The sequence below is a fragment of the Microbacterium sp. NPDC008134 genome (assembly GCF_042957055.1).
GTDB lineage: Bacteria > Actinomycetota > Actinomycetes > Actinomycetales > Microbacteriaceae > Microbacterium.
The window spans coordinates 221,897-420,376 of sequence record NZ_JBIBHO010000002.1 but is presented as its reverse complement, the minus strand read 5'-3'; the positions used below and the strand labels follow the sequence as shown (position 1 = coordinate 420,376).

The window sequence follows — 198,480 nt, the reverse complement described above, 5'->3', positions numbered from 1 at the left end:
GTCATCGGCGGGTCCTTGGATCCAGCACAGCGATTCGTTCGGCGGGGGCTATGTCTGTCGAGAGAATGGTCATCGGCGGGTCCTTGGATCCAGCACAGCGATTCGTTCGGCGGGGGCTATGTCTGTCGAGAGAATGGTCATCGGCGGGTCCTTGGATCCAGCACGCCGTACAGGATGTCGACGAGGAAGTTGGCGATGAGCACGCTCACGGTGATCATCAGGAAGAGCGCCTGCATGAGCGGGTAGTCCTGCCCGATCACGGCGTTGAAGAGCAGATATCCGATGCCGGGGTAGCCGAAGACCTGCTCGACGAGGATCGATCCGCCCACCACGCCGCCGAGCGTGAGCCCGAAGCCGGTGAGGTTGGGGAGGATCGCGTTGCGCGCCGCGTAGCGCACGGCGATCGTGCGCCCACGGAGGCCGTTCGCCTCGGCGAAGGTGATGTAGTCCTCGCCGAGCGTGTTGATCATGGCGTTGCGCATGCCGATGATCCAGCCGCCCAGCGACGTGAGCAGGATCGTCAGCGCGGGCAGCACCGCGTGCCGGGCGAGGTCACCGATGAACTCCCAGGTGAACCCCGGAGTCGTCGTCGCCGAGTAGGCGCCGGTCGTCGGGAACCAGTGCAGCACGTAGCCGAGGAAGAACAGCAGCAGCAGTGCCGTCCAGAAGTAGGGGAACGTGCTGAGGAACGAGCCCGTCAGCGTCGGCAGCGAATCCAGCCAGGTGCCGCGGCGCCACGCGGCCGCGACGCCGATGAGCGTGCCGATCACGAACGCGAGGATCGTGACGATCCCGACGAGCCCGATCGTGTACGGCAGCGCCGTGGAGACCATGCTCGCCACCGACTGCGGATAGAAGGTGTACGAGACGCCGAAGTCGAGCGTCGCGACCCGGCCCAGGTAGGCCACGTACTGGTCCCACAGCGATCCGCCCGGCACGCCGAGCTGCGCCTCGATGGCGGCCCGGGTCGCGTCGGACACCGGCCCGTTCTGCGAGAGCTTCGCGATCGCCGCATCGGCGGGAGATCCGGGCATGAGCCGCGGCAGGAAGAAGTTCAGGGTGATCGCGGCCCACAGCGTGAGCACGAACAGGCCGAGCTTCTGCAGGAGGTACTTCATCGGTCGTCCTCCTTCACCGGCTTCAGCTTCGTGAAGAGGTCCACCATCGGGTACTTCATCGGTCATCCCCCTTCACCGGCTTCAGCTTCGTGAAGATCATGAGGGGCGCCGAGTCGTAGTTCTGCGGGATCATGTACGGGTCGTCGGCGGTGGGCCACCCGGTGAACTTCGCATCGTTGAAGAGGCCCCAGATGCCGCCGTAGTAGAGGCCGATCACGGGCATCTCGTCGTAGACGATGTTCTGCAGTTCGCTCACGATCTCGGCCTGCCGGTCGGGATCGACCGTCTCGCGGTACTCGAGCAGCAGGGCGTCCGCCTCGTCCGAGCGGTAGCGCTCGAAGTTGTTGGCGGTGGCCTCTCCGGAGGGCACGTAGAACTCGCTCGAGAGCAGGTTGTTGTACGCCTGGTAGACGTCGCCGTTGCCCATGCCGCCGATCGCCATCTCGAAGTCGCCGTTGCTGATGGCGCTCTGGTAACCGGCCGGCTGCGGCAGCTTCAGGGTGACCTTCACGCCCACCGCCGCGAGTTGGCTCTGCACGCTCTGAGCCGCGCGGGTCCAGTCGGTGAAACCGTTCGCTGTCGTGAGAGCGAACTCGAGCTGCGTGCCATCGGGGCCGACGAGACGGTCGCCGTCGAGCGTGTACCCGGCTTCCTCGAACGCCGCGAGTGCGGCATCGGTGTCCTGCGTGATCATGCCGGAGTCGGGGATCGACGGGTCGAGGTACTCCTCCTGGTTGGGCAGGATGAGGCCGGTCTGACCGGCGGGCTCCATGTAGCCCTCGGATGCCGTCTCGGCGATCTCCTCGCGATCGAGGGAGAGGGCGATGCCGCGCCGCACGTTCACGTCATCGAAGGGCGCGACCTCGAGGTTCGGCATCAGGGCGATCACCCCACCCGGCGGGAACCACCAGGAGTTGTGCTCGCTCGCCGCGCCCCACGTGCCCTCGACGTCGGAGATGAACGCGTAGGCCCAGTCGTAGCCGCGGCTGACCGTGTCGAGCTGGTTGTTCGTGGCGGGCAGGACGATGTGCTCGATCTCGATCGAGTCGGCCTGCCAGTAGTCGGGGTTGCGATCCATCGAGTACTGCTGGTCGTTGTAGTTGCCGAGCACGAACGGACCGGTGCCGACCGGTTCCTCGTTGCGATAGGTGCCCGGGTTCTCGACGTCTGACCACAGGTGCTCGGGCACGATCATCGTGAGACCGATGATCGACAGCGACGGGGCATCCTCGCTCAGCAGGTGGAAGACGACGTCGTCGCCCTGCGTCTCGATGCTCTCGATGTGCTGCCAGGCGCCCTTGATGTCGAGCGTGGGCTCGTCCTTCAGCAACTGGAACGTGAACGCGACGTCATCCGGGGTGAGCGGCTCTCCGTCGCTCCACTCGACGCCGTCGCGGATCGTCATGACGATCGTCTTCGCGTCGGGCTGCGACCATTCGGTCGCCAGCCACGGGTTGAGTTCGCCGTCGAGCGGGTTCACCAGGATGAGCGGCTCGTAGATCCAGCGCGACGCCGTGCGCGTGTTCGTCAGGTACGGATTGAAGTTCCGGGTGAAGAACGGGTTCCCGTGGTCGGCGTTGATGAGCATCGTGTCGTCGCCGATCGTGGGATCGGGCTGGGATGTGATCTGGATGCTGCATCCGCTCAGCGCCACGGCCGCCGCCGCGAGAGCGACCACCGCCGTCCGGCGCCAGCGTCGGAGCATGTGCGTCTTCGCCACGCGTCCACCTCATGTCGTCGTCGTCATGGAGGGGCCGGGTGGCCCCTCGACAAGCCACTGTAAGCGCATACATTTCTGGAACGCAAGGGGTTGACACGATCACCGCGCCCGGTTCGGCGGGGTCAGGACGAACGCTGAGAGCTCTCCCGGAGCAGGATCTGCAGGGGCAGGCGCACCACCGCCGGCGGGGCGTCCGGATGCTCCAACCGACGCGCGAGCACCTGCACCGCCGCGCGTCCGAGGTCGATCATCGGCTGCCGGATCGTGGTCAGCGCGGGCCGCGCGAGCGCCGCCGCCTCGATGCCGTCGAACCCGGTCACGAGCACGTTCTCCGGAACCCGGAGCCCGGTGTCGCGGAGCACGTCGATCGCGCCCAGAGCCATCTGGTCGTTGGCCGCGACCAGGGCGTCCGGCGCTCCCCCGGACAGCAGATCCTCGGCCGCCCGACGCCCGGACTCCCGCGTGAAGTCGCCGCGCACCACTGTCACGGCATCCGGCTCGATGCCCGCCTCGCGCGCCGCGCGCGAGAAGCCCTCCCAGCGCTCACCACCGTCGGGCGAGTTCTCGGGGCCGGCGAGGAACGCCACGCGAGCCCCCGCCGGAACCTGCGCGAGCACGTGACGGGTGACCTCGGCCATCGCCTCGCTGTTGCTCACCGTCACGTGATCGTAGTCGTCGCCCCGCGGCGGTCCGGAGAGCACGACCACCGGAATGCGCCGCGAGAGCCGCGCGAGCACGTCATCGGGCACGCTCTGCGCGAGCACGACCAGCCCGTCGACGCGCCCGGCCATGTCGCGCACGGTCGAGCGGTCGGGATCGTCGCGTCCGACGCCGATCATGAGCACGAATCCCCGCTTCCACGCCTCGAGCTCGGCGCCGCGCAGCACCTCGTCGAGGAAGAGCGAGGTGGGCGGCGCGGTGTCGTCGTCGTGCGCCAGGGTGAACGGCGGGACGGATGCCGGATCCTCGGCGAACACGTCGAGATCCGGCGCCTCCTCGGCCGCATCGAAGCCCGGGAAGTAGAGCCCCAGCACCCCGGTGCGCCGCTCGGCGAGCCCACGCGCACTGCCGCTGGGCACGTAGCCGAGTTCGGCGACCGCCTCGCGCACCCGCTCACGCGTGGTCGCGCGGACGGCATCCGGCGAGCGCAGCACCCGCGAGACCGTGGCGATCGAGACGCCCGCGCGTGCGGCGACGTCGTACACGGTCACGGACCTGCTCACGATGGGTGTCGTCCTCTCCGGCTCGGGATGGCGTCGGGCCAGAGTATCCATCGGCGTACGTCGAACCGCGGTCAGCGCACCGTGCGGTCGCGAACTCGCCTCGCCCGGTCGGCGCTCACGGCGCTCGGCGGAGGTCACGGTGAACCCGGCGTCGGCGAGCAGCGTGCCGAGGGCATCGGCCGACCAGAAGTACGCGGTCGCGACCCGGTGCGCGAACGCCTCGCGCGGCGCGCCGTCGAAATAGCCGATCAACAGGCTCCCGCCGGGCCGGAGCGCCCGCGCGAACTCCGCCAGCACGGCGGGAATCTCGACGGGTGGCGTGTGGATCAGCGAGTACCAGGAGAGGATGCCGCCGAGCGAGGCATCCGCTGCGGGGATCTCCCGGAACGATCCGACCTCGAAGGCGACCTCCGGGAAGCGGATGCGCGCCGAGGCGACGAACGCCTCGGTGGCGTCGAGGCCCCACGCGTCGCGCTGACCGCCGCCGCGGCCGTCACCCTGGCCGAGGAACCGCGTCCACAGGCCCGGCCCGCTGCCGGCGTCCAGCAGCGTTCCCGTCGTGGAGTCGCGCCAGGCGGCGATGCTCGCGCGGTCCGCGGCATCCATCTGCTCGATGTCACCCAGCAGGCGCACGTACTCCTCGGCGCGGGCGGAGTAGGCAGCGGCGATCGTGCTGTCCGACCCGACGGCATCCGACATCGGCACGGCTAGCCCTGCTTCGCGGCGAGCGCCGCCTGGTACAGGCCGCGCGACGACAGCCCCGTGAGTGCGGCGACCTCCGAGGCGGCCTCCTTCAAGCGGATGCCGTCGGCGACGAGCCGCTGCACCTGGGCGAGCGCGTCGTCCGGCGAGGCCTCGCGACGCGGCGCCCCCTCGACGACCACGACGATCTCGCCCTTGACACCGCCCTCGGCCCACTCGACGAGCTCGGCGGCCGTGCCCCGACGCACCTCCTCGTAGAACTTGGTGAGCTCGCGGCAGACCGCGATGCGCCGGACGTCGCCGAAGGCTTCGCCCATGTCGGCGAGCGCCGAGGCGAGACGGGCCGGCGACTCGAAGAACACCATCGTGCGCGGCTCGGCCGCGAGCACCCGCAGGGTCGAGCGGCGCTCGCCGGGCTTGCGGGGCAGGAACCCCTCGAACGTGAAGCGGTCGGTGGGAAGGCCCGAGATCGCGAGCGCCATCAACGGCGCGCTCGGCCCCGGGATCGCGGTGACCGTCACGCCCTGTGCGACCGCCTCGGCGACGAGCCCGTAGCCGGGGTCGCTCACCGTCGGCATACCCGCATCGCTCACCACCACGACATCGGCCTCGATCGCGAGGGTCGCGAGCTCGGCGGCCTTCTGCTTCTCGTTGTGGTCGTGCAGCGCGATCAGGCGCGGGCGGTTGTCGATCTCGAGCGCCTTCAACAGCTTCTGCGTGGTGCGGGTGTCCTCCGCAACGACGACCTCGGCGTTCTCGAGCACCTCGATGAGCCGGCGCGAGGCGTCGCCGAGATTTCCGATCGGGGTCGCAGCGAGGATGATCACCCGCCCAGCCTAGGCTGTACCCGTGACCTCGCCCGTGCCCCTGCCGCTGCCACCGGAGCACCGACCCGCGCACGCGGAGCGCACGACCTGGTGGGGTCGCACCCGCGACCGCCTGCTCCTCGACCCGGAGTGGAACGGCATCCTGAACTGGCTCGCTCCGTTCACCGTCACCCTGCTCGCCGCATTCCTGCGGCTGGTGAACGTCGGCCACCCGCACGAGCTCGCCTTCGACGAGACCTACTACGTCAAGGACGCCTGGTCGCTGTGGACCCTCGGCTACGAGGGCACCTGGGGCGACGGCGCGAACGAGTCCTTCGTCGCGAACCAGGACCTGCCGCTGTCTGAGAAGGGCTCCTTCATCGTCCATCCGCCGTTGGGCAAGTGGCTGATCGCCCTGGGCATGGCCGCCGGTGGCCCCGCCGACAGCCTGGGTTGGCGCCTCGCCACCGGCATCCTCGGCACCGCCTCGGTGCTGCTGGTCTACCTGATCGCCCGCGTGCTCACCGGGTCGACCGTCGTCGCGACCGTCGCCGGTCTCCTGCTCGCGATCGACGGCCTGAGCGTCGTGCTCAGCCGCATCGCCCTGCTCGACGGCCCCCTCACCTTCTTCGTGCTCCTCGGAGTTCTCTTCGTGCTGCTCGACCGACGGCGCACGATCCCTGTGCTCGAACGAGGCGATCCCGACAGACCCGAACCGCTGTGGGGTCCGATCCTCTGGCGGCGCCCCTGGTTGATCGCGGCGGGTGTCGCCCTCGGCGCCGCGTCCGCCGTGAAGTGGTCGGGCCTGTACGCGCTCGCGGGCTTCGGCCTGTACGTCGTGGTGACGGATGCCCTCGCCCGCCGCCGTGCGGGCGTCGTGGTGTGGCCGTCCGACGCGGTCTTCCGGCAGGGCCCCGTGTCGTTCGTTCTTCTGGTCTTCCCGGCGCTCGCGACCTATCTCGTCAGCTGGACCGGATGGTTGGTCACCGCGGGGGGCTACGACCGGCAGAGCGACCCGAACCCGCTGATCGCGCTGTGGAACTACCACCAGTCCATGCTCGGGTTCCACGTCGGGCTGACCCGCGGGCACCCCTATGCGAGCCCCGCGTGGGAGTGGCCGTTCCTCCTGCGCCCCACCGCCGTGTGGGTCGACAGCGATCCGGGTCCCTGCGGCACCGACCACTGCATCGCGGTGATCTCCTCGATCCCCAATCCGCTGATCTGGTACGCGGGGGTCGCGGCAGCCGTGTACCTGCTCTACCGGCTCGTGCGGGGCTGGGTGCGGCGGCAGCCGGTCGGCTTCGAGGTCGGCATCCCTCTCGTCGGACTCGCGGTGACGTACGTGCCGTGGCTGATGTTCCCCGAGCGCACGATCTTCCAGTTCTACACGGTCGTGATGATGCCGTTCCTCGTGATCGCGCTCGCCCTGACGCTGCGCACGATCGCCGGTCGACGCGACGATCCGCTGTACCGACGGCAGTCCGGCGAGCGCACCGTGATCCTCTTCCTGGTGTTCGCGGTGCTGGTGTCGATCTTCTTCCTGCCGTCGTGGGTCGGGATGAGCGTGCCGTACCCGTTCTGGCTCGTGCACAACTGGCTGCCAGGCTGGGTCTGATCACACCTCGGTGCGCGGTCGCGTCAGACGGGACACGACGACGAGCACCAGGGTCAGACCCGCCGTCAGCAGCAGTTGCAGGCGCGCCGCCTGGTCGAACGCCGCGAGCACGACGACGCCGGCGATCAGGGCGACGCACAGCCACGACAGCCAGGGGAACCCCCACATGCGGATCGGCAGCTCCGTGCCCGTGCGCTCGGCACGGCGGCGAAGGATGATCTGCGACACCGCGACGGCCGACCATGTCACCAGCAGCGTCGAGCCGACCACGTTCAGCAGCACGGGGAGCACGACGTCGGGGAACGCCCAGTTCAACCCCACGGCCACGAAACCGAAGGCGACCGAGGCGACCACCGCGACCCGGGGAACGCCCGTCGGTGTGGTGCGCGTGAGCGCGCGCGGGGCGAGGCCGCGCTCCCCCAGCGAGAACACCATGCGCGAGGCGCCGTAGATGTTGGCGTTCATGGCCGACAGCAGCGCCACCACGACGATGATCGACATCACCAGGTCGACGCCCGGAAGGCGCAGGGTCGCGAGCACCGCCGAGAACGGCCCGTCGAGCACGGCGGGGGTGTTCCAGGGCAGCACGGCGACGATCACGAAGATCGACCCGAGGTAGAAGACGAGGATGCGCACGAGCACCTGACGCACGATCCGGCGGATGCTGCGACCGGGGTCCGCCGACTCCGCCGCGGCGATCGCGACGAGCTCGGTGCCGCCGAACGCGAACACGACGATGAGCAGGGCTGCGGCGATGCCGGCTGCACCGTTCGGGGCGAAGCCGCCCTCGTCGAAGAGATGCGCGATCCCGGTCGCCGGAACCCCGGGGAACAGCCCGAGGATCGCGCACACCCCGATCACGAGGAACACGATGATCGCGGTGACCTTGATCGCCGCGAACCAGAACTCGAAACGCCCGTAGCCGCTCACCGCGAACAGGTTGATGGTCGTGAACGCGGCGACGAACACCAGAACCCACACCCAAGCGGGAACGGCGGGTACCCAGCCTGCGACGATCCCCGCGGCACCCGTCGCCTCGGCGGCGATGACGACCACGAGTTGGATCCAGTACATCCAGCCGACCGCGCTGCCGGCACTGCGCCCCATCGCATCCTGCGCGTACGAGCTGAAGGCGCCGGAGTTGGGGCGCGCCGCCACCATCTCGGCCAGCATCGCCATCACCAGCACGACGATGGACCCCGCCACGAGGTACGAGATCAGCACCGCAGGACCGGCGAGGCCGATCGCCTGACCGGAGCCGACGAAGAGGCCCGCGCCGATCGCGCTGCCGAGGCCCATCATCGAGATCTGACCGCGCGTCAGGCCCGGCTTCAACGACGTCGAGGCGGTGGAGGCAGTGTCGGGGGCGGAGTCGGTCACCGCGCCACCTTAGACGTCCCCGCGCTCGCGCGACAATTCGTCGGGGTCGCTCACCGGCAGGCGGCACGCGAATCCGCGGCAGTCGTAGGCGAGGCCCGTGGCGCCCGCGCGCCCGTCGAACAACTCGAACCCGGCCGCGGCGAAGGCCTCGGCCTGCGCCGGTGACACGACGGCGATGACGTCGGCATCCGCGCGATGGGCGGCTCGGGCGAGGGCACCGCCCGGCTCGTCGGTGACGACGACGATCTGACGCGGGGGGTCGACAAGGTCGGCCGCGACCCGCAGCAGGCTGCCGTGCGCGAACGGCTGGGACAGAGCGGATGCTGCATACGCGTGCACCACGGATACCGCCGCGTCGCGGTAGCGCGCCCCCGCGCCGAGACGCCACGCGGTGAGCGCTGCCTGGGCGAGGGCGGCAGGGCCGGACGGGAGATCTCCGTCGGTCTGATCGGGCGACGAAGCGATGCCCTGCGCGCTCAGAAGCGGATCGCCGGCGATCCCGTCGAGCGCCTGATCGACGATGCTCAGAGCCGTGCTCGCCCAGGCCGCCTCGCCCGTCGCGACCGAGAGGGCGAAGAGCCCGTCGGCGAGGAGACCGAGGTCGGACGGGGTGGCGACGGCCGCGGAGGCCGCGCCGTCGAGCGAGGCGCGGACGAGCGCATCGCGGGCGTCACGGTTGGCCGTGAGCACGGCATCCGCGGCCCGCCGGGCGGCACCGACCCAGGATGCCTCGCCGAGGCGGGCACCCGCACGAGCGAGAGCTGCGATCGCGAGGCCGTTCCATCCCGTGATCACCTTGCCGTCGACGGCCGGTGGTTCGAGGCCCCGGCGCCCTGCGGGGTCTCGGAGGTAGTAGCCGCCCTCGCTGCGCTCGCCGTCGATCCACGACTCCGAGTCCTGGGCGGCGCCGAATCCGCCGCCCTCCCGTCCGAGGACGTCGGTGAGGAACCCGGCGATCCCGCGCGCAGTGGGCTCGTCGCGCTCATCCAGCGCGACATCGAGCAGTTGCGCGTTGTCGGTCAGCATCCGCTCGTAGTGGGGCACCGTCCAGTCCCGCTGCGTCGCGTATCGGAAGAACCCGCCCTCGACGCCGTCGCGCAGATCGCTCGCGGCCATCGCGGCGAGCGCCCGCCGTCCCGCCGCCGCGGCCGCCGCGTTCTCGCGCCGCACGAGCGGAGCCTGCAGGAATCGCAACACCGTCGCGACGGGGAACTTCGGCGCACCCCCGAAGCCGCCGTGCTCGCGGTCCTCGCGGTCGGCGATCGCGGACGCGGCGCCCGCGAGCGCCGCGGTATCGGGCAGGTCGGAGGGCGTGGTCTCGGCGGCGCGTGCGAGTGCCTCGGTGACGGCATCCGCCGACTCCTCGGCCTGCGCCCGTCGATGCGTCCACGCCTCCTGCACCGCCGCGAGGACCTCGCGGAACGATGGCATCGGCGGGCGGGACTCCGGCGGCCAGTAGGTGCCCGCGAAGAACGTGCGCCCGCGCGGAGTCGCGAAGACGGTGAGCGGCCACCCGAGGTTCTGGGTGAAGGCGGATGCCGCGGCCATGTACACGCCGTCGACCTCGGGATGCTCCTCGCGGTCGACCTTCGCCGCCACGAAGTCGCGGTTCACGATCGCCGCGGTCTCGGGGTCGGCGAACGACTCGCGCGCCATCACGTGGCACCAGTGGCACGTCGAGTACCCGATCGAGATCATCAACGGCACATCACGGCGCTGCGCCTCGGCGAACGCCTCCTCGCCCCACGGATACCAGTCGACGGGGTTCTCCGCGTGCGCGCGGAGGTACGGGCTGAGCGTGTCGGCGAGCCGGTTGGTCATGCCTTCACGCTACGCGCCCGGGCCGATGGCGTGGCCGGATTCCCGTTGGAACGGCGGTCAGATCGCGAGAGCCGCGAGGGGCTGCGACGCCGCGTAGTTGACGAGCGGCAGTGCACGATCGGCGGCGAGGTCGATGCGCGAGCGCAGCACGTCGGAGTTGATCTCGTAGCCGTCGAAGTCGGTGTTGCTCGCGTACACGCCGAGCGGCAGCGTCAGGGCCTGGAAGAACGCGAACAACGGACGCAGCTGGTGCTCGATGATGAGGGCGTGGCGCTCGCCGCCGCCCGTGGCCGCCAGCAGCACCGGCTTGCCGACGAGCTCGTACTGCCCCACGAAGTCGAACAGGTGCTTGAACAGCCCTGTGAACGACGCGCGGTAGACGGGGCTGCCGACGATCAGCAGATCGGCCTGCTCGATCGCGACGAGCTTCTCCTCGACGCGGGCCGGGAGTTGATCGCGGTTCAGGGCGCCCGCGAGATCGGGGCCGATGTCGGTGAGCTCGATGACCTCGATCTCGACCGGGGTGCGCTCGGCCACCGCTGCCGCGATCGCGCGGATGAGGGCGGTCGTCTTGCTGGGCTCGTGGAGCGAGCCGGACACGGCGACGACACGGTAGGGAGCTGTCATGTCCTCGACGGTACTCACGAAGACGCCCCGTGTCGCGGAGTGGCGACACGGGGCGTCATGTGACGAAGAACGTCAGTTCACGTCGTTCGGGTGCGATCCCACGCGGCCCGAGCCGTCGAGCGGGTCGAGGGCGTCGATCGCGGCGATCTCGGCATCCGTCAGCTCGAATCCGAAGACGTCGAGGTTCTCGCGCAGGCGCTCGGCGCGCACCGACTTCGGGAACACGATGATGCCCTTCTGCAGGTGCCAGCGCAGCACCGCCTGTGCGGGGGTGACGCCGTGCGCCGCAGCGGCATCGGCGACCGCCGGGGTGCCGAAAAGGTCGTACTTGCCCTGGCCGAGCGGGCCCCAGGCCTCGATCTTGATGTCGTGCTGGTCGGCCCACGCGACGACGTCGCGCTGCTGGTAGGCCGGGTGCAGCTCGATCTGGTTCACCGCCGGGGTGACGCCGGTCTCGGAGACCACGCGCTCGAGGTGCGGCACGAGGAAGTTCGAGACGCCGATGCTGCGGGTCAGGCCCGCCTCACGCAGCTCGATGAGCTTCGCGAACGCATGCACGTAGTCGTCCTTCGCGGGGGTCGGCCAGTGCACGAGGTACAGGTCGACGTTGTCGAGCCCGAGCTTGTCGAGGCTCTCGCCGATCGCGGCGCGCGGCTCCTCGTCGTGGTGGCGGTCGTTCCAGAGCTTGGTGGTGATGTAGAGCTCGTCGCGGGCGATGCCGGAGGCGGCGATCGCGGCGCCGACGCCCTCTTCGTTGCCGTAGATCGCGGCGGTGTCGATGTGGCGGTAACCGATCTCGAGCGCTTCGCTCACGGCGCGCTCGGTCTCGTCGGCCGGCACCTTGAAGACGCCGTAGCCGAGCTGGGGGATGGACGTGCCGTCGTTGAGTTCGAGGGAGGGAATCGTCATGCGTCCAGCCTAGGACGCGTGATGTCGGGCCGGGCCGGAACCGCCGCCATTCTGCGCGCGGCGAACCCGACGAGTCGCTCGAGCGGACCCCGCCCGAGGAAGATCGACCAGACCGTGGTGACCAGCAGCATCCCGATCGCGAGCACGGTCCAGAAGACGTTGCTCGTGTAGTAGCCGCCGGGACCGGTGATCAGCGCGATCGCCAGCACGTGACCGCTGTATGCCGACAGCGGCATGGAGCCGAGCGCGCCCAGCGGCAACAGCGGCCAGCGCAGCGGACGGCTGAGCAGCAGGCACAGCGCGATCACGGCGAGCGCGAAACCGCCCGAGCCCAGGATCTCGGCGGTGCCGCCACTGTGCGCCTCGACCGCGAAGATCGCGTGCAGGACAGACCCCAGCGGATCGGCCTGGGCGAGAGCATCGGCGTATCCGGGCCATCCGGATGCCGGCGGCTCGTCGAACGACGACCCAGACTCGAAGCCGCGCACGACATCACCCCCGGCGGCGCCGAGACCGTACCCGACGACCGCCAGCAGGATGCCGGTGGCCAGGGCGATCACCGCGGTGCGCACCGTCGCGACGTGCAATCGCCCGAGCGCCATGCCGCCGAGCACGAACGCCATCCACACCGTGATCGGATAGCTGCCGTAGAGCACGAATCCGATGCCCGCCCCGAACGGGTTCAGCGTGACGGCACCGAGGAGCGCCAACAGCGCGGGACCCAGAAGCGCGAGGACGCCGGCGCCGAGGAGCAGCTGCCACGGCTTCCACCGCAGGAACGGGATGACGGCCACATAGAGGAGCCCGTAGAGAGTGAGGATCACCGCGATCGGGGTGTTCAGGAACTCGAGCGCGAGACCGATGAGGAAGATCACGGCACCACGGCCGACGAGGCTCAGCCGGATGCTCGGCAGCCGGGCGGGGTCGGGCAGCGCGCTGCGGCCCGTCATGAGGGCGATCGAGACGCCGGCGAGCACGGCGAAGAGGATCGATGAGCGGCCGTGCACGAGGTCGGTCCAGGTCGAGGGGTCTCCCCAGTCGAACGTCGACGTCTCGCCGATGTGCGCCCCGGCCATGCCGAGGATCGCGAGGCCGCGGGCGATGTCGAGCCCGAGGATGCGCGGCGGGCGCCCGAAATCGTGGAACCAGCGCACGGGAGCGCTGAGGGACGGCGGAGCGGTGGTCACCCGATGCATCGTAGGGGGTCGAGGTCGGCATACGATGAAGGGCTATGTCCTCTCCCGTGATCTCCTTCCCCCCGGAGCTGCCCGTCAGCGCGGCCCGGGCCGAGATCGCCGACGCCATCCGCGACCACCAGGTCGTGATCGTCGCGGGTGCCACCGGTTCGGGCAAGACGACGCAGCTCCCCAAGATCGCCCTCGAGCTCGGGCGCGAACGGATCGCGCACACGCAGCCGCGCCGCCTCGCCGCTCGCACGATCGCCGAGCGCGTCGCCGAGGAGCTTCAGGTCGAGCTGGGCACCCTCGTCGGTTACAAGGTGCGCTTCACCGACAAGGTGTCCGACGACACCCGAATCGCGCTGATGACCGACGGCATCCTGCTCAACGAGATCCATCGCGATCGGTTGCTCACCCGCTACGACACGATCATCATCGACGAGGCGCACGAGCGCTCCCTCAACGTCGACTTCCTCCTCGGCTACCTCGCGCGCATCCTGCCCGAACGCCCCGATCTCAAGGTGATCATCACCTCCGCGACGATCGACCCCGAGAGTTTCGCGAAGCACTTCGCTCCGTCGGTTGCTGAGCGAGCGCAGCGAGACGAAGTACCCGCGCCGATCATCGAGGTCTCCGGTCGCACGTACCCGGTCGAGATCCGCTACCGCCCGTTGGTCGCCGACGGCGACGACGAGACGGATGCCGCGCCCGCGGTTCGTGAACCCGTTGACGGGCCGGAGGACGAGGTCTCCGCGATCGTCGCCGCCCTGCGCGAGCTCGATCGCGAGGCTCCGGGCGACGTGCTGGTGTTCCTCCCCGGCGAGGCCGAGATCCGCGACGCCGCCGATGCCGTGCGGGGCGCCTACTCGAAGGATCGCTCCCCCACCGAGGTTCTCCCCCTTTACGGTCGCCTCTCCGCCGCCGAGCAGCACCGCGTCTTCGAGCGCAGCAAGGTCGCGGGGGTGCGCCGCCGAGTGATCCTCGCGACGAACGTCGCCGAGACGAGCCTCACGGTCCCCGGCATCCGCTATGTGATCGACACCGGCACCGCCCGCATCTCGCGGTACAGCAATCGATCGAAGGTGCAGCGTCTGCCGATCGAGGCGATCTCGCAGGCATCCGCGAACCAGCGCTCCGGTCGCGCCGGCCGCACGAGCGACGGCATCGCGATCCGCCTGTACTCCGAGGAGGACTTCGCCAAGCGGCCGGAGTTCACCGAACCCGAGATCCTGCGCACGTCGCTCGCCTCCGTCATCCTGCAGATGCTGTCGCTCGGATTCGGCGACATCTCGGACTTCCCCTTCCTCACGCCGCCCGACTCGCGCGGGGTGAAGGCGGCGTTCGACCTGCTCACCGAGTTGAGCGCCGTGGAGCCGTCGCGTCGCGACGGGTCACCGCACCTCACGCGCATCGGCCGCGACATCTCGCGCATGCCGATCGACCCGCGCTTCGCGCGCATGCTGATCGAGGCCGGGCGCCACGGCGTCACGCACGATCTGCTGCCGATCGTGTCGGGCATGACGATCCAAGACGTCCGGGAGCGGCCGGAGGAGCGACGCGAGGAAGCCGATCGGCTGCACGCGCGCTTCGTCGACCCGACGAGCGACTTCCTCACCCTGCTGAATCTCTGGAACCACCTGCGCGAGCAGCAGCGGGAGCTCGGATCGAGCGCGTTCCGCCGCCTCTGCCGCGCCGAGCACCTCAACTACGTGCGGGTGCGGGAGTGGTTCGACGTGCACCGTCAGCTCAAGACGCTCGTGAAGAGCGCGGAGCCGAAGGGCGACGGCAGCAGCGATCCCGACTCGATCCACCGGGCGATCCTCTCGGGGCTCCTTTCGCAGATCGGCTTGCTCGACGAGCGCACGGCGCCGGCGGGCAAGGGCCACTCCCCCGCGAAGGACAAAGGCCGTCGCGTCGCCGAGTACCGCGGCGCGCGCGGCATCCGCTTCTCGATCTTCCCCGGGTCCGGCCTGCGCAAGAAGAGTCCGCGTGCGGTGATCGCCGCAGAGATCGTCGAGACCTCGCGCACCTTCGCCCGCACGGTCGCGGCGATCGACCCGGCGTGGGCCGAGCCGCTCGCCGGCGACCTCGCCAAGCGCCAGGTCACCGAGCCGCACTGGTCGAAGGACGCCGGCGCCGCCGTCGCGTACGAGAAGGTGACGCTGTTCGGGCTGGAGATCATCCCGCGGCGCCGCGTGCAATTCGCCCGCATCGACCGCGCCGCCTCGCGCGAACTTTTCGTGCGGCACGCGCTCGTCGAGGGCGAGTGGGACCCGAGCCGCATCGACAAGCGGGTGAGCGCGTTCTGGCGCAGCAACGCCGAACTGCGCAAGCGCCTGGAGAAGCTCGAGGAACGCGAGCGCCGTCGCGACATCCTCGCGGGCGACGAGGCCGTGTTCCGCTTCTACGACGAACGCATCCCCGCCGAGGTCTTCGACGTTCGATCGTTCGAGAAATGGTGGCGCGAGGCGCTGGCATCGACGCCGAAGCTGCTCGTCATGCGCGAGGCAGACCTGATCGACGACGACGGGCGGGCCTCGCAGAGCGAGTTCCCCACCCGCTGGACGCAGGGCGATCAGGTGCTCGGCCTCGCCTACCGCTTCGAACCGGGCGCCGCCGACGACGGAGTGAGCGTGGTCGTGCCGCTCGCGCTGCTCGCCCAGATCGACGACACGGGCTTCGACTGGCAGGTGCCGGGTCTGCGCGCCGAACTCATCACGGGCCTGCTGCGCGCGTTGCCCAAGGCGATCCGGCGCCACGTCGTGCCCGCCGCGGACTGGGCCGAGAAGTTCGGTGCCGAGCTTGCGGGCCAGGGCCCCGAGGATCACGACGGCCGTCCGGCGCGGTCGTTGAAGGAGGCGCTCGCGCGGCTGATCCAGCCGCTCGCGAATCAGCTCGTCTCCGCCGCGGACTTCGAGGACAAGCGCGTACCCGCGCACCTGCGCATGAACTTCCGCGCGGTCGACGAGCGTGGGCGCGTGGCCGGCTCGAGCCGCGATCTCTCGACCCTGCAGGCGGATCTGTCGGATCGCGCGCGCAGCAGCGTCGCGCGTTCGATCGCGAAGCCGTCGCGAGGGCCCCACCCGCGCGGTGGTGGTTCCGAGGCGGTGGCGGCGGCATCCGCTCGGGGTCCGATCGAGCAGTCGGGCCTCGTCGCCTGGACGTTCGGCGACCTGCCCGAGGTGCTCGACACGCGCGTCGCCGGCGGCGTCGTGCGCGGCTACCCGGCGATCGTCGACGAGGGCAAGACCGTCGCGGTGCGCGTGGAGTCATCGGCGGATGCCGCGGCCGACGCCACCCGCGACGGCGTGCTGCGCCTCATGCTGCTGGCTGTGCCGTCACCCTCGTCGTACGTGCAGCAGCACCTGACCAGCCAGGAGAAGCTCGCGCTCGCGGCATCGCCGTACCCGTCGGCGGCTGCGTTGATCGAGGACTGCCGGGCGGCGGTGGCGCGGAAGGTCATTCAGGGGATCGTGCCCGACGGCGTCGTGCGCACAGAAGCCGAATACACGCGGGTGCGGGATGCCGTGTCGACGGCGCTCGTCGACGAACTGTTCGCGTGCGTGTCGCTCGTCGCCCGCATCCTCACCCAGTCGCGCGAGGTGGAGCGCGGCATCAAGTCGCAGAACTCCCTCGCCCTCCTGGGGCCGCTGAACGACATCCGCACGCAGCTGTCGGGGCTGCTGCATCCGGGGTTCGTGTCGGCCGCCGGCGTCGACAGGATCGCGCACTTCCCCCGGTACCTCGGCGGCATGGTCGACCGGTTGAAGACGCTCGCGTCGGAGCCCGGCAAGGATCGCACGCGCATGAGCGAGTACGAGCGGATGGCGAAGGCCTACGAGGATGCCGGGGGCACGATCCCCCTCCCCCGCGGCGCCGCGCCCGCGCTCGTCGAGACCCGCTGGCTGCTCGAGGAATACCGCGTGAGCGTGTTCGCCCAGCGCCTCGGCACCGCGCAGCCGGTGTCGCCGCAGCGCATCATGAAGGCCCTCGCCGGGAAGTAGCGCCGGTAGCCTGAAGGCATGGCTCGCGCGATCGTCTACACCGAAATCGGCTCCCCCGACGTCCTCCACCTCACCGAGGTGCCCGATCCGATCGCCGGTCCCGGCGAGATCGTGGTGCGCATCGAGGCGGCGGGCGTCAACCCGATCGACGCGAAGGTGCGCGGCGGACGCCGCCCCTCGCCGCCCATCACCGAGCCCCGCCCGGTCGGCTTCGACGGCGCGGGTGTGGTCGATCAGGTCGGCGAGGGTGTCGAGGGATTCGCGGTCGGCGACCGGGTCGCGATCCGCGATGCCCACGGCACCTACGCGTCGGCGCTGCTCGTGCGCCCCGAGAACCTCGCCCTCCTGCCGGACTCGGTGACCGCCGCGGAGGGCGCGGGCATCGGCATCCCCGCCGGCACCGCGTACCAGGTGCTGCGCTCGCTCGCCGTGGGCCCCGACGACGTGCTGCTCGTGCACGCAGGGTCGGGTGCCGTCGGTCAGGCGGCCGTGCAGTTCGCCGTCGCGTGGGGCACGACCGTGATCGCGACCGCCAGCCCGTCGCGCCACGCGCAGCTGCGCGAACTCGGCGCGATCCCCGTGGCCTACGGCGACGGCCTGCTCGAGCGCGTCCGCGAGGCCGCGCCGTCGCCCGTCACCGTGGTGTTCGACGGCGCCGGCACCGACGAGGCCATCGAGGTGTCCCTCGCACTCGTCGCCGACCGGGACCGCATCGGCACGATCGTCCGCGGACCGGACGCGGCGTCGTTCGGCATCCGCGCCTTCTCGGGCGGCTCGCCGATCCCGCTCACCGACGAGGAGCAGGCCTGGCGCGCCGAGGCGCTGCCGAAGACCATCGAACTCCTCGCCAGCGGCGACTTCGTGATCGAGCTCGGACCCGAGCTGCCCCTCGCCGAGGCAGCCCGGGCCCATGAGCTCGTCGAGGAGCACGTCGCGGGCAAGATCGTGCTGGTGCCGTAGGACTGGTTCCCTCAGACGAGCGACACTCAGTCCGTCGGCGCCACCGCCCGGCCGATCGACAGCATCAGGCGGTTCGCCCAGTTGAAGAACGCCGCGCCGTGGATGACGTCGGCGATCTCGAGGTCGTCGAGCCCCGCCGCACGCAGGCGATCGACCTCGGCCGCGCCGAACGCGGTGGGGGTCTCGGTCAGCGCCACGGATGCCGCGACGATCGCGTTCCACCGCTCCCCGAGATCGACCCCCACACCCTCGTCGAGCAGCAGGTCGACGTCGTCGGGACGCTTGCCGTGGTGCGCCGCGAAGCGGGAGTGCACCGAGGCGCAGAACACGCACCCGTTGCGACGCGACGCAGCCGTCGCCGCGAGCTCGCGATCCGCGCGCGGCAACCCCTCCGCGACGTTGTAGAAGATGTCGTTGTCGACGAGGGTGCGCGCCTTCAGCACCTCGGGGTCACGCGCGAGCAGCCGGAAGTAGTCGTTCTTCGCGCGCGCCCCATCGACCAGACCCTCGTAGTGGCGATCGGTCAGCTCCTCGACCGCGAGCGGGGCGAGATGCGGCGTCCACCCGACGTTCGCGCGGGTGAACGCGTGCGGGTGCGGCGAATCGGCGTGCCGCAGCGGACCGGCCGTACGGGCGTCGAGGGAGGTGGGAGACGTCATGCGAGAACCTTCAATCCGGTGACGACGCGCTGCTGGAACGCGAGGAACGAGACGAGTTGCGAGAGAGTGATGATGCCGTCGGCCGACCACCCGGACTCGACGAGACGACCCAGGTCGTCCCCCGACGCCTCGCGCGGACGCAGCACGAGCAGGTGCGCGTGCGCGAGGGCCGCCGCGAGGCGCTCCCCGAGGGCGGCGACCGCGGCGTCCGAGGGCGTGTAGCGCGCGCCGTCGGTGTTCTCGGACTGCAGACCCAGCTCGGTGTACGCGCCGAAGGGACCGGAGGCCGCCGACCGCGCAGCCTCGTCCAGCGCGATGCGGCCCTGCTCGGGATCGGCGGCGAGCGCCCGCGCGGCATAGAACCGCGCCGTCGGGTCGTCCGCCCCGGCGAGCGCTGTCGTGAACGCCGCGACGATCTCGCGCTCGGCCTGCGACACCTCGGCATCCGAGACGGGGGCGAACAGTGCATCGAAGCTCGCCTGCAGTTGCTCGCGGGTGACCGGGCGACGGTTCCGCAGCGCATCCAGCTCCGGCGTCACCCCCACGATCCGGTCGACGACGTCCTGGGTCATTTCTTCTCCTCGAGAGTGGGGTGGATGGCGTAGCCGAGAGCCGGGGCGACCCGCTCGGCGAACAGTTCGATCGAGCGCAGCACGTGCTCGTGCGGAGCATCGACCGAGTGCACCTGGAAGGCGACCTCGGTCGCGCGGGCCAGCGTGGTGTCGGCGGCGAGCGATTCGGCGACCTGCTCGGGCGTGCCGAGGTGGGTGTCGAGCGCGACGATCAGCTCATCGAGGCTGTCGCCCGTGATCGTCTGCCCCTGCGCCCGGAACCCCTCGGCGGCGCGGCGCAGGCCGACCTCGGCGAAGCGCAGCGCTTCGGCCCGATCGTCGGCGACGAACACCGTGCGTGACGCCGTGATGCGCGGGGCGACACCGTCGGGCAGCGCCGCCAGATAGGTGTCGATGATCGGATCCTGCAGCGCCGACAGCGGCGCGTGCGGCGCCTCCGTCGGGCGGGGCTGCGTGCGTGACAGCAGCAGACCATGCCCGCGGATGCCGGCGCGATGACCACCGGGAGCTGAGAAGGTCGCCTGCCACACCCGTTCGGCGAGGGTCGAGGTGTCGGGGTAGATCGCGTTGCCCGCACCGACGTCTCGCCCCTCCAGCGCGTCGACCAGCACCTGGAGCTTGCGGTCATAGGTGGCGGCCTTCGCGCGCACGTCCTCCCCGAAGGGCACGAACGACGACGGGGTGCCGCCGCTGCCGAGACCGAGATCGATCCGCCCGCCCGAGAGCAGATCGGCGACCGCGGCATCCTCGGCCACGCGCACCGGATCCTCCAACGGCAGCGTCACCACCCCGGTTCCGAGGCGGATGCGCGAGGTCCGCGCGGCCACGTGCGCGAGGAGCACGAGCGGCGAGGGCAGCCCGCCCTCCGCGGCATGGAAGTGATGCTGGGCCACCCAGGCGCGGCCGATCCCGTGCCGCTCGGCATGCTGGATCTGCGCGGTCGCGAGCGCATACCGTTCGGCCGGCGACGCATCGTCGAGCAGACGCGTGAAGAAGGCGACGGTGGGAGCGGATGCCGTCATACGGGCACCTCCGTTCTGCCCGGGACCGCGGCGAGCAGTTCCCGGGTGTAGTCGTGCTGGGGGTCGTGGAAGAGTTCTTCGGTCGCGCCGTCCTCGACGATGCGACCGTGCCGCATCACCGACACCGTGTGACTGATGCGGCGCACCACCGCGAGGTCGTGCGAGATGAAGAGATAGGTGAGTCCGAGCTCGCTCTGCAACGACGAGAGAAGCTCCAGGATGCGGGCCTGCACCGTCACGTCGAGCGCCGAGACCGCCTCGTCGAGCACGACGATCTCGGGATCGATCGCGAGCGCCCGGGCTATCGCGACGCGCTGTCGCTGGCCGCCCGACAGCTCGCTCGGTCGGCGCTGCGCGAGGTCCTGCGGCAACGCGACCCGATCGAGCAGGGCGAGCGATCGCTCCCGCCGCTCGGTACGCGTACCGACGCGGAAGCTCTGCAGGGGCTCGGCGACGATGTCGACCACGCGCTGCCGCGGATCGAGCGAGGCGAACGGATTCTGGTAGACGAGCTGGATGCGACGCCGCAGCGCGCGCAGGCGCTCCCGCGCGGCATCCGTCACATCCTCGCCGTCGACCTCGATCGTCCCGGCATCCGGTTGCAGGAACCGCGTGACCAGGCGCGCGGTCGTCGTCTTGCCCGAACCGGACTCCCCCACCAGCGCGTGCGTGGTGCCTGTGCGCACCCGGAAAGACACGTCGTCGACGGCACGAAAGCGCTCGCGCCCCGCCACCCGGAACTCCTTCACCAGGTTCGAGGCTTCGATCGCATAGGGCTTCTCGGCCGCGACCGTCGCCGCATCCCGCAGGAAGGGCGGCGCCTCCGGCCGCCGGAAACCCGTCGTGAAGGCGGGCGCGTCGGCGAGGAGCTGGCGGGTGTAGGCATCCGTCGGCGCCTCCAGAACGCTCCCGCTCTCGCCCTGTTCGACGATGCGACCGTCCTTGAGCACCACGATCCGCTGCGCGCGGTCGGCCGCGACGCCGAGATCGTGGGTGACGAGCAGGATGCTGGTGCCCTCCTCCTCGCGCAGCTCGTCGAGCAGGTCGAGCACCCGGCGCTGCACCGTGGCATCCAGCGCACTGGTCGGCTCGTCGGCGATCAGCAGCCGCGGGCGCAGCGCGATCGCCGTCGCGATCAGCACGCGCTGGCGCATCCCGCCGGAGAGCTCGTGCGGATACTGCTGGGCGCGCAACGCCGGATCGTCGATGCCGACCCGATCGAGGAGTTCGATCACTCGCTCGCGACGGGCGCGGCGCTCACGGTGGCCGTGCAGCCGCAGGATCTCCTCGACCTGCGCACCGATCGGCCGCACCGGATCGAGCGAGGTCACCGGGTCCTGCGGTACGAGACCGATCTCCGGACCGCGGATGCCGCGGAGGGCGCGGTCGCTCCACCCGGCGATCTCGAGTTCACCGAGACGCACGCTGCCGCCGCCGACCCGGCCGCCCGCGGGGAGCAGACCCAGGATCGCGTGCGCGGTCGTCGACTTGCCCGACCCCGATTCGCCGACGAGCGCGAGCGTCTCCCCCTCGGCGAGTTCGAACGAGACCCCGTGGACGACCTCGCGGATGCCGTACGAGACCGTCAGATCCTGCACGGAGAGAACGGTGGATGCGCTCATCGGACATTCCTTCCCAGACGGTGACTGATCCTGTTGGCGCTGAGCACGACGGCCACTACCACGAGGCCGGGGAGCGCGGTGAGCCACCAGGCGGTCGCGACGTAGTTGCGGCCCTCGGCGATCAGCAGACCCCACTCGGGGGTGGGCGGCGGCGCGCCGTAGCCGAGGAAGCCGAGCGTGGAGATCGCGAGGATCGCGGTGCCGAACTGCAGCGCGGCGAGCGCGGCGATCGGGGTGAGCGAGTTGGGCAGCACGTGCCGCCGCAGCACGGTGATGAAGGTGCCTCCACTGCCGTAGGCCGCCTCGACGTATTCCGTGCGGCGCACCCGGGCGACCTCGGCGCGCATGAGCCGCGCGAACGCCGCCACGCTGCCGAGACCCACGGCGATCGCCGCGTTCACGGTGCCGAACCCGAGCAGGATGATCACCGACAGCGAGAGCAGCAGGCCGGGGATCGCGAGGAGCACGTCGACGATCCGCATGAGGATGTCGTCGATCACGCCGCCCAGCGCCCCCGCGACCGCACCGATGAGGGTGCCGAGGGCGAGGCCGACGGTCACCGCGATCAGGGCACCCGAGAGCGAGTGGACGGCCCCGTGCACGACGCGGCCGAACAGGTCGCGACCGAGGGTGTCGGTGCCGAACCAGTGCGCCGCGCTCGGCGGCAGCAGCTTGTCGGCCGGCACCGCGTCGATCGGGCTGCCCGGTGCGAAGACCCCGGGCACCAGGGCCCAGAGCACGGCGAGTGCGACGACGAGGACGGAGAGGTACAGGCCCCAGGGGCGAGTGGGGAGTGCCCGGCGCGGGTTTCGGGGCGAGGAGGCGGAGGGCGAGGCATCCGTGTTCTCGGTGACGCCACCGGCGGTGTTCTCGGCGGCGGGTACGGGGGCGATGACGGTCATGCCGGGACCTCCTGAGCGTGCGGCGACGGGGCGGTCGAGACGTCCGATGCGCGTCGCGCCCTCGTGCGGCTCGTCCGCCGCTGTCGCGGATCGATGAGCGGCGTGACGAGGTCGACCGCGAAGCTGATGATGACGAACCCGAGCGCCGACAACAGCACGACGCCCTGCAGCACGGGGATGTCCTGGTTCGCGACCGCCTGCTCGGTGAGGCGACCGATGCCCGCGCGTCCGAACACCGTCTCGGTCACCACCGCCCCGCCGACCAGCTCGCCGAACAGCACGCCCGCGATCGTGAGCACGGGCACCGCGGCGTTCCGGGCGACCGAGCGCGTGAGCACCCACACCGGCGGCGCGCCCTTGGCGCGCACCACCGTGATGAAGGGCTGCGCCTGCACCTGATCGATCGCCCGCACGAGCACCTGCGCCAGCGGAGCGGAGATCGGCACCGCGAGCGTCAGTACCGGCAGGATCAGACCGCTCACCGGATCCGCACCCACGACCGGCACCCAGCCGAGCCCGAACGAGAACACCTGGATGAGCAGGATGCCGAGCCAGAACACCGGCACCGCGACGAAGAGGCCCGGCACCTGCCGCAGACCGTCGCGCAGCCATGCGAACGGCGACAGCGACGACAGGCCGGCGACGAGCACCGCGATCAGCAGCGCGAGCACGAGGCCCAAGCAGGCGAGCAGCAGCGTCTGCGGCAGCGCCTCGGCGAGCATCGTCAGCACCGGGGTGCCGAACTGGGTCGAGTAACCGAAGTCCCCCGCGAGGAACCCGAGTCCCGCGTGCAGGTACTGCTCCCACCAGGGCAGGTCCGCCCCGTAGGTGGCTCGGATGCTGTCGAGCTGCGCGGGAGAGAGCCCGAGGCTCGGGTCCGAGAACTTGATCAGGATCGCATCGCCCGGCAGCAGTTGCAGCAGGAAGAAGGTGGCCGTGAAGGCCGCGATCAGAACGATCGCGGCCTGCCCGGCTCGTCGGAGGACGAAGGTCATCAGTGCTCCTGCAGCCAGACGCCCGAGAACGTCGGACGCGCGACGGATTCGAAGTCCACACCCTGCACGTAGGTCGCGGCGCCGTAGACCTGCGGCTCCTCGAACAGCGGGATCACGTACGCCTGCTCGGCGATGTAGTCCTGCGCGGCCTCGGTGGCGGCGACGCGCTTGTCGGCATCCGGCTCGGAGGCGATCGCGAGCAGCAGCGCGTCGAGCTCGGCGTCCTGCGAGATCAGCACGTCGCGGTTCTTCGTGAAGTACTGGCTCTTGATCACGTCGAGATCCGCGCGGCCGACCATCGAGTGGTAGAAGCCGGTCTTCAGTGGATCGCGGGTGTCCTCGGCATAGGTGCCGGCGTCACCGGGCTTGACCGTGAGTTCGACGCCGATCTTCGCGAGCTGCTGTCCCACCAGTTCGAGCGACTGCTTCGACAGCGGCTGCGGCTTCGCCTCGTAGACCGTGATCGACAGGCGCTCGCCGTCCTTCTCGCGGACGCCGTCGGCTCCGGGCTCCCATCCGGCCTCGTCGAGCAGCTCCTCCGCCTTCTCGGGGTCGTAGGCGTAGTGCTCGGACTCGTCCTTGTACCCCAGCGCCTGCGAGGAGAGCACGGACGTCGCCACCGGATAGTTCTCGGTGAAGAGGGTGTCGACGACCTCCTGCGCGTTGACGCCGGCGATGATCGCCTGCCGCACGCGGATGTCTCCGAGCAGCGGGTTCTCGGGGCGCAGCGCGATCGAGTTGTTCACGCCGCGGGTCTGCGGGGCGTAGAGCGTGAAGCCCGCCGCCTCGACCCGATCCTCGTCGAACGCCTGCACGTAGCGGACGTAGTCGGCCTGGCCCGAGAGCAGCGAGCCGATGCGCACGGAGTCCTCGGGGGTGATGAGCACGTGCACCGCGTCGAGGTAGGGGCGGCCCTGATTCTCGGCGCTCTCCGGCGCCCACGCGTAGTCCTCGCGCGCGGCGAGTGTGTACTCGGTGCCGAGCTTCTCGTCCGAGACGGTGAAGGGGCCCGCCCCGATGATCTCGGCGGCGTTGCCCGCACCGAAGTCCTCGATCGTGCCGTCGAGGGTGTCGGACGACAGCAGTCCCGAGTTGATCGTCGAGGTCGCCTGGAGGAATCCGGGCGACGGCGCCGTGAAGCGGAACGTCACGGTGTCGTCGTCGACGACCTCGCTGCTGGCGTAGTTGTTGATCGCCTCGGAGATCGTGAGTCCGCGGGCGGCGTCGCCGAGACCGTAGGTGTCGAAGTTCTTCGCCACGACGGCTGCGTCGACGGGGGTGCCGTCCGAGAACGTCACGTCGGGCTTGAGGTCGAACGTGTACTCGGTGGCGTCGTCGTTCACGGTCCAGTCGGCGGCGATCCACGGCTCGATCTCGAGCGTCTCGGGGTTCTGCCACGTGAGGCGGGCGGCGATGTTGTTGACGATCCCGCCGTTCGGGTAGAACCCGGCCTGCGGCGGGTAGAGGTTCGTGTACGCCTGGTGCTCGAGATACGTGAGCGTGCCGCCCTCGACGGGGTCGCCCGCCTCGGTGGGCACGTCGGACGGCGCCTGGGATGAGGAGCAGGCGACGAGGCTCGCCGCGAGGGCGAACGGGAGTGCGAGGGCGGCGACGCGGGTGATGCGACGTGTCATGCGAGGGTCCTCCGGAGGGGTGTGCGGTGCGGGATGGGGATCACGTTAGGCAGAGCGATCGGTGCCGTGCGGTGGCGGGGTCACGCGTCGACACCGCTCGACACGAGACGACTCGACCCGACTCGCGCGGTAACACTCAGGCGCTCCCGGAGGTTCGCTCCCTCGCGTCCGAGCAGTCCGCGACGGCGCAGTTCGGGGGCCGCGAGAGCGGTGAACGCCTCGAACTGCGCGGGTTGGAAGGCAGAGAGCACGTTGAAGCCGTCGGCCGCACCGGCATCGCGCCAGGTCTCGAAGTGATCGGCGACGGATGCCGCGCTCCCCACCACGAACGCGCCGGGCACGGCGTGAGCGGCGACCAGGTGCCGCCACGTGAGCGGGGTGCCATGACGAGCCCCGTCGACCGTGAGCCCCGCGATGCGGGCGAGGCGCTCGATCAGCGCCGTTCCCCCCGCACCCAGACGCTCCGCCTCCGCCGCGGTCACCGGGGCATCGAACGCCGCGGTGCGGAGCGGGTCGTCGGTCGCGACGCCGAGCGCATCCGCGAGCGCCGCGACCGTGCGGTTCGCAGGGAAAGCGGTGCGGTCGCGCTGATGCTCCTCGGCGAGGGGGACGAGCGAGAGCAGCCGGACCACGATGGCCTGCGCCTCGGCATCCGTCTCCCCCACCACCGGCAGCACCGGGGCGATGACCCGCACCGCCTCCGGTGAGCGCCCCGCCTCGGCGGCGAGCAGCCGGAGGCCCGTGCGCGTGGCCACGGCGTCGGCCAGGGTCGGCGCCGCGATGAGCGCGAGATCGGCCTCCGTCGCGGCGAGCGCGCGCGACCGCGGCGACGTGCCCGCGTGCACGATCGGCAGGCGGCCCTGCGGGGGCCGCGCGACGTTGAGCGGACCGGTCACGCGCACGTGCGCACCTTCGATCCCGGCGGCACGGAGCCCCTCCGGTTCGATGAGCACGCCGCGGTCGGCATCCGCGATCCAGGCGTCCGCGCTCCACGAATCCCACAAGCGGTCGAGCGCGGTGACGAACTCCTCGGCGCGGTCGTAACGGTTCTCGTTGTCGGCGTGCGCGTCGCGGCCGTGGTTGCCGGCGGCCCGCGGCTCGACCCCGGTCACGAGGTTCACCCCGGCACGACCCCCGGTGAGCACATCGAGCGACGCGAGCGCCCTGGCCGTCGCGTAGGGGTCGGCGTAGGTCGTGTTCACCGTGGCGATCAGCCCGATCCGCGACGTGACCCCGGCGAGGAAGAGCACCGCGCTCAGCGGATCGATGCGGGCGAGCAGGTAGGGGTCGCGGAACTCCAGATCGGGTCCGGTCGCGAGCCAGTCCCCGAAGAAGAGGTAGTCGAGGCCCGCCTCCTCCCCGAGTTCGGCGATGCGCCGGAGCACCGCGGCGTCTCCCGCGGGATCGCGATGGGCGCCGGGGTGGCGCCAACCGGAGGGGTAGGCGCCGAGGGTGCGCACCATGGCGCCGATGATCAGTGGTTCGGTCATGCCCGCCACGGTAGGAGCGCGGATCGCTCGGTGCTCGACCCGTGAAGCCGCAGGTCACGCGGCGCAACAGATCGACATACGCCCCGGCGACCGCGGTGTCGCCGGCACCCTCTACGCTGGGGGCATGACTGGTCTTCGATGGGGAATCCTCGCCACCGGCGGTATCGCCGGCTCGTTCGCTTCCGACCTGCGCGTCGCGGGTCTCGACCTGGTGGCCGTGGGGTCGCGCTCGCAGGAGTCGGCGGATGCCTTCGCCGCCCGCTTCGACATCCCCCACGCGCACGCGTCGTACGAGGCGCTCGTCGCCGATCCCGACGTCGACATCATCTACGTCTCCACGCCCCACCCGCTGCACCACGCGAACGCCCGCCTCGCGCTCGAGGCCGGCAAGCACGTGCTGATCGAGAAGGCCTTCACCCTCAACCGGAGCGAGGCCGAAGACCTGCAGCGACTCGCCACGGAGCGCGGTTTGCTCGCGACCGAGGCGATGTGGACCCGCTACCTGCCGCACATGATCCGGGCCCGCGAGATCCTCGCCGCGGGCACGCTGGGCGAGGTGCGCTCGGTCACCGCCGACCACACCCAGCTCCTCCCCTCCGATCCCACCCACCGCCTCAACGCGCTCGAGCTCGGCGGCGGAGCGCTCCTCGACCTCGCCATCTACCCGATCTCCTTCGTCTGGGACATCCTGGGTGCCCCGACCACCACGCACGCCGTCGCCCGTCTCATCGAGACCGGTGCCGACGCCGAGGTCGCGACCGTCATGACGCACGAGGGCGGTGCCGTGTCGACCACCCTTTCGTCGTCGCGGACGGCCGGACCGAACCGGGCCACGATCCTCGGCACGAAGGCGCGCATCGAGATCGATCGCTTCTTCTGGGCGCCCTCGGTGCTGCGCGTGATCGACCCCGAGGGCACGATGCTCGAGGAGTTCGACGGGCGCCTCGACCCCGAGACCGGCGGTCGCGGCATGCAGTTCGAGGCTCTCGCCGCCGAACGGCTCGTTCGCGAGGGCAACCTCGCCGGCGACATCCTGCCGCTCGCCGAGTCGGTCGCCATCATGGGCACTCTCGACGAGATCCGCCGCCAGATCGGCGTGACCTACCCCGGCGAGACGACCGGAGCGCAGGACTGATCATGGCCGAGACGACGGATGCCCGCGTCGCGGTCTATCTCGACTTCGACAACATCGTCATCTCCTGGTACGACCGCGTGCACGGTCGCAACGCCTACGGCAAGGACCGTCAGCGCATCAGCGAGAACCCGAACGACCCCGAGGTCGCCGAGCGCCTGAGCCTCGCGATGATCGAGGTCGGGGCGATCATCGACTACGCCGCGTCGTTCGGCACGCTCGTGCTCACCCGCGCCTACGCGGACTGGTCGTCACCGGTGAACGCGGTGTACCGCTCGCAGCTCGTCGCGCGCGCGGTCGACCTGGTCCAGCTCTTCCCCGCCGCCGCCTACGCGAAGAACGGCGCCGACATCCGTCTCGCCGTCGATGCCGTCGAAGACATGTTCCGCCTGCCCGACCTCACGCACGTGGTGATCGTCGCCGGTGACAGCGACTACGTGCCGCTCGCCCAGCGCTGCAAGCGCCTCGGCCGCTACGTGATCGGTGTGGGCGTGGCGGGCTCGACCGCCAAATCCCTCGCGGCGGCCTGCGACGAGTTCGAGGCATACGACTCGCTCTCGGGCGTCACGCGACCGGTGAAGACGACCGCTCCCGCCGTGGTGGCGGCACCGGTCGAGGCAGCGGATGCCACGACGGATGCCCCGACCGAGACATCCAAGAAGACCACCCGATCCCGGCGCGCGAAGTCGTCGGGCACCGCGACCGCCGAGGCCGTGGTCGACCCGCAGCAGGAGGCCACCGCTCTGCTCGAGCGCGCTCTGCGCCTCGGACAAGACAAGGCCGACGCCGACGAGTGGCTGCACAGCTCGGCGGTGAAGACGCACATGCGCCGCATGGACCCGTCGTTCAGCGAGAAGGGCCTGGGCTACCGGTCGTTCTCGGACTTCCTCAAGTCGCGCGACGAGATGGCCGAGCTCGAAGAGACCGGTCACGAGCGCCTGGTCAGACTCCGCGACCGCTGATCCGGTCGTCACCCGGGTCACCGCTCGGGTTATGACGGCCGAGGGCGCGCCACGAGAGCAGGGCCACGACCACCGTCACCGCCCCGACCGCCGCGTAGGCGAAGCGGGGATCGGTGACCTGCGCGAGCGCACCCACGAGCACACCGGTCACGACCGTCGATCCGGGGAGCGCCATCGCCCAGATCCCCATCACGCGACCACGGATCGGTGTCGGGGTCGACAGCATGACGAGCGCGTTGGCACGCGCGATGAACCACATCACGATCGCCCCGACCACGGCGAGACCGATGAACAGCAGCGGCAGCACGGGGGCCGCCGCCGACAGGAGAACCGCCAGACCCATCAGCGCCGCCAGCATCCGCACCTCGCCGCCTCGCGGTGTCGTGGGCCCGGTGGCCGAGAAGAACGCACCGGGCAGAGCGCCGAGCCCGAAGGCGACGGCGAGCAACCCGTAGGTGCCGCCGTCGGCGCGGAAGACGTTCGCGACGATCAGCGGGATCACGACCGCGATGTTGTATCCGGCCGCCGCGCACACGGCGAGCAGGAGGGTCTGCCGCACCGGCGGCGTGTGCGCCACGAACCGCCAGGCGCCCGTCGACGGCGGGTCGGGCGCGGCCGACTCCTCGACCGACGGCGCCGGGGTCGGGCGCGAGCGCAACCGAAGCGACAGCAGCACGATGATCGACGGCACGAACACCAGGGCGTTCACGACGAAGCACCACGCGGCATCCGCGAACACGAGCAGCAGTCCCGCCACCGCCGGCCCCAGCACGCGAGCGCCGTTGATGATCACCTCGTTCATGCTCACCGCGCTCGTGACGCGCTCGCGCCCGACGAGGTCGAGCACCAGCAGCTGCCGTGCCGGGTTGTCGGCCGCGAACGCGAGGCCGTGAGCGAGCGAGAGCGCCATCAGCATCCAGATCTCGAGCGCTCCGCCGAACGCCAGGGCCGCGAGCGCGGCGGCCACCGCCATCTGCGCGAACGCCGTGACGAGAAGCACCGATCGCCGCGAGTAGCGGTCGACGAGCACCCCGATGAAGGGTCCGAGGGCGAGCGTCGGCACCATCATGCACGCGGTCACGACTCCGAGGGCGACCCCGTCTCCCCCGAGCTCGACCACGAGCCAGGCGATCGCGATCTGCGACGCCGCACCGCCCGCCGACGACAGCAGCTGCGCGATGCTCCAGCGGCGGTACTCGCGGACGCGCAGTGCGGCGAACGACCGGGTGAGGGATTCGCGCGTGAAGCGATCGCGCCAGGAACTCATGCCCGCGCGTTCATGCCGAGAAGCTGATGTTCGCGTAGCGATCGAACGCCGCCCGACTGCGCGCGACCGATTCCAGCTCGTCGAGTGCGCTGTGATCCTGCTCCAGGAGCAGGAATCGGAACGCGGGCAGGGCGTCCAGCGCGTCGATGATGTCCTGGATCGGAAGGATGCCGGTGCCGATCTCGGTGAACGCGGCCTCGTTCTTCACCTCCTCGAACAGATCCATGTCGATCACGGCATCCTTCGCCACGACGCCCTCGTACAGGTTCAGCGGCTCGTCGAGCCCCGCCGGGAAGTCCTTCTGGTGCGAGAGGATCACCCGGTCTCCGTATCGCCGGATCCACTCGAGCGGATCCTGCCCCGCGCGATACATCCAGAACGTGTCCATCTCGATCTTGACGAGCGCGGGGTCGGTGTTCTCGAGCACGTGCTCGTACACGGTGGCGCCCCCGAACTCCTGGAATTCCTGGAAGTGGTTGTGATACGCGAAGACCATCCCTCGCTCGGCGCACATCTCGCCCACGCGCGTGAACACGTCGGCGCGGCGTCTGACGTAGTCGAGGTCCCCGTACGGGTAGAACTCGATGTCGCATGCGATGGCCGGATTGCCGATGCTCGCGTGGAAGTCGAGCACCGGGCCGAGGATCTCGGGATCGAGGGGGTTGATGTGCGAGCCGACGAGCTGGAGGCCGTTGCGATCGAGCGCGGTGCGCAGGCGTTCGGCCGTGATGCCGAAGCCGATGCCCGGGTCGGTGAGCGCCTGGTGGTTGGCGCCCTCGATGCGCGTGAACCCGAGCTCGGCGAGCCGCGCGAGAGTGCCCTCCGGATCGCGCGCGAGGGAGTCCCGCACCGAGTAGAGCTGGATGCCGATCTGAACCGTCATCGCGTGCGCCCGCTCACTGGTTGCTGAACGCGGCGTCGAAGGAGGCCGTGGGCTTCGGCCACAGCAGCGATCGCACGTACTCGACGGCCTGAGCGGCACCGTGCAGACGGTCCATGCCGGCGTCCTCCCACTCGATCGAGATGGGTCCGGTGTACCCGATCGCGTCGAGAGCGCGGAAGGAGTCCTCCCATGGCACGTCGCCGTGCCCTGTCGAGACGAAGTCCCACCCGCGCCGCGGGTCGCCCCACGGCAGGTGCGAGCCGAGCACCCCGGCGCGACCGTTCTGCGGACGCATCCGCGTGTCCTTGCAGTCGACGTGGTAGATCCGGTCGGCGAAGTCGACGATGAAGCCCACCGGGTCGATGTTCTGCCACATCATGTGCGAGGGGTCCCAGTTGAACCCGAACGCCTCTCGGTGGTCGATCGCCTCGAGCGCCCGCACGGACGACCAGTAGTCGTAGGCGATCTCGCTCGGGTGCACCTCGTGTGCGAACCGCACGCCCTCGGCGTCGAAGACGTCGAGGATCGGGTTCCAGCGCTCGGCGAAGTCCTCGAAACCGCCATCGATGACGGATGCCGGCACCGGAGGGAACATCGCGACGTAGGGCCAGATCGATGAGCCGGTGAACCCGACGACGGTGTCGACGCCGAGCTTGCGGGCCACGCGCGCCGCGCGCTTCATGTCGTCGGCGGCGCGCTGCCGCACACCCTCCGCCTCGCCGTCGCCCCACACGTAGTCCCGGAGGATCGCCTGGTGGCGGAAGTCGATCGGCGCATCGCACACCGCCTGGCCGGCGAGGTGATTCGAGATCGCGAAGACCTGCAGTCCGTGGCGCTCGAGGATCTCGAGACGGGATGCCGCGTAGGCGTCGTCCTCGTCGGCGCGCTTCAGGTCGAGGTGGTCTCCGGATGCCGCGATCTCCAGCCCGTCGTACCCCCACTCCGCGGCGAGCCGGGCCACCTCCTCGAACGGCAGATCGGCCCACTGGCCGGTGAACAGGGTGACGGGATGCGTGCTCATCGATGTGCCTCCGTTGGCGCGGGGTAGTTCTCGGCGATCCACGCCCAGCTGGTCTTCGCGCTCTCGAACGGTTCCATGCTGGGCTTGTCGACCTCGATCAGAACCGTACCGTCGAAATCGTCCGGCAGTTCGGCCAGCGCCTCGCGGATCGGTACATCGCCGAGACCCGGTTCGAGGAAGAAGCGCTGGGCCATGACGTCGAAGTACGGGGTGAGCTTCTCGCGCGCGCTCTTCGCGAGGGCGAGGTCCAGGTCCTTCACGTGCAGATCCGAGATGCGGTCCGCGTGCGCGGCCACCCAGGCCACGACATCCGTTCCCGTCCAGGCCAGGTGCCCGATGTCGGGACCCGCGGCCAGCAGCGACGGCGAGATCGCGTCGAGCACGTGATCGTATTCGGCCTCGGTCTCGATCCAGGTGCCGACGTGGTTGTGCAGCGCGGGCGTCACGCCCTCGGCGACCAGCACCTCGGCCGCCTGACCGATGATGTCGGTCACCCGGTCGAGGCGGGTCGCGTCGAACGCGTGGCCCACCGCGGCGGCCTCGTCGATGCGCGGCCTCCCCGGCGCCATGTCGGCGGCGAGGAACACGCGGTCGAGACCCAGGTACAGCGACTCCTCGGCGCGGCGGCGGATGCCGTCGAACCACCGGAACCGAGCCTCGGCGTCACCCGTGTGGTCGCGCCCGAACTCCTCCGGGAGCCCGATGTGCACGTAGCCCGGGGTGACCTTCAGACCGGAGTCCGCGACGACCCGCGCGTAGGACTGGAGCGTCTGGGTCGGCAGCACCTCCAGCATCACCGACGAGAAGCCGGCGTCGCGTACCTGTCCGAGCACGATCGGCTGGCGGGCGAGGAAGCTCGGGCGGTCGAACTCCCATCCGACGTGTCCCGGATCCCCCGTCGATTCTCCGAGCGACACGGTGATCCACTGCAGGGTGTTGAGCGAGAAGTGATCCCTGGTGAGCGTCATGCTCTCACTCCGTGATTTCCGCGACCCAGCGAGCCGTGTGGTGGGCGCTGGCGACCGGGTCCATGCTGGCGCGATCGACTTCGATGATCACCCAGCCGTCCCAGCCCTCGGGCAGCTGCTCGAGGGTGCCGCGCAGGTCGACCTGTCCGAGCCCCGGCTCGAGGTACAGCCCGAGATCCGTGGCCCGCTCGTAGCTGAGGCCTTCCTCCCGGCTGCGCCGCGCGAGCTCGAGGTCGAGGTCCTTCAGGTGCAGATCCTGCACGCGATCCGCCCAGCGCCCGATGGTCTCCTTCGCGCTGATCCCGGCCCACTCGAGGTGACCGATGTCGAAGGCAGCGCCGAGGCGCTGCGCGTCGATCGCGTTCAGCACGTGCTCGTACTCGTGCTGCGTCTCGATCCAGGTGCCGACGTGGTTGTGCAGCCCGGGCTTCACGCCCTCGGCGTTCAGCACGTCCACGGCTTCGTCGATCAGGTCGGTGAGCTCGTCGAGACGATCCTGCGAGAAGTCGGCGCCGATCGCCGGCTTCTGCCAGCGGATCGCCGTCTGGTCGACCTCGGCGGCGAGGAAGATCGTGCCGATCCCGAAGTAGGTCGATTCCTCGGCCTTGCGGCGCACCGCATCGAACCAGTGGATGCGCTCGAAGGTGCCGCGCTCGAGCCGGCCGCCGTGATCACTCGCGAGCGGCACCTGCACATAGCCCGGTGCCAGGGTCAGACCCGAGTCCTTCACCATCGCGGCGTAGTTCTGCAGGGTCTGCGTGTCGAGAACCTCCATCATGGTGGCCTCGAACCCGGCATCCCGGATCGCGCGGAGCACGTCGGGGTACTCGGCGACGAACGACGGGTCCGCGAAGCGCCACAGGCTCGCGCTCTCGAGGTCTTCGGGGTCCTCCTTCACGTTGATCCACTGGATCGCGTTGAGAGCGAACTTCAGGTCCTTCACAGCCATGGGAGGGGTCCTTTCAGAGAGCGGCAGGGGGCACTTCAGGCGGTCACTTCAAACCCGTGGCGGCGACGCCCTGGATGAAGTACTTCTGCAGGAAGAGGAACAGGATGAGGATCGGCAGCAGCACCACCATGGCACCCGCCAGCAGCAGGCCGAACGAGATGGTGTTCGACGCCTGCGATGCGACCGAGAGACCGACCGGCGCGGTGTAGGTGTCCTGCGACTGGGCCACGACGAGCGGCCAGAGGAAGTTGTTCCACGAGGTGAGGAACGAAAGGATCGCGACGGTCGCGAGACCGGGACCGGTGAGCGGCAGGAAGACCCGGAAGAAGATCCGGCCCTCCCCCGCGCCGTCCAGACGGGCGGCCTCCATGAGCTCGAACGGCACACCGTGCGCGAACTGGCGCATGATGAACACGCACAGCGGCAGCACGAGCACCGGCAGGATGATCGCGATCAGCGAGTTCACGAGGCCCATCTGCACGACGATCACGAACTGGGGCACGAAGAGCGCCACGTACGGCACGATCATCGAGGCGATCACGAGCGGGAACACGAGCCCGCGTCCGCGGAAGCGCAGCTTCGCCAGCGCGTAACCGGCCATCGCGCTGAAGAGCACGTTGCCCACGATCGCGACGCTTGAGACCACGATGCTGTTGAGCATGTAGGTGCCGAAGCCCCGGTCGGCGAACAGCTGGATGTAGTTCTGGATCTGGAAGGACTCCGGGAACCACGCTCCCGGGTTGCCGAGGAACTCGGCCTGCGTCTTGAACGATCCGAAGAACACCCAGACGAAGGGCAGGAGCATGAAGACGGTGATGACGGTGAGCGCCGTGTAGTTCAGCGCCTGACGCGTCGGAGACAGAGTTTTCAATGTTTCGGCCTCAGGATTCTGAACTGGACGATCGCGACGATTCCGACGAGCACGAGCAGCAGCACCGAGCCCGCCATCGAGGCGGAGACATTGCCGAACCCGAACTGCTCGTACACCCAGACCGCGATCGACTTGGTGGACCCGAGCGGACCGCCCTTGGTGAGCAGGTACGGCTCTTCGAAGATGTTGAGGAACGAGACCGTCTGCAGCACCGTGACGAGCAGGGTCGTCGGGCGCAGCAGCGGCAGAGTGATCGACCAGAGCCGACGCCACGCGTCTGCTCCATCGGTGGCCGCGGCCTCGTAGATCTCCTCCGGCACGGCCTGGAGGCCGGCGAGGAAGAGGATCATGCAGGTTCCGGTGGTGCGCCAGACGCCCATCATCACGACCGTGGTTATGGCCCAGCCCGGCTCGCCGAGCCAGTTCGGCGCTCCGAGCCCCAGATCCGTGAGGGTCGTGTTCACCGGCCCCGTGATCGAGAACGCGTACTGCCAAATCACGGCGGCGGCGACGATGTTGGTGATCACCGGCACGTAGGCGGCGGCGCGGAAGAAGTTGCGCAGACGTCGGATGCCGTTGTTGAGCATGAGCGCCAGGGCGAGGCCGAGGGCCATGCTGATCGGCACGCAGATCACCACGAACATCACGGTGTTCAGAAAGGCGCTCTGGAATCCGGGGTTGCCGATGATGTCGATGAAGCCCTGGAATCCGGTGAAGTTCACGTTGAACGGATCGCGGATGTCACGGGCGCTAATGTCGGTCAGGCTCGCCCCGATCGCGAGCACGGCGGGGATGCCGGTGAAGAGCAGGAAGATCGCGAGGAACGGGGTGAGGAACAACCACGCGGTGGTGGCTTCGGCCCGCGATCCCTCGTGCACCTTCCTGATCCGTCGAGGACCGGTCCCCCGGGGGCGCCTGGAGGACGCCCCCGAGGTGACCATGGTGCGGGTCGCAGTGGTGGACATGATCGGAGTCAGTTGCCCATCCCGATGGACTCGGCCTGCGCCTGAGCCTCGTCGAGAGCATCCTGCGCCGACACTCCGCCGCGGACGACCTTCTCCATCTGCTCGCCGATCACGGTGCCGACCTGGCTCCAGGTCGAAACCTTCGGCAGGGTGACACCGGTCTCGAGGCCGGCCTCGACCGTCTGCAGCAGACGGTCGTCGGCGAGGGTCGGGTCCTCCCAGGCCGACTTCACGGCCGGCATGTTCTTGAAGATCTCGAACCACTTGACCTGGCTCTCCGGCTCCGACATGAAGCGGGCGAACTTCCACGCCGCGTCTTTGTTCTCGGAGTCCGAGGGAACGAACCAGCTGCCACCGCCGACCGTGGTCGCGGCGTCACCGTCGGGACCCACCGGCATCGTGGCGAGCGAGAGGTGCTCGTCGGCCCAGCCCTCGCCGTTCGCGTCGTCGAACCAACCGACGAACCACGGGCCGCCGTCGATGATCGCGGCGTTCTTGCCGGTGGTCGACCACGACACGGTGTCGAGGAACGCCGGACCGTCGGGCGAAGCGAGGCCGTCGGCCATCAGGCCCGCCCAGTACTCCAGCGCCTCGACGTTCTCGGGCGAGTTGATGGTCCACGTCGACAGGTCGTCGGAGATGAACCCTCCGCCGTTCTGCTTCGCGAAGGTCAGCAGCTGACGGGCGGTGTACGAGTCGTAGGCCGCGTAGAGCGCGAGCGGCCATTCGACGCCGGAGGCCTTGAGGTCCTCACCGAAGGTACGCAGGCTGTCCCAGTCGGTGGGAGCCTCGGCACCCGCGGCCTCGGCCAGGTCGGTGCGGTAGATCACCATGTCGGCGTACGCGTACCACGGCACACCGTAGGCGACGTCGTCGTAGACCGAGTTGTCCCAGATGACCTCGAAGAAGTCGTCGGGGTCGACGAGGCCGTCGGGCACGGCGTCGAATCCGCCGGTCGAGATCAGCGACGACTGCGTCTCGGTGAACGCGTAGATCAGGTCGGGGACGGTGCCCGCGGTGATCGCCGCAGTCATCTTCGACGCGAACTCCGCCTCCGGGATCTGCGTCATGTTGATCTCGACGTCGGGGTTGTCCTTCTTGAACTCCTCGAACATCTGGGGCAGCTCGGCGCCGTCGGCACCCTGCGTCCAGATCTCGAGCGTTCCGGTCGCGGGCTTGTCGTCGATCTTGGTGGACGCGCCGGCGTCGCCGCCGCCGCTGTCGCCGCCGCGGCCGCAGCCGGTGAGCAGCAGGGCGCCGGACGTGACCAGCGCGATTCCGAGCATCGTCGCCCGGCGTCGCGAAGTGGTGTGGAAGTGCATCGCGATCATCTCCTTGGTGGGTAGGGGTACTGCAGGGTCAGAGGGAAGAGGCGACAGCGCGGGCGATGCGCACCGAGAGCGTGGCTCCGGTGAGCGTCGAGTTGCACGTCAGCGCGGTCGGGATCACGCCGTTGCCGGCGAGATACAGGTTGTCGAAGCCCCAGACACGACCGTTCGTGTCGACGACGCTCGTGCCGTCGTCGTCGGGCCCCATCCGGACGGTGCCGGTGTAGTGCAGGGATGCCCCGGGGGGCTGCACCTCGCGGTCCTCGGTCGGGAAGTTCCCGATCACGGCCGCGGCCGTCCGCTGCACCTCCTGGGTGCGGCGGATCTCCTGGAGGTCGGCGTCGGAGTACGAGAAGTGCACGGTCATGTGCGGCATGCCGAGGGCATCCGTGAGCTCGTCGGAGAACTCGATCCGGTTCTCGGCACGGATCTCGGTGGCGCAGTACCAACCGACGCTGAGCTTGTGGCGCCCCTCGAACTCGCGCTCCATGAGCTGGCCGTGCGCGGGGCGGGCTGCCCCGATCGACGGGCTCCAGAACGAGCCGATGAAGGGCTCGCCCGCGGGCGGCTGGATGATGTCGGCGTCCGTTAGGCCGAAGCGGGAGGCGTCGATGTCGACCTCGCCGTCGATCGTCGCGTGCTCGTTGAGGTAGGCGCCGAGGGCGGTGGGGCGGATGCCGGAGGCCCACAGCAGTTGCGGGGTGCGCAGGGCGTCGCCCGCGATCATCACCTGCGCTCCGTGCGCGGTCGACTCCTCGCCCGTGACGAGGTCGCGGTAGGCGAGTCCCGTGACCCGTGAGCCGTCGTGCTCGATGCGGTGCACCAGCACGCCGCTGCGGAGGGTGACGTTCGGCTCGCTCCCGTCGAACACGAAGGGCGCGATGTCGCGCGGGCCGGTGCGGGCGAACGGCTCGCCTTGGCGGGGAACGCCGCCCATCGGCATGTAGCCGAACTCGCGTGCGGGATCGGGGCTCGGCACGGCCTCGCGGAGCGCGGCGAACAGCGGCTGCTCGAACGGGTTGTGCACGCCGGCGACGAGGGGACCGACGTAGGTGCGCAGCAGACCGCGCGCGGTCTCGAGGTCGGCGTCCCACTCGTCGCGCGGCAGGAACGCGGGGATCTCCTCGGCGTAGGGCCAGGGGGTGGCGGCCGTCCAGTGCACGCCCATCCCGCCGATGTTCCAGGCGACGGATGCCCCGGGGAAGGCCGCGAAGTTGTGGCCGAAGAACGCGGCGGGGAACACGCCCGACGACTCGGGGTCCCAGCCGTCGCCCTCGATCGCACTCATCGAGACCGCGTCCTTGACGTACTCGATCTGGCGCGCGCGGCGCATGAGGTCGTCGTACGAGGCGTTCATCGCGCTCTCATCCGCTTCGACGAGATGCTCGCCCGGCACGGAGGTGATCTCGCGCCCCGCCTCGAGCACGAGGATCGTCGCCTCGGGCGCCTGCTGATGCACCTGGTTGGCGATGATCGCACCGTTCGGGCCGGTGCCGACGATCACGAGGTCGTAGTTGTCCGTCATTGGATTTCGTTCCTTCTGTCTTCGTCGATCAGGAAGTTGTTCGGAGTGCATCCGCGGGTCGGATGCCGTGCGGATCAGACCGGGGTGTCCACCCAGCGTTGGTCGGCCGCCGCCAGGAGCACGGCCTCGGTGAGCTGCGCCGCGCGTACTCCGTCGGCGAAGGTGGGCAGGCCGTCGGGCTGTGCACCGCGCGTCGCGGCGTAGGCGTCGGCGACGAAGCCGTTGAACGCGTCCTGGTAGCCCTGGGCATGCCCCGCGGGCACCGTCGAGAACCGGGCGACACCGGGGTGCGCGGTCAGCGGGTCACGGAACAGGTGTCGGCTGCCCTCGCGCTCGCCCACCCAGAGCTCGTCCGGACGTTCCTGGTCGAAGCGGATGCTGGCCTGCGCACCGTGGAGTTCGAGCGTGAGGGAGTTCTTGCGGCCGGCGGCCATCTGCGAGATCAGCAGGGTGCCGATCGCGCCGGACTCCATCTCGACGAGGATCGACACCGCGTCCTCGTTGGTGACGGCGCGTCCGCCGCGCTCGTCGTAGACGCGACGGGTGCGGGCGGTGAGGCGGACGATCCGCTCCCCCGCGACGAACTCGAGCAGATCGCACAGGTGCGAGCCGATGTCGGCGAAGGCGCGCGACGGGCCGCCGTCGGCCGAAGTCACCCGCCAGTCGTCGTCGCCGGGCAGCAGCATCCAGTCCTGCAGATAGCCGCAGTCGACCGTGAGCAGGTCGCCGATCTCGCCGGCCGCCACGCGTGCGCGGGCCTCGCGCACCATCGGGTGGTACCGGTAGACGAAGGGCACCGCCGCCACCACGCCGCGGTCGGCGGCCGCGGCCGCGAGTGCGCGGGCGTCGTCGACGTGCGTGGCGAGCGGCTTCTCGCAGATCACGTGGCGGCCGGCGCTGATGACGGCAAGGGCGAGCGCGGCATGGGTTGCGTTCGGGGTGCACACGTGGACGATGTCGATGTCTTCGGCGAGGAGGGCGTCGATGTCGGCCGCCGCGCGGTCGATGCCGAGGTCCTCGGCCGCGGCCTGCGCCCGCTCGAGCGAGGAGCTCGCGAGAACCGCGGGAGTGGCGCCGGCTGCGCGAGCCGCTCTGCTGTGAACCTGGGCCATGAAGCCGCCGCCGAGGAATCCGGATCGGATCGTCCCGACGCCGGTTGTGGTGACGTCCGTTGTCATGTCGATGATTCTGACACAGGTCAACGTACTTTTGCTAGATTTTCGTCAAAAGAATTTCTTCGGCCACCAGATGAGTTACGCCACGGAGCGAAAGTCCTGTGATTTACTGACCCCTATGAGCGACGCCGAACGCCCCTTCTCCAGCGCCTCGACCGGCGCCGGCGACATGTTCCAGCTCTTTCTGGACGGCCAGGCGCGCACCAAGGCCGACCTCGTGCACCTCACCGGCCTCGCCCGGTCCACGGTGTCGGCGCGCGTCGACGCCCTGCTCGCGGCGGGGCTGCTGATGGCCGCCGGGGAAGCGGCCTCGACCGGCGGACGGCCGCCCTTGCGCGTGGCCTTCAACCCCCGCGCGGGGCTCGTGATCGCCGTGGACCTCGGCGCCTCGCACGCCACCGTCGCGATCGCGGACCTCGGCGGACGCATCCTCGCCTCGACGACGCATCCGCTCGACATCGCCAGCGGCCCCGAGCCGGTCCTCGACCGCATGCTCGTCGAGGCCCAGGGCCTTCTCGAGGACCTCTCGACCGGGCGCGGCACGATCGTCGGCGTCGGCATCGGCGTCCCCGGCCCGGTCGAGCACTCCACGGGCCGCCCCTACAACCCGCCGATCATGCCGGGGTGGGACCGCTTCGACATCCCGGGGTACGTGCAGCGCACCTTCGACGTCCCCGTACTCGTCGACAACGACGTGAACGTCCTCGCCCTCGGCGAGCAGACCACGAGCTTCCCCGACACCACCGATCTCATCTTCGTCAAGGTGGCCACCGGTATCGGCGCCGGCATCATCGCGGGCGGTCAGCTGCAGCGGGGCGCGCAGGGATCGGCCGGCGACATGGGGCACGTGCGCGTGCCCCACTCCGCCGAATCCACGCACCCGGCCGACGAAGAGCGCGACCTCGAAGACCTCGCGAGCGGCAGCGCGATCGCCGCGTCGCTGCGCGCCCAGGGCATCGACGCCGAGACGAGCCGCGACGTGACCGAGTTGGTGCGGGCGGGCAACACCGCGGCGATCGAGGCACTGCGTCAGGCCGGTCGCGACGTCGGCGAGGTGCTCGCCACCGTGGTGAACCTGCTCAACCCGTCGATCGTCGTGCTCGGCGGCAGCATCGCCCGAGCCGGGGAGCACCTGCTGGCGGGGGTCCGCGAGGTCGTCTACCGCCGATCGATCCCCCTCGCCACGCAGCACCTCGCCATCGTGCAGTCGCCGACCGGGGAGCGCGCCGCCGTGCTCGGGGCCGCGATCATGGTCGCCCGCGAGGTGCTCTCCCCCGTGAACGTCGAACGATACGTGTCGGTGAGGTCCCGATGACCTCGCCCTACGAGCGTGCGCTCGGCGATCGCATCTCCGAGCTCCATCCGAAGACCGAGTGGTACTTCCGCACGATCCCCGAGGGGCACGTCGGCGTCGGCCGCGGCGTGTTCACGACCGCGGGTTCGCGGTACCGGTGGCTGCGGCCCCTGTTCCGGATCGCCGAAGCACTGGGCGTCGCGTTCGCCGGCTGGGAGCGCGACGTGCCCTTCCGCATCGAGAACCGCACGATCGGCGGCGCGGCCGTGGCCGTGCGGCACTTCGAACTCCCCGGACGCACCTGGGTCATGCCCGACATCGTGACCCTCGGGTCGAACCGGATCCTGCGCAACGAGATCGGCCCGCGCCGCACCGTCGTGACGACGTTCGACATCGACGTCGTCGACGGCGCGGTCGAGCTCCGCATCCGGCAGGTCGGGATGCGATTCGGGCGTCTGCGCATCGCCGCGCCGCGCCTGCTGCGCCCGAGCATCGGACTCATCGAGCGCTGGGACGAGGAGCGTCAGCAGCATCACGTGAACATGACGATCGACGCGCCGCTGCTCGGCCGCGTCTACGAGTACACCGGCTACTTCGACTACGCGATCGAGAGCGAGACCCCGTGACGGATGCCACTCCCCTGCCCGCAGGACCGGTCGTGATCGGCGGCTCCTCCGGATTCATGGGCCGGTATCTCGTTCCTCGCCTGCGATCCGCCGGACGCGAGGTCATCACGATCTCCCGCTCGGGCGCCGACATCACCTGGGACGACCAGCACGCCATCGATCGTGCGGTCGACGGCGCCTCGCTCGTGATCGGGCTGGCCGGCAAGAGCGTGAACTGCCGGTACACCCCCGAGAACCGGGCGGAGATCTTCCGTTCGAGACTCGACACGACCGCGGCGCTGAGCGCGGCGATCGCTGCGGCGACGAACCCGCCGCCGCTGTGGGTCAACTCCTCGACCGCGACGATCTACCGTCATGCCGAGGACCGCCCCATGACCGAAACCTCGGGAGACCTCGGCGCCGGATTCTCCGTGGAGGTGGCGAAGGCCTGGGAAGGCGCCCTCTTCGCCGACGCACTGCCCCACACCCGCCGGGTCGCACTGCGCAGCGCGATCGTGCTCGGCCACGGCGGAGTCCTCGGTCCGCTCGAGCGTCTCGCGCGCCTCGGACTGGGCGGCGCGCAGCACGACGGACGCTGGCCGGTCGGCCGCGCGCGACGCGCCGCCGGCACCGGGCACTTCCCCGGGGCGCTCCGCGGTACGCAGCGGTTCAGTTGGGTGCACGTCGACGACATCGCCCGCATCATCGACTTCCTCGAGGTCACGCCGTCGCTCGACGGTCCGGTGAACGCGGCATCCCCGAACCCCTCGGACAACGCCGGGTTCATGGCCACCGTTCGCCGCGTGCTCGGCGTCGGGTTCGGACCGCCGCTCCCCCGCTGGATGCTCGAACTCGGCGCCATCGGCATCCGCACCGAGACCGAACTGGTCCTGAAGAGCCGGTGGGTCATCCCGGAGAGACTCACAGCCGCGGGGTTCGAGTTCGCCTACCCCGAGCTCGAAGGCGCGGTCCGCGAATCCTTCTCGCGCACGTCGCGCAGCGCCGGCTCCAGTTCCGGGAATGCGAAGGAGTAGCCCGCTTCCTCGAGCACCCCCGGAGCCACCCATCGACTGTTGAGCACGAGATCGGGCTCGGCGCGCAGCACCCACATCGCGGGTTCCAGCATGAACCGCCACGCGGGGAGTCCGATCGGCATCCCGACGACGCGGCGCAGCGCCCGCATCAGTCCGCGGTTCTCCACCACACCCGGCGCCGACATGTTGACCGGCCCCGAGATGCGTGCATCATCGCGGATGAACCGCACGGCGCCCACGAGGTCGTCGATGTGGATCCAGCTGAAGCGCTGATGCCCGCGCGATCGCCGTCCGAGCGGATGCCGCGGCTCGGTCGGGTGCGGACCGACGCCGCGATAGCGGCGGTGCGGGAACCACCACCCGTCGAACTGCGGTCCGCCGAGACCGAAGCGGGCGAGGCGGAAGAGCAGGGCGGGCGCGGGCCCGTCGCCGAGCACGAAGGTGATCCGCAGCGCGACGCGCCGCGTCGACGGCAGCTCACCCCGGAACAGCTCTTGCTCCCAGGCGCGCGTCACGTCGGGAAGGAAGCCGGTGTCTCGGTCGGTGTCCGCCTCGGTCTGCGCGCGGTCGAGGGCGTAGCGGTAGACGGCGGCGCTCGACGCGTTCATCCAGACGGCGGGCGGATGCTCGGCTCGCGCGATGGCCTCGTGCAGGGCACGGGTCGTCTCGAGGCGCGACCGGAGGATCTCCTCGCGGTTGCGATCGGTGAACCGCGCGTTGATGCTCTTGCCGGCGAGACCGATGACGAGATCGGCGCCATCGACGGCCCTCCGGACGGACGCGGGATCGTCCCAACGAGCGTCCGGGCCGTGACGACCGATCACGCTCACGGCATAGCCGTCGGCTTCGAGCGCTTGCTTCAGCGCCGTACCGACGAAACCGCTGCCGCCGCCGATCACGGCCCGCCGGGTCGCCCCTGTGCTCGCCATGTCAGGATCCGCTCTCGTCGTGCTCGCCCGGCTGCCGTTTACGTTTCTCGATCTCCTCGCGCAGGCGCCACTCCTCGATCTCGCGATCGAGATCGGCGATCTGCTGCTCGGTCGTGCGAGTGTCGCGCGGCGGCGCCGGGGGTGCGGCGGGGCCCGCCGACGGAGCCGCCCGCGGCGTCCGCCGGAGGCGCGGGATCGCGATCCCGGCATCGCCGTACTCGCGGCCGAGGCCGAACCAGAGCAGCGCTCCGAGCAGGGGCAGCAGGATCACCACGATCAGCCACGCGAGACGGGGCAGGAAGCGCACCTGCGAGTCCTCACGCCGCACGATGTCGATCACCGCGCCGATCGTCAGCGCGAGGGTGATGATCGTGAACAGGAACGGCATGAACTCAGAGTAGATCAGGGAAGCAGGTGCCCGGCAGCCCGGAAGAGCTCGTACCACTCCTCGCGGGCGAGTTTGACGTCGGCGCCGGCCGCGGCATCCGTCACCCGTTCGGGCGTCGTCGTACCGAGCACGACCTGCATCTGCGCCGGATGACGCACGATCCACGCCGTCGCGATCGCGATCGGCGTCACCCCGTGCGCGGCGGCGAGCCGATCGATCACCGCGTTCAACTCGGCGTACTGAGGGTTGCCGAGGAAGACCCCGGTGAAGAATCCGCCCTGGAACGGCGACCACGCCTGGATCGTGATGCCGTTGAGGCGGCAGTACTCGACGATCCCTCCGCCGTCGCGCACGATGCTCTGGTCCTCGGCGGCCATGTTCATCGCGATCGGCTGGGCGATGATCGGCGCGTGCGTGATCGAGAGCTGCAGCTGGCTCGCGACGAGGGGCTGGCGCACCGCGGTGCGCAGCAGGTCGATCTGGCGGGGCGTGTGATTCGACACCCCGAAGGCCCTCACCTTGCCCGCGGCCTCGAGCTCGTCGAACGCGCGGGCGACCTCCTCGGGTTCGACCAGCGCGTCCGGGCGGTGCAGCAGCAGCACGTCGAGACGGTCGGTACGCAGGGCCCGCAGGGAGCCTTCGACCTGAGTGACGATGTGCTCGTACGAGAAGTCGAACATCCCCTTGTCGGGCACGATGCCGCACTTGGTCTGCAGTACGATCTCGTCGCGCTCGGCGGCGGTGAGTCGCAGGGCGGCCGCGAAACGGGACTCGCAGTGGTGCATCCGCCCGCCGTAGATGTCCGCATGGTCGAAGAAATCGATCCCGGCGGCGCGCGCCGTGTCGTACAACCCGCGGATGTGGGCGTCGTCCTTGTCGTCGATGCGCATCATCCCGGCGACGACGGCGGGAGCGGTGGTGGTTCCGAAAGGCACGGTCTTCATGGCGCCACGATATCGCGGCCCCGGGACCGTGTCAGCGCTCGCCCGCGCCCGTCCTCAGGTCGGGGAGCAGGGATGCCGGCGAGCGGTCGAGCGCCTGGGCGATCCGCGCGAGGTCGACGACGCTGATATCCACCTGGGCATCGAGCTTGCGACGTAGGGTGGAGTACGCGATGCCGGACTGCGCGGCGAGCCACTTCTTCGACCGATGGGCCTCACGCAGAGCGGAGAGGATCGCATCGGCCACCATCTGTCGATCATCTGCCGTCACACGTAGACAGTATCTCCCCGCATGTCGACATGCAAGACGGGAAGTATCCGATATGACAGCATATTGAACTCGCCGCGGTGCTATCGTGACTCGGGTGAAGACATCAGCCGACTTGTTCAACGCTGCCGTCGGCCGTCAGTTGCGGGCCGAGATCGCGGCGGCGGGAAGCAGTATCGCCGCGATGGCGCGCGCAGCGGGAGTGGCCCGCAGCGCCCTCGACAACTACGTCACGGGAAAGCGATCCATTCCGGTTCCCCTCGTCTACAGCGTCTGCTCGATCATCAACGTCGCGCCGCACCTCGTGCTGGCCCGTGCGGAGGAGCGTCTGAACGCCGACATCGCGAGTGCCCCGGCGCCGGTCACTCCCCTGCGCGCTCGCCCCGATGTCGCACCCCTCGGCGATGATGTTCCCGAAGTCGCCTTCGGCTCCACCCTTCCGCACGATCGCGACACCGACGACCTCTATCCGTAGGAACGACATGGACCCGCAGCTCCTCCGCCTCGCCGAGGAGCGCGGGCTGCACGTCGTCGAGAGACCCGGCCCCACACGGGGCGGTTTCGATCCGGCGGGGCGCGTCATCCGGGTGTCTCCCGGCATGAGCGCTCGTACGACGCGCAGCGTCCTCGCGCACGAACTCGGGCACGCCGCCCTCCGGCACGCGCCGACGACGCACGCACGACTGCGCGCTCGCCAGGAGCATCAGGCCGATGCCTGGGCGGCGAGCCTGCTTATCTCGCCGCAGGCGTACGCCGCTGCCGAGCGACTCCGCGGGCCGCATCCGGCGAGCCTGGCGTTCGAGCTCGACGTCACGGTCGAGTTGATCGCCGCCTACCAGGCGCTCCTGCGTCGCGCGGGGTGAGCGGCGGCATCCGCTGGTTGAATGGCCACGTGACCTTTCTCGTTCCGCCCACCGCCGTCACCCTCACCGGTCGCCTCGTCGAGCTGCGACCGCTCGATCCCTCGTACCGCGACGCGTTGATCGAGGCCGTCGAGGAAGGCGGCCTCTGGCAGTCGGCCTGGTACACCTCCGTTCCCGCGCCCGACGGGGTCGCCGCGGAGATCGACCGCCGGATCGCGCTGTACGAGAAGGGCGAGATGATCCCCTTCGTCACGGTCGACACGACCGGACGCGTGCTCGGCATGACGTCGTACTACGACATCGTGGCCGAGGTCCCCCGCCTGCACATCGGGTACACCTGGAACCGCCCGTCCGCCCACGGCACCGGCACGAACGCCGAGTCGAAGCTGCTGCTCCTGCGCCACGCGTTCGAGACGCTCGGAGTTTTCCGCGTCGGGCTCACGACCCAGTGGGTCAACTTCCAGTCCCGTGCGGCGATCGAGCGCCTCGGAGCCAAGCAGGACGGCGTGATGCGCGCGATGGCGCGCTACCGCAACGGCGCTCTCCGCGACAGCGTCGAGTACTCGATCATCGAGCCGGAGTGGCCGGCCGTGCGCGCGAACCTCGAGATGCGACTGTCGCGCCGGGCCTGACCCGCGGAGGTCACTCGGTCGAAGGGCCCGACCAGTTCTTCGTGCGACGCGTGGCGGTGCCGCGCTCGCGCATCATGAAGGCGAGCGACAGCATCGTGACCAGGAGACCCGCGACGAAGAGGATCGCCTGGTAGTCCTCGGCGGTCTGCGCGAAGGCCATGAGGTAGATCCCTCCGAGGAAGAGGATCAGGAAGAAGATGAAGCTGAGGATCACGGGATCTCCTGTCGTAGCGGCCGCCCCTCCAGCCTACCGCGCGTAGCGCAGGGCGCAGATTCGCGGAACCCCCTTCGCGTCCACGGCATCCGCTGGTCTACTCGACGATATGGACACCACGCTCACCGCCCTCGCCATCTCCTGCACCCTCAAGCCCTCCCCCGCCGCGTCGAGTTCCGACCTGCTCGCGACCCAGATCCTCGACGCCCTCGCCGACCACGGCGTCACGGGCGATCTCGTGCGTGCGGTCGATCTCGCGGTGAAGCCGGGCGTCGAGACCGACATGGGCGACGGAGACGAGTGGCCGGCCATCCGCGAGAAGGTGCTCGCCGCCGACATCCTGGTGTTCGTGACCCCGACGTGGATGGGACAGCACTCGAGCGTCGCCCAGCGCGTGCTGGAGCGTCTCGACGCCGAACTCGCCGAAACCGACGAGCAGGGTCGGCCGATCCTGTTCGACAAGGTCGCGATCGCCGGCATCGTCGGCAACGAGGACGGCGCGCACCACATCGCCGCGATCCTCTTCCAGTCCCTGAACGATGTCGGCTACACCGTGCCCGCGCAGTCCTCGGTGTACTGGAACGGCGAGGCGATGCAGGGCGTCGACTACAAGGACCTGGACGAGACGCCGGAGAAGGTCGTCGAGACGATCACGACCGCGACGCGGAACGCCGCGCACCTCGCGCGGGCTCTGAAGGCGAGCGCGTACCCGGCCGAGTGAACACGACCACGTCGTCGCGACGCGTCCGCTCGACCGCGAGACCGGCGAGTTCCAGGCGACGGAACACGCGCTTCGGCACCGCGGGCAGCCCGCCCTCCACGCCGCGCGGCGGCTTCACGATGCCGACCAGCAGTGACAGGTCGACCCCGGGCGCGCGCACCTCGACGCGCGCGTAGTCGCTGCGCGCACGCCAGAGCAGACGCTCCAGATCGCGATAGGCGACGACATACCTCTCGGCGCCGACCGCGAGGCGGAACTCGTCGTCGCCGAACGCGAGCGTGCACGACACCGCCCGACGGCGCGCGAGCGCGGTGAACACGAAGTACACCGGCAACCCGATGAGCAAGCCCAGGGCGATGATCACGATCCGCGGGCCCAGTCGCATCGCCAGGTCATCGAACGCGATCATCAGCACGAAGGCGACGAGTCCAGCCGGAACGACCATTCCGACGATCGCGAGGGTGAGCGCGCGCATCCGCATCTGCACCGCCCGGACACGCACTTCCGAGCCGTCCCCGTTCGCCGCGCGCTCCCAGGTGCGGGGCACCGGCGCCGGCCGCTTCGCGGCATCGCGTCGCGCGATCGCCGACGTCACGCGCGAGATCAGGCCGAGCCAGATCCATCCCGCGGCCGGGAGCGCGGCCATCTGCAGCACGAGCAGAACGGCTCGCGCGCCCTGCGGGAGCGTCGCGAGCCATGGCCCGGCGAACTCGACCACGACCACGATCAGGGCCGCCAGCACGACGGCGGCACCGATGTGCAGCGGCATGCCGATGCGTGCCGGCATCCGCAACGTCGATCCGACGAACGAGTACCCGAAGCACCATCCCCCGACCAGCATCAGGAGGAACGGGAAGAAGCTGAGGTCGTCACCCGCCAGCGTCACCACGACGGCGACAGCGAGGAGGGCGGTTCCCCAGAAGATCGGACGGCGCAGCACGGGACAAGCTTAGGATCAAGCCCGCCCCGTGCCGCGCCCGATGTCAGCTGCGGCGTGCGCGGCGCAGAGCGATCGTCGCGGCTCCCGCGAGCAACAGCATCAGACCGAACCCGGCGGCGTACCAGGGCAGGTCGCCACCTGTGATCGCCAGCCCGGCACCGACCGGGCCCGCCGCGTTCCCGCCGATGACGGCCGCGGTCGGCACCGTGACGGTCGCGGCAGCGGATGCCGATCCGGTCAGCACGTTCTCACCGGGGTCCACCGCAGAACCGGTGGCGCCGTTCGTGAGCGTGCCGACATCGGCGGCGCGCACCTCGTACGACACGGTGCAGGTGAGCACCGCGCCGGGGGCGAGCCGCACGGGGGCCGTCTTGTCGCAGGTGAGGTCGCCGAGCGGAGCCGAACCCGAGAAGTCCGCCTCGCTCAGCCGCACGTCCGAAAGGGTCACCGAGCCGGTGTTCGTCGCCGTGAGGGTGTAGAGCACGTCGTCGCCGACCTCGGCGGTCGAGCTCGACGCCGTCTTCGCCACGGCGAGAGCGGACTCGCTGTCGACAGCGAGGAGCGCCGTCGACTCGGCGGATGCCGACGAGACGGTCGTGCCGGCGATCAGCGTCGTCGCGACCGCTTCGTTGCTCACACCGCCCGCGTCGACATCGGCCTGCGTGATCACGTACGGCGCCTGGCAGGTCGTCGACTCACCGACGGCGAGGTCGGTGACGGGGCAGACGATCTCGCCGAGTTCGCCCGTGCCCGAGAACGCGGTCTCGTCGATCACGAGGCCCTCGACCGGGAGGTCGCCGTCGTTCGTGACGGCGAAGTCGTAGACGACGGTGTCGCCCGCCGCGGCGGTGGTCGGCGTGACGGACTTCACGAGTCCGAGCGATGCCGCCTTCGCGGTGTTCGTGACGGTGCAGCTGACGGCGTCGCCGGCGACCAGGTCGAGCTGCTGGCTCGCCTCAGCGCCGGTCGGCAGAACCGTCGTGCTGGCCTCGTTCGCGTTCGTGCACGCCCAGTCGGCGTCGTAGTAGTCCACTGGGCTGGGGGCGTCTTCGGAAGATGCCTCCGAGAGCGTGAGCGGGCCGCTCGGAATGACCGGGATGACGTCGGTGGTCGCGGTGTCGGCGTCGCCGGTGGTCGCCGAGGCGAGGAGCGGCCCCTCGCTCGATGCGACGTTGATGTCGAAGGAGTCCGCGGGGTCGACACGGCTGTCGATCTGCTTGTCGACCGAGACGGCGGCGGTGCGGATGCCGAAGGCGAGGCCTTCGCGCTCACCACGGTTGTTCATGTAAAGCGATCCCGAGATCGTCGTCGCGGACGGGGCGGCGAAGATCGAGCCGTACAGACCGGGGGCCGCTGCCGACCCCGGGTAGCACCAGACATTGGTCGCCGCGCCGACGGGCGGCTGGCATCCGCCGTTCTCCGCCTGCCAGTTGTAGTCGATGAGCGACATCGGCGCGTCCGAATTCCAGAAGATCCACTCGCCTGCGCTGCCCGCAGCAGCGTCCTGCGTCTCGGGAGCGGCAGCGATGAGGTCGTACCCGGTGACCGGGGTGCCGTCCAGCGAGACTTCGAAGTCCGAGATCACGATCTGCACTCCCCCAGCGGGCAGACCAGCCGAAGCATAGAGGAACGGGTCACCCGGAATGCCGTTGTAGTAGCCGGGGATACCCATGATGAACGGTGGGTTCGTGGCCGGCACTGCGACGACCGGACGGAGGTTCCAACCGCTGATGGCCCGCTCCGTCACGGTGTACGACACGTCATACGCGCCGAGCGACATCTCGAACTGCTGGCCTTCGGCAGTCAGTCCGATGCCGGAGTCGTAATCCGCGAAGTCGAGCCAACAGATGGAGTCGGCGAACTTTCCGCCCCCGTCCGGGTTGGCATACCCGCAATTCGTCGCGACCGGTGCGGCGGAAGCCGGAGCCGCCGCAACGCCCGTGAGCAACATGGCCAACAGTGCTGCTGCGCCGGCGAAGGCCGACAACTTCTTGACGCTCACAAGCGCTCTCCCCTGGGTGAAAGTGGACAGCGTCCCATACGCCTTCCGAAGAGGAAGACGTTGCAGCCACCCGATCGTGACACGCATCTGTCGGATACCGCGCGTACCACCGGGACATCGCGTTTCTTACTCGCCCGCGATATACCGGTCAGCTCACCTGAATTTATCTTGAACAATCGTTCAGTCTACGATGTTGGGGCCGACATACGACAAGGACCCCTCCCCGCCGCAGCGGAGAGGGGTCCTTGAGGAGGTGTACTCAGTCGGCTCAGAGGCTCAGAAGTCCCAGTCGTCGTCTTCCGTCGCCTCGGCCTTGCCGATGACGTACGACGAGCCGGAGCCCGAGAAGAAGTCGTGGTTCTCGTCGGCGTTCGGCGACAGGGCCGACAGGATCGCCGGGTTCACGTTCGTGACCGTCGACGGGAACATCGCTTCGTAGCCGAGGTTCATCAGCGCCTTGTTCGCGTTGTAGTGCAGGAACTTCTTGACGTCTTCGGTCAGGCCGACGCCGTCGTAGAGGTCCTGCGTGTACTGCACCTCGTTGTCGTAGAGCTCGTAGAGGAGCGAGAAGGTGTAGTCCTTCAGCTCGTCGCGACGCTCCTGCGTCTCGTTCTCGAGACCCTTCTGAAACTTGTAGCCGATGTAGTAGCCGTGCACGGCCTCGTCACGGATGATGAGGCGGATGAGGTCGGCCGTGTTCGTCAGCTTCGCCTTCGACGACCAGTAGATCGGCAGGTAGAAGCCCGAGTAGAAGAGGAACGACTCGAGCAGGGTCGACGCGACCTTGCGCTTGAGCGGGTCGTCGCCCTGGTAGTAGTCCATGATGATCTGAGCCTTCTTCTGAAGGTTCGGATTCTCGGTCGACCACCGGAACGCCTCATCGATCTCCTTCGTCGACGCGAGCGTCGAGAAGATCGAGGAGTAGCTCTTCGCGTGCACCGACTCCATGAAGGCGATGTTGGTGTACACGGCCTCCTCGTGCGGAGTGATCGAGTCGGGGATGAGAGACACGGCACCCACGGTGCCCTGGATCGTGTCGAGCAGCGTCAGGCCGGTGAAAACGCGCATCGTCAGCAGCTGCTCTTCGGGGGTGAGCGTGTTCCACGACTGGATGTCGTTCGACAGCGGCACCTTCTCGGGCAGCCAGAAGTTGTTCACCAGACGGTTCCAGACCTCGAGGTCCTTGTCGTCTTCGATGCGGTTCCAGTTGATCGCCTGCACGCTGTCGACCAGCTTGAGCGGGGGGTGAGGAGTCATGTTCGTCGTTTCTCGTTTATCAGTGACGGACGGGTCAGAGCATGCAGGAGACGCACTCGGTCATGTCGGTGCCCTCGAGCGCCATCTGACGCAGACGGATGTAGTAGATCGTCTTGATGCCCTTGCGCCATGCGTAGATCTGCGCCTTGTTGATGTCGCGCGTCGTGGCGGTGTCCTTGAAGAACAGCGTCAGCGACAGCCCCTGGTCGACGTGCTGCGTCGCCGCGGCGTACGTGTCGATGACCTTCTCGTAGCCGATCTCGTACGCGTCCTGGTAGTACTCCAGGTTGTCGTTCGTCATGAACGCCGCCGGGTAGTAGACGCGACCGAGCTTGCCTTCCTTGCGGATCTCGATCTTCGACGCGATCGGGTGGATCGACGACGTCGAGTTGTTGATGTACGAGATCGAGCCGGTCGGCGGCACCGCCTGCAGGTTCTGGTTGTAGATGCCGTGCTCCTGGATGGAGGACTTCAGCGCCACCCAGTCGGCCTGCGTCGGGATGTGCTTGCCGGCGAACAGCTCCTTGACCTTCTCGGTCGCGGGCACCCACTCCTGGTCGATGTACTTGTCGAAGAACGTGCCCGACGCGTACGTCGAGTCCTCGAAGCCGTCGAACGCCTGCTTGCGCTCGATCGCGAGGTTGTTCGACGCGCGCAGCGCGTGGAACAGCACCGTGTAGAAGTAGATGTTCGTGAAGTCGATGCCCTCTTCGGAGCCGTAGTAGACGTGCTCGCGAGCGAGGTAGCCGTGCAGGTTCATCTGGCCGAGGCCGATGGCGTGCGAGCGGTCGTTGCCGTCCTCGATCGACCGCACCGAGCGGATGTGGCTCTGGTCGCTCACCGCCGTGAGCGCGCGGATCGCCGTCTCGACGGTCTGACCGAGGTCGTCGGCATCCATCGACAGCGCGATGTTCATCGAGCCGAGGTTGCAGGAGATGTCCTTGCCGATCTGGTCGTACGACAGGTCGTCGTTGTACGTGGTCGGCGTGTTCACCTGCAGGATCTCGCTGCAGAGGTTCGACATGTTGATCCGACCCTTGATCGGGTTGGCCTTGTTCACCGTGTCCTCGAACATGATGTACGGGTAGCCCGACTCGAACTGGATCTCGGCGACGGTCTGGAAGAACTCGCGGGCGTTGATCTTGGTCTTCTTGATGCGCGAGTCGTCGACCATCTCGCGGTACTTCTCGGTGACCGAGATGTCGCCGAAGGGCACGCCGTAGACCTTCTCGACGTCGTACGGCGAGAAGAGGTACATGTCCTCGCCGTTCTTGGCGAGCTCGAACGTGATGTCGGGAACGACGACACCCAGCGAGAGCGTCTTGATGCGGATCTTCTCGTCGGCGTTCTCGCGCTTGGTGTCGAGGAACCGCATGATGTCGGGGTGGTGCGCGTTGAGGTACACCGCACCCGCACCCTGACGGGCACCGAGCTGGTTGGCGTAGCTGAAGCTGTCTTCGAGGAGCTTCATCACGGGGATGATGCCCGAGGACTGGTTCTCGATCTGCTTGATCGGCGCGCCGGCCTCGCGGATGTTCGAGAGCAGCAGCGCCACCCCGCCGCCACGCTTGGAGAGCTGCAGAGCCGAGTTGATGCCGCGGGCGATCGACTCCATGTTGTCTTCGATGCGCAGCAGGAAGCAGCTGACGAGCTCGCCCCGCTGCGCCTTGCCCGCGTTGAGGAAGGTCGGCGTGGCCGGCTGGAAACGACCGGAGATGATCTCCTCGACCAGCGCGACGGCGAGCTTCTCGTCACCGTCGGCGAGACCGAGAGCGGTCATGACGACGCGGTCCTCGAAGCGCTCGAGGTAGCGCTTTCCGTCGAAGGTCTTGAGCGTGTAGCTCGTGTAGTACTTGAACGCGCCGAGGAAGGTCTCGAAGCGGAACTTCTTGCCGTAGGCGAGGTCGTTGAGCTTCTGGATGAACTCGAGCGAGTACTGCTCGATGACGGCCGGCTCGTAGTACTCCTTCTCGACGAGGTAGTCGAGGCGCTCCTTGAGGGAGTGGAAGAAGACCGTGTTCTGGTTGACGTGCTGCAGGAAGTACTCCCGCGCCGCACGCTTATCGGCGTCGAACTGGATCTTCCCGTTCGCGTCGTAGAGGTTCAGCATCGCGTTGAGGGCGTGGTAGTCCAGCCCCTCGTACGCCTGGTTCATCTTGAACGCCGCCTGCTGTGTCACGGTCTGCTCGTCCACTGCGCTGCCCACACTCGTTCCAATCCGTCGCTGACGCGATCCACGTCGTCTTGTGTGCCGAAGATCTCTAGCCGGTACAAGTGAGGCACGTGGCACTTGCGGCTGATGATGTCACCGGCGAGGCAGAAGGCCTCGCCGAAGTTGGTGTTGCCTGCGGAGATCACCCCGCGGATGTGACGACGGTTGCGCTCGTCGTTGAGGAACCGGATCACCTGCTTGGGCACGGCACCCCGCTCGACGCCGCGCCCCTGGCCCCCGCCGTAGGTCGGGGTGACCAGAACGAAGGGTTCGTCGATGACGAGTTCTCCGTCGTTCCGGTGGAGCGGGATGCGTCGGGCGGGAAGGCCCAGTTTCTCGATGAAACGTGCGGTGTTGCCCGACACGCTCGAGAAGTAGACGAGGAGCGGTGCGGCGGTCGCGATGGCATTCATGCGTCGATTCGCTCTCACCCCGCGTCGCGGTCGCGTCTCAGGCCAGACGCGACGCGAGCTCGTCGATCTTGTCGGGACGGAAGCCCGACCAGTGGTCCTCGTCGGTGACGACGACCGGCGCCTGCATGTAGCCCAGCGACTTGACGTGCTCCAGCGCCGTCGGGTCCTCCGACAGGTCCTGGATCTCGTACTCGATGCCCTTGGCATCCAGGGCGCGGTAGGTCGCGTTGCACTGGACGCAGGAAGGCTTGGTGTAGACCGTGATCGACATCTGTTTCCCCTCAGAATCGTTGTGTGGCCGGCAGTCCTCCGCCGGGAGTTCAATACTACATATAGGGACGGACACTCGGAGTGACCACAAGGGGTAGTAGTTACATTCGTGTAGTTTTTCCACCGCTCTCCCCAGATACAACACAGGTTCTCCACCGTTTCTTCCACAGGCGGAGGGGCGGTCGCAGGGCTCCCGAACCGCGGGAAATCGCGGCTGGGAGGCACCTGTGAGAGATCCATCCACAGATCGCACGCTACGCCGGGCATCCGACATTCGGATTCCTGTGGAAAGTACTCCTCGGCGTGTCGTCGGCGTGTCGCCGACGCCTCGGCATCCGACCGTTCCCGCAGCGTCGGTGGCTGCCGGTACCGTTGTCTGGTGGCGGGATACCAGGACCTTCTTCGCACGCCCGGAGTGGCGCGCATGATCGCAGCTCAGCTGACGGCGCGATTCCCCAACGGCATGTCCTCTCTCGCGATCCTGCTGCACGTGGAGCAGCAGACCGGGTCCTACGGCGCCGCGGGCCTCGTCCTCGCCGCGACGAGCGTCGGGCAGGCCGTCGCCGGCCCCGTGACCAGCCGGTGGATGGGCGCCTGGGGCATGCGTCGCGTCCTCACCCTCACCCTCTCGGTCTGCGTCCTCGCCGTGCTCTGCCTGGCACTCCTCCCCCTGAGCCTGCCGGGCTACATGGCGCTCGGCCTGATCGCCGGCCTCTCGACACCGCCCGTGCAGTCGGCGGTGCGCACGATCTACCCCAAGCTCGTCAACTCCAAGCAGCTCACGCCCCTCTTCTCCCTCGACGCCTCGCTGCAGGAGATCATCTGGATCCTCGCGCCGGTGGTCATCACGCTCGTCTCGACGCAGGTCGGCACGACCCAGGGCCTCCTCCTCGTCGCGGTGTTCCTCGTCGGCGGCGGTTCGTGGTTCATCCTCTCCCCCGAGGTCGGGCGCGTGCGCATCCCGCCCAGTCGCAGTGCGCTCGGCAAGGTGGTGCTCAAGCCCCCGGTGCTGATGGCCACCATGATCGGGTTCCTTCTCATCGGGGCGTGCTCCGCGGTCGAGGTCGGCGTGGTCGCGACCTTCGAGCACGGCAGTCTCGAAGCCGGACTCGTGCTCGCGGTCTTCGCGGTGGGAAGCCTCGCCGGCGGCCTGTCGTTCGGGCACATCCCGATCGGGCCGTGGGCGATGGCCCGCCGCCTCACGATCGTGACGGTCGGCCTCGCGCTCACCATGGTCTCCCTCAACGTCTTCTGGCTCGGCGGCACCCTCATCCTGGCGGGTATCGGCATCGCGCCCGCCCTCGCAGTGCTGTTCGCGATCACTACGGCCAGCGTCAAGTTCAGTGAGACCGCCGAGGCCTTCGGCTGGGCGGGCACCGGCCAGCTCATCGGAGCCGCGGCCGGATCCGCGGTGGCCGGATTCCTCGTCGACGCCACCGACGCGCGCGGCGCCTACCTCGCCGCCGTCCTCTTCGCCGCACTCGGTCTGATCGTCTCGATCGTCTTCGTGCGCGCCCTCCCCGACCTGCGTCATCGCGACCCGAGCCCGTACCCCGACACCGAACCCCTGGCGGTCACCCCCTCATGAGCATTCCCCCCTCCTCCCCCTCCGTTCCCGAAGTCGTCTGCGTCGGCGAGTCCATGGGTCTCGTCACAGCACTGCATGCACCGCTGGCCGAGACCGAGACGGCAGCGCTCGGGATCGCCGGCGCCGAGGGCAACGTCGCGGTCGGTCTGGTCGCCGCGGGGCACCGGGCCGCGTGGGCCTCCCGCCTCGGCGACGATCCCATCGGCGAGCGCATCACCTCGGAGCTCGGACGACGCGGTGTCGAGATCTGGGCCGAGACCGACGCGGATGCCCCGACCGGCGTCATGTTCAAGGACCCGGGTGTCGAGTCCTCGTCGGTCTACTACTACCGCAGCGGCTCCGCCGCCTCCCGCATGGATGCCGGATCCCTCGCCGTGGATCGGCTGCGCGGCGTGCGGATCGTGCACACCACGGGCATCACGCCCGCCCTCTCCCCTTCGTGCCGCACCATGGTCGACGGCCTCTACACCGATGCCCGCGACGCAGGAGCCCTCGTCTCGTTCGACGTGAACGACCGTCGCGCCCTCTGGTCGATGGACGATGCGCAGGCCACGCTGACCCGCCTGGCCGATGCCGCCGACATCGCGTTCGTGGGCCGCGACGAGGCCGAGCGCCTGTGGGGCACCGCGACCGCCGCCGATGTGCGCGCCCATCTGCCGAACTGCGCCCTGCTGATCGTCAAGGACGGCGACGTCGGCGCGACCGCCTTCGCCGCGGGCGAGGAGCCGGTGTTCGTCCCCGCCCCGCGCGTCGACGTGGTCGAACCCGTCGGGGCCGGTGACGCCTTCGCCGCGGGCTTCCTCGCCGCGACGCTCGACGGCGCCGACCTCGCGGACCGTCTCTCGGCCGGACACGCCGCCGCCGCGCGCGTGCTGCGCACCCACGGAGACCTGCCGCCTCTCGGATGACGGCGAGAGGCGCGCGACGGAGACACCCTTCCGTCGCGGTTCTAGGCTGAGGGCATGGCCGCACCGCTCACCCTTCCCCGCCTCTCCTGGGGCGATCCGACCGCCGACCGCCAGGCCCTCCTCGTGCACGGACTCGGCTCGTCCGGCGCCCTGATGTGGCGACTCGGCGAGGCCCTCGCCGAGAGCGGGTGGCACGCGGTCGCCGTCGACCTGCGCGGGCACGGCGACGCGCCACGGGCGCTGGACTACACCGTCGCCGCATACGCCGCGGACCTCGGCATCGCGCGACCGCAGAGCGGTGGCGCCTGGGACGCCGTCGTCGGTCACTCGCTCGGCGGCGCATCGAGCACCGTTGCCGCGGCATCCGACCCGGCGTGGACCCGCCGTCTGATCCTGCTCGATCCCGCGATCTTCGTGGCGGGCCGCGACGCGAAGATCGTGCGCAAGAGCCAGGAACGCGCGTTCGCGGATCAACGGATCGAGGTCGTGCAGCAGGAGCATCCGCACTGGCATCCGCAGGATCACGAGCTCAAGGTCGATGCGGTCCGCCGGGCGAGCGCCTGGGCGGTCGAGCAGACCAGCGTGCAGAACACTCCCTGGGACGTCCGGGCGGATGCCGCGCGCCTCGCCGTCCCGACGCACATCATCGCCTCCGACCCTGCGGTCTACAGCATCTTCACCGGCGAGACCGCGACCGACGTGCTGAACGCGAATCCGCTCGTGACGATGTCGATCGTCGAGGGCGCCGGGCACTCGCTGCACCGCGACAAGCCGGAGGAGTCGATCCGACAGCTCGGGGAGGCCCTGGCATGAGCGCGTTCGACCCGGCCGTCTTCCTGCCCGACGATCTGCTCGAACGGATCCGAGAGCGCGCCCCGATCCACGATCGCGAGAACACCTTCCCCCAGCAGGATCTCGACGAGCTGCGCGCGGCCGGATACCTCTCGATCCTCGTCCCGACCGATCGCGGAGGCGCGGGACTCGGTCTCGCAGAGGCGGCCGTCCTGCAGCAGCGTCTCGCCTCAGCCGCCCCCGCCACGGCGCTGGCGATCAACATGCACCTCGTCTGGACGGGCGTCGCGAAGGTGTTCTCCGACCGCGGCGTCGCGGGGCTCGAGTTCGTGCAGGATGGCGCGGCTGCGGGCGAGGTCTTCGCGTTCGGGATCAGCGAGGGCGGCAACGACCTCGTGCTCTTCGGCAGCGATACGGATGCCGTCCCCACCGCCGACGGCGGCTACGCGTTCACCGGCACGAAGATCTTCACCTCACTCGCCCCCGTGTGGACGAAGCTCGGTCTCCACGGACTCGACACCACCAGCGCCGATGCCCCGAAGCTCGTGTTCGCGTTCGTGGAGCGCACGGACGCCGTGGTCACCGGCGACGACTGGGACACGCTCGGCATGCGCGCCACCCAGAGCCGCACCACTCGCCTGTCGAGCGCCCCGGCTGCGGCGGAGCACGTCGTACGCCGTATCGATCCGGGACCGAACCCGGACCCGATCGTGTTCGGCATCTTCAGCGTCTTCGAGATCCTGCTGGCATCGGTTTACACCGGCCTCGCCCGCCGGGCGCTCGATCTCGCGGTCGAGACGGCGCACCGGCGACGTTCGAAGAGCACCGGTGCGGCGTACAGCCAGGATCCCGACATCCGGTGGCGGATCGCCGACATGGGTCTCGCCTACGACGCTCTCCCGCCGCAGATCCAGGCCCTCGCGCGCGACGTCGACGAGCGGGTCGATCACGGTGCCCGTTGGTTCACCCTGCTCTCCGGGCTCAAGCACCGTGCGATCACCACGGCGAAGCGGATCGTCGATGAGGCGATGCTCGTCGCCGGCGGCGGCTCCTACTTCTCGAGCAACGAGCTGTCCCGGCTCTACCGCGACGTGCTCGCCGGCGCATTCCACCCCTCCGACCCCGAATCCGCGCACGCGACCGCGGCGAGCGCCTGGCTCGGCCCGCGCGAAACTTGACACTTCCTGCCGAATTCGCAGATTGAATGGAGCGATCCTGCGAAATCGGTTGAAATGACCGATCTCGGGTGCGAGGATCGCACCATGGTCTCCTCGAAGAAGCAGTCCCCCCTCGATGCCGTCTCCAAGACGATCATCGAGCTGCTCCAGGATGACGGGCGTCGCTCGTACTCCGATATCGGCCGCGTGGTCGGGCTCAGCGAGGCGGCGGTCCGCCAACGCGTGCAGCGTCTGACCGAGTCCGGGGTCATGCAGATCGTGGCCGTCACCGACCCCATGCAGCTCGGGTTCCACCGCCAGGCGATGATCGGCATCCGCGTCTCCGGCGATGCCCGCCGTGTCGCCGAGGCCGTCGCCGAGATCGAGGCGATCGACTACGTCGTCATCACGGTCGGGGCCTTCGACGTGCTCGCCGAGGTCGTCTGCGAGGACGACGAGGACCTGCTCTCGCTGATCAACGACGTGATCCGTCCGATCGACGGTGTGCTGTCGACCGAGACCTTCATCTACGCCAAGCTGCAGAAGCAGCTCTACAACTGGGGGACCAGATGAGCACCGCATTCCCACCCGACGCCGAGGCCGCACTCCAGGCGAAGGCCAAGGATCACCTCTGGATGCACTTCACCCGGCAGTCGACCATGGCCGAGTCGGGCGTGCCGATCATCGTGAAGGGCGACGGCCATCGCATCTGGGACGCGAAGGGCAAGGAGTACTTCGACGGACTCGCGGGCCTCTTCGTCGTGAACGCCGGCCACGGGCGACGGCGTCTGGCCGAGGCCGCCGCGAAGCAGGCATCCGAGCTCGCCTTCTTCCCGCTGTGGTCGTACGCGCACCCCGCCGCGATCGAACTCGCCGACCGTCTCGCCGATGAGGCCCCCGGCGACCTCAACCGCGTCTTCTTCTCGACCGGCGGCGGCGAAGCGGTCGAGACCGCTCTCAAGCTCGCGAAGCACTACTGGAAGCTCCAGGGCAAGCCCACCAAGCACAAGGTCATCTCACGTTCGGTCGCCTACCACGGCACCCCGCACGGCGCCCTGGCGATCACCGGCATCCCGGCGATGAAGGCGATGTTCGAACCGGTCGCCCCGGGCGGTTTCCGCGTGCCGAACACCAACTTCTACCGCGCCGCCGAGATGGGTGCGCCCGCCGACGACCTCGAGGCGTTCGGACGCTGGGCCGCCGACCGCATCGAGGAGATGATCCTCTTCGAGGGCGCCGATACGGTCGCCGCGGTCTTCCTCGAGCCGGTGCAGAACTCCGGCGGATGCTTCCCGCCCCCTCCGGGCTACTTCCAGCGTGTGCGCGAGATCTGCGACCGCCATGACGTGCTGCTCGTCTCCGACGAGGTCATCTGCGCGTTCGGACGCCTCGGTCACACCTTCGCGTGCACTGGCCTCGGCTACGAACCCGACATGATCACGTGCGCGAAGGGCATGACGAGCGGCTATTCGCCGATCGGCGCGACCATCGTGAGCGACCGCATCTACGAGCCGTTCGCGACGGGCGACCTGTCGTTCCCGCACGGGTACACGTTCGGTGGCCATCCTGTCTCTGCTGCGGTCGCGCTCGAGAACCTCGCGATCTTCGACGAGGAAGGGCTCAACGCGCACGTGCGCGAGAACTCGCCGCTCTTCCGCGCCGAGCTCGAGAAGCTCAGCGAGCTGCCGATCGTCGGCGATGTGCGCGGCGACGGCTACTTCTTCGGCATCGAACTGGTGAAGGACAAGGCGACGCGTGAGACGTTCGACGACGCCGAGTCCGAGCGCCTGCTGCGCGGCTTCCTCTCCCCGGCCCTGTTCGAGGCCGGGCTGTACTGCCGTGCCGACGATCGCGGCGACCCCGTCATCCAGCTCGCACCGCCGCTCACGGTCGGCCCCACCGAGTTCCGCGAGATCGAGCAGATCCTGCGCGACGTCCTCACGCGCGCGCAGAGCGTGCTCTGACCGCCATCCCCCTTTCCCTCCCTCACACACCCTCAGGAGCACTGTGGACGTCGTCCGTCATGTCATCAACGGCTCGGAGATCGCCGAGGCGGCCCGCACCGGCCGGATCTTCAACCCCGCGACCGGCCAGGTGACCAAGGAGGTCGCGTTCGCGTCGACCGCCGAGGTCGACAGCGCCATCGCCGCGGCATCCGCCGCTGCTCGCGCCTGGCGCGAGACCAGCCTCATCAGGCGTGCCGACGTGTTCTTCCGTCTGCGTCAGATCCTCAAGGACCGCACGCCCGAGCTCGCCGCGATCGTCACGTCCGAGCACGGCAAGGTCCTGTCGGATGCCGCGGGCGAGGTCTCGCGCGGCATCGAGAACGTCGAGTTCGCCGCCGGTCTCGTGCACCTGCTCAAGGGCGAGCGCAGCGAGCAGGTCGCCCGCGGCGTCGACGTGCACTCGGTCAAGCAGCCGGTGGGCGTGGTCGCGGCGATCACCCCGTTCAACTTCCCCGTGATGGTGCCGCTGTGGATGGTCGCCTCGGCGATCGCCTGCGGCAACACGGTCGTGCTGAAGCCCAGCGAGAAGGATCCCTCGGCCGCTGTGTGGCTGGCGAAGGCGTTCCAGGAAGCGGGGCTCCCCGACGGCGTGCTCAACGTCGTGCACGGCGACAAAGAGGCCGTCGATGCGCTGCTCGACTCCCCGCGGGTCGCCGCGGTGAGTTTCGTGGGTTCCACCCCGATCGCCCGCTCGATCTACCAGCGAGCCTCGGCCGCGGGCAAGCGCGTGCAGGCTCTCGGCGGCGCGAAGAACCACATGGTCGTGATGCCGGATGCCGACATCGATGCGGCCGCGGATGCCGCCGTCTCCGCTGCCTACGGATCGGCCGGCGAGCGCTGCATGGCCGTCTCGGTGCTCGTCGCCGTGGGCGACGTCGCCGACGAGCTGGTCGCGGCGATCGCCTTGCGCATCGACGGACTGACGATCGGCGACGGCACGGATGCCGCGAGCGAGATGGGCCCGCTCATCACCCGCGAGCACCGTGACAAGGTCGCGTCCTACGTCACCGGGGCATCCGCCGAGGGAGCCGAGGTAGTCGTCGACGGCACCGCGAAGACCTTCGACTCCGACGGCTTCTTCCTCGGTGTGAGTCTGCTCGACCACGTGACCCCGGGCATGAACGCCTACGACGACGAGATCTTCGGCCCGGTGCTGTCGGTCGTACGGGTCGACAGCTACGCGGATGCCGTGGCGCTCGTCAACGCGAATGCCTACGGCAACGGCACTGCGATCTTCACCCGCGACGGCGGCACCGCCCGGCAGTACGAGTTCGACATCGAGGTCGGGATGGTCGGCGTGAACGTGCCGATCCCCGTGCCGATCGGCGCATACTCGTTCGGCGGGTGGAAGGACTCGCTGTTCGGCGACTCGCACATCTACGGTCCCGAATCCGTGCACTTCTACACGCGTTCCAAGGTCGTGACGACCAGGTGGCCCGACCACACGCCGTCGCAGATCGACCTCGGCTTCCCGAGCAACCACTGATCCCGGAGCGCCACCGATGACGAACTTCACCGACCGCCACGGCGCGAGCCACGCACTGCCCGCACCCGAGGCCGACGCGCAGGTGCGAGCCGACGACCGCGGCCACGTGTTCCACTCGTGGAGCGCGCAGGCCCTGATCGATCCGTTGCCCGTCGCCGCGGGTGAGGGGTCGACTTTCTGGGACTACGACGGCAACGCCTACCTCGATTTTTCGAGCCAGCTCGTGAACCTCAACCTCGGCCACCAGCATCCGGATCTGGTGTCCGCGATCCAGCAGCAGGCCGGCCGCCTCGCGACCATCCAGCCGTCGATGGCGAACGACGTGCGCGGCGAGCTCGCCCGCCTGATCTCCGAAGTCGCGCCCGCGGGCATGCAGAAGGTCTTCTTCACGAACGGCGGCGCCGAGGCGAACGAGTACGCGGTGCGGATGGCGCGCCAGTTCACCGGTCGCCGCAAGGTGCTCTCGATGTACCGCAGCTATCACGGGTCGACCTCCACCGCGATCTCGCTCACCGGCGACCCGCGCCGCTGGGCGAACGACGGCGTCGACAACGGCACGGTGCGCTTCTTCGGACCCTACCTGTACCGGTCGCCCTTCCATTCGGAAACGCCAGAGCAGGAGACCGAGCGCGCTCTCGCGCACCTCGAGCAGACGATCCAGCTCGAGGGCCCGGCCACGATCGCGGCGATCATCATCGAGACGGTCGTGGGCACCAACGGCGTGCTGGTACCGCCGCCCGGATACCTGCCCGGCGTGCGCGAACTCTGCGATCGCTACGGCATCGTCTACATCGCCGACGAGGTGATGGTCGGGTTCGGCCGCCTGGGCGAGTGGTTCGGCATCGACGCGTTCGACGCGACGCCCGACCTGATCAGCTTCGCGAAGGGCGTGAACTCCGGGTACGTGCCGCTGGGCGGCGTGGTGATCTCGGATCGCATCTCCGCGGCCTTCGACGAGATGCCGTTCGCGGGCGGACTCACCTATTCCGGGCATCCGCTCGCGTGCGCGGCAGGTGTCGCGACCTTCGAGGTCTTCCGCCGTGACGGCATCCTCGAGCGCGTGCGCGATCTGGGCGAACGCGTCGTCGAGCCGACTCTGCGCACCTGGGTGGACACCCATCCGAGCGTCGGAGAGGTGCGCGGGCGCGGACTCTTCTGGGCGATCGAACTGGTGCGCGATCGCGCGACGCGCGAACCGCTGGTGCCGTTCAACGCGATGGGAGCGGATGCCGCCCCGATGGGTGTCTTCGCCGCGGCGGCGAAGAAGGGCGGGGTCTGGCCGTTCGTGCACTTCAACCGCGTGCACGTGGCGCCGCCGCTGATCATCTCGGAGGACGACCTGGTGCGCGGGCTGACCGTGATCGACGAGGCGCTGACGCTCGCCGATGCGGCGGCCGTGCGCTGAGCTCTTCGGTCCGGAGGGCTACTTCGAGTCGAAGTCGAACGCCTTGAGCAGCTCGGCGACCGCCTGGTCGCGCTCCTCTCCTCCGGCCTCGAACATGTGCGTCACGTGCGTGCGCAGATGGTTCTCGAGCAGGAGGCGGTTGAGGGACTCGAGCGACTTCTGGATCGCGCGGGACTGGGTGATGATGTCCATGCAGTAGTCCTCGTTCTCGATCATCCGCGCGACTCCGCGCAGCTGTCCCTCGAGGATCGCGGTGCGGTGCAGTGCGCGCTTCTTGATGTCTTCGATCACGCATCGAGGTTACCCGTCGAAGGGATCGATCACCGAGAGTCCGGGGACGTCGAAGTCCTTCACGTTGCGGGTCACGAGCGTGAGTCCGTGGTGCAGGGCGGTCGCCGCGATCAGCGCGTCGCCGAGAGGACGCCGGTCGGGCACCTGGATGGCCGCTGTCAGACGTGCGATCGCGCCGGTCACGTCGAGTGGTGGAGCGGGAAGCCCCCGGAGAACGGAACGCAGCCATCGGTCGAGTGCCACCGCGGCGATGGTATCCCGGCGCTGCACGAGCAGAACGCCGCGTTCCAGTTCGAGCTCGGTGATGACGCTGATGCGCTGCGACCGCACCGGCACCGACGCGAACCAGCGGGCGACGCCGGGGTCAGGGCGCGGTCGGCGGGTCTCCGAGATGACGTTCGTGTCGAGCAGGAAGCCCGTCATAACTCGGCCTCTCGACCGAAATCGCGCGATCTCTCCGCCGCGATCTCGTCCATGATCCGTCCGAAGGCGTCATCGGGGTCCGCGTCGTCCGGCACAGGCTCGATCACGTCGAGTAGCGACCGGCCGTCGCCGCCCGGCGCCTCCGACCGCAGCCGCTCGTACTCTGCAATGTTCAGCAGCACGTAGGCCGGCTCGCCACGTCGGGTGACGAGCACCGGCTCGTCGTCGGCAAGTCGTTGCGCGCGCGCGACGGACTGGTTGAACTCTCGAGCGGACATGCGGAACACGATGCACCTCGTTTTCTGATGTAGTGAGGGTACTACACAGATGCGACGTGAAAGGATGCCTTCATGCCGCGCACACCGATGGCGATGCTCTCGCCCGCCGATCAGGTCCGCCTCCGCGCGCTGCGCCGCATGAAGGCGGTCGCCCTGGGCGCGCTGATCTTCATGTCCGTCGTCTTCGTGTTCGCCTTCGCATTCCAGGAGCGGATGAGCTGGCTCGGCTACGTGCGCGCCGCGGCCGAGGGCGGGATGGTCGGTGCCCTCGCCGACTGGTTCGCGGTGACCGCGCTCTTCCGCCGCCCGCTGGGCCTGCCGATCCCGCACACCGCGATCATCCCGAATCGCAAGGACGAGATCGGGCGCAGCCTGGGTGAGTTCGTCGAGACGAACTTCCTCGCCGCGAGCGTCGTGCGCACGAAGCTGTCGTCCACCGCGATCGCGCAGCGCGCGGGCGAGTGGCTGCGCGAGTCGGAGCACGCCGAGCGGGTCGGCGCCGAGGGCGCGACGATCGCCACAGCCATCCTCAACGGCCTCAGTGACGACGACGTCCGCGACCTCATCTCCGATCTCGCCCGCGAGCACCTCGTCTCTCCCGAGTGGGGCCCGCCCGCGGGGGCCTGGCTCGAGAAGATCGTGGAGGCCGACGCCCATCGCGGCGCCGTCGACCTCGCCGTCGACAACATCGGTCGGTGGCTCGACGCCAACGGCGAGTATTTCCGGGGCCTCGTCTCCCAACGTCTGCCGTCGTGGGTGCCGCGACTCGCGCACCGCTTCGTCGACGACACCGTTTACAACGAGGCGGTGAAGTTCGTGCACGCGGTGCAGGCCGACCCCCGGCATCCGGCCCGTCTGGCGATCGACGGCTACCTCGGCCGCCTCGCCGACAACCTGCAGAACGATCCCGCCACGCGCGCCAAGCTCGAGAACGCGAAGGCGTCGCTGTTCGACAGTCCTCGCGTCGGTGCCCTCGCCGCGGAGGCTTGGAACACCGCGAAGAACGGCCTGCTCGCGGCCCTCGCCGATCCCGAGAGCGGACTGCGCCGCCGGGCGGTGCAGGCTCTGCAGGAGGTGGGCGAGCGACTGACGACGGATGCCGCGCTGCAGCGCCGCGTCGACACCTGGGTGTCGGATGCCGCGGTCTTCCTCGTCGACCGCTACCGCCATGACATCGCCTCGATCATCACCGACACGGTCGAGCGCTGGGACCCGGCCGAGACGACCGAGAAGATCGAACTCATGGTCGGTCGCGACCTGCAGTACATCCGCCTGAACGGCACGTTCGTCGGCGCCCTCGCGGGCCTCGCCATCTTCTCGATCGCCCACGCCCTGATCCCCGGAGTCTGATATGGCCCTCTCGCACGATCCGCTCTGGCCCCGCGCCGGCGGTTGGCCCTCCCCCGACACCATCGATGATGCGGATGCCGTGCTTCTGGGCGTTCCCGTCTGGCGCACGTCGCTCTCGCCCACGGGCGCGGGCGCGACGCCCGCCGCGACCCGCGACGCGCTCCCGCGCTACGGAACCGCGCTGATGGGCCCGCCGGCCGTAGACCTGAACGACATCCTGCGCATCGCCGACGCCGGCGACGTGCACGAGCCCGACGGCGATGAGGGCGAGGCATCCGTCATCGCCCGCGTGCGCGAGCTGTCGGAGTCGTTCGTCATCGCGCTCGGTGGTGACAACTCCCTCACCTACCCCGTGGCCCTCGGTGCGCGAGCGACCGGGCTCATCACCTTCGATGCGCACTTCGATCTGCGCGACGGAATCTCGAACGGCACCCCGGTGCGTCGACTCGTCGAAGACACCCCGGCGCTCTCGGCGCTCGACACCGCGCGCATCGACCCGACGCGGATCGTGCAGATCGGCATCGCCGACTTCGCGAACTCGCTCGCCTACGCCCAGCGCGCGGCGGACTGGGGCATCCGCGTCATCACGCTCGACGAGGTGCGCCGCCGTGGCATCGACGACGTCGTGGCCGAGGCGCTCGAGATCGCGGGCGCGGGCGCGCACTCCCGCGTCCACCTCGACATCGACGTCGACGTCTGCGATCGTTCGGTCGCCCCCGGGTGCCCCGCGAGTGTGCCCGGCGGACTGCAGGCCTGGGAGTTGCGCGCGCTCACCCGCGCCGTCGCATCCGATGCCCGCGTCGTCAGCGCCGACCTCGCCGAGGTCGATGCGACAGCGGATGCCGACGACGCCCGCACCGTGCGCCTCGCCGCCCTCTGTGTGCTGGAGTTGCTCGCCGGCCTTGCCGCGCGCTGAGCCCCGCGCACGCACGCACGCACGCACGCACGCCGAGGAAAGCACAAACCCCGGGCATCTGCCCGGGGTTTCGTGTGGTGGTGGACCTAAGGGGATTCGAACCCCTGACCTCCTCGATGCGAACGAGGCGCGCTACCAACTGCGCCATAGGCCCTTACGAGGATCAACATTATCACGATGCCGACCCCTGTTCAGACGCCGGGTCAGCCGGCGGCGCGACGGGCGAGCATGTCGCGCACGTGCGCCTCGATCTCGGCGTCGTCGACGAAGCCCATCTTCGCGTAGGGCGAGGCCTCAGCGGCGGGGGCGACGCGCGGCGCGGGCATCGGCACGGGCGCCGGGGCCTGCTCGGCGGCGATCTGCTCGGCGCGGGCACGGAGCTCCGCGAGACGGGCGGCCTTGCGCAGTTGCTCCTGCGCATCGATCTCGGCGCGGGCGGTCTGCGCGCGCGATCCGGTGACCGTGACGAGCGGCTCGGGCAGCGGACGCGGTGTCCAGGTCGCGCGACCCTGGTCGTGGATCTCGGGGGCGACGCGCTCGCGCGGAGCCTCGGCGACCACATGGCTCGCCCGCGCCACGCGACCGGCGACCGCGGCCATCCGCTGCAGCGCGACCGCGCCGAGAAGCGCGAGCGCACCGCCGACCCACAGCAGGGTCGACGCTCCGGTCGCGAGCAGCTGCCACACACCGAGCCCCGCGAGCACGACTCCGACGAGCGCGGCGACGGTCGAGAGCATCCGCACCCGGCGGCGTGCTCGCGCCTGACGGATCACCGGATCGGCCCGTGTCGCCGCGAGCTCGGCACGCAGCTTCTCGAGCTCGGCGGACTCGCGCTCCGACTGCACGCGCTTGGCGAGCTTCTGTTGCGCCAGCGCGGTGCGAGCGGTCAGCTCGACGCGCACCTCTTCCGGGGTCTCACTCGTCTCGGCGAGAATCCGCAGCGCCTGATTGAGTCGCACGGCGTTGCGCTCTGCCGCGTTGTACTGGAAGCGTCCGCGCCACGAGGGCAGCAGATAGAGCATCCACAGGAGCACGGCGACGAGCACGATCACTCCCCCGCTCAGCACCGGCCCGTCCATATCGATAACGGTAAGGGAACAACCGGGTCACGGCCGCGAGCCGGGCGCGTGTCGCGGCCAGACATCTCGCCGAAGACGGCGTGTCGTCAGACCGGGAGCCGATCCGACGGAGGGATCGTCGCGGCATCCGGTGGCACCTGACCGCTCAGCCAGCGCGCCAGCACCCCCTGCGGGACGTCTTCCTTCGACAGCGCGAACGCATAGTGATCGCGCCAGTCGCCATCGATGTGGATGTACCGCCGGCGCAATCCCTCGTAGCGGAAACCGAGCTTCTGCACCACGCGTAGGCTCGCCGCGTTCTCGGGGCGGATGCAGATCTCCATCCGGTGCAGGCCGTACTCGACGAAGCATGCGTCCGTCGCCAGCGCGACGGCGGTGGGTGTGATGCCCTTGCCGGCGAACTTCTCACTCACCCAGTACCCGATCGTCGCCGAGCACAGCGACCCGCGCGAGACACCCCACACGTTGAGCTGCCCGGCGACCTCGCCGTCGTACTCCATGACGAACGGATACCCGCCGCCGTCGCGATACTGCTGCAGCAGACGGCGGATGCTCAGGCGCATGTCGAACGACACCGAGCCGTAGGGCACGGTGGCCTCCCACGGCTGCAACCAGGACCGGTTCGCGAGCAGCTCCTGCTGGAGCACGCGGGCATCCTTCGTGCGCACGAGGCGCAGCTCGATCGGTCCGTGTCGCATGCCCGCCATGAGATCCATCATCTCGCGCCCGACCCGCCGGAGGCCTAGAGGCGCTCGGCGAATTCCTTCAACCACGGGCGCAGCTCGGCGCCGAGGTCGTCGCGGTCGGAAGCCAACTGCACGATCGCCTTGATGTACTCGACCCGATCGCCGGTGTCATAGCGACGACCGCCGAAGATCACGCCCACGACGCCCGGGCCCGAGGGGTCGGCCGCCATCTCCTGCAGCGCGTCCGTCAGCTGGATCTCGCCGCCCTTGCCGGGTTCGGTGTGCTCGAGGATGTCGAAGATCGAGGCGGGGAGCACGTAGCGCCCGATGACCGCGAGGTTCGACGGGGCATCCTCGCGGGCGGGCTTCTCGACCAGTCCGGTGACGCGCACGGCGTCCGACCCCTCGATGTCCTCGACGGCGGCCGTGCCGTAGAGGTGGATGTTCGCGGGGTCGACCTCCATGAGGGCGATCACGGCGGCGCCGGAGCGCTCGTGCTCTGCGAGCATCTCGGTGAGGAGCGGATCGCGCTCATCGATGAGGTCGTCGCCCAGGAGGACGGCGAAGGAGCTGTCGCCGACGTGGGCGCGGGCGCGCAGCACGGCGTGGCCCAGGCCCTTCGGCTCGCCCTGGCGGACGAAGTGGATGTCGGCGAGGTCGCTCGAGCGCACGACGCGCTCGAGCCGGCCGTGGTCGCCCTTCTCCATGAGCTTCACCTCGAGCTCGGGCACGGAGTCGAAGTGGTTGGAGATCGCGTTCTTGTTGCGTCCGATGATGACGAGGATGTCGTCGATCCCGGCGTCCGCAGCCTCTTCGACGACGTACTGGATGGCCGGCTTGTCGACCACTGGCAGCATCTCCTTCGGCATGGCCTTCGTCGCCGGCAGGAAGCGCGTCCCCAGCCCTGCCGCAGGAATGACCGCCTTGAACTTCTGTGTACCCATCCCGACAGCCTACCGGTGGGCGCCGCGTAGACTCTGAGCCATGTCGAACGAGGTCGAGCACGCCAAGCGCGCACTGCGCGCCGAGCTCCGTGAACGCCGGGCGCTCCTCTCCGAAGCGCAGCGGGAGTCCGCGGCCGCCTCGATCGGCGAACGCCTCGACGAGCTCGTCGACCGCCTCGGTGCGCAGTCCATCTCCTGCTACCTCTCGGCGACGGCCGAGCCGGGCACGCGCGAGTTCGTCACCCGTGCGGTGCGCCGCGGCATCCGCGTCCTCCTCCCCGTCACCCGCGCCGACGGACTGCTCGACTGGGCCGTCGCGAACGACGACGACGACGTCGCCGAGGGCCTCTTCGGCATGCCCGAGCCGACCGGCGAGGTGCTCGGCCCGATCGCGGTGAACGACGTCGACCTGATGATCGTGCCCGCCGCCGCCGTCGACCGTTCCGGCATGCGCATGGGCTGGGGCCGCGGCTACTTCGACAAGACCATCGGGTCGATGGAGAAGTGCCCGCCCGTGTACGCGGTCATCTATGATTCCGAGATACTCGACTCCCTGCCGCGCGAGGTGCACGACCAGCCGGTCGACGGCATCGTGACCCCGACGCAGACCCTCTCCCTGTCGCCGACGCGACGCTGACCCCCGAGGACGCCATGCCCACCTACGCCTATGCCTGCACGTCGTGCGGCCACCGCTTCGATGCCGTGCAGAGCTTCGCCGACGCCTCGCTCACCGTCTGCCCCGAGTGCGGCGGCGCACTGCGCAAGCAGTACGGTTCGATCGGCGTGACGTTCAACGGCTCCGGCTTCTATCGCACGGACTCGCGGGCCAAGTCTGGCGGATCATCGGATGCTTCGACATCATCGAAGAAGGAATCGACCACGAAGAGCGCCCCCGCGCCGGCGTCGAGCCCTGCCTCATCCTGATTCCCCACCACTCGGAGGTTCGCATGCTCAAAGGATTCAAGGACTTCATCCTCCGCGGCAACGTCATCGACCTGGCGGTCGCCGTCGTCATCGGCTCGGCATTCACCGCGATCGTCAATGCGGTCGTCTCCAGCGTCATCAACCCGCTCGTCGCCCTCTTCTTCAAGGCCGACGCGATGGGCGGCTTCGGCCCGCAGGTCACCAACATCTACGGCGACACGGTCACGTTCCCGCTCGGCGACCTGATCTCGGCCATCATCAGCTTCCTCGCGGTGGCGCTCGTCGTGTACTTCGTCTTCGTCCTGCCGATGAACACCTTCAAGGCGCACGTCGAGGCCCGCAAGGGAACCGCCGCCGAGCAGCCTGAAGAGGAGCCGGCGGCCGCGACCGAGGCCGAACTGCTCGTCGAGATCCGCGACCTGCTCGCGAAGAACGCCGCGCGCGACTGACGGGTTACGCCCCACTGCTTTCAGTAGTGGGGCGGGACGTCCTGCATCATGCGGTCGTCGTTCGGTCCCGCGGGTCCGTTCGGGCGCCGCTTCCGGTCCCTCCCGACCGACTCCGGACCGCTCTCGGGATCAGGGTCGCTCCCCGCCACCGGCGTCAGACGCGCGCGTCGGGAGCCCGGCACGCGCTCCACACGTTGCCGCGGGACGTTCGGGGCCGTCTCGCCGGGCGAGGTGTTCTCGGGCATCCGCCCGGTCAGCCGTTCGCGCCGTCGTCGAGGTCGAGCGGCTGCGTGTCGTTCTCGGCACGCGCCGCCGACGGCGAGATGCCGAGCACCGACGCGATCCGCGTCGCCGCCGTCGCCGGGTCGCTGTAGAGATCGAACGCGTGTACGCGTACGTAGTGCCAGCCGAGCCGACGCAGCACGTGCGGACGCAGACGCAGGGTCTCACGCAGCGAGTCCCCGCGCGATTCCGGGTCGCACTCGATCACGACGGCCTTGCCGCCGTGCTGCGCGACCAGCGGCAGCAGTCCGCGGTAGTCCACATCGACGGATGCTCCGAGCCGACGCAGCTCGCGGGCGAGCGCGAGGGTCAACGGGTCGGCGAGATCCTCGAGACGCGCGTCTCGGGCACGGGCGGCCAGGCCGCCGAGGATCGACATGAGCGTCGCGGCGCCGTGCTCGAGACGCCCGTCGTCGAACGAGGACGGGCGGATCGACGAGACGATCACCATCGAACGACGAGCGCGGGTCATTCCGACCGTCAGCAACCGCTCCCCATCGGGCGTCGAGAGATCGCCGAAGTCGCTGAGCACGCGACCGTGCTTGGTCAGGCCGAAACCGAGTGAGAAGATCACGCGGTCGCGGCTCTCGGCCACCGACTGCTCGAGGGTGAGGACGGCGAAGGGCTCGGCGGTGTCGCGGCCCACGAAGTCGGCGACGTCGGAGCGTCCGGCGAATGCGGCCGTGACGGCGGCGCGCACGCGCTCGGCGTGGCGTGCGCTGGCGGTCACGACCATGAGCGACTCGGACGGACGGTTCACGGCGTGCTCGACGACGAGCGTCACCACGCGGGCGACCTCGGCGTCAGGGCTCTCGACCGCGCCCGAGATCGGGTCGGGGGTTCCCGTGCCTCCCTCGACGTAGTCGACCGTGAGGCTGCCGCGACCGAGGTACGACCCGGCCCAGGGCAGCGACACGATCTCGCCGCCGTAGAAGGCGTCGTTGATGAGCTCGGCGAGGTCTTCTCCCCCGGCACGGTAGCTACGGGTCAGGGTCATCACCGGCAGCAGCTCCGAGAGCCGCTCGAACACCGACGTCTCGTCGAACTCGACCTCGGGCTCCCAGAGATCGTCGGGGTCGACCGCGATCTGGAACGGCGAGGGGCGCTGAGTGACCGGATCGCCGAACGCCACGACCTGGCGAGCGCGACGGATCGCCGGCGCGGCCTCCGCGAGATTGATCGCGGCGGCATCCACCAGCAGCACGGCATCGAACTCGACCGAATCCGGGATCTCCGGCACGAGGTACGGCGACGAGATCCAGACAGGGGCGAGCGTGGAGACGAGCGTCGGCGCGGCGCTCACGACCTCGGCGGAGGTCGTCGTGCTCTGGGTGAGCGCGCGCCGCAGATTCGCGGACTCCTGCGGCTCGTCGACGATCGCGATCTTCCACTGATTGGCGAGTTGCCAGGCCAGCAGGGGTCCGGCCATCGCGGCGTGCGCCTCGTCGACGAGACGGAAGTCGCGTTCGAGTCGATCGACGACCGCGGTGTTCGCCCCGAGGAGCGCGCGGTTGTCTTGCAGTGCGCGCTCGAGGAGCGACTGCCACCACGCGAACTCGAGTTCGTCGCCGACGCGCGCCTCCGAGACGTGGCGTACCGAGAGGTCGGTGAGCAGCGGCTCGAGGCCGAGGAGGGCGAGCTCGTCGCGCAGCTCCGCGCGCTCGACGAGGTTCTCGAAGACGTCCGACTTCGTCGCAAGACCGGCGAGAGTGCGCACCAGACGCGCGACGGGCAGGGTCGCCAGCGGTTCGCGCCGACCGAGTGCGGCATCGAGTTCGGCGAGCTCGGCCTCGACGCGCTGCCAGGCGGCCGCGACCTCGCCGAGACCCAGCGGGATCTCGGGGGCGACGCCGGCGTCGACACAGCGCTGCCACTGCGTTCGCTGGGTCTGGATGCGCAGGAGCGCCTCGTGCATCTCGGTGACGTGCACGCCCGGTCGCACGTACTCCTTCGCCAGACGTCGCAGTCGACGGCGGTTCGCCGACGACATCCCCGGCGCATCGCGACGCGAGCCGTGCGCCTGGATCAACTCGCCGAGCGGGCGTTCGAAGACGGTCGGGCTGAAGCGGTCGAGGGAGTCGCGGATGCCCTCGAGCAGTCGCAGGTAGTCGCCGAGCTCGTCGATGGTCGAGAACGGGCGCATGTGCGTCTGGGCGATGAGTTCGTAGCCGCGCTCGAGCAGTGCGGGAACACTGTCGGAGTGCAGGCGCCCCGCCAGATCGTGCGCTGCGCGCGCGGCCTCGGTGGTCGAGAAGGTGACTCCGTACCAGGGCGAATCGTCGGGACCGAACCGGAACTCGCCGAGGCGCGCGGCCTGCGCGAGTGCAGCGGCGGCGGGTCCGCGATCACCGGCGAGCCGGCGCAGGGACTCGTTGCTGAGCCTCGCCGTGGTCGACGGCGGGGTCGGCAGCGAAGCGAGGCGGGTGAGGTGACGGGTCGCCTCGAGCACGGAAGCATCCATCCCGGGAACGGGAGAGGTCAGCGCGTGGCGGTAGTCGCGGAGCACCGTGCGCAGCCGCACGAGCGCATCGTCGACCTCGCCGACCTTGGGCGCGGTCGCCTTCTCGTTGCGGCCGATGGCGCGCACGAGGTCGCGACGCACGCTCGCCGGCGAGATCGCGAGGCTGTCGAGGCCGATCCCGGTGAGGCGGTGACGCACGCCGTCGAGCGTGGAACGTCGAGCCGAGACGACGAGCACACGGCGGCCCGCACGCACGAGCTCGCCCAGCGCGTTGATGACGGTCTGGGTGCCACCGGTGCCGGGGAGCGTGGCGACGGTCAGCGAGTGGCCGGCCGCGATCCGCGACAGCACGGCCTCCTGCTCGGCATCCGCATCGAGCAGCAGGGTGTCGGATGCCGGTGCGCGATCGTCCGGCCCCGTGAAGTGCGGCGTGGCCCGCGGCGCCCTGACCTGCTCGCGATCGCCGACGTGGCCGGCGAGCGCATTGAGGATCTGGTGGTCGAGTGTGCGGGTGTCGCGCGACATGGAGCCGGCGACATCGGCGAAGGTCGACACCACCAGGCGCGGCTCGACCGAGAACGTGTCGATCGTGCGGGTGATCGCGCGCAGGCTGTCGATCACCGGTTGCGGCTTGAAGATGCCACCGTCGTAGGCGAGGGACGCCAGGGTCGATGCGTCGATCGAGATGCCGAAGTGCTCGCGCGCGATACGGACGAGCTCCGGATTGACCTCGAACGCCCCCTGCAGCTTCAGCTCGTAGTCGGAGTGGTGACGGCGGATCGCGAGGGGACGCAGCAGCACGGGAGCCGCGAAGACCGCTCCCCCGATGCGCCAACGGGCGACGCCGACGGCGAGGTGCACGGCCTCGATGCCGCGCACGGTGCGCAACTCGGTGTTCTTCGCGGTGATGCGCTCGGCGGCGAGACGCGCCGTGCGCAGGCCCACCTCGTCGCGGAAGAGATTCGACAGCAGCGTCGACTTGCCGGTGATGAACTGGGGAAGGCTGCCCGGATGCGCCTTGGAGATGTCGATGCCGGACTCCGCCGCGTCGCGGAAGCTGGTGAGGGGCGAGGGGCCGCCCAGGTCGGCGGCTTCGCCCCGCAGTCGCGAGCGCTCGCCCTCGGCGGCGTGGGTCACGACGACACCGGTCGACGAGGCCCGGAGGTCACCGAGGGTCACGGCGAGCGCCGCTCCCGCGTCTTCTACCGTCTTGCCTTCCCGTCGCCACACAACTCACACCCTAAGCGCGCCGAACGCGAGGCCCGGTATCCCGGGCGGGTTTCGCGGAATTCCGGTCAAGGATGCCGCGTCGGACTCCTCCTGCACCGCCACGCTCCGAGCGTCGACTCTCCCCCGCCCATGGATCGATCCACCCGGTCGATGATTCCCCGGGGCCAGGATGGGTGCATGACCTTCCGCTACGACTTCGCCCCCACGCCCTTCGGCGATGCGCTCGCGGTGTTCTCCGACGAGGGCATCGTGCGCTTCGACCTCTCCGAATCCGAAGACCCCTCGGTCCCGTGGCTCCTCGAGAACGTCACGCGGGAGCTGCGAGCGATGCCCGAGCACGACCCGGGCGCGGCCGACGAGGTGGCCGACCTGCTCGGCCGCTACTTCGACGGCACTCCGATCCGGTTCGACGAGCACCTCGCGCTCGACTGGCGCCTGGTCGACGGCTTCCATCGTCGGGCCCTCGAGGCGATCTGCACGATCGGGTGGGGCGAGACCCTAAGCTACGGCGAGGTCGCCGTCCTCGCCGGGCACCCCGGTGCGGCCCGCGCCGTGGGCACCGCCTGCCGCGTCACTCCGTTCTCGATCATCGTTCCGGTGCACCGGGTCATCCGCTCCGACGGCTCCGCCGGGCACTACGGAGCGCACCCCGAACGCAAACGGTTCCTCCTCGATCTCGAGTCGGGTGTGCGCAGCACCTGACACCCGCATGGGCGGTGGTAATCTCGCGGCGTGGCGGGAACGGCCCCGTCCTTCGGAAGGCAGGTGGGCGTGAGCACTCCGACCGGAGCCGAGTCCGACGCCGAGCTCATCGCCCGCGCCGTGCGGGAGCTCGCCCGGCGCACCCGGTTTCCCGTCGCCTTCGGCGGACTCCTCGACGACGGGGTCGTGCACGTGACGACGATCGTCGGCAACCGGACTCGCAGCCTCGACGGCCTCCGCGTCCGTCCCGAACGCGGTCTCGGCGGGCGGGCCATGATGGAGCTCCGGCCGCGCATGACCAGCGACTACGGCTCCTCGCAGCAGATCACGCACGACTACGACCTCTTCGTGCTGGGCGAGGGTCTGCGCACACTCCTGGCCGTCCCGATCGTCGTCGCGGGGCGATCCCGCGGGGTTCTCTACGCCGGCGCCTGGGACGACGAACAGATCGGCGGGGTCACGACCGCCCCGGCGATGCAGGTCGCGCAATCGGTCGCCGACGAACTGCGCATCCGCGAGGAGGTCGAGCGCCGACTGCACGCAGGCGCCCCGGCATCCGCCGCGCTCCCGGCCGATCAGCAGGAGCAGGTGCGCGAGACCTTCGCCGATCTCCGGAGCATCTCCTCCTCGATCGACGACGATGAGCTTCGCGCCCGACTCGCCCGCGTCGAGGAACGCCTGCTCGCCCTCTCGGGTGGGCAGGTACCGACGGCGACAGGCGCCGCCCCCGTGATCCGACTCTCTCCGCGCGAGACCGACGTGCTCGCGTGCGCTGCGCTCGGATCGACGAACGCGGAGATCGCGGCGCAGCTCGGTCTCCGCGAAGGAACGGTCAAGGCGTACCTCGGCACCGCCATGTCGAAACTCGACGCATCGACCCGCCACTCCGCGGTGGCCCGAGCTCGGCGCGCCGGCCTGCTCCCCTGATCGGCTCCCGGTTACGAAATCACACCGGAATTCCGATTGCATTCATCACTGTATGCACCGGGAAACACCGCCGAATTGTTTGCTCGAATTCGATACGTCGAGTAATGTCCAGGGCATGGCGAGACGAATTGTGCATCAACTGGTCGACGATATCGACGGCAGCGTCCTCGAGGTCGGTGAAGGAGAGACCGTGCATTTCTCCCTCAACGGCACCGCGTGGGAGATCGATCTGAACTCCGCGCACGCCGCAAAACTCCGCGCGGCCCTCGAGCCCTACATCTCCGCCGGACGTCGCGCCGGTTCCGCAGGATCCCCGCGCAGTTCCTCGGGATCCGCACGAAAGCGCCCCGCGCGCAACCCCGAGGTCGCCGCCATCCGCGCATGGGCGAATGACAACGGTTACTCCCTTTCGGAGCGTGGACGCATTCCCGCCCCCGTTATCGAGGCATATAACAAAGCGCACTGATCGCGCATGACGACGAATGAAGGCTCTCCTCCGGGGGAGCCTTCATTCGTCGTCGTCGGTCACCCAGGCCTCATCGGGCAGGGCGATCTCCTGCGTCATGTCCTCGAGGAATCTGATGACGACTGCGCGCTCGTCGCGCGTGAGCCTGGCCGCGGCGTAGAAGCGCTTCGCCTGCTGGCGCCCCACGGTCTGCATCGCCGCGTGACGCGTGTCCTCGGTGATCGTGATCGCGAGCGCCCGACGATCCGTCGGATGCGGCGAGCGCACGATGTGACCGCCCTTCTCGAGGCGGTCCAGCAGCTTCGTGGTCGACGCGGTCGAGATCGCCAGATGCTGGGCGATGCCTCCCGGCGTCGCGATGGCGTGCCGGTTGGCGCACACGATGAGGTAGTGCAGCGCGCGCATGTCGGTCTCGTTGAGCTGCATGTAGCGACGCGAGGCGCGCGACAGCTTCTGCTCCGCCTCGCGCAGCTCGCCGAGCGCGCCCATCACGAGCGCGATCTGCTGCAGATCCTCCGACGCGACCCCCGTGCGGTCGATGAGCGCACTGCGCGGGTCGCTCGCCTCGACGTCGTAGATCGCGGCGTGGCTCAGCCCATCGGCCGGCGCCCCCGTTCTCGGGGTAGTGCCGGGTGCAGTGTCCATGCGATCATGTTACACAACGATCTATTTCATGCTAAGTTAATTACTCGCCAAGCTAGTGAAATGACCTGCAGAGGACACCATGGACGACGTGACCCTTCTCGATGAAGACGGGACCGCGATCGGTTCCCTGCCGAAGAGCGAGGTCCACACCACCGACACTCCTCTTCACCTGGCGTTCTCCTGCCACCTCCTGAACGAGCACGGGCAACTGCTCCTCACCCGTCGCGCGCTCTCGAAGAAGACCTGGCCCGGCGTGTGGACGAACAGCTTCTGCGGACACCCCCGCCCCGGCGAGGCCATCGTGGATGCCGTGCACCGCCGAGCGCGCGAGGAACTCGGTGCGAGCGTCGTCGGCCTCCGCCCCGCGCTCCCCGACTACCGGTACCGCGCCGTCGACGCGAGCGGCATCGTCGAGAACGAGGTGTGCCCCGTTTATGTGGCCCGACTCGACGGTGACCTCTCACCCGGTGCCGACGAGGTCGCGGAGTGGGCATGGGCGGATGCCGCCGATGCCGCCGCCGCCGTCGCCGGAACCCCCTTCGCCTTCAGCCCCTGGCTCGTCGAGCAGCTCCCCCTGCTCCGAGAGAGCGGCGCGCTCTGATCATGGCGTCCGTCGCGACTCAGGACGAACTCGGCATCCGCGTCGAGGAGGCGCTGCGGCGGCGATTCGCCGAGCGCAGTGCCGCGGCGGAGACCTACGGGGAGCCGTTCGCCGCGCTATGGCGCGCCGCTGCCGCGCACGCGATGGGCGGAAAGATGATCCGCCCGCGCCTGCTCCTCGACGCGCACCGGGCCCTGTCGGCATCCGACTCGGTCATCGACCAGACCGCCGCCATCGAGGTCGCCGCGGAGGTGGAACTCCTCCACTACGCCTTCCTCCTCCATGACGACGTGATCGACGGCGATCTCGTCCGTCGCCGTCGGCCGAACCTCATCGGCACCCTCGCCACCGCGGCAGGACGGGGACGCGAGGATTCCGACCTCCACTGGGCCCGCTCGAGCGCCATCCTGATGGGCGACCTGCTCCTGGCGACCTCGGTCCTCGGGTTCGCGCGCGCCCGCGTCTCGACCGCCGCGCGCCTGCGCCTGCTCGATCTGATCGAGCACACCATCGTCGAGACCGTCGCCGGGGAGCACATCGACGTCGGCCTCGGAGACGGGGTCATCGCGCCGGATCTCCGCACGATCCTCGAGATGAGCACCTACAAGACGGCGACCTACTCGTTCGCTCTGCCCCTGCGCGCCGCGGCGATCCTTGCCGGGGTCTCGCTCGAACTCGAAGACGACCTCGCGACGATCGGCCGGCATCTCGGACTCGCCTTCCAGCTGCAGGACGACCTGCTCTGCGTGTTCGGCGACCACGAAGTGCACGGCAAGGACGCCTTCTCCGACCTGCGGGAGGGCAAGGAGACCGCCATCATCGCCTATGCGCGGATGACGACCGCGTGGCCCCACATCCGGCAGCACTTCGGCTCCGCGATGCTCGACGAGCACGAGGCCGCACGCATCCGCGAACACCTCCGCGACTGCGGCGCGGAACGGTTCGTGCAGGGGCTCGTCGCCGACGAGCTCGCCGCGGCATCCGCCGTCGCCGTCGACATCGAGTCCGCGCACATCGTCTCGGGTGACGTCATCGACAGCATCCGCTCCCTGATCGCACGCATCGAGGGGCGGGCATCGTGACCGCGGCGCCCGCGCCCGGCAACGACGAGTCCCTGCGCCGGTTCAGCCGGACAGCCGAGATCGCCACGACCGGGGTCATCCGCGCGTACTCCACCTCGTTCGGCATGGCCACCACCCTGCTCGGCCCCCGCCACCGTCAGCACATCCGCAACATCTACGCGATGGTGCGGATCGCGGACGAGATCGTCGACGGTGTGGCCGCCGAGGCGGGGCTCGACGCCGGAGCGCAGTCCGACGCCCTGGCGTCGTACATCGCCGAGACCCACCGCTCCCTGCGCACGGGATACAGCAGTGACCTCATCCTGCACGCCTTCTCGCAGACGGCGCGCGCGTGCGGCATCGGCGAGGACCTCACGCAACCGTTCTTCGACTCGATGCGCGCCGACATCCCGACAGCGGGTGCCGCGGCCGCGTACGACGCCGATGCCCACGCGCGGTACGTCTTCGGCTCCGCGGAGGTCGTGGGTCTGATGTGTCTTCGGGTGTTCCTCCAGGGCGCCGAGCGCACGCCCGCGCAGCGCGAGACGCTCGAGCACGGCGCGCGTCAGCTCGGCGCCGCCTTCCAGAACGTGAACTTCCTGCGCGATCTCGCCGATGACACCGACCGGCTGCGCCGGAGCTATCTGGGAACCGCCGAGCGCCTCACCGACGCCGACCGCGACGCCTGGGTCGCGACGGTCGAGACGCAACTCGACGACGCCCGCGCCTCGATCCCCCTGCTCCCGAAGGACGCGCGCGCCGCCGTGCGCAGCGCGCTCGCCCTGTTCGCCGCGCTCACCCGACGCGTCGCCAAGACCCCCGTCGACGACCTCTACCGTCGGCGCGTGCGGGTGCCCGACCCCTTCAAGGCGCTGCTCGCCGCGCGCTCCGTGCTCGTCACCGCGGTGGAGCCGCGATGAGCCGGGTGGTGGTGATCGGTGCCGGTGTCGCAGGCCTCGCGACGGCGGGCCTGCTCGCGCGCGACGGGCACGAGGTGGTCGTCCTCGAGAAGAACCCGCAGGTCGGCGGACGGGCGGGAAGCATCGAGCGCGACGGCTTCCGGTTCGACACCGGGCCCTCGTGGTACCTGATGCCGGGCGTCTTCGACCACTGGTTCGCGATGATGGGCACCTCGGCGGCCGAGCAGCTCGACCTCGTCCCACTCGACCCCGGCTATCGCGTGTTCCGGCAACCCCACGACGACACAGCGGTCTCGGAGGTCACGGTGCCGGCGGGCCGCGACGCCGTCGCCCGGCTGTTCGAATCCCGCGAGCCGGGTGCGGCGAGCGCCCTGGCCGCCTACCTCGACTCCGCGCATCATGCGACGTCGATGGCCGAGAAGTACTTCCTCTACAACCCCTTCACCCGACTGACGACACTCACGACGGGCGAAGTGCTGCGCGCGGCACCGCGGCTGTTCTCGCTCCTGGGCACGCGCCTGCAGGCCTTCGCGGGCCGGCGGTTCCGCGACCCGTTGCTCCGACAGATCCTCGGCTATCCGGCGGTCTTCCTCGGCACCGATCCGCGCAGCGCTCCCGCGATGTACCACCTCATGAGCGCGCTCGACCTCGACGAGGGCGTCAGCTACCCGCAGGGCGGCTTCTGGGGCGTCGTCGAGCGCATCGAAGCGCTGGCCCGCGACGAGGGCGTGCGCATCGTGACGGACGCACAGGTCACCGGCATCCGCACGACCGGCCGCGGCCGTGCCACCCGCGCGACCGGCGTGGAGTGGACGGATGCCGCGGGCGAACGCCATGTCGAGGACGCAGACATCGTGGTGTCCGGCGCCGACCTGCATCACACCGAGACGGCCCTCCTGCCCACCGAGCAGCGCAGCTATCCCGCGTCGTGGTGGAAGCGTCGCACGAGCGGCCCCGGCGCCGTGCTCGTCATGCTCGGCGTACGCGGCGCGCTACCCGAGCTGCCGCACCATTCCCTGTTCTTCACGGACGACTGGGACGAGAACTTCGATGCGATCTTCGGATCCGACCGGCACATCCCCTCCCCCGCCTCGACCTATGTCTGCCGCCCCAGCGCGACCGATGACGCGGTGGCACCGGCCGGGCACGAGAACCTCTTCATCCTCGTGCCGATCCCGGCCGACCCCGACCTCGGTCACGGCGGCTCCGACGGCGCGGGTTCGGAGACGATCGAGCGGGCGGCCGACGCGGCGATCGATCTCGTGTCGACGTGGGCGGGAATCCCCGATCTCCGCGAACGGATCGTGGTGCGCGAGACCAAAGGCCCCGCCGACTTCCGCGATGACTACCACTCCTGGAGCGGTGGGATGCTGGGGCCGGCCCACATCCTGTCGCAGAGCGCGATGTTCCGTGCACAGAACGCCTCGAAGCGCGTGCGCGGCCTCTACTACGCCGGGGCGACCACGGCTCCGGGCGTCGGCGTTCCGATGTGCCTGATCAGCGCCGAGATCGTGCTCAAGCGCATCCGCGGTGATCACAGTGCCGGCCCCCTGCCGACGCCCGCGCGTACTCCCCGCGAATCGGCGGGGCGCTGATGGGATTCGTCTATCTGGCGGCCCTGCTGATCTCGACGGGGTGCATGCTGCTGCTCGACCGGCGCTTCCGCCTGTTCTTCTGGCGCGATGCGGTCGCGGCATCCGTCGTGACGATCGCGGGTGTGGCGTTCTTCCTCGTCTGGGACGTCTTCGGCATCGTCACCGGCATCTTCTATCGGGGCGAGGGGGCGATCGCGACCGGGATCGTTCTCGCCCCCGAGATGCCGCTCGAGGAACCGGTGTTCCTGACGTTCCTGGTGATCTGCACCATGGTCGTCTACACCGGCGCGGCGCGTGTGCTCACCCGTGGTCGACGGCCGGTGCGACGGGAGGAGGCTCGATGACGTACCTGCAGCTCTCGGCCTGGTTCCTCGGTGCCGCCGTCGTGATCGCGATCGGTCTGGGCCTCCTGGCCCGCGGCCGGAGACCGCATCCGGGCGCCGTGGCGTTGACGGTCCTCGTGATGCTCACGCTGACCGCGGTCTTCGACACGATCATGATCGCGAGCGAGCTCTTCCACTACGCCGGTCCTCAGCTGCTCGGCGTGCACATCGGCCTCGCGCCGGTCGAGGACTTCGCGTATCCGCTCGCGGGTGCGCTGCTGCTCCCGGCGCTGTGGGCCGCGCTCCGTGCGCGACGCGGCACACCCCGCACCGCGCCGAGCGATCAGGAGGCAGGCGCATGAGCGCCCCCGCCGCCCGCCCCTCCCTCGCCCGTGATCTCGGGCAGATCCTGCTCTCCTCGCGTCCGATCAGCTGGATCAACACCGCGTTCCCCTTCGCCGCCGGGTACCTGCTCACGACACGCGAGTTCGACCTCACGCTCGTGATCGGATTCCTGTACTTCCTCATCCCATACAACCTCGCGATGTACGGGATCAACGACGTCTTCGACTACGCCTCCGACCTCGCGAACCCCCGCAAGGGCGGCATCGAGGGTGCGCTCCTCGCCCCGCGGATGCACCGCCCGACCCTGTGGGCCGCCGCCGTGTCGAACTTCCCTTTCCTCGTCTATCTCGTCGCGGTGGGCAACGCCGCATCGACCGTCTGGCTCGCGGTGAGCGTGTTCGCGGTCATCGCATACTCGGCACCGCACCTCCGGTTCAAGGAGCGCGCGTTCCTCGACTCGGTGACATCGAGCCTGCACTTCGTGACCCCCGCGATCGTCGGACTAGCCATCGCAGGAGCCGGCGTCACGCGCGACATGGTGCTCGTGCTCGTCGCCTTCTTCCTCTGGGGCATGGCGGCGCATGCGTTCGGCGCGGTGCAGGACGTCGGACCCGATCGCGAAGCCGGTATCGGCTCGGTGGCGACGGTGATCGGGGCGGCGGCGACCGTGCGCCTCTCGCTGGGGCTGTGGACCCTCGCCGGCGTCCTGATGCTGTTGACGGCCTGGCCGGGGCCGCTCGGCGCCCTCCTCGCCGCTCCCTACCTGGTCAACGCCGCGCCCTGGTGGCGCGTGAGCGACGACGACTCCGGCGCGACCAACCGCGCCTGGCGCCGCTTCATCTTCCTGAACTACTTCGCCGGCTTCCTCGCCACCATGATCCTCATCCTCGCCTGGGTCTCCTGACCCGAACTCTCGTAGCCCCCGCAGCACCTGCACCATCCGAAAGGCCCGACCATGCCCCGCTCCGACCGCGCCACGACGCCGCCCCTCCGTGAACGCTCACGCCGTCACTCCTGGGTGCGGGTGTTCCTGCCGGTGGCGCTCATCCTGGTCTGGCTCGCGGGCGCTTCATTCGGCGGGCCACTGTTCGGCAAGGTCGACGAGGTCTCGTCCAACGACCAGACGACCTATCTCCCCGAGTCGGCGGACGCCACCCAGGTGCAGGAGCTACTGGGCGAGTTCCGCGACAGCGACGAGATCCCCGCGATCGCGGTGTTCACGTCCGAGACGGAACTGACGGATGCCGAGATCGCGGCGATCACGGATGCCGTCGCCGACACCCCGTCGCTCGACGGCATCGGCGAGGATGTCTCCCCCGCGCTCGTCTCCGACGACGGGCTCGCGGTGCAGGCGTTCATCCCGATCAGCGGGGACGCCGAGGTGAAAGACGTCACCGTCGAACTGGGTGACGAACTACGAGCCGCCGCGCCCGACGGGGTGAGCGTCTACATCACGGGACCCGCCGGTTTCACGGCCGATCTCGCCGCCGGCTTCGCGGGCATCGACGGACTCCTCCTCGGGGTCGCCCTGCTCGCCGTGCTCGTCATCCTCGTGCTCGTCTACCGCTCGCTCCTGCTGCCGCTCGTGGTGCTCTCGACCAGCCTCTTCGCGCTCTGCGTCGCCCTGCTGGTGGTGTGGTGGCTCGCGAAGTTCGAGATCCTGCTCCTCAGCGGCCAGACCCAGGGAATCCTGTTCATCCTGGTGATCGGCGCCGCGACGGACTACGCCCTGCTGTTCGTCGCGCGCTTCCGCGAGGAGCTGCGCATCGCGGAAGACAAGGGCACGGCCGTCATGGCGGCATGGAAGGGATCCTTCGAACCGATCGTCGCCTCCGGCGGAACGGTGATCGCGGGGCTGCTGTGTCTGCTGCTGAGCGACCTCAAGTCGAACAGCACGCTCGGACCGGTCGCGGCGATCGGCATCGTGTTCGCGATGCTCGCGGCGCTCAGCCTGCTGCCGACGCTCCTGCTGCTCTTCGGTCGCGCGGTGTTCTGGCCGCGGCGCCCGCGGTTCGAACCGGAGGTCGTCGCCGAGGAGCACGGTATGCGCACGACGGGTCTCTGGGCGCGTCTCGCGCGGCTCATCACCCGTCGTCCCCGCGTGATCTGGATCGTCACGACGCTCGTGCTGCTCGCCGGCGCCGCGGGCGTCACGCAGCTGAACGCGGTGGGCGTACCGCAGTCGGATCTCGTCCTCGGCGCGTCCGAGGCGCGTGACGGCCAGGCGGCGCTCGGCGAGCACTACCCCGGCGGCTCGGGGAGTCCGGCGTACGTGATCGTCGCCGAGGACTCGCTGCAGGATGCCGCCGAGGTCCTGCTCGCGAACGATGGCGTCGACAGCGTCGCGGTGACGGCATCCGATTCCCCCAGCGGAAGCGCGAACGTGACGAGCGACGGCATCGTCGCGGTCGGCCCTCCCGGAACGCCCGCCCCCGACCCGACCGTCGTCGACGGAGACGTGCTGCTGCAGGCGACGCTCTCCGATGCCGCCGATTCGGATGCCGCGGCCGAGACGGTGCGCTCCCTGCGCACCGAGCTCACGGACGTCGATGCCCTGGTCGGCGGCGTGACGGCGACCGCGATCGACACGAACGACGCGTCGATTCACGACCGCAACCTGATCATCCCGGTGATCCTCGTCGTCATCATGCTGATACTGATGCTGCTGCTGCGATCGATCCTCGCGCCGGTGCTCCTGATCCTCACGACGGTGCTGTCGTTCGGTACCGCGATGGGCGTCTCGGCGCTGGTGTTCAACGGGATCTTCGATTTCCCCGGCGCGGATCCCGCAGTGCCGCTGTACGGTTTCGTGTTCCTCGTCGCGCTCGGCATCGACTACAACATCTTCCTGATGACCCGTGTGCGCGAGGAATCGATGGAGCACGGCACGCGCGAAGGTGTGCTGCGCGGCCTGTCGATCACGGGCGGCGTCATCACCTCCGCCGGTCTCGTGCTGGCCGCGACGTTCGCCGCGCTCTCGGTGATCCCGATCCTGTTCCTGGTACAGCTGGCGTTCATCGTCGCGTTCGGGGTGCTGCTCGACACCTTCGTGGTGCGCTCGCTGCTCGTTCCCGCCCTCGCCTACGACATCGGCAAGAGGATCTGGTGGCCGTCGAAACTCTGGCGGCGCGGCTCGGACTGACGTCCCGGGGGTCTGCGGCATCCGGTCGCCTAGACTGGACCCCAGGCCCCCGTAGCTCAGCAGGATAGAGCAGCCCTCTCCTAAAGGGCAGGTCGCAGGTTCGAATCCTGTCGAGGGCACACTGATCATCCGACGACGAGTGGGGACACGACGATGACCGATCCGACGCGCGATCCGTACGCGCCACCGCCCGTGCCGGGAGCGGGTGCGCCGCCCGTCCCTCCCGTCCCGCCGGCGGTGCCGCCCGTTCCCCCGGCGCCCACCGCGAACCCGCTCGGCTATCAGCCACCGCCCGCGCCGCAGCAGCAGAAGGTGACGCCCTACGGATACTCCGCACCGGCTCCTGCCCCGGCGCCGGTTCCCTCCCCCGCCGGGCGGAAGCAGACGTCACCGAAGACCAGCAGCATCATCTCGATCATCGCGGGCGCCGTGTCGATCGTCATCCTGCCGTGGGTCGCGGGATTCCTCGGGATAGGAATGGGCGTCTACACGCTCCGCGCGCAGGCCACGGCACGCCGTCACGGCGTCCCATCGAGCGGCGCCCACACGTCGATGGCGATCATCGGGATCGTTCTCGGCTCGATCGGCATCCTCGCGAAGCTCGCGCTCGACTACTTCCTCTGAGAGGCGCGCTCAGGCCGCGAGTGCGAGGTACGGCTCCCATCGGGGATCGCTGCGCTCGGTACCGCGCACGGTCCACGCGGTTCCGTGCGGCGGGCGGGGAACGAATCGCAGCTCCCAGCGCATCTCCTGCGGCGTGCGATTGCTCTTGACATTGTTGCAGCGCAGACAGCAGGCCACGAGGTTCTCCCACGAGTCCGCTCCGCCCCGTGAACGCGGCAGGACATGGTCGATCGTCGACGCCGCCTTGCCGCAGTAGCCGCAACGGTGATTGTCGCGGCGTAGCACGCCGCGACGGGTGACCGGCACCCGTCTGCTGTTCGGCACGCGCACGTAGCGCGAGAGGATGATCACCGCCGGACGGTCGTAGGCGCCGCGGCTCCCCCAGACGGGGTCCCCCTCGATGCGTTCGATCACGGAGGCTTTGTCGTTCATCACGAGCACGAGGGCTCTCTTGAACGACACGATCGCCAGGGGCTCGTAGCCGGCGTTCAGGACAAGTGTGCGCATTCGTCATCCTCTCGATCCGCCGGGACGGCTTCCCGGCACTCTCGACTCACACGACGTCGTGCTGGCGGAGGAATGATCGCAGAGACGAAAAAAGACGCTGTCTAGAGACAGCGCCTTTTGCACGCGGAGGAACCGCGGCGTCCCTGCGGGCAATGCCGGAGGACGTGGCGACCGAGGGCATCCATGGTGCGGATACTCGGCTTCGTGTCCATCGGCTTCTCCCGTCAGTTCGACGACGGGTTCAGGCTAACCCATCGTGAGCCGTAGGGGGCGAAACGGCCGGTGAACGTTCGGGCGTGTTCGTCCGGTACGTGCGGTCGCGGAGCGATGCGCCGGGCGGCGATCAGCCGGCGTTGGCGCCGAGCCAGGCCATGGGCTCGACGAGTCCGCCGTTGACCCAGACCTCGAAGTGGAGGTGGTTCGCGGTCGATCGGCCGGTGCTACCGACATAACCGATGAGCTGGCCGGCCTCGACGGTCTGCCCCTGCTGCACCTGGCGCGAGCCGTAGATCATGTGACCGTAGGTGGTCTGGACCCGCTGACCGCCGATCACGCTGTCGAGCATGACGCAGACGCCGTATCCGCCGATGCTCTCGGCCGAGGCCCGCACGACGCCCGCGGCGGCGGCGTAGATCGGAGTGCCCGCGGGAGCGAGCATGTCGGCTCCGTTGTGGCCGCCGCCGACGGTGCGGCTGACGTTCCAGGAACCGAGGGGAAGCGGGTAACGCACCTCGCCCGACCCGGGCGCGACGAGCGCATAGCCCGCGGTGTTGAAGTTGCTGGTGGCTGCGGCGGCCTTCGCGGCCTCGGCGGCGCGCGCTGCTGCCGCCTCTTCGGCCTTCTTCTTCTCGATCTCCTCCGGCGTGGTGGCCGTGAAGGTTCCGCGATCGAGCGGGGCGGCGGTGGCCTCGGATGCCACGACGAGCGACTGCGCGTCGACGGCGGCGAGCTGCTGGACGGTGGTGGCCGCCTCGGCCGGCTTGGTGGCGGCGTACGCGGGCAGGGCGACGGCGGCGACCAGAGCACCGACTGCCCCGAAGATGGCGACCGAGCGGATCGGCTTCGCGATGGAGCGGGTGCCGGTCTTCCCACCGGTGCGGCGGGCGATCGTGCGGTCTTCAGATTTCTTCACGGGCGAATCGTTGTCTGCGACCAAAACATCCTCCAGCGCCTGCGCGCTCGGGTAGCGCTGGCTCGTCGGCACTCTGCTCTCGTGGCACGTGTGTATCTCGGGTACGTTGTGCGTTTCTCACCGTGTCGACGACGAGCCTGGGAGGCGACCGACGCGGTTCATCGTCTGCGGGCTTCACCGACGACTCGACCGAGGTTACCGGAAGATAACGATCATGTCACCCTGTGAACCTGACAATCCTCGGAGAGCCAGCTCAGGAGGCATTTTTCAGGCGGGCTCCCCCACGAGGAAGATGTGCGAGGCGAGCTCGACGGGGAGCTCGAGTCCGTCGTCCTTGCCCTCCATCTGGATGAGGACGTAGCCCTCGTTGAAGCGGAAGTCGCCGCGAGCACCGGGCATGACGCCCGCGTCGCGCAGCTGTTCGAGCAGCTCGGGGTCGACCTGCGCGGGCTCGGCGAGGCGGCGGACGGTGCCGTCGATCGGCTCGCCCGCGGCATTGAGCTTCTGGACGAGGCCGATGACGCCCTCGTCGAAGGTGCGCGCCGGGAGGTCGCCGAGCTGGTCGAGGCCGGGGATCGGGTTGCCGTACGGCGACTCGGTCGGGTGGCCGAGGAGCTCGACGAGTCGACGCTCGACCTGCTCGCTCATGACGTGCTCCCACCGGCATGCCTCTTCGTGCACGAACGCCCAGTCGAGCCCGATCACATCGGACAGGAGGCGCTCGGCGAGACGGTGCTTGCGCATGACGTCGACGGCCTTGCGGCGGCCGGCGTCGGTGAGTTCGAGCGTGCGATCCTCGGAGACGATCACGAGGCCGTCGCGCTCCATGCGGCCGACGGTCTGCGAGACCGTGGGACCCGAGTGGCCGAGCCGCTCGGAGATGCGCGCACGCAGGGGAACGATGTTCTCCTCCTCGAGTTCGAGGATGGTGCGGAGGTACATCTCCGTGGTGTCGATCAGATCCGTCATGTTCTGGCCCTCCGAGGTTCTTAGGCAAGCCTACATTCCCGCGCGGACATCGGGTCCGCGCGCGGTGAAACACGTCACGCGCGCCCCCGTAGAATCTACCCATGGCGATCGAGATTCCGCGTGACCTCCTGCCCGTCGACGGCCGTTTCGGCTGCGGACCCTCGAAGGTGCGCCCCGCGCAGCTCGAGGCTCTGGTGACCGCGGGAGCGTCGATCCTCGGCACCTCGCACCGCCAGGCCCCGGTGAAGAACCTCGTGGGGAGCGTGCGCGAGCAGCTCGCCTCTCTGTTCCGCGTGCCGGAGGGATACGAGATCCTCGTCGGCAACGGAGGATCCACGGCGTTCTGGGACGCCGCCACCTTCGGTCTCATCGAGCGCCGCAGCCAGAACCTCGTCTTCGGTGAGTTCGGCGGCAAGTTCGCCGCGGCCGCCGGCGCGCCGTGGCTCGAGGCACCCGACGTGCGCAAGGCCGAGCCGGGGGCGGCGACGACCGCCGAGATCGTCGACGGCGTCGATGTCTACGCCTGGCCGCACAACGAGACATCCACAGGTGTGGCCGTGCCCGTCCAGCGCGTGGCCGCCGAGGGCGCACTGACCGTCATCGACGCGACCAGCGCCGCCGGCGGCATCGACTTCGACGCCGCCCAGGCCGACCTCTACTACTTCGCCCCGCAGAAGAACCTCGGCTCCGACGGTGGACTCTGGTTCGCGGTCGCGTCGCCCGCGGCGATCGAGCGGATCGAGCGGATCGCGGCATCCGATCGCTACATCCCCGAGTTCCTGAGCCTGAAGAACGCGCTCGACAACTCTCGCCTCGACCAGACGCTCAACACTCCGGCGCTGACCACCCTGCACCTGCTCGACAGCCAGCTGCGATGGATCCTCGACAACGGCGGCCTGGGCTGGGCCGCCGCGCGCACCGCCGAATCCTCCGGCGTTCTGTACGACTGGGCCGAGGCCTCGCAGGTCGCGACGCCGTTCGTCACCGATACCGCCCACCGCTCACCCGTCGTCGTCACGATCGACTTCGACGACAGCATCGACGCGGCGGCGATCGCGAAGACGCTCCGGGCGAACGGGATCGTCGACACCGAGCCGTACCGCAAGCTCGGACGCAATCAGCTGCGCGTGGCGACCTTCGTCTCCATCGAGCCGGACGACGTGCGCCAGCTCACCCGCGCGATCGACTTCGTTCTCGCGAACACCGCGTCCTGAGGTTCGGGCGCGGGCCCTGCGCCCGCGCCCCTTCCCGGATGCCGGGGAGGATCACTCCTCGTCGTCGGAGTCCTCGTCGGAATCGTCGCCGTCGGAGCCGTCATCCTCGGACTCCTCGTCGTCGTCGGAGTCATCCGACTCGTCGTCGAGCTCGTCGATGTCGACGCCGTCCAGGTCGCCGGCGTGGAGGATGTCCGGCTCGTCGTCCTCGAGATCGTCGTCGTCGAGCTCCTCATCGCTCGCATCGATCTCGTCGTCGGCGTCGTCCGCAGAATCATCGGGATCGTCACCGTCGGAGGCCGCCTGCTCGGCGAGCTCCGCCTGGTGCGCCCGGTAGTCGGCGAGGCGCTCCGCCCACGGCACCCATTCCGGCGCGAGGAGCGCGCCGTCGCCGGGCAGCAGCTCGACCTCGAGCACGGTCGGATCCTCGTCGTCGACGCGCGCGACCGTCACCGTCCAATACCAGCCGGGGTAGCCGGCGAGACGGTTCTCGAAACGCAGCGAGACCGAGCCGTCCTCCTCGGGGAGGAACCCTGCGGCGGGGCCGATGGTGTTCGCCGGGGTGATCTCACGCAGCGCGGCGAGCGCCAGATCGTGGGCTCCGACGAGACGCTCGTCGGCGTCAGGCTTCGAGGTCATCAGCGACCTTGCGCAGGACGGCCGCGATCTTGCGGCCGTGGGAAGAAGACGGGTAGCGGCCGCGACGCAGGTCGCCGCCGATGCCGTCGAGCAGCTTCACGAGATCCTCGACGATGATCGCCATGTCGTCGGCCGGCTTGCGCTTGGCCTTCGCGAGGCTGACGGGGGCTTCGAGCACTCGGACCGACAGCGCCTGCAGACCGCGCTTGCCGTCGGCGACGCCGAACTCGACGCGGGCGCCCGCCTTGACGGCGGTGCCGGCGGGCATCGCCGACGCATGCAGGAAGACGTCCTGGCCGTCATCGGATGCGATGAAGCCGAAGCCCTTGTCTTCGTCGTAGAACCTGACCTTGCCGGTGGGCATGGGAGAACCTCGCTGAATCGGTGCAGAACAAGACAGCCGCGCACGTGCGCGACCCCCTCCAGCCTACCGGTCGCCGACCGCGAGATCTCGAAGGCCCCGGTGCGGGTAGTGTGAGACCGATGAGCACGCAGAACTCCCAGCCGGATGTTCCGATCCGCCGAGTGGATCGGATCCTGGCCTTCACGGCGCTCGGCATCGCCGCGGCATCCGTCATCTGCTTCTTCGCGATCATCATCGGCACCGCACTCGGCATGGACCAGAAAGCCTTCGGCGACGGCGTCTGGCCCGTCATCGCCTTCATCCCCTACTGGGGACTCCCGCTCGCCTTCGCGATGATCATCACACTCCTGATCATGAGCTTCATCCGGAAGGGTCGCGCATCGCGACCCTGAGAGCGGCCTCGTCATGAGCACGCACGCACGACCGCTGGCCGATCGACTGGCCGCGGCGGGCGACGACGACCTCACCCGGCTCTTCGCCGCGCGCGGTGTGCGCGCCGACCCCGGATGGCAGGACTTCTTCGATGCGGCCGAGGCGCTGCTCGACCCGAACTCGCTGGCCAAGGCGCTCCCCCGCCTCACGTCCGAGGAGGCGGCGGCTCTGTTGCGCGCCCACGACGCGGGCGATGCCGGCGATCACCGCGCCGCCCTCGACGCGCTCGCACTGCTCGCCGCCGACGGCTCGACTTGGCCGGAACTCGCCACGGCACTGGAGGGCCACCGGGCCCCCGCGCCCCTCGACGCCGCGGCACCACGCCCGTCCGACGCCGCTGCAGCGGCGCACGCCGCCGAGCGCGCGTTCACCACGGTCGCCATCCTCGCCGACCTGCTGATGATCACTCGCGATGCCCCGTTCTCGCTCCTCGCGAGCGGTATCGTGAGCGCCGCCGAGAAGCGCCAGCTCGCCGATGCGGGCATCGCGGTCGACCTCGTGGACCCCCTCGTCTCCATCGCGGTCGATGCAGGACTCGCCGTCGCGACGGATCGCCGCCTGCGCGTGACGGCGGACGGCGACGCCTGGCTGCGCTCATCGGCATCCGATCGCTGGACCAGGCTCGCGACGTCGTTCCGTGACGCACTCCCTCGCGGGGTGCGCACCCCGGACGGCGGATGGGTCGCCACCGATGCCTGGCCCGACGCCCACCCGTGGGATCCCGCCTGGGCCGACCGCAGCCGCGCACTCCGGGAGACGGCCCGCCTGCTCGGGCTGGTCGCCGAGGACGGCAGCGAACCCGCGTGGACGACCCCGCTGCGCGAGGGATCTCCCGCGGACACCTCGGCCTTGAGTGCTCTGCTCCCGGCCGAGGTCGATCGCATCTTCCTCCAGAACGACCTCACGGCCATCGCCCCCGGGCCCCTCGCTCCCGCGCTCGACGTGCGGCTGCGCACGATCGCCGCCCGCGAATCCGCTGCGCAGGCATCCTCGTACCGCTTCACGGCCGAGTCGATCGCCCATGCCTTCGTCGTCGGCGAGACCGAGCAGAGCATCCTCGATTTCCTCGGCGGCCTCTCCTTGACCGGCCTCCCCCAGCCTCTCGCCTACCTCATCGCCCAGACCGCCGGACGCCACGGCCTCGTGCGCGTCTCGACCGACGAGGAGACCGGTCGCACGCGCATCGAGAGCGACGACCCGCATCTGATCGGCGCGATGGCCGTCGACCAGAGCCTGCGCCCGCTCGGCCTGACCGCGCACGTCGCCTCCCTCACCACCAAGGTCGGCCGCGACACCGTCTACTGGGCGCTCACCGATGCGCGGTACCCGGCCACGCTGATCGGCGCCGACGGCACGCCTCTCGTCGGCGACCGGCATCCGCCCCGGACGGCGGCCGGACCGGCCACGACAGCCGTCGACTACGCGCCGCTGATCGCCCGTCTGCGTTCCCGACAGGGACCAGATGCGGATGCCGCCTGGCTCGACCGGGAGCTCGAGGCCGCCGTTCGCGCGCGCGCCGTGCTCAGCGTGACCGTCGGCATGCCGGACGGCTCGACGAGGGACCTCGTCCTCGAAGCGACCGGCCTCGGCGGCGGACGCCTGCGCGGACGCGACCGCGCGGCCGACGTCGAGCGCACCCTGCCGGTGTCCAGCATCCGCAGCGCGACGATCGTCGCCCCGTAGGCGCCCGCACAGCCGGGCGCGGGTAGGATTGTCTGCTATGTCCGATGGCCCCCTGATCGTCCAGAGCGATCGCACCGTGCTGCTCGAGGTCGCCCACGCGGATGCCGAGAGCGCGCGCCACGAACTCGCGATCTTCGCCGAGCTCGAGCGCGCCCCCGAGCACATCCACACGTACCGCATCACGCGCCTCGGACTGTGGAACGCGCGCGCGGCCGGGCACACCGCCGACGACATGCTCGAGACCCTCGACCGGTGGTCGCGGTTCCCCGTACCGCCGTCGGTAGCGGTCGACCTGAAGGAGACGGTCAACCGCTACGGGCGACTGGTCATCGAGCGCGACGACGAGGGCGTGCTGATCCTGCGATCGTCCGACCCCGCCGTGCTGTCGCAGGTCGCGCACAACAAGCGCATCCAGCCGTTGCTGATCGGCCACCCGACGCCCGAGACCTTCGTGGTCGATGCCTGGGCCCGCGGCCAGATCAAGCAGGAGCTTCTCAAGATCGGCTGGCCGGCCGAGGACCTCGCCGGGTACACGCCCGGCACGCCGCACGAGATCGACCTCGCCGAGAGTTCGTGGAAGATCCGCCCCTATCAGCAGGATGCCGTGAACGCCTTCGCGAAGGACGGCTCGGGGGTCGTGGTGCTCCCCTGCGGCGCGGGGAAGACGATCGTCGGCGCCGGCGCCATGGCCGCCACCAAGACGACCACGCTGATCCTCGTCACCAACACGGTGTCGGCGCGCCAGTGGCGCGACGAGCTCCTCAAGCGCACGAGCCTCACCCCCGAGGAGATCGGCGAGTACTCCGGGCAGTCGAAGGAGGTCAAGCCGGTCACGATCGCGACCTACCAGATCCTCACGGCCAAGCGGAAGGGCGAGTACGCCCACCTCGCTCTCCTCGATGCGCTCGACTGGGGCCTGATCGTCTACGACGAGGTGCACCTGCTGCCCGCGCCGGTGTTCAAGCTCACAGCCGACCTGCAGGCGCGTCGACGGATCGGCCTGACGGCCACGCTCGTTCGCGAGGACGGTCGCGAGGGCGACGTCTTCAGCCTGATCGGCCCCAAGCGCTTCGATGCGCCGTGGAAGCAGATCGAGGCGCAGGGGTTCATCTCCCCCGCCGCGTGCTACGAGGTGCGCGTGGACCTCCCGCCGGACGATCGTCTCGAGTACGCCGCCGCCACCGACGACGAGCGCTACCGCCTCGCCGCCTCGGCCCCGGCGAAGATCGACGCCGTGCGCGAGCTCATCGCGAAGCATCCGGGAGAGCAGATCCTCGTGATCGGGCAGTACCTCGACCAGCTCGAGACGCTGTCCGAGGCGCTGAACGCGCCGCAGATCACGGGCGCGACGCCGGTCGACGAGCGCGAGGAGCTGTACCGCCAGTTCCGCGAGGGCGAGATCCAGTTGCTCGTGGTGTCGAAGGTCGCGAACTTCTCGATCGATCTGCCCGAGGCATCCGTCGCCATCCAGGTCTCGGGATCGTTCGGTTCGCGGCAGGAAGAGGCCCAGCGACTCGGCCGTCTGCTGCGCCCGAAGCAGTCGGGCCACACCGCCAGCTTCTACACGCTGATCGCCCGCGACACGATCGACCAGGACTACGCGCAGAACCGTCAGCGCTTCCTCGCCGAGCAGGGTTACAGCTACACGATCCTCGACGCCCACGACCTCGAGGCTTCGTTCGCTGACCGCTGATCGACGGGGCGCACCGGCAGATAATCAGCCAGAGCATCGGCGGAGTCACCATAATGGGGTCATGACTGCTGCGCGCATCCTTGTCGTCGACGACGAGCCGAACATCCGTGACCTGCTCTCCACGGGCCTCAGCTTCGCGGGGTTCCAGGTGAAGACGGTCGCCAACGGCGCCGCCACCATCTCGGCCGTGCTCGAGGAGGAACCGGACCTCATCATCCTCGATGTGATGCTGCCCGACATGAACGGCTTCAGCGTCACGAAGCGCCTGCGCGGCGCCGGGTTCACCGCACCGATCCTCTTCCTCACGGCGAAGGACGGCACCGACGACAAGATCGAGGGGCTCAACGCCGGGGGCGACGACTACGTCACGAAGCCGTTCAGCCTCGACGAGATCGTCGCGCGCGCCCAGGCGATCCTGCGCCGCACGATGCAGGCCGACGAGGAGTCGATCATCCGCGCCGGTGAGCTCGCGATGGATCAGGACACGCACGACGTGCACGTGGGCAAGGAGCCGATCGAACTCAGCCCGACGGAGTTCAAGCTCCTTCGCTACCTCATGCTCAACCCGAACCGCGTGCTGTCGAAGGCCCAGATCCTCGACCACGTGTGGGAGTACGACTTCAACGGCGACGCGGGAATCGTCGAGAGCTACATCTCGTACCTGCGCCGCAAGATCGACCCGCACACCGAGGAATCCCTCATCCAGACCAAGCGAGGCTTCGGCTACATGCTCAAGGTCGGCAAGTCCGCCTGACCCGCATCCGCTCGACCAGCATCACGCCGCACCGGGAGGACCGCATGGCGCACAAGCCCGACGCGGTCACCTCGTGGTGGCGGCGGATCAGCCTGCGCGCCAAGGTCACGGGCGTCACGGTCGCGATCCTCGCGCTCGGACTGCTCGTGGCGGGCGTCGGAACCGTTCCGGTGCTGCGCAACGCGCTCGTGCTGAACATCGATGCGCAGTTGCCGGCCCTCGTGTCGAGCAACCTCGCCGACCGCTACTTCGTGCTCGCCGACGACGGCGAGACGCTGACGCCGCGCGACACACCGCGCGACTTCGCCGTCGCCATCTACAACGCCGACGGAGATCTGCTCGCGTCGTCCGGGGCGATGCCGCTCGAGTCCGCACCGCTCTTCCCCGCGTCCTACTCGCCGCAGGATGCCGCGGCGAACGAGGACGAGGTGGCCGACCTCCTCGGCAAGGACGGCAGCGTCTACCGCAGTGCCGTCGCGATCATCCCGGCCGATGGAGGCGCCCTGCGCATCCAGCTCGTCGCGATGCCGCTCGACGAGGCCGACCGGATCATCTCGCAGTACTTCGGCATCTACATCACGATCGCCCTGATCACGATCCTGATCGCCGCACTCGCCACCCGTGGACTCGTGACCCTGACCTTCCGCCGCCTGGGTCAGGTCGAAGCGACCGCGATGTCGATCGCCGCGGGCGACTTCAGCCAAAGACTCACCGATCTGGAGCCGACGACCGAGGTCGGCCGGCTCAACACCGCGATCAACACGATGCTCGATCGCATCGATCGTTCGCTCGCCCAACGCGAGCGCACCGTGCGGCACATGCGCCGGTTCATCGGCGACGCGAGCCACGAGCTGCGCACGCCGCTGGTGAGCGTTCGCGGATATGCCGAGCTATACCGAATGGGCGCGATCCAGGGCGACGAGGACACCGCGCGCGCCATGGAGCGCATCGAGAAGGAAGCGATCCGAATGGGCGTGCTCGTCGAGGACCTCCTCGCCCTCGCCCGCCTCGACGAGGAGCGCGAGCCCGAGATCGCCGCGCTCGATCTGCGGCCGGTGGCCCGGGATGCCGCCTTGGATCTGCGCGCCGCCGCTCCCGGCCGCGTCGTGACCGTCATCGACCGCACGGCCGAGACGAGCGACACCGCGAGCGTGCGCATCGCCTCGGTTCCGGCGCCCCCGCCGCCGCCTCGCGGTCTCTCACGCGGCACGCTCGCCCGGCTGCGCCGCCGCCCGCGCAACACGCCCACCCCCACCGAGCAGATCCCCGCGATCGACTTCTCGGAGACCCCCGACACCCCGGTGAGGACTCCCCCGATCGTGCTCGGGGAGGAGAACAAGGTGCGCCAGGTCGTCACGAACCTGCTCGGCAACGCCCGCCGTTTCTCTCCCGAGGACGGCCCCATCGAGATCATCGTCGACGCGAACCGGGTGAAGGGCACGGGCAGCATCGCGATCGTCGACCACGGTGAGGGCATCCCGCCGCAGATCCGCGAGCAGATCTTCGAGCGATTCTGGCGCGCCGACACGTCGCGCGCACGGGAGACCGGTGGCTCGGGCCTGGGTCTGGCGATCGTCGCGTCGATCATGAAAGCACTGCACGGCAGCGTCGCCGTCTCGGAGACCCCGGGCGGCGGTGCGACCTTCACGGTGACGCTGCCGCTGGCCCCGTCGCGCGCGACGCCGGCGCACCTGCTCGAGGACACGCAGCCGCTCGAGCCGCTCGACCTCTGAACGCGCCCACGGGTCCGCACTCGTCCTGCACACGCGCACGTTCGGGCGGGTTGTCCGGCACCCCCGTCGAGGACGCGGGGCACGGAATCGCGCGGATGGATGCCGGGCCTACTCTCGGAACTCCATTCACGAAGGAGAATCCAGATGTCCGTCTTCACCGTCGACACCGAAGCAGTCCAGGCAGCGAACAGCGCCGCCCGCGCCACCATGGAGCGCCTGCAGTCCGAATCGACCACCCTCATGGCTCAGCTCACGCAGCTGCAGTCGTCGTGGGTGGGCAGCGCCTCGACCGCCTTCCAGGGGTGTGCGGAGCAGTGGCGCACGGCGGCCCTGCAGGTCGAGCAGGTGCTCGACTCGATCGGCACCTCTCTCGGCTCGGCCGCGACGCAGTACAGCGACGCCGACCAGTACTCCGCGAGCCTGTTCCGCTGACCCGCTGAGCGTCCTGGGACGGCGGTTCCTCCCCGCCCGCCCCCAGGAACGCAGAACGCCCCCGGCCGAAGCCGGGGGCGTTCTGTCATGCGCGATGGATCAGAAGTCCATGCCACCCGACGGGTCGCCGACCGGAGCGGCGGCCTTCTCGGGCTTGTCGGCCACGACGGCCTCGGTGGTGAGGAACAGCGCGGCGATCGACGCGGCGTTCTGCAGCGCGGAACGCGTCACCTTGGCGGGGTCGATGATGCCGGCGCCGAACATGTCGACGTACTCGGCGGTGGCGGCGTTGAGTCCCTGGCCCGCGGGGAGCTCGGCGACCTTGTTCGCCACGACACCCGGCTCAAGACCGGCGTTCAGCGCGATCTGCTTGAGCGGAGCCTCGATGGCCACGCGGACGATGTTCGCACCGGTCGCCTCGTCACCCGAGAGCGACAGACCGTCGAGCGCCTTGGTGCCCGACTGGATCAGCGCGACGCCACCACCGGGGACGATGCCCTCCTCGACGGCTGCCTTCGCGTTGCGGACGGCGTCCTCAATGCGGTGCTTGCGCTCCTTGAGCTCGACCTCGGTGGCCGCGCCCGCCTTGATGACGGCGACGCCACCGGCGAGCTTCGCCAGGCGCTCCTGCAGCTTCTCGCGGTCGTAGTCGCTGTCGGTGTTCTCGATCTCGCGGCGGATCTGGGTCACGCGACCCTCGATCTGCTCGGCCTCGCCGGCGCCCTCGACGATCGTGGTCTCGTCCTTGGTGACGATGACCTTGCGGGCACGACCCAGCAGGTCGAGCGTGGCGTTCTCGAGCTTCAGGCCGACCTCTTCGGTGATGACCTGGCCACCGGTGAGGATCGCGATGTCCTGCAGCTGCGCCTTGCGGCGGTCGCCGAAGCCGGGGGCCTTGACGGCGACCGACTTGAAGATGCCCTTGAGCTTGTTGAGCACGAGAGTCGCGAGAGCCTCGCCCTCGACGTCCTCGGCGATGATGACGAGCTCCTTGCCGTCCTGGATCACCTTGTCGACGATGGGCAGGAGGTCCTTGATGTTGGAGACCTTCTGGTTCGCGATGAGGATGTACGGGTCCTCGAAGACGGCTTCCTGGCGGTCGGGGTCCGTGACGAAGTACGGGTTCAGGTACCCCTTGTCGAAGCGCATGCCCTCGGTGAGCTCGAGCTCGGTACCGAAGGTCTGCGACTCCTCGACGGTGACCACACCCTCCTTGCCGACCTTGTCGATCGCCTCGGCGATGAGTTCGCCGATCGCGGGGTCAGCGGCGGAGATGGATGCCGTGGCGGCGATCTGCTCCTTCGACTCGATCTCCTTGGCGCTGGAGAGCAGCTCCTCGGTGATCGCGGCGACGGCCTTCTCGATGCCGCGCTTGAGCGAGATCGGGTCGGCGCCGGCCGCGACGTTGCGCAGACCCTCGCGGACCAGAGCCTGAGCCAGGACCGTGGCGGTGGTGGTTCCGTCACCGGCGACGTCGTCGGTCTTCTTGGCGACCTCCTTGACGAGCTCCGCGCCGATCTTCTCGTACGGGTCGTCCAGCTCGATCTCCTTGGCGATGGACACACCGTCGTTCGTGATCGTGGGGGCGCCCCACTTCTTCTCGAGCACGACGTTGCGACCACGCGGGCCGAGGGTCACCTTGACCGCGTCGGCGAGGATGTTGAGGCCGCGCTCGAGGCCGCGGCGGGCCTCCTCATCGAAAGCAATGATCTTTGCCATGAGTTTTTTCGTCCCTCCTGGACGTAGACGTTGGGTTTAGCACTCAGAGTGAGAGAGTGCTAACGCCATTCTGGCACTCGACCCCTACGAGTGCAAGCCGCGGGAGGAGGGCGTCGGACGCGCCTCAGGGCGCGGGCGTCTCGTCCGAAGTCTCGGGAGCGCCGGCAACGCGATCGAGGCCGACGACGATCGTCATCTGCTTCGCCTCGCCGTCGTTGAGGTCGGCGTAGAAGTCGCTCTGCTCGACCTCCGCTCCTCCGATAAGGTCGGCCACGCCGAGTGCGGCCGGGCGATCGGCCTCGTCGACGTAGTACACCGTGGTGGTCTCGAAGTCCTGGCTGCCGCTGTCGCTCGCGTACACCGTTGTGAATCCGGCGTTGAGCAGGGTGTCGCGCATCTGCTCGTCGAGGCCCTCATCGGGCGTCGCGTTGAGGATCGTGACCTCGAACGACGTGTCGAGCACACCGGTCTCGACCGGAGTCGGCTCGGCGGTGGGCACGGCCTCCGGGAAGAGGTCGATCCGGCCCATCACGACCAGCGAACCGAAGATGCCGACGATGATGAGCACGAGCGCCGCGACGAACGACCACAGCAGCACCACCCACCCGTTCATCCCCGGGGCTTCGGCGCGGTGCGCCCCGACGCGGCCGGATGAGCGGGGGACGTCGTCGAAACGATCACGGGTGGGCTTGGACACCCCACGATGCTATCCGAGAGCGCGGTCAGCCCACGAAACCGGGCGTGCGCGCCGAGCGGCGGACGACACGCGCGTCGCGCAGACGGCGCAACCGGCGGATCAGCATCGGATCGAACTCGAGCGCGGCATCCGACTCGATCAGACGACCGAGGAGCTGGTAGTAACGTGCGGCACTCATCCCCAGCTGCGCCCGGATCGCCTCCTCCTTCGCCCCGCTGTGGCGGGGCCAGACCGTCTCCAGCGCGAGGATCGCGCGGTCGCGCTCCGAGAGGTCACCGATCATGTGCCCAGGTTAGGGCGCGTGCGGCCCGTCGGCCGCGCGCCACTCCCACCACGCGCCGAGCGGATCGGCCGCGGCGCGCACCCGACCGTCGAGCGCGACCACGAAGCCGGGCCAGTCCGCGGCGTCGATCGGCGGATCCCAGACGTCGAGCAGCGCGGGCGGATCGATCGTGATCCACCGCGCTGGGAGCGCACGGATTCGCGCCACCAGCGCCGACCGCGCCGCCCGCGGGAGGTGCACGAGCACCCCGGGCGTGGTGATCACGAGCGTCGCGCCGGGGGGCGCCGCGGCGACGAGAGCCTCGAGGCGGTCGAGCGCGTCGCCGGCGACGAGCAGCGGTGGATCGGCGGCCGCGATGTCGAGTGCCGCCGCGATCCGCTGCTCCCGACCGGTCTCCCCCGGCCAGACGAGACCCTGCAGCCACCGGCGATCATCGACATCGCGGGCATCGAGCGGGGCGAGATCGATCCCCGCACGCCACACGATCTCGGGAAGCCGGAGCGCGGGCAGCTCGCCGTCGACCCGACTTTCGAGCACGACCGGCGAGACACCGTCCTGCGGATCGAGCGACAGTCGCACCGCGCCGCCGCCATCGGTGAAACGGTAGGAGTAGCGATCCGGATACAGGCAGAGTCCGGCGGATGCCCCGACCTCCAGCAGCGCGATCGGCCCGCCGATCTCGGACAGCGACGGAAGGAGCGCCGCGAGCCGGAGCGGCTCGTTCGTCTGCAGCGAGCGCGCGGAGCACTCGGCGACGACGGCATCCGCATTCCGCAGCACGAACTCGCGCCACCCCGGGAACCCGTCGAGCGCGGCGCCGAGCAGTCGGGTCACCGCGAAGACGAGCGGCGGCTGCCGCCGGGTCTCCGGGATGCGGGCGAGCACGCGCTGCACGGCGGGGTCGCCGGCGACGCCGGCCGCCCACTCGGCGTACAGCGCGCTGCGGCCCGGGGCCTCCTTCTCGGCGAAGCGCGCGTAGCGCTCGCGGACAGCATCCGTCATCCCTCCATTGTGGACGCACGCACCCCGACGCCCCGCGACGGGGGAGAATGGAGACGACCCCAGGAGGACTCATGTCGTACAGCGTGGAAAAGACCGAAGACGAGTGGCGCAAGGAGCTCGGCGACGACCAGTACGCGGTGCTGCGCCAGGCGGCCACCGAGCGCGCCTGGACGGGCGAGCTGCTCGATGAGGCGCGCGCCGGCCTCTACACCTGCGGCGCGTGCGGTGCCGAGCTCTTCAAGAGCGGAACCAAGTTCGACTCCGGATGCGGATGGCCGAGCTTCTACGAGTCGATCCGCCCCGAGGCCGTCGAGCTGATCGAGGACAGCTCGCTCGGCATGGTGCGCACCGAGGTGCGGTGCGCCAACTGCGGCTCGCACCTGGGCCATGTCTTCCCCGACGGCTTCGGCACCCCGACCGGCGACCGCTATTGCATGAACTCGCTGGCTCTGAACTTCACCCCCGAGGCCCCCGAGGCGTGAGCGCGCTCAACGCCGTCAGGTCCCGGCAGTCCTGGTCGAAGGTCACGGAGGATGCCCCCTCCCGCGAGGAGCTCCTCCCGCTGATCGCGGCGGCCGGGCGCGTGGCGGACCACTCGTCGTTGCGTCCCTGGCGGCTGATCGAGTTGCGCGGCGACGACCGGATCGCCCTGGGAGCCGCGATCGCGAAGGCCGAGGGAGACAAGAAGCCGTCGACCAAGCCGCTGCGCGCCTCGTTGCTGATCGCGGTGGTCGGCAGCTACCGCACGAATCACAAGGTGCCGGTGTGGGAGCAGGAGGCGGTCGCCTCCGGCGTCGCGCACACCCTGAGCCTCCTGCTCGACGAGGCCGGCTGGGGCGTGTTCTGGCGCACCGGCGCCTACACGCGGTCGAAGGCCGTCGCGAAGGCGCACGGGCTCGCGAAGAACGAGGTGCTGCTGGGCTGGCTCTACGTCGGCGGCAAGCCGGCGAAGTCGCCGGGTCGCCGCAAGCCCGTGGAGGCCGAGGCTCTGCTGACACGGATGCCGGCGGGCGGAGCGGAGAAGGCCGAGAAGATCGCGAAGGCCGAGAAGAAGAAAGAGAAGTAGTCAGCGTCGTCGGCGCACGACCGCCACGAGCACGGATGCCGCGGCGATGACGACCATCGTGATGATCTGCCAGATCGCCGGTCCCGCCTCGGTGGGCCAGATCAGGTCGATCGCGACGGCGGCGACGAGCTGCCCGAGGACCGAGCCGAGCCCGAGGAGAAGCACGCCGGTGTGCGCCACGAGGAACGCGCCGAGGAAGATGTAGACGACGCCGAGGAACCCGCCGATGTACAGCCACGGTTCGGCGGGCAGAGCGTGCGGGGCGCCCTGCGACGCGACGCTGATCGCGGCGGCGATGGCGAGCACCAGGGTGCCCGCGATGAAGCTCGTCATGGTCGCGGCCATGGGCGACGCCACGCGCTGCGCCAGTCGCCCGTTGACGGCCTGCTGCCAGGCGATGCCCACACCGGCGGCGAACGGCAGCACGAGCATCCACAACGGGGCGGTGCGCAGCACGTCTCCACCCAGCGAGACGCCGACGGCCAGCAGTGCGAGGGCAGCACCGGCGACCCGACCCATCGTCACAGCCACGACGCCCGCCGGACCGAAGCCGATCCGGTCGAGCACGAGTCCGTGCAGGGTCTGCCCGGCGACCACGCCCACGGTGAACAGCGAGACCCCGAGCACGGCGGCGGTGAGCCCCTGGGTCGAGACGGTCAGTGCACCGCACGCGCCACCGAGGAGCATCCACGGCGGGATCGTCCGGCCGCGGATGCCGCGGGCGAGACGGCCCATCCCGGCGCGCCCGGACGGAAGCGCGGCGACGATGACGGCCAGCACCGCGGTGCCGACGACGAACGACACGAGTCCGGCGACGACTCCGTCGCCCAGACGGATGCCGAGAACCCCGTTGATACGCGCCTGGATCGCGGTCAGGACGCCGATCGCCACGGCACCGCCGATCGCAAGAGGAGCGGGGAGCGATCGGGTCGGAGTCACTCGTTTCACGGTACCGGATACGCCGCCCCGCCCCTGCCGGATGTCGGTGGCCCGGACTAGCCTGTGGGCATGTGCGCGAGCTACGGACTGGATCCCCGCTTCACCGACGCCGAGCTGTTGGCCGAGGCCGACGCCGACGTGCTCGACGGCCTGCGCCAGTGGGCGCGGCAGAACGCGGGTGAGACCCTGCGCCCGACGGGCAAGAATCTCCGTAACCTCAATCCCGTGGTCGTCGACGCCGACGGTGAGACCGCTCTGGAGCCCGCGTGGTGGGGCTTCCTCGTGAACGGCGAGCCTGCGAAGTTCCCCTCGATCAACACCCGGTCCGAGCGCCTGCAGGAGCGCCCCGGGTCGCTGAAGACCCGCGCGCTGGTGCCTGCGACGGGCTGGTTCGAGATGAAGAAGCCCGAACGTGTGTGGCACGAGTTCGGCATCGGCGAAGGCATCCTGTTCGGCATGGCCGCCGTCACGCAGCGCGGCCGCACCGCCGACGGTGAATGGTTCACCTGCTACTCGATCGTGATGCGCCCGGCACCCGCCCACCTCGCAGACGTGCACGACCGCATGCCCGTGCTCATCCCGACGGACTTCGCCCGAGAGTGGCTCACCGCCCAGGGAGACCGCGAGCTGATCGACGAAGCGCTGCGCGCCGCGGCATCCCTCGACGATCGCGTCGCCGTCGCGCCGCGAGCCGACGACAAGGGCACGGACCGGCTGTTCTGACGATGGATGCCGATGCCCTCACCTCTACGGCCGCCGAGCGCGCCGAAGAACTGCCCGGTGCCGAGCTGACGAACCCCTTCGGCCCGGAGTGGGACGTCTACAAGGTGCGCGGGCGGGTCTTCCTCCTGCTCCCCCTCGACGGCACGGGCCGGGTGACGGTCAAGTCGCACCCCGACGACGCGGTCGCGCTGCGGGAGACGTTCGCCGACATCGTGCCGGGGTACCACATGAACAAGAAGCACTGGATCTCGCTGCGGCCGGGCCCGTCGCTCGAGCCGGGGCTCGTGACCGAACTCGTCACCGAGTCGTACCTGCTCGTCGTCGAGAAGCTGCCGCGCGCGCAGCGCCCCGTCGATCCCGACCTCTTCGGGAAGCCAACTCCCTAGATCCACCCTTTGTCGCGGGCGATGCGCGCCGCCTGCGTGCGGTTCTCGGTCGCCGTCTTGCCGATCGCCGACGACAGATGGTTGCGCACCGTCCCGGCCGAGAGGAACACCTCGGCCGCGATCTGCGCGATCGCACGGCCGTCGGCCGACAATCGCAGCACCTGCTGCTCGCGCTCGCTCAGCGGGTTGGCCCCCTCGAACAGCGAGGCCTCGGCGAGCGCGGGATCGACGACCCGCAGCCCCTGGTGCACACGGCGCACGGCGTGCGCGAGCTGCGTCGCCGGGGTGTCCTTGGCGATGAATCCGCTCGCGCCCGCGTCGAGGGCCTGCCGCAGATACCCGGGGCGTGCGAAGGTCGTCACGATCAACACGCGCGTCGCAGGGCTCACCTCGCGCACGGCACGCGTCGCAGCCACCCCGTCGACGCCCGGCATCTGAATGTCCATCAGGCACACATCGGGCCCTACCTCCGCGGCCCGCTCCGTCGCTTCGGTACCGTCGGCGGCTTCGGCGACGACGGCCAGATCGTCCTCGAGCTCGAGCAGGGCCCCCATCGCTCCGCGGACGAGCGCCTGATCGTCGACGAGCAGCAGCCGGATCGGATCGGTCACCAGGTCACGCTCACTCTCGTCCCACCCGTCGGGGCATCCTCCACGGCCAGCACGGCACCCGCTGCCGCCGCTCGCTCGGCCATCCCGCGCAGGCCGTTGCCGACCGGCCCTCTCGCGCCGCGTCCGTCGTCCTCGACGGCGACGATGCCGGGGGCCATCGTGATCCGCACCCGTCGGGCCTCCGCATGGCGCAGGATGTTCGTGGTCGACTCCCGCACGATCCACCCGGCGGGCAGGGCCTGCGCGGGTGACAGCGCGGCCGGATCACCCTCGACGTCGACGTGCAGTCCCGCCGACTCGAGCGCGACGCAGCTCGCCTCGATCTGCTCCGCCAGGGCGACGCTGCGGATGCCGGTGACGGTGCTTCGCACGCCGGCGATCGCCTCGCCGGTGAGGTGCACGATCTGCGCGAGTTCGGCCTTGGCACGCGCAGGGTCCTGATCGACGAGGCGTTCGGCGAGTTCGGCCTTGAGCTTCACCGCCGTGAGGGTGTGTCCGAGCAGGTCGTGCACGTCGCGGGCGATGGAGGTGCGCTCCTCACTGGTCGCGAGCTCCATCCGCACCCGGTCGGAGTCGACCGAACGCCCGATCAGCCAGGTGTTCACGGTGTTCACCACCGCGATGAGGAGCACGATGACGAGGATCTGGAAGTGATCGTCGAATCTCCCCGTCAGGAGCACGGCGCCCGCAGCGATCGCGATGCCCGCAGCGGTCGTCACCCAGTGCCAGACGCCCCGCAGGCCGTAACTGGCATACGACATGAGGTACGGCAGGAAGCTGAGGGCGTTGGTCTCGATCGCCGGGATCGTCGCGAGCGCGCATACGATCTGCGCCCAGAAGAGCGTCCGCACGATCGGGCGGGGTCGCCCCCAGGAGGACCGCATCCCGATGACGAATCCGACCACGTACACGGTGGCGAAGGCGACCAGGCCCGCCCATCCCAGCACGACCCAGCCAACCGCGGCATCCGAGGCCAGCAGGGCCAACACCGGGTAGACGAGGAACACCATCCAGACCACGGCCATCAGCCACCCCCAGCGCTCCCAGGGGCCGGAGGGAGCCCTGTTAGCGGCGGTCTCGGTGGTCATCGGCCCAGCCTAACGACGGCGGCGCGAGCGCAGCACGCCGAGCCGCACGAGTCCGGCGAACAGCACGGCCCAGACCACGACGTTCAGCAGCACGGCCCACAGCGGGTCGGCGCCACCCGCGACGAGGGTGCCGTCGGTGGCCGGCCAGCGCACGAGCGCCACGTAGCCGTACATCGGCGTCCACTTCGCGATGTCGAGCATCACGCCGTCGAGCGGGATGAAGACGTTGCCGAAGAAGCCGAAGAACGTGATCGAGATGGAGGCGAGCGCGGCGGCCGAGTCGGAGTTGAAGGCGAGGCCGACGCCGAGTCCGAACAGTCCGTAGATCAGCCCGAGGCCCAGAGTGATCCCGGCCGCGGCGAACCAGCGCCAGGTGTCGGATGCCTCGGCCCCCGTCGCGAGGCCGGCGCCGTAGACGAAGAGCACCGCGAGGGCTGCGAACGACACCGCGGCGAGCACCTTCGTCACCGCGTACCCCGCGGTCGAGAGCGGGGTGAGCGCAAGCTGACGCCCCCATCCCTGCCCGACCTCGGAGGCGGCGAGCGAGCACAGCGAGCTCATCGCGGTCGCCGTACCGTACGCGCCCATCGACACCATGACGTAGAACGAGACGTTCGCCTGGCCCACGCTCTGCGAGGCGTACGACATGCTCGCCCCGAAGAGCAGGTACATGGCCACCGGCATCGCCAGCGTGAAGGCGAGCGTGTAGGGGTTGCGGATCTGCCGCACGAGTTCGGTGCGGTACAGCGCGGGGGCGACGAGGGTGGTCATGACTTGTCCTCCGTGAGCGAGGTGAAGGCGGATTCGAGCGTGGGTGCGGTGATCTCCAGATCGCTGGCGCCGAGCGACAACAGCCGTCCCGCGAGGAGATCGGATGCCTCGGTGCGCACCGTGAGCCGATCGGCGTCGGTCGACACCTCGGCGACCGCGGCGTCGGTGCGGAGCTCCGCGGCGAGCGCGTCGATGCCGTCGGGAATCGTCGCCGAGACGGTGCGGCCGCCCAGCGATGCGCGCAGCCGGGCGGTCGCACCGTCGGCGACCACTCGGCCGTGGTTCATCACGATCGTGCGGCGAGCGAACTGCTCCGCCTCCTCGAGGTAGTGAGTGGCGAACACGATCGTCCGGCCGGCGTCGGCATCCGCCCGCATCGCCTCCCAGAACCGGCGACGGGCGGTGACGTCCATGCCCGCGGTCGGCTCGTCGAGCACCAGCACGTCCGGGTCGGGCAGCAGCGCGAGCGCGAACTTCACCCGCTGCTTCTCACCTCCCGAGCATTTGCCGACCCGGCGTCGCGCGATCGCGGCGAGGTCGGCGCGCTCGATGACCTCGCCGACGCGCCCGGAGGCTCCGTGGAGCCCGGCGATGACGGAGACCGTCTCACGCACCGTCAGATCGGCGAGCAGTCCGCCCGTCTGCAGCACGGCGGACAGCCGCCCCGCGGCGACGGCGCGATGCGGCCGGGCGCCGAGCACCCGCGCCGTGCCCTCGTCGGGTTCGGAGAGCCCGAGGAGCACGTCGATCGTGGTGGTCTTTCCGGCACCGTTGGGTCCGAGCAGGGCGACGACCTCACCGCGTTCGATGCGCATGTCGACATGGTCGACGGCGACGACGCGGTTCGTGCCGTGTCCGAAGCGACGGACGATGCCCGAGAGATCGATGGCGGGATCGGAGGCAGCGGGTGATCGGTCGGCGGGAACGACGAGTGGTTGGCTCATGGTTCCAGTGAAGCGCCGCGAGCACGACCGCACCGGATGCCGATGTCACGCAGTGCGGATGACATCCGTCATGCCGATGCGCTGTTCGTCTGTCGTTCACCCGGGCGTCGGCATCCGTTCGTCCGCTTCCGTTTGTGTCGGACTCACCCGACCCCCGACCGGAGGTACTCGCCGTGCCCGTTCCCCGCTCCCTCTCCTTCGGCCTCGCCGCGCTCGTCGCGGCCGGCGCCGTGATCGTCGCCCCGCAGGCGGCCGTCGCAGCCGACGCCCCCACCGATCAGCTCGCCGTCTCCGTCGTCGGCGACGGGACGACGACGGGCAACGACGCCGTGCCGGTGTCGATCCAGCTCCTCGACGGTCAGGGCGAGCTCGGCGACACGATCGCGCTGCCGACGTCGGCAGCCGGCGACCAGCACGCGTTCACCCTCGGCGCGAACCGCGACCAGCAGGGTGCGCTGCAGCAGTCCGCCGACCACCGCTACGTGACGCTCGGCGGATACGATGCGGCCCCGGGGTCCGGGTCTCTCAACGACACGGCCGCCCCCGACACCCTGCGCGTGATCGCGCGGGTCGGATCGGAGGGCGATGTCGACACCGTAACGACGCTCGCCGGCGGGTTCTCGCTGCGCCACATCCGCGGCACCGCCACGGTCGACGGCACCCGCTACTGGGCGGGCGGGCACGGCGGCGATTCGACGGATCCCGCCGGCGGTGTGCTGACGGTCGAGGCCGGCGGTTCCACCCCCACCGCCGTCGTCTCCGGCAGCAGCAACCTCAACAACGGACGCGTGGTCGACATCCACGACGGACAGTTGTACCTCACGAGCGACCGGAGCGGCTTCTCGGGCCTGAACACGGTCGGCACCGGCATCCCGACAGCGGCAGGAGCGCCGCTCACGCTCGTGGCCGCGACCCCCGCCGGAGCCTCGGTCGCCCACGACTTCGCGTTCGCCGGAGATCACCTCTACGTCGGCTACACCGAGGGTGCGAACGAGGGCATCGCCAAGTACCGCCAGACCGGCGCGACCTGGACCTGGGTGGAGACCCTGCCGGGTGACTTCTGGGGCCTCGAAGCACGTCAGGCGGGCGACGGCTCGGTGCTCTACGCCGTGCGCGGCCTCAACCAGGGCAACGAGATCGTGCGCATCGTCGACTCGGGCGACGACTCGGCCTTCACCGCGCAGACCGACGTTCTCGCGACGGCCGCACCGCAGACCGCGTTCCGCGGCGTCGCCTTCGCTCCCGGGTTCGAACCGGGAACGGATGCCGTCGGCCCCATCCTCGCGAAGCCCACGCTGTCGTGGGACGTGCGCGTTCCCGGCGGTGCGGGCAGTGCCCTCGCCGCGGTGCTCGGACAGGACACCAACCCGGTCGCGACGGGCATGATCGCCGATCCCGCCGGCGAGGTCGTCTCGGCGAGCGTGACCAGCAGCAATCCCGCCGTCGTGCCCGATGAGGCGCTCCGCCTCGACGTCGCCGCGGACGGCACGTTCCGCCTCGCCGCGTCGCCCGCGGCCACCGGCACCGCGGTGCTCACGGTCAACCTGCGCACCGCCGACGGGCGTACTGCGATCTCGCAGCTCCCCTACCGTGTCGCCCCGGCCTTCGCCGACGAGAACGCGCGCGGGCACTTCGGGATGTCGGATGCCTCGGCCGCGATCGACGCGGGCGAGGGCTACTTCTTCGCCGCCGACGACGACTCGAACGCCATCCGCCTGTTCTCGGAGCAGGGCGGCGAGGCCGTCGCGGCATTCGACTTCAGCGACCGCATCGAGTTCGAGCGCGCGGGCGAGGCGCACGACTTCGAAGCCGTCGCGCAGGTCGGCGACCAGGTCTTCTGGATCGGATCGACCGGCAACACCCGCAGCGGCAACGTGCGACTCGACCGCAACATCGTGCTGCAGACGCAGGTCTCGGGCACCGGCGCCGAGGCGACGCTGAGCTTCGTCGGGTACCGCAACGTGCTGCGCGACGCGCTGGTCGCCTGGGACCACGAGGACCAGCACGGCCTGGGCGCCGACCGCTTCGGGTTCCTCGCGGCCACCCAGCCCGGCGTCTCCGCCGAAGGCCCGAACTCGCTCAACGTCGAGGGCGCCGCGATCGCCCCCGACGGCACCACGCTCTGGATCGGCTTCCGCTCGCCCGAGGTGGGCGACGACGCCGACGCCCTCATCGTGCCCGTCGCCGACATCGCCGATGTCGTGGCCGGAGCGGATGCCGTCGTCGGCGACCCGATCCTGCTCGACCTGGGCGGGCGCGCGATCCGCGACATGGCCCGCGCCGAGTCCGGGGACTACCTGATCGTCGCCGGCAGCGCCGACGACACCGGCCGCTTCGCCCTCTACGGATGGTCCGGCTCGCTCGACGACGCCCCGGTGGCGGCATCCGGCACCCTCGGCATCGAGAACTGGCCGGGCTCCTACGAGGGCATCGCGGGCGTGCGCGACCTCGCCGACGGGACGTCGGTTCGTCTGCTGCTCGACTCGGGCACGGTCGACATCTACGGCGACGGCACCGAGGCACAGGACCTCTCCCCCGTCGAGTTCAAGCTCTTCCCCTCGCAGACCGTCGAGCTGTCGTTCGGAGCTGCGTTCACCGAGAAGCGGATCGCTGTCGCAGACGCGGCGCTGCGCATCGGCACGCCCTCCGAGGTCAGCGTCTCGGGCTTCGCGGAGGGCGAGCGGATCGAGCTCGTGCTGAACTCCGACCCCGTGCGACTCGCGACCCTCACCGCGGGCGCCGACGGCACCGCACGCGCGGTCGTGACCGTGCCGGCATCCGTCGATCCCGGCGCGCACACGCTGACCGCCACGGCCGACTCGGGCTCCGCCGAGCTCGCGGTCACGGTGCTCTCCGCGATCGCGGACGGCGGCTCGGGTGGCGGCGACCAGGGCGGGGCAGGATCGGGATCGGATGCCGATGGCACCCTCGCCACCACGGGATCGGACTTCCCCGCGGGACATGTCGCGCTCGGCGCACTCGCCCTTCTCGCCCTCGGTGCGCTGGCGCTGCGTCGCAGGGGTGTCGCTTCGGAGTGACCCGTTCTCGTCGGCTACTCTGCATCGGGTGACCGTGCAGAGTACCGACGAAGAACAGCACCTCCGGCGAGCGCTGAGCAACCGCCACATCCAGCTCCTGGCGATCGGCGGCGCGATCGGCACCGGGCTCTTCATGGGCAGCGGTAAGACCATCTCGGTGGCCGGTCCCTCGGTGATCTTCGTCTACATGATCATCGGTTTCATGCTCTTCTTCGTGATGCGCGCGATGGGCGAGCTACTGCTCTCGAACCTCAAGTACAAGTCGTTCAGCGACTTCGCCAGCGATCTGCTGGGGCCGTGGGCCGGCTTCTTCACGGGCTGGACCTACTGGTTCTGCTGGGTGGTGACCGGGGTCGCCGATGTCATCGCGATCGCCGGGTACACGAACACGCTCATTCCCGGCATCCCCCTCTGGATCCCCGGTGTCGCGGTCGTCGCCATCCTGCTCGCGCTCAACCTCCCCACCGTCGCGGCTTTCGGCGAGATGGAGTTCTGGTTCGCGCTGATCAAGATCGTGGCGATCGTCGCACTCATCGTCACCGGCCTCGTGATGATCTTCACCGGCTTCACGCACGACGCCGGCACCGCGTCGTTCGCGAACCTCTGGAGCCACGGCGGCATGTTCCCGCACGGGTTCATGGGATTCGTCGCCGGTTTCCAGATCGCGGTCTTCGCATTCGTCGGGATCGAGCTGGTCGGCACCGCGGCCGCCGAGACGAAGGACCCGAAGCGGAATCTGCCCAAGGCGATCAACGCGATCCCCATCCGCATCCTGCTCTTCTACGTCGGCGCACTGGTCGTGCTCATGGCCGTGACCCCGTGGACCGAGTACGTCGCGGGCGAGAGCCCCTTCATCGCGATGTTCGCCCTGGCCGGCCTCGGCATCGCGGCTACCGTCGTGAACCTGGTCGTGCTCACCTCGGCGATGTCGAGCGCCAATTCCGGCATCTACTCCACGTCGCGCATGGTCTTCGGACTCGCGCAGGACGGCGACGCCCCGAAGATCTTCGGTCGGCTGTCGAAGCGCCGCGTGCCGCAGAACGCCCTCTTCCTCTCATGCATCCTGCTGCTCTCGGGCGTCGTCCTGCTCTACGCGGGTAAGGACATCGGCACCGCCTTCGACATGGTGACGACCGTCTCGGCGCTGTGCTTCATGTTCGTGTGGACGATCTTCCTGCTCAGCTACGTCGTCTACCGCCGTCGCCGTCCGCAGAAGGCGCAGACCTCGGCGTTCCGGATGCCCGGCGGGGTGTTCATGGTCTACGTCGTGCTGGCGTTCTTCGTCTTCATCCTGTGGGCGCTGACCACGCAGCCCGATACCCTCACCGCCCTGCTCGTGACGCCGATCTGGTTCGCACTGCTCGTCGTCGCCTGGCTGTTCGTGCGGCGCTCACCGAACCATCTGCAGCGGCATGCGGCGCACATCGCGCACCTGCGCAGCGATGACGAGGACGACGAGTCAGCGTCGTAGCTCCCCGCGGATCGCCCAGCGCCCCGTCGCCTGGTGGAACTGCAGTTGCGCCAGCAGCGGAGTGGCGTCGTACCGGCGGATGTTGAGGCTCAGCCGCACCCCGCGCACCGTGCGGACGGTGAGCATCGGCCCCTGGTCCGAGCGGCGCACCGAGTACTCGGCGATGTCGGAGTACCGGAAGCTGCGCGTGACGCCCGCGAGCGTGCGGAACGTCACGTCCTCCTCCCCGAAGACGACGTACCAGTTGCGGTACATCACGAGGAACAGGATGCCACCGCCGAGGATCGCGAACGAGGCGATCGCCATGCCGACGCGATCGTCGTCGCGCGATGCGTCGGAGAGCAGGATCATCGGGATGCTGAGGACGAGGAGCGTCCATCCGACGATCGGCAGGATCTTCATCAGTCGGAGGCGGCGGGGGTCACGGCGGTCGCGATTCGGGTGCTTCCGGGCGTAGTGCGCGGCCTCGACGGCCAGCCACCCCGCGATCGCCCCGACCGCGACGTGCACGACGACCGTCAGCATCCGGATCCCCTTTCCTCGCACGACCCCGCTTCATTGACGAGCTGCGCCCAGGAATCTGGCGGACGGGCGCGCTATCCTGGCCTGGTGCGCTGCGCACGTTGCGACCGGGACGACCCGACTCGCGTCATCATCCGGGGACGGCCCCGTGAAGGATTCAGATGATGACCTCCCTCACTTCTGTGAAGCAGTACGTCGGACGCACCGACATCGTCCGCATCGCCTTGGGCTGGGGCGCCTACGTCCTGGTGCTCCTCGCGCATCCGTTGCTCGCCGCTCCGGTCGCCGCTCCCCTGTTGATCGTCGCGCTCGGCGTCATCATCGGGGTGATCCTGGTGTGCGCGTTCGGCGTGGTGAAACAGGCCGAAGCCCTCGCCCACCGTCTGGGCGACCCCTACGGCTCCCTCGTCCTCACCCTGTCGATCGTGCTGATCGAGGTGATCCTCATCTCCGCCGTGATGCTCGGGCCCGGAGAGCACGCCACCATCGCCCGCGATTCGGTGATGGCCGTGTCGATGATCATCCTGAACCTCGTCATCGGTCTCGCCCTCCTCCTCGGCGGTCTCCGCCACCGCGGCATGGCGCACAACCGCACGGGCACCTCGGCCTACCTGGCGATGCTCGTGGTGCTCGTCGCGCTCGCGTTCGCCCTCCCTGCTCTCATCGGCCGTGACGGGTCGTACACGCTCGGTCAGGAGATTCCGATCGTGATCCTCACGCTCGGGATCTACGCGTTCTTCCTGTTCCGTCAGATGGGTGCGCAGGCGGGCGACTTCACCGAGGTCGACGAGCGCCTGCGGCGACGGACGGATGCCGCGGACGCGTCACCGCGCACCGGCATCCGCGAGACTCTCGCCGTGCACCGCACCGAGGTGCTCGTGCGCCTCGCGCTGCTCGTGGTCACGGTCGTGCCGATCGTGCTGCTCTCGCACGACATGGCGGCGCTCCTCGACGACGGCCTCGGCCGACTCGGTGCTCCGGCCGCGCTGGCGGGTGTGCTGATCGCGGCGATCGTCTTCCTGCCGGAGTCCCTCACCGCGGTGCGCGCGGCCCTCGGGGGTGAGGCGCAGCGAGTGGTGAACCTCTGTCACGGTGCGCTGGTATCGACGGTCGGCCTCACGATCCCGGCCGTGCTGATCATCGGCATGCTCACCGGTCAGACCGTGGTGCTGGCGGAATCGCCGGCGAACCTCCTGATGCTGGGTGTGACGCTGCTGCTCTCGGTGACGACCTTCGCGGCGAAGCGGGTGACGGCGATGCACGGTGCCGCACACCTCGCGGTCTTCGCGGTGTACGTGATCGTGCTGTTCAGCTGACCGACGCGTTCCCTAGTTCGCTTTCTCCGTAATTTCGAACTTTTGCTACGCTCGGAACCATGGAGAAGCAGACAGATCCGGATCTCGTGGAGCGCATCGACGCTCTCGAACGGGAGGTGACGAGCCTGCGCGAGCGGTTCGACGCACTCGCGCAGCGCGCCGCGGCAGAACCCGCGGTACCCGAAGCCGGCGATACCGCCACCGGCGATACCTCCGCCGATCCGCTCTGGTTCGTCAACGAGCTCGGCCGCCGCGCTCCGGGAGCGGTGATGATGGCGGGCGCGGTCGAGGTGCCCGCGGGCCCCATCCGCTGGCAGTACGGCCTCTATGCGGAGGAGCTCATGGGCAAGGACTGGGGCGAGCTCGCGCGCCCGCTCGAAGCGCTCGGCCACCCGGTGCGCCTCGAGCTCGTCCGCATCATCCTCGCCGGCACGCAGACCACCGCCGAGCTGCTCGAGCTCGAGCAGTTCGCGTCGTCGGGTCAGCTCTACCACCACCTGCGCCAGCTCGTCAGCGCGGGATGGCTGACGTCACCCCGTCGTGGCGTCTACGAAGTGCCCGGCGCACGGATCGTCCCCCTCCTCGTCCTGACCATGATCGCCTCGAGCTGAGGAGCAGCACCACCGTGACCTCCCCCACCCCCACCGTCACCGAGCCCTCTCCCACCCCGATGCCACCCCGCGTGGCGCGACTCTCACCCGCGCCCGTGCTCGGCATCCTGGCGGGTGCCGCCGTCGCCGCCATAGCGCTCGGTGCCACCGCCGGGCCGCAGCTCCAGACCGTGAGCTCGGTCTGGAGCGGCGACGAGACCCTGGCCGAGAGCATCCTCACTCTGCCGGGCGGTCTCGACGGATTCCGCTCGCTGTCGGTCGCGGAGATCGGCCCGGACGGTGCCGTCTTCGCCGGCCTCGGCGATGCCGACCCCGCACACCCGGGAGCACCCGGTCCCGACACCGTCTTCGAACTCGGTTCGATCACGAAGACGTTCACCGGAGCGCTCTTCGCCGACGCCATCGAACGCGGCGAGGTCACGGCCGACGACCGTCTCGCGCAGCATCTGCCGGAACTCGAAGGCACCGCGGCGGGCGACGTCACGCTCGCGTCGCTGTCGCAGCACTCGTCCGGCCTTCCCGGCCTCGGCGCCACCGCCTCGGAGGGCGCGGTGTCGAGCCTGCTCCTGAACGAGAACGCGTACGCCGCATCGACCACGGCGCAGCTCGTCGCCGATGCGGCGATCGCGCCGGTCGACCCCGACCAGGGCGTCGTCTACTCGAACTTCGCCGTCTCGCTCCTCGGCACCGCTCTCGCCGAGGCTGCCGGCGCCGACGACTATGCCGCCCTGCTCAGTGCACGCCTGACCGAACCGCTCGGCATGGAGCACACCGTGATCGCCGCCACCGCCGAGGAGGTGCCATCCGACGCCGTCCCGGGGTTCCTCCTCAACGGCACCCCGGCACCGCGCTGGTGGGGCGAGGGCTATCTTCCGGCCGGATCGTCGACCTTCACCACGGCATCCGATCTGGTGATCTGGGCGCAGGCCAACCTCGACGGCACGGCCCCCGGGGCGGCCGCGCTCGATCCCACCGCCGGCATGGGGCCCGAGGGTGAGATCGGGTGGGGCTGGATCACCTCGCCGTCGTTCGACGGCGCCGGCACGCAGACCTGGCACAACGGAGGCACGGCGGGGTTCCGCACGATCCTCACGATGGATCGTGAGGCCGGCACGGCGTTCATCGCCCTCTCGAACACGGTCGCGACCGTCGACTACGTCGCCGTGTCGTACATCGCGGGAGTGCCGATCCCCGGTCCGGCGGAGCCGTACCTTCTGCTGGGATGGGGAGTGTTCGGAATCGCCGTGCTGCTCGGAGCCGGCGCACTGGTCCGCGCCCTCCGCGCGAAGGCGCTGCTCCCCTCGATCAGCGACCTCGTCTGGGCGCTGGCCGCACTGCTCCTGCTCTGGCACAGCGGGCCGTGGTTCGCGGTCAGTGGGTGGCTGTGGGGCATCGCGCTCGCGCCGTCGCTCGCGGCGGTGGGACTCTTGGCCCTGCGCGGACGCTCGCTCCCGTTCCTCCCCGCCCGACGACGCTGGCTGTGGTGGCCGACCGCGGCCATCGGCCTCGTGGCCGCGGTCGGCGTCGTCTTCCTCTGGTGAGGACGGTTCCTGCTCGCGGCGTCAGGCCTGAGCGGGAGTCCACTCCGAGACGCGGTTCAGCGTCTGCACCTCGTCGGCGCTCAGTTCGAGGCGGGCGCCGGCGAGGAGGTCGGGAACCTGCTCGACCGTGCGCGCGCTGGCGATCGGGGCGACCACGGTCGGCTGCGCGCGCAACCAGGCCAACGAGGTGGCGGCGACCGAGGCGCCGTGCGCCGAGCCGATCTCTTCGAGGGCGTCGATGACCTTCAGCCCGGCGGGGGTCGCGTACTTCGCCGCGCCCTCGGCGCGCGGCGACGACTGCCCCGCGGTCTCCGTCGAGCGGTACTTGCCGGTGAGGAAGCCGCTCGCCAGCGAGTAGTACGGGACGAGCCCGAGGCCGAACTCCTCGGCCACCGGGATGATCTCGCTCTCGACGTCGTTGCGGTGCACGAGGTTGTAGTGCGGCTGGACGGCCACGGGCAGGGCGGCGCCCGTGCGCTGGGCGATCTCGATCCACTCGCGGATGCGGTCGGCGGAATAGTTCGAGACGGCGACGTGGCGCACGAGGCCGTCGGTCACGAGCTGGCCGAACGCCCCGACGGTCTCCTCGAGGGGCACGCTCTCGTCATCGAAGTGGGCGTAGTAGAGGTCGATCGTGTCGACGCCGAGGCGCGCGAGCGATGCCTCGGCGGCCGAGCGGATGTTCGCCGCTGCGAGGCCCCGGAACTCCGGATGCGTGCTCACCTTCGTGGCGACCGTGACGCCCTGAGGCTTGCGCGACGCCAGCCACTCGCCGATGATCGTCTCGCTCTCGCCACCGGAGTTGCCCGGCACCCAGGCGCTGTAGCCGTCCGCGGTGTCGATGAAATCGCCGCCGCCCTCGACGAAGGCGTCGAGCACGGCGAACGACGTGTCGCGGTCGGCCGTCCAGCCGAACACGTTGCCGCCGAGCGAGAGCGGGAAGACATCCAGGTCACTGTTTCCGATACGAGTCATACTCGTCGCAACCGACGAATCCCGTCGCGTATTTCCGATTCGGTGACTCTCGCGCCGATCACCTGATTCGGGTGCACGCTCGCATAGCATTCAGGAATGCGCCGCACTGCCGTCATCCCCCTGATCGCTCTCGTCGCGCTGCTCGCCGGCTGCACGGGAACGCCGATCCCCGCGTCCTCGGCGACGCCCGCACCGACGCGATCGGCGACCACCGCCCCCACGTCCACGGCCACGCCTGCACCGTCGCCCACCCCGTCCACGGCACCCGAGCCGTCGTCACCGCCGGCCGCTGCCGACCCCACTGACGGCGAGCTCGTGACGATGTGCGTCGAGAAGGTCGACGCCTACGCGGGCGGCGCGACCTACGCCAGCGACCGGGGAACCGTCGAGTGGCTGGCCGAGCAGACGACCTGGTTCGTCGTCGTTCCCACGGATCGCGATGGCACCGAGGGGGCGGCCGTCTGCGGCATCGAGAAGACCTCCGCCGGCCCCGATGTCACCACCTACGGCGAGACGATCCCGAGCGGCGTCGACGACCAGCGTGCCGAACTGCTGCGCGGGGAGCATCCGCACGAGTGAGGCGGGGATCCGGCTAATCGAGACGCCGGGTCATGGTGGCCGGCACTCCTCCCGCGACGGTGTGTGGGGCCACATCCGTCGTCACGATGGATCCGGCGGCGACGACCGCACCCTCACCGACCGTCACACCACCGAGCACCGTCGACGACGCGCCGATCCACGCCCCGTCACCGATGCGAATGGGATCGTGGCGGAACCGACCCGCGCGACGGGACGCCGATCCGATGTCGTGGGTATCGGTGATGAGTCGGACGAAAGGGCCGAGATTCACGTTGTCGCCGATGACGGTGCCGGGTCGAATGTACGCGTCGCGATTGATGAACACGCGATCACCGATCGAGACGGGGCCCGCAACCTCGCTTCCGCGATAGATCTTCGCCTCGTCGCCGATCGAGATCGCCGCCTGATCATGGTGCATCAGTCGAACGCCGTCCGAGATCTAGTGGTCCTTGCCGATGTCAAGCATGCACTCACGCTACAGGCGGCGATATACCAACGGCTGTGACTTTCACCGATATCGAAGAGCCGACTACGGGACTCGAACCCGTAACCCCCGTATTACAAGTACGGTGCGCTACCAATTGCGCCAAGTCGGCGGGTGCCACCAGCTTAGCGATGGTGACGGGGATCTCCCGACCTACTCGGCCGGAGCGTCGCTCGTCGTGGGTGTCGGCGTGGGCGTCGCGGTCGCCTGGTAGTACGCGTCGCTGGCGACGGTGAGCACGAACTGAGAGAACTCGGCCGGATCATCTAGCGCGCCCACGTAGGCCTCGCCGTTGGCGACGATCATCGGGGTCGACGCGAGTGCGAGGTCGTCGGAGCCGGGCAGTGGCCCCTCGAGTGCACGGTTGGTCGCTTCCTTGGCCCAGGTGAGGTAGTCGCCGTCCTGGATGCAGCTGCGCACCGTCTTGGTGTTGTCGACGCCGACGGCACCGGCGAGATCCGCGAGCTCGGTGTCGGACAGGCCGTCGGTGTTCACCTCGGGCTGGTCATCGAGCAGGTCGTGGTTGAAGGCGTAGAACTGATCCGGCGAGTGCGTCGCGACACAGGCGGCCGCGGCCGCGGCGCGCAGGGAGTACTTGGTGCCGTTGGAGCTCGCGGTGAGCAGGGCGACCGGGTGGTAGGTGACGGTGACCGCACCCTCGCTGATCCAGTTGGTGAGCTGGCGGGCGTTGGCGCGCTCGAACTCGCCCGCATCGTCCGACAGGTAGTCGACGTAGATGTGGATGTCGACTTTCTGAGCCGCGGTGGGCTCGGCGGTCGGCTCGGTGGGGGCCTCGGCCTCGGAGGGATCGGGAGTGGGTGTGGCCGTGCCGACATCGGATGCCGACGCCGAGAGCTCGGAGACGACGACGCCGTCTCCGTCCATGCCGGTCGGCGAGAGCTGGGGCTTCGAGACCTGCGAGGAGACGGCGAGCGTCACGGCGGTGCCGATCGCGCCGACAGCGACCACCGCGAGCGTCCCGATGATGATCCGTCGCATGATGCGCGCACGGGACTGCTTCGCATGCACTCGCTGGGCCTTCTCCCGCACAGCCTCGCGGGAGTTGCGAGGGGTGGGGACGTTCGGCGTTTCGTCGCTCGACATCGTTCCTCTTGAAAAAATTTCGCTGGGGGCAGGGTGGCCCCGATCATCGGATATCGGATAGGCGACGATCGCCGCGTTGCACGGCCGGATTCGATGTTAATCATCGCACCTGAGAAATACCCAGATGCCGCGGTCCATGTCATACTGAACGCGACCCAATGAGGGGTCACGGCGGGTCGACCGCCGCATCCATCACTACGGATCGTCCGGCACGTACCTGCCGGTGAAGGAGAAACACAATGGCATCTGTGACTTTCGACGAGGCCACCCGCCTCTACCCGGGCGGAACCCGTCCGGCCGTCGACAAGCTCGACCTCCAGGTCGCCGACGGCGAGTTCCTCGTCCTGGTCGGACCCTCGGGTTGCGGTAAGTCCACGTCGCTCCGCATGCTCGCCGGCCTCGAAGAGGTCAACGCCGGCCGCATCCTCATCGGCGACCGCGACGTCACCGACGTCCCGCCGAAGGACCGCGACATCGCGATGGTCTTCCAGAACTACGCGCTGTACCCGCACATGACCGTCGCCGAGAACATGGGCTTCGCGCTCAAGATCGCCGGCGTCGGCAAGGAAGAGCGCGCCACCCGCGTTCTCGAGGCCGCCAAGCTGCTCGACCTCGAGGAGTACCTGACCCGCAAGCCGAAGGCCCTCTCGGGTGGCCAGCGTCAGCGTGTCGCCATGGGCCGCGCGATCGTGCGTCAGCCCCAGGTCTTCCTCATGGACGAGCCGCTGTCGAACCTCGACGCCAAGCTCCGCGTCCAGACGCGTACGCAGATCGCGTCGCTGCAGCGTCGTCTCGGCGTCACCACGGTCTACGTCACGCACGACCAGACCGAGGCCCTCACCATGGGTGACCGCATCGCGGTGCTCAAGGACGGTCTGCTGCAGCAGGTCGGCTCGCCGCGCGACCTGTACGAGAAGCCGAACAACGTGTTCGTCGCCGGCTTCATCGGCTCGCCCGCGATGAACCTCTTCACGGCAGACCTCGCCGACGGCGGCGTCCGCTTCGGCACCGAGGTCGTCCCGCTCGAGCGCGACGCGGTCGCCGGCGCCACCGGCACCCAGGTCACGGTCGGCGTGCGCCCCGAGGACATCACGGTCGGACCGGCCGACGGCAAGGGCCTCTCGGTCGTCGTCGACCTCGTCGAGGAGCTCGGCGCCGACGGTTACCTCTACGGCCACACCGACATCAACGGCAAGCGCACCGACCTGGTCGCTCGCGTCGACGGCCGCAACCACCCGAACGCCGGCGAGACGGTCACCCTGGCCGCCAACCCGGGCCACGTGCACGCGTTCGACCTCGAGTCGGGCGACCGCCTGAACAAGGCTCCGGTCATCTCGGCCTGATCGCACACACCACTCGCGGCGCGGGTCGACTTCGGTCGCCCGCGCCGCGTCTGCGTCCACCCCCACTTCCAGGAGCGCCATGCAGGAATCACTGCGCATCACCGCCAGCACCGTCGACCCCGGCCTTCTCGGCCTCCCCTGGTCGACGTCACTGGCGAAGTGGCCCTCCGAGCACATCGTCTCGCTCCCGAAGGGCCTGTCGCGGCACCTGGTGCGCTTCGCCGACCTCTCCGGCCGCGTCGTCGCGGTAAAGGAGACCACCGAGGAGATGGCGCGCCGCGAGTATGAGATGCTCGGCAACCTCGCACGCCTCGACGTGCCCTGCGTCGATCGTGTCGCCGTCATCGCCGGGCGAACGGATGCCGACGGCGAACCGCTCCCCGCCGCCCTGGTGACCTCGCACCTGCGCTTCTCGATGCCGTACCGCGCGCTCTTCACGCGAGTACTGCGCCCCGACACCGCCACCCGGCTCGTCGACGCCCTCGCCCTGCTGCTCGTGCGTCTGCACAACGTCGGCTTCTACTGGGGCGACGTGTCGCTGTCGAACACGCTCTTCCGCCGTGATGCCGGCGCATTCGCCGCGTACCTCGTCGACGCCGAGACCGGCGAGCTGCACGAGGAGGGGTTGACCGAAGGCCAGCGCGCCTACGACCTCGACCTCGCCCGCACGAACATCGCCGGGGAGATCATGGATCTCGCCGCCGGCGGGCGGCTCGAGAACGGTGTGGATGCGGTCGCCATCGCCGATGGCATCGTGTCGTCGTACCGCTCGTTGTGGGCCGAGCTGACCGCGCAGGACTCGTTCTCGGCATCCGAGACGTGGCGCATCACCGAGCGCGTCGAGCGCCTGAACGCCCTCGGCTTCGACATCGATGAGATGTCGATGACGACCACGGCCGACGGCGCGGTCGTCGAGATCCAGCCGAAGGTCGTCGACGCCGGCCACCACCAGCGGCGACTCATCCGCCTCACCGGTCTCGATGTCGAGGAGAACCAGGCCCGTCGCCTGCTCAACGACCTCGACCAGTTCCGCGCCCGCTCGACGAAGCAGTGGGCCGATGAGGAGATGTACGCCCACGAGTGGCTCACCCGCGTGTTCGAGCCCGTCGTGCGCGCGATCCCCTACGACCTGCGCGCGAAGCTCGAGCCGGCCGAGGTGTTCCACCAGGTGCTCGAGCACCGCTGGTACCTCTCACAGGCGCAGGGACGCCCGGTGCCGCTCGCCGAGGTGCTGACGAGCTACATCAACGAGGTGCTGCGCCACCGTCGCGACGAGGCGACCATCATGGGCCCGCCCACCGAGACGATGAGCCTTCCCGTCGTCACCGGCGCCACGCGCACGACCGACGACGACGAGGACGGCGACATCGACTGGCGCGACCTGGTCTGAGCGAAGGGTCGCGCAAAGGCGAGATCAGTAGCCGACGGTGAACCGCTCGCGGTGGTGGTTGCCCTGTTCGATCTCGTCGACGACCGCGACCGCGAAGTCCGCTCCCGAGATGTACGAGGTGCCGTCGGCATCGCGCACGAGCACGTCGCCGCCGTCGCGGTAGTGCCCGGTGCGCTCGCCCTCGGCCCACGGTCCGAACACCTCGGCCGGGTGCACGAAGAACCAGTCGAGCCCGGCATCCGTGCTCTCGAGGAACGCGAGCGAGTCGATGCCGACCTGCGCCTCGTGCTTGTACTCCTCTGGGAAGCCCTGATCGAACAGGCGCGGGCCGCCCGGGGCGACCAGGCTGCCACCCGCTCCCCCGACCACGCCGAGGCGCGTGCGGGTGCCGCTGAGTTGGCGTGCGACGCCCTCGAGGGCGTCGAGCACGCGATCCTCCATGTCGCCGCGCGGCGAGAGGGCCGAGACGACGGCATCCGCTCCGGCGAACGCGCCGGCGAGCGGGGCGAGGTCCAGGGCCGAGCCCTGGATGTACGCCGCACCCTCCACGGCATCCGCCGGGACCGAACGCGAGACCGCGACGACCTCGTGTCCGCGGCTCACCGCCTCGGCGACGATGTGACGACCGGCGTACCCGGTCCCTCCGAGGACGACGATGCGGCTCATGCGGACTCTTCCCTTCGTATCTGCGGCGACTACTTCGTGGAGCGGATGGTCGCGACCTGGTAGAGCGCGACGGAGGTGGCGATGCCGACGTTCAGCGATTCGGTGGCCGTGGAGATCGGGATCGAGACGATCTGGTCGCAGGTCTCGCGGACCAGACGCGAGAGCCCCTTGCCTTCGGCGCCGGCGACGATGACGACCGGTCGGTCGGCGAGCTGGAGCGCAGGCAGGTCGACGTCGCCGTCGCCGGCGAGGCCGAGGATGAACACGCCCTGCTTCTTGAACTCCTTGAGCTGCGTGGTCAGGTTCGTGGCGAGCGCGACGGGAAGTCGCGCGGCCGCCCCGGCGCTCGTCTTCCAGGCGGCGGAGTTCACGCCCGCCGAGCGACGCTGCGGCAGGATCACGCCGTGGCTGCCGAACGCGGCGGCCGAACGGATGATCGCTCCGAGGTTGCGCGAGTCGGTGATGCCGTCGAGCGCGACGAACAGCGGGGTCTGCCCCTTGTCGATCGCCTTCTCGAGCAGGTCCTGCGGGTGCGCGTACTCGTAGGGCGGCACCTTGATGGCCACGCCCTGGTGCACGCCATCGAAACCGGCCATGCGGTCGAGCTCCTGGCGTGTGACCTCGAGCACCGGGATGCCGCGGTGAGTCGCGATCGACAGCATCTCCTTGACGCGGTCGTCCATCTCGACGCGCTGGGCGATGTAGAACGCCGTCGCCGGGATCTTCGCGCGCAGCGCCTCGAGCACGGAGTTGCGGCCAGTGACGACCTCGGTGTCGGTCGTGTTGTCCTTGGCGCGCGCGGAACGGTTCGGGTTGCCACCAGCGGTCTGACGCTGGCCGGGCTTGCCCTTGCCCCCGGAGGCGGCATAGCGCTCCGCCGCGGCCTTGCGCTTCCCGGCGGGATGCCAGGCGCGGTCCTCGGCCTTCGGCGTGGGTCCGCGTCCCTCGAGCGCCTTGCGCCCGAGACCACCGGTGCCCTTGGTGGGGCCCTTCTTGTTGCCCTTGCTCGCGCCGGGGCGCCCTGGCTTAGCCATCGATACTCCAATGAGTTCCGGCCGGAGTGTCCTCCAGCGTGATTCCTGCGGCTGCGATCGCGTCACGGATGCGATCGGCTGCCGCCCAGTCCTTGTCGGCACGCGCCTGTGCGCGCTGCGTGATCATCGTCTGAACGAGTGCGTCCAGTGCGGCGGCCTCGGCTCCCCCGCCGGTGCCGTTCCACTGCGAAGAGTGCGGATTGATCCCCAGGACGAGCGTCATCTGAATGACGTCCATCACGTCCTGCTTCGCCTCATCGTACTTGCCCGCGTCGAGGAGCGCATTTCCGGAGCGGATGCTGGTGTGGATCGCGGCGAGCGCCCGGGGCACCGAGAGGTCGTCGTCCATGGCCTCGACGAACTCCTGCGGCAGTCCCTCCTTCGCCTGGCCCCACCCCGGCTTCGCGAGCCGCTCTCCCCGTTCGAGGAAGGTGCGGATGCGCCCGAGTGCAGTCTCCGCCTCGGCCCACGACGACTCCGTGAGGTCGAGGCTCGAGCGGTAGTGGGCCGCGGCGAGCGCATACCGCACGACGAGCGGGTCGCGGTCTGCGAGCACGTCGGCCGCGAGGGTGAAGTTGCCGAGGGACTTCGACATCTTCTGCCCGTTCACGGTGACCAGGCCGTTGTGCACCCAGTACCGCGCGAACGCGTCGCCCGCGGCCGTCGATTGCGCCAGCTCGTTCTCGTGGTGGGGGAAGCGCAGGTCGAGGCCTCCGCCGTGGATGTCGAACTCCGCCCCGAGATAGCGCTTCGCCATCGCCGAGCATTCGATGTGCCATCCCGGGCGCCCCTCGCCCCAGGGGGAGGACCATCGGGCGTCCGCGGGCTCGCCGGTCTTCGAGCCCTTCCAGAGCGCGAAGTCCTGAGGGTTGCGCTTGCCGCGGGGATCGGCGTCCTCGGCCGCCTCCATCGCGTCGATCGATTGGTGCGTGAGCGCGCCGTACTCCGCCCACGAACGCACGTCGAAGTAGACGTCGCCCGAACCGTCAGAGGCCGGGTACGCGTGACCGCGCTCGATGAGCAGCCCGATGAGCTCCTGCATCTGCGGAACGGATGCCGTCGCGCGCGGCTCGTACGTCGGGGGCAGGATGCCGATGCCGGCGTATGCCGCGGCGAACTCCTGCTCGATCCGGTACGCGAGTGCCCACCAGGGCTCGTCGTCAGTGGCGTTCGCGAGCACCTTGTCGTCGATGTCGGTCACGTTGCGCACGAAGGTGACGCGCCCGTGCCGCTTCTCGAGCCACCGACGCAGCAGGTCGAAGCTGAGTGCCGCGCGCACGTGCCCGATGTGCGGGCCGGATTGCACGGTCGGACCGCACACGTACATCGTGACGTTTCCGGGGTCGAGCGGCACGAAGTCGCGCAGGTTCTGCGCACGGGTGTCGTAGAGGCGGAGAGTCACCGCTCAAGCCTACTCGGCCCGCCTCGCCGCGCCCCGAGCGTGTCGCGGGTCGTCGCGGTCGGCGCGTCAGTGCGCCGAGCCGGGGAAGACCAGCGCGACGGCGGTGACGGAGATCCCCTCCCCGCGGCCCGGGAACCCGAGCGCATCGGTGGTCGTCGCCGTCACCGACACGGGAGCCCCGCCGAGCGCCTCCGAGAGAACCCGCTCGGCCTCGGCGCGGCGCGCGCTGAAGCGGGGACGGTTGCCCTGGAACTGCGCCGAGACGTTGCCGATCACGAAGCCCGCCTCGCCGAGAAGCTCGCGGGTGCGGGCGAGGAAGACCGCCGCATGCGCACCGGCGTACTCGGGGTGCGCGGTGCCGAAGTGCTCGCCGATGTCGCCGAGACCGGCTGCTCCGAGCAGCGCATCGACGATCGCGTGCGCGACCGCGTCGCCGTCGGAGTGTCCGGACAGGGCCGACTCGCCCGGCCACCGGAGACCGGCCAACCACAGGTCACCCTCTCCGCCGAACGCGTGCACGTCGGTGCCGAGACCGACCCGGGGCAGGTTCGGGGCGGATGCCGGAACGTGCAGGGGCACCGCCGGTCCCTCGGCGAGCAACCGGCGTGCCCTGTCGAGGTCGTCGGGCGTGGTGATCTTGAAGGCGCGGGCGTCGCCGGGAATGTGCCGGACGGCGTGTCCGGCGGCGGCGAAGAGCGCCGCATCGTCGGTGTACTCGACGCCCGAGGCGCGCGCAGCGTCGTACGCCGCCTCGAGCGCCGCGCGCGGAAAACCCTGCGGCGTCTGCGCTGCGGCGAGTTCGGAACGGTCGACCGGAGCGACGATGCTGTCACCGTCGACCTTCTTGAGCGTGTCGACGACCGGGAGCGCGGGGATGACGCCGATGCCGTCGGTGACAGCAGCGGCGACGGCGTCGACCTGGTCCGGCGGGGTCAGCGCGCGCGCAGCGTCGTGCACGAGGACCGTACGCACGTCACCCCAGAGCGCGGCGAGGCCGGCGGCGACGGACTCCTGGCGCGTGCGACCTCCGACGACGACGCGGGCGAGGTCGAGGCGATCCCCCGCCGCCTCGCGCACCTCGGTCTCGGCGTCGCCCTCGAGCCCCGCGGGAGCGACCACGATCACCTGTGCGGGAGCGGCGGCGAACACGCCGTCGAGGGCGTGGCGGAGGATCGAACGACCGTCGATGCCGACGAACGCCTTCGGTGCTCCCGCCTCGAGGCGGGTTCCGGATCCAGCGGCGACGACGATGACCGCGACGTGCGGCACGGGGAGCAGGGTCACGCCTTCACGCTACCGCCTGCCGGGAACGACGGAGGGGGCGGATGCCGAAGCATCCGCCCCCTCCGGGAAACTCGGATCAGGACGCGAGGACCTCGTCGAGCATCGCGCCCGCCTTGTCCTCGTCGGTCTTCTCCGCGAGCGCCAGCTCGGAGATGAGGATCTGGCGAGCCTTCGCCAGCATCCGCTTCTCACCGGCGGACAGTCCGCGGTCCTGGTCACGGCGCCAGAGATCGCGCACGACCTCGCTCACCTTGATCACATCGCCGGAGGCGAGCTTCTCGAGGTTCGCCTTGTAGCGGCGCGACCAGTTGGTGGGCTCCTCGGTGAACGGAGCACGCAACACCTCGAACACGTGGTCGAGGCCCTCCTTGCCGATCACGTCGCGCACACCGACCAGGTCGACGTTCTCGGCGGGAACCTCGATGATCAGGTCGCCCTGCGTCACATTGAGCTTCAGGTACTTCTTCGCCTCACCCTTGATGATGCGCTCCTTGACCTCGATGATGGTCGCAGCGCCATGGTGCGGATAGACGACGGTCTCGCCAACCTCAAAAAGCATAAAAACGTGTCCTTTCGGCAACCTCAAGGATACCACAGGGGTTTTGCGCTAAGGTTTGCGCCCCCTGGTCCCGGAGCGCGGCCCGCGTACCCGTAGAATGGATGCGGATATCCCGTCGTACCCCAGGAGGACCCGTGAAATCGCGCCTTGTTGCGTCTGCTGCCCTCAGCGCCGTCGTTCTTCTCGGCGCGACCGGTTGCACGTTCATCTCGCCGCAGGCGACGAAGATCGAGTATTCCGCCTCGGACGGCGTGAACGTCTCCGACGCCGACGGCCCGATCGACGCGCGCAACGTCTTCATCGTCGCGAACGAGGACGGCAGCGTGGGCAACCTCATCGGCGCCTTCGTGAACCCGACCGATGAGCGGGCGACGATCACGATCGCCTTCGCCGACAGCGATGCGTTCACCATCACCGTCCCGGCGGGCGACACCATCAGCCTCGGCGCCGACGCCGAGCCGCTGCGCATCGTCGGACTCGACTCGATCCCCGGCTCGACGGTCGAGATCCACTTCCAGTCCGGTGACTCCACCGGCGTGAAGACGGCCATCCCGGTGCTCGACGGCGGACTCCCCTACTACGCGGATCTCGTTCCCGAAGAGAACTGATCCACATGAACACAGAGAAGGGGGGGGGGCGGGGGGGGGGGCGGGGGCGGGGGGGGGGGGGGGGGGGGGGGGGGGGGGCGGGGGGCGGGCGGGGGGGGGGGGGGGGGGGCCGCGGGCGGTGGGGGGCGGGGCCCCCCCCCCCCCCCCCCCCGGCCCCCCCCCCCCCCCCCCCCCCCCCCCCCACCCCCGCCCCACCCCCCCCCGCCCCCCCCCCCCCCCCCCCCCCCCCCCCTTCTCTGCGTGTGGCTGCGTGTGCAGTGTGCGCAGCTTCTCAGGCCTCGAAGCGGTAGCCGAGGCCGCGAACGGTGACGAGCATGACCGGCTCGCTGGGATTGACCTCGATGCGCGAACGGATGCGCTTGATGTGCACATCGAGCGTCTTGGTGTCGCCGAAGTAGTCGCTGCCCCAGACCCGGTCGATGAGCTGACCGCGGGTGAGCACACGACCCGCATTGCGCATCAGCACCTCCAGCAGCTCGAACTCCTTCAGCGGCATGTTGATCAGCTGGCCGGCCACCGATACCGTGTGGCGGTCGATGTCGAGCGACACGCGCCCGCCGTCGAGCACGCGCTCGTCGAGCTCGCTGTCGGCCTGCACGACCCGACGCAGCACCGCCCGCATGCGCGCGAGCAGCTCACGCGAAGAGTACGGCTTGGTGATGTAGTCGTCGGCCCCGAGCTCGAGCCCCACGACGATGTCGACCTCGGAGTCCTTCGCCGTGAGCATGATGATCGGCACCGCCGACGACGAACGGATCTGACGGCACACCTCGGTTCCCGGCATCCCGGGGAGCATCAGGTCGAGCAGCACGATGTCGGCGCCGCGTTCACGGAACGCGGCCAGAGCGGTCGGGCCGTCCTCCGCGATCTCGACCTCGTAGCCCTCCCGGCGGAGCAGGTACGCCAGCGGGTCGGCGAGATCGGGTTCGTCTTCGACGAGGAGGATACGGGTCATGCGCGGTCACCTTTCCTGACGCGAGAGGCTGCGGCCTTCGTGGCCTTGCGCTCGCGTTTCTTCTTGCTCTTCTTGCCGGTATCCGCCTTCGGCGGTGCATCGATCAGGGGAAGCCTCATCGTGAACGTCGAGCCGCGCCCCGGACGGGACCACAGACGCACCTCTCCGCCGTGCCGCTGCGTGGCGTGCTTGACGATCGACAGGCCGAGGCCGGTTCCGCCGGTGCGGCGGGAGCGCGCCTCGTCCGCGCGGTAGAACCGCTCGAAGATGCGCTCACGATCGGTCTCGGCGATACCGATGCCCTGGTCGGACACCGCGATCTCCACGACGCCGTCCTCGGCGCGCACGCCGACGCCCACCCGCGATCCGCTCGGCGAGTAGACGATCGCGTTCACGATGAGGTTGCCGACGGCCTCGACGAGGATCTGCGCGTCGCCGCGCACCCAGATTCCGCGGTCGCCGCCGCGCGTGATCTCGACGCCCGCCGCATCGGCCTGCACGACGTGGGCCTCGATCGACTTCGCGATGACCTCGTCGATCGCGACGGGGGTGACGTCACCGAGGCCGTCGTCGGCCTGAAGACGCGAGAGGCTCATGATGCGACCGGTGAGCTGGGCGAGACGTCCGGCCTCCGCCGAGATGCGGGACGCGAAGATGCGCACCTGCGCCGGGTCGTCAGCGGCCGACTCGATCGCCTCCGCGAGCAGCGTCACCGCGCCGACGGGGGTCTTGAGCTCATGGCTGGTGTTCGCGACGAAATCGCGGCGCATCTGGTCGAGGCGCTCCTGCTCCGTGACGTCGCGGATGATCAGCAGGGTCAGGCGCGGTCCGAGGACGCTCGCACGCGCCGCGACCAGACGGGGATCGAGGCTCAGTCCCCCACGGGTGATCCGCATCGACTCCGTCGCGGTGCCGCCGTCGACGCGCACGCGGCGCACGAGCAGTCGCAGCTCGGGGTTGTCGAGGGTCGAGCCCACGTCGATCCCGAACCGCGAGGCGGCGGCCGATGAGGCGAGCACGAGCCCGGAGGTGTCGACCACGCACGCGGCGTCGTCCATGCTCGCCAGCACGTCGACGATCCCCTCCGGAACGGCGTTCGAGGTCTCCTCGGCGACACGGGCACGGGCACGGTAGGCCCAGGCGAGGAGGAGCGAGAGTCCGATGCCGATCGCGAGGCCGACGGCCAGGGCGATCAAGGCGATCTGCGTCTCGGTCATGTCTCCAGAGTAGAGTGCGTTCACCCGCTCTCCGGCGGGTTTCCGGCCCTCAGCGGTAACGAGAGAAGTACTATTCACTCGCTGGGCACCGTTCGTTAACCTTCGGAGAACACAATCTCTTCGGGCCCGCGCGGGTGCGCGGTCCTGCCCCTATGCGGACGACCCGCCGTCTCGCGCTGACACGCAGTCGAGATCCCTATGAAAGGTTGCGCCCCACCATGCGCGAAGTCTTCCACCAGTCCCTCGAGGACCTGCAGTCCCGCCTCGTGGAGATCGCCGACCTCGTCACGGTCTCGATCGACAAGGCGACCCGTGCGTTCGCGACGAGCGACGTCGCCCTGGCAGAAGAGGTCATCGCCGACGACGCGAAGATCGACGAGCTCGCCGTCGCCCTCGACGAGCAGGCCATCGAGATCCTCGCCCGCCAGCAGCCGGTCGCCCGCGACCTGCGCATCGTCGTCACGGCGCTGCGCGTGAGCGCATCGCTCGAGCGCATGGGCGACATGTCCGAGCACATCGCCCAGCTCGCCCGCCTCCGTTTCCCCGAGCGCGCCATCCCGAAGGGCCTCAAGGGCACCTTCGTGAAGATGGGCGAACTCGACGTCGAGGTCGCGCGCACGCTCGCCGAGCTGCTGCGCACGCAGGACCTCCGCTTCGCCGACGCGATCCGCAACGCGGACGACGACGTCGACGAGCTGCACGCCACCGTCTTCGAGAAGGTCCTCAGCGACAACTGGAAGGGCGAGGCGACGGCGACGGTCGACGCCACGCTCGCCAGCCGCTACCACGAGCGCTTCGCCGACCACGCGGTCGCGGTCGCGAAGAAGTACGTCTACCTGTCGACCGGCGACTGGGCCGTCGCCGAAGACGACATCGCCCTCGCCGTCGAGCAGCAGCAGGAGCTCGGCCACGCCTGACCCGCAGCATCCGCAACACGACGAAGCCCCCGGCGCCTGAGCACCGGGGGCTTCGTCGTGTCGTGCGGGGAGCTTACTTCTTACCCTGCGCGGCGACCGCGGCGGCACCGGCGGCGGCGGCCTCGGGGTCGAGGTAGCGGCCGGGACCGGTGGGAGAGTTGTTCTCGTCGAGCTCGTAGACGAGCGGGATGCCGGTCGGGATGTTGAGCTCCGCGATGTCCTCGTCGCTGATGCCCTCGAGGTGCTTCACGAGACCGCGCAGCGAGTTGCCGTGCGCGGTGACGAGGACGGTCTTGCCCGCTTCGAGGTCAGGGACGATCGCGCTCTCCCAGTACGGGAGGAGACGATCGATGACGAGCTTGAGCGACTCGGTGCGGGGCACCTCTCCGTCGATGCCCGCGTAGCGGACGTCGTGCACCTGGCTGAACTCGCTGTCGTCGTCGAGCACGGGCGGCGGCACGTCGAACGAACGACGCCACAGCTGGAACTGCTCGGGACCGAACTCCTCGAGCGTCTGCGCCTTGTCCTTGCCCTGGAGCGCGCCGTAGTGGCGCTCGTTCAGGCGCCACGAGCGCGTCACCGGGATCCACAGGCGATCGGCGGCGTCGAGGGCGATGTTCGCGGTCTGGATCGCGCGGCTCAGCAGCGAGGTGTGCAGCACGTCGGGCAGGATGCCGGACTCGGCGAGCAGCTCGCCGCCGCGGCGTGCCTCCTTCTGCCCCTGCTCGTTCAGGCGGACGTCCACCCAGCCGGTGAAGAGGTTCAGTTCGTTCCACTCGCTCCGGCCGTGACGGAGCAGGATGAGGGTGCGCTTCGCAGTCATGTCGCCAGTTTATCCGCCCGGGCGGTGCGACCGAACTGGATGCTGGGAGGATGGAGACATGGCGTCATCTCCCCTCGGCAGGCCCACGCGCGGCACCACCGGGACCAACCGGTTGCGGCGCAACGACCGTTGGATCGCCGCGAGCGACGCCCTACGGAAGGCATCCGATCCCCTCGTCGTCGACCTCGGTTACGGAGCGAGCGGAGTCACCGCGTTCGAACTCGCGACGCGGCTCGTGCGGGTGCGGTCGGACGTCGAGGTGCGCGGGCTCGAGATCGACCCGGCGCGCGTCGCCACCGCCGACGCCCAGCTCGCGGACGTGCGCGCAGGTCGCACGTTTTTCGCCGCCGATCTGCCGGTGTCGTTCGCGCGCGGCGGGTTCGAGGTGCCGCTGCCCGACGGGCGCCGCGCGGCCGTCATCCGGGCGATGAACGTCCTCCGCCAGTACGACGAACAGGACGTCCCGGATGCCTGGGCGCGCATGACCTCGCGCCTGTCGCCCGGGGGCCTGCTGTTCGAGGGCACGTGCGACGAGATCGGGCGCATCGCGAGCTGGATCGACGTCGCCCCCGACGCCACTCCCCTGCGGTTCACCCTCTCGCTCCGTCTCGCCGACCTCGATCGTCCGAGCATCGTCGCCGAACGCCTCCCGAAGGCATTGATCCACCGCAACGTACCCGGCGAGCGCATCCACGCGCTCCTGGTCGATCTCGACCGGGAGTGGGATCGGGCGGCCGGCCTATCGACCTTCGGGGCGACCCAGCGATTCCTCGCCGTAGCGAGCGCACTGCGCGCGCAGGGGTGGCCCGTGCTCGGCGGGCGGACGCGATGGCGACTCGGCGAGCTCACACTGCCGTGGTCGGCGGTCGAGCCCGCCGTCTGAGGGCTTATACCTGCGTGCGGGGGTCCGGCGCCGACGGGCGACGGGACAGCCGGGTGAGGCGCGGGATGTCGGCGGTCGCGCCGGCATCCGCGGGGACGATGACCTGCTGCGACGCCGCGATCTCGAGACCGTCCGCGCGCACGACCAGGTCGCCGACCGGTGCACGGCGGCTGAGGATCGCGAGCGCGATCGGGCCGTCCTCGAAGTGCCGGGCGACCGAGGTCAGATGCCCGACCTCGTCATCGCCCGCGAAGACGGATGCCCCGGCCTCGGGCAGCACCGCGTCGCTGCCGTCGAGGTGCAACGCCGCCAGACGCCGCGGCGGGTGCCCGAGGTTGTGCACCTTGGCGACCGTCTCCTGACCGCGGTAGCACCCCTTGTTCAGGTGCACGGCGCTGCGGATCCAATCGGACTCGTGGGGCAGGGAGCGTTCGTCGACCTCGGTCGCCCAGCGCGGCCGCCAGGCGGCCACGCGCAGCGCCTCGGCGGCGAGGACACCGGCGAGCGCGTCACGATCGGCCGAGCTCGCGAGAGCATCCGCGCCCTCCGCCGTCAGCAGCGCGACCCGCCACGCGTAGTCGGCGGCGGGATGCTCGGCGACCTCGGCGTACTGGTGACCGCCGGCGGCGACGTGCTGCCACGGGTCCGACCAGATCAGTGGCGCACCGTTCGTCGCGGCAGCTGCGGAGACCGCGGGCGCGATCGCGCCGCCGTCCATGAAACCGACCGGAACGAGATCCGGACGGATGTCGATGGTCGCCTGCGCCCGGAACCTCATGCGGGTGAGCCAGCCGGCGAGCGCCTCGGCGTCACCGGCATCCGCCAGCAACCACGCCGACGCCCCGTCGTCGAGGATTCCGGCCGCGTGCTCGACGCGGCCCTGCGGGTCGAGGATCAGCAACTCGGTGCTCTCGCCCGGGGCGAGGCGTCCGACCGCCTGCGAGGTGATGGAGTCGAGCCAGCTCAGTCGCTCCGGCCCCGCCACCTCGATCACGGTCCGGTCGCCGAGCGGCACGAAGGCGGCTGCCTCGGCGAGGCGGCGCTGCTCGCGGAACGCGTCTCCGAAGTGCGCGATCACCGCTCCGTCGGAAACGGCTCCGTCGATGTCGGCGAATCCACCCACGTCAGACCTTGGCCAGCCGCGCGGAGGCGTGCGAGCGCAGCGGCGTGCCGAGTGCGGCGATGTCCCACGCCCACAACAGGTGACCGTCGACCAGCCCGTACATACGGGAGGAGGCGGTGTGCACCTTGGCGCCGGCGCTGCGTACCACGGCATCCGTGGCGATGTCGATGCGCGGGCCGTTGATCTCGCCCAGGTACAGCTCGAGCGCGCCGTCGGCGTGCGCGAGCGAGACCTCGATCGGGAAGCCGCCGCTCTCCGCGCGCAGTTCCTCGACGTCGTCGACCGTGCGGGCGGCGACGTCGGCGGTCGGGGGCAGCAGTGCCGGGCCGGCATCCCCATCCGTCGCCGGGCGAGCGAGACGCCAGAAGCCGGTCTCGGCCAGCAGAGCGGATGCCGGGGAGCCCTCCTCCGTGAGGAAGGTGGCGGTGGCCGAATAGTTCAGGAACGGGCCGCCGTCGTGACTGAAGCTCACGCGGTGCGTGAACTCGCCCTGCAGCCGCTCGTCACCGACCGGATAGTCGATGACCCCGGTCCCCTCCCAGACGCCGATCAGCCACGAGAGCGGAGCGAGGTCGGCCGGAAGGTCGGTGGGAAGTTCGAGCACGATCGGCTCAGCGCTGGCCGCGGAAGAGGTTGCGCAGCACGACCGCCGAGACGAAGACGATCGCGAGGCTCGCCAGACCCAGCAGGCCGATGAAGAAGAGTTCGAGCGCCATGAGATCCATGGCTCCTACACTACCGCGCGCGACGCGCGAGACCACCGCGCGCGGTAGGAGCCGTCAGGCGGCGACGTCAGACGGCGGCGGATGCGAGGGCGGCGAGCCCGAACCCGACCGAGATCACGCCCATGAGCAGCAGCGCACCGACCACACTGCCGGCCACCCGGAAGATGAATCCCTCGGTGCGGCCGTACCAGAGCTGCACGGCGAACGAGAGGAGCACGGCACCGCCGAAGGCCACCAGCATCCAGGGGATGCGCCACTCCTCGCCGACCAGGATGCCGATCGCCACGGCGCCCAGCAGAGCGACGGCCCAGACGGCGACCACGCCGACGAGCGGGCTGCGCGGAGCGAGTGCGGGTTGCGTCATGCGTCCATTGTCACTCATCGGCCCCGGTATTATTGCCGCACGGCGCATACCCGCGCGCCGGTGAAGGAGTGCGCGTGCCCCAGATCCTGGTCTTGACGAATGCTCCTGCCGAGGAGTCGGTCCTGCCCGCGCTGGAGCTGCTCAGCCACACCGTCCGCCAGATCCCGGCAGAACCCGCGCGGCTCGTGAGCGCCCCCGAGTACGACATCGTGATCGTCGACGCCCGCACAGACCTCGCGGGCGCCAAGTCGCTGTGCCGTCTGCTCCGCGCGACCGGTCAGGAGGCGCCGCTGCTCCTCATCGTCACCGAGGGCGGCATGAGCGCGGTCTCCGGCGACTGGGGCATCGACGACGTGCTGCTCTCGACCGCGGGCCCGGCCGAGACCGACGCCCGACTGCGACTCGCGATCGCGCGCCGCGACGACGCCGCGGCTCCGACGCGCGTGCAGGCCTCCGGCGTCACCATCGACGAGCAGTCCTACTCCGCCAAGCTCCACGGCAAGCCGCTCGACCTCACCTACAAGGAGTTCCAGCTCCTGCACTTCCTCGCCACGCACCCGTCCCGGGTGTTCACGCGCGAGCAGCTGCTCAGCGAGGTGTGGGGTTACGACTACTTCGGGGGAACGCGCACGGTCGACGTGCACGTCCGGCGTCTGCGCGCCAAGCTCGGGGATGCCGATCAGATCATCGGAACGGTCCGCAACGTGGGCTACCGCTTCAACGTCTACGAGGACGACACCCTGGTCGCCTCGCGGTAACCGAAGGCATCCGTTCACGCACGTGTCACCTCTCGGTGCTTAGATGTACCCCATGATGGATCCCGCTCTCGCCGACGCAGGTCTCGGCGACGCCGAAGACGACGACTTCGATGCCGTCGAGGCCCCCGACTCGCTCCTGCCGGACCACCGGTACCTCGATCGCGAGCTGAGCTGGCTCGCGTTCAACCAGCGCGTGCTCGAGCTGGCCGAGGATCCCTCGCTCCCCGAACTCGAGCGCGCGAACTTCCTGGCCATCTTCGCCAGCAACCTCGACGAGTTCTTCATGGTGCGCGTCGCCGGGCTCAAGCGACGCATCGTCACCGGGCTCGCCGTGCCGACGAACATCGGCCGCTCCCCCTCCGACGCGCTCGCCGACATCTCGCGTGAGGCGCACGCGCTGCAACTGCGCCACGCGGATGCCTGGACCTCGCTCGTGCGCCCGGCCCTCGCCGACGCCGGCGTCGAGATCACCGAGTGGGACGACCTGACCGACGACGAGCGCGCCGGGCTCTCGGAGTACTTCCAGGCCCAGGTGTTCCCCGTGCTGATGCCCCTGGCGGTCGACCCTGCGCACCCGTTCCCGTACATCTCGGGCCTGTCGCTCAACCTCGCGATCCGCATCCGCAACGCGCGTACGGGCCGACAGGAGTTCGCCCGCCTGAAGGTGCCGCCCATGCTGCCCCGCTTCGTCGAGGTGCCCGGCGGCAGCGAGATCGCCCGCTATCTCCGCCTCGAGGAGCTCATCGCCAACCACCTCGACGACCTCTTCCCCGGCATGGAGGTGCTCGACCACCACGCCTTCCGCCTCACGCGCAACGAAGACGTCGAGATCGAGGAGGACGAGAGCGAGAACCTCATCCAGGCGCTCGAGGCCGAGCTGCTGCGCCGCCGTTTCGGGCCGCCGATCCGCCTCGAGATCACCGACGACATGGACGATGTGACGCTCGAGCTGCTCGTGAAGGAGCTCGACATCACCGACCAGGAGGTCTACCGCCTCCCCGGTCCGCTCGACCTGCGCGGGCTGTTCGGTCTCTCGCGCATCGAACGACCCGACCTGCGCTATCCGCCGCACGTGCCGACCACCGCGGTCGCCTTCCAGCCCGGCGACAGCAACACGCGCGCCGACATCTTCAAGGCGATCCGCAAGTCCGACGTTCTCGTGCACCACCCGTACGAGTCGTTCACCACGAGCGTGCAGGCGTTCCTCGAGCAGGCCGCCCGCGACCCGCACGTGCTCGCGATCAAGCAGACGCTGTACCGCACCTCGGGCGACAGCCCCGTCGTGCAGGCGCTGATCGATGCGGCCGAGGCCGGCAAGCAGGTGCTCGCCCTGGTCGAGGTCAAGGCCCGCTTCGACGAGGCGAACAACATCGTCTGGGCGCGCAAGCTCGAGAAGGCCGGCGTGCACGTCGTGTACGGACTGGTCGGACTCAAGACGCACTGCAAGCTCGCCCTTGTGATCCGCGAGGAGGACGGCAAGCTCCAGCACTACTCGCACGTCGGCACGGGAAACTACAACCCCAAGACCAGCCGCATCTACGAGGACTTCGGTCTCTTCACCGCCGACGCGCAGGTCGGGAAGGACCTCACCCGCCTCTTCAACGAGCTGAGCGGCTACGCGATCGAGAAGAAGTTCAAGCGGCTGCTCGTCGCTCCCCTGCACCTGCGCAAGGGACTCGTGCGCCAGATCGACAACGAGCGCGCCCACGCGGTGGCCGGCAAGCCCGCGCACATCCGCATCAAGGTCAACTCGATGGTCGACGAAGAGATCATCGACGCGCTGTATCGCGCCAGCGAGGCTGGAGTGAAGGTCGACGTGTGGGTGCGCGGCATCTGCAGCCTCCGCACCGACCTCGAGGGCATCAGCGACAACATCACCGTGCGCAGCATCCTGGGTCGCTATCTGGAGCACTCGCGGATCTTCGCGTTCGAGAACGACGGCGATCCGCAGATCTACATCGGCAGCGCCGACATGATGCACCGCAACCTCGATCGTCGCGTCGAGGCGCTCGTGCGCGTCACGGAGCCCGCGCATCTGAAGGAGCTCCTGGCGTTCTTCGACCTCGCGATGGATCCGGGCACGAGTTCCTGGCACCTCGGCGCGGCCGGAGTGTGGGAGCGCCACGCCGCGGATGCCGACGGCAAGCCGCTGATCGACCTGCAGGATAAGACCATGGGTCAGATTCAGCGACGTCGGCGTGCGCGGGCGGTTCGATGACGGTCGGTCAGACCTTCGCCGAGCGATCGAAGTGGACGGACAAGGCCGTCTACGCGGCCGGTGCCGTCGTCTGGCGCATCGTCGACGGCAAGCTGCGCATCCTCCTGATCCACCGCACCAAGTACCGCGACGTCACTCTCCCCAAGGGCAAGGTCGACCCCGGCGAGATGCTCGCCGAGACCGCCGTGCGCGAGGTGCAGGAGGAGACCGGCATCCGAGTCTCGCTCGGCGTGCCCGTCGGCGTCAGCCGCTACAACCTCGCGTCGATGAAGCAGAAGGTCGTGCACTACTGGGCCGCCGAGGCGACCGAGGAGGCGATCCGCGCGTCGACGTTCGTCCCCAACCGTGAGATCGCGGCGATCGAGTGGGCCAGTGTGAAGAAGGCCCGAGAACGCCTCAGTTACCCGGTCGACCTCGAGATCCTCGATTTCTTCGCGCGCCTGGTGGATGACGGTGCACTGCGTACCTTCCCCCTGATCGTGCTCCGGCACGCGAAGGCGCTGTCCCGTTCCGAATGGGACGGTGCGGATGCCGCACGCCCCCTCGCCGATCGCGGACGCCGCCAGGCAAAGTCGATCGTCGGGCCGCTGCGCGCCTTCGGCGTGCGCAGGATCGTGACCAGCGATGCCGTGCGCTGCGTCGAGACCGTGAAACCGCTCGCCAAATCGCTCGACCGCAAGGCCGTGCGCACCGGGCTCATCAGCCAGGACGCCTGGGAGGACGGCACCAGCGACCTGCGATCGGTCGTCGGCAAGCGCGTGCGCTCCGGCAAGGCGGCCGTGCTCTGCAGCCACGGCCCCGTCATCCCCGGAATCCTCTCCGAGATCGCTCTCGCCACCGGCACGATCCAGGGCTCCTACCTCGGCAGTGCGGCCGACCTCGAGCCGGCGGCGTTCTCGGTGGTGCATCTATCGGCCACGAACCCCGGATCCGGCATCATCTCGATCGAGACGCACGTTCCGAAGGTCTGACCAGGCCCGGAATCCCGGGGCTCACGCCCCAGAGAGTCGTCTGCCGTTCACCTTCCGTTCACCCGGGCGGGAGAGTCTCGTTAACCGCCGCGCTTAGCGTCACTGTGTGCCCTGCACCGGGCCTCAACCCCATCCACGATCGAACGGATCCACAGTGAAGATCTCCCGAATCGCTCGCATCGGCGCCATCGGCGCCGTCGCTGCTCTCGCCCTGGCCGGTTGCGCCGCGAACGAAGGCGGCACCGGCGGCTCGTCCGACGCCCCCTCCGAGTCCACCCTCTCGGGCACCATCGACGCCACCGGCGCCTCGTCGCAGACCGCTGCGCAGGAGGCCTGGGTCGCCGCGTTCCAGACCGCGAACCCCGACGTCACCGTCAACTACGAGCCCACCGGCTCGGGCACCGGCCGCGAGAACTTCCTCGAGGGCGGCAGCAACTTCATCGGCTCCGACCGCGCGTTCAACGACGAGGAGATCGCCGCCGGCGGCTTCGGCGCCTGCGTGACCGACGACATCGTCGAGGTCCCGCTCTACATCTCCCCCGTCGCCGTCGCGTTCAACATCGAGGGCATCGACACCCTCAACCTCGACGCCGCGACGATCGCGGGCATCTTCGCCGGCACGATCACCAACTGGAACGCTCCCGAGATCGCTGCGCTGAACGACGGCGTCGAGCTGCCCGACCTGGCGATCTCGCCGGTCCACCGCTCCGACCCCTCGGGCACGCAGGAGACCTTCACGAAGTACCTCGAGGCGACCGCGCCCGACGTCTGGACCTACGAGGCGGCCGACGTGTGGCCGATCGAGGGTGGCGAAGCCGCTCAGGGCACCTCGGGTGTCGTCCAGGCCATCACCGCGGGCAACGGTGCGATCGGCTTCGCCGACGCGTCGCAGGTCGGCGACCTCGGCCAGGTGCACGTCGGAGTCGGCGGCGAGTTCGTCGCGTACTCCGCCGAGGCCGCCGCTCAGCTCGTCGAGGGCTCGCCCCTCGTCGAGGGCCGCGGCGAGGGCGACCTCGTCTTCGACGTCGACCCGGCATCCGCTGCCGCCGGCTCGTACCCGATCGCCCTGGTCAGCTACCTGATCGCGTGCGAGCAGTATGAGGACACCAACGTCGCCGAGCTCGTCAAGGAGTACCTCACCTACATCGCCAGCGCTGAGGGCCAGGACGCCGCCGCGGACAACGCCGGCAGCGCCCCGATCTCGGACTCGCTGCGCGAGCAGGTCCAGGCCGCGATCGACCTGATCCAGGTCGGCTGATCCAGCCGATCGACTGATGGCGGTGCCCCCGCGTCCCGATCGGACGCGGGGGCTCCGCCCGGTCAGCCCCGTTCCATCCCGCCCCGAAACAGGGAGACCATGAGCACGACCGCGCAGGCGCCCGCAGCGCCGCACGCACCGATCAAGGCCAAGCAGCGTCTCGGCGACCGGGTGTTTTCCGGCACCGCTCTCGGAGCGGGGATCATCATCCTCGTCGTCCTCGCGCTCGTCGCCGCGTTCCTCATCATCCAGAGCATCCCGGCTTTCGAGCTCGACACCAGCGGCAACCACATCCTCAAGGGCGAGTCCTTCTGGGTGTACGTCTGGCCCCTCGTCTTCGGAACCCTCTGGGCCTCGTTCATCGCGCTGCTCATCGCCGCACCGATCTCGATCGGCATCGCGCTCTTCATCTCGCACTACGCGCACCGACGCCTCGCCGCCTTCCTGGGCTACGTGATCGACCTGCTCGCCGCGGTCCCCTCCGTCGTCTTCGGCCTCTGGGGCGGCCTCGTGCTCGCCCCCCTTCTCCAGCCCGTCTACGCCTGGCTGAACGCCAACGCCGCCTGGGTGCCGTTCTTCGGCGGCCAGGTGTCGTCGACGGGGAAGACGATCCTCACGGCATCCCTCGTGCTCGCCGTGATGTGCATCCCGATCATGACCGCCATCTGCCGCGAGGTCTTCCTGCAGACGCCGAAGCTCCACGAGGAGGCGGCGCTCGCCCTCGGCTCCACCCGCTGGGAGATGGTGCGGATGGCCGTTCTCCCCTTCGCCCGCGGCGGTATGGTCTCGGCGGCGATGCTCGCCCTCGGCCGCGCCCTCGGCGAGACCATGGCCGTGACCATGGTGCTCTCGCCCTCGGCCGTCGTCAGCTTCCTCGTGCTCACCGCGACGAACCCGACGCCGATCCCGGCCAACATCGCGCTGGCCTTCCCCGAGGCGCACGGCACCGGGGTCAACACGCTCATCGCGACCGGCCTCATCCTCTTCATCGTGACCTTCGCGGTCAACGCGCTGGCGCGATGGATCGTCGCCCGCCGCGCCGAGTTCTCGGGAGCGAACTGACATGACCGTGCTCACCCCCACCCCGACCGCCATCGCCTCGGCACCGGCTGCGTCGCTCACCGCGGGCAAGCTCCCCCGGTGGGCCCCCTGGGCACTGCTCGGCGGATCGCTCGCCGTCAGCGCCGCCGTCTTCGGCGTCGCCGCCATCGGCACCAGCCTCGCCGACTTCAACATCGCCGGCACCGTGATCGTCGGCCTGCTGCTCTACATGGTGATCATCACGGTCATCTCCTCGATCGTCGAGAGCCGCCGCAAGGCCGTCGACCGCCTCATGACGGCGCTCGTCGCGACCGCGTTCCTCATCGCGCTGCTCCCGCTGATCTCGCTGCTGTGGACGGTCGTCTCCAACGGCATCGAGCGCTTCGACGCCGAGTTCTTCAGCTACTCGATGCGCAACGTGATCGGTGACGGCGGCGGTATCGTCCACGCGATCTGGGGCACGCTGCTCATCACGCTCACGGCGACGATCATCTCGGTGCCCGTGGGACTGATGACCTCGATCTACCTCGTCGAGTACGGGCGCGGCAAGATCGCGAAGGCCATCACGTTCTTCGTCGACGTCATGACCGGCATCCCCTCGATCGTCGCGGGTCTGTTCATCTACGCGGTCTTCGCGCTGATCTTCCGGCCCGGCATCTCGATGGGCATCATGGGCGCCCTCGCCCTCGCCGTGCTGATGACCCCGGTCGTCGTGCGCGGCAGCGAGGAACTGCTCAAAATCGTTCCGAACGAGCTCCGCGAGGCGTCGTACGCGCTCGGAGTGCCGAAATGGCTGACGATCCTCAAGGTCGTGCTCCCCACGTCGATCGCCGGCATCACGACCTCCGTCATGCTCGCGATCTCCCGCGTGATCGGCGAGACCGCCCCGCTGCTGCTCACCGCCGGGTTCACGCAGAGCCTGAACACCAACATCTTCAACGGTCAGATGATGACCCTGCCGGTGTTCGCCTACAACCAGTACATGAACCAGGGCACGAACCCGGACGCCTCGCTCGCCCGGGCGTGGGCCGCTGCTCTCACCCTCATCCTCATCGTCATGGTGCTGAACCTCCTGGCGCGTCTCGTCGCCAAGGTCTTCGCCCCCAAGGTCACCGGCCGCTGAGCGCCCGAACACTCAGAACAGGAATCCACTCGTGTCCAAGAGCATCGAAGTCAACGACCTCAACGTCTACTACGGCAACTTCCTCGCCGTCGAGGGTGTCTCCCTCGACATCCAGCCCCGCAGCGTGACCGCATTCATCGGCCCCTCGGGCTGCGGCAAGTCCACGTTCCTCCGCACCCTCAACCGCATGCACGAGGTCATCCCCGGCGCTCGCGTCGAGGGCGAGGTGCTCCTCGACGGCAAGGACCTCTACGGCCCCGGCGTCGACCCGGTGCTCGTGCGCCGCCAGGTGGGCATGGTCTTCCAGCGACCGAACCCGTTCCCCACGATGTCGATCAAGGAGAACGTGCTGGCGGGCGTCAAGCTCAACAACAGCCGTATGTCGAAGAGCGACCAGGACGACCTCGTCGAGAAGTCGCTCACCGGTGCGAACCTGTGGAACGAGGTCAAGGACCGCCTCGACCGCCCGGGCTCCGGCCTCTCGGGTGGCCAGCAGCAGCGTCTCTGCATCGCTCGCGCGATCGCCGTCTCGCCCGAGGTACTGCTGATGGACGAGCCCTGCTCGGCCCTCGACCCGATCTCGACCTACGCGATCGAGGAGCTGATCGGCGAGCTCAAGAACGAGTTCACGATCGTCATCGTCACGCACAACATGCAGCAGGCATCCCGCGTGTCCGACAAGACCGCGTTCTTCAACATCGCCGGCACCGGCAAGCCCGGCAAGCTGATCGAGTACGACGACACCACGTCGATCTTCACCACCCCGTCGGTGCAGGCCACCGAGGACTACGTCTCCGGCCGCTTCGGATGATCTGAGGCTCGTCCTGCAGAAGGGCCCGGTGACTTCGGTCGCCGGGCCCTTCTCTGTCATTCTACCCTCCCCTGCGAGGACTGCGCCTCAGTCGCGGGGCGACAGCAAGTAGGCGTTCAGCTCGTCGGTGAGCGCCCGGTCGACGGGCAGCTCTACGCCGTCGACGGCGGTGATGGCCGCGGCGAGGCGCACGCTCGAGACGAGCCAGGCGGCATCCGCGCGGGGAAGATCGGATGCCGGGATCCGGTCGTATCCGACGACGAAGCCGCGCGCGGCGAGGTGCTCGTAGACGCTCAGTTGGGTGGTGCCGTGCAGGATGCCGCCGTTCGGAGCCGGAGTGACGAAGCGGTCGCCGAACCGGAGGATCAGCGAGGCGGTCGGCGCTTCGAGCACGAACCCGTCGCTGGAGAGGAAGATCGCGTCGTCTGCGTCCCGCCGGTGCGCCTCGCGCAGCGCCGCCATGTTCACGGCGTACGACAGCGTCTTGGCGCCGAGCAGCAGCCACGGCGCCCGCTCGGCGGCACCGAGGTCGTAGCCGCGGTCGAGCGTCACCACGCGCACCCCCTTCTCGCGCACGACGCGGAAGTCCGCCGCGGGGGCCGCGGTCGCCCACGCCGTCGGCGTCGGCCCGTGCTCCACTCCCCGGCTGAGGATGAGCTTGATGACCGCCTCTCCGTCGCCGCACTCGGCGGCGGCTCGATCGATCGCCTGGCGCCATTGGGCGAGATTCGGCGCGGGAAGGTCGCACAGGCGCGCGGAGTGCGCGAGACGCTCGAGGTGCGGCACGACCTCCTGCGCGTGCCCGTCGACCACACCGATCGACTCGAACACCCCGTCGCCGCGCTGCGTACTCAGCTCGCCCACGCTGAGGGCGGGCGCCGCGGCGTCCACCCGGGTGAGCGTGTCTGCGTAATCGGAGCGCTGCTCGTCGGCGGGGACGGAATCGATCATGAGTGCGAAACGCCGGTTCATGATCCGAGCCTAGATGCCCGGGAATACCTTCGCTCGTCTCGCGTTACACTGGTACAGGCCGGGCCGCATAACCCCGGGCTCCATTTTTCGCCGCTGCGAGCGGCCTTCCGCCGAGAGGCGTTCTTGCGGCCCGGTCTTTTCATGCCCGGGCGCCGCTCGCCGGCGTGAGCGCCTCCACTCAGGCGAGAGCGCCCGACCGCCACAGCACGCTCGCCGCCGAGAGGTCCTGCGCATAGCTGCTCAGACGCAGGGCGCGGGTCGTGAGCTCGCTGGCTCGCCCCGGCTCGGTCGCCTCGTAGTCGTCGGCGGTGTGCGTCGCCCCGGAGGCCTGCACACGACAGAAAGCCGCCGCGCGCTCGAGCGCCACGGCGAAGTCTCCGCGGAACGCCCCCCGGAGGATCGTGTCGACCAGCGCGACGATTTCCTCAGGGCTCGCTGGAACCGGGGCACCCGCGATCGCGGCGTCGATCGACGGCAACTCGACTCGACCGCGTTCGTACAGCAGCGCCGAGGTCTGCGGATCGGTGTGGATAGCAAGCTGCAGAAGGTACAGCCGCCAGAGCGCGCCGGGCAGCGTGCGCGAGGGCGCCTTCGACCACAGCTCGGCGATCTCGTCGATGCCATGTTCGGCCGTGAACGCCACGAGGCGATCGGCGCTCACACCGCTCTCATCGGCGCGCACCCGCGCCAGCAGGGCGGATGCCGTAGCGTGCGCGATGCGCGTCTCCTCGGCGGGATCGTGCGCTCCGACGAGGTTGTCGAAGGAGGCGGAGGGACGTCGCACGGGGCGGTGGTGCTGCTCGGGCATCCCACCAGGGTACGCGCGATCGGTGACGCTCAGGCCGTGGGGATCGCGATGATCGGATCGGTCGTGGGCAGTCCGCTCGGTGAGCCGCCTTCTTGCTCGACCGTGACCGCGATGACATCGCCCGCGTGCATGTCGCCGTCGAGCACCGCCGTCGCCGTGGTGCCGTCGGCGTCGAACACACCGGCCGAGACCGGCGTCTCCCCCCGCACGAACCACATCTCATACGTCTTTCCGTCGGCCGGGGCCGCGAGGCCGTCGGTCACGAGCACGGCAGAGCCGAGCGATGCCGACCAGTGCGCCGTGGCCGTCGTGCCGTCGTCGAGCGTGACGCTCGCCTGCGCGGCATCCGACGATCCCTCGATCTGCTCGAGGGCGACGACGCTGGCCGGGCGATTGAGGTAGTCGTTCAGCGCGACGGCGCCGACGCCCACACCCACCAGGAGCGCGAGGCACGCGGCGAGCGCGAAGATCGCCCTCGACCAGCGGCGGGGCGGGCGGATGCTGTCAACGGTCGAGGACTCGGATCCCTCCGGCCTCGAGGTGAACACGAGGCGCTCGTCGTCGCCCTGCGGCGTCTGAGCGATCTGAGCGAGCAACGCGGCGCGGATGTCGGGGCGGGGCACCTCGTCGGTGAACGGCGCCGACAGCTGAGCGGCGGTCGCCGCATCCGCAGCGACGATGTGCTCCCACTCGGGGTGCTCGGCGAGGGTACGACGGAATCGCGCCTCGTCCTCTGAGGAAAGCGCGTGCAGCGCAGCCCCTGCTGCAAGCTCTGCGAAATCCTTCTCGTTCATGCCGTCACCCCCAATGCGGTGCGCAGACGGGTGAGTCCGTCCCGCATCCGTGTCTTGATCGTTCCCAATGGTGCCCCCAGAAGCACTGAAATCTCGTTCTGACTGTAACCGCCGTAATAGGCGAGCACGATGGCTTCGCGCTGCGCATCCGGCAGTCCCGAGAGAGCAGTGGTGACGCGTTCACCCTCGATGCTCAACTCGACCTGCTCGGCCACGCTGTCGTGGGCCACTCCGATGTCCCGCAGACCCGCCCGAACATCACGATCGGTGCTGGACTGCGAGGATCGAACGCGGTCCACCGCTCGGCGGTGTGCAATCGTCATCACCCATGTTCTCCCTTGGCCCTTGTTCGGAGCGAAGCGAGAAGCGGATTGCCAGATCTCGAGGAAGACTTCCTGAAGGACTTCCTCGCTTTGGGAACGGTTCACCAGCACGCGCAGGATGAGGCCGAAGACACGTTGCGAAAGGGTGTCGTACAGTTTCGCGAAGGCGGCCTGATCTCCGGAGGAGACAGCGAGGAGGAGGTCGGCGACGGCGTCGTGCGCCGAGCCGTCCTCGGGAACATCCATCCCGTCGATGACCATCCTCCCCAGCATGCCGCATGGCGACCTTCTTCGGCGAACGGCGCGGCGGACATTGCTCTTAAGGGCGAAGAGCGATAGGGCGTCTTGCGGCGACGTCGAACACGGTGCGCCACGGCATCCGAATCGCCGTTTCTCCCGCGGAATCACGCGGATCCCGAGATTTTCTCGATTTCTTCCCATCCGATCGCGCAGGGGTTCCGAACCACTGTCAACGCCACGGAGAGGCCGCGGCGAGAATGTCTGAAGGAGCTTGAAATGTTCAGCACCAAGAAGAAGGTCACCGCAGCACTGACGCTCACGGTGGCGAGCGCGTTCCTGCTCTCCGCGTGTTCGATGGGCAGCAGCGACACCACCACCGAGTCCGAGGAGCCGATGGCCCCCGAGAGCTCGCAGTCGTCCGAGCCCATGGAGATGGACCCGGCGGCCAACCTCGTCGGCCCCGGTTGCGCGGCATACGCCGAGCAGGTTCCGGACGGCGCAGGCTCCGTCGCAGGCATGGCTGAGGACCCGGTAGCGGTCGCGGCCTCGAACAACCCGATCCTGACCACCCTCACCGCAGCGGTCAGCGGTCAGCTCAACCCCGACGTCGACCTCGTCGACACGCTCAACGGTGATGAGTTCACGGTCTTCGCTCCGGTCGACGACGCCTTCGCCAAGATCGACCCCGCCACGATCGACGCTCTCAAGACCGACAGCGCCACGCTGAGCTCGATCCTGACGTACCACGTCGTCCCCGGCCAGATCGAGCCGGCCGACATCGTCGGCACGCACACCACCGTCAACGGCGCCGACCTCGAGGTCACCGGCAGCGGCGACGAGCTGATGGTCAACGGAGCCAACGTCATCTGCGGTGGCGTCCAGACCGCCAATGCGACCGTGTACCTCATCGACACGGTTCTGATGCCCCCGGCTCAGTAAGAGCGGGAGAGTGCCGACTGGACCCCGGCACGCCGCCTCCGTCATCCGGGGAGGGATGACCTGAGGCATCAACAGAGGGCCGTTGACGATGGCTGTGTCGTCAACGGCCCTCTTTCTGCGCCCTAGACTGGGAGCACGGGCCTCTAGCTCAGTTGGCAGAGCATCGGACTTTTAATCCGCGGGTCGTGGGTTCGAGCCCCACGGGGCCCACCGCATTCCCCTCACCGTCAGCGGTCGACGCCGTCCGGCGCGTCGATGCCGTCTCGTGATCCCACGATCTCGGCCGCGGGCACGGCATCCGACAGCTCCCGCCGCACCTCATCGGTCAGCACCAGGCCTGCCGCTGCCGCGTTCTCCTCGAGGCGCTCGCGGCGACGTGTGCCGGGAATCGGCACGACGCCCTCGGCGAGCACCCACGCGAGAGCCACCTGCGCGACCGTGGCGTCGAGACGCCGCGCGATCTGCTCGACCCGGGTGACGAGCATCCGATTCGCGGCCAAGGCCTCGGGCGCGAACCGTGGCAGGCGTCGACGCGCGTCGTCGGGGGCGAGATCGTCGAGACTGCGGATGGCGTCGCCCAGCACTCCGCGGCCGAGTGGCGAGAACGCCACGAACCCGATCCCCAGTTCGTCGGCCGTAGCCTTCTCTCCGTTGCGCAGCACGTCGCGGGAGAAAAGTGAGAACTCCGATTGGATCGCGGCGATCGGATGCACCGCGTGCGCGCGGCGCATCGTCGAGGCGGAGACTTCCGAGAGACCGAGGTACCGCACCTTCCCTTCGTTCACGAGCTCGGCCATCGCTCCGACGCTGTCCTCGATGGGGACGTTCGGATCCGCACGGTGCAGGTAGTAGAGATCGATGGCATCGGTGCCGAGGTGCTTCAGCGAGCGCTCGCATGCACGACGGATGTATGCCGGGCTGCCGTTGCGCCCGTGGACAGTGCCGTCGTCGTCGGTCGCGGACGATGCCTTCGTCGCGAGCGTGATCTCGTCGCGGCGCCGGCCCAGCGCCCTCCCGATCAGCTGCTCATTCGTGAACGGTCCGTAGGCCTCGGCGGTGTCGATGAACGTGACCCCGAGATCGACGGCACGCTGCAGTGTGGCGATCGATTCCGCCTCATCGCTCGGCCCGTAGAACGCGTTCATCCCCATGGCTCCGAGGCCGATCGACGAGACGGTGAGCCCGTCGCCGAGGGTGTGCTGCTTCATGATTCGTCCTCCTCCTCGACCACCGCGCGATAGGCGGCGATCTTCTGTTCGATCGCGGCGAGATGCCGCCGCGTGCGCGCGAGCTCGCTCTGGACCTGTCGGCGGTGCGCCTCGAAGAACGCGAGGCGCTCCCCCTCGGTCCCCGGAGTGCGGCTGAGCGCCGCGATCTCACGGATGCCGCCGACCCCCATGCCCGTTTCCCGCAGCATGATCACCCCGGCGATCCATTCCAGATCCGAGCGACCGTACCGGCGTTGACCGCCCGCGTTGCGCGGCGTCTCGTCCCGCAGCAGACCTGCGCGGCCCCAGTAGCGCAGCGTCTCCATCGGGATTCCGAGGGCCGCCGCGGCCTCCCCGATCGTGAAGCCGCCGTCGGGAACGTCGATGGCGATGTCGGGCATCAGCTTCTCGGTCATGTGCCCATCGTGCACCCCGGAGCGCGCTCCGGGTCGAGCGCGGCCTCGACCCGCTATCACCCCCGTCGCGCACTGGCCACCCCCTTCCCGGCATCCGCCGGTCGACGGCAGAGTCGGAGCATCCACTTCCCCTCCTGAAAGGACGACGACCATGGCGACTCTCACCGGAAACCGCGTGGCATTCCTGGCGACCGACGGCTTCGAGGACAGCGAACTGACCAGCCCGTGGGAGGCGGTCACCGCTGCCGGCGCGAGCGCCACGTTGATCGCCCCGGCCGCAGGAAGCATCACCGGGAAGAACGGCCACGAGCAGACCGTCGACCTCATCTCCGGAGACACGAGCGCGGACGAGTTCGAGGCCCTCGTTCTCCCCGGCGGGGTCGTGAACGCGGATCATCTGCGGCTCGACGAGGCATCCGTCGCCCTGGCGAAGGAGTTCTTCGCCCAGCACAAGCCCGTCGGCGTCATCTGCCACGGCGCCTGGATCCTCATCGAAGCCGGGGTCGTCGACGGGCGCACGCTCACCAGCTACCCGAGCCTGAAGACCGACCTGCGCAATGCGGGCGCGACCTGGGTCGACGAAGAAGTCGTCGTCGACGCGGGCCTCGTCTCGAGCCGCACCCCCGATGACCTTCCGGCGTTCAACGCGAAGGTCGTCGAGGAGATCGGCGAAGGACGCCACGAGGGCCAGACCGCCTGACTCCGCTCACCATCGCGCCCGAGGCGGGATCAGGCACCTCCCCGGGCGCGATGCCGCCGCACGGCGGCTCGGTTCGCGCAGCGCACCGAGCAGAAGCGTTGGCGCCCGTTGCGAGTGACGTCGGCGACGACGTTCGTGCAGGGGGATGCCGCGCACCGGCCGAGCCTGCCCATCCCGCGGGTGACCAAGTGGAGCGACGTGCCGAGATTGATGATCGCGCGCAACACGTACGGTAGCGAGGGCACGTCGTCGCGGTAGTGCAGGTGCCACCCTTCTCCGTCGTGGTTCGTGAGCCGCGGGTACGCCGCCGCTTTCGCGAGCTGCGTGTTGAGGAGTTCTGCGCGCGCATCGGGGTCGGCTTCGTCGACGATCCGCAGCCAGTCGTCGATGACGTCGCGCACCCGAGCGTGGTCGTCGTCGGCGGGCGGGAACGTCATCGTCATGCCCATCTCGATCGTGCGCTCCTCGATCCCGGCGCGGTCCACCGGCCAGTCGTTCGCGAGCGACGTCGCCAGGAGGACCGCGTACTCGCCGTAAGGGTTGAGATGCATAAGGCCATTACATCACGCTGTTCTCATGACCTCCACGAACACCCTCCCCATCCCCCGCCCGACCATCGCCGCGGCACCGCACGAGCACTCCTGGCTCACCGAGTCCCGGCACGCGACGAGCGAAGGCGTCGTCGTCTACGTGCGATGCGGACGGTGCACCGCACGTCGTGTCGATCTGCATCCGACGACCGCGGCGCCGTCGACCACTCTGTCGTCGACCACTCTGCCGCCGGTCGCGCTGAGCCGCAGCCTCGGAGAATCGCGGATCGTCACTCCGTGAGCTCGGCGAGCTTCATCACGGTGCGCAGGTTCCGCGCCGTACCGGCGACCCCGAGCGCGCGATCGAGAACGGCTTTCGTGAGCTTCGTGGCGTGCACTCCCGACTCCCCGTAGGAGATCCAGAGATCGTTCTCGACGAGGGCGATCTCCTCCCCCGGCACCAGACGCTCGCGCAGCTTCTCGACGGCGCCCTTCTGCGGAGCCCCCCCCAGGAACATCGCATGCAGGAGCTTCTCGACCGGATCGACGAACGGCTGAGATGCGAGGGCCCGCACCAGGGCGTCGTGCGTGCGCAGGATCACCGGAGTATCGACGCCGAACTCGTCGTGGATGAGCGACCGCACGCGCGCACAGGCCGCGACCGGATCGGACGGATGCCGGCACACGATGTTTCCGCTCGCGATGTACGTCGACACGTCCTCGAGCACCCCGACATCGGTCAACGCGCCGCGTAGCTCGGCCATCGGAACGCGGTTGCGGCCGCTGACGTTCACGGCCCGCAACAGCAGGACGCTGCGGCTCACGCCTCCGCGCTCGCGACGAGCTCGGCGCCCGCGTGGGCGAGCTCGATCAGCGCCGCCTCGCTCGACTCGGCTCCGACACCGGCGACCAGGTCGGTGAGCACCCGCACGCGCACCCCGTGGGCGATGGCGTCGAGAGCGGATGCCCGGACGCAGTGATCCGTGGCGATCCCCACCACATCCGCGCCGATCACCCCGGCCGCGGTCAGCACGGCTCCGACAGTTTCACCCGAGTCCGTGACACCTTCGAACATCGAGTAGGCGGGCAGCCCCTGCCCCTTGCGCACGTGGTGGGTGACGGCAGCCGTCACCAGGAGTGGGTCGTACTCGGCGCCGGGGGTTCCCGCCACGCAGTGCACCGGCCAGGAGCCGACGTAGTCGGGACTCTCGGCGAAGTGCCCGCCGTTGTCCCCCTCGGCGTCGTGCCAGTCGCGCGAGGCCACGATCACGTCGTAGTCGCCGGCGTGAGCCGCGAGGTATGCCGTGACCGCAGTGGCGACGGCATCGCCGCCCGCGACCGCAAGTGCACCGCCCTCGGTGAAATCGTTCTGGACATCGACGATGAGAAGCGCTCTGCTCATGAGTCGAGCGTACGACGCCGGGCACGGGAAAGCCCCCGTGATGTTTTGCATCACGGGGGCTGTCTGAGCCGCTTGTCAGAATCGAACTGACGACCTTTTCATTACGAGTGAAACGGTGCGTCGCGCTCTACACTCCACAAACCCTTGAATTCTCGCCAGTCTACCTCGCGACCTGCGCCGGATGACACACAGAAGTGCACACATGCCGTCGCGTGGCCTGCACGGGGCGTTCACGGACTCGGCGAGCGGTGAGGGGGTCAGCCGCGATGCCTGCGGCCGACGACGCGGCGCGGTTGAGCAGTTGGTAGTACCTCGCGGGATGCAGTCCGAGCTCGTGCTGGATAGCGCTCGTCTTGGTGGGCGTGTGGGCCGGATGAGCGGCCTCGAAGGCGAGAAGGTCAGAGGGCGTCATGGAGTCATGATGCGCTGGGGGTCGGACATTCCAATCAACAAAGTATTCCGCGTGATTCCGGGGGCCATGGTTGCTGTGGGCGTTCGTAGTCAAATACCAGTCAACAAAATGTCTGACCTCGGCTGTACGTTCGCCGCATGGCCGAGTTATCCCCCGCCGTGAAGCTCAGCGTCGAGGTGGACGCAATCTGCTCTCGCAACCGGTACACGAGTGAGCCCGGCCCCGTGATCGACGAACTCCGCGCCGCCACCGCGCACCGCCCCGATGTGCTCGCGGAGGCCGCCGGCACCTGGCTCGGTTACTTCGAGGACGAGTACACCGCTACGCTCTGCGCCGCATTGCGCTCGATCCCTGGCGTTGAGCCGTGGATCGAGGTGGGTCGATTCCGGCGGTCGCTGCCGGCCCCGAGCACTCCGGAGATCCTCGGTCACGGGATGGCGGTCGACATGCCGCTCTACGTCACGACCGACCCCGTCGTTCTCGACGCTCCCGGCCCTCCGCCGAGCCGTAGGCTGGCCTGATGCTCGTCGCCGTCATCCGCCCTCTCGAATCCCACACCGTAGAGCTCACGGGCAAGTCGCTCGAGGACGTGCACGTCCAGCTCACCGAGCACGCGCCCGCCGGCTTCGACCTGGTGTCCGCGCCGGCGCGGATGTTGAAGGGAGCGCAGGGCATCGAGACGACGGCGCGCTTCGACCGCCGCGACGGCACCCGCGAGATCGAGGCGGAGGACATGGACACGCTCCTCGGCATGGTGCCCGACGGGTGGCAGATGCTCTCTGTCCGGCGAGCCTGATACCCGGTACGCTCTCCGGCATGACCTACGACGAGATTCAGCAGCACCTTGACGGCCTGGAAGAGTTCGACCTTTCGCTTGGCAACGTGACCGTCCAGGTGCGGCGCGACAGCCCCGAGTCCTGGCTGGTGGCCCGCGACGGGCGGACGATTGGCTCCTTCGTGCGGCACCAGCAAGGTCGCGCGACGTACTACGAGTCGCAGATTGCGAGTGAACCGGGTGAGACGAACTGGGTCAGCGACGACGTGACGACCCTCGCCAGCAGGATGGTCACTCTCGAGAGCTGATCCTCCAACAACGAAAGACCCCCACCGGGCCGAAGCCAGGTGGGGGTCTTGTGCACAGAGGTCAGGCGCGCTCGCGACGCGATCGTCGCGTCTCATGCACGACGACGACGTTCGGATCGGCGGCGCGCTCGACTGCGGTCGCGGTGTCTCGAGTGACGAGAGCGTACGACGCATTCACGATGACGATCGCGAGGAGCGCGAACACCCACCAGTCCGTGATCTTGTCGCCGGTGATCTGGTAGTAAAACAGGACGACGGCCGCGGCGAGCACGAGCGAGACGATGATCGAGACGATCTTCTTCTGCCACGGCGTCTTCACGAAGGGCAGGATGCCGTTGAGCGCGGCGATCGCATACGGCGCGAAGAAACCGAGCAGGGTGAGCACGCCGAGCGGCGCGACGGGGATAGCGATATCCATGATGAGTGACCTCCTGGTCAGTGAGTGGTCTGGGTGTCTTCGAGGTCGCCGAGGCCGAGTTCATCGGCCAGCTCGGCGTGCGTCGGGCCGAGGATGTCGGAGACCGTGAGCGCGAGGCCCGCACGCAGTTTCGCGGCGGCCCGCTCCGCTCGCCGCTCGAGTACGGTGATCTGGTCGTCTTTCCGCTCGGCGAGAGATTCCAGTGCGGCGATCCGCTCGCGCTTCGTCGTCCCGTCGCGCTCGAGGTCGCGGATCGTCTCGCGAAGCTCCTTACGCTCCTCGCGAGCCTCCTTGAGCAGGCCCGTCAGGAACTCGTTTCCGATCCGGGTCGTCTCGTTGGTCGACTCCGGGGTGGTGTCCTGGCGGGCTTTCCGCCTCTGCTTTTCGGCGAGGATGAGGAACGTGCCAGTCACGGCAAGGCCGAGGAACGTGAGCAGAGGGCCGGCGCTCTGGACGAGGGCGTTGATCTGATCTGGGGTCACAGTTCAACCCCCGACGCTGCCGCCCTCTTGATCGCCTTCTGTCGACGGCGCAGCGCCGAGACGATACGACCGAGCACCATCGACGTCACGAACATGGCGAAGAAGACGAGCGCTACCCGCTGGTCGCCATCAGGGCCGAAAGTGAGCGCGAACTGCGAACCCGCGTAGAGCAGCAGCGCGATCACCATGAGCATCAGCCCGAGCGCCTCGATCAGCAGCCCTCGCACCGCGGCCGGCAGAGTCGCGACGAGCGCACCAGGTGCACGCGCCGCCACGATCAGACCGAACGCCGAGGTCAGTGCTCCGAGGAGCATCAGCGAGCAGAGCACGACGAGCATCGTGGAGCCGACGGCGTCGCCGAACGTGCGAGGCGTGATGACGAACAGCGCGACCGGCCAGGCGGCGCCCCACGCTTTCGCGTGGAGCTGCGCCCAGTCGACGGCGTTCAGTGGCGCGAACACCCGCCGGAGGCTCGTGAGCGCTCGCGCCGCGCTCCTGAGCATCGCCCTCACTTGGGCGGCTCGACCTTCGGCTCCGGCTCCGGCTTCATCCGCGCGATCCAGAGCATCGCGGTCTTGAACTGTGTCTCGGTGAGCAGCTCTTCGCCGTTCACCGAGGCGCTCTTCGGGTTGTACGGGGCATCGAGAACGTGCGCGGTCGCCTGGATGTAGCGCCGCATGAGGTCGACGTCGGGCTGCGTGGGCAGGTGGACGCGCCCGCCGGGGCCGGTGAGGTACATGTGCGGGCCCGGCGAGGTCTTCGGCCCCTTCACGCCGACGATCTTGTATGCGCCGGCGCGCGAGTACTGCTTCACCGCCTTCTCCGTGATCGCCTTGCTCGCCGTGAGAGCCTTGTTCACTTCGTCCGCGACGACTGCGCGGATCTGGGCTTCGGTTGCCATCTCGTCCCACTCCTTGTCCGGCGCGATGCGCCACGTTCCGTTGTCGTTGATGAGCTCGACCACCTCGTGACGGTGGTTATCGAGGTGCGCGAAGTACTCGCCGTGCCACGGTTCGTCCTTCGCGGTCGGTCGGCCGTTGCCGTCGAAGTAGCGGGCCGTCTGCTTCCATCCGTTGTCTCGCCAGATAGCCGCGGCGGCGGCGTTGTACCAGTCGTCGGAGTCGGCTGCGCCGCCCCAACAGTGGACGGATTCGTCGGCGCCGAGCGCGAAGGGTGCTTTGGGAGCCCACGGCCCTCCGTTGAGGTACGCCGAGTAGGCGAGCCACTTTCGCCGGTTCTCATTCGCCTGCTCGGGAGAGCGGCCGGCTTCGTTGATGTCGGCGAGCCTCCCGAGCTGTCGGTCGATCCGCGCGATCGACTTGGCGGGCTCCGGCGCAGCCCAGCCGCGGCCGTGGCCGAGTTCGACCTTGACCAGCGCGCCGCCCACCTCAGGCTCCGCTCGGGGCGGCGGGGAGCACGACCGCGATCGCCGCGGCGAGCTGCGCGTCGGTCACCGCGCCGAGGTTCGCGCCCGGGCGGGGCGGAGTCGCGGCGATGTGCTGCTCGCGGATGTCGTGCGCATAGGCGTGCACGTCGGCGACGGACTGGCCGTCGGCGACGTCGATGGTGACGAGTCGCCCCATGTTGGCCTGCACCCACCGCGAGGCGTCATCGACGTGCGCCTGCTCGGCGGCCGCGATGAACCGGTCGAGTAGGTCAGGGTCGTTGCGGGCGTTGATGTGCTGGGTCGTGGTTGCGGACATGGGCATGGTCCCCTCTCAGAGCGCCTTGATGATGTGGTTGAGCACGAGATACGGCTGCAGGATCGAAACCGTCTCGTTGTAGGTCGACGTCTCACGCACGTTTCCTGTCGCAGACGTCGCCGCCCAGTTCGAGCGACCGGTCTGTCGGATGCGCGTGCGCGGCAGGTCGGCCGTCTGCGCGGCGAACTGCGAGGTGGGGTCGCCACCGTTCGCAGTCCAGTGGTTATGGGTGTTGGTCTTCTCGCCGCCGCTCTCGCCGAGCACGTCGAACTCCGTCTGGCCTGTGTCTCGTCCGACAGGAACTCGCCCTCGGAGGTCGGGCAGGTTAAAGGTCGATGTGCCGTTGCCGATGCCGTAGGCCGTGCCGATCGCGGCAAACAGTGCGGCGTAGATCGTGCGCGAGACCGCGGAGCCGTCGCACAGCAACCATCCGGTCGGCGCGGTCGCGCCAGCGTAGGCGGTGACGATGCCCACGGGTTCGACGAGCGAGTCTCCGCGGTGGCGAACTTCGCCGGCGATATAGGCGTCACCCGCGACGTCGAGCGTGCCGCGCTCGTGCACCTTGCCGACGCCGACCTTCGTACCGTTGAGGTCAAGAGCGACAGCCGCGGTGGAGACCACAGTGTCGGCGAGATACGCGCCGAACTTGTCCTGCACCTGCACGCGGACGTCGTACGACGACGTCGGGAGGAACGCTTCGCCACCGGACAGGAGGAACCACGAGTTGTAGGTGAGTCCCTCGGGCGTGATGACGTTACGTGCTGTCCATGCCGTTGTTCCGCGTGGCTTGGTGAACGCCCTGATGGTGAGAGCGTTGCGCTCGGTCCCGTTGACGAGGCTCGAGACGGCGGCGGTGAGGTCGACGCGAAGGTGAGTGCCGTCGTCGACGACAGAGCCGATCGCGTCGCACCGACGCACCTGGTAGGCGGTCGCGGCGGGCGGGGCGTACGGCAGGACGTTGAGGGTGCCGGGCGCGCTTCCTGTGCGACCGCGCGAGTCGGTTACGCGTCCTGTGACGGGGACGGCACCGGCGACCGTCGTGAGGACGTCGGAACCCGCCGGGATGGCGGTTCCCTGGTATGTGACCTGGCTCGACTTGATCGTGGAGCCGTAGACGCCCGCGCCGGCGACGGTGAACTTGGCGCGCGATAGCCCCTGAACGAATGCCTCGACGATCGACGCGACGTCAGGGTTGTTGTCGACGACGCTGATCCCGGTGACGGTAGGAACTACGGATGCGGGAGCACGGAGGGTGAAAGCGGTGGTCGTCGTGCCGACGACGGTGGAGCCGCTCTTGGTGATGACCCGGATCGCTCCCGTGCCGGATGTGGCGGTCGAGATCTGATTGAGCAACGAGAGAGGCGGCGTCCACGACGTTCCCGCGCCGACCCCGTTCGCGACGGTGCCGGTGAGCGTTCCGAAAGACCAGGTGATGTCGTGAGTGAAGCTGCCGGAAGCGCGGTTGGTGTTGATGCCGACCGCAGAGCCCGCCTCGAACGAAGCCCCACCGTTGAAGGTCGCGGTGGATGCCCGTGCGATCGTCGGGAGGTTCATGTATCCCGAGTACGAGGTGTCCTGGACGTTTCCGTAGCTGATGACCTGCGCGAATCGGATCGGCGGGTGTGACCCGTCAGCGTTGTGGTCGATTCGTACGTCGTACGGGCCGTGTCGCCAACGCAACGCACCGTTGGGGACACCGGACGGAAGGAACGGGTTGCCCTCCCAGTGGGCGAACCGCGTGATCCCGTCGATGTGGCCGTCGTGGTAGCCGAACCCGTTGTACTGAGAGCCGCTGGATGAACCGGGGCCGTTGATCGCCTTGATGTAGCAGCGAACGACGGAGTAGTTCCCGGCTACGTTCTGGGAGATGAGGTCACCCTCGACGAAAAAGCTCGTGTTCGGCGTCGACTTGAAGACGGAGATCTGATCGGTCACCGGTGTACCCCCGAACGCAAAGTGCCCCGCTCGAGGCGGGGCGGAAGACTGCGGGCGGGCCGCGAGAATGCGACCCGCCCGTGGCGGCTCAGAGCGGGCGGACGATCGTCCGGCCCGGTCCGTAGGCCATGAACTGGTGGTTGCCGATCTGCGCCGAGTTCAGGCGCGCCTCGTCGGCGACGAAGACCCCGCCCTCCCAGTACGAGACGACGACGCTGTTCTGCGTCATCTCGATCCGCTCGGGCTTCAACCTCAGTTCGGAGGTGGAGCCGGGGTCTCCGATGGCGAGGCCGTCGACACCGAACCGGTAGTAGGTCTGGTGCTGGTCGAGCCGTTGCCCGACGTCGGAGGCTGTCGCGGCGGCATCCGCTGCGGTCTCGGCGGCGCCGTCCGCAGTGGCCTGCGCGTCGCCGGCGGCGTTCGCTGCGGCCGCCGCGGTGCTCTGCGCGGCGTCGACCCCCTCGCCGAGGTCAGCGATCTGCGCGGCCTGCGCATCCTGCCTGCCCACGACGATCGTGACGCTCTCGTTGGCCGAGAGGTTCAGGTCGTTGCCGAACGATGGCGTGACGTGGTTGACACCGATCGAACCGGCCTCGATGTGATTCGCGGTGATCGCGTTCGCTTCGATGTCCGGCCCGGTGACACCTTCAACGAGGATCGAGGCGGGCGTGGATGTGCCGCCTGAGCGGCCGAGGGTGTCGCTGCTGCGCAGGCGCACCCAGACGGTGTCGCCGACCACGCCCTTGATGTTGGCGCCGCCCGCGCCGCTGAGTGGCGTCCCGATCGGTGCCCACGGCCCGTCTTCGTCGGCGGCGGTTTCCATATAGACGAAACCGAACCCCGCCGGCAGTGGGCCGGTGATGAGAGCGCCGTCCCAGCGCGCCGCCACCTGTCCGAGGCCGGTGAGGAGCACCGGTGGGGTCGGAGCGGCGACGGTAGCGGTCGGCGCAGCACCGGTCACGTCGAGCGGCTCGGAGGGGTCACCCCAGAAGCCCAGACTCGAGCGTGCACGCACTGTCACGGCAGCGGTCTCGGCGGTCGGGAGCGAGAAGGATGCGGACGTGCCGACGGCGCGGAACGCGGTCAGTCCGACGTGGACCTCGTACTCGGCGATTGTGACGAGTTGGTCGTCGACCGAGAACTCCACCGGCTCCCACCCGATGGTGACGTTCGCGAGCGCGGTGCCGTCCGCCTGGAAAACGCCGATGTTCGAAACCACCTCGACGCCCGCGACGGGGCGCGGGACGACCGATCCAGGGACGGCAGGAACTACGGCGATCTCTGGTGAGAGGTCAGACCACCTTCCGGCAACAGAGCGCACGCGAACACTGACGTACCGCGGCTCTCCGGGTGTCCAGGAGTCGATGGTGACGCTGAGGCCTTTCGTGGACGCGTTGTCGAAGACCGCCGCCTCGTTCCCACGCCGCGACCACACCTGGTAGTAGTCGACGTCGAGCGGGTTGCCGTCGATGTCGGTGTTGACCTCATCCCACGCGACCTGCACGGCAGAGATCGCCTTGCCGTCATCGCCCCAAGTGCCTACGTTCGACGCGATGCGAAGCGCGTTGGGGGTCGCGGGCTGCAGCGGAGCAGGGCCGGGAGAGGAAGGGAACGAGGCTCCGGAACCCCCGATGATGGTCCCCTGTGCGATCGCGCCAATGCGCTTCGCCATCTTGGCTTGCAGGCCGACGAGCTTCGACCCGACGATGGCCCGCACTGTGACTGCGCCGCCTCGCTTCGAAGCCTGGATACCGACGACGCGGAGCGGCTGCTTTCCGGACTTCCTTCGCACCATGACGGTGTCGCCGATCGTGAAGTCTCGCCACGGGATCGGGCCGCCTGCGTCTGGTGCCCAGTCGTAGGAGAGCTCGAGCTTCTTGGCGCGGTTCTCGGACATCACGGGCTGAGCCTGTCGCACCGCTGTCGCACGGTTGTCGACGCCCGAGAGGGACATCGACGTCTCGAGCGAGCCGAAGCGCTTGTCCGCGCCGGGGTTGAACGCGTGCGTCGCGTTCGTCTTGTCCGGGATGAGCACGATGGTGGAGAACGTGCCCTTGAAGTCGGTCTTGGCTGGCGCCGACGAGAACGCCGGGCCGCCGAGCACAAGGTAATCGGAGCGGTTCGTGCCGGAGCCGACGCGCGCGATCCGAAGCCGCATTCCCTCCGCCCACCACTCAAAGTGTCCCTGCTCGACCCACATCTGGATGAAGGATGAATAGGGCCGCCAGAGGTCGAGCGTCATCTTGATCCGGTCGGCGGCCTGCCATGCCTGCCCGAGCGAGTCCTGCGTGTTCGTGAAGTCGTGGAGCAGCGTGGGTGCCCAGCCGCGATCGACGCCCGAAGTTGTGCCCTGTGCTTCGGCGAGCAGCGTGCGCACCATCTGGCCCGGCGTCAGGTCGAACGCCCGCGTGCGGTTGTCCTTCGACGCGCTCGTCCACCAGAGGATCGCCTGCGAGAGGAGCCACCCGATGTACGACTGAGCGGTGAACTGCATGACGTCGGTCTGATCCGCGGCGTTCTCCGCGTCCTCGAGCACGATGAACAGGTCGTTGCGGGGACGACCCCACGAAACACCCTGCGTGAACTCGACGCCGACGACGAAGGGAGCCTCAAGGCGGTCGGCGACGAGCGACGAAGTCGTGAACGTCATCGTCGCCGTAGCCGACTCCGCATCGGTCATGTCGATGTCGATCGTCGGCACCACTCGGCTCTTCACGCCCTCCGGGGTGTACTGGCGCACTCGGATGTCGAACATGAAGCCCCCTGGCCTAGATGGTGCGAGCCGATCGGCCGCGCACGGCGATTTGTGTGCCGGCGCGGGTCGCCGAGGTGACAGTGAGCCGCGCTGTCCGTGCCGATGGATCGCCGGCGCTGAGCACAGGCGTGATCTCGAAGTTTCCTCGTGGGCCTCCGAAATCGACGAGCCCGGACACTTCGGTGCCATTCGCCCACACGTCGGAAGCGGTGCGGAAGCACCGCCCCGTTCGCGAGTCGAATCGCATCCACTGCCCGGCGGTGGTGTCGGGCAACGCGAGCCAGGCGCCGGATGGGTCCGTCACCCGGACACCTGTCGCCGGCCCCTGGACGCGCACGAGAGCGTCACCGACGGAGCCGGAGATTCCAGGGAACGCCTCGAGCGTCACCGACGCCGCGGTGAGCTGGGTGACGAAGTTCTCGACGGTCTTGCTGCGCCAGTAGACCTCCGTCAGTTCGACGAGGAAGGTCGCGTCGATCCACTCGTTCCGCGCGAAGATGCGGTCGGGGCTCGCTCCCTTCAACCGCGCGCTCACCTGCACCTCCGGCTCGTCGTCGCGCGTGAGCACGAGCGAACGGGAGGAGAAGAGCGCGAGGAGCGCTTCCCAGCCGGACGGCGGGGTGTTGATGACGAGCGGTATCACCGGCGCGCTCAGGGTGACGGGCGTGGAGACGAAGCCGTCTCGTCCCGCCACCCTGAGTTCGTCGCTGGATGCCTCGAGTGCCGCGTAGGGCACAGACCGGGGCCGGAAGACCCAGCCAAGCTCGGGGTTGTCCAGTGGAATCCCGTTGACGCGGATCATACGTTCACCGCCCCTACGAGCTGCGCCGCCTCCCACGCCTCGGACTTGAGGTCGCGCACGACGGGGTTGTGGATGTGGAGGTTGACACCGTTGCGGGTCGACCCGCTCGCGCCGTCGGCGTTCATCGACGGGCCGGTGCCGGTAACGCCGGAGAAGTCGATGGCGCTTTCCATGGACCTACGGACGCCTGCGGCTCCCGACTCGATACCGACGGCGATGCCCTGAACGAGCGGCAGACCGATCTCGCGGTTGGTGCGGCGCGACGGCGAGTGGATGTCGCCGGCGGCGCGCGCGGCGCTGACGGCCCGGTTGACCGCCGCGGCCGCGGCGCGGGACACGCCGCCGCTGTTGTCAGCGATTCCTCGGGCGATGCCGTGCATGAGCGAGGCGCCGACCCCGTAGAACCAGCCGCCTGCGCCGGCGAGTACACCGCCGATCGCGCCCTGCAGTCCAGTGAAGGCACCGACGACGCCGCCGCGTGCGGAGTCTGCGCCGACGCGCATGCCGTCCATGGTGGCCGCGCCCGTGGGGATGAGCCAGGAACCGGCCGATGCCATCGCGCCGGACAGAACCCCGCCCATGCCTGCCATCTGCGCGGTGATCGTCGGGGTGTACCCGTCGATCCCTGCTTTCAGGCCGCCCATGATCGCGGTCCCGCTCGGAATGAGCCACGTCTCGGAGCCCGCCATGCCTCGCTCAACGGTGCCCTTCATCGAGCGCATCGACATGTCGAGGTCGCCTAGTCCGAGGTCGATGCCCTGAGCGAGCTGACGTGAGAAGCCACCGCCACCGCCGTTGCGCCGGTCGCTGATGTCGAGCGCTTCCCTGGCTTCATCGGCGAGACCGCCGAGCTCGTCCATGATCTTCTGGCGGGTCGGGAGGTCGACCGCGAAGAAGTCGTCCGCCCACGCCTTGTCCTTGCTCCCGTCCTCCAGCGCCTTCCGGATGCGGTCGGCGATGCGCGTCGCTTCGGCGGACACCACCTCGGCGGAGTCCGGGTCGAAGGTCGGGTTGGGAATCTTGATGTCGGCGTCGCGGAGGATGTCCTCCGCCCACTTCCGCATGTTCTCGGTGTTCCCCGACTGGTTGAACGCGTTCGGGGTGGTGACCTGCTCCCACATCGCGGCCGCACCGTCGGCGCCGCCGGTCTTGAACGCGTCCTTGACCTTCGAGACGACCTCGTCGAGGTACTGCTGCTCGACGGTGGTGAGGTCGGGAAGCGCGAACCCCATCCGGAGCTGCTCGTTGATCTTCGAGATCACCTCGGGCGGGAGACCCTCGATGTTCCGGAAGCCCTCGACGAGCTTGTCCGCGGCATCCTGCCCCTCGGTCGCGAGCACGCTCTCGTACTCCTCCATGAAGACGTTCGCGATCTCGCGAGCCTTCTCGGACGAGGTGAGGCGGTTGTCGTTCCAGTACCGCTCGAAGTCGAACTTGACGGGCACCGTGAATGGGTCGCCGTCGTCTTCGGGCATGAACTTGCCGAGCTTGCCGAGATCCTTGAGCGCTTCCGAAGAGTTCTTGTCCCAGCCCATGAACTCGCGCACGCCATCGAAGAACTCACCGTTCTTGTCCGACCACTCGCCGAGGGCCGCGATCCACTCGCCGATCGTGTCGATCAGGGCAGTGAGCACGGGAGCGATGTCGACGAGTGCGTCAGCGAGTCCGATGAACGCGTCGATGAGCACGGGGCCGACGGCATCCGCGAAGTCCGCGAGGGACGGTCCGAGCTGCTCGGCGATGTCCATGACGGCGTCGCCGAGCTTCTCGAGCACGCCGGAGTCGCGGATCGAGGAGATGAGGCTGTCGATCGTCGGCATGAGCTCTGCGAGCACGCCGGCCGCGGTGGGCAGGAGCGTGCCCGCGAGGTCGCCAAGCAGGCCGAGGAAGCCGCCGAAGGTGTTCGCGATCGCGGGGAGGTGAGGGAGCACGCCCTCGAGCGCTCGGACGAGCCCGTCGGACAGGTCGAGCAGCCCCTTGTCGACGGACGGCTGGTTGAGCGCGTTTGCGGCACCCTCGATGAGGCCACCGAAGAACTTGCCCGCCGAGCCGATGAACTTCTCGATCGAGGTGTCGAGTCCGAGGATCATGCGGCCGATGGCACGCACGGCGTCTCCGAACGCGCCCATCGCGACGCTCGAGCCGCGGAAGATCGCCGTGAGGCCACGCTGGAAGTCCGCGCCGTTGACGACGCGATCCCACTCCTGCATCATGTCGGCGAAGCCCGCGAGACCCTTCGAGCCTGCGGAGTCCGCGGCGCGCCACAGTCCCTCGAACACGCCGGCGATGCCGGTAGTCGCGTCCCAGAGGTCGTACATCGACTTGATCGCGTTCTCCATCCAGCCGTCGAGACGTCCATCGGTGGAGACTGCTTCGAGCCAGTTGTCGAACGTGTTCGCCTGACGGACGAACCACTGGGCGAGGCGAGGCGTGTACTTCGCGGCGACCTGCGACAGCGAGGTCATCGCGCCGGCGAACGCGGGCGCGCCGGTGGAGAGGATGCGCCATCCCTCGGCGATGCCGCTGAAAATCGACTCGAGGCCGCCGTTGCCGAGTTCGTCACCGAACGCCTTCGCGAGTTCTCCCGTGAACTGGCCGATGCCGGTCGAGAGCTCGGCGAACGAAGTGCGGAGCTGCGGCATGAGGCCGTTGACGAGGTCGAGGATGGGCTGACGAGCCTGGCCCCAGAACGCGTCGTTGATGATGCCGCCCAGCTCGGACATGTCGTCGGAGAGTTCGCCGAGTTCGGTCTTCGAGTTGCGGAGGGCGACGATGAGCGCGGTGACCGAGCCGACGCCGTTGAGGATGAGGCCCGGGAGTACGAGGAAGGCCGGGAGAATCGAGAAGAGTCCCTGGCCGATGCCGACGAGCCCACTGGTGGCGGAGAAGATCGCGCCGACGAGCGAGGTGATGCCGGTGGTCCAGCCGACGAGCGCTGGCAGGGACTTGTCGAGGTTCTTCATCGACGTCGCGAGGTCGTCGATCCACTTCCACGACAGCCGCGCGCCGGAGAGCGCCGACAGGGTCGTGAGGGCCGCGACGACCGACGTCTTGGAGACGTTCGCGATGATCTCGACCGTGCGCGGGCGGGTGAGCCACGCGAGGCGCGCGGATGCCCACGCCGTGAACGGGTTGGCGTCGATCCGCGTCTCGCGATCGCGCGCGACGTGGTCGATGTGGTCCTTGATGTCGTTCAGCCGGTGGCGGAGCTTCTCGGCGTCCTCCGGCGACAGGATGTCGTGCGCGAGCCGGCCGGACACCTCGTGGAACTCGCGGCTCAGCGCGTCGAGCTGCTGGCGCACGGCACGGTCTTCGACCGTGGGCGTCATCTTGACTTCGATGTCGCGGAGCGTGCGGTCGATGTCCTTCCGGAGCCGGTCGATCGTGATCCGATCCATCGTGAGGCGCACGGGCGCGACGACGTCTTTGAGGCCTTCGACGTCGGCCTTCGCCTTGAACCGGACAGCGCCCTCGAGGTCGCGGATGCTTCCGAGCTGGCGGCGGATGTCCTCCTTGATCCGGTTACTGTCGAGCTTCGCTCGGGTGACGCGGACCGTCATCGACGTCGTCTTCTCGATCATGTCGAGACGGCGCTTGAGGTCGCGCCGGAACTCGTTGGTGTTCGGGATGACGCGAATGGACAGGCGGCCCGCGTTGCGCCCCGGGTTGATTCCAGCCATTCGCGCCACCCCTACTCAGTCATGAAGTTGTCGAGCGCCCCCGCCAGAAGCTCCGCGATGGTCTTCGGCTGCAGGGTCGTCTCGTGTGTCTCGCGCCCCGGCCAGTCGATGAACATGCCGGGGTCTTTCTGCCCGGCGAGCCCTTGGAGGAGCGAAGCGAGGAGATTGTGGGTGCGGACGGCGACGACAGTCGCGGCGTCCCACCCTTGAAGCTCTGGCGAGCCGCCCCTGATCGCGTAGACACGCGAGTGGGGATTGAGCACGAGGTGCTCGGTCAGGATGATGACGTGGTGGGCGGGGACTTTACCCGCCCACACGTCGTCGATGTTCAGCCCGCTATAGAACTGGGCGAGGTCTGCGCGCAGCGCTCCTTGGGTGTCGAGTTCGTCGATCAGCTCGCGGAGCTGCGCGATTTTCCCAGTTCGTCCCGGTAGTAGATGAAGAGCGCCATGAAGTGCTCTTCCGTCTTCCCGACGGCCCACTCGGCGTAGGCGTCTTTGTCGTCGGCGATGGACTCCGCCCATGCGTCGATCGAGACGACGAAGGCCTTGAACTTCTGGAAGCGCTCGATGTCCTCGGGCTTCGACGTGTCGAACTCGAGCATCCCGTCGCCGTCACCGTTGCCATCGAAGGCACCGGACTTCGCCGCGTCGAGCGTGAGGTTCTCGAAGTCGTTGCGGTGCCCGAGGCGGAAGCGGTTCGGGGCGCGGAGCGGGGGCATGTCGCCGAGCAGCTCCTCGCGCAGCGCGGCGGCCTCCTGCTCGGCGTCGACCACATCGGAGGGCTTCGGCGCCTTCGAACGGGCCGGCGCCTTGCGATCCTGCGGCTTGGAGGGAGTGGTAGTCATGGCAGACCTCTTTCATGCGATGCAGACCGGTGAGGGAAAAGTCCCCCTGGGCGGGTCTGCGGCACTGCACCCAGGGGGACGGCTTGAGGACTACGGCGTTGCCGTGAGCCCGGTCTTGAAGATCTGGAAGATGCCGGCGCGGCCGCTGACCGCGGGGATCGCGTCGTTGGATGCCGACAGGATCGACACGGAGAGCGGCAGCTCGAGGAACTGCGCCGTGTCGACCGACGGAGCGTCGCCGAGGGAGATCTCGGTGTTCGGAATCCAGAAACCGACGGAGCCGGTCGTGTCCTGGAAGTACAGGAACAGCGCCGCCGAGAGTGGAGCCGAGGTTGCGACCGTGTACCCGCCGGTGGCGGGGTCGAACTCACCGTTGAAGGCGAGGTCGAGGGTGTTGTGGTCGAACTGCAGCGCGGCGACCGTGAGCCCCCAGGTGACGGAGCTCGTGGTCGTGCGGACGGCATCGGCGAGGAAGGTGTCGATCGACTCCTTCTCACCGCCCTCCTTCGTGAAGGCGATGGTGTTCTGCTTCGACGTGTGGCCGAGGTTCTTCCACGGCGACGGGCCATCGGCCTGCAGGTTGAACGCCGTGAGCGGGTTCTCCGGCGGGGCGGTGTTGACGGGGGCGTGGAAAGCAGTTCCGTGCCCGGGGATAACGAGTTTGGTTGCGTCGACAGACACGGTTCCTCCTGGGGTGTTGGGTTGCAGACCCGCCCCGAGGGGCGCAGAAGGACTAGAACTTTCGGACGGCGAGTTGCCACGACCCGGTGAGCTGGATCGCGGACTTGGCTTCCATCTGCGCTTCTCCGCCGACCCGGGAGAATGCAGAAATCTCGTTGAGGATGGCCTCAACGCCACCGACGTCGGGGACGACGCCGGCCATGGGGAGTTCGTCCCACGCGTGCACGCCGGTGTAGAGCGTGTCCGCGAGGGCGAATGCGGTGTGCGGGTCGTCGAAGATGCTGAGCGTGAGCGTCACCGTCCACAGGCCGCGCCCGTTGCCGTCCTGCGACGCGAGCGAGAAGTGCGTGACGAACGGGAGCTCGGCGAACGTGCCGACGTCGAGGTCGGCGGCGACGCCGACGTGCGGCGGTGCCATCTCGCGCATGAGCGTCTGGAACAGGAGGTCGTTGTCGAGGAGCAGTCCCATCAGCCCACCGCCCGCACTGCTTGGCCCATGATGTGCTGGCCGGGCACGAACTTCACTCGACGCGAGTTCTTGAAGCGCACCAGGTGGCCGTATTCGATCGACACCGCGGCCTTGTCGTCGGCGACGATGAGGCGGTCGTCAATCGGGCCGACCTTCGACGGCTCGAGCGAAGGCACTGTGACGACGTACGTCTTGCTGATGTACTCGCCGGTGAGGCGGTGCGCCGCGGCGATCGATCGCACGGCGCTGAGGCCGCGGTTCGCGACGACGTCCATCTCGCCGCTCTGGCCGGCTATCTGTGCCGCCATCGAGCCTGCGCGGGGGTCGACGTAGGACATGCGGGCCTCCTACAGGTCGCGGAGCCACTTGATCGTGACTCGGTGGTGCCCCGTGCGTCTCGAGACGGAGTGGCTCTGGGGCGCGCCGACCGTCTCGTACTCCGCGCCGTTGAAGAGGACGTAGGAGTTAATGTCGCCCGGCCATTCACGCGATCGGACGATGGCGAGGTCGACGACCTGTAGGCCGAGAGTCTCGACCTCTTCGGATGACGACCAGTCGCGCACCGGTTCGACCATGCAACGCACGGTGACCGGGGTGCCGTCGGGGACGTACTCTCGGTTGCCGCGCGCGTCGCGAACCATCGTGCGCTTCTGGACTTGGACGGTGTGCGGTGCTCGTCGACCGAGGAGGGACATCAGGGCCAGCCCTTCTGCCGGCTGAGCAACGCAGTGCCGGCGCGGCCGCCGCGCTTCGGGGCGACGCGGCCTGTGAGGTCGCGCTCGTCGATGTCGCTGAACCAGATGTAGCCGGATGCCGCGAGGGACTCGCGCTGGAAGCCGTACTGGCCCTCGTGCTCCTCCTTGTACCCCTCTTCGTTGCCGAAGACACGCGCGGCGACGCGCACGACGACGGCGTTGTAGAGGCGAGTGGTGAGGATGCCGGATTCCAGCCGGGAGGCGACGACGCTCCCCCATCGACTCTTGATCGAGTCGACGACCTCGCCGAGCTTGCCCTCAAGGTAGTCGTTGGTGAGGTCGGAGACGTCCACCGTCGAGTGCTTGGGAATCTCGTCGGGCGAGACTTCGGGGAGCGTCGTCATCGGATCACTCCTCCTCGGACTCGATCGCGGCGCTGAGCTCGTCGTCGGTGAGGTCACCGGCGTCTTCGATGCCGAGCGCCGTGGCCTTCGCGACGAGAGCGTCGCGGTCGCCGGTGTCACCGTCGTTGGACTCCTCGGCGTCGCCGGCGGGCTTCGCCTCGGCGCGCTTCGCACGGATGCGGGCGGCGATCTCCGTCTTCTTGCCGCTCTTGGCGACTCCCGCCTCGACGGCGAGCGCGCGGAGGTCTTCGATGCCGAGGTCGGAAAGGTCGTCCTTCTCCTCGTCGGGCTTCGCGGCCTTCGGCGCCGTCTTGGTGGGCGGCGTCTGGGCCGCAGGCGCGGGGGCGCTCGACTCCGCCTCGTCGGCGATGATGTTGGGGTTGGTCACCCAGTCCGGCGCGGCATCGCCAGGGCCGGCGGTGACGAGCACGCCGCCGACGATGCGGGCGACGTGGCCGGTGAGGATTCGCTTCTTGTTGCTCATGGCAGGCTCTTCTCCTGTTCGGGAGTGGGGCGACCCCGAAGGGCCGCCCCACCTTGACCGGTTGCGGCTACGCGACCTTGAGGGACGCGGTGTTGTCGGGTGCCTGCAGGACAGGCAGACCGATCGCGGAGACGAGCACGTTGAACCCCTCGGGGTCGTGCGTGTGGGTCGCTCCGGAGAACAGGCCGGCGGCTTCCTTGCGGTTGATGCCGTTGTCCTGGTTCAGCGACTCCGCGGTGATGCCGGTGAGCGTCGAGCCGAACTGCGAGCCCGACAGCATGGAGATGCGGTCGGTCGGGAAGAGCGGCTGCTCGACGCCGGCGCGGTTCACGATGGTCTGCTCGTTGACGCGGATCTCGCCGTAGCCCCACTCGCGGAGGAGCGAGCGGACGTCCGTCTCGCTGACGCGGGTGGGCAGGTTGTCGCCGCGCTGGACGACGCCCTTGATGATCTCCTCGTTGGTCTGCAGGAGCGAGAGGATCGCTCGCGGCATGACGATCGAGGTGATGCCCTTGCCCATGACGGCACGCATGCCGTCGAGGTCGGAGATCGGGTCGGCTCCCGCTGCGTTCCACAGCGTGGGCGCCTCGCCGGTCTGGGCCGCCTTGCGACCGAAGTCGATGACGACACTCAGACCGCGCTCCTGGATCGTCACCTTGCCGGTGACGAGAGCCTCGACCTGGCCGAGCACGAAGCGCGACCCGACAGCCTGCGCGTTGCGGAGCGCTCGCTTCTCGAATGCCTCACCGATCGCATCGTCCATGTTCATCAGCACGAGCTGCTGGTGCTCATCGACGGGCGTCCGGATGGAGATCGGAGGCAGCTTGCCGTCGGCGGTCTGGCCGCCCTCGAGCGTGCCGACCTCGGACTCGGTGCCCCAGCTGCGGAACGAAGCCGCGGCCGGCAGCACCGACTGGCCGATGTTGACCGAGTAGGTGAGGGTCGGGGACGCCTCGAGAGGCAGCATGGCGGCCGTCTCGAAGGACTCGACGTGGAGGCGGAACGCAGCGCGGGCGAACCCGGTGAGCTGCGCAGGGGTACGGTGCTTCTTGGTGAACGCCATGCGTCAGTCCTCCACGTAGGTGATCGAGACGGTCGTCTTCGCCGTCTGGACGGTCGCCCGCTGGGAGGCGATGGGGAGCAGCGACGGCTTGACGATGCCGTGCACGAGGCGGGCGAACGTCGGCTTGGCCGTTGCGGGGTCGTCACCGAGGGACACGCCCTCGTTGTCGTTGATGTAGCCGGCGAGCGTGCGACGCGGGTCGCTGTCGTCGGCTCCGGCGGTCGCGCTGTACGGGCCGTAGAGGCCGTTGGCGAGCTTCGCGACCGCGACCCCCGAGGGGATCACGTTCTTGTCCTGGCCGGGGATGTTGTAGTGCGTTCCCGAGGTGAACGCGGACACGTCGAGCTGTCCGGGTCGCGCAGCGTCTTCACCGTGCGACGACGTGCGCCAGCGGGTGTCCTGCTTCGCGCCGGTCGCACGAGACTTGATCTGGAAATCAGACATCAGTGCCTCCTTAGGCGGTGGTCTTGGGCTTCATGGCGTCGTAGGCGGCCTGCTCGATCGACGCGACCGAACCGGTCGCACCAGGTGCAGGGGGGACGCGATCCGCGTGGTCGCTGTGGAATCGCTGTCCCCATGCCGCTTCCGACTGGGTGCCGTCGCTGTCCACCGAACCGATGGACTGCGCGAACGTCTGGACCTTTGCGGCGTCCAGTTCTCCGTCGTCACCGAGGAACTTCGTGAGGTCGGCGAAGCCGATCGCTGCGTTCACTCGGGCGGTCGCATCCTCGAAGGACTCGGCCGCGTTCTTGGTGAGGGCGAGCAGCATGCCCGTCACTCCGGACACGAGGTGCTTCGTCGCGCTCTGGGCAACGCCCTCAGCACGGCCAGCGGCCTTCGCTTCCTCGATCGCGCGCTCGTTGTCGCCGAGCGCGTCGAGCCGAGCCCGTTCGGTGGCGTCGCGCGCCGCCTGGAGCTCTTCGGGGGTGCCGAAGACCTCGTAGGCCTTCTTCCCGCGCTCTGCGGTCTCGCGCGCCGTCTGCTGCACCTTGGACTGGTTCTTCCAGTACGCGGCCTGCTGTTCGGGCGTCATCTGTTCGACCGGCGTCTCCTTGGGGAACCCGAGGTCGACGTCGCCGTCCTTCTTCCCGTCGTTGTTCGCGCCTTCGCCGCCGTCGACCGGTGCGAAGTAGCGGAACCACGGGCGGTGCCAGGCCGGAGCGAACTGCGGGCCGAGAACACGGATGGGCTGGTGGGTGAGCATGGTGATGAGTCCTCCGGATCGGAAGGTGGAACCCGCCCCGGATCGGGGTGGGGGGTCTGGTCAGCCGAGGTTGGACTCGGCGCGGGCGATCAGCGAGCGATACCAGGCGATCGCCTTGTCGATGTCCTTCACTGGGATCGGGGTCTCGCCCCTGCCCGTGATGTCGACGAGGTTGGTGCCGTTGTCCCGCGCCTCGAGGAGGATGCGGAGGCCGCTCTCGGATGTCGCGAGCTGCGACTCCCACATGTGCCGCTGGGAGTCGGCGGTCATGCGCTCGTACGGGGTGAACTCCTTCCGCTTCGAGTCGCGGTTGACCTTGGCGAGACTGCGGAACGCGTCGCCCTTGCGGGTGAGGATCGGGCCGAGTTCGCCGTGCTCGCGCACCTGCACGGTGATCCGCTTGAGGTCGTCGGCGTAGTTGGAGCCGGCGGCCTCGTAGATGCGCGCGAGGTCGGCGTCGTTCAGCCGGAGGCCGAGGTCGCGATCCTTCGTGAGCGGCGAAATCGTGCACTTGCAGAGGTCGTGGAGGGGCATGAGCTCGGACTTCGAGTAGAAGCGCGAGGCGGCGACGATGCAGAGGCCGCAGGTGCCCGTCTTTGAGAACTCCGGGTGGATCACGCGGCGGTAGCCGATGACCTTCGGCGACGCGGCCATGACCTTCTGTGCTTCGTCGCGGGCGACCGCGGCGATGTCGTCGTTGACGATCGACGTGAGGCGATCCTCGAACGTCTTCCAGACCTCGTCCGGAACGCGGTCAGGCCAGTCGACCGTGTCCGTGTCCGGGTTGCGGAAGCGTTCGCGGATGCGGTGCTCGAGCTGGCGCGCGGGCCGCTTGTAGACCTCGACGATCGACGTGCCGCCGCGCTCGTACATGTCCTCGATGGGCGGGAGGTCGTCGGGGAGAGCATCGACGAGTTCGAGCTGGCGGAGGATGAAGGCGCGCGCGTTGCGGCGGGCCCGTCGAGTGGCGGAGTCGACGTGGACGGCGGATGCCGCGGCCGCGGCGTTCACCATGTCCGGTCGACCCCACCACAGGAACGGGAGCCATATCTGCAGGAGCGCCCTCAGGAGCGCTTCGACGAGGGTTTCCTGCTGGGCGGCGTACGTGGTGACGAGGTGCTCGTACTTGAGATCCTCATTCGCCATCGTTCGCTCCTGTCGTGTTCACCACCTGCCGGGAAGCCGGCGCGAGCGCGAGGGCCGCGTTGAACGCCTCGTCGGCGCGGTCGGTCTCTGCCTGCCGTCGCTGCTGGGGCGTCATCTCGAACACCTCGGCGTCGATGTACGCCTGGGTGGCACCGCCGCCCTTGAACTTCGGAGCGGCTTCGGCCTTCTCAGCGAGGGTGGCGGGGTTGACCTTCGCCCACTCGACCGCGATCTGCGTGAACTCGGAGCGCGTCTCCTGGCCCTCGATGCGGAGGGACTGCGACATCGCCTGCGCGAGCGAGACGCCCGCGACGCGGTTCATGCGGTTGACGGCGTTGACGAGCGGCTGATGGCTGATCTGCGACCCGAGCGCCGACTGGTTCGCGTTCGACGAGTCGAACAGGCTCATCGGCGTGCGGGTGATGGTGCAGAGGTCTTTCAGCTCGTCCTTGCGTGCCTCGTAGATCGGGCGCACGTCGGTCGCGGCGGATTCCCACATCTTCGCGGACGCCGGGAGCGTCCACAGGGCCGCGGGGCCGGTGCGGAACACGTCGTCGTAGTCGATCTCCTGCCCCGCCTTGGGGTGGTCTTCCGGGTAGACCTCGTCGAGGTCGGCCATCACCGCGCGCTGGCGGAAGGACTGCATGACGATCAGGGTGAGTGCGTTGAGGGTGATCTCGTTGATGCGGTCGAGGGTGTCGAGGTGCTTCTCGTAGATGCCGGCACCGTCGGGGGTGGCGAGCTGCGTGACGATGCTCTCGTCGATCGACCCGGTGCGGATCGGGTCGGACACCCACGTCCAGTCGGAGGTGACCGTCCACGTCGTGCCGTCGGCCGGCAGGGTGGGGACGTTCGTCGACCGGTACGCGACGCGGTAGTAGCCCGGGCGGAAGAGCGTTACCTCTTCTGTGCGGAGGATGGCGTTGTAGCCGACCGTGATGGCCGCTCGGGTGACCCACGGGAATCGCGTGTCCTGCTCGCTGATCGTCGTCCACTCGTTCTCGATCTGCCACAGCGCCTTCCCTCGCGGGTCGGGGGTGGTGATGATGTACGCGCGGCCGAAGTCGCCGAGGTCGTTGAAGAGCGGGACGGACTGCATCGCCATGCGCGAGCGATCCCAGATGGCCTGCGCGATCAGGTCGCCGTTCTCGTCGCCGGCGGCGGACGTGCGGAACGCGATCACCTCCTGACGGTCGGTGCGCGCGTCCCGCAGCGTCTCAGCGACGTGGAGCCGCGATCGCCGCATGAAGCGGAGGTACTGCTCGCTCGTCGCGGCGTCCCAGGTGTCCGCCGGGAGGAGGGCGTCGCCGTCGCGGTATGAGCGCAGCTTCTCCATCCGAGGGAGGCCGTTGCCGAGGCGATTCGCCAGGCGCATGAGCCACCAGTCGTCGGTGTCCGGGATGTTCGCTTCGGTGAGCACTATCCACCTCGTTTCCCCGGGGTTACCGGACTCGGCGAGCCGTGCCCGTCCGCTTCTTGAACTGCTTCTTGTACCGTGCGCGGCCTTCGACCGCGAGACACATGCCGACGGCGGCATCCATCTTCTTCGTCGACCCCTTGCGGTCCTTGCCGATGACGTCGCCGGACGAGCGCTTCCACCGGCTCGCGTTGAGGACGTGCCGGGTGAGCACCTTGTGGTTGCCGTGGCGGAGCTCGCCGGACTTGATCGCGGTCTCCGTGCGCTCGACGACCTTCGCCATGACGGTGTGCTGGTTCGTCTCGAACGTGATCGGCTTCGCCTCGGAGGCGCGCACGAGCAGGTCGGGGCCGTACTTCGTCTCCCACCGGTCGACGTAGTCGCGCCAGTGGGGCGGGTCAGCGAGGAACGCGACAACCTTGAACTTCTTGAAGGTCGCGTCGAGCACGGCTTCGACCTCTTGGTGGTCGACCTGCCAGCGCTTCGCTTCCTTCGAGTCCGGTGCCTCCCAGATGCCGATCGGGAAGACGTAGCCGTCGTCGATTCGACACGCGATGAGCACGGTGGCGTCGGAGTTGAGCGACCCGTCGAAGCCGAGCGCGATCTTGTCGCCGCGCGCTGGCGGACGGAAGCCGAGCTTGTTGCCGTGCTCACGCGCGTCGGCGAGCAGCGCGTGCAGGCCGATCTTCGTCCAGTCGACGAGCTTCAACCACGAGTGCTTGCCGGCGACGACCGCGTTGAAGAAGTACCGGATGGTGTCTTCTTCGGATCGGCGCGGGTCGAACAGGTCGTCGAGCATGCCCTCGGGGTCGTTCCACGCGATCGCGTCGCCGAAGGATTCGTAGAACGCCTCGGTGAGCCGGGCGATGTACTCTTCCTCGGTTTCGAGGCGTCGTCCGCCACGTTTCGTGTCGTCCGGCACCTTGATCTTGTCGAGCGACTCGACATCCGCCCAGCGGTGGTCGAAGAGCAGTCGCGGCCGCCGAGCCTTCTTCTCGTCGATCTGATCGGCGAGGAAGTAGGTGTCCTCGGCGACCGACTCGGCGCCGGGCTCGTACATCGTCGTGGTCTCGATGAACCACGTGCCCTCGGCGCGGCGCTTCGACAGGTTGCGCACGACTGTGTCGTACATCTGGCGGAGCGTCGGCGTCTCGTAGAGGTGCGTCTCGTCGAAGACCGCGAAGGTCTCGAGGCCACCGTCCTTCGAGGCCGCGCCGGCGGTCGACGGTGTGATCGTGCCGCCGTTGTGCGGGATCAGCACGCGGGTCTTCCCCGCGTCGACCCCGTACGCCGCCTTGAGCGCGTAGAGCGGAGCGTTCTCGTCGGTCAGGTTGTAGTAGACGTTGTCGAAGACGTTGCCGGTCTGGCCCTCTTCGGTCGCCATGATCTTGATCGTGGGCGCTTTGACGCCCTTGCCCATCGGCTCGCCCTTGGCGTAGACGTAGGTCTGACCGAGGAACTCGTAGGTCTCGCCGCCCTTCGCCCAACCGGCGAACCGTGCCGGCCCGAATGCTTCGAACAGCACGAGCGCCGCGGCGAGGCCCGACTTGTCGGTGCCCTTCGGGCGCGAGAAGAATGCGGAGTTGTAGAAGCGTTTCCCGGCGGCGTCGTGCGCGTAGCAGTCGACGATGAACCCGGTGTACTCGTCCCCGTACTGGATGCGCATGCCCTGCGCACCGCCGCGTCCGTGGACGACGAACGTCTCGATCCACCACGTGGCGATCCAGCCCAGCGACCGCATCCTGTCGTGCCCCGGGCTGACGATGAGACGCCGGGGCATCGCCTACACCTTGCCGATGCGGTTGCGTCGGTCGTCGATGCTCGTGACGTTCGCGCTGACGTTGCCGGCCGGGTACTCCTCGGGAACCTCGACCTCGAGGCGCAGCCGGAGCCGGTCAGCCGGCGTCGCGCCGAACGCGGCGACGCGGATGCGGATCTCCGCGAACCGATCGCTGTTCCGACCGCCCGACGACCACGCGATGTGATGCATGAGCGCCGTGTCGAGCAGGTAGTCCCAGTCGGGATTTGTCATCATCCGCGTGGCCTGCGGAGACGACCGCCAGTTCTCCCAGAAGCGCACCGTCTGCGGGTGCCACTCCTCACGGATGCCGGTTTCTTCGTCGATCGGGAGGACGTCGTCGGGGAGCGGGAAGCCGCCGAGCTTGCCGTCGGACTTGATGATGTCGCGTGTGGGGGTGTCGCGTGCGCGTGAACGCTTCGCGGACGGAGCGGGGCCGTTGCCTGCCATGGTGGTGCCTCTCCCGAAACGGAAGCCGCGACCGAATCGGTCTGCGGACGGTGATGCTGTGCTCCCGGAGCAGGGATCGAACCTGCGCGCATCCGATCAACAGTCGGCCGCTCTGCCTCTGAGCTACCCGGGAATGGAGGTGGGTCAGGCCGATGGGCCTGTGGCGAAGATCGCGCGGTTCGCGCGCATCTGGACGTCCTCGAGCGCCGTCAGCGCGAGCGACTGATTCCGCGATCGCGGCGTGAGTTCCTCGATCGCGGCGGCGAGCTCGACGACGACGTTGCCGATGACGCGGACGGCCTCACGCTGCTCCTCGGTCGGCGGCTGTCCGCCGCTCGCGGTGATGAAGCGCGCGCGGGCGCGGTCTTCGGCGGTGGTCTCGGGAAGCGTGGACTCTGCCATGCTCGTCTCCTTCTATCGGTGGATCAGGTCGAAGCGATACAGGGCGGCGATGACTTCGGACGTCAGGTCGCCGATCATGTAGGCGAGCGGCTCATGGTTGCCGACGAGGTACGGGCGCGCCCTGCTGTCCCATCCGGGGATGCAGTCCATGAAGAAGAATGCGGCCGCGGCGTGCGTTGACTCGTGCGCGACGGTGCGCGTGGTGAGCTGCCCCGTCCACAGGCGCATCACGACGATCGGTGTCCGGTCGGGCCGGGGCCAGGGGAAGCCGCCCATCGCGACGCCGCCGGCGATGTCGGCCGCCGGGTCGTACTCCTGGCCGCGGTGCGCCTGGTGCGCTTTCGCCATCTCCTCGCGGTCTTCGTAGACGTGCACCCAGACCTGACGGCGGATACCGCTCGCTCGAGTCGCGACACGGAACCGGATGAAGGTCACTCGTCCTCATCCTCGTCGGCGAAGTAGCCGTCACGGATGTCGTCGAGCGCGTCGACCAGCAACCCCTTCACGATGTAGGACGGCATCGCATCGCGTGACGAGATCATCCCCGTCCCACCGTCGGCCGGAGTGCTGCCGACGGTCGCCGCGACGAGCGTCCAGTCCGTGACGAGCGCCCCGGGCTCCCACTCGTCGGCCGCATGCGCTCGGATCGCGGCGTCGATCGCCTCGCGGGTCTGGGCGCTCATCGTCGATTCCCTCGTTTCGGGGCCGGGCTCGAACCCCCCAGACCCGCGCGCACCGCGAGAGGCAGAACGCTTGCGGGCGGGGAGAAGCGGGGGGCGGGGGGTGGTGGCCCCGGGGTGTCGTGTCGCTTGACGGTCGGCGGGTGTCGGGCGCGCGGTGTGCGTGCGCGGGTGTCAAGTGAGGCGACAGTGTGCGTGTGTCCGTGTGTGCGGGCGTGGGCTGTGGGTGTACGGGCGGCGCGTGCCGGCGCGGTGCGTGCGTGAGTGCGCGGTGGGTACGGCTGCCTGTCTCGAGTGCTGCACTCACCCTGTGCGGGCGCGTGCGGGCGGGCATGGCGCATCCGTCTTGCATTACGTGTTGACAACACACACGGCCGTGTGTATTGTCATGAGTGTCGGAAGTGAAACACCGACACCAACCGAAGACACAGCCGCGCGAGCGGCTACCCACACAGGAGACAGGAACCATGTCCCAGCGCATCACCAAAGCAGACATCGACGTACAGGCCGCGATCCTCGCCGCTTACTCGCAGGCCGCAGGCATCATGCAGGCGGGCGATCGGCTCGTGGTCGATCGTGGGCAGAGCTCCCACGCGCTGCACATCATCCCCGCGGGCGGTTCGAACCGTGCGAGCTACCCGGGAACGAAGATGTTCGGGAACGTCGGCGCAACGGCGCGTGAGGCGTTCCACACGCTCAACGTCATGCAAGAGACGATGCGGGCGACGCTCGACGCGCTCGGCGTTGCGTTCACCTATCCGGCGGATGCCGTTGCAGCTATCCGCGGGGAGCGTTGAGCATGAGCACCTACGCCGCTTCCATGGCCGTCCGTGACAAGGTGACCGCCGACGGACTCACCGCCGAGCAGGTCGCGGGTGTCTACGATGCGTTGCCGAAGCGCTCCGAGCGGAGCGAAGACGAAAGCGCGGTTGCATTCGGTCTGTCACTTGCGCACGGTGCGCTGCGCCGCACGGAGTGGGCAGAGACGGCGACGCCCGACCTGCTCGACATCCTCGACACTCTCACCGATGAGAACGGAACCTACGTAGACGGCGGCGAGGGGCTGGCATCGTCGAGTTCCGATGCCATCGACACGATCCTGTCGGCGCGCTACGGCGTAGACGTCTGGGAGGAGTGGGAGATTCACCCGACGTACGTAGAGACGCAGCACCCCGAATGCGGGCAGCGCTTCCGACGCTTTCAGCGTTGGTACTGGGAGGGGCGAGACCGCGGCGACGTGATGCGGCGCGCGAGGGTCGAAGCTCCGGAGCTGTATGCGCGATTCGAGGCCGGAGCGATCAGCTCCCGGAAGCTGCAGCGCCTTTTCCATACCCGTTGAGACTCCCCCGCGTATCGCGTAGGCGACGCCCGTTCACGACGGGAACGCGGGACAACCCCGGGAAGTGAAGCACCCGGGCAACCGAAGGGAACGACCATGACCACGTGGAATGTCATCACGATTGAGAACCCCGGCGCACTGACTGTTGCAGCGCTGCCGGAAGCGCTCACGAGCGAGGGAGAAATCTGGGAGGGGTACAGCGCCGACGACACGCGCGACGCGGTAGAGCCGCGCGAGATTGCGCCGGATCTCGTCGCGCCGGGCCGCGCGGGCGATCCGAACGGCTGCATCATCATCGAAGGTCACAGCAAGTGGGAAGCGGAGGAGGCGATTGCAGCTCTCGTGCAGCTCACCCGTGACGCCCCTGAAATGAAGGTCACGCACTTCCAGGAATGGGATTACGACGGAGTCGGATCGGAGAGCGCCGTCTATCGGGGCGGCGAGATCGTCCGCGCTGAGAGCAAGGTGAGCCAGCTCGTGCCGGTCGACCTCGACAAGCTCGCCGAGACGCTTCGCGAAGCGCTCGGAAAGCGCGGGTACGACCGAAACACCATGCCCGCTGTCCGTGCCGCTGCGCAGGCGCTCGTGGACGCGCTCGCCTGAGACCGACCGAACCACCGGAGGGACAAGCATCATGCGTAGGAACAGCCTCACGCCCGCCGTGGTCGTCTACGACCTGCGGGGCGCTGTTGCAGCGGTGACCGCGGATCAGCGCGAGGGTGATCCGGACGTGACCGCGGCGGATGCCGTGGCGCACGTGCGCGACACGCTCATCTTGCAGGGCGCTCCGGCTGTTGCAGGTGCGATGCACCTCGACGGCGACGACACCGAACCGGCTTACCGGGCGTACGTCGCCGTGCTCTCGGCGTCCGACGATGACATCGCCGCGGCGATTGCGGGCGGTGCACTGTGAGCGTCTACCGGGACGACTTCGCCGCGTGGGCGGAGTACGTGCGCGGGGAGCTCGCGAAGTTCTACGACCACACGGGCGGCGTGACGTACCTGTTCCTCAACACGCCGCGCGCGAACACGTGGATTTCACGAGCGGCGGCGCGGGGACTCTCGACGGAACAGGCGGCGTTCTACGGCGCGGCGCACATGGTGCGCGGCATCGTGACGTCTGAGTTCCGTCAATGGTGGGAGGAGCACTGGGGTACGGAGCGGGTGACGTTCTCTGAGTGGCGGGAGCGCGCGGCCGCGGAGCGCGAGGAGGTTGCGTGGGAGGACTCGGCAGAGCGGGCGCTCGATCAGCTCGACATGTTGCGTCGCCTCACGTTGGAGCGGGACGCGATCATCCTCGACGCGGCGTCGAAGGGTGCAACGAAGGTCGCGATTGCGCGAGCGGTCGGCCTCTCGCGTCAGCAGGTGCACACGATCATTGCGAACGCGACGGCACCCGATGTTGCGCCGTTCGCCGAGTGGGAGCAGGACGCTCCCGCGGTGGTTGAGAGCGACGCGGAAACCGTGTGGGGCGAGGTCTTCTAGTTGCAGGTTCGCGCGTCCGCGTAGGCGGCATCCGGTGTCACGGCCGGGACGCGCACGGGGAGCAGGTTGCTCCCGAAGTCTCCGCAGGGGACGTGACACAGGGAGTTGCACCGATGAGCGAATTGCTGACTGGGGAGTTCAGCGTCGCGGCCGCGCCGACGGGCGTACGGCACACGGTTGCGGCTCTGGTGTTGCGGCGGAGCGCGCGGGAGCGCCGTGGGGGCGCTCCCGCGCTGCACACAGGGATTCGAAGGGAAGTTGCGCGGTGAGAAGAAGGATTGCGGTGCCCGCTGTTGCGGGGGTGACGTCGGCGGTAACGGTCGAGCGGGTGAATCCGTTGCTCGAGCCGCGGGAGCCGGTGCCGGTGTACGACCGGAAGTTGCGTCCGCTCGCCGGCGTGAGGTGGCCGCGTCCGGCGCCGCCGGAGCCGCAGGCGTGGGAAGTTGCGTTGTTCGACGTGACCGACCCGGGCGAATTGCAGTACTGGTAACACGAAGATGCCCCGGCTCGACCTCCGATGGAGGGTGAAACAGAGCCGGGGCTTGGAATCCAACCGAAGGGAAGGAACCATGGCCGATTCTACAGCTCATGGGACAATTGCAGGCATGACCGTTCAGTACCTCGGGCCCGCCGAAGTGGCAGCGCGCTTCGGTCTTGCACCTGGCACGGTGCGCGGCTACGCGGCGCAGGGCCAGATGCCGGAACCGGACGTGCGCATCGGCGCTGTCGGTGGCTGGTCGGAGGAGACGGTCGACGCGTGGTGGGCGAATCGTCCCGGCTCTGGCCGCTGGCGCTCGGCGTAGTTGCAGCTACGGGAGCAGTCCGGGGTGGCGGCGTTTCTTTGCGGCTTTGCGTCTCGCTGACGCAGCCCGCCCACCCTCGGATGAGCTCTTCACGCTGTGGTGATACTCGCAGAGTGATTGCAGGTTCGACGGGGAGTGATCCCACGATCGGGACTGATCCTTGTGATCGACCTGATTTGCGTATTGCAGGCACTTGCGTTCCGTGTCGACGCGGACGTGCTGGCATCGGTGGCCGTCGCGGGTGAGCACGAACTTGCAGAGTTGCGGCCAGTCGGGGGGAAGTTGCGACTTACGGTTGCTCGTCGACCACGCCACAGCGTCAGTGCCTCTCGCGTCGAGCCTGCCGAGCCTCGGCGGCGTCGAGGATCTCGCACTCGTCGGCGGCGGACTTCGACGTCCAGATTGCACCGCAGTCGCGGCACGGGTGGACGGGCGTCGGCTCGGTGTCGGGGTGCAGGGCCGCGGCGACCTTGTCGTTCGCGCCCATCAGTGGGCCGGGCGGGCGAGGATGCGCGCCATGATCTCGGGGCCGGTGATGAGGCCGATGCCCTTGGGGTCGCGGTAGCGGGCGGCGGTCGGCTTCTTGCGCGCCTTCGTGTACCGGATGCCGGCGCGCTTGCGCGCCTTCCGAGCTGCGTTGCTCACGGGGACTCCTGTGCGTCGAAGGGAAGAGCGCCCCGATATCTACCGTCGGGGCAAGCGCGTGTTCTGTTGTCCGCCCTGGTCGGCGCGGTGCGCCGCTCGCTGTGCGGCTTCCCTCGACCAGTCCAGCCGGGACGCGTGGTCGACCGACTTGCCGGGAGGGGGTGGTTCGGGAGGTGCCCTGGAACCACGAAACCCTCCGAGCTGGGGGCTGGGAGGGTGTTGGGGTACGAGAGTTTCGACCCTAGAACAAGGTATCAGACTTATCGGAAGTATCAGCGAGGATGCCAGCGCGTCGGATGGCGTTCCGTCGAAGGGATATCCCCATAGCGGATCGCCATGACCGGGCGACCCTTCCCGGTCTGCACGGGGTGCTCGAACGTGGCGATCGCGTCGGCCGCGATCCAGTCGCGGATGGTGCGGTCGCTCACGTTGAACAGCCTCGGCAGGTCACTGACGCGAACCGCCGCGTCCTGCAGCTCGTCCGATCGGATGAAGTCGCTCTGGCGGTCAGGCGTCATTGTCGAGGAACTTCCCGTCGTCTTCGTAGATCTCCTTGCACGTGGGGCAGATGGGGTACTTCTCCGGGTCGGAGGATGGCACCCACGTCTTCCCGCAGATGGCGCGCGCGGGCACGCCGTTGATCTGCGCCTCGAGGATCTTCTCCTTCCGCACGTAGTGCGAGAACTTGTCGTGCTCGCCGTTGTCGGTGATGGTCGTGGTGTCCTGCTGCTCGAGCGTGTCAGTGCTCATCGGTACCTCGTTTCCTCGTATCGGTTCGGTTGCCCCAGCCGGAGCCTCTGCAGCTCGGCGTATCGGAGCTGGTTGTGGTGGATGGCGCGTTGCTCGTCGATCGACTTCGGAATGACGTTGACGTGCGCGCCGGCGACGACGACCGATGACGGGGCGGGAGTGAACCGTTCGTCGCCGGGGAGATCAGGGTCGGTGGTCACCGGTCGCTCCACAGGTGCATGTGCTCGCGCTGCCCACAGAGGGTCGCGTCGGTGCCGTCCGATCGGTGAGCGCACTCTGGGTCGTCGGGGTGCCCGGCGACGCTAGTGTGCCGATGATCGACGATCATCTTCCGGTATCGCACGAGGAAGGCCAGTGCGGACTTCTGCTCGTCGTTCTGGTCAGCCGGGTCGATACTCGCCATCCATCCGACGTCGGTTGCCCACTCTTCGTAGGTGTCCTCCCCGATGCCCTCGTCGCCGTAGTCGCCGACCCACTTGAAAACGAACGGGGCGGCGGTCTCGCACTCGGCGCAGTTCACCCAGTCGTAGATGCGGCCGTCGAAGACGAGCGTCGTGCGCTCGTACTCCTGGCCGGGTTCGACGGCGACGTTGTGGCACGTCATGCACGAATGCGGCTTGCGCGCGCGGACGGTCTTCCTGCTGAGTACGTCAGGCATGGTTGTTCTCTCCTTCGGTTCGGGTGGTTCGATTCGCGCGGGCGTCTTCGAGGAGCCGGGTGATGTCGCGCGCGAACCGTGCTTCGTTCTCCGCGCGGGCATTCTCGACGAGGGCTTCGCGTTGCTGTTGCTTCTCGGCCCGCCGCTTCTCCTGTTGCGCGCGGACGACCTTCGCGCATTCCGGGCAGAACGTGAGGACGACATCGACATCGTCGCGGTCGTTCTCTTCGGCGCCGTACATGACGAGCCAGCCCGAGCGCTTCTGCCCTACTCGGGCGAGCTTTCGGGTGATGGTGAGTGTCTCCCCGCATCCGAACGAGGTGGGCATTCCGTCGCAGAGGTACTCGTACCCGCCGGGCACCTTGTCGCCGATGCTGTCGAACCCGTGCCATCCGTTCTTCCGGGCGAGCTCACTCACCGCCTTCGACCTCCTGCTCGTGGTTGTGGCCGCTAGTCCCGAGCGTCTCCGGCGCTACTCGGGGTTCGTCGCGGTCGGCGTTCTTCTTGCCGCACGCGATGCACTGTCCGGCGACGGCACCGTACATATCGCGGTCTTCGTCGGAGCCGTCCGAAAGCACGTGCCCACGGATGGTGTCCTCGCACGCGATCCACTCGAATGTCATGGTGCGCGTGCGACGGTGCTGGTCGTACGCTTCGGGCTTCACGCCGAACCCGGCGAGGTCGGCGTCTCGCCAATCCGCCCACCGGTGCCGGGGCCATTCCTCAGTCAGTTCGGGGGTCTCGTATCCCTCGACGATCCCGCAGAGCACGATGCGCCCCTGCTTGATGCTGGTCGGCGTCTCGCCGCAGTTCAGGCACGCGCGCTCAGCCATGGTTTTGTTCCTCTCGGTTCTCGGGTGGGGTGGCGGCATCTGAGATCATGGCTTGCGCCACTTGCCACGCCTCGTCGGCGTCGAGCGCCACGCCCTGCGGCGCGTAGAGCCACACCATCCCGTCGCTCGCTCGACGGTGAATCGTCACGGTCTGTTCAAGCACGTCAGTGACGATGACTCGTTTCTGATCCGCGCTCATCGGTTCTCTCCCTGCTCGGTGACGGCCTGGCCCTCATCCCAGGTGGCTCGCGGCAAGTTCGCGATCGAGGTGGTCTTTCCGCATCCGTTGCACTTCGGAAACCCGTACGTCGGGGCTTCGAGTCGGTGGTCTTCCTGCGCGTCGAAGTCCGCGTGGAATAGGCCTCCGACTACCACCCCATCTAGCCTGTCGATGCGATCGGAACCCGCATCCCGGAGGCGGACATCCACGCACGGCGTGCCGAAGTACTGCGCGGCCACCTCCCGCGCTGTCTTCAAGATCTCGGCTCGGTTCCCACCGTTCGCTCCGCCCTTGAGTATCTCGGCGCTCATCGGCTCTCTCCCTGCTCAGCCGACAGCACGATCTTCGCGTTGTGATCGCTGATCGCGTGCTCGTTGAATGCGGCCTGCGCGTCGGTCTTCTGGTCGCGTGTGAACTGGCGCCCGCAGGCGCTACACGTCCACGTCCACATGCCGTCACTCATCAGCGTCTGTCCTTCCGCACGATCGGCACCACGCGCCGTCTTCCCAGTTCCAATACGTCTCCGTCGATCCACACGATGTGCACGGATCGCCGGGCTGCCATTCACCGCTCATTGGTTCTCTCCCTGCTCGGTGACGGCGGCGAGCGAGGCGTCCAGCGCCGCGCTCGCGAGGGCATTCGCGATCTCGCGCCCGTAGACCATCCGGTGCACGTCGAGGCCGCTGCGAGCCATTTCGGCGCGCACGGCGTTGCCCGCGGCGACGTGCTGCGCTGGCTTCGGATAGATCGCGTCCCGGAGACGGCGGAGAAGGCCCACCGTGTACATGCGGTCACTGGTGTCCGTGAGTGCGTGGGGGCCGTGCGAGGCGACGGAGTTGAGCATCATGTTCACCTCGTGCACGAGACGTTTCGGCGCGTCGGACGGTTCGCCCTGCGGCTCCGAACCGGCGACGATCTGGCTCACCATGCCGTGCAGAACGCAGTAGTCCGAGTAGTTGATCCGACCGCCTTCCGCATTCATCTCATCGAGCAGCTCGTGTATCTGACCCGCCAGGACATTCGGCTCCGGCACCACGGAACGACGGAGCCGGCGAACCTCCGCGACGAGCCGAATGACCCACTGGCCTAGGTCGGCCACCTGGAACCTGCTCGCCTTCCCTGCCACGACCGTGCTGCGGTAGATCGGCGTCGCCTTCGCTTCGAAGCGCTCGAGGTCGACATCCGTCACGAACTGCTCGCCGTCGGCACCGCCCGACGCCGCCTGCGCCTCTTCCGTGCGCCGCAGCGTCCTGATGAGCCGGGCGACGAACGCGTCGAGCTCATCGTTGGTCCGCTGTCGGACGGGCACCCAGTCGGGAGACGGGATGCGCTCGGCGTACAGGTCGCCGATCTGGTTGACGATGTTCCGCGCGACGGCGATCTCATCATCGCTCGGGGCGGCCGCGGCGGTCAGTGCGTGCAGCGCGTCCCTGAGGCGCTGGACGGCACGCACGCTCATCGGGTGCAGGCTGTCTCCCGGGCTCTGCCGCACAGTGAGGTCGGCGTGGAGCGCGCCGCGCGCATCTTCGAGGATTCGATCAGTGGTCATCGGTCTTCCCTTCTTCGGGGTTGGCGATCGCCAACAGGACGTCGGCATGGCAGGGCTGGTCGAGCGGGCACCAGCACGCGAGGTTCTTCCCCGCGAGTTCGCGCTTCACGTCGTCGATGGTGATGCGGATGAGTCGCCCTTCCTCGAGGGCGGCGCGGAAGCCGAGCACCGCCCACTCCCGACCCCACTTCGCCACGGAGTACGGGTTCCCCCAGCGCGAGGGCCGCGCGACGACGACGGTGTTCTCTGGCTTTCGCCATCCGCGCCGGCGCGAGAGTTGGATACGCTCAGGCATCGGTCACTCCCCCTCGGGGTTGCGGAGGCTCCCCGCGGCCGCCCGGAGGTCGCTCTCCGCCTCGTTGAGCGCCTGCCCCCAGCCCTCGGAGTGAGGGTCGCCCGACAGGTCGGTGCGGTGATCTTTCGCGTGCAGGATGTCCGCTGCACGGTCGAACGCCGCCGCGGCCGCCGTGCGTGTCGCCCGGAGCTCGGCGATCAGCGCGAGCACCACGGCGGGGTGCGCCGCGGCGATGTACGTCGCGTCGGGGTGCCGGATACCGGACACGTCTGCGCGGTACACGTCTGGGTCTTCGCGGCTGAGAGCGTTCGGCGCGACCTCGTAGATCGCGAGGTCGCGGGCGTTGACCATCATCAGGTCAGTGCCGAACTCGAGGCGCGCGTCGCGCCGCGGCATCCCGAAGCTGTCGACGGCCCAGTCGTGCACGATGTGTTCGATGTCCGCGACGTCGTAGCCGCAGTCGGCGAGGCTCGCCCTCATGTCATCGGCGGCGCGGCCGGTTTCCGACCGGTCGTCATGTCCGATGGCGAGCACCTGGCATCGGCCCGCGCCGTCGATCCAGGTGGCGAGGTACGGCTCGCCGGTGTCCGTGTTGCCAGCCCAGTGCCAGGGGCCGGTGGTCGCGGCGTTCGCGAGCGCCTCGAGGGCGTCGAGGTCGATCTGGTCAGGCATCGCGCTTCTCCTTCTCTGCCGCTTTCGCGCGGCGCTTCATGTCGTTCTCGATCGCGGCGAACGCGGGCGCGTACTGCTTCACCCACGAGTCCCACGACATCCGGTATCCGCACTCGGGCGTGCCGCACACGACGCGCAGCTCGTCGCCGACACGCTCGGGTGCGGCGCGCCACAGGTGCGGGTGCCCGCAGTTCGGGCACTGCAAGTACGGGATCGCGCGGAACTGGGCTTCGCTGTCCGGCCAGCGCCGCAGCGCGACGTCCATCCGCTTGAGGAGCACGACGGCCTGCGTCGCTCCCTCGATCGTGCTCGCCCAGTCGTCGATGTCGATCGCGACCGCTGCGTGCGCGAGGCGGATGGCCTCGTCGATTGACGCGGTCGACGGAATCTGCCGGGAGCCGAGCGCGACCATGAGTTCGTCCGCGGCGATCCACGGGTCGGGCATGAGGATAGACTTCTCCATCGACGTGTCGACGCGCTCTCCGATCGCCTGCGCGGGCTTCTCGATCGACCGGAGGTGTGCGATCAGCCAGCCGAGCCGGCCGAGCGCGTCGACCACGCGCCGGTAGCAGACGGGGCAGAGGTATCCGTGCGTCGCAGAGCGCGGCACGCACCCCCGGCACGCGTCGTTCTCGCACGACGCGTAGTGCTGGTCGCGCCGCCGGCATGGGAAGGGGCGATCCGCTCGGTGGATCGCCCCCATGGACTCGTGGTTGGTGATGCAGACGTGATCGTCAGCCATCGTGCTCCTTCATGACGTTGAGTCGGCGCGCGAGCGCGTCGCCTTCGAACTTGGTGGCGAGGTCAGCGCAGTGGGCAGCACGCCAAGGCGAGAGCCGCACGCTGGTCACGCGGCCTGAGAACCGGAGGTCTTCGAGGTTCAGCGCCAGCCGTACCGCGTGGCGGCGACGCTTGAAGTCACCGTGAGCGAACCGGCGGATCGTGCGCTCGTACTTCGATGTGACGTCTCCGCCCCCGATGTGCATGTGCTCGAGCATCGGCCGGTACTGATCGGCCGCCGGCCCCCACTCCTTGACCGGCGAGAACAGCGCCTCGACGGACTGATGAGAGCCCGACGTCGCTAGGTCGAGGAAGTGCCAGAGCCCCACGCGCACGCGGTCGTTGCCGTCGTCGTCGATCGTCTGGCGCGTCTTGATCGACCGCGAGAGGTCGACCGTGAAGGTGTCGAAGTCCGACGCCTCGTGCGCGAATCCGTACAGGCGCGAGCCGTGAACGGTGGTGAACACCACGTCGTCAGCCATCGGTGCCTCCCTTCGGCGGCAGGTTCATGCGCTCCGCGATGTACTCGAGCGCGCGGTCGTTGCCGAGCCGCTCAAGTCGGAGCGTGGTCTTCGTGACGGCACGCGCGAACGTCGCCTGCAAGTCGCGGGGCATCGGCTCGACGGCCTCGTTCCGCGGTGCACGGGCGACGATGCGCGCCGAGCCGCCGGACGCCGCGATGAGTCCCCACCCGTCGGGGAGCTCGCCGACGCGCACGATGCTGACGTCGGAGACGACGAGCCACCAGTAGTCGCAGTAGCGGCGGAACGCCTCGGCCTTCTCCGGCTCCCGGAGTTCGGTGAGCCAGTCGGATCGGGAGACCTTCACCTCGTGGCCGTGGAGCATCGGGCCCGTGCGGTTCCGCCCCATACCGCCGGGCCAAAGGTCGAGCGCCATGTAGTCGCAGGTGCGGCGCGCATCGAAGCCGGCGGTGACGCGGACGTGCTCGGCGCGCGCGTATCGGAAGCCGTTGCCGTTGAAGCTTCCGTAGCGGGCGTTCAGCCGGTCGAGCATGTCGCGCTCGGTCATCTTCGCTGGCGCGTCGTCGGAGATGAGCAGGCTCTCGAGGTCACTCATCGACGGAGTCCCTGCGGAACGTCATCAGCACGGTCTTCCGGTAGGCGTGACCGAAGCCGTTGGCGACGGTCTCCTTCTCGGCGTCCATGAACTCGGCGTCTGCCGGCACCTCACCGAGCGCGACGATCAACGAGTCGCGATCGGCGGCCGAGGTGACGGTGAGGATCTCGTGCTTCGTGACGGTCACCAGACGCCCTCGCTCTCGTCATCGTCGTGGATGCCGAACCGGGCGACCTCGGCGTGCTCGCTTTCCGAGAGCGCGGGAGCGAGCGGATGCATCGGGTCGAGCGGCACGCGCCGCACTTCGCGGCCCATCAGTCGAGGCTCTCGGTCGTGATGGTGACGTCGGCAGGCTGCAGCTCCTCGCCAGGCTTGAACTCGATCTCGACGTACGGCATCGCCTCATCGAAGAAGCCGGCAGGGACGGTGATCTTCGCCTTCACGATCACCGTGCCGGGTTCGACTTGGGCGTCCTGGCTCTTCGCTACCTTCGAGACGATGAGGTCGCGGGCGTAGCGGCCAGGGTTCAGGTGCAGGTAGACCACCTGCGAACGGGGGAAACCGTTGACGGTCATGACTTTCCTTTCAGAGTGCGGGTGAGTCCGGCGAGGTGGTTCTTCGGGAGCTCGATGATCGGGGTGCCTGCGAGGACGGATGCTCCGACGGCGATCCACACGGCGTCGGCCTCGTTGTTGTTCTGGACGGCGGCCTCGGGGATGCGTCTCTCCGCGGCGAGCAGCACCTCGTCCTTGCCCGCGCTCCCGGAGCCGGTGGCGACCTTCTTGACGCTCGACGGGGCGAGCACCCACGGCGCTTCGTGGTGGTCGCGGAGCGCCTTCATGGTGAGCCACCAGCCGCCGAACATCCGGTCGACGGCCGCGCCCTTCGCTCCGAGCGACGGGCCTTCGATGGCCCAGACGTCGCCGTCGGCGGGATTCGCCCAGCTCGTGATCTTCCCGACGATGTGGTCGACGCGATCGAGGAAGCCCTCGGGCGTGCCGTCGTCGGGCTTCGTCTTGATCGTCATGCGATCCCACTCGCCCTCGACGTATGCGGCGACGCCGCACGCGGTGAGTGACCAGTCGATGCCGATGATGGTGGTCATGGTGTTGCCTCCCAGATGGTTCGGGTGATGTTGGTCGGGCCCGCTTCGGCGCGCGGTCGCGACGGCATGTTCCACCCACCTCGCGGCGGGCGCTGAGCGAGCACGCGAAAGCCCGCCGCTCGCAAGCTGGCCCCGGTCTCGCCCTCCTGCGTGTAGGTGATGAGACGCTCGTAGCCGAGACCGAACGCCACGCGCTTGCATGCGCCGTAGAGCATGCTGTTCGCGTTCCGGGTGCCGTCCGTCGCCGTCCGCTTCACCTCGAGCGTGTAGCCCCAGTTCGCTTGAATCACACGCGACGTCGGACGGCCGAGGATCGCGACGCCGACAAGAACGTCGCCGCGAGCTACGCCGAGGCTGATCTTGTGCCCCTTTGGCGCAGAGTGATGACGGTGGTGTGCGGTCACGAACTCCTGAGCGTGTTTCAGGTCGACCGGCACGATGCGCAGATCCCCGGTCACCCGTCGACCTCCCCGTGCCAGAGGAAGTCGCCGAGAGGACGGTTCGACCACACGACCTCGACGACGTCTCGATCAACGGCATTGTCCGACCGTGCAGCGATCTGGACCTGGTGCCAGTCCGCGAACAGTTCGTCGTACAGCTCAGAGGCGTATCCGGAGAGCATCACGGTCGCTCGGCACGCCTGCAGCGCAGCGGCCATGTCCCGATGGTCGGCTTCGGTCATTTCGTGCGTGTATCGGGCGCCGCGGCGCGTGGAGTGTACGTACGGCGGGTCGACATACAGGAGGTTGTCGGGGTGTGCGCCGTACTTCTCGATCAACTCGAGCGCCGGTCGGCTCTCGAGAGACACGTTCTGCAGGCGCTCGGCCGCGGGAGCCAGTCGATTCCGGTATGCCTTCATGTACGTCGAGAACGACGCCGACGTACCGCGCGGGTCGGCGTAGAAACGCCACCCAGTTCGCTTCATCGTGCGTGAACGCCCCTGAGTGAGAAGCACCCACACCTGACGGGCGAGTTCGAGATCGGTGTCGCCGTCGAGGGCTGCAGCTCGTTCGAGCTCTTCCCGTGAGTGCGGGGTGAACTCCGCGACGCGGAGCAGCTCTTCCGGCCGATCTCTCAGCACCCGCCAGAACGTCACGAGTCGGTGGTCGAGATCGTTGACGACCTCGATCTTCGACGCAGGCTTGGCGAGCAACACCGACAGCGACCCGGCGTACGGTTCGACGTATCCCATGTGCGACGGCATCAACGCGACGAGCTGCTCCGCGATCTGCTGCTTCGCCCCGAAGTATTGGATCGGGGACTTGAGCACGCTCATGCTGCAGCGCCCATCAGGAACTCCGCGATGGCGAATCCGAGGTCGCGTGCGACTGGCGGCGTCACCGCGTTTCCCGCCTGCTTCACCTTCGCGCGCTTCGATCCGAGCAAGTGGTAGTCGCGAGCGAATCCCATCCCCGCCTGGATCTCGTGCGGCTCGAGCATTCGGAATCCGGCGTCGTCCACGTCGAGACTGATCGGCTCCGAGGGTTCGATGACCGACTGGTGCCCGCCCGTCGTGAGCGTGCGCATCGGTTCGTGCACGGGCGTCGACATCTCCGCACCTCCGAGGTTGTTCCGCATGAGCAGCGCGTGGTGATTCCCCTCGGCGCTGACGGTGTCGATCGGGGCCGATACCGGCTTCGCGACGCCGTGGTTCCGAAGCGGCACGACGAGCCCTGCGCTGTCGACGGTCGTCAAGGTCGCGAGCGGGTCGCTGGTAGCCCGCGCGGTGCCCTTGGAGTAGTAGGGCACCAGGAGGCCCGTCTCGTTGCGAGTGGACTGCGTGCGCAGCGGGTCGGCCGCGGATGCCGCGCTCTTCCCGTCGCGCCCCTCCACGGGCACGAGCTGCGCGAGGAACATCGACCCGGATGCCGTCAGCGCGCCGAGCGGATCACCGATCGGCTTCGCCGGCACAGTGTTCCCCTCGCCTCGGACGACGAGCGCATGGTTCGCGCCGTCGGCGACGACCGTTGGCAGCGCCCCGTCGAGGGTCTGCGTGCGCTCGCGCTCACGGAACTGCGCGAGGAACGGCGGGAGCGCGAGGCCGTGCTCGGCGGTGCCCGTCTGGCTCGGGATCGGTTCGTCGAGTTCGCTCACCCGGAGGTAGTTCCCCGGCTTCCCGGACGCGGAGTCGTAGGTGTTCCCCGCGGCCTTCGCGATGATCGGCTCCCAGTAGCGCTCGATGCCGCGTCGGATGCGCTCGCGCGTCTTCTCGGCGAGCGGCTTCTCACGGTCGCCGATGCGCGGCGCCGGGATCGACCAGTCGATGATCGACGCTGCAGGGAGCCATCCCGGTTCGACGACGGCGAAGCACTCCGGGCACCGGTAGAGGTACTGGGCCCGGTAGCGGCCCCACGGCTCCTTCTTCTTGAACGCCTGGGTGGCGCGCACGAGACCGTGCTCGAGGCAGACAGCCTCGGGGCGCGTCCATCGGCCGATCGCCGGCGCGGGCCGATCCTTCGACGCGATGTCGGAGCGCCAGAAGACGATGTACATGCGGTCGCGGGACTGCGGGGCGGGGAGCCCGCCCGCCTGCGCGTGCATGCTGTTCAGCCACACGATCTGATGCCGGTAGCCGAGCAGCTCCATCGCCTGCAGCCACGCCGGGAACATGACCCACTTCGCGGCATCGACGACGTTCTCGATGATGATCGCCTTGTACCGGTGGTGCTCGGCGAACCGGGGCACGTCCCACATCGTCGCGCGCGAGCGGTTCGCGGCCTCGTCGACCAGCGGCCGGGTGCCGTCGAGCTCGAACAGCGCCTCGTTCATCGCGCGCTGGCGCTTCACGCCCTTCGCGATCGAGTGATTTGTGCACTCCGGAGACGCCCAGAGCACGTCGGTGCGCGGAAAGTACCGCGGGTCAACCTGGCTGATGTCCGCCTGCGAGTGATCGGTGTCCGGGTGGTTCACCTGGTGCGATGCGATCGCGAGATCCCAGTGGTTCGCCGCGATGATGACCTTGTACCCGGCCTCGACGAGTCCGGACGACGACCCACCGGCGCCGCAGAACAGGTCTGTGACGGTGAGGCCGTTCCACGGCACGGAGGGCTGGACATATCCCTTCGTCTTCGAGGTGTGGTGTCCGGCGACGAACGCGCCGGTGAGGGCGAGGTCGTGCTCGGCGTCGAGGGTGGTGGCTGACGGTGTCATCGTGCTCCTAGGACGAAGAAACCCCCGCCGAGGCGAGGGTTGAGGGTCGAACCGGGTTGACCGGGAGGCCGAGCGATTTTCGGGCGGCGGATGCCTGGTCTCGGGTCTTGCCGAGTGCTTCGGCCACCTGCGCATCCGTGTATCGGCGGACGGTGACGAGTTCCTTCACCTTCGCCTGGTACGGGCTGGCCGGGACGGGGAGACCGTCCGGGCCGAGCGTGCGCCGCTTCCTGGTGCCACGCGGGGCCGGGGCCGGCCGCGTCGTGCTCGGTGCCGCGGCCTGCTCGCGCTCGACGACCTGAACGGGCGTCATACCGCCGTCGACAGCACGGCGGAAGCCGTAGTCGCCTGCGTAGCGGAAGTGCACGTCACGGCACGCGATCCGTGCAGGGCAGTTCGCGCCCTTGCAACCTCGGGAGTACCCCGCGGTGGAGCCGTGCGGGAAATCGGGATCGGACAGGATGTCAGCACTCATGCGAGCCACTTCTCTCGTTCGGCGGCGAGGTAGCGCCGCAGTTGTTCGGTCTTCTCTTGGAAGGCGACGGCCAGCGCGTCCTTCACGGGCAGCGCGAAGATGCGCTCCCTGCGAAGACGCCGCCGACGCCGAGGGGACTCCTCGAGTTCGCGCACGAAGTCGGCGAACCACTCGTCGGACAGCCCCCAGTCGTACGTCGGCGACGTCATCACTCCGCCAGCGAGTCGCGAAGGGCGCGCACCCATGCGTTCTGGGCCGCGACGCGCTCCCGCTCTTCGGCTAGGCGCTGGACGTCGCGTCCGTGCTCTTTCGTCAGCCGGGCGATCTCCTGCTGGGCGTAGAGGTCAGCCGACACCCGCTCGGGCACTTGCGGGGTGTAGTGACCGCAGTCGAATCGGATCGACGACTCGATCTGCTCGATCATGAATGTCTTGAGGCCGAAGTGCTCGGGCGTCGGCGGCACCCATGCCTGCACCTCCGTAAGCATTCCCCTGTACCGCGCTTCCATCGCGGCCCGATCGGCGACGTACTTATCGCGGTGAGCGGCGGCCTCAACGATCGTCTGATCCTGCAGCTCCTCCCACTCAGAAGCCGAGCGGTCGATCGCCTCCTGCAACTGGGCGGCCGACTTCGAGACGTGGTCGAGGTAGTAGACGTCGAGGGTGCGCTCACGGATCTCGACGTCGGGCGACTCGTCGCGCTGCGTGATCGCGGCGCCCATCGCTCGAGAGCACTTGAGCACGAACTGCTGGAACGTGATCGGCTTGCCGTCGTGAAGATCGGCGGTGTAACCAGTGGGCATGACTTCCTCCTGAGACGAGAAAGGCCACCGTCCCGAATGGGAGGTGGCCAGTTGATGGTGTGGGCTCAGCCGAGCCCGGATTCGTGGATGTACTGCTCCACCTCGGCCGGTGACCGGGTGATGGCGGCGAGCACGTACTTCGTGGGTGCTCGAGGTGGCGTCTTGATCTTGTTCAGAATCCAGATGGATACGTTGACGGCGTCCGGTGGCTCGAGTGTGATTCCGAGCCTGTCGATTATGTGCGCTCTGACGCGCAGTACGTCGATCCCGTGCTGGCTTGCCAGCGTGCTTCGGTAGGGCTCAGATTGATCGTCCGTCGCGCCGCTCGCGCGTGTATCTCGTGACGGACTCTCTGAAAGGTGAGTAGAAGTCTGGTGACTCTGACTCTGACTCTGACTGTGCTTCTCGTTGCCAGAGTCGGCCTTACCGTTGCTAGCACTTGCTTGGGCCTTGGCAAGCCCGCCCTTACGCCCCGCCTCGGCCCGCTTGCTGGACAGCGCCTCTCGATCCGCCTTGGTCTGCTGATGCTTCGAGTACTCCCGAATCACGTAGTCGGTGCCGTCGCGCAGCACGAGCGGCCGCGTCGGATGCGAGCCGATGAGAGCGTCGAGAATCTCCGCGGGCCAGAGGAACTCGGCGTCCTCTGCGCTGAATCTGCCGTCGTTGTCTGCGATGCGCGCCTCGCCGTTCATCTCCACGAATGCCCACTTGACCTCCGCCGGCTGGTTGCGCAGCTTCGGGTGCCGGTGAAAGTCGTTCGGGAAGGTCATGTAGAGGCGCTCATCCTTCGCCATAGCGATCCCTCCCGAAGAGCATGTCCCAGAGCTCGTCGCTCATCGTGTTCTCGACCTTGAACTGCAACGAGAACGTCGGCTCAGGTGTGGGCGGCTCTGCGGGGCGCAGCACCATGTGTGGCCGCTCGTCGGGAACGGGGCGCCCCCATCCGTCGGTGACGCTGTCGATCTCGAGGCGCTGACATCCCGGTCGCCACTCGGTGATGACGTCCGCTCGAGCAGAGTGCCCGTCGTCGGCGATCGTCACGGCCACATGCGGGAAGACCGTGCGGTGCCTCAGGCGTCCCGCGGACTTCGCCTTGTTCCGCCATCCGCGCACCTTCATCCGGGGGAAGTGCACGGGCGTGCGTGGTTTCTGAGCCATCACGGCTCCTTTCGGTACTGCGCCAGCTCGGACTCGAGTTCTGCGACTCGCGACTCCGCCGCCGCGGCTTTGTCGGCCGGCGTGAGGCCGTCGACTCGCTGCATGGTGAACACGAACTCTGGCTCGGCGCCGCCGTCGACCGCGAGCTTCGTCTCGACGTAGTTCACGCCGCCTACGGCCTCGAACCATTGGCGCGCGATCTCCGAGACGAGGAGGACGGTGTACTGGGTGTCCTCCACAGTGAGCGCGACCTTTCCGTCTGCGAGCGAGAGGTACTTGAGTCGCAGTTGGTCGTTGGACGTGGACGGCAGAACGCCGCGGCCGCGCTTTCGCGGCCCCCAACCGTCTTCGGGCTCGACGATCTGCATCTGATCTCCCTGGGGAGCGATTCGAACGTCTCCCGTTCCGTAGACGCGCTCGATGCATTCGTGGATGGTCTGCATCGCGTCGAGGGGGATCGGGAGCGAGAACGCCGCTCCCGACTTCCGTCGGATATCCATCGGGTGTTCTCCTCTCAGTCGTCGTCGCACCGGCAGGGCTTCACGAGCCAGCAGTCGGGGCAGACGATCTCTTTCGGTGCGAGGGTCGTCGGGTCGGGCTCCGAGACGCAGTCGACGTGGCGGTACTGGCCGTCGTCGTCCTTCTCGATCTCGTCGCCCTCGTGGATTCGGTGGCCGCACGCTGCGGCGCACGTGCCGTTGTACTGGGCCTTGAAGCTCACGTCGCCTCCTCTTTCAGTCCGTCCAGCGCCTCGGCGACCGTGCGGATCGTCGTCGCGGCCATCTCGCCGAGACTGGCGAGTGCCTCGCCGAACGCGACAGCCAGCGCCGTCATCGACTCGATGTAGGACGCGAGCGCTTCGGCGTCGGGGTCGACCCCGATGCGGATCAGCGCGGCGCGGGCGTCCCGGTCGATCTGTCGCTGAACGCGTCGGTTCGCGGCCGCGATCTCCTTCTCGACGTCCATGGTCATGTCGTGGCTCCGATCTGTCGGGTGATGGCGAGCACCGTCTCGGGGTCGCGGGTCGCGAGGTCGCGGAGGCCGAGCGCTCCCGTGTATGGAATCGGCTCGGCGAGCGCGCGAGGCTTCGCGAGCACGAGGTGATAGCCGCCCGGGCTCGGGAACTCCTGCGCCCAGCCGGGTGAGCAGACATGGCCGACGCGGGTGTACGGGTCGAAGCACACGGGCTGACCGGCATGGGTGTTCGAGGTGCTCGGCTTGCTGAGGTGCACGTCGACCAAGTCGACAACCCCGATGATCGCCCCGTGCACGTTCCATGCGGATCGCGGGTCTGGTGCGTCGATGTCCCAGAGGTATCCGCCGGGGAACACTTCGGCGCCGGCCGCTATGGCGGCCTCGTCCTGTGCAGCTCTGAGCGCACGCGATCGGACATGCGAGTCCGTGTCGTAAGCGAGTCCCGCGTGGATGGCGACGGGGCCGCGATAGCCACCGGCAATGTTCCGCGGCCGGTTCTCGACGTCCTTGCCGCCGTGGATGATCGCCCATGCCCACGGCTGGCGAACGGTGAGGATTCTCATCGACGATCCTTTCGAGGGAGCGGATGGACAAGAGGCGGTTCGGGCATCCGCCCATCGGGTGTGTAGCGCGCGAAAGTAGCGCGAATCGCGTCCTCGGAGACGTGCCCGCCACGCGCTTCGTTACGGGCCAGCGCGAGGTCGAGCGACACCGGGAAGTCGACGAACGAGAACGGATAGCCGAGGCTGAGCCAGGGCCTGACGTACTCGGGGCGGAGGTTCATGCCGTCGATGATGACGTCTCGACCAGAGCGAAGCGCGGCGAGGGCGGTACTGCGCTCGATGCGGCTGACGAGTCGCTCGAGGTCTCGAGAGAGCAGCGTCTTCGGCCCGCCGGAGATCATGTGCCGGATGTCGTCGCGGTTGACGCGCACGCGGTTCTCCGGGTCAGCCGCGGCCCATGCCTTCGCGAACTTCGACTTGCCCGACGCCTGGATGCCGCGGACGAGGATGAGGGTGGGCATTACGTGTCCTTCTGGTTGCGGTGGTCTGCGAGGCTGACGATGCCTGCGATGTTCTGTGGTGGTTTCGGCTCGGGCGTCTTCGTGCCGCGTGTGTAGTACGAATCGACCCATGCGTAGAGCTCTTCGAGCCCTCTCGGGAAGTAGCGCAACAGGCGTCCCCCGCTGTTCGCTTTCGGTTCCGGGGAACCGTTGTCCTCCCACGCCTGGCGAGCGGCGCGCAGAGTGGCGTTCGTCTGCGCCTGGTGGCGTTCGTCCTTGCACGCCCCGACCTGCGTGCGCTCGCCCGTCATCGGGTTCACGAGCATCGTGCGCATCCGCACCTCACGAGTGCATGGCGCGCCTGCGGGTCGGAGCATGGTGCCGAGACACCGCGGCCGCGCATTCATGTCAGGTCGATACTTCGGCACGTCGTCGTAGAGCAGATGCCGGAGGCCAGGCGTGAGTTCTTCGATGGTGCCCGTGCGACCCATCAGCCGCAGCGTCCTGTACGTCCAGTTCTCGCGCCGGAACTCCTTGACTGCCTTCCGTTCGGGCTGCGTCTCCCACAGATGGAGTGCGGCGAGAGCAAAAAGCCGCAGCGATTCGGGGAGGTCGGGATCGCTGAATATGCTCTCCCGGATCTCTTTCGCTTCGAGAGTGCGCTTGATATCGACCATGGGGGCGCCCCGTTCTCCGGGGCACCCCCGGTCAGTCGTTCGGGGCAGGCTCGAGCGTGCCCTCGGGTGTGCGGATGACGCGGCGTCCGTCCCACAGCGTCATGGGTGTCGTCGCGGGGTTCTGTGTCTGTCGAATCCGGAAGCCGCGCTGCTCGGCTTCCTTCGGATGGGACTCGATGTAGCCGTGGCAGCCGGTCGTGCCGGTGCCGTGCACGAGAACGCCGTTCTGCGCCTTCCCGGTATCGGCGAGACGCGAGCCGCCCATGCCGCGGGCCCGGACGTGCTGCAGGCTGTACTCCCCCGGCTCGATGCGCACGGGACGCCCGCACCACTGGCAGGTGGGCGTCCCGTGCTCGTCGGAGTCGCGGCGGATGATGATCCATCGGATGCGCGGCGTGAACGCGCTCGTCACGCGGGCTCCATGATCTTCGCGGCGAGCGCCGCGGCGAATGCCTCCGGGAGGGTGTCGTAGCCGCCCCACGCCGTGCCCGGGTACAGGGTGGCGTCGTCTCGCGAGACGTCCACATACCAGTACCCGTCGGCGCGCGAGCGGCGCACGAACGGCCTCACGTCGACAGCCCGAGTCGGATCAGCTCCCGGAGGTGCTGGGACTCGTTGAAGCGCAGCGGCCGCTTCCCCTTCTCGACGTTGTAGACCGTCGCCTGGGACCAGCGGAAGCCGCGCTCGGCCATCGCCGCGGCGAGGTCAGCCTGCGAGAGCCCGGCGGCCTCGCGCGCTCCCATGACGTCGCGCCCGATGGCGGCGTCCGTCTGCGGTTCGAGCGTTGCCGTCTGCTCG

At 69.0% G+C, this 198,480-nt stretch carries 229 protein-coding genes and 5 tRNA genes (1 of these 234 running past the window's edge); 81 read left to right on the top strand and 153 right to left on the bottom strand.

Annotation, left to right across the window (positions count from 1 at the left end; translation table 11 throughout):
* Nucleotides 1-137: 137 nt before the first annotated feature.
* The 4 genes from ACFY9N_RS12780 to rsmI form a co-directional block, all read right to left on the bottom strand.
* Complete coding sequence (locus tag ACFY9N_RS12780; protein ID WP_391479034.1) at nt 138-1,118, bottom strand: ABC transporter permease; 981 nt, start codon at nt 1,116-1,118, stop codon at nt 138-140.
* 55 nt (nt 1,119-1,173) lie between these two features.
* The gene (locus ACFY9N_RS12775) at nt 1,174-2,838 is read right to left on the bottom strand and encodes an ABC transporter substrate-binding protein (protein WP_391479032.1); all 1,665 of its coding nucleotides are present in this window, start codon (nt 2,836-2,838) and stop codon (nt 1,174-1,176) included.
* Between the two features lie 122 nt (nt 2,839-2,960).
* Nucleotides 2,961-4,760: a substrate-binding domain-containing protein gene (locus ACFY9N_RS12770; RefSeq protein ID WP_391479031.1), complete on the bottom strand. Its 1,800-nt coding sequence runs from the start codon at nt 4,758-4,760 to the stop codon at nt 2,961-2,963.
* An 8-nt stretch (nt 4,761-4,768) separates the two neighbouring features.
* Nucleotides 4,769-5,590 carry a 16S rRNA (cytidine(1402)-2'-O)-methyltransferase gene (gene rsmI / locus ACFY9N_RS12765; protein ID WP_391479029.1) on the bottom strand — a complete coding sequence of 274 codons (822 nt, stop codon included), beginning with the start codon at nt 5,588-5,590 and terminating at the stop codon, nt 4,769-4,771.
* Between the two features lie 22 nt (nt 5,591-5,612).
* On the opposite strand from rsmI, the gene ACFY9N_RS12760 reads away from it, so the two are divergent.
* A complete protein-coding gene (locus tag ACFY9N_RS12760; protein WP_391479028.1) occupies nt 5,613-7,184 on the top strand; it encodes a dolichyl-phosphate-mannose--protein mannosyltransferase in 1,572 nt (523 codons plus the stop codon).
* Here ACFY9N_RS12760 and ACFY9N_RS12755 read toward each other — a convergent pair whose 3' ends face one another.
* The 5 genes from ACFY9N_RS12755 to ACFY9N_RS12735 all read right to left on the bottom strand — a co-directional run bounded on the left by ACFY9N_RS12755 (nt 7,185) and on the right by ACFY9N_RS12735 (nt 13,108).
* Nucleotides 7,185-8,564, bottom strand: coding sequence for an amino acid permease (locus ACFY9N_RS12755; protein WP_391479027.1), 1,380 nt, complete (start codon nt 8,562-8,564; stop codon nt 7,185-7,187).
* 9 nt (nt 8,565-8,573) lie between these two features.
* Entirely contained in the window at nt 8,574-10,385 is a 1,812-nt protein-coding gene (locus ACFY9N_RS12750; RefSeq protein WP_391479025.1) for a thioredoxin domain-containing protein, read from the bottom strand.
* 57 nt (nt 10,386-10,442) lie between these two features.
* Entirely contained in the window at nt 10,443-11,012 is a 570-nt protein-coding gene (gene msuE, locus ACFY9N_RS12745; protein WP_391479024.1) for an FMN reductase, read from the bottom strand.
* 72 nt (nt 11,013-11,084) lie between these two features.
* Nucleotides 11,085-11,921 (bottom strand): aldo/keto reductase, encoded by an 837-nt coding sequence (locus ACFY9N_RS12740; RefSeq protein WP_391479022.1) that lies wholly within the window; start codon nt 11,919-11,921, stop codon nt 11,085-11,087.
* Nucleotides 11,918-13,108 (bottom strand): heparan-alpha-glucosaminide N-acetyltransferase domain-containing protein, encoded by a 1,191-nt coding sequence (locus ACFY9N_RS12735; RefSeq protein ID WP_391479020.1) that lies wholly within the window; start codon nt 13,106-13,108, stop codon nt 11,918-11,920. The genes ACFY9N_RS12740 and ACFY9N_RS12735 overlap by 4 nt, the downstream gene beginning before the upstream one ends.
* Nucleotides 13,109-13,152: 44 nt before the next feature.
* Between ACFY9N_RS12735 and hrpA the strand changes: the two genes are divergently transcribed.
* Together hrpA and ACFY9N_RS12725 are read left to right on the top strand one after the other, a co-directional pair.
* On the top strand, nt 13,153-17,103 hold the full coding sequence (hrpA, locus tag ACFY9N_RS12730; RefSeq protein WP_391479019.1) for an ATP-dependent RNA helicase HrpA: 3,951 nt from the start codon (nt 13,153-13,155) through the stop codon (nt 17,101-17,103).
* A gap of 18 nt (nt 17,104-17,121) precedes the next feature.
* Nucleotides 17,122-18,063 (top strand): zinc-binding alcohol dehydrogenase family protein, encoded by a 942-nt coding sequence (locus ACFY9N_RS12725; RefSeq protein WP_391479018.1) that lies wholly within the window; start codon nt 17,122-17,124, stop codon nt 18,061-18,063.
* Between the two features lie 26 nt (nt 18,064-18,089).
* Here the strand turns inward: ACFY9N_RS12725 and ACFY9N_RS12720 are convergent, their stop codons facing one another.
* The 8 genes from ACFY9N_RS12720 to ACFY9N_RS12685 form a co-directional block, all read right to left on the bottom strand.
* Nucleotides 18,090-18,722 (bottom strand): alkylhydroperoxidase domain protein, encoded by a 633-nt coding sequence (locus ACFY9N_RS12720; RefSeq protein ID WP_391479017.1) that lies wholly within the window; start codon nt 18,720-18,722, stop codon nt 18,090-18,092.
* Complete coding sequence (locus ACFY9N_RS12715; RefSeq protein ID WP_391479015.1) at nt 18,719-19,294, bottom strand: CMD domain protein; 576 nt, start codon at nt 19,292-19,294, stop codon at nt 18,719-18,721. The genes ACFY9N_RS12720 and ACFY9N_RS12715 overlap by 4 nt, the downstream gene beginning before the upstream one ends.
* Nucleotides 19,291-20,316: a putative FMN-dependent luciferase-like monooxygenase gene (locus ACFY9N_RS12710; protein WP_391479014.1), complete on the bottom strand. Its 1,026-nt coding sequence runs from the start codon at nt 20,314-20,316 to the stop codon at nt 19,291-19,293. The genes ACFY9N_RS12715 and ACFY9N_RS12710 overlap by 4 nt, the downstream gene beginning before the upstream one ends.
* The gene (locus tag ACFY9N_RS12705; protein ID WP_391479013.1) at nt 20,313-21,938 is read right to left on the bottom strand and encodes a dipeptide ABC transporter ATP-binding protein; all 1,626 of its coding nucleotides are present in this window, start codon (nt 21,936-21,938) and stop codon (nt 20,313-20,315) included. The genes ACFY9N_RS12710 and ACFY9N_RS12705 overlap by 4 nt, the downstream gene beginning before the upstream one ends.
* The gene (locus ACFY9N_RS12700; protein WP_391479011.1) at nt 21,935-22,840 is read right to left on the bottom strand and encodes an ABC transporter permease; all 906 of its coding nucleotides are present in this window, start codon (nt 22,838-22,840) and stop codon (nt 21,935-21,937) included. The genes ACFY9N_RS12705 and ACFY9N_RS12700 overlap by 4 nt, the downstream gene beginning before the upstream one ends.
* Entirely contained in the window at nt 22,837-23,835 is a 999-nt protein-coding gene (locus ACFY9N_RS12695; protein ID WP_391479010.1) for an ABC transporter permease, read from the bottom strand. The genes ACFY9N_RS12700 and ACFY9N_RS12695 overlap by 4 nt, the downstream gene beginning before the upstream one ends.
* A complete protein-coding gene (locus tag ACFY9N_RS12690) occupies nt 23,835-25,469 on the bottom strand; it encodes a TIGR04028 family ABC transporter substrate-binding protein (RefSeq protein ID WP_391479009.1) in 1,635 nt (544 codons plus the stop codon). Before ACFY9N_RS12690 ends, ACFY9N_RS12695 begins: the two co-directional genes overlap by 1 nt.
* A gap of 80 nt (nt 25,470-25,549) precedes the next feature.
* The gene (locus tag ACFY9N_RS12685) at nt 25,550-26,959 is read right to left on the bottom strand and encodes an NtaA/DmoA family FMN-dependent monooxygenase (protein ID WP_391479008.1); all 1,410 of its coding nucleotides are present in this window, start codon (nt 26,957-26,959) and stop codon (nt 25,550-25,552) included.
* A 124-nt stretch (nt 26,960-27,083) separates the two neighbouring features.
* Here ACFY9N_RS12685 and ACFY9N_RS12680 point away from each other — a divergent pair, with 124 nt between their 5' ends.
* Both ACFY9N_RS12680 and ACFY9N_RS12675 read left to right on the top strand, forming a co-directional pair.
* Nucleotides 27,084-28,094 (top strand): Gfo/Idh/MocA family protein, encoded by a 1,011-nt coding sequence (locus tag ACFY9N_RS12680; RefSeq protein ID WP_391479006.1) that lies wholly within the window; start codon nt 27,084-27,086, stop codon nt 28,092-28,094.
* A gap of 2 nt (nt 28,095-28,096) precedes the next feature.
* Nucleotides 28,097-29,053 (top strand): NYN domain-containing protein, encoded by a 957-nt coding sequence (locus ACFY9N_RS12675; RefSeq protein WP_391479005.1) that lies wholly within the window; start codon nt 28,097-28,099, stop codon nt 29,051-29,053.
* Here the strand turns inward: ACFY9N_RS12675 and ACFY9N_RS12670 are convergent.
* The 10 genes from ACFY9N_RS12670 to ACFY9N_RS12625 form a co-directional block, all read right to left on the bottom strand.
* Nucleotides 29,034-30,320, bottom strand: coding sequence for an MFS transporter (locus tag ACFY9N_RS12670; RefSeq protein ID WP_391479004.1), 1,287 nt, complete (start codon nt 30,318-30,320; stop codon nt 29,034-29,036). The two genes, ACFY9N_RS12675 and ACFY9N_RS12670, sit on opposite strands and share 20 nt — an antisense overlap.
* Before the next feature lie 10 nt (nt 30,321-30,330).
* A complete protein-coding gene (locus ACFY9N_RS12665; protein ID WP_391479003.1) occupies nt 30,331-31,203 on the bottom strand; it encodes a sugar phosphate isomerase/epimerase family protein in 873 nt (290 codons plus the stop codon).
* Between the two features lie 13 nt (nt 31,204-31,216).
* A complete protein-coding gene (locus ACFY9N_RS12660) occupies nt 31,217-32,224 on the bottom strand; it encodes a sugar phosphate isomerase/epimerase family protein (RefSeq protein ID WP_391479001.1) in 1,008 nt (335 codons plus the stop codon).
* A complete protein-coding gene (locus ACFY9N_RS12655) occupies nt 32,221-33,192 on the bottom strand; it encodes a sugar phosphate isomerase/epimerase family protein (RefSeq protein ID WP_391478999.1) in 972 nt (323 codons plus the stop codon). Before ACFY9N_RS12655 ends, ACFY9N_RS12660 begins: the two co-directional genes overlap by 4 nt.
* Before the next feature lie 4 nt (nt 33,193-33,196).
* Complete coding sequence (locus ACFY9N_RS12650; protein WP_391478998.1) at nt 33,197-34,141, bottom strand: sugar phosphate isomerase/epimerase family protein; 945 nt, start codon at nt 34,139-34,141, stop codon at nt 33,197-33,199.
* Nucleotides 34,142-34,184: 43 nt separating this feature from the next.
* Nucleotides 34,185-35,012 carry a carbohydrate ABC transporter permease gene (locus ACFY9N_RS12645; protein WP_247624917.1) on the bottom strand — a complete coding sequence of 276 codons (828 nt, stop codon included), beginning with the start codon at nt 35,010-35,012 and terminating at the stop codon, nt 34,185-34,187.
* Nucleotides 35,009-35,890 carry a carbohydrate ABC transporter permease gene (locus ACFY9N_RS12640; RefSeq protein ID WP_391478996.1) on the bottom strand — a complete coding sequence of 294 codons (882 nt, stop codon included), beginning with the start codon at nt 35,888-35,890 and terminating at the stop codon, nt 35,009-35,011. The genes ACFY9N_RS12645 and ACFY9N_RS12640 overlap by 4 nt, the downstream gene beginning before the upstream one ends.
* A gap of 95 nt (nt 35,891-35,985) precedes the next feature.
* Entirely contained in the window at nt 35,986-37,299 is a 1,314-nt protein-coding gene (locus ACFY9N_RS12635; RefSeq protein ID WP_391478995.1) for an extracellular solute-binding protein, read from the bottom strand.
* 37 nt (nt 37,300-37,336) lie between these two features.
* A complete protein-coding gene (locus tag ACFY9N_RS12630) occupies nt 37,337-38,830 on the bottom strand; it encodes a GMC oxidoreductase (protein ID WP_391478993.1) in 1,494 nt (497 codons plus the stop codon).
* Nucleotides 38,831-38,904: 74 nt separating this feature from the next.
* Nucleotides 38,905-40,008 (bottom strand): Gfo/Idh/MocA family protein, encoded by a 1,104-nt coding sequence (locus ACFY9N_RS12625; RefSeq protein WP_391478991.1) that lies wholly within the window; start codon nt 40,006-40,008, stop codon nt 38,905-38,907.
* Nucleotides 40,009-40,123: 115 nt separating this feature from the next.
* On the opposite strand from ACFY9N_RS12625, the gene ACFY9N_RS12620 reads away from it, so the two are divergent.
* From ACFY9N_RS12620 to ACFY9N_RS12610, 3 genes are read left to right on the top strand one after another with little or no spacing between them, the layout of a single operon-like run.
* Entirely contained in the window at nt 40,124-41,320 is a 1,197-nt protein-coding gene (locus tag ACFY9N_RS12620; RefSeq protein ID WP_391478989.1) for an ROK family protein, read from the top strand.
* On the top strand, nt 41,317-41,925 hold the full coding sequence (locus ACFY9N_RS12615; RefSeq protein ID WP_391478988.1) for a DUF4166 domain-containing protein: 609 nt from the start codon (nt 41,317-41,319) through the stop codon (nt 41,923-41,925). The genes ACFY9N_RS12620 and ACFY9N_RS12615 overlap by 4 nt, the downstream gene beginning before the upstream one ends.
* Nucleotides 41,922-42,938 (top strand): epimerase, encoded by a 1,017-nt coding sequence (locus tag ACFY9N_RS12610; protein ID WP_391478986.1) that lies wholly within the window; start codon nt 41,922-41,924, stop codon nt 42,936-42,938. The genes ACFY9N_RS12615 and ACFY9N_RS12610 overlap by 4 nt, the downstream gene beginning before the upstream one ends.
* On the opposite strand, the gene ACFY9N_RS12605 is transcribed toward ACFY9N_RS12610, so the two are convergent.
* The 4 genes from ACFY9N_RS12605 to ACFY9N_RS12590 are packed head-to-tail and all read right to left on the bottom strand — an operon-like array spanning nt 42,851 to nt 45,467.
* On the bottom strand, nt 42,851-43,867 hold the full coding sequence (locus tag ACFY9N_RS12605; RefSeq protein ID WP_391478985.1) for an epimerase: 1,017 nt from the start codon (nt 43,865-43,867) through the stop codon (nt 42,851-42,853). The two genes, ACFY9N_RS12610 and ACFY9N_RS12605, sit on opposite strands and share 88 nt — an antisense overlap.
* A gap of 1 nt (nt 43,868) precedes the next feature.
* Nucleotides 43,869-44,255: a PLDc N-terminal domain-containing protein gene (locus ACFY9N_RS12600; RefSeq protein WP_391478983.1), complete on the bottom strand. Its 387-nt coding sequence runs from the start codon at nt 44,253-44,255 to the stop codon at nt 43,869-43,871.
* A 14-nt stretch (nt 44,256-44,269) separates the two neighbouring features.
* Nucleotides 44,270-45,199 carry an aldo/keto reductase family oxidoreductase gene (locus ACFY9N_RS12595; RefSeq protein ID WP_391478981.1) on the bottom strand — a complete coding sequence of 310 codons (930 nt, stop codon included), beginning with the start codon at nt 45,197-45,199 and terminating at the stop codon, nt 44,270-44,272.
* Between the two features lie 31 nt (nt 45,200-45,230).
* Nucleotides 45,231-45,467, bottom strand: coding sequence for a helix-turn-helix domain-containing protein (locus tag ACFY9N_RS12590; protein ID WP_391478980.1), 237 nt, complete (start codon nt 45,465-45,467; stop codon nt 45,231-45,233).
* 94 nt (nt 45,468-45,561) lie between these two features.
* Between ACFY9N_RS12590 and ACFY9N_RS12585 the strand changes: the two genes are divergently transcribed.
* From ACFY9N_RS12585 to ACFY9N_RS12575, 3 genes are read left to right on the top strand one after another with little or no spacing between them, the layout of a single operon-like run.
* Nucleotides 45,562-45,939: an XRE family transcriptional regulator gene (locus tag ACFY9N_RS12585; protein ID WP_391478978.1), complete on the top strand. Its 378-nt coding sequence runs from the start codon at nt 45,562-45,564 to the stop codon at nt 45,937-45,939.
* A gap of 7 nt (nt 45,940-45,946) precedes the next feature.
* Complete coding sequence (locus ACFY9N_RS12580; RefSeq protein WP_391478977.1) at nt 45,947-46,327, top strand: ImmA/IrrE family metallo-endopeptidase; 381 nt, start codon at nt 45,947-45,949, stop codon at nt 46,325-46,327.
* A 29-nt stretch (nt 46,328-46,356) separates the two neighbouring features.
* The gene (locus ACFY9N_RS12575; RefSeq protein ID WP_391478976.1) at nt 46,357-46,959 is read left to right on the top strand and encodes a GNAT family N-acetyltransferase; all 603 of its coding nucleotides are present in this window, start codon (nt 46,357-46,359) and stop codon (nt 46,957-46,959) included.
* Between the two features lie 10 nt (nt 46,960-46,969).
* Here ACFY9N_RS12575 and ACFY9N_RS12570 read toward each other — a convergent pair whose 3' ends face one another.
* Nucleotides 46,970-47,173 (bottom strand): hypothetical protein, encoded by a 204-nt coding sequence (locus tag ACFY9N_RS12570; protein WP_391478975.1) that lies wholly within the window; start codon nt 47,171-47,173, stop codon nt 46,970-46,972.
* 109 nt (nt 47,174-47,282) lie between these two features.
* Here ACFY9N_RS12570 and ACFY9N_RS12565 point away from each other — a divergent pair, with 109 nt between their 5' ends.
* On the top strand, nt 47,283-47,894 hold the full coding sequence (locus tag ACFY9N_RS12565; protein WP_391478974.1) for a flavodoxin family protein: 612 nt from the start codon (nt 47,283-47,285) through the stop codon (nt 47,892-47,894).
* On the opposite strand, the gene ACFY9N_RS12560 is transcribed toward ACFY9N_RS12565, so the two are convergent.
* The 6 genes from ACFY9N_RS12560 to nrdH form a co-directional block, all read right to left on the bottom strand.
* A complete protein-coding gene (locus ACFY9N_RS12560) occupies nt 47,824-48,834 on the bottom strand; it encodes a hypothetical protein (protein WP_391478973.1) in 1,011 nt (336 codons plus the stop codon). The genes ACFY9N_RS12565 and ACFY9N_RS12560 overlap by 71 nt on opposite strands.
* Nucleotides 48,835-48,877: 43 nt before the next feature.
* Nucleotides 48,878-50,836 (bottom strand): hypothetical protein, encoded by a 1,959-nt coding sequence (locus ACFY9N_RS12555; RefSeq protein ID WP_391478972.1) that lies wholly within the window; start codon nt 50,834-50,836, stop codon nt 48,878-48,880.
* A 276-nt stretch (nt 50,837-51,112) separates the two neighbouring features.
* Nucleotides 51,113-52,093 (bottom strand): class 1b ribonucleoside-diphosphate reductase subunit beta, encoded by a 981-nt coding sequence (gene nrdF / locus ACFY9N_RS12550; protein ID WP_391478970.1) that lies wholly within the window; start codon nt 52,091-52,093, stop codon nt 51,113-51,115.
* Nucleotides 52,094-52,127: 34 nt separating this feature from the next.
* Nucleotides 52,128-54,248 carry a class 1b ribonucleoside-diphosphate reductase subunit alpha gene (gene nrdE, locus ACFY9N_RS12545; protein WP_391479238.1) on the bottom strand — a complete coding sequence of 707 codons (2,121 nt, stop codon included), beginning with the start codon at nt 54,246-54,248 and terminating at the stop codon, nt 52,128-52,130.
* A 20-nt stretch (nt 54,249-54,268) separates the two neighbouring features.
* Nucleotides 54,269-54,718, bottom strand: a complete 450-nt coding sequence (gene nrdI, locus ACFY9N_RS12540; RefSeq protein ID WP_391478969.1) for a class Ib ribonucleoside-diphosphate reductase assembly flavoprotein NrdI — start codon at nt 54,716-54,718, stop codon at nt 54,269-54,271.
* Nucleotides 54,719-54,755: 37 nt separating this feature from the next.
* A complete protein-coding gene (nrdH, locus tag ACFY9N_RS12535; RefSeq protein WP_391478968.1) occupies nt 54,756-54,989 on the bottom strand; it encodes a glutaredoxin-like protein NrdH in 234 nt (77 codons plus the stop codon).
* 378 nt (nt 54,990-55,367) lie between these two features.
* Between nrdH and ACFY9N_RS12530 the strand changes: the two genes are divergently transcribed.
* The 8 genes from ACFY9N_RS12530 to ACFY9N_RS12495 all read left to right on the top strand — a co-directional run bounded on the left by ACFY9N_RS12530 (nt 55,368) and on the right by ACFY9N_RS12495 (nt 64,330).
* Entirely contained in the window at nt 55,368-56,576 is a 1,209-nt protein-coding gene (locus tag ACFY9N_RS12530) for an MFS transporter (RefSeq protein ID WP_391478967.1), read from the top strand.
* Nucleotides 56,573-57,484 (top strand): sugar kinase, encoded by a 912-nt coding sequence (locus ACFY9N_RS12525; protein WP_391478966.1) that lies wholly within the window; start codon nt 56,573-56,575, stop codon nt 57,482-57,484. The genes ACFY9N_RS12530 and ACFY9N_RS12525 overlap by 4 nt, the downstream gene beginning before the upstream one ends.
* Nucleotides 57,485-57,538: 54 nt before the next feature.
* Nucleotides 57,539-58,297: an alpha/beta fold hydrolase gene (locus tag ACFY9N_RS12520; protein ID WP_391478965.1), complete on the top strand. Its 759-nt coding sequence runs from the start codon at nt 57,539-57,541 to the stop codon at nt 58,295-58,297.
* Nucleotides 58,294-59,454 carry an acyl-CoA dehydrogenase family protein gene (locus ACFY9N_RS12515; RefSeq protein ID WP_391478963.1) on the top strand — a complete coding sequence of 387 codons (1,161 nt, stop codon included), beginning with the start codon at nt 58,294-58,296 and terminating at the stop codon, nt 59,452-59,454. Before ACFY9N_RS12520 ends, ACFY9N_RS12515 begins: the two co-directional genes overlap by 4 nt.
* 84 nt (nt 59,455-59,538) lie before the next feature.
* A complete protein-coding gene (locus ACFY9N_RS12510) occupies nt 59,539-60,006 on the top strand; it encodes an Lrp/AsnC family transcriptional regulator (protein WP_247624943.1) in 468 nt (155 codons plus the stop codon).
* Nucleotides 60,003-61,397, top strand: coding sequence for an aspartate aminotransferase family protein (locus tag ACFY9N_RS12505; protein ID WP_391478962.1), 1,395 nt, complete (start codon nt 60,003-60,005; stop codon nt 61,395-61,397). The genes ACFY9N_RS12510 and ACFY9N_RS12505 overlap by 4 nt, the downstream gene beginning before the upstream one ends.
* A gap of 43 nt (nt 61,398-61,440) precedes the next feature.
* Nucleotides 61,441-62,925 carry a CoA-acylating methylmalonate-semialdehyde dehydrogenase gene (locus tag ACFY9N_RS12500; RefSeq protein WP_391478960.1) on the top strand — a complete coding sequence of 495 codons (1,485 nt, stop codon included), beginning with the start codon at nt 61,441-61,443 and terminating at the stop codon, nt 62,923-62,925.
* Nucleotides 62,926-62,941: 16 nt separating this feature from the next.
* A complete protein-coding gene (locus ACFY9N_RS12495) occupies nt 62,942-64,330 on the top strand; it encodes an aspartate aminotransferase family protein (RefSeq protein WP_391478959.1) in 1,389 nt (462 codons plus the stop codon).
* Between the two features lie 18 nt (nt 64,331-64,348).
* Here ACFY9N_RS12495 and ACFY9N_RS12490 read toward each other — a convergent pair whose 3' ends face one another.
* From ACFY9N_RS12490 to ACFY9N_RS12480, 3 genes are read right to left on the bottom strand one after another with little or no spacing between them, the layout of a single operon-like run.
* Nucleotides 64,349-64,621 (bottom strand): metal-sensitive transcriptional regulator, encoded by a 273-nt coding sequence (locus ACFY9N_RS12490; RefSeq protein WP_391478958.1) that lies wholly within the window; start codon nt 64,619-64,621, stop codon nt 64,349-64,351.
* 9 nt (nt 64,622-64,630) lie between these two features.
* Nucleotides 64,631-65,044, bottom strand: coding sequence for a type II toxin-antitoxin system VapC family toxin (locus ACFY9N_RS12485; RefSeq protein ID WP_391478957.1), 414 nt, complete (start codon nt 65,042-65,044; stop codon nt 64,631-64,633).
* Entirely contained in the window at nt 65,041-65,322 is a 282-nt protein-coding gene (locus ACFY9N_RS12480) for a type II toxin-antitoxin system prevent-host-death family antitoxin (protein ID WP_391478956.1), read from the bottom strand. Before ACFY9N_RS12480 ends, ACFY9N_RS12485 begins: the two co-directional genes overlap by 4 nt.
* 72 nt (nt 65,323-65,394) lie before the next feature.
* On the opposite strand from ACFY9N_RS12480, the gene ACFY9N_RS12475 reads away from it, so the two are divergent.
* Complete coding sequence (locus ACFY9N_RS12475) at nt 65,395-66,672, top strand: DUF445 domain-containing protein (RefSeq protein WP_391478955.1); 1,278 nt, start codon at nt 65,395-65,397, stop codon at nt 66,670-66,672.
* Between the two features lies 1 nt (nt 66,673).
* A complete protein-coding gene (locus ACFY9N_RS12470; protein ID WP_391478953.1) occupies nt 66,674-67,588 on the top strand; it encodes an arginase family protein in 915 nt (304 codons plus the stop codon).
* Nucleotides 67,589-67,666: 78 nt separating this feature from the next.
* Here the strand turns inward: ACFY9N_RS12470 and ACFY9N_RS12465 are convergent.
* From ACFY9N_RS12465 to galU, 4 genes are all read right to left on the bottom strand, one after another.
* Nucleotides 67,667-67,742: transfer RNA gene (locus tag ACFY9N_RS12465), tRNA-Ala, on the bottom strand.
* A gap of 49 nt (nt 67,743-67,791) precedes the next feature.
* The gene (locus ACFY9N_RS12460) at nt 67,792-68,667 is read right to left on the bottom strand and encodes a hypothetical protein (RefSeq protein ID WP_391478952.1); all 876 of its coding nucleotides are present in this window, start codon (nt 68,665-68,667) and stop codon (nt 67,792-67,794) included.
* A gap of 86 nt (nt 68,668-68,753) precedes the next feature.
* Nucleotides 68,754-69,365, bottom strand: coding sequence for a GNAT family N-acetyltransferase (locus tag ACFY9N_RS12455; protein ID WP_391479236.1), 612 nt, complete (start codon nt 69,363-69,365; stop codon nt 68,754-68,756).
* A 44-nt stretch (nt 69,366-69,409) separates the two neighbouring features.
* Entirely contained in the window at nt 69,410-70,297 is an 888-nt protein-coding gene (gene galU / locus ACFY9N_RS12450; protein ID WP_391478950.1) for a UTP--glucose-1-phosphate uridylyltransferase GalU, read from the bottom strand.
* 40 nt (nt 70,298-70,337) lie between these two features.
* Here galU and ACFY9N_RS12445 point away from each other — a divergent pair, with 40 nt between their 5' ends.
* From ACFY9N_RS12445 to mscL, 3 genes are read left to right on the top strand one after another with little or no spacing between them, the layout of a single operon-like run.
* A complete protein-coding gene (locus ACFY9N_RS12445) occupies nt 70,338-70,934 on the top strand; it encodes a 5-formyltetrahydrofolate cyclo-ligase (protein WP_391478949.1) in 597 nt (198 codons plus the stop codon).
* A 14-nt stretch (nt 70,935-70,948) separates the two neighbouring features.
* Nucleotides 70,949-71,221 (top strand): FmdB family zinc ribbon protein, encoded by a 273-nt coding sequence (locus tag ACFY9N_RS12440; protein ID WP_391478948.1) that lies wholly within the window; start codon nt 70,949-70,951, stop codon nt 71,219-71,221.
* A gap of 23 nt (nt 71,222-71,244) precedes the next feature.
* The gene (gene mscL, locus ACFY9N_RS12435; RefSeq protein ID WP_391478946.1) at nt 71,245-71,670 is read left to right on the top strand and encodes a large conductance mechanosensitive channel protein MscL; all 426 of its coding nucleotides are present in this window, start codon (nt 71,245-71,247) and stop codon (nt 71,668-71,670) included.
* A 253-nt stretch (nt 71,671-71,923) separates the two neighbouring features.
* Here the strand turns inward: mscL and ACFY9N_RS12430 are convergent, their stop codons facing one another.
* Nucleotides 71,924-75,643, bottom strand: coding sequence for an AAA family ATPase (locus ACFY9N_RS12430; RefSeq protein ID WP_391478945.1), 3,720 nt, complete (start codon nt 75,641-75,643; stop codon nt 71,924-71,926).
* A 177-nt stretch (nt 75,644-75,820) separates the two neighbouring features.
* Here ACFY9N_RS12430 and ACFY9N_RS12425 point away from each other — a divergent pair, with 177 nt between their 5' ends.
* The 3 genes from ACFY9N_RS12425 to ACFY9N_RS12415 all read left to right on the top strand — a co-directional run bounded on the left by ACFY9N_RS12425 (nt 75,821) and on the right by ACFY9N_RS12415 (nt 77,738).
* Entirely contained in the window at nt 75,821-76,345 is a 525-nt protein-coding gene (locus ACFY9N_RS12425) for a methylated-DNA--[protein]-cysteine S-methyltransferase (protein ID WP_391478943.1), read from the top strand.
* Nucleotides 76,346-76,414: 69 nt separating this feature from the next.
* Entirely contained in the window at nt 76,415-77,272 is an 858-nt protein-coding gene (locus ACFY9N_RS12420; RefSeq protein ID WP_391478942.1) for a LuxR C-terminal-related transcriptional regulator, read from the top strand.
* 115 nt (nt 77,273-77,387) lie between these two features.
* Nucleotides 77,388-77,738 carry an Lsr2 family protein gene (locus ACFY9N_RS12415; protein ID WP_391478941.1) on the top strand — a complete coding sequence of 117 codons (351 nt, stop codon included), beginning with the start codon at nt 77,388-77,390 and terminating at the stop codon, nt 77,736-77,738.
* 42 nt (nt 77,739-77,780) lie between these two features.
* Here ACFY9N_RS12415 and ACFY9N_RS12410 read toward each other — a convergent pair whose 3' ends face one another.
* Nucleotides 77,781-78,383, bottom strand: coding sequence for a MarR family winged helix-turn-helix transcriptional regulator (locus tag ACFY9N_RS12410; RefSeq protein WP_391478939.1), 603 nt, complete (start codon nt 78,381-78,383; stop codon nt 77,781-77,783).
* Nucleotides 78,384-78,462: 79 nt separating this feature from the next.
* On the opposite strand from ACFY9N_RS12410, the gene idi reads away from it, so the two are divergent.
* The 10 genes from idi (at nt 78,463) to ACFY9N_RS12360 (ending at nt 86,994) form a co-directional block, all read left to right on the top strand.
* Entirely contained in the window at nt 78,463-78,984 is a 522-nt protein-coding gene (gene idi / locus ACFY9N_RS12405; RefSeq protein ID WP_391478938.1) for an isopentenyl-diphosphate Delta-isomerase, read from the top strand.
* A 2-nt stretch (nt 78,985-78,986) separates the two neighbouring features.
* On the top strand, nt 78,987-80,066 hold the full coding sequence (locus tag ACFY9N_RS12400; RefSeq protein ID WP_391478937.1) for a polyprenyl synthetase family protein: 1,080 nt from the start codon (nt 78,987-78,989) through the stop codon (nt 80,064-80,066).
* Nucleotides 80,063-80,965 carry a phytoene/squalene synthase family protein gene (locus ACFY9N_RS12395; RefSeq protein WP_391478936.1) on the top strand — a complete coding sequence of 301 codons (903 nt, stop codon included), beginning with the start codon at nt 80,063-80,065 and terminating at the stop codon, nt 80,963-80,965. Before ACFY9N_RS12400 ends, ACFY9N_RS12395 begins: the two co-directional genes overlap by 4 nt.
* Nucleotides 80,962-82,560: a phytoene desaturase family protein gene (crtI, locus tag ACFY9N_RS12390; RefSeq protein WP_391478935.1), complete on the top strand. Its 1,599-nt coding sequence runs from the start codon at nt 80,962-80,964 to the stop codon at nt 82,558-82,560. The genes ACFY9N_RS12395 and crtI overlap by 4 nt, the downstream gene beginning before the upstream one ends.
* Nucleotides 82,560-82,904, top strand: a complete 345-nt coding sequence (locus ACFY9N_RS12385) for a lycopene cyclase domain-containing protein (RefSeq protein WP_391478934.1) — start codon at nt 82,560-82,562, stop codon at nt 82,902-82,904. Before crtI ends, ACFY9N_RS12385 begins: the two co-directional genes overlap by 1 nt.
* A complete protein-coding gene (locus tag ACFY9N_RS12380) occupies nt 82,901-83,245 on the top strand; it encodes a lycopene cyclase domain-containing protein (RefSeq protein WP_391478933.1) in 345 nt (114 codons plus the stop codon). The genes ACFY9N_RS12385 and ACFY9N_RS12380 overlap by 4 nt, the downstream gene beginning before the upstream one ends.
* Entirely contained in the window at nt 83,242-84,132 is an 891-nt protein-coding gene (locus ACFY9N_RS12375; RefSeq protein ID WP_391478932.1) for a prenyltransferase, read from the top strand. The genes ACFY9N_RS12380 and ACFY9N_RS12375 overlap by 4 nt, the downstream gene beginning before the upstream one ends.
* 51 nt (nt 84,133-84,183) lie before the next feature.
* Entirely contained in the window at nt 84,184-86,370 is a 2,187-nt protein-coding gene (locus tag ACFY9N_RS12370; RefSeq protein ID WP_391478931.1) for an MMPL family transporter, read from the top strand.
* A gap of 45 nt (nt 86,371-86,415) precedes the next feature.
* A tRNA-Arg gene (locus tag ACFY9N_RS12365) sits at nt 86,416-86,489 on the top strand.
* Between the two features lie 34 nt (nt 86,490-86,523).
* The gene (locus ACFY9N_RS12360; protein WP_391478929.1) at nt 86,524-86,994 is read left to right on the top strand and encodes a hypothetical protein; all 471 of its coding nucleotides are present in this window, start codon (nt 86,524-86,526) and stop codon (nt 86,992-86,994) included.
* Nucleotides 86,995-87,003: 9 nt separating this feature from the next.
* On the opposite strand, the gene ACFY9N_RS12355 is transcribed toward ACFY9N_RS12360, so the two are convergent.
* From ACFY9N_RS12355 to ACFY9N_RS12345, 3 genes are all read right to left on the bottom strand, one after another.
* Nucleotides 87,004-87,501, bottom strand: coding sequence for an HNH endonuclease (locus ACFY9N_RS12355; protein WP_391478928.1), 498 nt, complete (start codon nt 87,499-87,501; stop codon nt 87,004-87,006).
* Nucleotides 87,502-87,844: 343 nt separating this feature from the next.
* Nucleotides 87,845-88,633, bottom strand: coding sequence for a M23 family metallopeptidase (locus tag ACFY9N_RS12350; RefSeq protein ID WP_391478926.1), 789 nt, complete (start codon nt 88,631-88,633; stop codon nt 87,845-87,847).
* 267 nt (nt 88,634-88,900) lie between these two features.
* Entirely contained in the window at nt 88,901-89,602 is a 702-nt protein-coding gene (locus ACFY9N_RS12345) for a metal-dependent transcriptional regulator (protein ID WP_247624979.1), read from the bottom strand.
* A 101-nt stretch (nt 89,603-89,703) separates the two neighbouring features.
* Here ACFY9N_RS12345 and serC point away from each other — a divergent pair, with 101 nt between their 5' ends.
* Nucleotides 89,704-90,816 (top strand): phosphoserine transaminase, encoded by a 1,113-nt coding sequence (gene serC, locus ACFY9N_RS12340; RefSeq protein ID WP_391478925.1) that lies wholly within the window; start codon nt 89,704-89,706, stop codon nt 90,814-90,816.
* 51 nt (nt 90,817-90,867) lie between these two features.
* On the opposite strand, the gene ACFY9N_RS12335 is transcribed toward serC, so the two are convergent.
* Together ACFY9N_RS12335 and ACFY9N_RS12330 are read right to left on the bottom strand one after the other, a co-directional pair.
* Nucleotides 90,868-91,455 (bottom strand): DUF3027 domain-containing protein, encoded by a 588-nt coding sequence (locus tag ACFY9N_RS12335; protein ID WP_391478924.1) that lies wholly within the window; start codon nt 91,453-91,455, stop codon nt 90,868-90,870.
* Complete coding sequence (locus ACFY9N_RS12330) at nt 91,439-91,819, bottom strand: cold-shock protein (RefSeq protein ID WP_247624982.1); 381 nt, start codon at nt 91,817-91,819, stop codon at nt 91,439-91,441. Before ACFY9N_RS12330 ends, ACFY9N_RS12335 begins: the two co-directional genes overlap by 17 nt.
* A 119-nt stretch (nt 91,820-91,938) precedes the next feature.
* Between ACFY9N_RS12330 and ACFY9N_RS12325 the strand changes: the two genes are divergently transcribed.
* The 6 genes from ACFY9N_RS12325 (at nt 91,939) to ACFY9N_RS12300 (ending at nt 98,546) form a co-directional block, all read left to right on the top strand.
* Nucleotides 91,939-92,211 (top strand): multidrug ABC transporter ATPase, encoded by a 273-nt coding sequence (locus tag ACFY9N_RS12325; RefSeq protein WP_391478922.1) that lies wholly within the window; start codon nt 91,939-91,941, stop codon nt 92,209-92,211.
* 13 nt (nt 92,212-92,224) lie between these two features.
* Nucleotides 92,225-93,934 (top strand): helicase-associated domain-containing protein, encoded by a 1,710-nt coding sequence (locus tag ACFY9N_RS12320; RefSeq protein ID WP_391478921.1) that lies wholly within the window; start codon nt 92,225-92,227, stop codon nt 93,932-93,934.
* A 37-nt stretch (nt 93,935-93,971) separates the two neighbouring features.
* On the top strand, nt 93,972-95,627 hold the full coding sequence (locus ACFY9N_RS12315; RefSeq protein ID WP_391478920.1) for a DNA repair helicase XPB: 1,656 nt from the start codon (nt 93,972-93,974) through the stop codon (nt 95,625-95,627).
* Between the two features lie 61 nt (nt 95,628-95,688).
* A complete protein-coding gene (locus ACFY9N_RS12310) occupies nt 95,689-96,381 on the top strand; it encodes a response regulator transcription factor (protein WP_247624986.1) in 693 nt (230 codons plus the stop codon).
* 44 nt (nt 96,382-96,425) lie between these two features.
* Nucleotides 96,426-98,114, top strand: coding sequence for a sensor histidine kinase (locus tag ACFY9N_RS12305; RefSeq protein ID WP_391478919.1), 1,689 nt, complete (start codon nt 96,426-96,428; stop codon nt 98,112-98,114).
* Between the two features lie 144 nt (nt 98,115-98,258).
* Nucleotides 98,259-98,546, top strand: a complete 288-nt coding sequence (locus ACFY9N_RS12300; RefSeq protein WP_391478918.1) for a WXG100 family type VII secretion target — start codon at nt 98,259-98,261, stop codon at nt 98,544-98,546.
* 99 nt (nt 98,547-98,645) lie between these two features.
* Here ACFY9N_RS12300 and groL read toward each other — a convergent pair whose 3' ends face one another.
* From groL to ACFY9N_RS12280, 4 genes are all read right to left on the bottom strand, one after another.
* The gene (groL, locus tag ACFY9N_RS12295; RefSeq protein WP_391478917.1) at nt 98,646-100,265 is read right to left on the bottom strand and encodes a chaperonin GroEL; all 1,620 of its coding nucleotides are present in this window, start codon (nt 100,263-100,265) and stop codon (nt 98,646-98,648) included.
* Nucleotides 100,266-100,389: 124 nt separating this feature from the next.
* A complete protein-coding gene (locus tag ACFY9N_RS12290) occupies nt 100,390-100,962 on the bottom strand; it encodes a LytR C-terminal domain-containing protein (RefSeq protein ID WP_391478916.1) in 573 nt (190 codons plus the stop codon).
* A gap of 25 nt (nt 100,963-100,987) precedes the next feature.
* Nucleotides 100,988-101,245: a DUF3263 domain-containing protein gene (locus ACFY9N_RS12285; RefSeq protein ID WP_391478915.1), complete on the bottom strand. Its 258-nt coding sequence runs from the start codon at nt 101,243-101,245 to the stop codon at nt 100,988-100,990.
* A gap of 9 nt (nt 101,246-101,254) precedes the next feature.
* On the bottom strand, nt 101,255-102,247 hold the full coding sequence (locus ACFY9N_RS12280) for a DUF2332 family protein (protein ID WP_391478914.1): 993 nt from the start codon (nt 102,245-102,247) through the stop codon (nt 101,255-101,257).
* 71 nt (nt 102,248-102,318) lie between these two features.
* Here ACFY9N_RS12280 and msrB point away from each other — a divergent pair, with 71 nt between their 5' ends.
* Both msrB and ACFY9N_RS12270 read left to right on the top strand, forming a co-directional pair.
* Complete coding sequence (gene msrB, locus ACFY9N_RS12275; RefSeq protein ID WP_391478912.1) at nt 102,319-102,729, top strand: peptide-methionine (R)-S-oxide reductase MsrB; 411 nt, start codon at nt 102,319-102,321, stop codon at nt 102,727-102,729.
* On the top strand, nt 102,726-103,313 hold the full coding sequence (locus ACFY9N_RS12270; protein ID WP_391478910.1) for a nitroreductase family protein: 588 nt from the start codon (nt 102,726-102,728) through the stop codon (nt 103,311-103,313). The genes msrB and ACFY9N_RS12270 overlap by 4 nt, the downstream gene beginning before the upstream one ends.
* Here the strand turns inward: ACFY9N_RS12270 and ACFY9N_RS12265 are convergent, their stop codons facing one another.
* Nucleotides 103,314-104,252: a DMT family transporter gene (locus ACFY9N_RS12265; RefSeq protein ID WP_391478909.1), complete on the bottom strand. Its 939-nt coding sequence runs from the start codon at nt 104,250-104,252 to the stop codon at nt 103,314-103,316.
* A 69-nt stretch (nt 104,253-104,321) separates the two neighbouring features.
* On the opposite strand from ACFY9N_RS12265, the gene ACFY9N_RS12260 reads away from it, so the two are divergent.
* The gene (locus ACFY9N_RS12260; RefSeq protein WP_391478908.1) at nt 104,322-104,975 is read left to right on the top strand and encodes an SOS response-associated peptidase family protein; all 654 of its coding nucleotides are present in this window, start codon (nt 104,322-104,324) and stop codon (nt 104,973-104,975) included.
* Between the two features lie 2 nt (nt 104,976-104,977).
* A complete protein-coding gene (locus ACFY9N_RS12255; RefSeq protein WP_391478906.1) occupies nt 104,978-105,361 on the top strand; it encodes an MmcQ/YjbR family DNA-binding protein in 384 nt (127 codons plus the stop codon).
* Here ACFY9N_RS12255 and ACFY9N_RS12250 read toward each other — a convergent pair.
* The 4 genes from ACFY9N_RS12250 to ACFY9N_RS12235 are packed head-to-tail and all read right to left on the bottom strand — an operon-like array spanning nt 105,358 to nt 108,775.
* On the bottom strand, nt 105,358-105,972 hold the full coding sequence (locus ACFY9N_RS12250; protein WP_391478905.1) for a response regulator: 615 nt from the start codon (nt 105,970-105,972) through the stop codon (nt 105,358-105,360). The two genes, ACFY9N_RS12255 and ACFY9N_RS12250, sit on opposite strands and share 4 nt — an antisense overlap.
* Entirely contained in the window at nt 105,969-107,060 is a 1,092-nt protein-coding gene (locus ACFY9N_RS12245) for a sensor histidine kinase (protein ID WP_391478904.1), read from the bottom strand. Before ACFY9N_RS12245 ends, ACFY9N_RS12250 begins: the two co-directional genes overlap by 4 nt.
* Nucleotides 107,061-107,069: 9 nt before the next feature.
* The gene (locus ACFY9N_RS12240; protein WP_391478903.1) at nt 107,070-107,831 is read right to left on the bottom strand and encodes an ABC transporter permease; all 762 of its coding nucleotides are present in this window, start codon (nt 107,829-107,831) and stop codon (nt 107,070-107,072) included.
* On the bottom strand, nt 107,828-108,775 hold the full coding sequence (locus ACFY9N_RS12235; protein ID WP_391478901.1) for an ABC transporter ATP-binding protein: 948 nt from the start codon (nt 108,773-108,775) through the stop codon (nt 107,828-107,830). Before ACFY9N_RS12235 ends, ACFY9N_RS12240 begins: the two co-directional genes overlap by 4 nt.
* A 173-nt stretch (nt 108,776-108,948) precedes the next feature.
* On the opposite strand from ACFY9N_RS12235, the gene ACFY9N_RS12230 reads away from it, so the two are divergent.
* On the top strand, nt 108,949-111,813 hold the full coding sequence (locus ACFY9N_RS12230) for a hypothetical protein (RefSeq protein WP_391478900.1): 2,865 nt from the start codon (nt 108,949-108,951) through the stop codon (nt 111,811-111,813).
* Nucleotides 111,737-113,284 carry a D-serine/D-alanine/glycine transporter gene (gene cycA / locus ACFY9N_RS12225; protein ID WP_391478899.1) on the top strand — a complete coding sequence of 516 codons (1,548 nt, stop codon included), beginning with the start codon at nt 111,737-111,739 and terminating at the stop codon, nt 113,282-113,284. The genes ACFY9N_RS12230 and cycA overlap by 77 nt, the downstream gene beginning before the upstream one ends.
* Here the strand turns inward: cycA and ACFY9N_RS12220 are convergent.
* Nucleotides 113,273-113,809 (bottom strand): hypothetical protein, encoded by a 537-nt coding sequence (locus tag ACFY9N_RS12220; protein ID WP_391478896.1) that lies wholly within the window; start codon nt 113,807-113,809, stop codon nt 113,273-113,275. The genes cycA and ACFY9N_RS12220 overlap by 12 nt on opposite strands.
* 158 nt (nt 113,810-113,967) lie before the next feature.
* Between ACFY9N_RS12220 and ACFY9N_RS12215 the strand changes: the two genes are divergently transcribed.
* The 3 genes from ACFY9N_RS12215 to ACFY9N_RS12205 are packed head-to-tail and all read left to right on the top strand — an operon-like array spanning nt 113,968 to nt 117,274.
* A complete protein-coding gene (locus ACFY9N_RS12215; protein ID WP_391478895.1) occupies nt 113,968-115,122 on the top strand; it encodes a calcium:proton antiporter in 1,155 nt (384 codons plus the stop codon).
* A gap of 59 nt (nt 115,123-115,181) precedes the next feature.
* Nucleotides 115,182-115,733, top strand: coding sequence for an ArsR/SmtB family transcription factor (locus ACFY9N_RS12210; RefSeq protein ID WP_391478894.1), 552 nt, complete (start codon nt 115,182-115,184; stop codon nt 115,731-115,733).
* A 14-nt stretch (nt 115,734-115,747) separates the two neighbouring features.
* The gene (locus ACFY9N_RS12205) at nt 115,748-117,274 is read left to right on the top strand and encodes a serine hydrolase domain-containing protein (protein ID WP_391478893.1); all 1,527 of its coding nucleotides are present in this window, start codon (nt 115,748-115,750) and stop codon (nt 117,272-117,274) included.
* A gap of 21 nt (nt 117,275-117,295) precedes the next feature.
* On the opposite strand, the gene ACFY9N_RS12200 is transcribed toward ACFY9N_RS12205, so the two are convergent.
* Entirely contained in the window at nt 117,296-118,249 is a 954-nt protein-coding gene (locus ACFY9N_RS12200; protein ID WP_391478892.1) for an aldo/keto reductase, read from the bottom strand.
* 96 nt (nt 118,250-118,345) lie between these two features.
* On the opposite strand from ACFY9N_RS12200, the gene ACFY9N_RS12195 reads away from it, so the two are divergent.
* Nucleotides 118,346-118,828, top strand: a complete 483-nt coding sequence (locus tag ACFY9N_RS12195; RefSeq protein ID WP_391478890.1) for a hypothetical protein — start codon at nt 118,346-118,348, stop codon at nt 118,826-118,828.
* Between the two features lie 13 nt (nt 118,829-118,841).
* Here the strand turns inward: ACFY9N_RS12195 and ACFY9N_RS12190 are convergent, their stop codons facing one another.
* The 3 genes from ACFY9N_RS12190 to ACFY9N_RS12180 form a co-directional block, all read right to left on the bottom strand.
* Nucleotides 118,842-119,246 carry an acyltransferase gene (locus ACFY9N_RS12190; RefSeq protein WP_391478888.1) on the bottom strand — a complete coding sequence of 135 codons (405 nt, stop codon included), beginning with the start codon at nt 119,244-119,246 and terminating at the stop codon, nt 118,842-118,844.
* Nucleotides 119,247-119,351: 105 nt separating this feature from the next.
* Nucleotides 119,352-119,424, bottom strand: a tRNA-Thr gene (locus tag ACFY9N_RS12185).
* 41 nt (nt 119,425-119,465) lie between these two features.
* Nucleotides 119,466-120,416 (bottom strand): DsbA family protein, encoded by a 951-nt coding sequence (locus ACFY9N_RS12180; protein ID WP_391478887.1) that lies wholly within the window; start codon nt 120,414-120,416, stop codon nt 119,466-119,468.
* Between the two features lie 239 nt (nt 120,417-120,655).
* On the opposite strand from ACFY9N_RS12180, the gene ACFY9N_RS12175 reads away from it, so the two are divergent.
* Both ACFY9N_RS12175 and ACFY9N_RS12170 read left to right on the top strand, forming a co-directional pair.
* Nucleotides 120,656-121,759: an ABC transporter ATP-binding protein gene (locus ACFY9N_RS12175; RefSeq protein ID WP_391478886.1), complete on the top strand. Its 1,104-nt coding sequence runs from the start codon at nt 120,656-120,658 to the stop codon at nt 121,757-121,759.
* A 79-nt stretch (nt 121,760-121,838) separates the two neighbouring features.
* Entirely contained in the window at nt 121,839-123,149 is a 1,311-nt protein-coding gene (locus ACFY9N_RS12170; RefSeq protein WP_391478884.1) for a DUF4032 domain-containing protein, read from the top strand.
* A 24-nt stretch (nt 123,150-123,173) separates the two neighbouring features.
* On the opposite strand, the gene ACFY9N_RS12165 is transcribed toward ACFY9N_RS12170, so the two are convergent.
* The 5 genes from ACFY9N_RS12165 to ACFY9N_RS12145 form a co-directional block, all read right to left on the bottom strand.
* Nucleotides 123,174-123,815 (bottom strand): NAD(P)-dependent oxidoreductase, encoded by a 642-nt coding sequence (locus ACFY9N_RS12165; protein WP_391478883.1) that lies wholly within the window; start codon nt 123,813-123,815, stop codon nt 123,174-123,176.
* A 29-nt stretch (nt 123,816-123,844) separates the two neighbouring features.
* Complete coding sequence (gene rlmB, locus ACFY9N_RS12160; protein ID WP_391478881.1) at nt 123,845-124,849, bottom strand: 23S rRNA (guanosine(2251)-2'-O)-methyltransferase RlmB; 1,005 nt, start codon at nt 124,847-124,849, stop codon at nt 123,845-123,847.
* Nucleotides 124,842-126,251 carry a cysteine--tRNA ligase gene (gene cysS, locus ACFY9N_RS12155; protein WP_391478880.1) on the bottom strand — a complete coding sequence of 470 codons (1,410 nt, stop codon included), beginning with the start codon at nt 126,249-126,251 and terminating at the stop codon, nt 124,842-124,844. The genes rlmB and cysS overlap by 8 nt, the downstream gene beginning before the upstream one ends.
* 66 nt (nt 126,252-126,317) lie before the next feature.
* Nucleotides 126,318-127,535: a 2-C-methyl-D-erythritol 4-phosphate cytidylyltransferase gene (ispD, locus tag ACFY9N_RS12150; RefSeq protein ID WP_391478878.1), complete on the bottom strand. Its 1,218-nt coding sequence runs from the start codon at nt 127,533-127,535 to the stop codon at nt 126,318-126,320.
* Nucleotides 127,536-127,611: 76 nt separating this feature from the next.
* Complete coding sequence (locus ACFY9N_RS12145) at nt 127,612-128,094, bottom strand: CarD family transcriptional regulator (protein ID WP_247625017.1); 483 nt, start codon at nt 128,092-128,094, stop codon at nt 127,612-127,614.
* 134 nt (nt 128,095-128,228) lie between these two features.
* On the opposite strand from ACFY9N_RS12145, the gene ACFY9N_RS12140 reads away from it, so the two are divergent.
* Complete coding sequence (locus tag ACFY9N_RS12140; RefSeq protein WP_391478877.1) at nt 128,229-128,702, top strand: DNA modification methylase; 474 nt, start codon at nt 128,229-128,231, stop codon at nt 128,700-128,702.
* Between the two features lie 271 nt (nt 128,703-128,973).
* Here ACFY9N_RS12140 and ACFY9N_RS12135 read toward each other — a convergent pair whose 3' ends face one another.
* Nucleotides 128,974-129,657 (bottom strand): response regulator, encoded by a 684-nt coding sequence (locus tag ACFY9N_RS12135; RefSeq protein WP_391478876.1) that lies wholly within the window; start codon nt 129,655-129,657, stop codon nt 128,974-128,976.
* A complete protein-coding gene (locus ACFY9N_RS12130; protein WP_391478875.1) occupies nt 129,654-130,874 on the bottom strand; it encodes a sensor histidine kinase in 1,221 nt (406 codons plus the stop codon). Before ACFY9N_RS12130 ends, ACFY9N_RS12135 begins: the two co-directional genes overlap by 4 nt.
* 218 nt (nt 130,875-131,092) lie before the next feature.
* Here ACFY9N_RS12130 and phoU point away from each other — a divergent pair, with 218 nt between their 5' ends.
* Nucleotides 131,093-131,791 carry a phosphate signaling complex protein PhoU gene (phoU, locus tag ACFY9N_RS12125; protein ID WP_391478874.1) on the top strand — a complete coding sequence of 233 codons (699 nt, stop codon included), beginning with the start codon at nt 131,093-131,095 and terminating at the stop codon, nt 131,789-131,791.
* A gap of 73 nt (nt 131,792-131,864) precedes the next feature.
* Here the strand turns inward: phoU and ACFY9N_RS12120 are convergent, their stop codons facing one another.
* Entirely contained in the window at nt 131,865-132,614 is a 750-nt protein-coding gene (locus ACFY9N_RS12120; protein WP_391478873.1) for a phosphoglyceromutase, read from the bottom strand.
* Nucleotides 132,615-132,672: 58 nt separating this feature from the next.
* Between ACFY9N_RS12120 and ACFY9N_RS12115 the strand changes: the two genes are divergently transcribed.
* Nucleotides 132,673-133,497, top strand: a complete 825-nt coding sequence (locus tag ACFY9N_RS12115) for a class I SAM-dependent methyltransferase (RefSeq protein WP_391478872.1) — start codon at nt 132,673-132,675, stop codon at nt 133,495-133,497.
* Between the two features lie 4 nt (nt 133,498-133,501).
* Here ACFY9N_RS12115 and ACFY9N_RS12110 read toward each other — a convergent pair whose 3' ends face one another.
* From ACFY9N_RS12110 to ACFY9N_RS12100, 3 genes are all read right to left on the bottom strand, one after another.
* Complete coding sequence (locus ACFY9N_RS12110) at nt 133,502-134,620, bottom strand: YgfZ/GcvT domain-containing protein (protein WP_391478871.1); 1,119 nt, start codon at nt 134,618-134,620, stop codon at nt 133,502-133,504.
* Nucleotide 134,621: 1 nt separating this feature from the next.
* Complete coding sequence (locus tag ACFY9N_RS12105) at nt 134,622-135,224, bottom strand: FABP family protein (RefSeq protein WP_391478870.1); 603 nt, start codon at nt 135,222-135,224, stop codon at nt 134,622-134,624.
* Between the two features lie 188 nt (nt 135,225-135,412).
* The gene (locus ACFY9N_RS12100; protein WP_391478869.1) at nt 135,413-135,709 is read right to left on the bottom strand and encodes a hypothetical protein; all 297 of its coding nucleotides are present in this window, start codon (nt 135,707-135,709) and stop codon (nt 135,413-135,415) included.
* Nucleotides 135,710-135,783: 74 nt separating this feature from the next.
* Here ACFY9N_RS12100 and ACFY9N_RS12095 point away from each other — a divergent pair, with 74 nt between their 5' ends.
* The 7 genes from ACFY9N_RS12095 to pstB all read left to right on the top strand — a co-directional run bounded on the left by ACFY9N_RS12095 (nt 135,784) and on the right by pstB (nt 143,889).
* Entirely contained in the window at nt 135,784-136,467 is a 684-nt protein-coding gene (locus ACFY9N_RS12095; protein WP_391478868.1) for a winged-helix domain-containing protein, read from the top strand.
* Nucleotides 136,468-136,519: 52 nt separating this feature from the next.
* Nucleotides 136,520-138,685, top strand: a complete 2,166-nt coding sequence (locus ACFY9N_RS12090; RefSeq protein WP_391478867.1) for an RNA degradosome polyphosphate kinase — start codon at nt 136,520-136,522, stop codon at nt 138,683-138,685.
* On the top strand, nt 138,682-139,656 hold the full coding sequence (locus ACFY9N_RS12085; RefSeq protein ID WP_391478866.1) for an NUDIX domain-containing protein: 975 nt from the start codon (nt 138,682-138,684) through the stop codon (nt 139,654-139,656). The genes ACFY9N_RS12090 and ACFY9N_RS12085 overlap by 4 nt, the downstream gene beginning before the upstream one ends.
* Nucleotides 139,657-139,810: 154 nt before the next feature.
* Nucleotides 139,811-140,914: a phosphate ABC transporter substrate-binding protein PstS gene (locus ACFY9N_RS12080; RefSeq protein ID WP_391478865.1), complete on the top strand. Its 1,104-nt coding sequence runs from the start codon at nt 139,811-139,813 to the stop codon at nt 140,912-140,914.
* Between the two features lie 99 nt (nt 140,915-141,013).
* Nucleotides 141,014-141,976: a phosphate ABC transporter permease subunit PstC gene (gene pstC, locus ACFY9N_RS12075; RefSeq protein ID WP_391478864.1), complete on the top strand. Its 963-nt coding sequence runs from the start codon at nt 141,014-141,016 to the stop codon at nt 141,974-141,976.
* A gap of 1 nt (nt 141,977) precedes the next feature.
* A complete protein-coding gene (gene pstA / locus ACFY9N_RS12070) occupies nt 141,978-143,078 on the top strand; it encodes a phosphate ABC transporter permease PstA (protein WP_391478863.1) in 1,101 nt (366 codons plus the stop codon).
* A gap of 31 nt (nt 143,079-143,109) precedes the next feature.
* Nucleotides 143,110-143,889: a phosphate ABC transporter ATP-binding protein PstB gene (pstB, locus tag ACFY9N_RS12065; RefSeq protein ID WP_247625033.1), complete on the top strand. Its 780-nt coding sequence runs from the start codon at nt 143,110-143,112 to the stop codon at nt 143,887-143,889.
* Between the two features lie 87 nt (nt 143,890-143,976).
* Here pstB and ACFY9N_RS12060 read toward each other — a convergent pair whose 3' ends face one another.
* From ACFY9N_RS12060 to sigK, 4 genes are all read right to left on the bottom strand, one after another.
* Nucleotides 143,977-144,861 carry an aminodeoxychorismate lyase gene (locus ACFY9N_RS12060; RefSeq protein ID WP_391478862.1) on the bottom strand — a complete coding sequence of 295 codons (885 nt, stop codon included), beginning with the start codon at nt 144,859-144,861 and terminating at the stop codon, nt 143,977-143,979.
* Between the two features lie 178 nt (nt 144,862-145,039).
* Complete coding sequence (locus ACFY9N_RS12055) at nt 145,040-145,669, bottom strand: DNA-directed RNA polymerase subunit beta (RefSeq protein WP_391478860.1); 630 nt, start codon at nt 145,667-145,669, stop codon at nt 145,040-145,042.
* Between the two features lie 29 nt (nt 145,670-145,698).
* Complete coding sequence (locus ACFY9N_RS12050; RefSeq protein WP_391478858.1) at nt 145,699-146,463, bottom strand: anti-sigma factor domain-containing protein; 765 nt, start codon at nt 146,461-146,463, stop codon at nt 145,699-145,701.
* Complete coding sequence (gene sigK / locus ACFY9N_RS12045) at nt 146,460-147,059, bottom strand: ECF RNA polymerase sigma factor SigK (protein ID WP_391478857.1); 600 nt, start codon at nt 147,057-147,059, stop codon at nt 146,460-146,462. Before sigK ends, ACFY9N_RS12050 begins: the two co-directional genes overlap by 4 nt.
* A 243-nt stretch (nt 147,060-147,302) precedes the next feature.
* Here sigK and ACFY9N_RS12040 point away from each other — a divergent pair, with 243 nt between their 5' ends.
* Together ACFY9N_RS12040 and ACFY9N_RS12035 are read left to right on the top strand one after the other, a co-directional pair.
* Nucleotides 147,303-147,965 carry a fasciclin domain-containing protein gene (locus ACFY9N_RS12040; RefSeq protein ID WP_391478855.1) on the top strand — a complete coding sequence of 221 codons (663 nt, stop codon included), beginning with the start codon at nt 147,303-147,305 and terminating at the stop codon, nt 147,963-147,965.
* A gap of 137 nt (nt 147,966-148,102) precedes the next feature.
* Nucleotides 148,103-148,175, top strand: a tRNA-Lys gene (locus ACFY9N_RS12035).
* A 17-nt stretch (nt 148,176-148,192) separates the two neighbouring features.
* On the opposite strand, the gene ACFY9N_RS12030 is transcribed toward ACFY9N_RS12035, so the two are convergent.
* Together ACFY9N_RS12030 and ACFY9N_RS12025 are read right to left on the bottom strand one after the other, a co-directional pair.
* A complete protein-coding gene (locus ACFY9N_RS12030) occupies nt 148,193-149,173 on the bottom strand; it encodes an aldo/keto reductase (protein ID WP_391478853.1) in 981 nt (326 codons plus the stop codon).
* Entirely contained in the window at nt 149,170-149,589 is a 420-nt protein-coding gene (locus tag ACFY9N_RS12025) for a MerR family transcriptional regulator (protein WP_391478852.1), read from the bottom strand. Before ACFY9N_RS12025 ends, ACFY9N_RS12030 begins: the two co-directional genes overlap by 4 nt.
* Nucleotides 149,590-149,740: 151 nt before the next feature.
* On the opposite strand from ACFY9N_RS12025, the gene ACFY9N_RS12020 reads away from it, so the two are divergent.
* Nucleotides 149,741-150,289 (top strand): type 1 glutamine amidotransferase domain-containing protein, encoded by a 549-nt coding sequence (locus ACFY9N_RS12020; RefSeq protein WP_391478850.1) that lies wholly within the window; start codon nt 149,741-149,743, stop codon nt 150,287-150,289.
* A gap of 29 nt (nt 150,290-150,318) precedes the next feature.
* On the opposite strand, the gene ACFY9N_RS12015 is transcribed toward ACFY9N_RS12020, so the two are convergent.
* The gene (locus tag ACFY9N_RS12015; RefSeq protein ID WP_391478849.1) at nt 150,319-150,840 is read right to left on the bottom strand and encodes a CGNR zinc finger domain-containing protein; all 522 of its coding nucleotides are present in this window, start codon (nt 150,838-150,840) and stop codon (nt 150,319-150,321) included.
* A 25-nt stretch (nt 150,841-150,865) separates the two neighbouring features.
* Here ACFY9N_RS12015 and ACFY9N_RS12010 point away from each other — a divergent pair, with 25 nt between their 5' ends.
* Complete coding sequence (locus tag ACFY9N_RS12010) at nt 150,866-151,120, top strand: hypothetical protein (RefSeq protein ID WP_391478848.1); 255 nt, start codon at nt 150,866-150,868, stop codon at nt 151,118-151,120.
* On the opposite strand, the gene ACFY9N_RS12005 is transcribed toward ACFY9N_RS12010, so the two are convergent.
* The 3 genes from ACFY9N_RS12005 to ACFY9N_RS11995 form a co-directional block, all read right to left on the bottom strand.
* On the bottom strand, nt 151,110-151,643 hold the full coding sequence (locus ACFY9N_RS12005; protein ID WP_391478846.1) for a DUF1697 domain-containing protein: 534 nt from the start codon (nt 151,641-151,643) through the stop codon (nt 151,110-151,112). The genes ACFY9N_RS12010 and ACFY9N_RS12005 overlap by 11 nt on opposite strands.
* On the bottom strand, nt 151,640-152,221 hold the full coding sequence (locus ACFY9N_RS12000) for an isochorismatase family protein (protein ID WP_391478845.1): 582 nt from the start codon (nt 152,219-152,221) through the stop codon (nt 151,640-151,642). Before ACFY9N_RS12000 ends, ACFY9N_RS12005 begins: the two co-directional genes overlap by 4 nt.
* 160 nt (nt 152,222-152,381) lie before the next feature.
* Nucleotides 152,382-152,633, bottom strand: a complete 252-nt coding sequence (locus ACFY9N_RS11995) for a DUF3263 domain-containing protein (RefSeq protein ID WP_391478844.1) — start codon at nt 152,631-152,633, stop codon at nt 152,382-152,384.
* 137 nt (nt 152,634-152,770) lie between these two features.
* Between ACFY9N_RS11995 and ACFY9N_RS11990 the strand changes: the two genes are divergently transcribed.
* From ACFY9N_RS11990 to ACFY9N_RS11980, 3 genes are read left to right on the top strand one after another with little or no spacing between them, the layout of a single operon-like run.
* On the top strand, nt 152,771-153,154 hold the full coding sequence (locus ACFY9N_RS11990; RefSeq protein WP_391478843.1) for a hypothetical protein: 384 nt from the start codon (nt 152,771-152,773) through the stop codon (nt 153,152-153,154).
* A complete protein-coding gene (locus ACFY9N_RS11985) occupies nt 153,154-153,429 on the top strand; it encodes a hypothetical protein (protein WP_391478842.1) in 276 nt (91 codons plus the stop codon). The genes ACFY9N_RS11990 and ACFY9N_RS11985 overlap by 1 nt, the downstream gene beginning before the upstream one ends.
* Nucleotides 153,430-153,449: 20 nt before the next feature.
* Entirely contained in the window at nt 153,450-153,716 is a 267-nt protein-coding gene (locus ACFY9N_RS11980; RefSeq protein WP_391478840.1) for a hypothetical protein, read from the top strand.
* Nucleotides 153,717-153,777: 61 nt separating this feature from the next.
* On the opposite strand, the gene ACFY9N_RS11975 is transcribed toward ACFY9N_RS11980, so the two are convergent.
* From ACFY9N_RS11975 to ACFY9N_RS11840, 28 genes are all read right to left on the bottom strand, one after another.
* Nucleotides 153,778-154,134 carry a hypothetical protein gene (locus ACFY9N_RS11975; RefSeq protein WP_391478839.1) on the bottom strand — a complete coding sequence of 119 codons (357 nt, stop codon included), beginning with the start codon at nt 154,132-154,134 and terminating at the stop codon, nt 153,778-153,780.
* Nucleotides 154,135-154,151: 17 nt separating this feature from the next.
* Nucleotides 154,152-154,616, bottom strand: a complete 465-nt coding sequence (locus tag ACFY9N_RS11970) for a hypothetical protein (RefSeq protein WP_391478838.1) — start codon at nt 154,614-154,616, stop codon at nt 154,152-154,154.
* The gene (locus ACFY9N_RS11965) at nt 154,613-155,077 is read right to left on the bottom strand and encodes a hypothetical protein (protein ID WP_391478837.1); all 465 of its coding nucleotides are present in this window, start codon (nt 155,075-155,077) and stop codon (nt 154,613-154,615) included. The genes ACFY9N_RS11970 and ACFY9N_RS11965 overlap by 4 nt, the downstream gene beginning before the upstream one ends.
* Nucleotides 155,078-155,124: 47 nt before the next feature.
* Nucleotides 155,125-156,003 (bottom strand): hypothetical protein, encoded by an 879-nt coding sequence (locus ACFY9N_RS11960; RefSeq protein ID WP_391478835.1) that lies wholly within the window; start codon nt 156,001-156,003, stop codon nt 155,125-155,127.
* Nucleotide 156,004: 1 nt separating this feature from the next.
* A complete protein-coding gene (locus ACFY9N_RS11955; protein WP_391478834.1) occupies nt 156,005-156,325 on the bottom strand; it encodes a hypothetical protein in 321 nt (106 codons plus the stop codon).
* Nucleotides 156,326-156,334: 9 nt separating this feature from the next.
* Nucleotides 156,335-158,254 (bottom strand): DUF859 family phage minor structural protein, encoded by a 1,920-nt coding sequence (locus ACFY9N_RS11950; protein ID WP_391478833.1) that lies wholly within the window; start codon nt 158,252-158,254, stop codon nt 156,335-156,337.
* Between the two features lie 88 nt (nt 158,255-158,342).
* A complete protein-coding gene (locus ACFY9N_RS11945) occupies nt 158,343-161,009 on the bottom strand; it encodes a hypothetical protein (protein WP_391478831.1) in 2,667 nt (888 codons plus the stop codon).
* Nucleotides 161,010-161,022: 13 nt separating this feature from the next.
* Nucleotides 161,023-161,703: a hypothetical protein gene (locus tag ACFY9N_RS11940; RefSeq protein ID WP_391478830.1), complete on the bottom strand. Its 681-nt coding sequence runs from the start codon at nt 161,701-161,703 to the stop codon at nt 161,023-161,025.
* A gap of 104 nt (nt 161,704-161,807) precedes the next feature.
* A complete protein-coding gene (locus ACFY9N_RS11935) occupies nt 161,808-165,491 on the bottom strand; it encodes a hypothetical protein (RefSeq protein WP_391478828.1) in 3,684 nt (1,227 codons plus the stop codon).
* Between the two features lie 11 nt (nt 165,492-165,502).
* Complete coding sequence (locus tag ACFY9N_RS11930) at nt 165,503-165,973, bottom strand: hypothetical protein (protein WP_391478827.1); 471 nt, start codon at nt 165,971-165,973, stop codon at nt 165,503-165,505.
* Nucleotides 165,883-166,338, bottom strand: coding sequence for a hypothetical protein (locus tag ACFY9N_RS11925; RefSeq protein WP_391478826.1), 456 nt, complete (start codon nt 166,336-166,338; stop codon nt 165,883-165,885). The genes ACFY9N_RS11930 and ACFY9N_RS11925 overlap by 91 nt, the downstream gene beginning before the upstream one ends.
* A 90-nt stretch (nt 166,339-166,428) precedes the next feature.
* A complete protein-coding gene (locus ACFY9N_RS11920; protein WP_391478825.1) occupies nt 166,429-167,019 on the bottom strand; it encodes a hypothetical protein in 591 nt (196 codons plus the stop codon).
* A 52-nt stretch (nt 167,020-167,071) separates the two neighbouring features.
* Nucleotides 167,072-167,488, bottom strand: coding sequence for a hypothetical protein (locus tag ACFY9N_RS11915; RefSeq protein ID WP_391478824.1), 417 nt, complete (start codon nt 167,486-167,488; stop codon nt 167,072-167,074).
* Nucleotides 167,488-167,826 (bottom strand): DUF5403 family protein, encoded by a 339-nt coding sequence (locus ACFY9N_RS11910; RefSeq protein ID WP_391478823.1) that lies wholly within the window; start codon nt 167,824-167,826, stop codon nt 167,488-167,490. The genes ACFY9N_RS11915 and ACFY9N_RS11910 overlap by 1 nt, the downstream gene beginning before the upstream one ends.
* A gap of 9 nt (nt 167,827-167,835) precedes the next feature.
* The gene (locus ACFY9N_RS11905) at nt 167,836-168,129 is read right to left on the bottom strand and encodes a hypothetical protein (protein WP_391478821.1); all 294 of its coding nucleotides are present in this window, start codon (nt 168,127-168,129) and stop codon (nt 167,836-167,838) included.
* 53 nt (nt 168,130-168,182) lie between these two features.
* On the bottom strand, nt 168,183-168,587 hold the full coding sequence (locus ACFY9N_RS11900; RefSeq protein WP_391478820.1) for a hypothetical protein: 405 nt from the start codon (nt 168,585-168,587) through the stop codon (nt 168,183-168,185).
* Between the two features lie 4 nt (nt 168,588-168,591).
* Nucleotides 168,592-169,071, bottom strand: a complete 480-nt coding sequence (locus ACFY9N_RS11895; RefSeq protein ID WP_391478818.1) for a hypothetical protein — start codon at nt 169,069-169,071, stop codon at nt 168,592-168,594.
* A gap of 67 nt (nt 169,072-169,138) precedes the next feature.
* On the bottom strand, nt 169,139-170,134 hold the full coding sequence (locus ACFY9N_RS11890; RefSeq protein WP_391478817.1) for a major capsid protein: 996 nt from the start codon (nt 170,132-170,134) through the stop codon (nt 169,139-169,141).
* 3 nt (nt 170,135-170,137) lie between these two features.
* Nucleotides 170,138-170,578 carry a hypothetical protein gene (locus ACFY9N_RS11885; RefSeq protein ID WP_391478815.1) on the bottom strand — a complete coding sequence of 147 codons (441 nt, stop codon included), beginning with the start codon at nt 170,576-170,578 and terminating at the stop codon, nt 170,138-170,140.
* 10 nt (nt 170,579-170,588) lie between these two features.
* Nucleotides 170,589-171,338: a hypothetical protein gene (locus ACFY9N_RS11880; RefSeq protein WP_391478814.1), complete on the bottom strand. Its 750-nt coding sequence runs from the start codon at nt 171,336-171,338 to the stop codon at nt 170,589-170,591.
* A 60-nt stretch (nt 171,339-171,398) separates the two neighbouring features.
* Nucleotides 171,399-172,484, bottom strand: coding sequence for a hypothetical protein (locus ACFY9N_RS11875; RefSeq protein WP_391478813.1), 1,086 nt, complete (start codon nt 172,482-172,484; stop codon nt 171,399-171,401).
* A complete protein-coding gene (locus ACFY9N_RS11870) occupies nt 172,474-173,904 on the bottom strand; it encodes a hypothetical protein (protein WP_391478811.1) in 1,431 nt (476 codons plus the stop codon). The genes ACFY9N_RS11875 and ACFY9N_RS11870 overlap by 11 nt, the downstream gene beginning before the upstream one ends.
* 22 nt (nt 173,905-173,926) lie before the next feature.
* Nucleotides 173,927-175,681 carry a terminase TerL endonuclease subunit gene (locus ACFY9N_RS11865; protein WP_391478809.1) on the bottom strand — a complete coding sequence of 585 codons (1,755 nt, stop codon included), beginning with the start codon at nt 175,679-175,681 and terminating at the stop codon, nt 173,927-173,929.
* A gap of 3 nt (nt 175,682-175,684) precedes the next feature.
* The gene (locus ACFY9N_RS11860; RefSeq protein ID WP_391478807.1) at nt 175,685-176,149 is read right to left on the bottom strand and encodes a hypothetical protein; all 465 of its coding nucleotides are present in this window, start codon (nt 176,147-176,149) and stop codon (nt 175,685-175,687) included.
* 61 nt (nt 176,150-176,210) lie between these two features.
* Nucleotides 176,211-176,282: transfer RNA gene (locus ACFY9N_RS11855), tRNA-Asn, on the bottom strand.
* 11 nt (nt 176,283-176,293) lie between these two features.
* Nucleotides 176,294-176,551, bottom strand: a complete 258-nt coding sequence (locus ACFY9N_RS11850) for a hypothetical protein (RefSeq protein ID WP_391478806.1) — start codon at nt 176,549-176,551, stop codon at nt 176,294-176,296.
* A gap of 12 nt (nt 176,552-176,563) precedes the next feature.
* Nucleotides 176,564-176,986, bottom strand: coding sequence for a hypothetical protein (locus ACFY9N_RS11845; RefSeq protein ID WP_391478805.1), 423 nt, complete (start codon nt 176,984-176,986; stop codon nt 176,564-176,566).
* A complete protein-coding gene (locus ACFY9N_RS11840; RefSeq protein WP_391478803.1) occupies nt 176,983-177,234 on the bottom strand; it encodes a hypothetical protein in 252 nt (83 codons plus the stop codon). The genes ACFY9N_RS11845 and ACFY9N_RS11840 overlap by 4 nt, the downstream gene beginning before the upstream one ends.
* A gap of 464 nt (nt 177,235-177,698) precedes the next feature.
* On the opposite strand from ACFY9N_RS11840, the gene ACFY9N_RS11835 reads away from it, so the two are divergent.
* The 7 genes from ACFY9N_RS11835 (at nt 177,699) to ACFY9N_RS11805 (ending at nt 180,858) form a co-directional block, all read left to right on the top strand.
* Nucleotides 177,699-178,028: a hypothetical protein gene (locus ACFY9N_RS11835; protein WP_391478802.1), complete on the top strand. Its 330-nt coding sequence runs from the start codon at nt 177,699-177,701 to the stop codon at nt 178,026-178,028.
* A gap of 2 nt (nt 178,029-178,030) precedes the next feature.
* The gene (locus ACFY9N_RS11830; RefSeq protein WP_391478800.1) at nt 178,031-178,570 is read left to right on the top strand and encodes a hypothetical protein; all 540 of its coding nucleotides are present in this window, start codon (nt 178,031-178,033) and stop codon (nt 178,568-178,570) included.
* 96 nt (nt 178,571-178,666) lie between these two features.
* Entirely contained in the window at nt 178,667-179,173 is a 507-nt protein-coding gene (locus ACFY9N_RS11825) for a hypothetical protein (RefSeq protein WP_391478799.1), read from the top strand.
* 31 nt (nt 179,174-179,204) lie between these two features.
* Nucleotides 179,205-179,483, top strand: a complete 279-nt coding sequence (locus ACFY9N_RS11820; RefSeq protein ID WP_391478798.1) for a hypothetical protein — start codon at nt 179,205-179,207, stop codon at nt 179,481-179,483.
* On the top strand, nt 179,480-180,055 hold the full coding sequence (locus tag ACFY9N_RS11815) for a hypothetical protein (RefSeq protein ID WP_391478796.1): 576 nt from the start codon (nt 179,480-179,482) through the stop codon (nt 180,053-180,055). The genes ACFY9N_RS11820 and ACFY9N_RS11815 overlap by 4 nt, the downstream gene beginning before the upstream one ends.
* Before the next feature lie 283 nt (nt 180,056-180,338).
* The gene (locus ACFY9N_RS11810; protein ID WP_391478795.1) at nt 180,339-180,545 is read left to right on the top strand and encodes a hypothetical protein; all 207 of its coding nucleotides are present in this window, start codon (nt 180,339-180,341) and stop codon (nt 180,543-180,545) included.
* A 115-nt stretch (nt 180,546-180,660) separates the two neighbouring features.
* Nucleotides 180,661-180,858, top strand: a complete 198-nt coding sequence (locus ACFY9N_RS11805; RefSeq protein ID WP_391478793.1) for a helix-turn-helix transcriptional regulator — start codon at nt 180,661-180,663, stop codon at nt 180,856-180,858.
* 319 nt (nt 180,859-181,177) lie between these two features.
* On the opposite strand, the gene ACFY9N_RS11800 is transcribed toward ACFY9N_RS11805, so the two are convergent.
* The 38 genes from ACFY9N_RS11800 to ACFY9N_RS11615 all read right to left on the bottom strand — a co-directional run.
* On the bottom strand, nt 181,178-181,345 hold the full coding sequence (locus ACFY9N_RS11800; protein WP_391478792.1) for a hypothetical protein: 168 nt from the start codon (nt 181,343-181,345) through the stop codon (nt 181,178-181,180).
* Entirely contained in the window at nt 181,345-181,503 is a 159-nt protein-coding gene (locus ACFY9N_RS11795; protein ID WP_391478791.1) for a hypothetical protein, read from the bottom strand. The genes ACFY9N_RS11800 and ACFY9N_RS11795 overlap by 1 nt, the downstream gene beginning before the upstream one ends.
* 272 nt (nt 181,504-181,775) lie before the next feature.
* Nucleotides 181,776-182,021, bottom strand: coding sequence for a hypothetical protein (locus tag ACFY9N_RS11790; RefSeq protein ID WP_391478789.1), 246 nt, complete (start codon nt 182,019-182,021; stop codon nt 181,776-181,778).
* Nucleotides 182,011-182,253 (bottom strand): DUF3039 domain-containing protein, encoded by a 243-nt coding sequence (locus tag ACFY9N_RS11785; RefSeq protein ID WP_391478788.1) that lies wholly within the window; start codon nt 182,251-182,253, stop codon nt 182,011-182,013. Before ACFY9N_RS11785 ends, ACFY9N_RS11790 begins: the two co-directional genes overlap by 11 nt.
* Complete coding sequence (locus ACFY9N_RS11780) at nt 182,250-182,453, bottom strand: hypothetical protein (RefSeq protein WP_391478786.1); 204 nt, start codon at nt 182,451-182,453, stop codon at nt 182,250-182,252. Before ACFY9N_RS11780 ends, ACFY9N_RS11785 begins: the two co-directional genes overlap by 4 nt.
* Nucleotides 182,450-182,911 carry a hypothetical protein gene (locus tag ACFY9N_RS11775; RefSeq protein WP_391478785.1) on the bottom strand — a complete coding sequence of 154 codons (462 nt, stop codon included), beginning with the start codon at nt 182,909-182,911 and terminating at the stop codon, nt 182,450-182,452. The genes ACFY9N_RS11780 and ACFY9N_RS11775 overlap by 4 nt, the downstream gene beginning before the upstream one ends.
* On the bottom strand, nt 182,904-183,329 hold the full coding sequence (locus ACFY9N_RS11770; RefSeq protein ID WP_391478784.1) for a hypothetical protein: 426 nt from the start codon (nt 183,327-183,329) through the stop codon (nt 182,904-182,906). Before ACFY9N_RS11770 ends, ACFY9N_RS11775 begins: the two co-directional genes overlap by 8 nt.
* On the bottom strand, nt 183,322-183,744 hold the full coding sequence (locus ACFY9N_RS11765; RefSeq protein WP_391478782.1) for a hypothetical protein: 423 nt from the start codon (nt 183,742-183,744) through the stop codon (nt 183,322-183,324). Before ACFY9N_RS11765 ends, ACFY9N_RS11770 begins: the two co-directional genes overlap by 8 nt.
* Nucleotides 183,737-183,943: a hypothetical protein gene (locus tag ACFY9N_RS11760; protein ID WP_391478781.1), complete on the bottom strand. Its 207-nt coding sequence runs from the start codon at nt 183,941-183,943 to the stop codon at nt 183,737-183,739. Before ACFY9N_RS11760 ends, ACFY9N_RS11765 begins: the two co-directional genes overlap by 8 nt.
* Complete coding sequence (locus tag ACFY9N_RS11755) at nt 183,940-184,275, bottom strand: hypothetical protein (protein WP_391478780.1); 336 nt, start codon at nt 184,273-184,275, stop codon at nt 183,940-183,942. Before ACFY9N_RS11755 ends, ACFY9N_RS11760 begins: the two co-directional genes overlap by 4 nt.
* Entirely contained in the window at nt 184,272-184,427 is a 156-nt protein-coding gene (locus ACFY9N_RS11750; RefSeq protein ID WP_391478778.1) for a hypothetical protein, read from the bottom strand. Before ACFY9N_RS11750 ends, ACFY9N_RS11755 begins: the two co-directional genes overlap by 4 nt.
* A gap of 108 nt (nt 184,428-184,535) precedes the next feature.
* Nucleotides 184,536-185,513, bottom strand: a complete 978-nt coding sequence (locus ACFY9N_RS11745) for a hypothetical protein (RefSeq protein WP_391478777.1) — start codon at nt 185,511-185,513, stop codon at nt 184,536-184,538.
* Nucleotides 185,503-185,808, bottom strand: coding sequence for a DUF4326 domain-containing protein (locus tag ACFY9N_RS11740; protein ID WP_391478776.1), 306 nt, complete (start codon nt 185,806-185,808; stop codon nt 185,503-185,505). Before ACFY9N_RS11740 ends, ACFY9N_RS11745 begins: the two co-directional genes overlap by 11 nt.
* A 3-nt stretch (nt 185,809-185,811) precedes the next feature.
* Nucleotides 185,812-186,480 carry a hypothetical protein gene (locus ACFY9N_RS11735; RefSeq protein WP_391478775.1) on the bottom strand — a complete coding sequence of 223 codons (669 nt, stop codon included), beginning with the start codon at nt 186,478-186,480 and terminating at the stop codon, nt 185,812-185,814.
* Complete coding sequence (locus ACFY9N_RS11730) at nt 186,473-187,222, bottom strand: hypothetical protein (RefSeq protein ID WP_391478773.1); 750 nt, start codon at nt 187,220-187,222, stop codon at nt 186,473-186,475. Before ACFY9N_RS11730 ends, ACFY9N_RS11735 begins: the two co-directional genes overlap by 8 nt.
* Complete coding sequence (locus tag ACFY9N_RS11725) at nt 187,215-187,742, bottom strand: DNA polymerase beta superfamily protein (protein WP_391478771.1); 528 nt, start codon at nt 187,740-187,742, stop codon at nt 187,215-187,217. The genes ACFY9N_RS11730 and ACFY9N_RS11725 overlap by 8 nt, the downstream gene beginning before the upstream one ends.
* Nucleotides 187,735-188,337, bottom strand: a complete 603-nt coding sequence (locus ACFY9N_RS11720) for a hypothetical protein (protein ID WP_391478770.1) — start codon at nt 188,335-188,337, stop codon at nt 187,735-187,737. Before ACFY9N_RS11720 ends, ACFY9N_RS11725 begins: the two co-directional genes overlap by 8 nt.
* Nucleotides 188,330-188,524: a hypothetical protein gene (locus tag ACFY9N_RS11715; protein WP_391478769.1), complete on the bottom strand. Its 195-nt coding sequence runs from the start codon at nt 188,522-188,524 to the stop codon at nt 188,330-188,332. The genes ACFY9N_RS11720 and ACFY9N_RS11715 overlap by 8 nt, the downstream gene beginning before the upstream one ends.
* Entirely contained in the window at nt 188,521-188,652 is a 132-nt protein-coding gene (locus tag ACFY9N_RS11710; RefSeq protein ID WP_391478768.1) for a hypothetical protein, read from the bottom strand. Before ACFY9N_RS11710 ends, ACFY9N_RS11715 begins: the two co-directional genes overlap by 4 nt.
* Nucleotides 188,652-188,912: a hypothetical protein gene (locus ACFY9N_RS11705; protein WP_391478767.1), complete on the bottom strand. Its 261-nt coding sequence runs from the start codon at nt 188,910-188,912 to the stop codon at nt 188,652-188,654. The genes ACFY9N_RS11710 and ACFY9N_RS11705 overlap by 1 nt, the downstream gene beginning before the upstream one ends.
* A complete protein-coding gene (locus ACFY9N_RS11700) occupies nt 188,909-189,442 on the bottom strand; it encodes a hypothetical protein (RefSeq protein WP_391478766.1) in 534 nt (177 codons plus the stop codon). Before ACFY9N_RS11700 ends, ACFY9N_RS11705 begins: the two co-directional genes overlap by 4 nt.
* On the bottom strand, nt 189,439-189,900 hold the full coding sequence (locus ACFY9N_RS11695) for an XF1762 family protein (protein WP_391478764.1): 462 nt from the start codon (nt 189,898-189,900) through the stop codon (nt 189,439-189,441). The genes ACFY9N_RS11700 and ACFY9N_RS11695 overlap by 4 nt, the downstream gene beginning before the upstream one ends.
* Complete coding sequence (locus tag ACFY9N_RS11690) at nt 189,897-190,718, bottom strand: DNA adenine methylase (RefSeq protein ID WP_391478762.1); 822 nt, start codon at nt 190,716-190,718, stop codon at nt 189,897-189,899. The genes ACFY9N_RS11695 and ACFY9N_RS11690 overlap by 4 nt, the downstream gene beginning before the upstream one ends.
* A complete protein-coding gene (locus ACFY9N_RS11685) occupies nt 190,715-192,592 on the bottom strand; it encodes a DNA cytosine methyltransferase (RefSeq protein WP_391478761.1) in 1,878 nt (625 codons plus the stop codon). Before ACFY9N_RS11685 ends, ACFY9N_RS11690 begins: the two co-directional genes overlap by 4 nt.
* Before the next feature lie 7 nt (nt 192,593-192,599).
* On the bottom strand, nt 192,600-193,067 hold the full coding sequence (locus ACFY9N_RS11680; RefSeq protein ID WP_391478759.1) for a hypothetical protein: 468 nt from the start codon (nt 193,065-193,067) through the stop codon (nt 192,600-192,602).
* A complete protein-coding gene (locus tag ACFY9N_RS11675; protein WP_391478758.1) occupies nt 193,064-193,276 on the bottom strand; it encodes a hypothetical protein in 213 nt (70 codons plus the stop codon). The genes ACFY9N_RS11680 and ACFY9N_RS11675 overlap by 4 nt, the downstream gene beginning before the upstream one ends.
* Nucleotides 193,276-193,869, bottom strand: coding sequence for a hypothetical protein (locus tag ACFY9N_RS11670; RefSeq protein ID WP_391478756.1), 594 nt, complete (start codon nt 193,867-193,869; stop codon nt 193,276-193,278). Before ACFY9N_RS11670 ends, ACFY9N_RS11675 begins: the two co-directional genes overlap by 1 nt.
* A gap of 65 nt (nt 193,870-193,934) precedes the next feature.
* Nucleotides 193,935-194,663 carry a hypothetical protein gene (locus tag ACFY9N_RS11665; protein WP_391478755.1) on the bottom strand — a complete coding sequence of 243 codons (729 nt, stop codon included), beginning with the start codon at nt 194,661-194,663 and terminating at the stop codon, nt 193,935-193,937.
* Complete coding sequence (locus ACFY9N_RS11660) at nt 194,650-195,027, bottom strand: hypothetical protein (RefSeq protein ID WP_391478754.1); 378 nt, start codon at nt 195,025-195,027, stop codon at nt 194,650-194,652. Before ACFY9N_RS11660 ends, ACFY9N_RS11665 begins: the two co-directional genes overlap by 14 nt.
* Nucleotides 195,027-195,527, bottom strand: a complete 501-nt coding sequence (locus tag ACFY9N_RS11655) for a hypothetical protein (RefSeq protein WP_391478752.1) — start codon at nt 195,525-195,527, stop codon at nt 195,027-195,029. Before ACFY9N_RS11655 ends, ACFY9N_RS11660 begins: the two co-directional genes overlap by 1 nt.
* A gap of 14 nt (nt 195,528-195,541) precedes the next feature.
* Entirely contained in the window at nt 195,542-195,748 is a 207-nt protein-coding gene (locus tag ACFY9N_RS11650; protein WP_391478751.1) for a hypothetical protein, read from the bottom strand.
* A complete protein-coding gene (locus tag ACFY9N_RS11645; RefSeq protein ID WP_391478750.1) occupies nt 195,745-195,999 on the bottom strand; it encodes a hypothetical protein in 255 nt (84 codons plus the stop codon). Before ACFY9N_RS11645 ends, ACFY9N_RS11650 begins: the two co-directional genes overlap by 4 nt.
* A complete protein-coding gene (locus ACFY9N_RS11640) occupies nt 195,996-196,565 on the bottom strand; it encodes a hypothetical protein (protein ID WP_391478749.1) in 570 nt (189 codons plus the stop codon). The genes ACFY9N_RS11645 and ACFY9N_RS11640 overlap by 4 nt, the downstream gene beginning before the upstream one ends.
* The gene (locus ACFY9N_RS11635) at nt 196,562-197,026 is read right to left on the bottom strand and encodes an AAA family ATPase (protein WP_391478747.1); all 465 of its coding nucleotides are present in this window, start codon (nt 197,024-197,026) and stop codon (nt 196,562-196,564) included. The genes ACFY9N_RS11640 and ACFY9N_RS11635 overlap by 4 nt, the downstream gene beginning before the upstream one ends.
* On the bottom strand, nt 197,026-197,682 hold the full coding sequence (locus ACFY9N_RS11630; protein WP_391478745.1) for a hypothetical protein: 657 nt from the start codon (nt 197,680-197,682) through the stop codon (nt 197,026-197,028). The genes ACFY9N_RS11635 and ACFY9N_RS11630 overlap by 1 nt, the downstream gene beginning before the upstream one ends.
* Nucleotides 197,683-197,713: 31 nt before the next feature.
* Complete coding sequence (locus tag ACFY9N_RS11625) at nt 197,714-198,094, bottom strand: hypothetical protein (RefSeq protein WP_391478744.1); 381 nt, start codon at nt 198,092-198,094, stop codon at nt 197,714-197,716.
* Entirely contained in the window at nt 198,091-198,252 is a 162-nt protein-coding gene (locus ACFY9N_RS11620; RefSeq protein WP_391478743.1) for a hypothetical protein, read from the bottom strand. Before ACFY9N_RS11620 ends, ACFY9N_RS11625 begins: the two co-directional genes overlap by 4 nt.
* Nucleotides 198,249-198,480, bottom strand: the 3' portion of a protein-coding gene (locus ACFY9N_RS11615) for a helix-turn-helix domain-containing protein (RefSeq protein WP_391478742.1). 404 nt of this gene lie beyond the right edge of the window; only the last 232 of its 636 coding nucleotides appear in the window; the start codon falls outside the window, past its right edge; the stop codon is at nt 198,249-198,251. Before ACFY9N_RS11615 ends, ACFY9N_RS11620 begins: the two co-directional genes overlap by 4 nt.

Excerpts from the sequence above, each read along its gene's own strand:
- ACFY9N_RS12510 (WP_247624943.1), top strand. The coding sequence starts at position 59,539 with ATGGTCTCCTCGAAGAAGCAGTCCCCCCTCGATGCCGTCTCCAAGACG.
- ACFY9N_RS12525 (WP_391478966.1), top strand. The coding sequence starts at position 56,573 with ATGAGCATTCCCCCCTCCTCCCCCTCCGTTCCCGAAGTCGTCTGCGTC.
- ACFY9N_RS12315 (WP_391478920.1), top strand. The coding sequence starts at position 93,972 with ATGTCCGATGGCCCCCTGATCGTCCAGAGCGATCGCACCGTGCTGCTC.
- ACFY9N_RS12120 (WP_391478873.1), bottom strand. The coding sequence starts at position 132,614 with ATGACTGCGAAGCGCACCCTCATCCTGCTCCGTCACGGCCGGAGCGAG.
- ACFY9N_RS11875 (WP_391478813.1), bottom strand. The coding sequence starts at position 172,484 with ATGGCGAATGAGGATCTCAAGTACGAGCACCTCGTCACCACGTACGCC.
- ACFY9N_RS12040 (WP_391478855.1), top strand. The coding sequence starts at position 147,303 with ATGTTCAGCACCAAGAAGAAGGTCACCGCAGCACTGACGCTCACGGTG.
- ACFY9N_RS12255 (WP_391478906.1), top strand. The coding sequence starts at position 104,978 with ATGGATGCCGATGCCCTCACCTCTACGGCCGCCGAGCGCGCCGAAGAA.
- ACFY9N_RS12705 (WP_391479013.1), bottom strand. The coding sequence starts at position 21,938 with ATGAGCGCATCCACCGTTCTCTCCGTGCAGGATCTGACGGTCTCGTAC.
- ACFY9N_RS12195 (WP_391478890.1), top strand. The coding sequence starts at position 118,346 with ATGCGCCGCACTGCCGTCATCCCCCTGATCGCTCTCGTCGCGCTGCTC.
- ACFY9N_RS11640 (WP_391478749.1), bottom strand. The coding sequence starts at position 196,565 with ATGAGAATCCTCACCGTTCGCCAGCCGTGGGCATGGGCGATCATCCAC.
- ACFY9N_RS11705 (WP_391478767.1), bottom strand. The coding sequence starts at position 188,912 with ATGACCGTCAACGGTTTCCCCCGTTCGCAGGTGGTCTACCTGCACCTG.
- ACFY9N_RS12335 (WP_391478924.1), bottom strand. The coding sequence starts at position 91,455 with ATGACCTCGAAGCCTGACGCCGACGAGCGTCTCGTCGGAGCCCACGAT.
- ACFY9N_RS12135 (WP_391478876.1), bottom strand. The coding sequence starts at position 129,657 with ATGACCCGTATCCTCCTCGTCGAAGACGAACCCGATCTCGCCGACCCG.
- ACFY9N_RS12515 (WP_391478963.1), top strand. The coding sequence starts at position 58,294 with ATGAGCGCGTTCGACCCGGCCGTCTTCCTGCCCGACGATCTGCTCGAA.
- ACFY9N_RS11635 (WP_391478747.1), bottom strand. The coding sequence starts at position 197,026 with ATGCCCACCCTCATCCTCGTCCGCGGCATCCAGGCGTCGGGCAAGTCG.
- ACFY9N_RS12655 (WP_391478999.1), bottom strand. The coding sequence starts at position 33,192 with ATGACGCTCACCAGGGATCACTTCTCGCTCAACACCCTGCAGTGGATC.
- ACFY9N_RS11685 (WP_391478761.1), bottom strand. The coding sequence starts at position 192,592 with ATGACACCGTCAGCCACCACCCTCGACGCCGAGCACGACCTCGCCCTC.
- ACFY9N_RS12580 (WP_391478977.1), top strand. The coding sequence starts at position 45,947 with ATGGACCCGCAGCTCCTCCGCCTCGCCGAGGAGCGCGGGCTGCACGTC.
- ACFY9N_RS11830 (WP_391478800.1), top strand. The coding sequence starts at position 178,031 with ATGAGCACCTACGCCGCTTCCATGGCCGTCCGTGACAAGGTGACCGCC.
- nrdH (WP_391478968.1), bottom strand. The coding sequence starts at position 54,989 with ATGTCGATCACGGTCTACACCAAGCCTTCCTGCGTCCAGTGCAACGCG.
- ACFY9N_RS12245 (WP_391478904.1), bottom strand. The coding sequence starts at position 107,060 with ATGACCACCGAGACCGCCGCTAACAGGGCTCCCTCCGGCCCCTGGGAG.
- msrB (WP_391478912.1), top strand. The coding sequence starts at position 102,319 with ATGTCGTACAGCGTGGAAAAGACCGAAGACGAGTGGCGCAAGGAGCTC.
- ACFY9N_RS11765 (WP_391478782.1), bottom strand. The coding sequence starts at position 183,744 with ATGGCTGAGCGCGCGTGCCTGAACTGCGGCGAGACGCCGACCAGCATC.
- ACFY9N_RS12300 (WP_391478918.1), top strand. The coding sequence starts at position 98,259 with ATGTCCGTCTTCACCGTCGACACCGAAGCAGTCCAGGCAGCGAACAGC.
- crtI (WP_391478935.1), top strand. The coding sequence starts at position 80,962 with ATGAGCCGGGTGGTGGTGATCGGTGCCGGTGTCGCAGGCCTCGCGACG.
- ACFY9N_RS11805 (WP_391478793.1), top strand. The coding sequence starts at position 180,661 with ATGACCGTTCAGTACCTCGGGCCCGCCGAAGTGGCAGCGCGCTTCGGT.
- ACFY9N_RS12145 (WP_247625017.1), bottom strand. The coding sequence starts at position 128,094 with ATGCTTTTTGAGGTTGGCGAGACCGTCGTCTATCCGCACCATGGCGCT.
- ACFY9N_RS11935 (WP_391478828.1), bottom strand. The coding sequence starts at position 165,491 with ATGGCTGGAATCAACCCGGGGCGCAACGCGGGCCGCCTGTCCATTCGC.
- ACFY9N_RS11900 (WP_391478820.1), bottom strand. The coding sequence starts at position 168,587 with ATGACGACGCTCCCCGAAGTCTCGCCCGACGAGATTCCCAAGCACTCG.
- ACFY9N_RS12700 (WP_391479011.1), bottom strand. The coding sequence starts at position 22,840 with ATGACCGTCATCGCCCCCGTACCCGCCGCCGAGAACACCGCCGGTGGC.
- ACFY9N_RS12740 (WP_391479022.1), bottom strand. The coding sequence starts at position 11,921 with ATGACGATTCCCTCCCTCGAACTCAACGACGGCACGTCCATCCCCCAG.
- ACFY9N_RS12470 (WP_391478953.1), top strand. The coding sequence starts at position 66,674 with ATGGCCCTCTCGCACGATCCGCTCTGGCCCCGCGCCGGCGGTTGGCCC.
- ACFY9N_RS11725 (WP_391478771.1), bottom strand. The coding sequence starts at position 187,742 with ATGGCTGACGACGTGGTGTTCACCACCGTTCACGGCTCGCGCCTGTAC.
- ACFY9N_RS12325 (WP_391478922.1), top strand. The coding sequence starts at position 91,939 with ATGAGCACGCAGAACTCCCAGCCGGATGTTCCGATCCGCCGAGTGGAT.
- ACFY9N_RS12480 (WP_391478956.1), bottom strand. The coding sequence starts at position 65,322 with ATGTCCGCTCGAGAGTTCAACCAGTCCGTCGCGCGCGCGCAACGACTT.
- ACFY9N_RS12210 (WP_391478894.1), top strand. The coding sequence starts at position 115,182 with ATGGAGAAGCAGACAGATCCGGATCTCGTGGAGCGCATCGACGCTCTC.
- ACFY9N_RS12710 (WP_391479014.1), bottom strand. The coding sequence starts at position 20,316 with ATGACGGCATCCGCTCCCACCGTCGCCTTCTTCACGCGTCTGCTCGAC.
- ACFY9N_RS12715 (WP_391479015.1), bottom strand. The coding sequence starts at position 19,294 with ATGACCCAGGACGTCGTCGACCGGATCGTGGGGGTGACGCCGGAGCTG.
- groL (WP_391478917.1), bottom strand. The coding sequence starts at position 100,265 with ATGGCAAAGATCATTGCTTTCGATGAGGAGGCCCGCCGCGGCCTCGAG.
- ACFY9N_RS11980 (WP_391478840.1), top strand. The coding sequence starts at position 153,450 with ATGACCTACGACGAGATTCAGCAGCACCTTGACGGCCTGGAAGAGTTC.
- ACFY9N_RS11825 (WP_391478799.1), top strand. The coding sequence starts at position 178,667 with ATGACCACGTGGAATGTCATCACGATTGAGAACCCCGGCGCACTGACT.
- ACFY9N_RS12235 (WP_391478901.1), bottom strand. The coding sequence starts at position 108,775 with ATGAGCCAACCACTCGTCGTTCCCGCCGACCGATCACCCGCTGCCTCC.
- ACFY9N_RS11840 (WP_391478803.1), bottom strand. The coding sequence starts at position 177,234 with ATGAGCGCCCAGACCCGCGAGGCGATCGACGCCGCGATCCGAGCGCAT.
- ACFY9N_RS11790 (WP_391478789.1), bottom strand. The coding sequence starts at position 182,021 with ATGACGCCTGACCGCCAGAGCGACTTCATCCGATCGGACGAGCTGCAG.
- ACFY9N_RS11915 (WP_391478824.1), bottom strand. The coding sequence starts at position 167,488 with ATGGGACTGCTCCTCGACAACGACCTCCTGTTCCAGACGCTCATGCGC.
- ACFY9N_RS11660 (WP_391478754.1), bottom strand. The coding sequence starts at position 195,027 with ATGGCTCAGAAACCACGCACGCCCGTGCACTTCCCCCGGATGAAGGTG.
- phoU (WP_391478874.1), top strand. The coding sequence starts at position 131,093 with ATGCGCGAAGTCTTCCACCAGTCCCTCGAGGACCTGCAGTCCCGCCTC.
- ACFY9N_RS11690 (WP_391478762.1), bottom strand. The coding sequence starts at position 190,718 with ATGAGCGTGCTCAAGTCCCCGATCCAATACTTCGGGGCGAAGCAGCAG.
- sigK (WP_391478857.1), bottom strand. The coding sequence starts at position 147,059 with ATGCTGGGGAGGATGGTCATCGACGGGATGGATGTTCCCGAGGACGGC.
- idi (WP_391478938.1), top strand. The coding sequence starts at position 78,463 with ATGGACGACGTGACCCTTCTCGATGAAGACGGGACCGCGATCGGTTCC.
- ACFY9N_RS11645 (WP_391478750.1), bottom strand. The coding sequence starts at position 195,999 with ATGACCATGGACGTCGAGAAGGAGATCGCGGCCGCGAACCGACGCGTT.
- rlmB (WP_391478881.1), bottom strand. The coding sequence starts at position 124,849 with ATGGCTAAGCCAGGGCGCCCCGGCGCGAGCAAGGGCAACAAGAAGGGC.
- mscL (WP_391478946.1), top strand. The coding sequence starts at position 71,245 with ATGCTCAAAGGATTCAAGGACTTCATCCTCCGCGGCAACGTCATCGAC.
- ACFY9N_RS12635 (WP_391478995.1), bottom strand. The coding sequence starts at position 37,299 with ATGCACTTCCACACCACTTCGCGACGCCGGGCGACGATGCTCGGAATC.
- ACFY9N_RS12100 (WP_391478869.1), bottom strand. The coding sequence starts at position 135,709 with ATGACGCAACCCGCACTCGCTCCGCGCAGCCCGCTCGTCGGCGTGGTC.
- ACFY9N_RS11910 (WP_391478823.1), bottom strand. The coding sequence starts at position 167,826 with ATGTCCTACGTCGACCCCCGCGCAGGCTCGATGGCGGCACAGATAGCC.
- ACFY9N_RS12260 (WP_391478908.1), top strand. The coding sequence starts at position 104,322 with ATGTGCGCGAGCTACGGACTGGATCCCCGCTTCACCGACGCCGAGCTG.
- ACFY9N_RS12010 (WP_391478848.1), top strand. The coding sequence starts at position 150,866 with ATGACCTCCACGAACACCCTCCCCATCCCCCGCCCGACCATCGCCGCG.
- ACFY9N_RS12370 (WP_391478931.1), top strand. The coding sequence starts at position 84,184 with ATGCCCCGCTCCGACCGCGCCACGACGCCGCCCCTCCGTGAACGCTCA.
- ACFY9N_RS12595 (WP_391478981.1), bottom strand. The coding sequence starts at position 45,199 with ATGAAGACCGTGCCTTTCGGAACCACCACCGCTCCCGCCGTCGTCGCC.
- ACFY9N_RS12115 (WP_391478872.1), top strand. The coding sequence starts at position 132,673 with ATGGCGTCATCTCCCCTCGGCAGGCCCACGCGCGGCACCACCGGGACC.
- ACFY9N_RS12690 (WP_391479009.1), bottom strand. The coding sequence starts at position 25,469 with ATGACACGTCGCATCACCCGCGTCGCCGCCCTCGCACTCCCGTTCGCC.
- ACFY9N_RS12495 (WP_391478959.1), top strand. The coding sequence starts at position 62,942 with ATGACGAACTTCACCGACCGCCACGGCGCGAGCCACGCACTGCCCGCA.
- ACFY9N_RS12725 (WP_391479018.1), top strand. The coding sequence starts at position 17,122 with ATGGCTCGCGCGATCGTCTACACCGAAATCGGCTCCCCCGACGTCCTC.
- ACFY9N_RS12360 (WP_391478929.1), top strand. The coding sequence starts at position 86,524 with ATGACCGATCCGACGCGCGATCCGTACGCGCCACCGCCCGTGCCGGGA.
- ACFY9N_RS12280 (WP_391478914.1), bottom strand. The coding sequence starts at position 102,247 with ATGACGGATGCTGTCCGCGAGCGCTACGCGCGCTTCGCCGAGAAGGAG.
- ACFY9N_RS11740 (WP_391478776.1), bottom strand. The coding sequence starts at position 185,808 with ATGCCTGAGCGTATCCAACTCTCGCGCCGGCGCGGATGGCGAAAGCCA.
- ACFY9N_RS12060 (WP_391478862.1), bottom strand. The coding sequence starts at position 144,861 with ATGAACCGGCGTTTCGCACTCATGATCGATTCCGTCCCCGCCGACGAG.
- ACFY9N_RS11945 (WP_391478831.1), bottom strand. The coding sequence starts at position 161,009 with ATGTTCGACATCCGAGTGCGCCAGTACACCCCGGAGGGCGTGAAGAGC.
- ACFY9N_RS12675 (WP_391479005.1), top strand. The coding sequence starts at position 28,097 with ATGGCCGAGACGACGGATGCCCGCGTCGCGGTCTATCTCGACTTCGAC.
- ACFY9N_RS12445 (WP_391478949.1), top strand. The coding sequence starts at position 70,338 with ATGTCGAACGAGGTCGAGCACGCCAAGCGCGCACTGCGCGCCGAGCTC.
- ACFY9N_RS11675 (WP_391478758.1), bottom strand. The coding sequence starts at position 193,276 with ATGACGTCGCCGACGTACGACTGGGGGCTGTCCGACGAGTGGTTCGCC.
- ACFY9N_RS12695 (WP_391479010.1), bottom strand. The coding sequence starts at position 23,835 with ATGACCTTCGTCCTCCGACGAGCCGGGCAGGCCGCGATCGTTCTGATC.
- ACFY9N_RS11905 (WP_391478821.1), bottom strand. The coding sequence starts at position 168,129 with ATGGTTCGCGACGCGCGCGGCAACCGAGAGTACGTCCCCGACGGCACC.
- ACFY9N_RS11925 (WP_391478826.1), bottom strand. The coding sequence starts at position 166,338 with ATGACTACCACTCCCTCCAAGCCGCAGGATCGCAAGGCGCCGGCCCGT.
- ACFY9N_RS12015 (WP_391478849.1), bottom strand. The coding sequence starts at position 150,840 with ATGCATCTCAACCCTTACGGCGAGTACGCGGTCCTCCTGGCGACGTCG.
- ACFY9N_RS11730 (WP_391478773.1), bottom strand. The coding sequence starts at position 187,222 with ATGGCTGACGATCACGTCTGCATCACCAACCACGAGTCCATGGGGGCG.
- ACFY9N_RS12475 (WP_391478955.1), top strand. The coding sequence starts at position 65,395 with ATGCCGCGCACACCGATGGCGATGCTCTCGCCCGCCGATCAGGTCCGC.
- ACFY9N_RS11955 (WP_391478834.1), bottom strand. The coding sequence starts at position 156,325 with ATGCCCATGTCCGCAACCACGACCCAGCACATCAACGCCCGCAACGAC.
- ACFY9N_RS11985 (WP_391478842.1), top strand. The coding sequence starts at position 153,154 with ATGCTCGTCGCCGTCATCCGCCCTCTCGAATCCCACACCGTAGAGCTC.
- ACFY9N_RS11630 (WP_391478745.1), bottom strand. The coding sequence starts at position 197,682 with ATGGTCGATATCAAGCGCACTCTCGAAGCGAAAGAGATCCGGGAGAGC.
- ACFY9N_RS12670 (WP_391479004.1), bottom strand. The coding sequence starts at position 30,320 with ATGAGTTCCTGGCGCGATCGCTTCACGCGCGAATCCCTCACCCGGTCG.
- ACFY9N_RS12485 (WP_391478957.1), bottom strand. The coding sequence starts at position 65,044 with ATGACGGGCTTCCTGCTCGACACGAACGTCATCTCGGAGACCCGCCGA.
- ACFY9N_RS11710 (WP_391478768.1), bottom strand. The coding sequence starts at position 188,652 with ATGGGCCGCGAAGTGCGGCGCGTGCCGCTCGACCCGATGCATCCGCTC.
- ACFY9N_RS12385 (WP_391478934.1), top strand. The coding sequence starts at position 82,560 with ATGGGATTCGTCTATCTGGCGGCCCTGCTGATCTCGACGGGGTGCATG.
- ACFY9N_RS11750 (WP_391478778.1), bottom strand. The coding sequence starts at position 184,427 with ATGAGTGACGGCATGTGGACGTGGACGTGTAGCGCCTGCGGGCGCCAG.
- ACFY9N_RS12380 (WP_391478933.1), top strand. The coding sequence starts at position 82,901 with ATGACGTACCTGCAGCTCTCGGCCTGGTTCCTCGGTGCCGCCGTCGTG.
- ACFY9N_RS12085 (WP_391478866.1), top strand. The coding sequence starts at position 138,682 with ATGACGGTCGGTCAGACCTTCGCCGAGCGATCGAAGTGGACGGACAAG.
- ACFY9N_RS11835 (WP_391478802.1), top strand. The coding sequence starts at position 177,699 with ATGTCCCAGCGCATCACCAAAGCAGACATCGACGTACAGGCCGCGATC.
- serC (WP_391478925.1), top strand. The coding sequence starts at position 89,704 with ATGGCGATCGAGATTCCGCGTGACCTCCTGCCCGTCGACGGCCGTTTC.
- ACFY9N_RS11850 (WP_391478806.1), bottom strand. The coding sequence starts at position 176,551 with ATGGCAGAGTCCACGCTTCCCGAGACCACCGCCGAAGACCGCGCCCGC.
- hrpA (WP_391479019.1), top strand. The coding sequence starts at position 13,153 with ATGTCCTCTCCCGTGATCTCCTTCCCCCCGGAGCTGCCCGTCAGCGCG.
- ACFY9N_RS12680 (WP_391479006.1), top strand. The coding sequence starts at position 27,084 with ATGACTGGTCTTCGATGGGGAATCCTCGCCACCGGCGGTATCGCCGGC.
- ACFY9N_RS12310 (WP_247624986.1), top strand. The coding sequence starts at position 95,689 with ATGACTGCTGCGCGCATCCTTGTCGTCGACGACGAGCCGAACATCCGT.
- cycA (WP_391478899.1), top strand. The coding sequence starts at position 111,737 with ATGTCGCGCTCGGCGCACTCGCCCTTCTCGCCCTCGGTGCGCTGGCGC.
- ACFY9N_RS12505 (WP_391478962.1), top strand. The coding sequence starts at position 60,003 with ATGAGCACCGCATTCCCACCCGACGCCGAGGCCGCACTCCAGGCGAAG.
- ACFY9N_RS11865 (WP_391478809.1), bottom strand. The coding sequence starts at position 175,681 with ATGCCCCGGCGTCTCATCGTCAGCCCGGGGCACGACAGGATGCGGTCG.
- ACFY9N_RS11655 (WP_391478752.1), bottom strand. The coding sequence starts at position 195,527 with ATGGATATCCGACGGAAGTCGGGAGCGGCGTTCTCGCTCCCGATCCCC.
- ACFY9N_RS12345 (WP_247624979.1), bottom strand. The coding sequence starts at position 89,602 with ATGACGGATCTGATCGACACCACGGAGATGTACCTCCGCACCATCCTC.
- ACFY9N_RS11895 (WP_391478818.1), bottom strand. The coding sequence starts at position 169,071 with ATGAGCAACAAGAAGCGAATCCTCACCGGCCACGTCGCCCGCATCGTC.
- ACFY9N_RS12400 (WP_391478937.1), top strand. The coding sequence starts at position 78,987 with ATGGCGTCCGTCGCGACTCAGGACGAACTCGGCATCCGCGTCGAGGAG.
- ACFY9N_RS11820 (WP_391478798.1), top strand. The coding sequence starts at position 179,205 with ATGCGTAGGAACAGCCTCACGCCCGCCGTGGTCGTCTACGACCTGCGG.
- ACFY9N_RS12130 (WP_391478875.1), bottom strand. The coding sequence starts at position 130,874 with ATGACCGAGACGCAGATCGCCTTGATCGCCCTGGCCGTCGGCCTCGCG.
- ACFY9N_RS12170 (WP_391478884.1), top strand. The coding sequence starts at position 121,839 with ATGCAGGAATCACTGCGCATCACCGCCAGCACCGTCGACCCCGGCCTT.
- ACFY9N_RS12440 (WP_391478948.1), top strand. The coding sequence starts at position 70,949 with ATGCCCACCTACGCCTATGCCTGCACGTCGTGCGGCCACCGCTTCGAT.
- ACFY9N_RS12455 (WP_391479236.1), bottom strand. The coding sequence starts at position 69,365 with ATGCGACACGGACCGATCGAGCTGCGCCTCGTGCGCACGAAGGATGCC.
- nrdE (WP_391479238.1), bottom strand. The coding sequence starts at position 54,248 with ATGAACCAGGCGTACGAGGGGCTGGACTACCACGCCCTCAACGCGATG.
- ACFY9N_RS11880 (WP_391478814.1), bottom strand. The coding sequence starts at position 171,338 with ATGCTCACCCACCAGCCCATCCGTGTTCTCGGCCCGCAGTTCGCTCCG.
- ACFY9N_RS12605 (WP_391478985.1), bottom strand. The coding sequence starts at position 43,867 with ATGGCGAGCACAGGGGCGACCCGGCGGGCCGTGATCGGCGGCGGCAGC.
- ACFY9N_RS12220 (WP_391478896.1), bottom strand. The coding sequence starts at position 113,809 with ATGCTGACGGTCGTCGTGCACGTCGCGGTCGGGGCGATCGCGGGGTGG.
- ACFY9N_RS11990 (WP_391478843.1), top strand. The coding sequence starts at position 152,771 with ATGGCCGAGTTATCCCCCGCCGTGAAGCTCAGCGTCGAGGTGGACGCA.
- ACFY9N_RS11785 (WP_391478788.1), bottom strand. The coding sequence starts at position 182,253 with ATGAGCACTGACACGCTCGAGCAGCAGGACACCACGACCATCACCGAC.
- ACFY9N_RS12000 (WP_391478845.1), bottom strand. The coding sequence starts at position 152,221 with ATGAGCAGAGCGCTTCTCATCGTCGATGTCCAGAACGATTTCACCGAG.
- ACFY9N_RS12175 (WP_391478886.1), top strand. The coding sequence starts at position 120,656 with ATGGCATCTGTGACTTTCGACGAGGCCACCCGCCTCTACCCGGGCGGA.
- ACFY9N_RS12685 (WP_391479008.1), bottom strand. The coding sequence starts at position 26,959 with ATGACCGAACCACTGATCATCGGCGCCATGGTGCGCACCCTCGGCGCC.
- galU (WP_391478950.1), bottom strand. The coding sequence starts at position 70,297 with ATGGGTACACAGAAGTTCAAGGCGGTCATTCCTGCGGCAGGGCTGGGG.
- ACFY9N_RS12625 (WP_391478991.1), bottom strand. The coding sequence starts at position 40,008 with ATGACAACGGACGTCACCACAACCGGCGTCGGGACGATCCGATCCGGA.
- pstA (WP_391478863.1), top strand. The coding sequence starts at position 141,978 with ATGACCGTGCTCACCCCCACCCCGACCGCCATCGCCTCGGCACCGGCT.
- ACFY9N_RS11700 (WP_391478766.1), bottom strand. The coding sequence starts at position 189,442 with ATGACCACCATCATCGGCATCGACTGGTCACTCACCGCGTGCGGCGTC.
- ACFY9N_RS12750 (WP_391479025.1), bottom strand. The coding sequence starts at position 10,385 with ATGACCAACCGGCTCGCCGACACGCTCAGCCCGTACCTCCGCGCGCAC.
- ACFY9N_RS12200 (WP_391478892.1), bottom strand. The coding sequence starts at position 118,249 with ATGACTCGTATCGGAAACAGTGACCTGGATGTCTTCCCGCTCTCGCTC.
- ACFY9N_RS11800 (WP_391478792.1), bottom strand. The coding sequence starts at position 181,345 with ATGGGCGCGAACGACAAGGTCGCCGCGGCCCTGCACCCCGACACCGAG.
- ACFY9N_RS12630 (WP_391478993.1), bottom strand. The coding sequence starts at position 38,830 with ATGACGGACAACTACGACCTCGTGATCGTCGGCACCGGCCCGAACGGT.
- ACFY9N_RS12600 (WP_391478983.1), bottom strand. The coding sequence starts at position 44,255 with ATGCCGTTCCTGTTCACGATCATCACCCTCGCGCTGACGATCGGCGCG.
- ACFY9N_RS12770 (WP_391479031.1), bottom strand. The coding sequence starts at position 4,760 with ATGTCGGATGCCGTCGGGTCGGACAGCACGATCGCCGCTGCCTACTCC.
- ACFY9N_RS12410 (WP_391478939.1), bottom strand. The coding sequence starts at position 78,383 with ATGGACACTGCACCCGGCACTACCCCGAGAACGGGGGCGCCGGCCGAT.
- nrdF (WP_391478970.1), bottom strand. The coding sequence starts at position 52,093 with ATGACTCCTCACCCCCCGCTCAAGCTGGTCGACAGCGTGCAGGCGATC.
- ACFY9N_RS12320 (WP_391478921.1), top strand. The coding sequence starts at position 92,225 with ATGAGCACGCACGCACGACCGCTGGCCGATCGACTGGCCGCGGCGGGC.
- ACFY9N_RS12020 (WP_391478850.1), top strand. The coding sequence starts at position 149,741 with ATGGCGACTCTCACCGGAAACCGCGTGGCATTCCTGGCGACCGACGGC.
- ACFY9N_RS11665 (WP_391478755.1), bottom strand. The coding sequence starts at position 194,663 with ATGGCGAAGGATGAGCGCCTCTACATGACCTTCCCGAACGACTTTCAC.
- ACFY9N_RS12355 (WP_391478928.1), bottom strand. The coding sequence starts at position 87,501 with ATGCGCACACTTGTCCTGAACGCCGGCTACGAGCCCCTGGCGATCGTG.
- ACFY9N_RS11890 (WP_391478817.1), bottom strand. The coding sequence starts at position 170,134 with ATGGCGTTCACCAAGAAGCACCGTACCCCTGCGCAGCTCACCGGGTTC.
- ACFY9N_RS12050 (WP_391478858.1), bottom strand. The coding sequence starts at position 146,463 with ATGAACGAGAAGGATTTCGCAGAGCTTGCAGCAGGGGCTGCGCTGCAC.
- ACFY9N_RS12520 (WP_391478965.1), top strand. The coding sequence starts at position 57,539 with ATGGCCGCACCGCTCACCCTTCCCCGCCTCTCCTGGGGCGATCCGACC.
- ACFY9N_RS11720 (WP_391478770.1), bottom strand. The coding sequence starts at position 188,337 with ATGAGTGACCTCGAGAGCCTGCTCATCTCCGACGACGCGCCAGCGAAG.
- ACFY9N_RS12330 (WP_247624982.1), bottom strand. The coding sequence starts at position 91,819 with ATGCCCACCGGCAAGGTCAGGTTCTACGACGAAGACAAGGGCTTCGGC.
- ACFY9N_RS12780 (WP_391479034.1), bottom strand. The coding sequence starts at position 1,118 with ATGAAGTACCTCCTGCAGAAGCTCGGCCTGTTCGTGCTCACGCTGTGG.
- ACFY9N_RS11760 (WP_391478781.1), bottom strand. The coding sequence starts at position 183,943 with ATGAGCGCGGATCAGAAACGAGTCATCGTCACTGACGTGCTTGAACAG.
- ACFY9N_RS11680 (WP_391478759.1), bottom strand. The coding sequence starts at position 193,067 with ATGAGTGCTGACATCCTGTCCGATCCCGATTTCCCGCACGGCTCCACC.
- ACFY9N_RS11860 (WP_391478807.1), bottom strand. The coding sequence starts at position 176,149 with ATGGCAGGCAACGGCCCCGCTCCGTCCGCGAAGCGTTCACGCGCACGC.
- ACFY9N_RS12720 (WP_391479017.1), bottom strand. The coding sequence starts at position 18,722 with ATGACGTCTCCCACCTCCCTCGACGCCCGTACGGCCGGTCCGCTGCGG.
- ACFY9N_RS12240 (WP_391478903.1), bottom strand. The coding sequence starts at position 107,831 with ATGACCACCCTCGTCGCCCCCGCGCTGTACCGCACCGAACTCGTGCGG.
- ACFY9N_RS11670 (WP_391478756.1), bottom strand. The coding sequence starts at position 193,869 with ATGCCCACTGGTTACACCGCCGATCTTCACGACGGCAAGCCGATCACG.
- ACFY9N_RS12285 (WP_391478915.1), bottom strand. The coding sequence starts at position 101,245 with ATGATCGGTGACCTCTCGGAGCGCGACCGCGCGATCCTCGCGCTGGAG.
- ACFY9N_RS11745 (WP_391478777.1), bottom strand. The coding sequence starts at position 185,513 with ATGACCACTGATCGAATCCTCGAAGATGCGCGCGGCGCGCTCCACGCC.
- ACFY9N_RS12090 (WP_391478867.1), top strand. The coding sequence starts at position 136,520 with ATGATGGATCCCGCTCTCGCCGACGCAGGTCTCGGCGACGCCGAAGAC.
- msuE (WP_391479024.1), bottom strand. The coding sequence starts at position 11,012 with ATGACAGCTCCCTACCGTGTCGTCGCCGTGTCCGGCTCGCTCCACGAG.
- ACFY9N_RS12460 (WP_391478952.1), bottom strand. The coding sequence starts at position 68,667 with ATGGACGGGCCGGTGCTGAGCGGGGGAGTGATCGTGCTCGTCGCCGTG.
- ACFY9N_RS12165 (WP_391478883.1), bottom strand. The coding sequence starts at position 123,815 with ATGAGCCGCATCGTCGTCCTCGGAGGGACCGGGTACGCCGGTCGTCAC.
- ACFY9N_RS12660 (WP_391479001.1), bottom strand. The coding sequence starts at position 32,224 with ATGAGCACGCATCCCGTCACCCTGTTCACCGGCCAGTGGGCCGATCTG.
- ACFY9N_RS12025 (WP_391478852.1), bottom strand. The coding sequence starts at position 149,589 with ATGACCGAGAAGCTGATGCCCGACATCGCCATCGACGTTCCCGACGGC.
- ACFY9N_RS11755 (WP_391478780.1), bottom strand. The coding sequence starts at position 184,275 with ATGAGCGCCGAGATACTCAAGGGCGGAGCGAACGGTGGGAACCGAGCC.
- ACFY9N_RS12620 (WP_391478989.1), top strand. The coding sequence starts at position 40,124 with ATGAGCGACGCCGAACGCCCCTTCTCCAGCGCCTCGACCGGCGCCGGC.
- pstC (WP_391478864.1), top strand. The coding sequence starts at position 141,014 with ATGAGCACGACCGCGCAGGCGCCCGCAGCGCCGCACGCACCGATCAAG.
- ACFY9N_RS11735 (WP_391478775.1), bottom strand. The coding sequence starts at position 186,480 with ATGCCTGACCAGATCGACCTCGACGCCCTCGAGGCGCTCGCGAACGCC.
- ACFY9N_RS11975 (WP_391478839.1), bottom strand. The coding sequence starts at position 154,134 with ATGGATATCGCTATCCCCGTCGCGCCGCTCGGCGTGCTCACCCTGCTC.
- ACFY9N_RS12565 (WP_391478974.1), top strand. The coding sequence starts at position 47,283 with ATGGACACCACGCTCACCGCCCTCGCCATCTCCTGCACCCTCAAGCCC.
- ACFY9N_RS11995 (WP_391478844.1), bottom strand. The coding sequence starts at position 152,633 with ATGACGCCCTCTGACCTTCTCGCCTTCGAGGCCGCTCATCCGGCCCAC.
- nrdI (WP_391478969.1), bottom strand. The coding sequence starts at position 54,718 with ATGAATGCCATCGCGACCGCCGCACCGCTCCTCGTCTACTTCTCGAGC.
- ACFY9N_RS12425 (WP_391478943.1), top strand. The coding sequence starts at position 75,821 with ATGACCTTCCGCTACGACTTCGCCCCCACGCCCTTCGGCGATGCGCTC.
- ACFY9N_RS12415 (WP_391478941.1), top strand. The coding sequence starts at position 77,388 with ATGGCGAGACGAATTGTGCATCAACTGGTCGACGATATCGACGGCAGC.
- ACFY9N_RS12650 (WP_391478998.1), bottom strand. The coding sequence starts at position 34,141 with ATGGCTGTGAAGGACCTGAAGTTCGCTCTCAACGCGATCCAGTGGATC.
- ACFY9N_RS12055 (WP_391478860.1), bottom strand. The coding sequence starts at position 145,669 with ATGCCCGAGCAGCACCACCGCCCCGTGCGACGTCCCTCCGCCTCCTTC.
- ACFY9N_RS12190 (WP_391478888.1), bottom strand. The coding sequence starts at position 119,246 with ATGCACCATGATCAGGCGGCGATCTCGATCGGCGACGAGGCGAAGATC.
- ACFY9N_RS12215 (WP_391478895.1), top strand. The coding sequence starts at position 113,968 with ATGATGACCTCCCTCACTTCTGTGAAGCAGTACGTCGGACGCACCGAC.
- ACFY9N_RS12665 (WP_391479003.1), bottom strand. The coding sequence starts at position 31,203 with ATGACGGTTCAGATCGGCATCCAGCTCTACTCGGTGCGGGACTCCCTC.
- ACFY9N_RS12615 (WP_391478988.1), top strand. The coding sequence starts at position 41,317 with ATGACCTCGCCCTACGAGCGTGCGCTCGGCGATCGCATCTCCGAGCTC.
- ACFY9N_RS11885 (WP_391478815.1), bottom strand. The coding sequence starts at position 170,578 with ATGTCTGATTTCCAGATCAAGTCTCGTGCGACCGGCGCGAAGCAGGAC.
- ACFY9N_RS12375 (WP_391478932.1), top strand. The coding sequence starts at position 83,242 with ATGAGCGCCCCCGCCGCCCGCCCCTCCCTCGCCCGTGATCTCGGGCAG.
- ACFY9N_RS12305 (WP_391478919.1), top strand. The coding sequence starts at position 96,426 with ATGGCGCACAAGCCCGACGCGGTCACCTCGTGGTGGCGGCGGATCAGC.
- ACFY9N_RS12030 (WP_391478853.1), bottom strand. The coding sequence starts at position 149,173 with ATGAAGCAGCACACCCTCGGCGACGGGCTCACCGTCTCGTCGATCGGC.
- ACFY9N_RS11775 (WP_391478785.1), bottom strand. The coding sequence starts at position 182,911 with ATGCCTGACGTACTCAGCAGGAAGACCGTCCGCGCGCGCAAGCCGCAT.
- ACFY9N_RS12180 (WP_391478887.1), bottom strand. The coding sequence starts at position 120,416 with ATGTCGAGCGACGAAACGCCGAACGTCCCCACCCCTCGCAACTCCCGC.